The organism is Pseudomonas sp. D4-21, from assembly GCF_051132125.1.
Lineage (GTDB): Bacteria > Pseudomonadota > Gammaproteobacteria > Pseudomonadales > Pseudomonadaceae > Aquipseudomonas.
Window position 1 is genome coordinate 5314387 of the sequence record NZ_CP071664.1, and the last position, 225256, is coordinate 5539642.

Sequence of the window (225256 nt, forward strand, 5' to 3'; positions counted from 1 at the left end):
ATAAACCTGCGCGCCTTCCAAAACCAGGCTGGGTTGGCGGCTCACCACGATATTCAAGCGACCCGGCAGCGGTCGACCGAGGGAGTCCCAGGTCTTGCGGCCCATGATGATCGGCTTGCCCAGAGTGGTGGCCTTGAAATATTTGAAATCCCCCGGCAAGTGCCAGGGCATGGTGTTGTCGATGCCGATCACGCGGTTTTCACCGAGGGCTGCGATCAGGCTTAAGGGAAGAGTTTTTTTCATGGGGGCGAGGATACCAGAGGCCCGGACTGGCGCCACAGCGGTTATGCTCTTTGCTCATTCGAGCAACGGAAGCGCCCGTGACAGAACTGCAGAACCTCTGGTTGACCGAGACGATACGCCTGCGTGAAGAACACGCCGGCCCGCTCGAGGACCAGGAAGCCAATCGCCTGGCCCGCGCGGCAGGAGGCGATCTATCTACCCGCATCCGCCACCGCGCCGGCTGGCTGGCCGACCGCGACGGCCTTGCTCAAGCCCTGCGCCACTGGCTGCAGGGAGCGCGGCTGGCGCTGATGGCGTTGGCGGTGCTCGCCATCGCCAGCGGCGCCGGCCTGGGCTTCGCCGCCCTCGGCGATGGACGCGCGCCGGTCAACGTTTTCTGGGCCTTGGGCAGCCTGTTGGGGCTGAACCTGCTCCTGCTCATTGGCTGGCTCCTGGGCCTGCTGTTCGCTGGGGAGCAAGGCGCCACGCTGGGACGCCTTTGGCTGTGGCTCAGCGAAAAACTGGCGCGCGATGCCAAGGCTGCCCAACTGGCGCCAGCCCTGCTGCTGTTGTTGCAACGGCACCGGCTCAATCGCTGGGCGCTCGGCGTGCTGGTCAACGGCTTGTGGCTACTGGCGATGCTTAGCGCGCTGGTCATCGTACTGATGCTGATGGCGACCCGGCGTTATGGCTTCGTCTGGGAAACCACGATTCTGGGCGGCGATACCTTTGTCGCCATGACCCAGGCCCTCGGTGCGCTGCCCGCCCTGCTGGGCTTCAGCGTGCCGACCGTCGAGATGATCCGCGCCAGCGGTGACGCCGCGTTGGATATCGAGAGCGCCCGCCAGGCCTGGGCCGGGTGGTTGGTCGGCGTCTTGCTGGTCTACGGCGTGCTGCCGCGCCTGTGCCTGGCGCTGCTGTGCCTGTGGCGATGGCGTCGTGGCCGCGCCAGACTTCGCCTGGACTTGAACCTGCCCGGTTACGCGCAGTTGCGCGAGCGGTTGATGCCCAGCAGCGAGCGCCTGGGGGTCAACGATGCCGCGCCCGCACAGTTGCACAGAATCGACAGCGCCGTCGGGGCAATGGAAAGTGACGGCGCGTTGCTGGTGGCGATCGAGCTGGACGAACGTCCCTGGCCGCCCAAGCTGCCCGACTCCGTTAAAAACGCCGGCATCCTCGACAGCCGCGAGTCCCGCCACAGACTCTTGGAACAACTGTCGCGTTTCCCACCCGCGCGCCTGGCGATTGCCTGCGACCCCCGACGTTCGCCGGACCGTGGAAGCCTAGCGTTGATTGCCGAGCTGGCCCGCAGCGCCAGCGCTACCCGTATCTGGTTATTGCAGGCGCCACCCGGCGAAGCGCTGGACGGCGAGCGCCTGGGTGATTGGCATAACGCGCTGCAACAGTTGGAGTTGCCGTTCGCCGATTGCGCCCCGATGAACTGGCTGGAGACCGGCCATGACTGAATCCCTCAAGCCCCTGAAGCTCGCGGTGGTCGGCCACACCAATGTCGGCAAGACCTCCTTGCTGCGCACCCTGACCCGCGACGTCGGCTTCGGCGAGGTGTCCCATCGCCCGAGCACCACCCGTCACGTCGAAGGGGCTCGCCTGTCGGTGGATGGCCAGGCGCTGCTGGAACTGTACGACACGCCGGGGCTGGAAGACGCCATCGCCCTGCTCGATTACCTGGAACGCCTGGAGCGGCCGGGCGAACGCCTGGACGGCCCGGCACGCCTGGCGCGCTTCCTCGATGGCAGTGAGGCCCGGCAACGCTTCGAGCAGGAAGCCAAGGTGCTGCGGCAGTTGCTCGCCAGCGATGCCGGACTGTATGTCATTGATGCCCGCGAGCCAGTGCTGGCCAAATACCGCGATGAGTTGGAAGTCCTCGCCAGTTGCGGCAAACCGCTGCTACCGGTGCTCAACTTCGTCAGCAGCGCCCAGCATCGCGAACCTGAGTGGCGCGAAGCCCTGGCACGATTGGGCCTGCATGCGCTGGTGCGCTTCGACAGCGTCGCCCCGCCGGAAGACGGCGAACGGCGCCTGTACGAAAGCCTTGCACTGTTGCTGGAAAACGCTCGCGAACAGCTGGAGCGACTGATCGATGATCAACAGGCCCAGCGCCAGGCTCGCCAGCAGAGCGCAAAGCGCCTGATCGCCGAACTTCTGATTGATTGTGCCGCCTGCCGACGCAGCGTCGCCAGCGATGCGGATCTGGAGCACCAGGCCATCGGCCAATTGCGCGACGCCGTCCGTCAGCGCGAGCAGCGCTGCGTTGAAGCGCTGCTCAAGCTTTACGCTTTCCGTGCCCAGGACGCGGCCGCCAGCGATTTGCCTCTGCTGGACGGTCGCTGGGGCGATGACCTGTTCAATCCCGACACCCTCAAGCAATTGGGCGTGCGAGTCGGTGGCGGGATCGCGGCCGGGGCAGCGGCGGGTGCGGGCGTGGATTTGCTGGTGGGAGGGTTGACCCTTGGCGCCGCAGCCCTGGCCGGAGCCATTGCCGGCGGTGCGCTGCAAACCGCCCGCAGCTATGGCAACCGGTTGATGGGCAAGCTCAAGGGCCAGCGCGAACTGACCGTGGACGACAGCGTGCTGCGCCTCCTGGCCTTGCGCCAACGGCAATTGCTGCAAGCGATCAATCAGCGCGGTCATGCGGCGATGGACAGTATCCGTATCGCCACGCCCCACGATAAGACATGGCGCGAAGGCAGGTTGCCCGAAGCATTGAACAAGGCCCGGGCGTATCCGCAGTGGTCGTCGCTCAACCCCAGTCCCCGCTTGAGCCAGGCCGAGCGGCAAGAGCAGATCGAGCTATTGGCCGAGCAGCTTTAGACACCGTCATTTCTGTGCTGAGGGGATTTATCCCCGTTGGGTCGCGAAGCGGCCCCCTGCTTTTTGGATGTGCGGCTGTGGTCGATATTTTTTTGGGGGCGCTTCGCACCCCAGCGGGGATAAATCCCCTCGCCACAAAAAAACGGTTCGCCGCAATTATTCCGCGGCCAACGCTTTTAGCGCTGACGCCGCTTCCGCCAGCTCCAGCTCGCTGAACACCCGTACGCCGTGGCGCTTGAGCAACGCCGCCGTCACGCCCTCGCCGAGGACTTTCACACCGCTGAATGTCCCGTCATAGGTGAGCAGGTTGCCGCAGGAGGGGCTGTTGGCCTTCAGCACGGCGATCCGGATGCCGTGTTCGCGCACCAAATCCAACGCTTGATAGGCACCCGACAAAAACTGCGCGCTCACATCCTCGCCATCGGTGGTGATGACCGCCGCGTCGCCATCGAGCACTTTCACTCCTTGCCCGCCAGGAATCTCCGCCGCCGGCCGGGGCGTGGGCAAGCCGCCGGCGACCTCCGGGCACAGCGGCACGACACGACCCTCGTCGAGCCATTGCTGGAGCTGATCGAATGGCCCGCTGGCGCCACCGTCGTAACGCACGCGATGACCGAGCAGACAGCGACTGACGAGGATTTTTTCCATGCTCAGAACAACTCGTTGCCGCGGCGTCGGAACCAACCGGTCAAGGACAGGCGCTCACGCGTCGCCGGCAGCACTTCATGGGGAATGTCCCCCGAGAGAAACACCACCAGGCAGCCGCCGGTGGGCACTACATCGTGCTCGCTTTCGCCCAGGTACATGCGCAGCTGACCGCCGTGTTCCGGCAGCCACGCGTCATTGAGATAGAGCACCGCCGAGACCATGCGCCGGTCATCGTCACGGAAGCGGTCGACGTGCTTGAGGTAGAACGCACCGGGCGGGTACAGGGCGAAGTGGCTCTCGAAATCCTCCAGGCCCAGGAACAGGCCGCGGTTCAAGGCCTCGCGCAGGCTGTCCATCAACCCCAGGTAACGGTCGCAGGCGTCAACCTGGCCGGGCTCGATCCACTGGATGTGATCGCCACGGATCCCTTCGCGAATTTCCGAAAACGGCCCGCGTCCAACGGCGGCCGGGGCCAGTTCACCTTCAGCGGCGCGCTGGCGGCACTCGGCCGCCAAGGCGCGCGTCAGCGCATCCGGCAGGAAGATGTTCTGCTGCGACCAGCCGCGCTCGGCCAGGTCGTCGACGATACGTAACAGCAACGGATGATCAGAAGGTATTTGCATGGCGCGCATAGTATTCCTGTGCCTGCAAAACCGACAGCGCCGCGCAGCGGGTTCGCTGCGCCAGGTGGCACCGCCGTACGAACTTGATACGAATTCTCGACAAGTTCCCGCACCCCACGGAGAATAGTCGGCTGCTGACAGGAGTCCCTATGCGCCGTTTGCTTTTCTCACTGTTGATGTTCTGCGTATTGCCCGCCTGGGCAGACAGCTACGACCAGTTGTACAAGGTCGCCGGCTGGCCGGAACAACGGGCGCATTTCAATGACGCCTTGAATGCCGCGCAGCAGCGCTATCAGAACAGCCTGCCGCCAGCGGTATTCCAGGCGTTGGTGAACAACAGCAACCAACGGTTCGCGCCCCAGGCCATGGACCAGCGGGCCGAGGCCCAGCTGCGCAAGAACCTTGCCGATCCGGACCCGGCCCTGACCTTTTTCCAATCGCCCCTGGGCCGCAAAGTCGTCGCGGCCGAACTGCTCGCCACCCGCCGCGACCAATTGGCGAAGAACGCCAAGGGCCTGCCGAAGATGCAGGCCAGCGATAACCGCCTGCTGATCATCGGCCATCTGGCCCAGGCCCTGCCCGCCCGCGAAGCCGGTGCCGAAGTCAGCCTGGCGATCGCCGGCGTGGCGGCCGACAGCCTGAGTTCGATGATTCCAGGCTTGCTGGGCGGCGGGCAGGCTCAAGGCATGTTGAACGGCCAGCGCCAGCGCCTGATGGACCAGATCGGTGCGGACCTGAACAACACGTTGCTGTACGTCTACCGTGACCTGACCGACACCGAGCTGGAAGAATTCGCCACCTTCGCCGAGTCGGCCGAGGGGCAGGCCTATTACCAGGCGGCGCTGGCGGCGATTCGGGCGGGGTTGGCGGTGGGGCAGAACTTAGGGCAGTAGGGATTCAACATCGCTATCGCGAGCAGGCTCGCTCCCACAGGGACTGATTGCACAGATCCATCGTGGGAGCGAGCCTGCTCGCGAACGCGATAGATCGATCACCGCCGGACCCGACTCATCCGCCTGCTCAAGAACTCAAACATTTCCTGACGCATCGCCAACCTCTCATTCGCCAGGTGATGCCGCCCCTGCGGCAACATCAGAACCTGCGGCCGGTCGAATTTGGCCTGCAACACTTGCAAGTTGTGTCGCCAATCCACCGTCATGTCCGCCTGCCCCTGGACGATCAACGGCTGGCGCGGGCTGCTCGGCGCCGCCTCTATGCGCTTGATCCACTGCGCGAGCGCCCCGACCCACGCGGTGGGCAGGCGCAGCGGTTGCAGCGGGTCGGCCTGCAGGAACGGAAGGAAATCCGGGTCGGTGGAATTCTCGGTGAACCGCCGGGCAATGCCGGTCACGAACGGCTTGAGCAGGTAATAACTGAGGCGCGACCAGCCCCAGGCGCGAGGCCGGACCAGGGGCGACAACAGGATGACCTGGCCCTGGGCCGGGCTGTTTGCGCCCTGGTTGAGGACATGGTCGACCACAATTGCCCCGCCGGTGCTTTGTCCGCACAGGTGCCAGGGTTGCGGCAAGCCAAGGCTCTCCCCTTCTGCCAGCAAACCTTGCAATGTCGCCTGGTAGTCGGCGAAATCGCCGATGCTGGCGCGCTCGCCACTGGACAATCCATGGCCCGGCAAGTCGCAGCTGATCACCACGAACCGCTGCTCCAGCGCCCAGTCGATCAAGTGCCGGTAAAGGCCCATGTGGTCGTAATAGCCATGGAAAAGGAACAGGGTCGCCACGGCTTTTTCCGGCCACCAGACCTGGCCGACCAGCTCATACCCCGCAACGTCGAAACGACCCAGGCCGCTGCGCAGCGTGCGTGCCGGGAAATCCAGTCCATAGAATTGCTGGTAGGCCTGCGCTTGCGCAGACAGCGGCTGCCACTGCGCCAAAGGTTGCAGGCTGGCGCGCAGATGATCAGGGTCAAAAGAAGCGGGCATTGGTATTCCAGGCAGGAGCGCATCGCGCGAAACAGGCTTTATAAGCCTGTGATATTCATCTGTCGCGTCGGGCATGGCAAGCTACGCGGCTCCAGAGGATCGACTCCATGCGCCCGTCCCATCGCACGACCTTGCTTGCCAGCCTGCTCGCCCTCGCGTGCGCCGTCGTGCTGTGGCTCGCCTACGACTGGTTCCAGGGCCGATTCCTGAGGACGTTCAGCCAACACACGGCAGTATTTTCCGGCGACCCCCTGCGCCTGCCGCCCGACCTGGCCGGCCCCGGCGCAATCCGCCTGGTGCATTTCTGGGATCCGGCCTGCCCGTGCAACGTTGGCAATCAGCAGCACCTCTCCGAGCTGGTCGAGAAATACACCCCCCTTGGCGTGGCGTTCTACGCAGTACAAAAAACCGGCAGCCTGGGCCGCCTGCCTGCCACGCTGAATAGCCTCAAGACACTGCCGGCGCTTCCCGGTTCGGAACAGATTCCTGCCAGCCCCGCCGTGGCGATCTGGGACCGCCACGGCAAACTGGCGTATTTCGGCCCGTACAGCGAAGGCTTGACCTGCAATTCGAGCAACAGCTTTATCGAACCGATTCTCGAAGCGTTGAGTACCGGCCGGCAAGTCGACGCAACCCACACCATGGCGGTGGGTTGTTATTGTCCGTGGGCCCAGGACACATCCAGCAAACAGTAGGGCCGAAGATATCCCTCCGAGGAACGATGCACCGGGAAGCGGTCACGTGTTAAACAGGCGATCCACAGCGAGATCGTGGGACCGCTGCCACTCGAATAAGGAATGACCATGAAACGGACCCTCGTCGCCTTCCTGTCACTGGTCGTCACCGCCGTTATCGTCGCGGGCGGCTACCTCTACAGCAAGCAGCCCACCCGCCAGGGCACGGTGCAGTTGCAAGGGCTGCAAGGCTCGGTGACGGTGCGCTACGACGAACGCGGCGTGCCGCATATCCGCGCCGAGAACGAAACCGACCTGTACCGTGCCCTCGGTTACGTCCACGCCCAGGATCGGCTGTTCCAGATGGAGATCATGCGGCGCCTCGCCCGGGGCGAGTTGGCCGAGATCCTCGGGCCCAAGTTGCTCGACACCGACAAGCTGATGCGCAGCCTGCGCATTCGCGAGCGCGCCGCCAGCTACGTCGCCGAGCAGGATCGACAGTCGCCGGCCTGGATCGCTACGCAAGCGTACCTGGACGGCATCAACGCCTATCAGCAAACCCACACGCGGCCGCTGGAGTTCGATGTGCTGGGCATTCCCAAGCGTCCCTTTACCGCTGAAGACACCGCCAGCATCGTTGGCTACATGGCCTACAGCTTCGCCGCGGCCTTTCGCACCGAACCCTTGTTGAGCTATGTGCGCGACGAACTCGGTGCCGAGTACCTGAAGATTTTCGACCTCGACTGGCAGCCGCAGGGCGTCCTGCCTCAGGATCCGGCAGGCGGCACGACACTGTCCGCCACTGACTGGAAAGACCTCAACGCCCTCGCCCGCCTGAGTGAGCAGGCCTTGGCCGACCATGGCCTGCCGCAGGTCGAAGGCAGCAACGCCTGGGCGGTCTCGGGCAACCGCACCCACAGCGGCAAGCCTTTGCTGGCGGGCGATCCGCATATCCGCTTTTCCACGCCGTCGGTGTGGTACGAAGCCCACCTGTCGGCGCCAGGTTTCGAACTCTACGGCCAGTATCAGGCCCTCATGCCGTTCGCCTCCCTGGGCATGAACAAGGATTTCGGCTGGAGCATCACCATGTTCCAAAACGACGACTTGGACCTGATCGCCGAGAAGATCAACCCGGACAACCCCGAACAGGTCTGGTACCGCGGCCAATGGGTGGACATGACCCGCAGCGAACAGCAGATCGCCGTCAAAGGCCAGGCCCCGGTAACGCTGGTGTTGCGCCAGTCGCCCCACGGCCCGATCGTCAACGATGCCCTCGGCGCCAATGCGGGCAAGACGCCAATCGCCATGTGGTGGGGGTTCCTGGAAAGCCGCAATCCGATCCTCGAGGCGTTCTACCAGCTCAACCGCGCCGACACCTTGGTGAAGGCCCGCGGTGCGTCGGCCAATATCCATGCGCCGGGGCTAAACGTGGTCTGGGCCAATGCCAAGGGCGACATCGGCTGGTGGGCCGCGGCGCAATTGCCCAAGCGGCCGGCTGGCGTGAAACCCGGCTTCATTCTCGACGGCACCAGCGCCGAAGCGGAAAAAGACGGTTTCTACCCTTTCAGCAGCAATCCCCAGGAAGAGAACCCGGCCCGGGGCTACATCCTCTCAGCGAATTTCCAGCCGGTGGCGGCCAGCGGGATCGAGATCCCTGGCTACTACAACCTCGCCGACCGGGGTCAGCAACTCGACCGACAACTGAGCGACAAACAGGCCAAATGGGACATCCAGACCACCCAGAAACTGCAACTGGGCACCACCACCGCCTATGGCCCGCGCCTGCTTGCACCTTTGTTGCCGATCCTGCGCGAAGCGGTCAGCGACCCGCAGGAGCGCAAGTGGGTGGAACAACTGGCTGAGTGGAAGGGCGACTACCCGCTGGACTCCATCAGCGCCACGCTGTTCAACCAGTTCCTGTATGACCTGGCCAACACCGCCCTGCGGGACGAACTGGGCGACGGATTCTTCGAAACCGCGCTATCGACCCGTGTCATCGACGCCGCGCTGCCACGCCTGGCCGCCGAGAAAGACTCGCCGTGGTGGGACGACCGATCGACGCTGGGCACCGAAACCCGCGCCGACACGGTGATCAAAGCCTGGGACAAATCCCTGGCGCACTTGAGGGCGACGCTGGGGGCCGACCCCGCCCAATGGCGGTGGGGTCAGGCACACACCCTGACCCATGGGCATCCCCTGGGCCAGCAAAAGCCGCTGGACCGGGTCTTCAACGTTGGACCGTTCGCCGCACCCGGCACCCATGAAGTACCGAACAATCTCTCGGCCAAGATCGGACCAGCGCCCTGGCCCGTGACCTATGGCCCTTCCACCCGGCGCATCATTGACTTCGCCGACCCGGCCCACAGCGTCACCATCAACCCTGTCGGCCAGAGCGGCGTACCATTCGACAAGCACTACAAGGACCAGGCCGACGCCTATATCGAAGGGCTGTATCACCAGGCGCACCTGGCCGAGGAAGAAGTCACCGCCAACACCCACGGCACACTGAAACTGCTGCCCGCCAGGGCCGAGCCCTGACCATGGCATCGGAATGTTTCTGACGATCGACAGGCTTGGACATCAATGATCGTCAAGACTGCAAAAGCCCAACCCGTTTATCACAATGGAGTCGATGCAATGTTCAATAACTGGTCCGAACTGCTGCCCACCATCAAGAGTGCCTTTGGCGCCCTGGGCAAAAGCAATCCCAAAATGGTCAAGGCCTACATGGCCCTGGATGAGGCTGCCGCCGAGAACAACGTGCTCGACGCCAAGACCCGTGAACTGATCTCCATCGCCGTGGCGATCACCACCCGATGTGACGGCTGCATCGGCGTACACACCGACGCCGCGATCAAGGCCGGCGCGACCCGCGAAGAAATCGCCGCCACCCTGGCAACGGCGGTCTCGCTGAATGCCGGAGCGGCTTATATCTATTCCCTGCGGGCGCTGGAGGCCCATGACGCACTGAAAAAATGAGCTTAAAGCAACGCGGCAAAATTCAACCTGAACTGTTGCGGCGTCACGCCCAACCGCCGATTGAAGACGCTGCGCATGTGTTGGGCATCGCGAAAGCCGCATTGGTAAGCGACGGTCTTGAGCGGTGCCCGAGTGCTTTCCAGCATCACGCGCGCCGCGTCTACCCGGGCCTGCTCGACGAACTCGGCTGGCGTGACCTTCGCCTCCCGGGCGAACACGCGGGAGAAATTGCGTGGGCTCATGTTCGCCGCGCTGGCGAGGTTGGCGATGCCCAGATCACCGTTGAGATTCGCCAGCACGTACGCCTGGACCTGGGCCACGGTGGAGGTCGGCTCGGCATGGGGCGCGAGAAACGGACTGAACTGTGATTGGCCGCCTGAACGCTGGGTGAACACCACCAGCCGCTTGGCGACATTCAGTGCCACCTCCGGCCCATGGTCCTGAGCCAGCAGAAACAGCGACAGGTCGATTCCCGCCGTAACGCCCGCCGAGGTATACAGCTCGCCGTCCTGCACGTACAGCCGATCGGCTTCGATCCGGGTCGAGGGGCACAGCTGCGCCAGCGCCGAAGCATCGCCCCAATGGGTGGTGACGGTCCGCCTCTGGAGCAATCCCGCCCGAGCGAGCATGAACGCGCCATTGCAGATCGAACCGAAGCGCCGGGCCCGGGCGCAGGCTTCGCGCAGCCAGGCATTGAACGCTGGGCCAACGTCCATGAACGGCAATTGCGGCCCGCCCGCGACCAGCAGCAGGTCGTACGGCCCTGACGCTTCGCTGAAATGGCGGTGGGGATTGAGGGACATGCCGTTGGAGCAAGACGTCGCACCGCGCTCGACGCCGATCACTTCCAGCCGATAGTGATCCTGCGCGGCGAGAAAGCGATTGGCTTCGCAGAACACATCCAGGGGGCCGCTGACATCCAGGGACTGGACGCCCGTGAACACCACGATGGCGACGGTTTTTTCCATGGTGCTCACTTACCTGTCCGGGTTGACCACAGAACCCTAGCCAATCCGGCGTGCAGAAGCCAGATGGCATGAAACCCAAGTTCATTGGCCGTAATCGCAGCCATGGCGCGATTGCTGCGCCGTATCCCGGCGAACAGACTGAACCCTCAGCGCCGCCACGGCGCACCGTCAAGAGGAGAGCAGCATGACCCGCATCGCCGGCATCCAGATTCCCGACAGCGCCCTCGCCCGGGCCACCACCGAATACATCCGCGACATTGAATCGGACCTGCTGTATCACCATTCCCGCCGGGTGTTCCTGTTCGGCGCCTTGAGCGGCCAGCGCCAGCAGTTGGCTTACGATCCGCAGCTGCTCTACGTCGGCGCGATGTTCCACGACCTCGGGTTGGTGGAAGGCTACCGCAGCGACGATGAGCGCTTCGAAGTGGACGGCGCGAATGCCGCCGCGGCCTTCCTCAAACCCTACGGGTTGAGCGATGACGACATCGAGCAAGTGTGGCTGTCGATCGCGCTGCACACCACGCCCGGCGTGCCGAAGCACCTGCGCCCCAACGTCGCCCTGGTGACCGCTGGCGTGGAAATGGACGTGCTGGGCATGGATTACGCCGCGTTCCCCGCCGCACAGCGCGACGCCGTGGTGCATGCGCATCCCCGGGGAGAAGGCTTCAAGGAGTGCATCATCTGCGCCTTCGCCGACGGCTTGCGGCATCGTCCACATACCACCTTCGGCAATGTGAAAACCGATGTGCTGAGGGATCAGGAGCCGGGGTTCAAGCCGATGAACTTCGTTGAAGTGATCCGCAGCTCGCCCTGGAATTCATAGCCAGCACACCCCACCGCTATCGCGAGCAGGCTCGCTCCCACAAGGGGATCTGCAGTGAGCCACGGATTTGCAGGCAAAAAAACACCAGTGGGAGCGAGCTCGCTCCCACATTTTGGTCCCAGAGTCGGTTAGGCCGAAGCGGTTTCCGCCCGGCGTACTTCCGGTTGCTTCCAGGAATCGGCGGCGCTTTCCTCGATCGCTTGCTGGATCGCCCGCTTGCGGTTTTCTTCGGCACGGCGGCTGAAGTACCAGACCAGGAAGGTCACCAGGGACACCGCCAGCAGGATCAGGCTCGCCACGGCGTTGATTTCCGGTTTCACCCCCAGGCGCACCGCCGAGAAGACTTCCATCGGCAAGGTGGTCGAGCCAGGGCCGGAGACGAAGCTTGCCAGCACCAGGTCGTCGAGGGACAGCGCGAACGACATCATGCCGCCCGCCGCCAGCGACGGCGCGATCATTGGAATGGTGATCAGGAAGAACACCTTCCACGGCCGCGCGCCGAGGTCCATGGCCGCCTCTTCGATGGACAGGTCCAGCTCACGCAAGCGCGCCGAGACCACCACCGCCACGTAGGCCGCGCAGAACGTCGTGTGGGCGATCCAGATCGTGACGATGCCACGTTCCTGAGGCCAGCCGATCATTTGCGCCATGGCCACGAACAACAGCAACAGCGACAGGCCGGTGATCACTTCCGGCATCACCAATGGCGCGGTGACCAGGCCGCCGAACAGCGTCCGACCCTTGAAGTGGGTGATGCGGGTCAGCACGAAGGCCGCCAGCGTGCCCAGGGCCACCGCGGCAATCGCCGTGTAGCAGGCGATTTCCAACGAGCGCATCACCGAGCCCATCAGCTGGCTGTTGTCCAGCAGGCCGACGTACCACTTGACTGACCAACCGCCCCACACCGTCACCAGTTTGGAGGCGTTGAACGAGTAGATCACCAGAATCAGCATCGGCGCGTAGATGAACAACAGACCCAGCACCAGCATCAGGCTTGAAAAACTGAAGCGCTTCATTACTTGCCCTCCATTTCTTTGGCCTGACTGCGGTTGAACAGGATGATGGGCACGATCAGGATCGCCAGCATCACCACCGCCAAAGCGGATGCCACCGGCCAGTCTCGATTATTGAAGAATTCCTGCCACAGCACTTTGCCGATCATTAGCGTTTCCGGGCCGCCCAGCAGTTCCGGAATCACGAACTCGCCCACCACCGGGATGAACACCAGCATGCAGCCGGCGATGATGCCGTTCTTGGACAGCGGCACGGTGATCTTCCAGAAGCTGTTGAAGGTGCTCGAACCCAGGTCCGACGCGGCTTCCAGCAGGCTGGCATCATGCTTCACCAGGTTGGCGTAGAGCGGCAGGATCATGAACGGCAGGTAGGAATAGACCACGCCGATATAGACCGCCAGGTTGGTGTTGAGAATTTGCAGGGGTTCGCTGATCCAACCCATGCTCATCAGGAAGCCGTTGAGCAAGCCGTTGTTGCTGAGGATACCCATCCACGCGTAGACGCGAATCAGGATCGCGGTCCAGGTCGGCATCATGATCAGCAGCACCAGCACCGTCTGCATCTCTTTGCGGGCGTTGGCGATGCCATAGGCCATGGGGTAGCCGATCAGCAGGCACAACGTGGTGCTGATCAGCGCCATCTTCAGCGAGCCGAGATAGGCGGAGATGTACAGCTCATCCTCGCTGAGCATCACATAGTTGCCAAGGTTGAGCAGCACCTGCAGCTTCTGGTCGATGTAGCTGTAGATTTCGGTGTAAGGCGGGATCGCCACGTCGGCTTCGGCGAAACTGATCTTCAGGACGATGAAGAACGGCAGCATGAAGAACAGGAACAGCCAGATGAAGGGCACCCCGATGACCATCTGACGGCCACCGGGCGTTATTCGGGCGAGTCGGCGTTTGAACTTGCGCATGTTCATGAGCGAAGCACCACGCCGCTGTCGTCTTCCCACCAGACGAATACCTGGTCGCCCCAGGTCGGACGCTGGCCTCGGCGTTCGGCGTTGGCGACGAACGACTGCACCAGCTTGCCACTCGGCAGCTCGACGTAGAACACCGAGTGGCCGCCCAGGTAGGCGATGTCATGGACCTTGCCACTGGACCAGTTGTGCTCGCAGGTTGGCTGCTCGGGCGTGACCAAGAGTTTTTCCGGGCGGATGGCGTAGGTGACGGACTTGTCCTGCACCGAGGTGCTGATGCCGTGGCCGACGTAGATGTTGCGGTCCAGGTCCTTGCACGTCAGCACCGCGTGGCCCTCGGCGTCGTCCACCACTTCGGTCTCGAAGATGTTGACGTTGCCGATGAATTCACAGACCAGGCGGCTGGTCGGGGTCTCGTAGATATCGATCGGGCTGCCGATCTGGGCGATCCATCCCAGGTGCATGATCGCAATGCGCTCGGCCATGGTCATGGCCTCTTCCTGGTCGTGAGTCACCATCACGCAGGTCACGCCGACCCGCTCGATGATCTCCACCAGCTCAAGTTGCATCTGCGAGCGCAGCTTCTTGTCCAGAGCGCCCATTGGCTCGTCGAGCAGCAAGAGTTTGGGCCGCTTGGCCAGGGATCGGGCCAGGGCCACGCGCTGGCGCTGGCCACCAGAGAGTTGGTGCGGCTTGCGCTTGGCGTACTGGCCCATCTGCACCAGCTTGAGCATTTCAGCCACGCGGGCGTCGATCTCGGCTTTCGGGATCTTGTCCTGTTGCAGGCCGAAGGCGATGTTCTGTGCCACGGTCATGTGGGGGAACAAGGCGTAGGACTGGAACATCATGTTTATCGGCCGCTCGTAGGGCGGCAGGTCGGTGATGTCCACGCCATCGAGGAAAATCCGCCCCTCCGTGGGCCGCTCGAAGCCTGCCAGCATGCGCAGCAAAGTGGATTTGCCCGATCCCGAACCGCCGAGCAAGGCAAAGATCTCGCCTTTCTTGATTTCCAGGGACACGTCGTCCACGGCAATCGTCTCGTCGAACTTCTTCGTGACCCGGTCGATCTTGACCAGCACCTGCTTGGGTGTCTGGTCGCCCTCGAGGGCTTTCTTATAGGCGCCGGAGGCAACTGCCATTTACGAAACTCCCACAAAATTTGCAGCTCGCCCAAGACGGGCGAACCTTGGAAAAGTTAGAGCGCTTGACGCTATTTACCCGACTTGACCTTGGTCCAGCTGCGGGTCATGAGTCGTTGGATCTTGGGCGGCAACTCGGAGTTGACGTAGAGCTTGTCGACAACCTCCTGCGGGGGATAAACCGCTTCGTCGGTGCGCACTTCCTGGTCCATCAGTTCGCCAGCCTTGGGGTTCGGGTTGGCATAACCGACGTAGTCGCTCACCTGGGCGATGACCTCAGGCTTGAGCAGATAGTTGATGAACGCGTGGGCCTCCTTGACGTTGGCGGCGTCGCGTGGGATTGCCAGCATGTCGAACCAGAGGTTGCCGCCTTCCTTGGGAATCACGTAGGCGATTTCGACGCCCTTGCCGGCCTCGCTGGCACGTTCACGGGCCTGGAAAATATCGCCGGAGAACCCGGCAGCCACGCAGATGTTGCCGTTGGCCAGGTCCGAGATGTACTTGGAGGAGTTGAAGTAGGTCACGTAAGGCCGGATCTTGAGGAGCTGGGCCTCGGCCTTCTTGTAGTCTTCGGGGTTCTGGCTGTTGGGGTCCAGGCCCAGGTAGTTGAGCATCGCCGGGATCATCTCGTCGCCCGAGTCGAGGAACGAAACGCCGCAGCTGGACAGCTTCTTGATGTTTTCCGGTTCAAACAGCATGGCCCACGAGTCGATTTTTTCGACACCCAGTACCGCCTTGATCTTCTCGACGTTATAGCCGATGCCGTTGGTGCCCCACAGGTAAGGCACGGCGTATTGATTGCCCGAGTCGTTTTTTTCCAGACGCTTGAGCAGCGAAGGATCGAGGTTGGCGTAGTTCGGCAGCTGCGATTTGTCGAGCTTCTGGAACGCCCCGGCCTTGATCTGCTTGCCCAGGAAATGGTTGGACGGCACGACCACGTCGTAACCGGTGCGACCGGCCAGCAACTTGCCTTCCAGGGTTTCGTTGGAATCGAACACATCGTAGACCGGCTTGATCCCGGTGGCTTTCTCGAAGTCTGCCAGGGTGGATTCGCCGATGTAGTCCGACCAGTTATAAATATGCACGGTGGAAGCCGCTTGGGCACTGACAGCGAGTGTCAGGCCAGCACCGACCAGCAAGGCGTTGCGCAACAAAGAAAAGACAGGCACGTGGAGGTCCTCTTAAATAGTTGGGCCCAAGTTGCCCCCGTTACCGGGCAACGATATGCCCTGCAACAAAACCGGCGCGCAACTTACCCTCGATAAACCGATCCAGCAAAACTTTTAGTTATTTAATTGCTCCTGTTGCCGCCCTCCCGGGGACGGCGACAACCGGAGCGTGCTTCAAGCCGGCTTATTTGCCGGATTTGATCTTGGTCCAGCTGCGGGTCAGGATCCGCTGGGTCGCCGACGGCAGGTCGGCGATGGCGTACAGCTTGGCCTTCACTTCGTCCGATGGGTAGATGCTCGGGTCACCGGAGATTTCCTTGTCCACCAGCGCGGTGGCGGCCTTGTTGCCGTTAGGGAAACGCACGTTGTCGGTGATCTCAGCCATGATTTCCGGCTGCATGATGAAGTTCATCCACTTGTAGGCGGCTTCGACGTTTTCGGCATCTTTTGGAATGGCGACCATGTCGTAGAACGAACCGGCACCTTCCTTCGGAATGGTGTAGGCCACTTTCACCTTGCCGCCAGCTTCAGCCGCACGGCTCTTGGATTGCTCGATATCACCCGAGTAACCCACGGCCACGCAGATGTTGCCGTTGGCCAGGTCCGAAATGTACTTGGAAGAGTGGAAGTAACCGATCGATGGGCGCAGCTTGAGGAACAGTGCTTCGGCTTCGGCCAGTTGCTTCTTGTCCTGGCTGTCGGTCGGGTAGCCGAGGTAATGCAGAGCCACGGGAATCATTTCGGTTGGCGAATCGAGGAAGCTCACGCCGCAGCTCTTGAGCTTGGCAATGTTCTCGGGCTTGAGCAGCACGTCCCAGGAGTCGATCTTGTCGACGCCCAACGCGGCCTTGACCTTCTCGGGGTTGTACCCGATGCCGATGGTGCCCCACATGTACGGAAACGCGTGCTTGTTGCCCTGGTCGCTGGCATCGCCGACGGCCTTGAGCAGGTCGGGGTCCAGGTTCTTCCAGTTCGGCAGCTTGGACTTGTCCAGCTCCTGGTAGACGCCGGCCTTGATCTGCTTGGCGAGGAAGTTGTTCGACGGCACCACGACGTCATAGCCGGATTTGCCGGCCAGCAACTTGGCTTCCAGCGTCTCGTTACTGTCGAATACGTCGTAGACGACCTTGATCCCCGTTTCCTTCTCGAACTTGGCGACCGTGTCCGGCGCGATGTAGTCGGACCAGTTATAGACGTGCAGCACCTTGTCGTCCGCCTGGACGGCGCCCGCCATCACGCCCATCAGGGACATGGCGAGGAGGGTCTTGCCAGCTAACTTCATACCTAATGTCTTCATGCCTAATGCCTTCATGAAAAGTGCTCCAGTTATTCTTCTTGGCCACGGTTGCGTAGCCGGCTCTCTGGCAACTTGAACAGCGGGGGTAGTCTGGCAAGTTACAGGGCAAGCTTTCAACAAAAGCCCAGCCTTTTGTTCACGCTGTGCGAGGCCCATGCCGGCACCTCGCTCAGAGCCTAGCACTTAGCCCTGCAACGCACTGAGCGTCAGGTCCAGGCATTGCCGCGCCTTGGCCACCAGTTCGTCGATCTCGGCCTTGCTGATCACCAGCGGTGGCGCAATGATCATGGTGTCGCCCACGGCGCGCATGATCAGCCCATTATCGAAGCAGAACTGCCGGCAGATCATGCCCACGCCCTTGCCTTCGTAACGCTTGCGCGTGGCCTTGTCCTGGACCAGCTCGATCGCCCCCAGCAAACCGACACCGCGCACTTCACCCACCAGCGGATGATCGTTCAGTTCCCGCAGACGTTGCTGCAAATAGGGTGCCGTCTCGCCGTGGACACGCTCGATGATCTTCTCGTCGCGCAGGATCCTGATATTTTCCAGGGCCACTGCCGCAGCCACCGGATGGCCGGAGTAGGTGAACCCGTGGTTGAAATCGCCGCCTTCGTTGAGCACCGCAACCACGTCGTCGCGCACGATCAGGCCACCCATGGGGATGTAGCCGGAGGTCAGGCCCTTGGCGATGGTCATCATGTGTGGTTTCAACCCGTAATGGTCGGTACCGAACCACTCGCCGGTGCGCCCGAAACCACAGATGACCTCGTCGGCCACGAACAGGATGTCGTACTTGGCGAGGATTTCCTTCATGCGCGGCCAGTAGCTGTCCGGCGGCACGATCACGCCACCGGCGCCCTGGATCGGCTCGGCGATGAACGCACCGACATTATCCACGCCGATCTCGAGGATTTTTTCTTCCAGCTGATTGGCCGCCCAGATGCCGAACTCTTCAGGGCTCATGTCGCCGCCTTCACCGAACCAGTACGGTTGGGCGATGTGGACGATGCCCGGGATCGGCAGGTCGCCTTGCTCGTGCATGTAGGTCATGCCGCCCAGGCTCGCGCCGGCCACGGTCGAACCGTGATAACCGTTCTTGCGACTGATGATGACTTTCTTGTTCGGCTGGCCCTTGATCGCCCAGTAGTGGCGGACCATGCGCAACATGGTGTCGTTGCCTTCGGAGCCAGAGCCGGTGAAGAACACGTGGTTCATGCCTTGCGGCGCGATATCGGCGATGGCCTTGGACAATTCCAGCACGGGCGGGTGAGCGGTCTGGAAGAAGAGGTTGTAGTACGGCAGCTCACGCATCTGTTGGCTGGCGGCGTCCGCCAGTTCATCGCGACCGTAGCCAACGGCCACGCACCAGAGGCCGGCCATGCCGTCGAGAATCTTGTTGCCTTCACTGTCCCAGAGGTACACGCCCTTGGCGTGGGTGATGATGCGCGGGCCTTTCTCTTTCAGTTGCTTGAAGTCGCTGAACGGTGCCAGGTGATGATCGCTGCTAAGAGCCTGCCATTCGCGAGTTTGCGGGTTGTTGCGGGTCATGCGAATTCTCCTTTATTCCATGAGGGCGGGGCCTATGGCAGCCCCGCCCGGCGCATCAGACGGCAAAGAGCAGGAATTCCCGCTCCCACGAACTGATGACGCGCTTGAAGTTTTCATGCTCGGCCCGTTTGACCGCGACGTAGCCCGTGATGAATTTCTTGCCCAGGTACTTCTCGATGGTGGTGCTGTTCTCCATGCGTTCCAGGGCGTCTTCGATGGTCAGCGGCAGGCGCAGGTTGCGGCGCTCATACCCTCGACCCACCACCGGCGCGCTCGGGTTGATGCCTTCGACCATGCCGATGTAGCCGCACAGCAGGCTGGCGGCAATCGCCAGGTACGGGTTGGCGTCGGCGCCCGGCAGGCGATTTTCCACCCGACGGTTCTGCGGCCCGGCATCCGGCACCCGCAGGCCCACGGTGCGGTTCTCTTCGCCCCACTCCACGTTCACCGGCGCCGAGGTGTCGGGCAGGAAGCGGCGGAACGAGTTGACGTTGGGTGCAAACAGCGGCAACAGCTCAGGGATGAATTTCTGCAGGCCACCGATGTGGTGCAGGAATAGATCGCTCATGGTCCCGTCTTCATTGGAGAAGACGTTCTTGCCTGTTTCCTTGTCGATAATGCTCTGGTGCAGGTGCATGGCGCTGCCCGGCTCGCCGGTCATGGGCTTGGCCATGAACGTGGCGGCCACGTCGTGCTTGAGCGCGGCCTCGCGCATGGTGCGTTTGAACACCAGGATCTGGTCGGCCAGGGACAGCGCATCGCCGTGACGGAAATTGATTTCCATCTGCGCGGTGCCGTCCTCGTGGATCAGTGTGTCGAGGTCCAGCTCCTGCAATTCGCACCAGTCATAGACGTCTTCGAACAGCGGGTCGAATTCGTTGGCCGCTTCGATCGAGAACGACTGGCGACCGGTTTCCGGCCGACCGGAGCGGCCGATCGGTGGTTGCAGCGGAAAGTCCGGGTCGTCGCTGCGCTTGGTCAGGTAGAACTCCATCTCCGGCGCGACAATCGGCTGCCAGCCCTTGTCCGCGTAGAGCTTGAGCACCTTCTTCAATACGTTGCGGGGCGACAGCTCGATGGGGTTGCCCTGCTTGTCGTAGGAGTCATGGATCACTTGAGCGGTGGGCTCGATGGCCCAGGGCACCAGGAAGACTGCGTTTTCGTCCGGGCGGCACATCATGTCGATGTCGGCAGGGTCGAGCAGTTCGTAATAGATGTCGTCTTCGACATAGTCGCCCGTTACGGTCTGGAGCAGGACGCTCTCGGGCAGGCGCATGCCTTTTTCGGCAATGAACTTGTTGGTCGGCGAAATCTTGCCCCGGGTGATGCCGGTCAGGTCGCCAATCATGCATTCGACTTCTGTGATCTTGTGGTCTTTCAACCAATCGGTGAGCTGGTCGAGGTTGTTACTCATAAATGCCTCTAGGCGTGAGTTTCCTGGCTGCTATTAGTAGTCAGGCGTTGTTTGACGCATCGGCGTCGCGTTGTGTTGCCCTTGCTCGGCAGGCATCGCCAAATGCCTGGAAAATCGCAAGATAGTTCGGATTAGAGCCTACCGCCCATTCCGGGTGCCATTGCACACCTAAAGCAAAAGCCTTGCCTTGTACAACCGAGACGGCTTCGATCAGGCCATCCGGCGCCAGCGCTTCAACCCGCAGCCCCGGTGCCAGGCGCTCGATGCCCTGGCTGTGAATCGAGTTGACCTCAATGTTCGGCGGCAGGCCCAGGGCCGCGAGGACCCCGCCTGGCTGGACATGCACGGCATGGGCCGGGCCGTATTGAATGTCCACCGGCTGGGTGTCGTCTTCACGATGATCGATGAAGGTTCCGACTTCATGAACTTTCTGATGCAGGCTACCGCCAAAGGCTACGTTCATCTCCTGGAAACCCCGACAGATGCCCAGCACCGGAACGCCCGCATCGACGGCAGCGCGTATCAGTGGAAGGGTAATGGCATCCCGTGCAGGATCATGGGCAGTGCCTGGCGCGCTGGCCGGGCCTTGATAGTGAAAAGGTTCTACATTGGAAGGAGAGCCGGTAAAAAGAATACCGTCCAGGGCGTCCAGAATATCGGACGGTGCGAACAGATCCGCCAGGGAGGGAATCAGCACTGGCAAACCCTTGGCGGCTGTTGCGACAGCCCGGGCATATTTGTCGCCAGTGGTGTGATACGCATGCAAACCGATCTGCCTGGAGCAGGTGGTGACGCCGATTAACGGCAGGCGAGACATGAAGCACCCCGGTATTATTGCTGTTATGGGTTTGAATCGAGCTTAGCCTTGTTCATTTTTTTACACAACACCCCCGTAAAAAATACAACACGGCACGCTCAAGCCTGCGGGCGCGAAGGCCCTCAAAGGAAAAAAAACGCCCCAAACTGCCTCAAAAATGCCCCTCGGGTGCTTTTTTAGGGCACAAAAGGCCCAGCTTGACTTCGGCATGCCGTTCGGGTTGACTGGCTTTCGAAGAGATCAATGATTGATATTTTTAACAACAAAGGTGTTGCATCATGTCGGTACCCCCGCGTGCCGTTCAGCTTAACGAAGCGAACGCGTTCCTTAAGGAACATCCTGAGGTTCTGTACGTTGACCTTCTGATTGCGGATATGAATGGTGTGGTGCGCGGCAAGCGCATCGAACGCACCAGCCTCCACAAGGTTTACGAGAAAGGCATCAACCTGCCGGCCTCTCTATTTGCCCTGGATATCAACGGCTCGACGGTGGAAAGCACCGGCCTGGGCCTGGACATCGGCGATGCGGACCGCATCTGCTATCCCATCCCCGGCACCCTGAGCAATGAACCCTGGCAGAAGCGCCCGACCGCGCAACTGCTGATGACCATGCACGAACTCGAAGGCGACCCGTTCTTCGCCGACCCTCGGGAAGTCTTGCGCCAGGTCGTGACCAAGTTCGACGAATTGGGCCTGACCATTTGCGCGGCATTCGAGCTGGAGTTCTACCTGATCGACCAGGAGAACGTGAACGGCCGTCCGCAACCACCCCGCTCACCGATCTCCGGCAAACGCCCGCATTCGACCCAGGTCTACCTGATCGATGACCTTGACGAATACGTCGATTGCCTCCAGGACATCCTCGAAGGGGCCAAGGAGCAAGGCATTCCCGCCGACGCCATCGTCAAGGAAAGTGCCCCGGCGCAGTTCGAAGTGAACCTGCACCACGTGGCCGACCCGATCAAGGCCTGCGACTACGCGGTACTGCTCAAGCGCCTGATCAAGAACATTGCCTACGACCATGAAATGGACACCACCTTCATGGCCAAGCCGTATCCGGGCCAGGCTGGCAATGGCCTGCATGTTCACATCTCGATCCTGGACAAAGACGGCAAGAATATCTTTGCCAGCGAGGATCCCGAGCAGAACGCCGCGCTGCGTCACGCGATCGGCGGTGTGCTCGAGACCCTGCCCGCGCAGATGGCTTTCCTCTGCCCGAACGTCAACTCCTATCGTCGTTTCGGCGCACAGTTTTACGTGCCGAACTCGCCGTCCTGGGGCCTGGACAACCGCACCGTGGCCTTGCGCGTGCCGACCGGCTCAGCCGATGCCGTGCGCCTGGAACACCGGGTTGCCGGCGCCGACGCCAACCCGTACCTGCTGATGGCCTCCGTGCTGGCGGGCGTTCACCACGGCCTCGTCAACAAGATCGAGCCCGGCGCGCCGGTCGAAGGCAACAGCTACGAGCAGAACGAGCAAAGCCTGCCGAACAACCTGCGCGATGCCTTGCGCGAACTGGACGACAGTGAAGTCATGGCCAAGTACATCGACCCGAAATACATCGATATCTTCGTGGCCTGCAAGGAAAGTGAGCTGGAAGAGTTCGAACATTCCATCTCCGACCTTGAATACAACTGGTACCTGCATACCGTGTAAGCGGTTGCGGTAAAAAAGAAACGCCGCAGACCTTATGGCCTGCGGCGTTTTTTTATGTCTGGGCGGGTGGCCGCCTTCGGCCGATCGCGAGCAAGCTCGCTCCCACATGGATTTTCAGCGCACATGATTCAAGGGGCACCGCACACTCAATGTGGGGGCGAGCTTGCTCGCGATGACGGCCTGGCAGACAACACAAGACCCGACTCGTACAATGCCCGGCAGCCCCGCAGGAGACATTCATGACGCGCACCGCCACCCCTCGCAAACCTCGCGCCCGCAGCCAGGCCCGGATCGACTCGATCCTCGATGCCGCCCGTACGCTGCTTGCCGCCGAAGGCGTGGCCAGCCTGTCGATCTACAGCGTCGCCGAACGCGCGGGGATCCCGCCCTCCTCCGTCTACCACTTCTTTGCCAGCGTCCCGGCACTGCTCGAAGCCCTGACCGCCGACGTTCACGCCGCCTTTCGCGCCTGCCTGCAAGCACCGATCGACCATGGCGCGCTGAACCATTGGCACGACCTGTCGCGGCTGGTGGAACAACGGATGCTGGTGATCTACAGCGAGGACGCCGCCGCTCGGCAACTGATCCTGGCCCAGCATGGCCTCACCGAAGTCACCCAGGCTGACCGCCAGCACGACCTGGAACTGGGCGCGTTGATGCACACCGTGTTCGCCCGGCATTTCGAGCTGCCGACGCTCCCCTCCGACGTCGACGTATTCGCCCTGGCCATGGAACTGGGCGACCGCGTCTACGCCCGCTCGGTCCAGCAACACGGCCAGATCACTCCGCGAATGGCTGAAGAAGGCATGCGTGTGTTTGACGCGTACCTGGGGCTGTATCTGCCACCGTATCTGCCCAAGCGCCCTGATTGATCGTGCCCACGCTCCGCGTGGGAACGATAAGCCCCGAAGGGCTCACGCCGTCCGGGGCCCGGGGTAAAACACGGATCACAACTTGGCGATCGACACCTCGGTGGATTTGACGAAGGCAATCACTTCGCTGCCGATCGCCAACTCCAACTCCTTGACCGAACGCGTGGTGATGACCGACGTGACGATGCCCGAAGCGGTCTGCACGTCGATTTCCGACAGCACGTCGCCCTCGACGATTTCCTTGATGGTGCCTTTGAACTGGTTGCGTACGTTGATGGCTTTGATGGTCATGGTGTCGATTCCTGTCTGGATGAAGTTATTGCGCCCAACGCAACTGCGTGGGCAAGGGTGAAACGGGTTCGGGTTCCGGCGGTTGGCCGGGCAAGGACAGCACACGGTTGAGGACTTCGGTTTCCAGGCTCGCCAGGCGATGCGAGCCGCGAGCACGGGGGCGTGGCAGGTCGATGGCCAAGTCGAGGCCGATCTGGCCGTCCTCGATCAGGATGACCCGATCGGCAATCGCCACTGCTTCGCTGACGTCATGGGTCACCAGCAGCACGGTAAAGCCGTGTTGCTGCCACAGACGCTCGATCAGTTGCTGCATTTCTATCCGGGTCAAGGCATCGAGCGCGCCCAAGGGCTCGTCCAGCAACAACAGGCGCGGTTGATGGATCAGCGCGCGAGCCAACGCCACCCGTTGCTTCTGGCCGCCGGACAACGCCGCCGGCCATTCATGGGCACGATCCGCCAGGCCTACGGCATCGAGCGCCTGCAAGGCTTGTGGCCGCCAGTTGCCCTTCAGGCCAAGGCCGACGTTGTCGATGATCTTCTTCCAAGGCAGCAGACGCGCTTCCTGGAACATCAGCCGAGTGTCTTCTCGCGCGGCGCTCAGCGCTGCCGAGCCGGCCAGCAACTGGCCGCCCGAGGGCTGATCCAACCCGGCCAACAAACGCAGCAAGGTGCTTTTACCGCAGCCACTGCGCCCCACTACCGCGACGAACTGCCCAGCCGGGATATGCAGGTCGATGTCACGCAATACCTGTCGCGAGCCAAACGTCTTCTGAAGATTGCGCACCGCCAGCGGAATGCCTCGCAGCAGGCGCGGTGGTTGTTGGGCGGTCATGCAACCCTCCCTTGTTCACTTGGTAGGCCGGATGCCAGCGCAGCCAGACCCGTTCAAGGCCACGGGCGGCGAGGTCAGCCAGCTTGCCAAGCACGGCGTACAGAAGAATCGCCAGCACCACCACATCGGTTTGCAAGAATTCCCGGGCATTCATCGCCAGGTAACCGATGCCGGAACTGGCCGAGATGGTTTCCGCCACGATCAGCGTCAACCACATGAAGCCCAGGGCGAAACGCACACCCACGAGGATCGAAGGCAAGGCGCCCGGCAGGATCACCTGGCGAAACAGGCTGAAACCGGACAAGCCGTAGCTGCGGGACATTTCCACCAGCGCCGGGTCGACGTTACGGATCCCGTGGTAAGTGTTGAGGTAGATGGGAAACAGCGTGCCCAGCGCCACCAGGAAAATCTTCGCCGACTCGTCGATGCCGAACCACAGGATCACCAGCGGAATCAATGCCAGGTGCGGCACGTTCCGCACCATCTGCACAGAGCTGTCCAGCAGCCGCTCGCCCCACTTCGACAGGCCGGTGATAAAGCCCAGCGCGAGGCCGATGCCGCCGCCGATCAGGAAGCCGACCGCCGCGCGCCAACCGCTGATCGCCAGGTGAGTCCAGATCTCACCGCTGCGCACCAGGCTCACGCCAGCCTCGATCACTGCCACTGGCGCCGGCAGGATCCGCGTGGAGAGCCAGCCGGCCGATACCGACAATTGCCACACCGCCAATAACAGCAGCGGCACCGCCCACGGCGCCAGGTTGTGGATAACTTTCTTCATGGCCGCCTCAACTCTGGGACGCGGCTTTGGGCAGAATGTCGTTGGCGACCATCTCACCGAACGGGCTCACGTAGCCCTGGCTTTTCGGCAATTGCGGGCGTTCCACGTCCAGGTGCGGAAACAGCAGCTCCGCCACCCGATACGACTCTTCCAGGTGTGGATAACCCGAGAAGATGAACGTGTCGATGCCCAAGTCGGCGTACTCCTTCACCCGCGCGGCCACGGTCGGGCCATCGCCCACCAGCGCCGTCCCGGCACCGCCGCGAACCAGGCCGACACCGGCCCACAGATTGGGGCTCACCTCCAGTTTGTCGCGGCGACCGCCGTGCAGCGCGGCCATCCGCTGCTGACCCACCGAGTCGAAGCGCGCGAGGGAGGCCTGGGCGCGAGCGATGGTTTCGTCGTCCAAATGGGAGATCAAGCGGTCGGCCGCTTGCCAGGCCTCGGCGTTGGTTTCCCGTACGATCACATGCAGGCGAATGCCGAAGCGCACAGTGCGTCCTTGCTGTGCGGCCTTGGCCCGCACCTGTTGGATTTTTTCGGCGACGGCTGCGGGCGGTTCGCCCCAGGTCAGCACCATTTCCACCTGCTCGGCGGCCAGGTCCTGGGCAGCTTCCGACGAGCCACCGAAGTACAGCGGCGGGCGCGGTTGCTGGATCGGCGGATAGAGCAGCTTGGCGCCCTTCACGCTGATGTGTTCGCCGTCGTAATCCACGGTCTCGCCTTCCAGCACCCGGCGCCAGATCCGGGTGAATTCCACCGAGGCCTGGTAGCGCTGTTCGTGATCGAGGAACAGCCCGTCGCCGGCCAGCTCGTCCGGGTCGCCGCCAGTGACCAGGTTGAACAGCGCGCGTCCTCCCGAGAGTCGATCCAACGTCGCGGCCTGACGCGCCGCCACCGTCGGGGAAATGATCCCGGGCCGCAGGGCTACCAGGAATTTCAAGCGCTGGGTCACCGGAATCAGGGAAGCGGCCACCAGCCAGGAGTCTTCGCAGGAACGCCCGGTAGGAATCAGCACGCCGCCGAAACCCAGTCGATCGGCCGCCTGGGCAATTTGTTGCAAGTAACCATGATCGACGGCGCGGGCGCCTTCAGCGGTGCCAAGGTAATGGCCGTCGCCGTGGGTGGGCAGGAACCAGAAAATATTAAGGCTCATGGAGTGGTCTCCTAAGGGATCGAATTACTGCGCGTTCGCAACGGCCGCCCGCGGCGTCCAGATCACGTCCTTGATACTCAAGGGCTTGGGAATCAATTTGAGCTGGTAGAAGCTGTCGGCGATTTTCTGCTGCGCCGCGACGACTTCCGGCGTGAGGAACAACGCCCCGTAGCCTTGGCGCTTGACCGAGGTAAGCGTGATATCGGCAGGCAAGCCGAGCAGCGGCGAGACCTGCCGCGTCACGTCTTCAGGATTGGCCCTGGACCACTCCCCTACCGCCCGCACCTCTTCCACCAGAGCCGTAATCACCTGGGGATTTTTCTGCGCATAGGGTTTGGTGGCGAGGTAGAACTGGTGGTTGTCGACGATGCCTTTGCCGTCACGCAGGGTGCGCGCCTGCAATTGCTGCTCAGCGGCGGCCTGGTACGGATCCCAGATCACCCAGGCGTCCACGCTGCCTCGTTCGAACGCCGCGCGGGCATCGGCCGGTGGCAGGAAAACCGTCTGGACGTCGGTGTATTGCAGGCCCGCATCTTCCAGCGCCCGTACCAGCAGGTAATGGACGTTGGAGCCTTTGTTCAGCGCGATTTTCTTGCCCTTGAGATCCTGCACCGATTGGATCGGCGAGCCCTTGGGCACCAGGATCGCTTCACTGTTGGGCGCCGGCGGTTCATAGGCCACATAGAGCAGGTCCGCGCCGGCTGCCTGGGCAAACACCGGCGGGGTTTCGCCGGTCACGCCAAAATCGATGGAGCCGATGTTCAAGCCTTCAAGCAGTTGCGGGCCGCCAGGAAACTCGGTCCATTGCACGTCCACGCCTTGGGCGGCGAGACGTTTTTCCAGGGTGCCCTTTGCCTTGAGCAGCACCAGGGTGCCGTACTTTTGATAACCGATCCGCAAGGTTTCGGCTTGAGCCTGGGTGATGACGCCGAAGGACACAGCCGCAGCAAACAGAGCGACCAGCCCGCGACGCAAAATGACAGTGCGCATGGCGCCTCTCCTTTTTGCTATGGGGTTTTGGCTGCACCTGCTGGGCCGTTGGCGGCTGAGTAAGGTGGAGTTGAATCAGGGATGTAGCGCGTCAAATGCTCCAGCGAGCACTCAACAGACGTTCGTTCAGTACGCTGGGATCCAACGGTTTGGGCCGACGGGCCATGGCGCTGTAGAACTGCTCCAGCGCTTCATCCAGGCGCTGTTGCAAGGCAGGCGTCAACCGCGCTTGAGCGCTGCCTTCGCCGTAGGCTATCTGGTTGTCTTCAGCGAAGATCCCATGGAGCATCTCCTGGGCCTTGAGCGCCGACAGTACCGGCTTGAGGGCATAATCCACCGCCAGCATGTGGGCGATGCTGCCACCTGTCGCCATGGGCAATACCACCTTGTGGGCCAGGGCCCGTTCCGGCAGCAGATCAAGGACGGTCTTCAACGCACCGGAAAAAGACGCCTTGTATACCGGCGTGGCAATCAACAGGCCATCGGCGTTTTCGATCTGTGCCAGCAGGTCTACCACCTTGGGACTGTCGAAGCGGGCATGGAGCAGATCCTCGGCCGGGAAGTCCCGTACCTGATAACTCACCACTTCCACACCTTGATGTTGCAACCAACGTTGCGAGCGCTCCAACAGCACACCTGAACGTGAGCGCTGGCTGGGACTGCCGCCGAGCGAGACAACCAACATGCCAACCATTCCTTAAGAGTCGTGCGCGATTCGCGGTGGGCGATCTCGCTGTATGGGCCAAACCATAACAGCGCTTTTATATATCTTTAAATCATATTTATTCATTTAGTTATTCTTTACGGAGATATACGTTCTGCTTTTTTCGGCACAATAAAAAAGGCCGTCGAAACGGCCAAAATCCTTTGGTACAAATCCAGTCCTGTGGGAGCGAGCCTGCTCGCGAAGGCGGCGTACCAGTCAATATAAATGCATCTGACAGACCGCTTTCGCGAGCAGGCTCGCTCCCACAGGTTCTGCGTCAACGATTAGGTTGAGGCGTGAGGCGCAGATAGGGCTTCACGGCACGGTACCCCTTGGGGAAGCGCTGCTTGAGTTCTTCTTCATCCTTGAGCGACGGCACGATCACCACTTCATCACCGTCCTGCCAATTGGCGGGCGTGGCGACTTTGTAGTTGTCGGTCAGCTGCAGGGAGTCGATCACCCGGAGGATTTCGTTGAAGTTGCGCCCGGTACTGGCCGGGTAGGTGATGGTCAGGCGAATTTTTTTGTTCGGGTCGATCACGAACAATGAGCGCACGGTCAAGGTGTCGCTGGCGTTGGGATGGATCAGGTCGTACAGGTCGGACACCTTGCGGTCGGCATCGGCCAGGATCGGGAAATTGACCACGGCGTTCTGGGTTTCGTTGATGTCGTCGATCCACTTGTGGTGCGAGTCCACCGGGTCCACCGACAGGGCGATGGCCTTGACGCCGCGTTTGGCGAACTCGTCCTTGAGCTTGGCAGTGAGACCCAACTCGGTGGTGCACACCGGGGTGAAGTCCGCCGGATGGGAGAACAACACGCCCCAGCTGTCGCCGAGCCATTCGTGGAAGCGAATCTTGCCGGCGCTGGAATCCTGTTCGAAATCGGGGGCGATGTCGCCGAGTCTGAGGCTCATGATGCGGCTCCTGAATGTTTTTGGAGCCCAACTGTGCACCGCTTTTCGTTGCTTTAAAAAGAATGAATACCCATTTATCTAGATCATTAAGAAATATAAAAAACTGTTCACTGGTGCCGCAGCGTATAGCGGCCCAAGATCATTCCCGAGGTTTCGAGAAGGCCTCGAGTGCTGAAAAAGAGGAGAAGGTTCGGGAAAGGCTACAGGGGTGGGCCGGACCCGAAACGCAAAAGCCCCGCCGGGCGTGATGCCGGGCGGGGCTTTTTTGTTTTGTAGGTACATTTCGGAAATTGTTGACGCGATCTCCGGACGAGCGGCTAGGATAGGCAGCATGAACGCTCATGCCTTGTTGACTCACTTGCAAAATCATCTGCCTGACCTGTTGGCTGTTTACCTGTTCGGCAGCCACGCCCAGGAGACCGCCGGGCCTGACAGTGATGTGGATTTGGCTGTGCTGTTGTCAGGCAAGGTCGACCCAGTGTCGTTGTGGCAACTTTCAGGCGATTTGGCGGACATCGCTGGCAGCCCGGTGGATCTGATTGATCTACGGGCGGCCTCCACCGTCATGCAGCACCAGATCGTGACCCGAGGCCGAAGACTCTGGGCCAAGGACGTACAGGCGGGGTTGTTCGAATGCTTCATTCTCAGCGAGAAGACTGCTCTCGATGAGGCTCGAGCGCGATTGCTCAAGGATATCCAGGAAGAAGGCAGGGTGTATGGTCGATGATGTACTGATCAATAAAGCAGCAAGCATCGAGCGTTGCGTTGCCAGGGTGCGGGAGGAATACGAGAAGGACCCCGCTACCTTTGCTACGGATTTCACTCGCCAGGACTCGGCCGTCCTGAACATTCAGCGTGCCTGTGAAGCCGCGCTGGACATGGGACAGCATCTGATTCGGCGTGAACGATTGGGGGTCCCGCAAAGCGCCCGCGATACGTTCGAGTTGCTTTTTCAGGGCGGTTGGGTCGAAGAAGGTCTGGTGAAAAACCTGAAGAACATGGTGGGGTTCAGGAATATCGCCGTGCATGACTACCAAGCCCTGCAATTGCCGATCATGGTCGCGATCATTACCGGCCATCTGGATGATTTCCTGGCGTTCAGCGCATTCATCCTGCGTAAGGACGCGATGGAACCCAGGGGATAAGGCGATAGCCGGCTCGTTGAGCCAAAAACGCAAAAGCCCCGCCGGGCGTGATGCCGGGCGGGGCTTTTTTACTTCGCTACGTCTTACATGAAGCTGTAAGTGTAGTTGAAGATTACGCGGGTCTGATCCTGGTCGTCGCCGACACCGCCGCTGCGGTAGCTACCGTGACGCACAGTAGTACCGAAGCCTTTCAACGCGCCTTGCTGGATCACGTAATCCACACGCATGTCGCGTTCCCACTCGGAGTAATCGCTTGTGCCGCTAGCGGTCTTGACGTCGTCGCCACGCAGGTAGGCAACCGAGGCTTTCAGGCCTGGAACGCCCATGGAAGCGAAGTCGTAGGAGTACTGGCCGAAGGTGGTGTTCTCACCGGCACGGACAAAACCGTTGATCATGCTGTCGGTGAACAGGTAGAAGCTCGCACCACCAGCACCTTCAGGACGGTTGTTGCCGTCAACCACGTTGCCTTGGTTCAGGTAGACGAAGCCACCGTCATCGCCGACTTGTTGATGACCCAACAGGAAGGCACTGCCACCCAGGGTGTAGGTGAACATGGCGCTCCAGGTCTTGTTATCGACCTCGCCCGGGTTCTTGGCATAGCCACCGTTGTTGTTGAAGCGATAGCCCAGGTCACCGTTGCGGCCATCCGAACTGCTGTCGAAGTAACGCAGGTCGGTCTTGAAGGATTGACCTTCGCTGATCGGGAAAACATGGACCGCGCCCAGGAAGTGTTGCTTGTAGTAATCCTGCAGGTTCGCGTAGTAGTACTGCAGCGTCAGGTCTTTGGTGACCTTCCAATCAGCACCCGCGTAACGGAACTGGTTACTGTCCTGGGTACCGCCCGCCACGGCCAGGCCAGTGCTGTTGCTCGATGCACGGCCAGTGGCCTGCTCCAGCTGACCAGCGTTGAGCGTGACGTTGTCGATTTCCTTGGAGGTGATGGTGCCACCCTCGAAGGTCTGCGGCAGCAGGCGGCTGTCGTTGGCCACCAGGATCGGCAGGCTAGGCGCCAAGGCACCGCCCAGGTGAGCTTCGGTCTTGGAGAAAAGAGCCTTTACGTTACCGGACAAACGGCTCCACTCGTGGACCGCCGCGCCATCGGTATCGGCTGGCATATAGGAACCGTTGTTACGACCCCTGCCGCCATCGAGACGGATACCCACCAGAGCCTGGGCGTCGATACCGAAGCCAACGACACCTTGCGTGAAGCCAGACTTGTAGTCGAACTTAAGGCCGGTGCCCGTTTCGCGCAGGTCTTCACTGCCCGTCTCGTGGTTGTCGTTGTTGAAGTACAGCGTACGGGAACTGACCGACGCCTTGCTGTCTTCGATAAAACCGGCGGCGCCTGCCTGCTGCGCCAATACCCCAAAGGCCACTGCCATGGCCAAGGTAGACTTCTTCATGCTTCGCTCCTCTCGTTTTCTAATTCTTGTGTGTCTTTGGTTCCGAATCGAACGCCCGGAATCCGCGGATGCGCGATTAGCGCCAGACCGTGACTGGCAAGTCAACCGTAACCCTTTCGGCCTACGACCATGGTCTAACCCCGCGACACCGGCCCGGAGAATAAAGGATTATTTATAAATCCAAAAAGAATTGTTTCGGCAGTTTTCAGCGTTTTTTGACATATAAGTGCCATCACTGCGTCATCAAGCCGTGAAACGTCTTATCGGCGGCGCAAAGGATTACTGAATGGTGTTTTGTCGCCAGCTTTGGAGACCCGCAAAAGTCTGGCGCAGAGATGTGTTTGCGCGCCTCCTGCGCCTTCGACCCAGTCAACAACCGCTCGCGTATGCCGCGATCTAGACGGGATCCAGACTAGCTGCTCATTGTCTGAAATCAAGAAGACCGCGGTAACGCCAGTTTGCCGAATGGCTGCCTACAGGGTTTTTTCGAAGATTTTCGAATTGCGCTGGTAGTTGTAAAGCGATGCCCGGGCCGCAGGCAGGCGCTCGACGCTGCTGGGTTCGAAGCCCCGCTCACGAAACCAATGGGCCGTGCGCGTCGTCAATACGAACAACGTCTTGAGCCCCTGGGCACGGGCCCGGGTTTCGATCCGTTCCAGCAATTCATCGCCCCGGCCACCGTGGCGATACTCCGGATTCACCGCCAGACAGGCCAGTTCACCGGCATCCGAATCGGCGATCTGGTAGAGCGCCGCGCAAGCGATGATCATTCCTTCGCGCTCTACCACGCTGAACTGTTCGATCTCACGCTCCAACACCTCACGGGAACGGCGCACCAGGATGCCCTGTTCTTCCAGAGGACTGATGAGGTCGAGCAATCCGCCGACGTCTTCGATGGCCGCTTCGCGCACCACCTCGAACTGCTCCTGGGCCACCAGTGTGCCGCTGCCATCGCGAGTGAACAATTCGGCCAGCAGCGCGCCGTTTTCGGCATAGCTGACGATATGGCTGCGGGCAACACCGCCGCGGCAGGCCTGGGCCGCCGCATCCAGCAGTTCGGCTTGGTAGTCGCTGCCCAAGCGCTGCATATGGGCCGGGACCTGTTGCGGGCGCAGCTCACGGACCAGTCGGCCATCTTCGCCAATCAGGCCTTGCTCGGCGCCGAACAGCAGCAGCTTGTCCGCCGCCAGGTCGATGGCGGCCCGAGTGGCGACGTCTTCGCAGGCGAGGTTGAAGATCTCCCCGGTGGGCGAATAGCCCAACGGCGACAGCAGCACGATGGAACGCTCGTCCAGCAGGCGATTGATGCCCTTGCGATCGACCCGGCGCACTTCGCCGGTGTGGTGATAATCCACACCCTCGAGCACGCCGATCGGCCGGGCGGTGACCAGGTTCCCACTGGCGACCCGCAACCGCGAACCCTGCATCGGCGATGACGCCATGTCCATGGACAGGCGTGCCTCGATGGCGATGCGCAACTGGCCGACCGCGTCGATCACGCATTCCAGCGTCGCGGCATCGGTGATGCGCATGCCGTGATGGTAATGGGGCGTCAGGCCCCGTGCGGCCAGGCGGGTTTCAATCTGCGGGCGAGAACCATGGACCAGCACCAGGCGCACGCCGAGGCTGTGCAGCAGCACCAGGTCATGGACGATGTTGCCGAAGTTGGGGTGCTCGACCCCGTCGCCAGGCAGCATGACGATGAAGGTGCAATCGCGGTGGGCATTGATGTAAGGCGAAGCGTGACGAAGCCAATTGACGTATTCGGGCATGAACCTGGACCTGTAATAAATAACAGCCGAAAAAAGACGAAACAGAACGCACAGCGGGCTGGTGGTTATCGTCGGAACAGGCTTGGCGACACGCGCGCTCTCCTCATGTGATGGATACGGGCCCGCACGCGGGCAATTTAATCGGCCGTGGTCGGCGTCAGGCAGTAATGACCGATCAACTGACGGAGCAATTGCACGGTAGGTTGCAAACGTGACATTTCAAGGTACTCGCCCGGCTGATGAGCGCAGGCGATATCGCCAGGGCCCAGCACCAGGGTTTCGCAGCCAAGGCGCTGAAGATAAGGCGCTTCGGTGCCGAACGCCACTGCTTCGGCGCGATAACCGGTCAGCCGCTCGGCTACGCGCACCAATGCGCAGTCTTCGGGCTGCACGAATGGAGGGACTTCAGGGAACAACGGAGCGTAGTCGATCTTGACCTTATGCCGCTCGGCAATGGGGTCGAGCTTCTGCCGGATCGCCGCCCGCAGCACTTCAGGGTCCATGCCCGGAAGGGGGCGCAAGTCGAACTCCATGGAACATTGCCCACAAATTCGATTGGGATTGTCACCGCCGTGGATGCAGCCGAAATTCAGCGTCGGTTGCGGCACGGTGAATTGTGGATTACGGAATTCACGCTGCCATTGCAGGCGCAAACCGCGCAGTTCGCCCATGGCGTCGTGCATGGCCTCGAGGGCGCTGTGGCCCAGGCTTGGGTCGGATGAATGGCCGCTGCGCCCGAGGATGTCGATGCGCTCCATCATCACGCCCTTGTGCAGGCGAATCGGTCGCAGGCCGGTGGGCTCGCCGATCACCGCAGCGCGGCCCAACGGACGACCGGCATCCGCCAGGGCCCGGGCGCCGGCCATGGAGCTCTCTTCATCGCAGGTGGCGAGGATCAGCAACGGTTGCTTGAACGGTTGGTCCAGCAGCGGCCTGACCGCCTCGATGGCCAGGGCGAAGAAGCCTTTCATGTCGCAACTGCCCAGGCCCACCCAACGCCCATCGATTTCGGTGAGCTTCAGCGGATCGGTCTGCCATAACGCGCCGTCGAACGGCACCGTGTCACTGTGGCCGGCCAGTACCAGCCCGCCAGGGCCCGTGCCGAAACTGGCCAAAAGGTTGAACTTGCCCGGGCTGACCTGTTGGATGTCGCAGCGAAACCCAAGCTCGGAGAGCCAGCCCGCCAGCAGTTCGATGACGGTGCCGTTGGACTGATCCAGCGCGGGCTGGGTGCAGCTGACCGACGGTGCAGCGATCAGGGCAGCGAATTGGTCTTTCATGGACGGCAAAGGCATCGCTGGCTCCGGACTTGCAAATTGAAGTCCATCATAGAGCCATCGAGCGCAAGGATGGAACCGTTCGGCGCGTAGGCTCGACGAGTCCTGTACACTGCACGGCCTTGGCAGCCACACCTTCCCCCGGCTGCGCACCCGATCCCTGGATTTTCCGGCCATGCAGAAAGAAACCGAAATCAAACTCCGCGTCAGCCGCGAGACCCTGGCAGCGTTGCGTGAGCATCCGCTGTTGAAAAAACGCAACAAGAGTGGCTGGGAACGCCACGAACTGATGAACCAGTACTTCGACACACCAGAGCGCGACCTGGCTCGGGCCAAGGTCGCCCTGCGCCTGCGTCGCGATGGCGAAGCAGTGATCCAGACCCTCAAGACGCGGGGCCAGAGCATCGCTGGCCTATCCGAGCGCAACGAATACGATTGGCACCTGCCCAAGGCCAAGCTCGATCTGAAGAAACTCGACGGCGAATGCTGGCCCGAGGCGCTGGCTGACCTGGACAAAAAAACCCTCAAAGCGATCTTCACCACCGACTTCGTTCGCGAACGCGCCGAAATCGCCTGGGGCCGTGGCAAGAGCAAAGTGGTCATCGAAGCCGCCCTGGACCTGGGCCACGTCGTGGTGGGCAAGCAGAAGGAAGAAATCTGCGAGCTGGAACTTGAACTGCGCGAAGGCGAACCCGCCGCCTTGCTGGAACTGGCCGCCGAACTGGCCGTGACCCTGCCCTTGATGCCGTGCGACATCAGCAAGGCCGAACGCGGCTATCGCCTGCATGATGCGAGCAGTTATGCCCTGAGCCTTCCGGCCCCGCAATTGACCGCTGAAACGCCGCTGGACGACGCCTTCGCCGCATTGAGCTGGCACCTGCTAGGGAGCAGCCAGCGCCTGGCCGAGCAGTACCGTTTCAACGGCCATTGGCGCCTGCTGCAAGACTGGGTGGAAAACCTCGCCGAACTGCGTGCCCTGCTCAGCAGCCTCGGCCAGGCCGCGCCGCGCCAGTCGACCCACGACCTGCGGGTGGCCCTGGACGCGCTGCTGGAGGACTGGCGTCCACTGGTTCAGGCCGGCATCGAAGACGAAGACGTGCGCAAGGCCGCGCCGGAGCAATTCCTCGAGGAGCTGCAGGACCCGCGTTGGGGCCTCTTCTCTCTCCAAGCGTCACGCTGGCTGCTGGCCCGCAGCTGGGCCGCCGACCGCAACACCCGGGGCAATCGCCAGGGCGCGGCGCAACTGGGCAGTTGGCTGCCACGGCTGCTGGGCGAAGAAGCTTCGTCGCTGCAACTGCAACGCTACCAACAGCAGCCGGAAGACCTCGCCGAACAACTGCCGCGCATCGAACGCATCCAGGCCTGGCTGCATCACGCCCGCCAGGTGCTGGAAATCCCTGAAATGGACCGACTCTACGGTGAGCTGAACAAGCTGGCGCAGCTGGCCAACGAACCGATCACCGACGAACTCCTGGACGCGCGCAAGCAACAGGCGATCGCGGTGTATCAGAATCGGGCCTGGAAGACTTTGTTGCGCCTGTAAGATCGCCATCGTCGGATCGCCGCCCGGAGCAAGCTCGCTCCCACAGGGGTCCAGCGTTGCACACAGATCTTGTGGCCGCTGAAGATCAACTGTGGGAGCGAGCTTGCTCGCGATGAGGCCAGCCCAAACATCGCAAAAACAAGCTCAGCGCACCACCGGCAAACTCGTCGTCGACTTGATCTCCGACAGCGCCACGATCGAATTCACTTCCTGGATCCCCGGCACCATCGACAGCTTCTCGAAAAAGAAGCGCTCGTAGGCCTCGATGTCCGCCGTGACAATGCGCAGCAAGAAATCCACCGACCCCATCAGCACGTAGCATTCCAACACTTCCGGAAAGCCGCGGATCGCCTCCGTGAACTCGGTAAAATTCGAGCGTCCATGGGCGTTGAGTTTGATTTCGGCGAAGATCTGCGTGTTCAGGCCGATTTTCTTACGATCCAGCAACGTCACCTGCCCGCGAATGATCCCTTCTTCCTTCATCCGCTGAATCCGCCGCCAGCATGGCGATTGGGACAAACCTACCCGTTCGGCGATCTGCGCGCTGGAGAGCGAAGCGTCGTCCTGCAACAAGGCCAATATCTTGCGATCAAACCCGTCCAGCTCGCTTTGCATAAAAAATCCCCGATAAGGCCATCACATGGTTTATCCAATTCGCCAGGTTGGCGAATAAGCTTATTTTAGATAAGAAATACCCCCAATCCCATGCAAAGATTTCTCTCCAATCTCAGGAGAAATGCCATGCCCTCTTTGCAAGCCCCCGGCACCGCCGCGCTCCGCGCCGACGTCTGGCACACCGCCAATCCCTATTGTCGCGCCCGCTTTCATTTGCTCGGGGAAGCCGAGGCGGACCTGCCCTGCCGGGTGCTCAACCTGTTCGCCTTGCAGGGCCTTGTTCTGGAAACCGCACGCATCGAACGTCTCGACGAATTGCTCTCGATGGAATGCCTCCTGACCGGGCTGAGCTGGCACCGCGCCCAAGTCATCGCTGAAAAATTGCGTAACCTGATAAGCGTCTGTTCAGTCGACTTGCAAGACGCTGATATCGCGCGCGCCGAGCCGATGCTGGCGGCAGGTTGAGGGCCTCCAGGCAAGAATTGGAAACGCATTGGTCGGGTAGTGGCCCAACGGTCCGCAGGGTCGGGACTATTCTTTTGCAGAACGAGCCACGACGCCGAAGCGTCTGTATCGCGGCTTTGCTGCAATTGTCCAATAGGAACCCGAACGCCCATGTCCACCAAACACGCCACTCAGGACCGCTGGCTGGACCTCAACGACCTGCTGCGCCAACTGGTTGCCCAAGGCCTCATCAGCCAGGACTCTGCCGAGACTGCGCTCAATGCCCGCCGGCGCCATAACGCCAACAGCCAGCTGCATCCACTGGAGTTCATCGCCAACCAGCATCTCGACGACCTCAGCCGTCCCGGCAAGCGCCTGGACCTGGAAAACCTGACGTTGTGGCTGGCCCAGCAGGCCGACCAGCCCTACATGCGCATCGACCCATTGAAGATCAACGTCGCGGCCGTTACGCCGCTGATGTCCTACGCCTTTGCGCAACGCCACAAGATTCTCGCGGTAGCGGTGGACCGGGACGCCGTGACGGTCGCCAGCGCCCAGCCCTATGTCAGCAGCTGGGAAGCGGACCTGACCCACGTACTGAAGTTGCCGGTCAAGCGCGTGGTGGCCAACCCTGTGGACATCCAGCGCCTGAGCGTGGAGTTCTATCGACTGGCCAAGTCGGTCAGCGGCGCGACCACGGTCGACCAGCAACCCAGCAATCTGACCAACTTCGAACAACTGCTCAACCTGGGCGCCAGCGATCAGGAGCCGGATGCCAACGACGCGCATATCGTCAATATCGTCGACTGGCTGTTCCAATACGCCTTCCAGCAACGGGCCAGCGATATCCATATCGAACCGCGCCGCGAGCAAGGCACCGTGCGCTTCCGCATCGACGGCGTGCTGCACACCGTCTATCAATTTCCGCCACAGGTGACGATGGCCATCATCAGCCGGCTCAAGAGCCTGGGCCGGATGAACGTTGCCGAAAAGCGCAAGCCCCAGGACGGCCGCGTGAAGACCAAGACCCCGGACGGCGGCGAGGTGGAGTTGCGACTGTCGACCTTGCCGACCGCGTTCGGCGAGAAAATGGTCATGCGGATCTTCGACCCGGAAGTGCTGCTCAAGGATTTCGACCAGCTCGGCTTCTCTGTCGACGACCTGCGCCGCTGGCAGGACATGACTCGCCAGCCCAACGGCATCATCCTGGTCACGGGCCCCACCGGGTCTGGCAAGACCACGACCCTGTACACCACGCTGAAGAAACTGGCGACGCCTGAAGTGAATCTCTGCACCATCGAAGATCCGATTGAAATGGTCGAGGCGTCATTCAACCAGATGCAGGTCCAGCACAACATCGACCTGTCGTTTGCCGCGGGGGTACGCGCATTGATGCGGCAAGACCCGGACATCATCATGATCGGCGAGATCCGCGACCTCGAAACCGCTGAAATGGCGATCCAGGCAGCGCTCACCGGGCACCTCGTGCTCTCGACCCTGCACACCAACGATGCACCGAGCGCCATCAGCCGGCTGCTCGAACTCGGCGTGCCGCATTACCTGATCAAAGCGACGGTGCTCGGCGTCATGGCCCAGCGCCTGGTGCGAACATTGTGCCCGCATTGCAAGGCTCCCCTGACCCTGGACGAAGACGACTGGCAAACCCTGACGCGTCCCTGGCAGGCGCCGTTGCCCACCAATGCCCAGCAGGCCGTGGGTTGCTCGGAATGCCGTGACACCGGTTATCGCGGTCGCGCCGGGGTGTACGAGATCATGCAACTGAGCGACAGCGTCAGAGCCTTGATCCATCCCGACACCGACCTGCTTGCCGTGCGCCGCCAGGCGTTCAAGGAAGGCATGCGAAGCTTGCGACTCTCGGGCGCGCAAAAGGTGGCGGCGGGCTTGACCACGGTCGAGGAAGTATTACGAGTGACACCACAGAGCGAGCAGAAGTAGGCGCGGTCCGGCTCAGGGACCGGAAACGTCCCACAGACATACCGGAACGGACCGTAGCGAAGATAATGGCCGCTTGCCCTACACTCAGGGTTAGCAGATCCATTCAATTCGTACAGGGAACCGTCATGCAGATCGGCAGCGTGCTTCTACTCTTCATCGGCCTCGTGGTCGCCATCCTGTTCATGGGGTTCAAGGTGGTGCCCCAGGGTTATCAATGGACGGTCGAGCGGTTCGGCCGCTATACCAATACGCTCAAGCCTGGCCTGAACATCATCATTCCCGTGATGGACCGCATCGGGCGCAAGATCAACGTCATGGAAAGCGTGCTGGACATCCCGCCCCAGGAAGTCATCACCGCCGACAACGCTACAGTGCAGATCGACGCCGTGTGCTTCTTCCAGGTGGTCAATACCGCCCAGGCCGCCTACGAGGTCAACAACCTCGAACACGCCATCCGCAACCTGTTGCAGACCAACATCCGCACGGTGCTGGGCTCCATGGAACTGGACGCCATGTTGAGCCAGCGCGACGGTATCAACGAGAAGTTGCTGCGCACGGTCGACGAAGCCACGGCGCCGTGGGGCATCAAGATCACGCGGATCGAGATCAAGGACATCAGCCCGCCGGCCGACCTGATGGCCGCCATGTCGGGGCAGATGAAAGCCGAACGTATCAAGCGTGCACAGATCCTGGAAGCCGAGGGGCTGCGAGCGTCGGCGATTCTTACCGCCGAGGGCAAGAAACAGGCCCAGATCCTCGAAGCCGAGGGCAGCCGCCAGGCCGCGTTCCTTGAATCCGAGGCACGTGAACGCCAGGCGCAAGCCGAAGCCCTTGCCACCCAGGTGGTGTCCCAGGCAATCGCCGACGGTAACGTACAGGCCGTGAACTACTTCGTTGCGCAAAAATACATCGATGCGCTGGGGCAGTTGGCCTCGGCCAACAACAGCAAGGTGATTCTGATGCCGCTGGAAGCCAGCCAGGTCATCGGTGCGGTGGGCGGCATTGGCGAAATCGTCAAGGCCACCTTCGACAACAAGAAAGCCTGAGGCGCGTATGTGGCTGTTCCTGCAGCAATTGTCTTATTGGGACTGGCTGGCGCTGGGCGTCATCCTGTTGATACTGGAGGTGTTCGGCGCGGGCGGATACCTGCTGTGGATTGGCATGGCCGCCGCAGCGGTCGGCGTGCTGACGTTCGTCCTGCCGCAATTGGTGTGGGAGATCCAGTTCCTGCTGTTCGGCCTGTTCGCTATCGCGACAGCCCTGTATTGGTGGCGACGCCAGCGCAGCGCCATCCGCCAAAGCGACCAGCCGCACCTGAACCTGCGCGGGCAGGAGCTGATCGGCAAGGTGTTCCAGGTCCACGAGGCGATTGTCGATGGGCGCGGCAAGATCAGGGTGGCCGACGGCGTCTGGTTGGCGAAGGGCCCCGACCTGTCCATTGGCACGCGGGTCAGGGTGGTGGCACAGGAAGGTACGGTATTGACAGTGGAAAGGGCTGACTGACGTGCTATGGAACTGAACCGGGGCAACCGTAATCCAACGTCATAGTTAACCCTGTGGAGTCACCTATCATGCGTCTCAAACTTGCTGTCGCGACCCTGGCCTTGCTTTCTCTCCCCGTGGGCTCGGCAATGGCCGACACGTTTTGGCGTAACGTCATTTCGTCCGGCGCAACCACCGGTTCCACCTACCTGACCTTCAAGGATAACAAGCTGATCGTCGCCGCCCAGGACGACGCCGGCAGCTTCGTCGCCAGTGACGGCGGCATTCGTGGCCCTTACCTGGAAGCGGCCATGCAGAAAGTCCGTGCTGACAACCCTGGCCTGCAAGCCACCGACATGGAACTGGCCAACGCGATCCTGGCGAAGAACGCCATCGCCCAGGAGTGATTCCCGCCCCATGAAAAATGCCGCTCGATCGAGCGGCATTTTTTATGGGCAAACAACTGCTGAGCTTCTTTCCTACATCGAACCGGCCAACAACCCCGCCGCTACGATGAAAGTTCACCGGCCCGCGGAGGAAGGCTCTGATACAAACGTGCGAGGCTGGCACCGCAAACTCTATCGATTCGAACATTCCCCACAATGCGAACCGATACTCATGAACAAGCCATGCCTTTCGTTGCTGCTGATCACCGCCACACTTAGCACCACGTCACATGCCGAGGGCCTATACGGCTCGATAAAAATCCTGAGCGTGCAGCAAGATCTTTCCGATGCCCTCCTTACCAGTCCCAGGGTCAACAATCGTGTTGTCAGCCCGACCAGCAACAAAGACGTTGGCGGATCTGTAGCGGTTGGCTATGGATTCGAAGGCAACTGGCGGCTGGAAACCGAGTATTCACTCAAACAGAATTCGGAGTTCAAGAGTCATTGGGCGCCGTTCGATGCCAACGTCAACAATATGCAAGTTTCGTCCAGCCGCTTGATGATCAACGGGTACAAAAACTTCCCGCTTAACCAACATTTTTCGCTGTACGCCATGGCTGGCCTGGGTGTGGCGTTTATCGATTCCGAGGGTTACCAGTCCAACCCTTCGCGACGATTCGCAAACAACAGCCAGAACAACTTCGCCTATGCACTGGGCGTAGGGGCGGATATCAAGCTCAGCCAGCAACTCACCCTTGGCACTGGTTATCGCTACGTTGACATGGGCGATATCGAAACCGGTTACAACACCTTTGCCAATCGCATCAACGCTCGGGACGAACAGCTCAAGGGCAAATTGCGCGAACAGAACCTCTACGTCGAGGCACGGATGGCGTTCTGATCTGAGACACAAATCAGAACTGCGGTGCACTCTCATAAAAAATGCCGCTCAGTTGAGCGGCATTTTTGGCCCGGTGAGCTCTAGCCAGGTCCGGGTTATTCGCCGATTGCAGCTTTGTAGCCGGCCGCATCAAGCAACTTGTCCAGCTCGGCCTCGTCGCTTGGCTTGAGCTTGAAAATCCAGGCGCCGTACGGATCAGAGTTCAGCAGCTCTGGTGAACCACCCAGCTCTTCGTTGATTGCAATCACTTCTCCCGAAACAGGGGCATAGATATCGGAAGCGGCCTTGACCGATTCCACCACGCCGGCTTGATCGCCTGCAGCAAAAACTTTACCGACTTCAGTCAGCTCGACAAACACCACGTCGCCCAACGCTTCCTGTGCATGGTCGCTGATGCCCACGGTGACGGTACCGTCGGCTTCCAGGCGTGCCCACTCGTGGCTTTCGGCAAAACGCAGTTCGGCAGGGATATCGCTCATAATTCTGTGTCCTCAAGAAAAAGTGTCAGCGGCCGGCGGCCCGCCGTAAAAAATCAGATCAGGGTTTTGCCATGGCGGACGAAGGTCGGCTTGACCACTCGTACCGGGTACCACTTGCCACGAATTTCCACCTCGGCACGGTCGGCGGTAGCCATCGGAACGCGTGCCAGGGCAATCGACTTGCTAAGCGTAGGAGAAAAACTACCACTGGTGATCTCTCCTTCGCCAACATTGGCGATACGGACCACTTGGTGAGCGCGCAATACACCGCGCTCTTCCAGCACCAACCCCACCAGTTTGTGCTGCACGCCGGCGGCAAGTTCAGCCTCCAGCGCAGCGCGACCGATGAACTGACGGCTCGCCGGTTCCCAGGCAATGCTCCAGGCCATGTTCGAGGCCAACGGTGAAATATCCTGGTGGATGTCCTGGCCGTAGAGGTTCATGCCGGCTTCCAGGCGCAAGGTATCGCGGGCGCCGAGTCCGATGGGAGGAATACCGGCACCCACCAGGTCGTTGAAGAAACTCGGGGCCTCACGGGCCGGCAGGACAATTTCCAGGCCGTCTTCTCCGGTATAGCCGGTACGGGCAATGAACCAATCACCGTCGGCGCGACCTTCGAAGGGCTTGAGTTGCTGGATCAACTGGCCGCGTGGTTGCGTAACCAGCTCGGCAATCTTGTGCCGGGCCTGGGGGCCTTGGATAGCCAGCATCGCCAGTTCGGCACGCTCGTGCAGCTGCACTGCGTAATCGCCGAGTTGCGCTTGCATCCAGGCCAGGTCCTGGTCGCGTGTCGAGGCGTTGAACACCAACCGGTAACCGTCCTCGACACGATAGATGATCATGTCGTCGACAATGCCGCCGCGCTCGTTGAGCATCGCGCTGTACAACGCGCGACCAGTGTCCTGCAAGCGATCGACGTCGTTGGCCAGCAGGCGCTGCAGCCAGGCTTTGGCCTGGGGGCCGGCTACATCGATCACGGTCATGTGGGATACATCGAACACACCGCAGTCGCGACGCACCTGATGGTGCTCTTCAACTTGCGATCCATAGTGCAAGGGCATATCCCAACCGCCAAAATCGACCATTTTCGCGCCGAGGGCGAGATGAAGGTCATACAGAGGCGTACGCTGTCCCATGGGTTTCTCCTTCCGGGCTTGGCGAAGGTGCGGATGGGTACTGCCACAGCCCGAACGCCTGAAAAAAGAATTTTCCGACGCTCCTAGCTACCCGGTCCGACAGACGGACCGCACCGAATGCCGCGCATTGTATCCGCATGATCCAAGGCTGGCACCTAGGCGTGTGCTCTATTCACTCAGAACGCGTCGATGGGCCGAACGCCGTATCAATCCGATGACTGGCAGCAGCCCCACCAGCACCAGGCTCAGCGCCGGTAGGGCGGCCCGCGCCCACTCCCCTTCGCTGGTCATTTCAAAGATCCGTACCGCCAGCGTGTCCCAGCCAAACGGGCGCATCAGCAAAGTCGCCGGCATTTCCTTGAGCACATCGACGAATACCAGCAGCGCGGCGCTCAGGGTGCCAGGAAGCAGCAACGGCAGATACACTTTGAAAAACAGTCGCGGCCCACTCACCCCGAGACTTCGTGCGGCTTCGGGCAACGACGGGCGAATACGCGCCAGGCTGCTTTCCAACGGGCCATAGGCCACGGCCAGGAAACGCACCAGGTACGCCAGCAACAGTGCCGACAAACTGCCCAGCAGCAACGGCTTGCCCGCGCCTCCGAGCAGTGTCGACAGCGGGATGACCAGCTCGCGATCCAGATAACTGAACGCAAGCATGATCGATACCGCCAGCACCGAACCGGGCAAGGCGTAGCCCAGATTCGCCAGACCGACCCCGGCGCGGATCGACCGGGTCGGCGCCAGACGTCGAGCGAAGGCAAGCAGCAAGGCGACGCAAACCGTGACAAGTGCCGCGAGTCCGCCCAGATAGAGGGTATGGAGAATCAACCCGGCGTAACGCTCATCCAGGTCGAAACGACCGCGCTGCCAAAACCAGACCACCAATTGCATGAGCGGAATGACAAACGCACAGGCGAAAACCAGTAGGCACCAGCCGCTGGCCGCCACCGCCTTGAGTCCTCGCAAGTGGTATAGCGCCTGGGCTCGCGGTCGCTCGTTGCCGGCCCGCTGGGCGCCCCGGGCGCGGCGTTCGCCGTAGAGGACCACCATGACCGTCAACAACAGGAGACTGGCCAGCTGGGCTGCGCTGGAAAGGCTGAAAAACCCGTACCAGGTCTTGTAGATGGCCGTGGTGAAGGTGTCGAAGTTGAACACTGATACCGCACCGAAGTCCGCCAGGGTTTCCATCAGCGCCAGCGCCACGCCGGCGCCGATTGCCGGCCTGGCCATCGGCAGCGCCACACGCCAGAACGCCTGCCAAGGCGATTGCCCGAGCACCCGCGCCGCTTCCATCAGGCCCTTGCCTTGCGCCAGGAAAGCGCTTCGCGCCAGCAGGTAGACATAGGGGTAGAACACCAGGACCAGCACCAGGATCACACCGCCAGTGGAACGCACCCGAGGCAGGCGCAGGCCACTGCCAAACCATTCGCGCAGCAACGTTTGCACCGGACCGGCAAAGTCCAGCAGGCCTACGAAGACAAATGCCAATACATAGGCAGGCACCGCGAACGGCAGCATCAGCGCCCAGTCGAGCCATCGACGGCCGGGAAATTCGCAAAGGCTCGTGAGCCAGGCCAGGCTCACGCCCAGCAGCGTCACCCCGACACCCACACCAAAGATCAGCGTGAGGGTGTTACCCAACAGGCGTGGCATCTGGGTGTCCCACAAATGGGACCAGATTTGTAGATCAATGCTCTGCCAGGACAGCAGCAGCACGCTCAAGGGCAACAAGACTAGCGCAGCGACGGCGAAGACCAGGGGATACCAGCGGCGTTGGGCGGGGTGGGTCAAGGAAAGTTCTCGTTCGCGTCATTACTGACAAAGGGCTCATGTGGCAAGGGAGCTTGCTCCCGCTGGGCTACGAAGTAGCCCTAACGATCCGGATCATGCCCCGTCAGATAGACCCGGTCGATAGTTGGGGAGGGCTTCGCCCTGGAGCGCCAGCCCGATCCCGCGGGAGCAAGCTCCCTCGCCACACTTCATCGATGGACTGAGCGATCCCGTCTCAATTCCAGCCAGCACGGTCCATCATGCGGATGGCTTCGGCCTGGCGCTTACCGGCCACTTCCACTGGCAAGGTATCGGCCTTGAACTTGCCCCAGGCAGCGACTTCCTTGGAGGGTTCCACTTTTGGATTCGCCGGAAACTCCTGGTTCACGTCAGCAAAGATGCTTTGCGCTTCAGGCGTGGTCATCCATTCCACCAACTTCTTCGCGGCTTCCGGGTGCGGCGCGTGCTTGGTCAGGCCGATGCCCGAGAGGTTGATGTGCACGCCCCGATCGGCCTGGTTCGGCCAGAACAACTTGACCTTCAGGTCCGGCTTCTGCTGGTGCAGGCGACCGTAGTAATAGGTGTTGACGATGCCGACATCACACTGGCCGGCATTGATCGCTTCAAGCAGCGCAGTGTCGTCGGAGAACACGTCGGTGGAGAGGTTCTTGACCCAACCCTTGAGGATTTCCTCGGTTTTTTCCGCGCCGTGGGTTTCGATCAGCGTCGCGGTCAGGGACTGGTTGTAGACTTTCTTCGACGTCCGCAGGCACAGGCGGCCTTCCCACTCCTTGCCCGCCAGCGCCTCATAAGTGGTCAACTCACCCGGCTTGACCCGGTCAGTGGAATAGGCGATTGTCCGCGCCCGCAGGCTCAGGCCAGTCCAGGCATGGGAGGACGCGCGATATTGAGGCGGGATGTTGGCGTCGATGACCGACGAGGTGAAGGGCTGCAGGATCCCCATCTGCTCGGCCTGCCAGAGGTTCCCGGCGTCCACGGTGAGCAACAGGTCGGCGGTGGCGTTTTCACCTTCGGCCTTGATCCGCTGCATCAACGGCGCTTCCTTGTCGGTAATGAACTTCACCGCTACGCCGGTCTTCTTGGTATACGCGTCGAAAACCGGTTTGATCAATTCATCGATGCGCGAGGAATAGACCACCACCTCATCGGCGGCCTGGGCCGTGGTAGTGCCAATCAGGGCCAAGGCGAGGGCGGACAGCAGGCGTTTTGTGGCCGACATGGTGGCGATCTCTCGATTGTGAACAGAGCGCAAATGATAAGGACTCACATTTAGCACCACAATCGAACAGTGGGCAGACACGTTTCCAAATGTTGCAACGGTGGGGTCGAGGTAGCGGTTCCGGCCTCATCGCGAGCAGGCTCGCTCCCACATTGACTTGCTTTCACATAACCCTGTGGGAGCGAGCCTGCTCGCGATGAGGTCATGAGCCCCGACACACCTCTCAGGCCCTGGCCAGTTCCGGCAAATCCCCGGTCAACCCCAGCGCCTCGCGCACGAACAACGCCTTGGCTTCAGGCAGGCGGTCCACCAACTTCAGACCGGCGTTGCGCAACCAGCGAACCGGCAACGGATCAGCCTGGAACAACCGCTCGAAACCTTCCATCGCCGCCATCAACGCCAGGTTATGGGGCATGCGGCGGCGCTCGTAGCGGCTCAATACCTTCACGTCAGCCAAGCGTTCGCCACGCCCGGCCGCTTGCAGCAGCACTTCGGCCAGCACGGCGGCATCCAGCAAGCCCAGGTTCACGCCCTGCCCGGCCAGCGGATGGATGGTGTGGGCCGCATCACCGATCAGTGCCAGCCCTTCGGCCACATAGCGCTTGGCATGGCGCTGGCGCAGTGGCACGCACAGGCGCGGGTCGGCGCTCAGTACCGTGCCGAGCTGGCCTTCGAAGGCACGCTCCAGCTCGTTGCAAAACACAGTGTCATCAAGAGCCATCAAGCGCTGCGCTTCATCGGGAGTGGTGGACCAGACGATCGAACACCAGTCTTCCTGACCCTCGCGGGCCAGTGGCAGAAACGCCAGCGGGCCGTTGTCGGTGAAACGCTGCCAAGCCGTCGTCCGATGAGGACGGGCGCTACGCACGCTGGTGACAATAGCGTGGTGCAGGTAATCCCACTCCCGCGTGGCCACCCCGGTCAGGCGACGCACGGCTGAATTCGCGCCGTCGGCGGCAATCACCAGCGGCGCGCGCAAGGTACGGCCGTCGGCCAGCGTCAGTAGCCAGTCATCACCTGAGCGGCGCATCTGCTCCAGGCGCGCGTTGGCAAGCAGGCCTAAATCACAATCGTGCAGTCGGTCCAGCAGCGCGTCCTGGACGACGCGGTTTTCAACGATATGCCCCAGCACGTCGGCATGCAGACTGGCGGCGGAAAAGTGAATCTGCCCAGTGCCGCTGCCATCCCAGACGTGCATGTCGGTGTATGGGCTGGCCCGTCGGCCGGTGATCCCGTCCCAGACACCCAGGCGTTCGAGGATCCGTTGGCTGGCTGCCGACAGGGCACTGACCCGTGGCTCGAATGCGGCCTGGGCATCAAAGGGCTTGACGCTCATCGGGCTGCCGTCGAGCAGCAGCACTTGCAGGCCACTGCCCTGCAACGCCAGCGCCAGGGCGCTGCCGACCATGCCGGCACCGACAATCAACAGATCTGCACGCAATTCCATGCTTTAAGCCTGTGTTGCTGGCGACATCAGCCGCCGGTGAAAGGAATGATCCGTATCAAGCATCAGGGCGTGTTCCCAAACCCATGGCCTGACGGGCGAACCAGCGCTTGGCGGGCGGCAGCAGGTCCAGGCCCAGCAGGCCGAGATTACGGCCCAGGGACACCAGCGGCAGATCGCTGCTGAACAGCCGCGTCACCCGGTCGGAGAAGCCCACGGTCAAGGCCTGATCCATCCGCTGACGCTCGCGATAGGCTTGCAATACGGTGAAGTCGCCGGGCGTGCTGTCGCTCTCAAGCAAGGTATCGGCCAAGGCCTGGGCGTCACGCAGGGACAGGTTGAAGCCTTGCCCGGCAATCGGATGCAAGCTGTGGGCAGCATTGCCCAGGATGGCCAGGTGCGGACGCACCTGTTCCTCGGCTTCCACCAGCGCCAATGGATAAAGATGACGCGCGCCTACTTGCTTCAGCGTGCCCAGGCGATAGCCGAACACATTCTGCAATTCACTGAGGAAGCTGCGCTCGTCAAGGGCCGCGAGTCGTTGCGCATCCATGCCCTGGCGAGTCCAGACCAATGCACAGCGATTTTCCGGCAGCGGCAACAACGCCATCGGGCCGTCATCGGTGAAGCGCTCGAAAGCCATGCCGTTGTGCGCTTCGCTGGGCGTGATGTTGGCAATCAAGGCGCTCTGGTCGTAGGGACGATTGCGCACCCCGACCCCCATCTGCTCCCGCAGGCCGGAGCGACCGCCGTCGGCCAATACCGCGAGGTCGCATTCCACAACAGTTTCGTCGTCCAGCGTCAGGCGATAGCCCGCGATTTGCGGCTCCATCCGAGCGACCTGCGCGGGGCAGCGCCAACTGACGACATCCTTGTCCAAGCCTTGCCACAGGCATTGGCCGAGCCAGGCATTCTCCACGACGTAGCCAAGGGCCGGCACGCCCTCCTCCATTGCCGACAACCGCGCCGTCGAAAACCGCCCGCGGTCGGACACGTGGATCTGCTTGATCGGCTCGGCCCGGCGGGAAACTTCCTGCCACAGGCCCAAGCGTTGATAAATTTGCCGCGCGCCGAACGAAAGCGCCGACGAGCGCGCATCGTAGCTCGGCTGCCAGGCGTCACCGGGAGCGAAGGGCTCGATCAGCATGATCTTCCAACCCCGTGCCTTGGCACCGGCTTGCAGCGCCAGCGCCAGGCTCGCGCCGACCAGGCCGCCACCGATGATTGCAACGTTGACCCGGTTCATGCCGCTTGAGTCCGTGCGGCGGCCATCAAGGCCTCGATTTCGGCGACCGTCTTCGGTACGCCGCGGGTCAGGATTTCACAACCGGTCTTGGTCACTACCACGTCATCCTCGATGCGCACGCCAATGCCGCGCCATTTCTTCGCTACGCCGCGATTGTCCGGGGCAATGTAGATGCCCGGCTCGATGGTCAAAGTCATTCCGACCTCCAGCACTCGCCACTCGCCACCCACGCGGTATTCGCCCACATCGTGTACATCCATTCCCAGCCAGTGGCCGGCGCGGTGCATGTAGAACGCCCGGTGGGCTTCGCTTGCGATCAGTTCGTCCACTTCGCCTTCCAGCAGCCCCAGGCGGACCAGCCCCTCGGTAATTACCCTGACGGTCGCCTCGTGGGCCTGGTTCCAATGTTTGTTCGGCGCGATTTGCGCAAATGCGGCTTCCTGGGCCGCCAGCACCACTTCGTAGATCGCCTTCTGCTCGGCAGAAAACTTCCCGCTGACCGGCCAGGTGCGGGTGATATCGCTGGCATAACAATCGATTTCGCACCCGGCATCGATCAACACCAGGTCGCCATCCTTGAGCACGGCATCATTTTGCTGGTAATGCAAAATGCAGCTGTTGCGCCCCGCCGCGACGATGGAACCGTACGCCGGCATCTTTGCCCCGCCCTTGCGAAACTCATAATCGAGTTCGGCTTCCAGGCTATACTCATACAGCCCAGGCCGCGCCGCCTGCATCGCCCGGATATGCGCCTGGGCGGAGATCCGCGCCGCTTCGCGCATCACTTTCACTTCCGCCGCCGATTTATACAGGCGCATGTCGTGCAGCAGATGATCCAGGGCAACGAATTCGTTCGGCGGCTGGGCACCGAGGTGGGCCTTGGAGCGGATCACGTTGATCCACTCCATCAGGTGCCGGTCGAACTCCGGGTTGCTGCCCATGGCCGAGTACACCCGGTCGCGGCCTTCGATCAGCCCCGGCAGGATGTCGTCGATGTCGGTGATGGGGAACGCGTCGTCGGCGCCATAGTCACGGATCGCTCCCTCCTGGCCGGCACGCAGGCCATCCCACATTTCCCGCTCGGCATTGCGCTCGCGGCAGAAGAGGATGTATTCGCCATGGGCCCGGCCGGGCATCAACACGATGACGGCCTGCGGCTCGGGAAAGCCGCTCAGGTATTGGAAATCACTGTCCTGGCGATAGACATGCTCGACGTCGCGGTTGCGGATCGCAACGGCGGCGGCGGGCAGGATTGCGATACTGTTGGGCTCCATCTGCGCCATCAGGGCCTTGCGGCGACGGCTGTATTCCGACTTCGGGATATGAATCATGGGCAGACGGTGTTCCCTTTCAAGCGATCAGTGCAAGGACGGTTTGGCGGCCGGTTCAGCGGTCTTCTTGGTCTCGGTGAACAGGAGCAGAGGCGCGACCCGCAGGTACTCCATCACTTCCATATAGTCGCTTTCGCCGTCGTCGGACTCTTCCAGGGCATCCTGTACCTGGGAGATCGCCGCCAGGTCTTGCAGGACTTCCTTCGCTTCATCGCTCAGGGCGTATTCGCGGCGGGTCAGGCCGAAACCGGCGAGAAAGCCCTGGCACCACTGGCCCAGCGCAGCGGCGCGCTCGCTCAGCGGCGCATCGTCAGTCGGCAGCAGCAGGACGACGGTCATGTCATCGCTGGTCAGCTCGCCCTTGACCATTTCCTGCAGGCCGATGAGCGCATTACGCACGTTGTCCGCCGGCTCGCCTTCGAGCAGCTCGGCGGCGTCGGCCAACCAGCCGTCGGCCTCGAAGCCGGCGCCGGCGCAGCTGCGGCCAAGCAACAGGCCGTGGAGTTCGGCGGGCGAGACAGGATGACCGCTGGTGCTCAGCAGGGTGGCGAACGCTTGATACGGGGAATTCTGAATGGGCATGGGCAGCTAGGCGCCAGACGGCGCTATGTCTAGAATGGAGGCCTTGTATCCTACATCGACAGACTCGCCAAGACCATTAAAGGCTGTGCGACCTTTATCCCCCATCAGACACAATCTTCAGTGGACACAATGGAAGACACCGACCTGCAAGCGCTGATGGCCAGACTCGAGCTGCTAATTGAACGGGTCGAGCAACTTAAGAGCCAAAACGGACTCCTATTAGCTCAGGAAAAAACCTGGCGCGAGGAACGCGCGCACCTCATTGAAAAAAACGAAATCGCCCGGCGTAAGGTCGAATCGATGATTTCGCGCCTCAAGGCCCTGGAGCAAGACTCATAAGTTCAAGCAATAGCGTTACCGTGCAGATCCTCGATAAAGAATATTCGATCATCTGCCCCCAGGAAGAGCGTAGCAACCTGGTGAGTGCCGCCCGTTACCTGGACGGCAAGATGCGCGAGATCCGCAGCAGCGGCAAAGTCATCGGCGCCGATCGCATCGCCGTGATGGCCGCCTTGAACATCACCCACGACCTGCTGCACCGCCAGGATACGCCGGACGTACAGGTCAGCGGCTCGACCCGCGAACAAGTCCGCGACCTACTGGATCGAGTGGATTTGGTACTGGCCACCGATCCGGACGTCAGCAAGGGCTGATTCGCGAGGCTGCCTGGGGTATACTTGCGTCACTCCCTGGGGTGCTTGCCAGTTGGTGATGTCCCTGAGCCGATACGCACAACCACGGGGGTTGCACGTTGGGGCCGGTGTGCATGTCCGCTTGACGGAAAGCCTTAACGCCTCCTGCAACTTCCACCTTGAACTTTCGGGTTCAAGGGCTAAGCCGACAGCGGTTCATCCGGGGAGCCTGATTCTCGAAACAATGCCAGTCATCATGACTGGCATTGTCGTTTCTGGCGTTTGGCATTTCTGGCGCCGTTGTTTGCGGTTACGCTGTTTCGATGCCACCGCCTCGGAAACCTCGATATGACCGAACCTGCGTTGCCGACCCGCCCGCAACTTCGCCGCCTGCTGCGCCAGGCGCGTCGCTCCCTGACCCCGGCCCAGCAACGGGACGCCGCCCAAGGCCTCTACAGGCAACTGGCCCAGCACCCGCTGTTTCGCCGCGCGCGACACATCGCCCTGTACCTGCCCAACGACGGCGAGATCGATCCACGCCTGCTACTGCGCGCGGCCCAGCGTCGGGGCAAGGCGACTTACCTGCCGGTGCTCAGCCCATGGCCGCAGACGAAAATGGTTTTCCAGCGAATCCATCCCGGCGAGAAGATGCAGCCCAATCGCTTTCGCATCCCGGAACCACGCAAGAATATAGCCCGGCAACGCAAGGTCTGGACGTTGGACCTGGTGCTGTTGCCGCTGGTCGGGTTTGACGATGCCGGGGGTCGGCTGGGCATGGGCGGGGGATTCTACGATCGCAGCCTGGCGTATCTGTCGCGCCGCAAACAATGGCGCAAGCCGACCTTGCTGGGGCTGGCCCACGAATGCCAACGGGTCGAGCGATTGGTACAGGCAAGCTGGGACGTGCCGCTGCAAGGAACAGTCAGCGACAGGCGTTGGTACATCGCATGATAGGCGCCACCGGAATCAGCGGCGCCTGAAAGAAAGCGCTCAGCGCTTGAGCGATGGGGCAGGCTGGGCGATGTTCATCGGAACATCGTTCTTGCTGCTCCACAAGCTCTGGGCGTAACCCGTGGTCACGACACCCAGGCCGAACAGAATGACCAGTATCCACAACAAATCCGGTTTGCGTTTCATCGATTGCCCCCCTCAAGGCATATCACACACGATGACAGCAGCGGTTTTCTTATTGGCCGTGCAGCAGCGTCAAGCTTGGAAGGCCGGCATTTTGCGATAACCCGGACCCACACGCAAACTCTGGCGTCAACCGACTGTCGGTTTGTCATAAAATCGCTGAACTATTTTTAACTATATCGCCCAGGAGTAGAAATCATGGCTTATTGGCTGATGAAATCCGAGCCCGACGAATTGTCCATCCAGGACTTGGAAAAGCTCGGCCAAGCTCGCTGGGACGGAGTTCGCAACTATCAGGCACGCAATTTCCTGCGCGCCATGGCAGAAGGCGATTTATTTTTTTTCTATCACTCCAGCTGCCCGGAGCCTGGCATCGCGGGCACCGGAAAAATCATCAAGGCCGCCTACCCCGATCCCACGGCGCTGGAGCCTGACAGCCACTACTTCGACGCCAAGGCCAGCCCGGAGAAAAACCCCTGGACCGCGATCGACGTGGCCCATGTCGAAACGTTTCGCCACGTCCTGAAGCTCGACCACCTCAAGCAACAGACCGCTCTGGCAGAAATGCCGCTGGTGCAGAAAGGCTCGCGACTGTCAGTGATGCCGGTGACGGCGGAGCAATGGGCGGCGGTGGTTGCTCTGAAGCCTTGAGTGATTCGCTGTCGGGTAGGCCACCATCGCGAGCAAGCCCGCTCCCACAGGGAATCTCGGTTGCTCACTGTTCACTGCACATCCACTGTGGAAGCGAGCCTGCTCGCGAAAGGGCCCGCCTGGTTACCACAAGACTTATTGAATGATCAGGTTGTTGAACAACAGATCCTCAACCATCGGCTTGCCGGTCTCGTCGTTCATCACTTGCTGGGTCTGCTTCAACGCTTCCTGACGCAGCTTTTCCTTGGCTTCAAGGTTGTTCATGGTCTCGGTCGTCTGCTGAGCGAACAGCGCGACCAATTGGTTGCGAATCAACGGCTCGTTCGCTTTCACCGCCGCAGCGGCGGCATCGCCGGTCACGCGCAAGGCGACGTCAGCCTTGTAGACCTTCAGCTTGGTCGTACCATCCAGCCCATAGTTGCCCACGAACGGCGGGCTCAACGTGATGTAACTGACCTTGGGTGCCTCGCCTTCCTTGCTCTCTTCGGCCATCGCCGCCACAGGCAGCGACAGGGCCAGCATCAACATCATCCACGCTTTCACATTCCACTCCTCATCCGGTTTGCGGCCCAGCATACCGACCCGCCGTCCAAGCACAAGCTTATGGCCGGCTATCAGGGCGGGGCATGCTCGTTGACCCGTTGACTCTCACACCTACACTTATCGGCCATCACTCCCAAAGGAATAGCCCTGATGAAAGCCGTGCTGTGCAAAGAATTCGGTCCCGCCGAATCGCTGGTGCTGGAAGACGTCGCCAGCCCTGTCGCAAAGAAGAATGAAGTGTTGCTGGATGTGCACGCCGCCGGGGTGAATTTTCCTGACACGCTGATCATCGAGGGCAAATACCAGTTCAAGCCGCCCTTCCCGTTTTCCCCGGGTGGCGAAGCGGCCGGGGTCATCAGCGAAGTAGGGGAAAAGGTCAGCCACCTGAAAGTTGGTGATCGGGTCATGGCCCTGACCGGCTGGGGCAGCTTCGCCGAGCAAGTAGCGGTACCGGGCTACAACGTGCTGCCGATTCCCTCCGCCATGGATTTCAACACCGCGGCCGCGTTCAGCATGACCTACGGCACGTCGATGCACGCCCTCAAGCAGCGCGCCAACCTGAAGCCCGGAGAAACCCTGCTGGTGCTCGGTGCCTCCGGCGGGGTCGGCCTGGCGGCGGTGGAAATCGGCAAGGCCATGGGTGCGCGAGTCATCGCGGCCGCCAGCAGCGCGGAAAAACTCGCCGTGGCAAAGGCCGCCGGTGCTGACGAGTTGATCAACTACAACGAAACCAGCCTGAAGGACGAAATCAAGCGCCTCACCGACGGCCAGGGCGCCGATGTCATCTACGACCCGGTGGGCGGCGACCTGTTCGACCAGGCCGTGCGCGCCATCGCCTGGAACGGCCGGTTGTTGGTGGTTGGCTTTGCCAGCGGGCGCATTCCCGAATTGCCGGTGAACCTGGCCTTGCTCAAGGGCGCCTCGGTGGTCGGTGTGTTCTGGGGCTCCTTCGCCCAGCGCCAGCCCCAGGACAACGCCGCCAACTTCCAGCAGCTGTTCGGCTGGTTCGCCGAAGGCAAGCTCAAGCCGCTGGTGTCGCAGGTCTACCCGCTGGACGATGCCGCCCAGGCGATCAATGACTTGGGGCAGCGCAAGGCGGTCGGCAAGGTGGTGGTGCAGGTTCGCTGATTGGCTGCGATTCTCTTTCATCTGTACCGGGTCGAAGCCCTACGACCCGGCTTCGCCATTCCCGCAACGCCCTTCATTTATATCTGAGCGACATGTTCATAAAAGAACATGCCAAATCCAGCATTTCCACTGTTTTGCTGATTCGAACCAATGCTATTTTCGGTAACGAAACTGTAACATTCGCATCCGCAGTCAAAACAAGAATTCTGGAGCACTTGAATGTTTGCTTTCTTTCGACCCGCCGCACATCAGGCAACCCTGCCTGAAGAAAAAATAGACAGCACCTACCGACGCCTTCGCTGGCAGATCTTCGCGGGGATTTTCATCGGCTATGCCGGTTACTACCTGCTGCGCAAAAACTTCTCCCTGGCCATGCCCTACCTCATCGACGAGGGCTACACCCGTGGTCAACTCGGCCTGGCCATGTCGGCCATCGCGATTGCCTATGGCTTGTCGAAGTTCTTGATGGGCCTGGTGTCCGACCGCTCGAACCCCCGCTATTTCCTGCCATTCGGCTTGCTGGTATCAGCCGGCGTGATGTTCATTTTCGGTTTTGCGCCCTGGGCGACGTCCAGCGTGACGATCATGTTCATCCTGCTGTTCATCAACGGCTGGGCACAAGGCATGGGCTGGCCACCGAGCGGACGGACCATGGTGCACTGGTGGTCGCAGAAGGAACGCGGCGGCGTGGTGTCGGTGTGGAACGTGGCGCACAACGTCGGCGGCGGCCTTATCGGCCCGTTGTTCCTGCTGGGCATGGGCTGGTTCAATGACTGGCATGCGGCATTCTATGTGCCCGCTACCGTAGCACTTGCCGTTGCGGTGTTTGCCTTCGCGACCATGCGCGACACCCCGCAATCGGTGGGCCTGCCGCCGATCGAGAAGTACAAGGACGATTATCCGGAAGGCTACGACGACAGCCACGAAAAGGAATTCAGCGCCAAGGAAATTTTCGTCAAGTACGTGCTGCGCAACAAGATGCTCTGGTACATCGCCATGGCTAACGTCTTCGTCTACCTGCTGCGCTACGGGGTGCTGGACTGGGCACCGACCTACCTGAAGGAAGCCAAGGGCTTCACGGTGGACAAGAGCTCCTGGGCCTATTTCTTCTACGAGTGGGCGGGCATTCCCGGCACGCTGCTGTGTGGCTGGATGTCGGACAAGATCTTCCGTGGCAATCGTGGCCTGACCGGCATGGTATTCATGGCCCTGGTGACCGTGGCCACCCTGGTGTACTGGCTGAACCCGGCCGGCAACCCGACCGTCGATATGATTGCCCTGGTATCCATCGGCTTCCTGATCTATGGCCCAGTCATGCTGATCGGCTTGCAGGCATTGGAACTGGCGCCGAAAAAAGCCGCCGGCACCGCCGCCGGTTTCACCGGCCTGTTCGGGTACCTGGGTGGTTCGGTCGCGGCCAGCGCCGCCATGGGCTATACCGTCGACCATTTCGGCTGGGACGGCGGTTTTGTACTGCTGGTCGGCGCTTGTCTGCTGGCGATGGCGTTCCTTGCGCCAACCTTGTGGCACAAGCAGATCGCCAGTCAGAGCCGCGAAGCGGTCGCCTGATCCCACATTGATTGGCAGCGCTTGAGCCGCGCCTCCAGGTTCCGGTCTGGCATGGCGTGGCTGCGCAGGGCGTGGACGGTCTGCTCGACATAATCGCGAGTGGTGCCGTAACGCCCACAGGCGCTTTCAAAGACCTGGCTCAGCACGTGGTCCGGCAAGTTGCCGGCATAGCTCGGCAGGTGTCGCTCCAACACAAAACCCAAGGCTTGCACCCGGCTGCCATCCTCGAGACGGCAACTGAGCCAGTGCGGGCGATAGGACGGCACCGGCATTTCCCGCTGCCACAACGCGAACAGCGAATCCTCGAGGTTTTCCTCCGGCAGCCGGTAGGCGAAACCGCTGCACGAACCGCCGCGATCCAGTCCGAACACCAACCCTGGCAACTCCGGAGTGCCGCGATGTTCGTGGGACCACAGGTATAAACCGCGATGGTAGCCATGGACCCGACCGCGCACGCGCTCCACCGCCGTGCATTCCGGCCGCCAGATCAATGAACCGTACGCGAACAACCAGACCGGACCGCCCTGGTGGAGACTCATGGTCAATCGCATCGAGGCGAGCAGTTGTTCATGGGTCAGCTGCGCACCCAGCTCGAGTCGTGGCGGGTACAAGGCGCAGGTAATGGCGGATTCGATAGCGGTCATGGCCGTTAGCGGTTGGCTTCTCAGAAAATAAAGGGACGCCAGTGTGTTGACGTTCGTGAGGAGCGAGGCAAGTTAAATGCCAGCCCGACGCTATATACGTTATCGGTATCTGGCCGGCCAACTAAATACCGAAACGCAATATATGAAGTTATATCGAGGGCGGTCAGGGCTTTTGTGGCGAGGGAGCTTGCTCCCGCTCGGTTGCGCAGCGACCGCCTCTTTTGGGACTGCTTCGCCCGAGGCGTCGGACCGGTCCAGCGGGAGCAAGCTCCCTCGCCACAACGGCACAGCTCAAGGCTCGGTTGGGTCAGGCCCTTGGCGCATACGCAAACACATCGGCGCGCATCTGGTGAGCGTCCATGCCGGCTTCCACCAGGGCGTCGAGGGTGGCATAGATCATGGCCGGCGAGCCGCTGGCGTAGACGTGCACACCAGAAAGGTCGCTGATGTCCTCGCACACCGCCTCATGGAGCATCCCGCAGCGCCCTTCCCAGCCACACAAGTCGCTGACGACTTTATGCAGGAACAGGTTCGGCAGTTTTTTCCATTCGTCCCAATGCTCGATTTCGTAGAAATCTTCCGGTCGCCGTACGCCCCAATACAGGTGCACCGGGTGCTTGAAGCCCGCCGCGCGGCAGTGCTCGATCAAGCTGTGCATCTGCGCCATGCCGGTCCCGGCGGCGATCAGCACGAGCGGACCGTCAGGAAGCTCGGACAGGTGGGTGTCGCCAAACGGCATCTCGATGCGCACATTGGGGTTGCGCTGCAGTTGCTCCAAGAGCTTTTGCGCACTGCTTTCGCGCACCAGCACGTGTAGTTGCAGGTCGCGCCCCGAGTGCGGCGCCGAAGCGAGGGAGAAGGCTGATTTTTCACCGTTGTCGCGCTCGATCAACAGGTATTGCCCGGCGTGGTAGCGCGGCGGTTTGCCCGCTGGCGCGCGCAAGCGTACCCGCCAGACGTCGCCGCCCACTTCAACGCATTCGCTGACCTGGCACGCCAGGTTGCGCACCGGCAGCTCGCCCGGTGCCAACACGCCATCCCACAACACCACGCAGTCCTCCAGCGGCTCGGCGATGCACGTGAAGATCTCGCCATGGTCACGCACTTCACCGGCCTGCTCCACGCGACCTTCCACCAACAATGCGCCACAGACATGGCAGTTGCCATTACGACAGCTTTGGGGGCAGTCGTAGCCCAGGCGCCGCGCGCCGTCGAGAATCCGCTCGGCCGGCTGTATCTCCAGCACCGCGCCGGAAGGCTGCAAGGTTACACGCATCAATCTATTCCTAACTGATTCCAAATGGCATCGATCCGTTGGGTAACGGCTTCATCCTTGACGATAACCCGACCCCACTCGCGGGTGGTTTCACCGGGCCATTTATGCGTGGCATCGAGCCCCATCTTCGACCCGAGGCCGGATACCGGCGAGGCGAAGTCGAGGTAGTCGATCGGCGTGTTCTCGATCATCACCGTGTCGCGCTTGGGGTCCATGCGCGTCGTGATGGCCCAGATCACGTCGTTCCAATCCCGTGCGTTGATATCGTCGTCGGTGACGATAACGAACTTGGTGTACATGAACTGTCGTAAAAACGACCAGACGCCCAGCATCACTCGCTTGGCGTGCCCAGGATACGACTTCTTCATCGTCACCACGGCCATGCGATAGGAACAACCTTCGGGCGGCAAGTAGAAATCGGTGATTTCCGGAAACTGCTTCTGCAGGATCGGCACGAACACTTCGTTCAGCGCCACGCCAAGAATCGCCGGCTCATCAGGCGGACGACCGGTGTAGGTGCTGTGGTAGATCGGCTTGATCCGGTGAGTGATGCGCTCGACAGTGAACACCGGGAAGCTGTCTACCTCGTTGTAATAACCGGTGTGATCGCCGTAGGGACCTTCATCGGCCATTTCGCCGGGGTGGATCACGCCTTCAAGGATGATTTCTGCGGTGGCCGGCACTTGCAAATCGTTGCCCCGGCACTTCACCAGCTCCGTACGGTTGCCGCGCAGCAGGCCGGCAAACGCATATTCGGAGAGGCTGTCGGGCACGGGCGTGACAGCGCCGAGGATGGTCGCCGGATCGGCGCCCAACGCGACCGACACCGGGAATGGCTGGCCGGGATGCTTTTCGCACCACTCCCGATAATCCAGCGCGCCGCCCCGATGGCTCAGCCAACGCATGATGACCTTGTTGCGGCCAATCACCTGCTGACGGTAGATACCCAGGTTCTGACGGTCCTTGTTCGGGCCTTTGGTGACGGTCAGGCCCCAGGTGATCAGCGGCCCGACGTCGCCCGGCCAGCAGGTCTGCACCGGAAGCATGGCCAGGTCGACATCGTCACCCTCGATCACCACTTCCTGGCAGACCGCGTCCTTGACCACCTTCGGTGCCATGGAAATGATCTTGCGGAAAATCGGCAGCTTGGACCAAGCGTCCTTCAGCCCTTTCGGCGGCTCGGGCTCCTTGAGGAACGCCAGCAGCTTGCCAATCTCGCGCAGCTCGCTGACCGCCTCGGCGCCCATGCCCAGGGCCACGCGCTCCGGCGTGCCAAACAGGTTGCCCAGCACCGGAATGTCATAACCCGTGGGGTTTTCAAACAGCAGCGCCGGGCCTTTTGCGCGCAGGGTGCGGTCGCAGACCTCGGTCATTTCCAGGACGGGTGACACCGGCACCTGGATGCGCTTGAGTTCGCCGCGCTGTTCCAGACCGCTGATAAAGTCGCGCAAGTCGCGATACTGCATGCAAAAGCCTCATGGTGTCCGTGGCGTTCGGGGGCCCGAGTTTAACGCCGCCCGTCCAGAATAGTGAATGCACGGACAGCAAAAAGCCGGGTTTCCCCGGCTCTTGCTGGCCTGCTCGATTTACTTGCGTTTCATCGACAGGAAGAACTCATCGTTGGTCTTGGTCGTTTTCAGCTTGTCGACCAGGAACTCGATGGCCGCGACTTCATCCATCGGATGCAGCAGCTTGCGCAGGATCCACATGCGCTGCAACTCGTCATCGGCCGTCAGCAATTCTTCGCGACGGGTACCGGAACGGTTGATGTTGATGGCCGGGAATACACGTTTCTCGGCGATGCGACGGTCCAGGGGCAGTTCCATGTTACCGGTACCCTTGAACTCTTCGTAGATCACTTCGTCCATCTTCGAGCCGGTTTCGACCAGCGCGGTGGCGATGATGGTCAGCGAACCGCCTTCTTCGATGTTTCGCGCGGCGCCAAAGAAACGCTTCGGCTTTTCCAGGGCATGGGCATCGACACCACCGGTCAGTACCTTGCCGGAACTCGGGATGACGGTGTTGTAGGCACGGGCCAGACGCGTGATGGAGTCGAGCAGAATCACCACGTCCTTCTTGTGCTCGACCAGGCGCTTGGCCTTCTCAATCACCATTTCGGCAACCTGCACGTGACGGGTCGGCGGCTCGTCGAACGTCGAGGCAACCACTTCGCCGCGCACGGTGCGCTGCATCTCGGTCACTTCTTCCGGACGCTCATCGATCAGCAACACGATCAGGTGGACTTCAGGGTTGTTACGGGCGATGTTGGCCGCGATGTTCTGCAGCATGATCGTCTTGCCCGCCTTCGGCGGCGCCACGATCAGGCCACGCTGGCCCTTGCCGATAGGTGCGCACAGGTCGATGACACGACCGGTGAGGTCTTCGGTGGAACCGTTGCCGGCTTCCATCTTCATGCGCACGGTCGGGAACAGCGGAGTCAGGTTCTCGAAGAGAATCTTGTTCTTCGCGTTTTCCGGACGGTCGAAGTTGATGGTGTCGACCTTGAGCAGTGCGAAGTAACGCTCGCCTTCCTTAGGAGGGCGGATCTTGCCAACGATGGTGTCACCGGTGCGCAAGTTGAAGCGACGGATCTGGCTCGGCGAGACGTAGATATCGTCCGGGCCGGCGAGATAGGAAGCGTCTGCGGAGCGGAGGAAGCCGAAGCCGTCCTGGAGAATCTCCAGCACGCCATCACCGGAGATTTCCTCGCCGCTTTTCGCGTGCTTCTTGAGCAGGGAGAAAATCACGTCCTGCTTGCGCGAACGGGCCATATTTTCTATGCCCATCTGTTCGGCCAATTCGAGCAGTTCGGTAATCGGCTTTTGCTTGAGTTCAGTCAGATTCATATAGGAATGACGTAATCATTTATGGAGGGGAAAATTAAGCTTTTGGCTTAATGAGGCCGCGCCGCGGAGAAGGCGACAGGATCGCGTACTTATTCGAAAGGAGAGCGTCGGCGACGGCTTGCAGGGGGCAATGGAGAAACCAGTGCGGGGCCGAATGTAACACCTGGATTTGCGAGCGTCTAGCCCCGGATAACGAAAAAGCCCCGCGATTTGCGGGGCTTTTGGCAAGGCATTCGACGCTTAGATGTTGGCGTCGAGGAACGCGGCCAGTTGCGACTTCGACAGCGCGCCGACCTTGGTGGCTTCGACGTTGCCGTTCTTGAACAGCATCAGGGTCGGAATGCCACGCACGCCATGCTTGGCCGGGGTTTCCTGGTTTTCGTCGATGTTCAGCTTGGCAACGGTCAGCTTGCCCTTGTAGGTCTCGGCAATTTCGTCCAGGACCGGAGCGATCATTTTGCAAGGACCGCACCACTCAGCCCAATAGTCGACCAGCACTGCGCCTTCGGCTTTGAGTACGTCAGCTTCGAAGCTAGCGTCGCTAACGTGTTTGATCAGATCGCTGCTCATGGAAATCTCCGGGGTAATCAGCAAAAAAACGTGGCCCATCATAGCTGCCCTTCCCAGGTTCAGGAAGCCGCAGTTGATTGAGTCTCCCTATGGTGACCGATGGGTTTACGTATGGCCCACGTCAGGAAGCGGTCGGGGCGATGAAGGAAATACCGGTGCGCAACGCAGCATTACGTACATGTTCTTGCATGGTTTTGTGCGCCGAAACCGATGCGCGACGGGCCAGGGCGCGAAGGATCTTGCGGTGTTCCTGCCACGTTTCCATCGCCCGCTCCGCCCTGATGAACGGTAGCTTCTGACTCTCAAGGAAGATATCGGCGCTGGCGGTGAGAATGCTCAACATCGCCTGGTTGCCGCTGGCCAGCAGAATGCGCCGGTGAAATTCGAAATCCAGTTGTGCCGCTGCGTCGAACTCCCCGGCCTTCAATTCGCGGCGCATGGCCTCGACGTTGTCATCCAGTGCGTCGAGTTCATCGGCGCTCAACGTCACGGCCGCCAATCCGGCCGCGAAACCTTCAAGGGCATAGCGCAGCTGGAAGATATCCACCGGCGAGGCCTGGGCGGCGAACGGCCAGCGCGCTGTCGAGTCGTCGCGCGCGACCTGCGCTGCTCCCTGGACGAAAACGCCCCTACCCGGTTGGACGCTGATCAACCCCAGGGCGCTCAACGATGACAGCGCCTCGCGCAGAGACGCCCGGCTGACGCCCAGTTGCAAGGCCAGGTCCCGTTGAGAGGGCAGCGCATCGCCCGGGCCGAAGCCTTCGTCGACGATGAGTTTGCGGATGGCTTGCAGCGCCACTTCAGGCACGGCACGAGCGATGGAATTCATGGTTTTCCAGACAACCCGGACGAATGAGCGGCTAGTTGTAAAGCTATTCGAAGCCCCCGGCAAGTCGTGCCCCAGCGGGGTTCGGCCGCCCGACGCGACGCTCGATAACGGTGCGAAAAACAACCCAACTGTTCAGACCAGTCAGACCGACCGGTGCCTGCAAAACCGTGGCTTTGGCGGACCGACGCCCGGTTTGGCATGCCCTGTGCTGTGTCCGATCGGAGAAATCACACCATCGACCGCGGAGATTCACCATGATCCAGCGTTGCAGCGTCCTGCTCACTGCCCTGTTTGCCAGCCTGATGCTTTGCCAATTGCCCGCCCACGCCGATGGCCTGGAAGACGTGGTAAAACGCGGCACGCTCAAGGTCGCGGTGCCCCAGGATTTTCCACCGTTCGGTTCGGTCGGTCCGGACATGAAGCCGCGCGGCCTGGATATCGACACGGCGAAACTGCTGGCCGACCAGCTCAAGGTCAAACTGGAATTGACGCCGGTCAACAGCACCAACCGCATCCCTTTCCTGACCACAGGCAAGGTCGACCTGGTGATTTCCAGCCTGGGCAAGAATCCGGAGCGTGAAAAGGTCATCGATTTCTCCAGCGCCTATGCGCCCTTCTACCTCGCCGTGTTCGGCCCGCCCGATGCCGCAATCACCGGCCTGGACGACCTCAAGGGCAAGACCATCAGCGTCACCCGTGGCGCTATCGAGGACATCGAGTTGACCAAGGTCGCCCCCGAAGGCGCCACCATCAAGCGTTTCGAAGACAACAACTCGACGATCGCCGCCTACCTGGCCGGTCAGGTGGACCTGATCGCCAGCGGCAACGTGGTGATGGTCGCCATCAGCGAGCGCAACCCCAAGCGCGTCCCGGCGCTGAAAGTGAAACTCAAGGATTCTCCGGTCTACGTGGGCGTGAACAAGAACGAGCCGGCGTTGCTGGACAAGGTCAACCAGATTCTCGCCACCGCCAAGACGGACGGAAGCCTGGAAAAGAACGCGCAGACCTGGCTCAAGCAACCGCTGCCGGCCGACCTCTGATCGTCCTTTGAGAGGCTGAGCATGGCTTACCAGTTCGATTTTCTGCCGGTGGTGCAAAACACCGAGCTGCTGTTGCGCGGTGCGCTGTTCACCGTGGAACTGACAGCCATCGGCGCGTTGCTCGGGGTTGGCCTGGGCATCGTCGGCGCGGTGGTGCGGGCGTGGAATATCCGTCCGTTCGCGGCGATCTTTGGCGTGTACGTGGAGCTGATCCGCAACACGCCGTTCCTGGTCCAACTGTTTTTCATCTTCTTCGGCTTGCCGTCCCTTGGCTTGCAGATTTCCGAGTGGCAAGCGGCGGTGCTGGCGATGGTGATCAACCTGGGGGCGTATTCCACCGAGATCATCCGGGCCGGTATCCAGGCCATTGCACGAGGGCAACTGGAAGCCGCCGCGGCGTTGGCGATGAGCCGCTTCGAAGCGTTCCGCCACGTGGTGCTGCTGCCGGCGCTGGGCAAGGTCTGGCCGGCCTTGAGCAGCCAGATCATCATCGTGATGCTCGGCTCAGCGGTCTGTTCGCAGATCGCCACCGAAGAGCTGAGTTTCGCCGCCAACTTCATCCAATCGCGCAATTTCCGCGCCTTTGAAACCTACGCACTGACGACGCTGATCTACCTGTGCATGGCACTGCTGATCCGCCAGTTCCTGAATTGGGTCGGGCGTCGCTACATCGCCAGGAGCAGCCAATGAGCGATTTCACGTTCTGGGACGTGGTGCGCAACCTGCTCACCGGCCTGCAATGGACTCTGGCGCTTTCGCTGGTGGCGTTTATCGGCGGTGGTGTGGTCGGCTTGTTGGTGATGGTGCTGCGCATCTCCAAACGCGCCCTGCCCCGCAACATTGCCCGCACGTATATCGAGCTGTTCCAAGGCACGCCGCTGTTGATGCAGCTGTTTTTGGTGTTCTTCGGCGTGGCCCTGGCCGGGGTGGAGATTTCGCCGTGGATGGCGGCGGCGATTGCCCTGACGCTGTTCACCAGCGCTTACCTGGCGGAGATCTGGCGCGGTTGTGTCGACTCGATTGCCAACGGCCAATGGGAAGCCTCCGCGAGCCTGGCCCTCAACCCGTTGGAGCAGTTGCGCTACGTGATCCTGCCCCAGGCCCTGCGCATCGCCGTGGCGCCGACCGTTGGCTTTTCCGTGCAGGTGGTCAAGGGCACGGCCGTGACGTCGATCATCGGTTTTACCGAACTGACCAAGACCGGCGGCATGCTCGCCAACGCCACGTTCGAGCCGTTCATGGTGTATGGCCTGGTCGCCCTCGGTTATTTCCTCCTTTGCTACCCCCTGTCCCTCAGCGCGCGCTACCTGGAAAGGAGACTGCATGCCTCTGCTTAGAATTTCCGCCCTGCATAAATACTACGGCGATCACCATGTGCTCAAAGGCATCGACCTGAGTATCGAAGAAGGCCAGGTGGTGGCGATCATCGGTCGCAGCGGCTCGGGCAAATCCACCCTGCTGCGCACCCTCAATGGCCTGGAATCGATCAACGATGGCGTGATCGAAGTGGACGGCGAATACCTCGACGCGGCCCGCGCCGACCTGCGCAGCCTGCGGCAGAAAGTCGGGATGGTGTTCCAGCAGTTCAATCTGTTCCCGCACCTGACCGTCGGCGAAAACGTCATGCTCGCGCCGCAGGTTGTACAAAAAGTGCCCAAGGCCAAGGCGGTGGAACTGGCCCGCCAGATGCTCGAACGGGTCGGGCTCGGCGAAAAATTCGACGCCTTCCCCGACCGCTTGTCTGGCGGGCAGCAGCAACGGGTGGCGATCGCCCGTGCCTTGGCGATGTCGCCGAAAGTCTTGCTTTGCGATGAAATCACCTCGGCGCTGGACCCAGAGCTGGTCAACGAAGTGCTCAGCGTAGTGCGGCAACTGGCCAAGGAAGGCATGACACTGGTCATGGTCACCCATGAAATGCGTTTCGCCCGGGAAGTGGGCGACAAACTGGTGTTCATGCACCAGGGCAAGGTGCACGAGGTGGGTGATCCCAAGTTGCTGTTCGCCGATCCGCAGACGGCGGAGCTGGCGAACTTCATCGGGACGGTGGAGCCTGCCTGATTTTTGCTGCCAAAGAACACTCTGTGAACGGCTCTGGATCAAGGGTTTGGATCAGGTGCGTTGGCGTAGGCGGTCGATCGTGGCAGGATGGCAAGGTTATCGACCGAGACTCTCTGACCATGCCGCCATCCCAAGCCAAGAATCTGTCCCTGATCGCCGCTATCGACCTGGGCTCCAACAGCTTCCATATGGTCGTCGCGAAGGCCCAGAACGGGGAAATCCGCATTCTTGAGCGGCTCGGTGAAAAGGTTCAGCTGGCCGCCGGGATCGACGAAGAACGCAGGTTGAGCGAGGAGTCCATCCAACGCGGGCTCGATTGCCTCAAGCGATTCGCCCAGTTGATCAACGGCATGCCCTTGGGCGCGGTGCGGATCGTGGGCACCAACGCCCTGCGCGAGGCGCGCAACCGTGGCGAGTTCATCCATCGCGCCGAAGCGATCCTCGGCCATCCGGTGGAAGTCATTTCCGGCCGTGAAGAGGCCCGCCTGATCTACCTCGGCGTTTCCCACACCCTGGCTGACACCCCCGGCAAACGCCTGGTGGCGGACATTGGCGGTGGCAGCACCGAGTTCATCATCGGCCAGCGCTTCGAACCGCTGTTGCGCGAAAGCCTCCAGATGGGTTGCGTCAGCTACACCCAGCGTTATTTCCGCGACGGCAAGATCACCCCGGCCCGCTATGCCCAGGCGTACACCGCAGCTCGCCTGGAAATCATGAGCATCGAACATGCCTTGCACCGGTTGACCTGGGACGAAGCCATCGGCTCCTCGGGGACCATCCGCGCCATCGGCCTGGCGCTCAAGGCTGGCGGCCACGGCACCGGTGAAGTCAACGCCGAGGGCCTGGCCTGGCTCAAGCGCAAGGTGTTCAAGCTTGGCGATTCGGACAAGATCGACTTCGAGGGCATCAAGCCTGATCGCCGGGCGATTTTCCCGGCGGGCCTTGCGATTCTCGAGGCGATCTTCGACGCGCTCGAATTGCAACGCATGGACCATTGCGAAGGCGCCCTGCGTGAGGGCGTGCTCTACGACTTGCTCGGGCGGCATCATCACGAAGACGTGCGCGAACGCACCCTGGGCTCGCTCATGGAGCGTTATCACGTCGACCAGGAGCAGGCGGCGCGGGTCGAGCGCAAGGCGCTGCATGCCTTCGACCAGGTGGCCGACGATTGGGACCTGAACGACGGCGTTTGGCGCGAACTGCTGGGTTGGGCCGCCAAGGTGCATGAAGTGGGCCTGGACATCGCCCACTACCATTACCACAAGCACGGCGCCTACCTGATCGAGCACTCCGATCTGGCGGGTTTCTCACGCGAAGACCAGCAAATGCTGGCGCTATTGGTACGTGGTCATCGACGCAATATTCCCAAGGACAAATTCGCCGAATTCGGCAATGACGGCATCAAGCTGATTCGCCTGTGCGTGCTGTTGCGCTTCGCGATCCTGTTCCACCACATCCGCGGCACCCAGCAAATGCCCCAGGTTACCCTGCACGCCGACGGCGATCAGTTGGATGTGATATTCCCCGAAGGCTGGCTGGACGAGAACCAACTGACCCAGGCGGACTTTGCCCAGGAAGCCGAATGGCTGACGCGGGTGGGGATTTTGCTGAACATCCACTGATCGGCACACAGCAAGCTCCCCCGTGGCGAGGGAGCTTGCTCCCGCTCGGCTGCGCAGCAGCCGCAGGATCTGCCTGAAATGGAATTTTTCCTGACCCACCGAGCTGAATGGCTTCGGGGCTGCTTCACGCAGCCCAGCGGGAGCAAGCTCCCTCGCCACGAAAAACCAATCTACTCCGGGCTTTAACTAACCGCCAACACCGGGCTGCTCAAGCGCTCCAGCAAAGTCGCCTGGGCGCTGCGCGGGTTCTGGTTGCCGGTCGGTGTGTTGCGGATGTAGCGACCGTCCGACTGCAAGCTCCAGCTGTGAGTGTTGTCGGTGAGGTAACTCTCCAGCTCTTTCTTGACCCGCAGGATCAGCTTCTTGCCCTCCACCGGGAAGCAGGTCTCGACGCGCTTGTCGAGGTTGCGCTCCATCCAGTCGGCACTGGAAAGAAACATCTGCTCTTCGCCACCATTGAGGAAATAGAACACCCGCGTGTGCTCCAGGAAACGCCCGATGATCGAGCGCACGTGGATGTTATGGGACACCCCCGGGATACCCGGCCGCAGGCAGCACATGCCACGCACCACCAGGTCGATGCGCACGCCCGACTGGCTGGCCTTGTACAACGCACGGATGACTTTCGGATCGGTCAACGAGTTGAACTTGGCGATGATGTGCGCAGGCTTGCCGTCCAGGGCGTACTGGGTTTCCCGGGCGATCATGTCGAGCATGCCCTTCTTGAGGGTGAACGGTGCATGCAGCAGCTTCTTCATCCGCAACGTCTTGCCCATGCCGATCAACTGGCTGAACAACTTGCCGACGTCTTCACACAAGGCGTCGTCGGACGTCAGCAAGCTGTAGTCGGTGTACAGGCGGGCGTTGGCCGCGTGGTAGTTGCCGGTGCCCAAGTGGGCGTAGCGCACGATCTCGCCGGCCTCGCGCCGCAGGATGAGCATCATCTTGGCGTGGGTTTTGAAGCCCACCACGCCGTAAATCACCACCGCACCGGCCGCTTGCAGACGGCTGGCCAGTTGCAGGTTGGACTCTTCATCGAAGCGCGCGCGCAATTCGATCACCGCCGTGACCTCCTTGCCGTTTCGCGCCGCGTCCACCAGGGCATCGACGATCTCGGAGTTGGCGCCACTGCGGTACAGCGTCTGGCGCACCGCCAGGACATGTGGATCCTTGGCGGCCTGGCGCAGCAAGTCGACCACCGGGGTGAACGACTCGAAGGGGTGCAACAGCAGGATGTCCTGCTTGCTGACGACACTGAAAATGTTTTCGCTGTTTTGCAGCAGTTTCGGGATCTGCGGTGTAAACGGCGAATATTGCAGCTCCGGATGGCTGTCCAGGCCGGTGATGCTGAACAGCCGCGTCAGGTTCACCGGACCATTGACCTGGTACAGCTCGGTCTCATGAAGGTTGAACTGCTTGAGCAGGTAGTCGGACAGGTGTTTCGGACAGGTATCGGCCACTTCCAGGCGCACCGCATCGCCATAGCGACGGGAGAACAACTCGCCGCGCAGGGCGCGGGCCAGGTCTTCTACATCCTCGGTGTCCACCGACAGGTCGGCGTTGCGGGTCAGGCGGAATTGGTAGCAGCCCTTCACCTTCATGCCCTGGAACAGGTCATCGGCGTGGGCGTGGATCATCGACGACAGGAACACATAGTTGTCGCCCGGGCCGCCGACGTCTTCCGGCACGCGGATGATCCGCGGCAACAGGCGTGGCGCCGGAATGATCGCCAGGCCGGAATCACGGCCAAAGGCGTCGATGCCTTCCAGCTCGACGATGAAGTTCAGGCTCTTGTTCACCAGCAATGGGAACGGGTGAGTCGGGTCGAGGCCGATCGGGGTGATGATCGGAGCGATTTCGTCACGGAAGTAACGGCGTACCCAGGTCTTGAGCTTGGTGGTCCAGTAGCGGCGACGGATGAAGCGCACCTGGTGCTTTTCCAGCTCCGGCAACAGGATGTCGTTGAGGATCGCGTACTGGCGATCGACATGACCGTGCACCAGTTCGCTGATGCGTGCCAGGGCCTGGTGCGGTTGCAGGCCGTCGGCACCGGCCTGCTCGCGGGCGAAGGTGATCTGCTTTTTCAGCCCGGCGACGCGAATCTCGAAGAACTCGTCCAGGTTGCTGGAGAAGATCAGCAGGAATTTCAGCCGCTCCAGCAGTGGGTAGGACTCATCCAGCGCCTGTTCAAGGACGCGGATGTTGAATTGCAGTTGCGACAGCTCACGATGGATGTACAGACTGCTGTCATCCAGGTTGGGCACCGCAATCGCCGGCGCTGGGGCCGGCTCGGGCGCCGCAGCGGGGGCCGGTTCCAGCTCCGGTGGCGTTTCGGCGACTGGCTCGACCACGGGCTGAGCGTCTTTTACGGCAACTTCTGTGAGTCCTTCGGTATTCATCGCAAGTTCCTGGGAGGCTATTTCTGCTCTCGTAACAATTGGGCGGCGCGCACGGCAAAGTACGTCAGGATGCCATCAGCACCCGCGCGCTTGAAAGCGGTCAGGGATTCGAGAATCACCCCTTCGCTCAGCCAGCCGTTCTGGATCGCCGCCATGTGCATCGCATACTCGCCGCTGACCTGATAAACAAAGGTCGGCACTTTGAATTCATCCTTTACCCGACAGAGAATGTCGAGGTAAGGCATCCCCGGCTTGACCATGACCATGTCTGCCCCTTCTGACAAGTCGGCAGCCACTTCGTGCAAGGCTTCGTGGGCATTGGCCGGGTCCATCTGATAGGAGGCCTTGTTGGCCTTGCCCAGGTTCAGGGCCGAGCCGACCGCGTCGCGGAACGGGCCGTAATAGGCGCTGGCGTACTTGGCCGAGTAGGCCATGATGCGCACATTGACATGCCCGGCCACTTCCAAGGCTTCGCGAATTGCCTGGATCCGGCCGTCCATCATGTCCGACGGCGCCACCACCTGGGCACCGGCCTCGGCGTGGGACAGCGCCTGCCTGACCAGCGCATCGACGGTGATGTCGTTCTGCACATAGCCTTCTTCGTCGAGAATGCCGTCCTGCCCGTGGGTGGTGAACGGGTCCAGCGCCACGTCGGTAATCACCCCCAGCTCCGGGAAACGTGCGCGCAGGGCACGGGTCGCGCGCTGTGCGATGCCCTCGGGGTTCCACGCTTCGGCGGCATCCAGGGATTTCAGGCCCGGCGGCGTGACAGGAAACAGTGCCAACGCCGGGATACCCAGCTCGACCCACTCGGCCGCCGCTTCCAGCAACAGGTCGATAGTCAGGCGCTCCACGCCTGGCATCGAGGCCACCGCCTCACGGCGATTCTCGCCGTCCAGCACGAACACCGGCAGGATCAGGTCGTCGGTGGTCAGCACGTTTTCGCGCACGAGCCGACGAGAGAACTCATCCCGGCGATTGCGACGCAGGCGAGTGGCGGGAAACAGACGGTTGGCGGGGGTAAAGCTCACGGCAGACTCCTGAGCCCGCAAAAACGGGCGAGCGTGACAGTTATAAGCGGCCATTATGACGAACACATGACAGTTGTGCTAAAGCGTGACCGGTAGTCGCAGTCATTGTCTTCTGTAGGAAATGTTCACGTCGAGACACATTTCGATACTTTCCTGAATGTGCCTGAAGGGTTAGGCTGCGCGTTCATTTCGCCAGCACCCAGACAATGCTCCAACAATTTCTCCACGACTTCGGCTACCTGGCCTTGTTCATCGGCACGTTCTTCGAAGGTGAAACCATCCTCGTGCTCGCAGGTTTCCTGGCGTTCCGTGGCTACATGGACATCAACCTGGTGGTCGTCGTGGCGTTTTGCGGCAGCTACGCCGGTGACCAGCTGTGGTATTTCCTGGGGCGCAAGCACGGTCGCAAGCTGCTGGCGCGCAAACCGCGTTGGCAGTTGATGGGTGATCGGGCGCTGGAGCACATCCGCCGGCATCCGGACATCTGGGTCCTGAGCTTCCGCTTCGTCTATGGCCTGCGCACCGTGATGCCAGTGGCGATCGGCTTGTCAGGCTATCCACCGGGCCGCTATCTGTTGCTCAACGGTATCGGTGCGGCGATTTGGGCCACGGCGCTGGCTGCCGCCGCGTATCACTTTGGCGCGGTGCTCGAAGGCATGCTGGGCAGTATCAAGAAATACGAACTTTGGGTACTCGGCGCCCTGCTGTTGCTGGGCTTGGGCCTGTGGCTGCGCCGTCGCATCAAAAATGCCCGGCTGGCCAGGAAAAATCTCGAGACCGAGCGACAGGAACAAGCCAGGGCCAGCGAATCTACGCCAGGCGAGTGAGTCGGTTGCGACAGCAGTAAAGCCCGATGCCACTGACCAGGCTGTAGGTCAACAACCCCACCCAAGCCACCGGGCTCGCTGGCCACAACCCTGCCACCGGCGCCAACCCTACCAGCGGCAGGTTCGCCGCCAGCCGCAGCAACTCCAGCTTCAGCGCCCAAGGGCGATTCTCAAGGGCCACGCCCAAGGCAAACAGCCCCGACGCAATCGCCCCCCAGCCCAATACCAGGGCGGCAACCGGCAGGCTGTTTTCAAGGTTCATCAGATAGCTGCCCAAGGCGATGTAGATACAGAACTGCAGCGCCACATACCACCGCTGGCGTGCGTCCAGCGGCACTTCGAATTTGCGGAATTGGGACAGGTCAGGCTTGTTCAGCGGGTATCTGGCGGCCACATCGGCCGGGCGCCAACCGGTGGGCATGAACCAGATCCGCAGCTTGTCCCACCAGCGCTCGGCCCGCCGGGCATCAGCCCAGAGCTGCCCATAGAACTGCACGTTCGCCCACAACGGATTCCAGCTTGCCAGCGGCGTAGTCACGCCAAACACCACCGGCTCATCCTCGTCCTCTTCCTGGAAGGTGCCAAACAGACGGTCCCAAATAATGAACACGCCGCCGTAGTTGCGATCCATGTAGAGAGGGTTCTGCGCATGGTGGGCACGATGATTGGACGGCGTGACGAAGCACCATTCCAGCCAGCCGAGCTTAGGAATGTGTTGGGTGTGGACCCAGAACTGATACAGCAGGTTCAGCGCCGCGACGCTAACGAATACCACCAGCGGCACGCCCAGGATCGCCAGCGGCAGATAGAAAATCCAGCTCAGCAGAAAGCCGGTGCTGGTCTGGCGCAAGGCGGTGGAGAGGTTGTAATCCTCGCTCTGGTGATGCACCGAATGAGCGGCCCAGAGGATATTGCGTTCATGGCCCATGCGGTGCAGCCAGTAGTAGCAGAAGTCATAGAAGACGAAGGCAGCCACCCAGGTCCAGGCCTGGTCAGCCGGCAATTGGAAGATTGCCAGGTGCTCCAGTGCAAAGGCATAGGTGACCAAGCCGACACCTTTGGTCAGCAGCCCGGTGGTGGTCGACAGCACGCCGGTACTCAGGCTGTTGATGGCGTCCGCCAGCCGATAATGGCTCACGCCGCGCCAACGATCGGCGAGCAACTCGACGGCGATCAACACGAAGAAAAACGGCACGGCATACAGAATGAAATTCATGATGCGACCCGGGCAGGCAAGGCAAGGAAGATAGTCGGCAGATTAGGTGTAGCTGCCCGAGACCCCTATGGCAACGAGTGACAAATTAGTAGACATTTAACGCCATGAATCTGGAGAAAAAGCCCATGAGCAAAAAAGTTGCAGTGATCCTTTCCGGCTGTGGCGTGTACGACGGCGCGGAGATTCACGAAAGCGTGATTACCTTGCTGCGTCTCGACCAGCGTGGCGCACAGGTCCAATGCTTCGCCCCCAACATTGCCCAGCTGCATGTCATCAACCATCTGACTGGCGAGGAAATGCCCGAAAGCCGCAACGTGCTGGTGGAGTCGGCGCGCATCGCCCGAGGCGATGTGAAAGACCTGCGCGAAGCCAAGGCCGAGGACTTTGACGCGCTGATCCTGCCCGGTGGTTTCGGCTCGGCGAAAAACCTGTCCAACTTCGCTGTCGAAGGGGCCGGTTGCGTCGTGCAGCCGGACGTCCTGGCGCTCACCGAGGCTTTCGCCGAAGCGGGGAAACCCGTGGGGCTGATGTGCATCTCACCGGCCCTGGCGGCGAAGATCTACGGCCCCGGCGTGACGTGCACCATCGGCACGGATGCCGATACCGCCGCTGCCGTGACCAAGATGGGCGGCACCCATGAAGAATGCCTGGTCACCGATATCGTCGAGGACACTGCGCGCAAACTCGTCAGCACACCCGCCTATATGCTGGCGAAGAACATCAGCGAGGCGGCTTCGGGGATCAACAAGCTGGTGGACCGGGTGTTGGAATTGACCCACGAGAACGACGCCTGACCCCATTTCCTCTTTCCTGTGGGAGGGGGCCAGCATCAGGACAAGCGAGCCAACCGCGTCAATATCCGATCCAGCGCATTGGCGAAACCCTGCTTGTCCCGCTCGCTGTATGCCGCCGGCCCGCCGCCCACATGGCCCTGTTCACGCAAGTCGGTAAACAGGTTGCGCACCGCCAGTCGATCGCCCATGTTCTGCGCGTCGAATTCCTTGCCCCTCGGATCGAGGGCGGCGACGCCCTTCTTGACCAGGCGGTCCGCCAGCGGCACGTCGCTGCAGATGACCAACTCACCCGGGACGGCGTGCTCCACCAGGTAGTCATCCGCCGCATCAGGACCGCTTGGCACCACGATCAGCTTGACCAGGGCCAGGCCCGGCTTTATTTGCGGCTGCCCAGCGACCAGCACCACTTCGAACTGGCGCTTCAAGGCGAACTTGACCACCAGTTCCTTCGCGGCCTTGGGGCAGGCGTCAGCGTCGATCCATACGCGCATAAGTGGTTTCCTCTATCTAAAAAGCATCGCGAGCAAGCTCGCTTCCACAGAGACAGCCTACATCCTGTGGGAGCGAGCTTGCTCGCGATTATGAGCGCAGCGAATGCGGCCGTTCAGGAAACCTGGACCCGACGCTTCTCCGCCACCCAACTGCGCCCGTACAGTACGACGATCGCCAGGATCGCCGCCACCTGGGCGGTCAGCGAATAAGCATCGGCATGAATGCCCAGCCAGTCGAACTCGAAGAATGCCACCGGCCGCGTGCCGAATATCCCGGCTTCCTGCAGCGCCTTCACGCCATGGCCAGCGAACACCACCGACAGCGCACAAAGCAACGCGGCGTTGATGCTGAAGAACAGCGCCAGGGGCAGTTTCGCAGAGCCCCGCAAGATCACCCAGGCCAACCCGACCAGCAACACCAGCGCCGTCGCGCCGCCAGCCAATACGGCGTCATGACCGGCGGGACCGGCCTGCAGCCACAGGGTTTCGTAGAACAGGATCACTTCGAACAATTCGCGATAGACCGAGAAAAACGCCAGGATCGCGAATCCGAAACGGCCACCGCCGCCCACCAGGCTGCTTTTGATGTAATCCTGCCAGGCCGCGGCGTGACGCCGGTCGTGCATCCAGACACCCAGCCACAACACCATCACGCTGGCGAACAACGCGGTGGCGCCTTCGAGCAACTCACGCTGGGCGCCGCTGACGTCGATCACATAGGCGGCCAGCCCCCACGTCGCCAGGCCGGCGAGCAATGCCAGCCCCCAGCCGATGTTGACGCTGCGAACCGCCGACTGCTGGCCGGTGTTGCGCAAGAATGCCAGGATCGCCGCGAGCACCAGGATCGCTTCCAACCCCTCGCGCAACAGGATCAGCAAGCCAGAGATGTAGCTCAACGACCAGCTCAAGCCATCGCCACCCAACAGGCCGGCGGATTCCTTCAACTTGGCCTTCGCCGCGTCCAGGCGTTGTTGGGCCTGGTCCACTGGCAAGCCATCCTGTAAAGACTGACGGAAAGCCATCAACGCCTTTTCGGTGTCCTTGCGCACATTGGCGTCGACGTTATCGAGCGAACTCTCCACCAGCTCGAAGCCTTCCAGGTAAGCCGCGACCGAAAGGTCGTAGGCCTGGTCATGATCACCGGCGCGATACGCCGCGATGCTTTTGTCCAACGTCGTGGCGGTGTAGTCGAGCAACTGCGCCGGGCCGCGCTGCACTTGCGGCGGCTGGGCACGTTGGGCGCGAAACGTCGCTGCTGCCGCGGGCCCTTGGGCAGCCAGGATTTCGGCCGGAGTCTGGCGGGCCAGATCGGCCAGATTGTAGGTCAGCTCGCTTTTTGTCGCGGCCGGGTCGGCGCTGAAGCTGGCAATGTAAGTTGCCAGGTCCCAGCGCTGGCGGTCGTCGAGCTGGTCGGCGAAAGCTGGCATGTCCGTGCCCTCGACGCCCATGCCCAGGGTGTTGTAGATCGCGTAGAGGCTCAGGCGATCCAGGCGCTGGCCATCACGCAGGTTCGCCGGTGGCGGCTCCAGGCCGACGCCGGCCGGACCATCGCCAGCACCGGTGTCACCATGGCAAACCGAGCAATTCTGCGCGTACAACGGCGCACCGCGCGCCGGATCCGGGGTAATGATCGGCGCTTGGCTGACTTCGTACGCCACCGCCAGCCTTGCCCCCAACTGCCGAGCCAGGCGGGCGACGTCGTCGCCGTCCCGGCGTTCGGTGATAGCCCCGCGCAACGTGCCGATGCCTTGGGTCAACTCAGCCTTTTCCGGCTTGGCCGGCAGCGCAGCAATCAACCCCTCCAACACTTGGGTGAACTCCAGTTGCTCGCGGTATTCCGAATCGTCGATGACTTTTCCCGCTTCGACAGTCGCTGGGTAATCCGCCCCGATGTAATCAAGCAGGTGCAAGGCCTGGGGAGCGCCTTCAGTGGTATCGGCCAGCAGATCGGCGCTGCACAGCGCCAACAACGGCAGCGCTAGCCAAGCCAGGAAACGAAACGGGGCAGGCATGAATGACTCTCGATTGGAAATAAGTAGTAACATATTGTTCACTTCCAATGCGCTTGGCTCAAGTACCGATGTGTTTTCCACGCACATTTTCATCGGATCTTCATGGTTTGGAAGTGACATCACAAAAACATCATTTGGCGATTAAAAAGCCACTACGCGGTCAATCCTCCTGTTTATAATGCGCCGCCCTCTTATTTGTTGAAGGCATAAGAGCTCCTCTGTCCATGAGGAACCGACGGCGCTCCAGTGCCCCGTTCGTGGATCGCCCCAGCCCGACCCGCACACCTGGCTGATATTCAGGGAAGAAGTGTTCATGGCATCCCGTGCCTGTTTTCCGGTCGCCCTCTGCGCGATCACTCTGCTGTCCGGCTGCTCGGCCTTTCGCAACTACGACAGTGAATTGGCCCAGACCAATCAGCAATTGACCTCCGGCAATGTCGACGCGGCGCTGGCCCTGCTGGAGAAGAACAACTCCAGCCAAGATAAAGACCTGCTGTATTTCTTCGAGAAGGGCGAATTGCTGCGGGCCAAGGGTGACCTCTCCGGCAGCCAGGCGGCCTGGGGCAGCGCAGACCAGCAGGTTGGCCAATGGGAAGACGCGGTCAAGCTCGACACCGCCAAGTACCTGGCGCAGTTCGGCAGCTTCCTGGTCAACGACAAGGTCCGGCGCTACGAGGGTTATGACTATGAGAAGGTCATGCTCACCACGCAGATGGCCTTGAACCTGCTGGCGGTGAATGACTTCGACGGCGCACGGATGCAGATCAAAAAGACCCACGAGCGCGAAGCGGTGATTGCCGACCTGCGGGACAAGGAATATCTCAAGCGTGAAGAGGACGCCGAAAAGCAAGGAGTCCAGACCGAATACAAGGACCTCAAGGGTTACCCGGTTGCCAGCCTGGACGCACCGGAAGTGGTCAGCCTGAAAAACAGTTACCAAAGCGCGTTCAGCCATTACCTGGCGGGCTTCGTGTACGAGGCGTTGGGCGAAAAAGACCTGGCCGCGCCGGGTTACCGTAAAGCCGCCGAACTGCGCCCCAATACCCCTCTGCTGGAGCAGGCGCTGCTCAATCTCGACAAGCCCGCCGCCAAGGACGACGACAGCGATATCCTGATCGTGGTGCAGAGCGGGCTGGCGCCCTCCCGGGATTCGATCCGTATCCCGCTGCCCCTGCCCATCAGCGGCAACGTGGTTATCACGCCGTTGTCATTCCCGCTGATCAAGCCGGACACGTCCACCGCCACCTTCGCCCAGATCGGCGTCGACGGCCGGCAACTGGACCTGACCTCACTCAACAGCACCACGGCCATGTCGCGCCGCGCCCTGCGCGATGACATGCCGGGGATCATCCTGCGTACCACCGTACGCGCGGTGAGCCGTGGCGTGGCGCAAAAGCAGATCAACGAAACCAATCCCCTGGCCGGCCTGGCCGTGGGCATTACCTCGGCCGTGCTTGAAGGGGCCGACACCCGGACCTGGCGCACCCTGCCGGATTACACCCAGGTGGTGCGCCTGCGCCTGAAAAAAGGCGAGCACCAGGTCACCTTGCCAAGCGTGGTCGGCGGCTCGGTGGTGAAGGTCAAGGTCGATCAGCGTTACCAGGTCATCACCCTGCGGGCGGTGGGCAACCAGGTGTTCGCCGGCGGCCTGGCGGCCCAGGTAATCCCGAGCGCCAATCCCACCGCCATCGCCCTCAAGCAACCTTAAGAACGGAGTCTTGTTCACATGCGTTTAAAACTGATCGCCGTCGGCGCCCTGGCCTTGCTGGCCGGCTGCGCCACCCCACCGCCACCGGAGCCGGGCAGCGCCGCCAGCAAGGTCGTGGCAATGGGCAAGACCAAGAACATCGTGGTGGGCGCCATGCGCGTCGCTCGGGAAAACGGCTACATGACCGTCAATGTGCAGCTGAGCAACACCAGTTTCAACAACAAGAACATGTATTACCGCTTCGCCTGGCTGGGACCGGAAGGCTTCCCCATCGCCGAGGAAGAAAGCTGGAAAAGCCTGACGCTGTACGGCGAACAGACCCGCTTCCTGCCGGCCATCGCACCGACACCCAAGGCGGTGGATTTCCGACTGGAAATCAACACCCCGTGAGGTGCTGAAACCTGTGGGAACGAGCTTGCTCGCTCCCACACCAGCCCCCGAGTGATGCCTGATCCCTTTATTCAGCTTTTGAGAGCAACCCTATGTTCCTACGCATTTCCTCCCTTGCCCTCGCCGCCCTGCTCGTCAGCGGCTGTGCGAACAATTCACCGGTCCTGGGCAACAAGAACATCAGCTATGGCGACACCAAGGCCGTGGAAACCGTCACCAACGAATTCGGCTCCACCGATCTGCAAATGATCGCCGAATCCATGACCCGCTCCCTCGCCCAGTCCGGCGTGCTGCAGGGTCGCCCAGTGGTCCAGGTCTATGACGTGAAGAACAAGACCAGCGAGTACATCGATACCCGGGAAATCACCACCAGCATCAAGACCCAACTCATGAAGACTGGCGCGGCGCGCTTCGCCAGCGACAACAACGCCATGGACAGCCAGGTCGACCAGCTGAAGTTGCAGAACCAGAGCGGCCTGTACAAAAAGAGCACCGTGGCCAAGACCGGCAACATGATCGCCGCCAAATATCGTATCGAGGGCTCCATCAGCTCGATCGTCAAGCGCAGCGAAGATTACAAGGACGTGTTCTACAAGTTCAGCCTGCAACTGATCGACGTCGAAAGCGGCCTGGCCGAATGGATGGACGAAAAAGAAATCCGCAAGACCACGGAGCGTTAAGCCATGCGTACATGGATCGCAATGATGGCCCTGGCTTGCGCATTCACTGCGCAAGCGGCCCCAAAAGTCGCGGTGACGGATCTGGCGTACCAAGAACGCGTCGAGGAATACATCCACACGGTTTCGGCCCAAAGCAACTTCCAGGCAAGCCCGTACAGCGCCAGCGCGTCGTCGAGCTACGACGAGATGGAGGCCACCAGCAGTTACATCGAGCAGGGTGAGCTGCGCAAGTTCACCGGTGATATCAAGGGCGAGATGCTGCGCAGCGGCATGTTCCAGCTGGTGCAGGGTACGCCGTATACCGCGTCGTCCAAGGGCGACGTATACGACGTAATCAAGCGTATCAAGGCGGGGAACTTCAAGGGGGCCGACTACGTGCTGTTCGGCACTGTGTCGGACATCGACTTCACCCGCGACATCAATGAACTTGGCACTGCCGACAGCTACTCGGCGGTGCTGGCCCTGACGTTGGTGGCGGATTTCAGCCTGATCAACACCAAGACCTTTGAGATCACCTCGGCCTTCACCGCCATGGGCGAAGGCCAGGACACCAAGCTACTGAACCACCGTGACGTGCGCATCAGCCTCAATCGTCCGCGGGTCGTGCGTGAAGTGTCCAAGGCGCTGGGGGAGGATGTGGCACGGCAGTTGAGCGAACAGCTCGGCGGCCCGATCCAGGAGCAAGCCGGCGAACCTGTGCAGCGCAACAATCTGCCGAGGGACACGGCGCCAGTGATCCTGCGCTGATCCTCAGTCGGGTAACTGATTTTGGGGTGAGGGGATGGCTCCCCTCACCCCATTGGTTTACACCGCAGCCTTGCGGATCGTCGCCAGCAAACCCGCCGCGCCAATGAACAATCCGGCAAAGGTCCGGTTCATCCGCCGTTGCTGCTTAGGGGTACGCAACAGGCGCAACACCTTGGACGCCAGTCCGGTGTACCCGGCCATGACAATCAGATCGACGCAAATCATCGTCACGCCAAGGATCAGGTATTGCTTGACCAAAGGTGCATGGGGATCGATGAACTGTGGCAGCACGGCGAGCATGAACACCAGGGCCTTGGGGTTGCTGATGTTGACCAGAAAGCCGCGAAACACCAGCGCCAAGGGCTTGCCGATGGGGCGCACCGCCGCGTCGTCGCTGAGGTCGCCGGGGACGGCCCGCCACTGCTTGACGCCCAGGTAGACCAGGTATGCCACGCCGAACCACTTGATTGCATAGAAGGCGGTTGCCGACGCGGTGAGGATCGCGCCCACGCCTGCCGCGACAATTGCGATTTGCAGCGCCAGGCCCAATTGCAGGCCCAAGGCGTTCCAATAACCGCGCCAGAAGCCGTATTGCAAGCCACTGGACATCGATGCAATGGCACCGGCGCCCGGCGAAAGACTGATGACCCAGCAAGCGGCGAAAAACGCCAGCCACGTTTCCAGCAACATTGCACACCTCGGCTCAGATCCATCGAAACGACTAAGCTAATGCGCCGCCGGGCCGGTGGCCATTCTTTTTTTCAGGGGTCGCCAGGGTAGGTGTCGGGTTATTCGACGAAACCGCCGACCGGAAACGCCTCGCTGCCGCGCCAGCGCCGCACCGACCGTTGGAAAAACAGGCTATTGGGCACCTGAACCATGGAACTGCCGGTGCCGAGTTCCTCGGGTTCGATCAACGTGGTGTAGAGCAGATTGATCGCCACCACCCGCCCCTTGATGCCTGGCTTGTCGGTGGCTTCCACCAGCTCGACTACATCGCCCAGGCGGAACGGGCCGACGGTGTAGATCAGGATGGCACACAGCAAATTCGACAATACGCTCCAGATGGCAAAGAACGCGACCGCCGCAACGGCAACGAACCCCGACAGCGCGGTCCAGAGCACCGTGGCCGAGACACCGAGGCGCTCCAGCGCCACCAGCACTGCGCTGCCCATGATCAACCAGCGCAGCACGCCGCGCAGGATGATCATCAGCTGGGTCGGCAATGGATAGCGCTCGCCGAGCCCCGTGAGGAAGCGCGCCACGAACCGCTGGGCAACATAACCTACCAACAGGATCAGCAGGATTTGCACACCGAGCCAGATCGGCTCGATCCACAGGACCGGTATGGGCAAGGACAACGCTTCCATCAGGACAACGCCTCCAGCTCCGCTTGCAGGTTTTCCAGCAACTCCAGGGCTTGCATCCACGCCTCCTCAAGTTCCGCTTCCCGAACCTTCAGCTTGGCCTGTTCGGCCAGCAGATCACGCAGCTCGTCCTTGCGTGCCGCCTCGTAGAGACCACTGTCCCCGAGGCTGGTTTCGATTTTTTGCAGCTTTTCATGCAGCTTGCCCAGCTCGCCTTCGAGCTTGTCGGCTTCGCGCTTGTGCGGCGCCAGTTGCTGGCGCAACGCCGCGGCGGCCTGGCGTTGGGCTTTCTTGTCGGTTTTGTCCGGGTTGACCGGCGCGCTGCTGACCGGTGCGTTGCGCTGGCGATAATCCACCAGCCAGCGCGCATAGTCTTCAAGGTCGCCGTCGAACTCTTCGACTTTACCGTCCGCGACCAGATAAAAGTTGTCCGTGGTGCTCTTGAGCAAGTGCCGGTCGTGGGAAACCACCAGCACCGCGCCGCTGAATTCCTGCAAGGCCATGGTCAGGGCCAGGCGCATCTCCAGGTCCAGGTGGTTGGTCGGTTCGTCGAGCAACAGCAGGTTCGGCCGCCCCCAGGCGATCAACGCCAGGGCCAGGCGGGCTTTTTCGCCGCCGGAGAAATTCAGAACCGGCTCGTCGATGCGCGCCCCGCGGAAATCGAAACCACCGAGGAAGTCCCTGAGTGTCTGCTCACGCTCGGTTGGCGCCAGGCGCTGCAAGTGCAGCAGCGGGCTGGCCTTGGCATCGAGGGAATCCAGCTGATGCTGGGCAAAGTAGCCGACCACGGTGTTTTCACCGCGCGTCAGGCGCCCGGCCAGGGGCTGGAGCTCACCGGAAAGGTTTTTGATCAGGGTCGATTTACCGGCGCCGTTAGGCCCCAACAGACCGATCCGCGCGCCGGGGGTCAGTTGCAACTTGACCTTCTCCAGCACGGTTTTTTCGCCATAGCCCAGTCGTGCATCCGACAGGTCAATCAACGGGCTGGAGATCTTCGACGACTCGCGGAAAACAAAATCGAATGGCGAATCGACATGGGCCGCCGACAGCTCTTCCATCCGCTCCAGGGCCTTGATCCGGCTCTGCGCCTGGCGAGCCTTGGTGGCTTGGGCCTTGAAGCGAGCGATGTAGCTTTCCATGTGCGCGCGCTGCGCCTGCTGTTTCTCATAGGCTTGCTGTTGCTGGGCCAGGCGCTCGGCGCGGGCACGCTCGAAGGCGCTGTAGCCGCCGCGATACAAGGTGAGCTTGCGCTGATCGACATGGGCCACGTGGTCCACCACGGCGTCAAGGAAATCCCGGTCGTGGGAAATCAACAACAACGTGCCCGGATAGCTCTTGAGCCAGTCTTCGAGCCAGATGATGGCGTCGAGGTCCAAGTGGTTGGTCGGTTCGTCGAGCAACAGCAAGTCCGACGGGCACATCAGGGCTTGCGCCAGGTTCAGGCGCATCCGCCAACCCCCGGAGAAATCACCGACCTGACGGTCCATCTGTTCATTGGTAAAGCCCAGCCCGGCGAGCAATTTACGAGCCCGGGCGTCGGCGGTATAACCGTCGGCGCTGTCGAGCTCCGCGTGCAGGCGAGCTTGGGCGGCGCCGTCATGGGCGGCTTCGGCTGCGGCGAGGTCGCGCTGGACCTGACGCAGGCGCAGGTCGCCATCGAGCACATAATCCACCGCCAGGCGTTCGAGGGTGTCGACCTCCTGACGCATATGGGCGATGCGCCAATCGGCGGGCAGCAAGCAATTGCCGGAGTCCGGGTGCAACTCGCCGCGCAACAAGGCGAACAGGCTCGATTTGCCGGCGCCGTTGGCACCGATGAGGCCGGCTTTGTGGCCGGCGTGCAGGGTCAGCTCGGCGTCTTCTAGCAGACGTTGCGGGCCACGCTGTAAAGTCAGGTTCTGAAGTCGAATCATAATGGCGGCGGAGTCTACCAGCTTCGCCCGCAACTGGCGCGAGTAGCACGATGTCGTCTGATCTGTGGAGCTTTTCGATCAACCTCTACGCCAAGCCTGGTGTGGAATCCGCGTGCCTGGCGCTACAGACAGGTGGCGCGAACGTGTGCCTGCTGCTCTGTGGGCTGTGGTTGGAACAACGCGGCGTGAGCTGTGATGAGCAAAAGCTGCAGCAGCTTAAGCATCTGGCCGGACCATGGGACTCGACCGTCGTGCAACCGTTGCGCAAGTTACGCACCCAATGGAAAAACCTTGCCCTTCAGGATCCAGGGCTGGGTGGCTTGCGCGAACAGGTCAAGAAACTGGAACTGGAAGCCGAACGGCTATTGCTTGAGCGGCTGGAGGCAACGGTCAAGGAATGGCCAACGGGACAATCCTTGGATTCAGCGCAGTGGCTGCAAAGGCTTGCGGCAAATGCCGGCCAAGCCAACCACGACGCGCTGCATCAGCTGCGCGTCGCGGTTTCCGGCACTTAGGAAGCGCGGGTTGGAGTGGGGCTTGGGACGGTGGCTACACTCGGGTTCAGTGCCGGTGCTGGCGTACCAACCGTTGGCGCGGGGGTCGCCGCCGGAGCTGGCGCAGCAGGTTTGGCAGCCGGAGCGGTTGCCGGTTTTGCAGCGGCTGGCTTGGCGGCGGCTGGCTTTTTCACGGCCGGCTTCGCAGCGGGCTTGGCGGCGGCAGGTTTGGCGGCAGGCTTGGTCGCGGCAGGCTTGGCGGCAGCGGTGCTCGCTGGTTTGGCTGCAGCCGGTTTAGCCGCAGGCTTAGCCGCAGCTTTGGCAGGCGCCTTGGCGGCGACTGGCTTGGCCGCGGATTTCGCAGCAGGTTTGGCAGCAGCACGTTTGGCAGCAGTGGCCTTGGTCGCAGTTGGCTTGGCAGCCGGCTTCGCAGCGGGTTTGGCGACCGCTTTCACAGCCGGTTTGGCAGCGGTGGCTTTCGTTGCCGCAGGCTTGGCGGCAGCGGTTTTCGCCGCGGGCTTGGCAGCCACTTTGGCAGCAGGCTTAGCGGCGACAGGTTTGGCAGCGGCTGCTTTTACGGCAGGCTTGGCGGCAGGCTTGGCGGCAGCTTTGGCGGCCGATTTTTTCGCAACGGGTTTCGCCGCGCTGGCAGCAACCGGTTTTTTCACGGCAGGTTTGGCCACTGGTTTGCTGGCTGCCTTCGCGCCTACCTTGGTCACCGGCTTGGCGGCCACTTTTGTTGGAGTTTTTGCCGCGACAGGTTTAGCCGCTGGCTTCTTGGCCGATACAGCGGCAGGCTTGGCCGCGCGAAGCGTCAGCGCCTTGCCTGCGGCTTCCTGGACGCGACCTACGCCTTGGGCCAGCTTCAGGCTTTCCTGGGCGTCACGCTTGAGTTGCAGGATGTAGGCGCGGGTTTCGGATTGTCGATCCTTCAGGGCATCGAGCAGGTTTTCGAGTTCCTTCACGGCATCCTTGGCCTTGGCTTGTGCCTTGGCTTTGCCAGCGGTTGCCGCGTCTTGCAGTTTGGTGCGCGACTTGTGAAGTTTTTCCTGCGCCTTGCCGCGTTGTTTTTCCAGCTTGGCGAGTAGTTTTTCAGCATCAGCCAGGGCTTGGGAGCAGGCATTTTCCAGATGCTCGAGCAAGCTGCCCGACAGTTGTTGGAGCAAGTGCAACGGAGTGTTTACAGGCTTCTTAGTGGCCGACATGGTTTACCTCCTGACTGACGTGAGTGCGGCTCATACTAGACCTCTGCTGCAACCGCCGCTAGGGCATGTTGACACTACACAAGGCGTTGCGTTGCACGGCACAAGAAATCTTCTGCGCCGGCGCCTGGGCAATTCACTTTTACTGTTTGCGGCACTGGCATAATCCCTCGAATCGAGGCCGGAGAAAGTACACATGTCGCGTCATCTTTTTTTACTTCTTTGCATGATTTTCCCAGTGGCCCAAGCCACAGAAAAACCCAACGCAAACGAAGCCCGGGAGCTGGCCTACAGTCTTGGCGCGAGCCTGGGGGAACGCCTGCGCCAAGACGTACCCGACCTGCAGATACAAGCCTTGGTCGAAGGCCTGCAACAGGCCTATCTTGGCAAGCCGCTGGCGTTGGATGATGAACGCATCGAAAGGATCCTGGCCGAACACCAGGCGCAGTTGACGGCGCAATCGGCGACGCCGCAAGACCAAGTGGCGCTGAAGACCGAGCAGAAGTTTCTCAACGAGGAAAAAGGCCGGCCAGGCGTCCAGCAATTGCCGGACGGCATCCTGTTGACCGAACTCAAGCCGGGCAGTGGCACGAAAGCCGGCCCCCACGGCAAGGTCCAAGTGTTGTATGTCGGTCGTCTGCCGGACGGCACGGTGTTCGATTCCAACCATCAGGCACAGTGGTTCAATCTTGATAGCGTGATCGATGGCTGGCGCAGTGCATTACCGCAGATGCCCGTAGGCGCGAAGTGGCGGTTGGTGATTCCTTCAGCCTTGGCCTATGGCGCCGAAGGTGCCGGAGACGTTATTCCACCTTTCACGCCCCTGGTATTTGAAATTGAACTGCTGGGCGCGACGACTTGACGCCCTGAAAAGAAAAACGGCACGCAATGCGCACCGTTTTCTGTCCCGAAGATGTTCTCAAGCCTGGACCGCAGCTTCTTCCTTGTGGGCGTTGTGCAGCACTTCGATCAGGCAGTCTTCCAGCTCGAAACGCTCGTGCAACAAGCCGCCCAGTTCCTTGAATTTTTCCGCCACGCATTTGCCTTCATCGCACAGGTCGTTGAAGGCCAGCAGCTTCTCGGTGATGACATCGATGCGCGGGTAAATCGTGTCGGCCAGTTCCAGGCCGCGCTTGTCATTGAAGGCCTTGGCCTCGCCCGTGAGTTGCTCGTAGATCTCGAAATGACCCGCGGACACATAGTCCACCAGCACACCACAGAACTCTTGCAAGGGCTTGCGGCTTTCACTCAGTGCTTCAGGCTTGTCGCCAAGAGCATCATAGGCTCGAACCAGTTCGTGACGCTCCTGCAACCAGCGGTCGATCAGCAGATGCACCCCACCCCAGCGTTCCTGAGCATTCTGACAACTTTCGAGCATGGTGATTTCTTCCCTTCTGAGTCACGCCCCTCGCCGTCTGAAACACCCGCCTGAATGATCAGGAGCAAGCCAGACACAACATGATCGAGTGGCATGATTCCAATGATACGTGCGGGCCAGATTATGCCCGCGCGACAACTGCTTCAAGGTACGCAGGAGAGAAAGTTCATACAAGTGTTTAATCCAGCGCCCGGACCAACTGCGACTTCTCGCCGCCGAGCGGCCGTACCAGGGCATCCCAGACCAGGCGCAACAGCAGGTAAGTCATCGAGACAGCAACGGCGAGGAAGAACAGCAGGCTCCATTCGGGGATGCTCAGGTCGAACAGCGTCCAGGTGACACTCGCACAGTCGGGGGCACCATTGGCGACGCGATGCGCGGCACTCCACCACGAGTCCACCTCCGGCAATTGGGCCATGCAGTCAGGCAGCAGCTCATGTGACTCGCTTTGCACCAGTACATTGCGCCAAGCCAACGCCAACCCTGCCGATGCAAAGGCAGCCCCCATCGCTGCATAGGCGATGCAGCCCTTGCGGGTTGGGCCATGCACGCACGCCACGAGGCAATTCACCAGGAAGAGCATCAGGCACAGCCGCTGCAAGATACACAGGCTGCAAGGGGACAGGCCAACCGCGTATTCCAGATAACTGGCGACGCCCATAGCCAGGGCAGCAGCGATGGAAGCCATGAGAAACAAGAAGCGTGAGCTGGCCAGAGACATGGCGGATCCGTAACAGAAGAGACAAGCTGTAACGGTAGAGGAAAGCCCCTGGGCCTTTCAAGGCAGCCCCGCGCAGACACTTCACCAGAGGTGTAGGGAATTCCCGACAGGCCAAAGAGGATTCAGCTCAGTGTGCTGTAGGACTTCGCTGAGCGCTTGGTCAGACCTCCAAAAACCGGGCCGGGATTCGCCACCGTTTGCCTCAGGATGGGCACGACGCCGTGGCGAGAGAGTGTGCTCTCCCTTCCCTGCGGTTCATACCCACCTCAAAGAGTCTTCGTCCCGCCTCAAGTTGACAGGACTTGAGGCGAAACCGGCAGCGGCGCCGCAAGCAAGCGCTCATCCAGCAACCCCAACCCCTCCTGGAACAGCTGGTTGCTTCGCTCGGCATCCCCCAACTGCGCCAGCAGCCGCGCCAACTCGGCGCAAGCTTCGGGGTTGCGCTGCATGCGCAGGCTGCTTTCCAGATAATCCCTTGCCTTGCCCCACAGGCTGTTCTGCAGGCACAGGCGCCCGAGCGTCAGGAGCAGGCTCGGATCATTCGGATGATCCTTGAGCCAGCCTTCAGCCACCTGCAGTTGCCGGCTCGAATCCGCGCCACGAACCAGGCCATACAGGCGCGCCAGGTGGCTGTCGTAGTTGCGCTTGAGCGCAGCGCGCAGCACCTCTTCCGCCTCTACCTGGGCACCCAGCTGCCGAAGCTGCTCGGCGTAGGCCAATACCAGTGCCGGTTCCTGGCGCTGGGCGGAAGTCAGTTGCTGCCACGCGCGATCAAGCGATTGCAGGCCGACACTGCCATCGGCCTCGCGGTGGGCTGCCAGGGTGAGGTTTTCGCCCCAGGCCCGGCGCTCCAGTTCTGCCAGTTCGGCGGCAGGCAGGACCTTGTCCTTGCGCAACTCGGGCAGCAACCGGATCACCGCCGGCCAATCCCCCCGCTGCTGGTGCAAGCGTTGCAGCTGACGCAAGGCCTGGGTGTTATGGGGGTAGCGTTCGTGCATGGCTTGCAGGGTAGTCAATGCACCGTCTGTGTCGCCACGGTCCATCTGCAACTGGGCGTGAGTCAGCGCGATAGCCAGCTCCGCCTGGGGCTGACGCTCCAAGGCGCGCTCCAGCAAGCTGTCGCTCTGATCGTAAAGGCCCTGCTCGTTGGCAGCGCGAGCGGCGCCGAGGTAATACAGCAACGGCTGCCGCTCGGCTTCGGCGGCACGATGCAAGTGCCGTTGGGCGCTGGCCCAGCGTCCCTCTGCCAGGTCCAACTGTCCGTGCTCGATTGCAACCTGGATTCGACGACTGCGGTTGCGCCGCGACCACGGGTTGACCACGCCGGTCGAGGTGGTCACCAGCCCAATCAGCGCGGTGACACCTCGCCACAGCAACCAAAGCACCGCGATCAATGCCAGCGTGACCCACAACCCGGCCTCGTAGCGGAAGTTCTTGTACGCCACCAACACGTAACCCGAATGCTCGGCAATCGCGACGCCCAGCACAGCGGCAACGGCGATGACCACGAACAGAATCACGTAGAGGCGCTTCATGGCGTGGCCTCCTGCTCACCTGCCTTGGGCAACGGCTTGACCGATTCTTCGGCGTTCACGTTGCGGCGTTCAAGATAGGCCTGGACGGCGCTGAGCGTGCCGGTAAGGTCTGGCGTGACCACCGTCACCGGCATCTTGCCCAGCTCAACGACTCGTTCCAGCATGATTTTGCTTTGCGGGTTGTCCTGGTTGAAATTGTCCTTGAGGACGTCACGGGCTTCGGCCAGTGCCTGGGTGTACACCGGCGCCTGGCCGTTGAGGGCGGCCCATTGCGCCTGCTCCAGGGCCAGGCTCAAGGCCAGGCGCACCTGCATCAGGCTCTGGCCGGCGAGGAGCGGACGGACATTTTCATCGGCATTGAAATCGATGCGGATGTAGCGCGAAATACGATCCCACCACTGCGACCACTGGCTGGCGCCGTCGCCATCGGCGGTCAGCCCCAGCAGGGATTCACCGCGGTCCTTGTATTCGGGAGCGATTTCCGACAACTGCAAGACCTGGTCACGCAGGGCGCCCAACTGGAGGAACAGGCCGGTGCGATCTGGCTGCTCTGTGCTGCGCAACGCAGCGAGGGTCTTGGCCAGCTGTTCGCGGGCAGCGAAGGACCCGGGATCGTTTTGCTCGCGAAGGATTTCATCGGCACCCTGCACAAGGGCCTGGGCACTGTTGATGTCTTGCAGGGCGGAAAGTCGCAGGCTGGCCAGGCGCAACAGGTGCTCGGCTTCGGCCAGGCGCCAGTCCTTGCGGCTGGAACCAAGCACGGTTTCCAGGCGCTGGTTCAGGCGCTGCTGGTCGCCTTGCAACTGGGCGACCTGACGTCGCCGCTCTTCCAGCTCTTGAGCCGCAGGCAACTGCTCCAGGCGTTCGCTCAGCCGCTGCTCGTTGAGCTTGAGATTCTGGGCCTGGTCGTTGAGTGCCTGGACCTGAGCGGCCTGCTGCTGGGTATTGGCTTGCAGGTGACGCACTTGCCAGATACCCCATCCGCCCACGGCCACGCCGGCAGCGCCCAACAATAACGCGACAATCGCAAGCCCGTTACCGCGACGCGGCGCCACCGGCACCGACGGGTCAGTCGGTGCTTCGACCGCTGGCTGATCTTGATCTTTTGGCAAGGCTGTTTCGCTCACGTATCCATCCTTTGCATTAGAAAACGGCACGGATTGTTCCCGTAAAGCCGCCAGCAAAGCCGCGGCACTGGCGCCACGACAATCCACAACTGTCCTGGCCCCGGCGGCACGCGCCATCTCGGCGACCCTGGGGCTTGGAACAAACAAGGGTAGCCGCGCCAGGGCGGGCCACGCGTCACCGGCCAGCCGGTGCAGATGCTCGAAGCTCTGCCCACTGCTGACCACCAGCGCGTTCAAGCGTTCCGCCTCGACCTTCGCTGGCAACTCGCCTTCGCCGTAGTGCGGCAAGCCGCGACGGTACAACTCCAGGTAGTCGACACTAGCACCTTGCTCTCGCAAACGCTCTGCCAGCAAACCGCGCCCACCCTCGCCACGCACGATCAAGACACGTGCGTCAGGCCGGTCGATAGCCTGGCGCAACGCCGCCAGCTCAAGCAGGGCTTCGCTGTCGTCACCGTTTTCGGGGTAAAAAACGCGGAGGCCGGCATCGGCCAGAATTTGCCCGGTCGCGGCGCCTACGCTGAACCAGGGTTGCTCTGGAAGGCGCGGCCAGTATTGACGCAGCAACTCCACGGCCAAGCGTGCCGCAGGCTTGCTGACGACGATCACCGCGCTGTACCGATCCAGAGCCTGGAACTTGTCTCGCTCGGACTCGGACAGGGGGACCGGCGTGATATCCAGCAGCGGCATGGCGCTGCTATGGATGCCCGCCTGCGCCAGAACGGCCGCCAACGCAGACGACTCGTCCGCCGGCCGGGTCAGTAGCAGCCGCCATCCCGTCACGCGTCGCCGGCCTCGCCGTAGACTTTCTTGAGAATATCGTCGGCGCCTTGGCTCAACAGGTCCTCGGCGACGCGCACGCCCAACGCCTCGGCATCGCGACGCGGCGCCCGGGCCTCGGCGGCGAGCAGTTGGCCGCCACTCGGATCGCCCACCAGGCCCCGCAACCAGACCTGCTCACCTTCAAGGACGGCGTAGCAGGCGATCGGCACCTGGCAGCCGCCGTTCAGATGCTTGTTGAGTGCCCGCTCGGCGAAGACTCGGATAGCCGTGTCTTCATGGTGCAGCGGTGCCAGCAGAGCGTGAATCTCGCTGTCGGCGCTGCGGCATTCAATGCCCACCGCCCCCTGCCCTCCGGCCGGCAGGCTGTCATCGACGCTGATGGCCGAGGTGATGCGTTCTTCGAAACCCAGACGGATCAGGCCCGCTGCGGCGAGGATGATCGCGTCGTACTCGCCCGCGTCGAGCTTGGCCAGGCGCGTGTTGACGTTGCCCCGCAGGAAGCGGATCTGCAGATCAGGGCGACGGGCCAGCAGCTGTGCCTGGCGGCGCAGGCTCGATGTGCCCACCACACTCGCGGCGGGCAGCGCGTCAAGGCTGGAAAAGTCGTTTGAGACGAATGCGTCGCGCGGATCTTCCCGTTCGCAGATGCAAAAAAGGCCCAGGCCTTCGGGGAAACCCATGGGCACGTCTTTCATTGAATGCACGGCGATATCGGCTTCATTGTCCAGCAAGGCTGTTTCCAGTTCCTTGACGAACAAGCCCTTGCCACCGATTTTCGAGAGTGGCGAGTCCAGCAGCTTGTCGCCGCGACTGACCATGGGCACCAGCGTCACGACCAGCCCCGGATGGGCCGTTTCGAGGCGGGCTTTGACGTATTCGGCCTGCCAAAGGGCCAAGGCGCTTTTACGGGTGGCGATGCGGATCTCGCGAGGGGACATGGATCAATCCGTACTTAAAAGATACGGCAGATAATAACAGCTCAGCCAAAACCGCTTTGACTTGAATCACGACGTCGCGGCCTCCCTGGCCGCCAATCCTGGAAACGGAACGCTCGAGGACGTCGCGCTAGAGCTGCTGCATCATCTTGCGCACGCCGGCGACATGCCGCCGACTGACGATCAGCGCATCGCCATTCAATCCCTTCAGGTACAGCTGGAAATGCCCCAGCGGCGTACGCTGCAAGCGCTCGATACGTTCGCGGGCCACCAGGGCGTTGCGGTGGATACGCACGAACCGCTCGCCGAACTCATCCTCGAGAGCCTTGAGCGGCTCGTCCAGCAACACTTCACCGCTTTCGTGACGCAAGGTCACGTACTTGTGGTCGGCTATGAAATAAACCACTTGGTTCAAGGGGATCAATTCGATGCCCTTGCGGGTCCGCGCGCTGATGTGGCTGCGTGGGCCACTGCCACTCTCGGCGGCCGGGCGGGTGAGCGCCGCCAACTGCGTGCGGTTCGGCCGCTCGGCCTTGCGCAACGCCTCCTCCAGCGCCTGGATGGACACTGGCTTGAGCAGATAGCCCACGGCACCGGTCTGCAATACCTCGGGAGGAAACTCGTCACGCGTGGTGCAAAACACCACCGCCGGAGGTGACTCGCGCTCGCAGAGCTTCGCCGCGACCTGCAAGCCGTCGAGACCCGGCATGCGAATGTCGAGCAGCACGATATCCGGCTTGTGGCTGTCGATTAGGGCCAATGCCTCTTCGCCATTGGTGGCGCTCGGCTCCAGGACACTGTAACCCTCGAGTTCACGGAGCAATCGGCTCAGGTCCTCGCGGGCCAGTGGTTCGTCGTCAACGATCAGGACATTCATATAGCGCTGGATTCCTGCGTGAGTCTCGCACAAGGATAGCGTAGACAGGGGAAGTGACATCCGTCACCGCGATCCACGCTAAGACTCGTCCGAGGGCCAAAAAGTGCCGCGAGGCGGTTGTCGATCTTTACCAGCGCTTGCCCACCGATGCTCGAGGCCTGTTGTCGCACAGCGTCGCCACAGGGTTTGTTAAGACTCGATCTGACCAATATGAGCACCCCCCTTTAATGGTGCGTCCGATGCGTCCAGGATGAAAAAGCAAAGACCTACCGTCCACTGTAGACGGTTGCCACGACGATATTGCTCAATCGAAAAATATCCTTGTGCAAAAAACCCATGCAATGGTTGACCCGCACGGTAAAAAACCTGCCGAGCAGTGCCAGCGCCAGCCCCGGCAACCCTGTTATCATCCGGGCCAGCGTTAACCGTTATCTTTTTCCAGCCGATCACGAGCGAATTCATGAGCACTGACAAGACCAATCAGTCCTGGGGCGGCCGCTTCAGTGAACCCGTCGACGCTTTCGTCGCCCGCTTCACCGCCTCCGTCAACTTCGACCAGCGCCTGTATCGCCACGACATCATGGGCTCGATTGCCCACGCCACCATGCTGGCCAAGGTCGGCGTGCTGACCGATGCCGAGCGCGACAGCATCATCGATGGCCTGAAGACCATCCAGGGCGAGATCGAGGCAGGCCAATTCGACTGGCGCGTTGACCTCGAAGACGTGCACATGAACATCGAAGCGCGCCTGACCGATCGCATTGGCGTGACCGGCAAGAAACTGCACACCGGCCGCAGCCGCAACGACCAGGTCGCCACCGATATCCGCTTGTGGCTGCGCGATGAGATCGACCTGATCCTGGCCGAAATCACCCGCTTGCAAAAAGGTCTGCTGGAACAAGCCGAGCGCGAGGCCGAGAGCATCATGCCGGGCTTCACGCACCTGCAGACCGCCCAACCTGTAACGTTTGGGCATCACATGCTGGCCTGGTTCGAAATGCTCAGCCGTGACTACGAGCGCCTGGTGGATTGCCGCAAGCGCACCAACCGCATGCCCCTGGGCAGCGCCGCGCTGGCCGGCACCACCTACCCGATCGACCGTGAATACACCGCCCAGTTGCTGGGCTTCGACACCGTCGGTGGCAATTCGCTGGATAATGTCTCGGACCGCGATTTCGCCATCGAATTCTGCGCCGCCGCGAGCATTGCCATGATGCACTTGTCGCGCTTCTCCGAAGAGCTGGTGCTCTGGACCAGCGCGCAGTTCCAGTTCATCGATTTGCCCGACCGTTTCTGCACCGGCAGCTCGATCATGCCGCAAAAGAAAAACCCCGACGTACCGGAACTGGTACGCGGCAAGAGCGGCCGGGTGTTCGGCGCATTGATGGGCCTGCTGACCCTGATGAAAGGCCAACCGCTGGCCTACAACAAGGACAACCAGGAAGACAAGGAGCCGCTGTTCGACGCTGCCGACACCCTGCGTGATTCGCTGCGGGCGTTCGCCGACATGATCCCAGCCATCAAGCCCAAGCATGCGGTCATGCGCGAAGCGGCCCTGCGCGGCTTCTCCACCGCCACTGACCTGGCCGATTACCTGGTGCGCCGTGGCCTGCCGTTCCGGGACTGCCATGAAATCGTCGGCCATGCCGTGAAGTATGGCGTAGACAGCGGCAAGGACCTGGCAGAGATGAGCCTGGACGAACTGCGCCAGTTCAGCGACCAGATCGAGCAAGACGTGTTCGCCGTGCTGACCTTGGAAGGTTCGGTCAATGCACGTGATCACATTGGCGGCACCGCACCGGCGCAGGTCAAGGCCGCCGTGATGCGTGGCCAGGCGCTGATTGCCAGCCGCTAAAAAGCCAAAAGCATCGCGAGCAGGCTCGCTCCCACATTTGATCTGCGCAGGCTCACACAATATGTGTTCACTGAAGATCTAACCGTGGAGCGAGCCTGCTCGCGATGGCGATCTGCAAGGCGCTAGAATTTCATTTCCTGGCAGCGATCTTCGCCAAAAACGCGGGCATCTCAGCATCCCGATCCGCCGCGATCCGCTGCACGTGCGGATTCTGCTCCAACAACTCCATCAAGCTCCTGGCTGCCGGCATGTCCGCCAACAGATCGATGTCGAAGACTTTCCTGCCCACCTGCAAAACCAACGAAAGGCTGTAGTAGAAATACAGGTCCGCGATGCTGAACGTCTCTCCCGCCACATAAGGCGAAAACTTGCCGTGCCGGCTGAGCGAAGCGAACCCCAACAGCAATTCACCTCTGGCCTTTTCCTTGATCGCATCGGGCACCGACATGCCGAAAAACGCTTCCGGATAACAGGCGCGCCCCGGCAGCTCGATGTACAGCTCGATTTCCCGGCACAAGGCCAATACCTGGGCTCGCCCGAACGGGTCCGTTGGCAGCAAGGCCTTGCCTGGCTGGGTTTGCTCGATGTACTCAAGGATCACGCTGGTCTCGTTGATGAAACCCTGCTCGGTCTTCAGCACCGGAACCTTGCCGCGCGGGCTGATGGCCAGCGCTTCCGGAGTCTGGGCGCCAAAGAACTGGACTTCTTCGAAGGGCACTCCCTTCTCCAGGAGAGCCAGCTTGACCATGTTGTAATAATTGCTGACAGAAAAACCATAAAGCTTGAGCATTCCATAGCCTCCAGGCCGTGCGGGGTTGGCAGCCTTGGGTTATAGACCGCCGGCGTGTTTCGCGCCAGGCGCATCACGCCGCTGAATACAGGTAAACTGGCGCCTTTTCCTAGAGGAGGCTGCCATGAGCGAGCCCATCGACAACGGCAACGACATTGACGAAGAAGAGTTCGTCGAGAATACGCTGATCCAGGCCATCGAGAATCAGATCGAAAGCGACAATCCACCAGCGGCCAAGGCCACGTTCAACAAGCTGACCCTGGTGGGTTATGAGCGTGAAGAAATTCTCAACCTGATGGCCCACGTACTGGCGGTGGAAATCGACGCGATCCTCGAAGAAGACCGTCCGTTCAATACCGAGTGGTACGAAGCTGCATTGCGCGCCCTGCCCGAGTTGCCGCCGGAAAAAAACTAAGCTGTTCTTGTGGCGAGGTAGCTGGCTCCCTCGCCATGAAAAAGTTCCCGGACAAAAAACCATGACTCTGACACTGGACAGCTCGCCCAAGTGCGCTCACCTTAGTGACGCTGTCGTCCAAATTCCTAGAAAGTCTGGAGTCCTTATGTCGCTTACCCCTGAGCTGGTTGCCGAACTGGAAATCCTTGCACTCTTCAACCTGGACAGTTCCCAGGAAGGCCTGAAAATTCATCAGACCGCTGCCCCCAAAGCCATCGCCGCTGCCCAACGCCTGTTTGACAAAGAACTCATCACCCAACCCGATGGCGGTTACCTGACCAGCCTGGGCCGTGATGCCGCACAGAATGTGCAAACGGTTCTGACGATTCTTAGCGTCCAAGAAACCGCCTGATTTTCCGCCTCGCCCACGGGAATCCCTCTGCTCGGGATTTCCGCAGGCGCGTGGCGCCTCCGTAAAAATACTTGGCTCGACCGCGTTTTCCAGCTCAAGAATTCCAGGAACCGGGCGCTATCCTGCCATCACCTGTTTTTTTCCCCACGTTCGACGCCGCGATCCGGTTTGAGCTGACATGACCCGCAACCATGAAATACGCCCCGATCTGGACGAGGGAATCGACCGCAAGGTCCTGAGCCAGCTGCGCGCGCGTTTCCTCAAGCTCAACAGCGGCCGAATGGAGCGCGCCCTCGAAGGGCTGTCGACCCGCCAGCAGGGCGTGTTGACGCTGCTTCCGCTGTTTTTTCATGTCAACCATCCCTTGTTGCCCGGTTATGTCTCGGGCAGCACACCGGCCGGGCTGTCCAATTACGAACCCGACACCGACGTCCTCGCCGAGGCTCAGCGGCTGACTCGCTCGTTCTCGTACAAACCTCGCCACGGCAGCAACCCACCGCGGCCCATCCTCGGCCTGTTCCTGATGGGCAGTCTCGGCACCTTGGCCCAGGCCGATCAGAGCGACATGGACGTTTGGGTGTGCCATGGCCCGGACCTGAGCGACGACGAACTGGCCGAACTGCGAAAGAAATGCCAGTTGCTGGAAACCTGGGCGGCCACCCAGGGCGCCGAAGCGCACTTCTTCCTCATCGACCCGCAGCGATTCGTCCGCGGCGAACGGGACAATCAGCTCAGCTCCGACGACTGTGGAACCACCCAGCATTATCTGTTGCTGGATGAGTTCTATCGCACCGCGATCTGGCTGGCCGGGCGTACGCCAATCTGGTGGCTGGTGCCGGTCTACGAAGAGGAAAACTACCAGCAGTACACCCATACGCTGATCTCCAAGCGTTTCATTCGTGCGGACGAGACTCTGGACTTGGGTCACCTGGCCTACATCCCGCCGGGAGAATTCATCGGCGCCGGGCTCTGGCAGTTATTCAAGGGAATCGAATCGCCCTACAAGTCGGTGCTCAAGCTACTGCTGACCGAGGTCTACGCCAGCGAACATCCGGATGTCCGCTGCCTGAGCCTGCGTTTCAAGCAGGCGGTGTTCGCCAATCACCTGGATCTGGATGAGCTGGATCCGTACATGGTCGTTTATCGCCGCCTCGAGGAATACCTGATCGCCCGCGGCGAGCCGGAACGTCTGGAACTGATCCGGCGCGCCCTGTACCTGAAGGTCAATCGCAAGCTCACCGGCCATGCTCGCAGTAGCGGCTGGCAGCGCAACCTGCTGGAGCGCCTGGCCCGGGATTGGGGCTGGGACCAACGTCAACTGGCGCTGCTGGACAGCCGCAGCCAGTGGAAGGTGCGCCAAGTCAGCAACGAGCGGCGGGCCCTGGTCAACGAGCTGACCTACAGCTATCGCTTCCTGACCCAGTTCGCCCGCACCGAGAAAACCGTCAGCCTGATCAACAAGCGCGACCTCAATGTTCTCGGTCGCCGGCTGTACGCGGCCTTCGAGCGCAAGGCCGACAAGGTCGAGTTCATCAATCCCGGGATTGCCCCGGACCTGGCGGAAGACACCCTGACCCTGGTCCAGTCGCCGAACAAGAAAGAGCCCGGGCAAAACCAATGGGGTTTGTACAACGGCAGCCTGAACGCGCTGGAATGGGAAAATTTCGCCCCCATCAAACGCAGCCGCGAGCTGCTTGAATTACTCACCTGGTGCCATCGCAACGGTGTGATCGACAGCAGCACGCGTCTGGCGCTGCACCCCGGCGAAAGCGACCTGAGCGAGTTTGAACTGTTCAACCTGTTGGGCAGTTTGCAGCAAGCCATCGCTTTGCCCCTGGCCACGGTCGACGAAGAACAGTTGCTCCACGCCAGCGTGCCCAGTGAAGTGTTGATTCTGGTAAACGTGGGCGTCGACCCACTCAAGCATCACCGCGACCTGAACATCCTGATGACCACCGAGCGCACCGATTCCCTGAGCTACGCCGGGGTTCGGGAAAACCTGGTGCTGACCCTCGACCAGGTCACGCTCAATAGCTGGAATGAAGTGCTGGTCAACCGCTTCGACGGCGAACATGCCCTGCTCGATTGCTTGCGCGACTACCTCAACGCCTTGCCTGCGATACAACGCCAGCCGCGCTTGCAGGTCCGGTGCTTCTGTCACAACCGCGCGCAATTCATCGCACGCCGGGTCGAAGAAGTCATCGAGACCACCCAGACCCTGCTATTGAGCAAGCTCAATTACCGTTATCTGCTGCAAGTCCAGCAGCACTACCACGTATTGGAATTGGTGCCGGGCCAGGTCAGCCACGTGGCGCTGGGCAGCCTGTCGGCATTGATGGATTACCTGGGGGAAGAGCTGACGGCCTATAGTCCGCTGCACCTGGATTCAATGGCGCTGGAAGATCACGATGTGGCGCTGATCCTGCCCATGGGCCAACCCGAGTGCATCCAGGTGTTCTACCGGGTCTATGAGGACGAAGCCGAGCTGTACGTGCTCGATGAGCTCAACGCCTTGTGGCAGCAGCGCTTGCCTTATCACGACGAACAGAGCCTGCTGGTACCGCTGCAGCGGTTCCTGCAATCGGTGCTGTACCGCCGCGATGCGTTGCTACCGATGGACGCTGCCCAGCCGGTCACGCTGGAAATGCTCTATTACCAGCTCCTGCCTTCAGGGAACGGGCGGGCCCGGAGGGTCGAATCACGACAGGCGCCGCAGACGCCGGTCAACAAACCGTTCTATGACGTACAAGCAATCATCGGCAAAGCGGCGCACGGACAAGTGCACGTCACCCTGTATTGCGATCAGCGGGAATTTTCGGAACTGGAGCATGGCGACCAATTGTTTCATGTGGTCGCCAGGGAAATTGTCGGGCAGCGCCGCGACGCCGAACGCTATCGTTGCTACATCACCGACCTGGACCTCTCGGGCCTGGTGGGTGACGGCGCCAGCCCAAGTATCCTGTTCCTGCGCTACAAAGCCGACCTGGAACGGGCACTGAACGAGGCGCTGAACCAGGTCTGAGGCGGGCTTCAGAATGCGCAGTCGCCACCGTTGACCGGCTGCGACTCGACCTCCAGCAATGTCAGCTTCAAGGTCTTGCCGCCCGGCGCCGGCCAGTCGATGTGCTGGCCGACTTTCAAGCCCAGCAAGGCGCTGCCCACCGGCGCCAGGATCGAAATCTTGCCCTCGTCGGCGTTGGCATCCTTGGGGTAGACCAGCGTCAGGTGATAATCCTTGCCGCTGCTTTCCTCGCGACAGTGCACCCGCGAGTTCATGGTTACGACATCGGCAGGCACTTCATCGTGACCCACCAGGTTCTCGGCGCGATCCAGTTCGGTTTGCAAGGCGATCACGCCGGGAAGCGTTTCATCCAGGCTGTCGATCAAACGCTCCAGACGCTGCACGTCCAAGCGAGTAAGGGTGATGGAAGGTGCGGTCATGATTCAGGCAGACTCCTTTCTTCTGCACGAAAAAAGCAAAACCCCGCCACATAAAGACGGGGTTTTCACGCGCCTCGATGAGTTGAGGCGTTGCTGGACACTACCACAGCTCAAAAAATATACAACCCAAGGGCTCTCGCCACAAAAGCGCTCTCGCCAATCCAGCGATTAAACCAGCGACTTGCGCTTGAGCGCCTCGGCGCAAATCAACCGCCGACGCTCATCATCAGCCGAGCGCCATTCGCGTATGTCCTCCACATGCCGGAAACAACCCAGGCAGACCTTGCGTTCATCGAGCTTGCACACACTGGTGCACGGCGACGGCACGGCCGGGCTGACATTGCTGTAGAGCGGCTTGGGCGGCCGCGCCGGGACGGTCTGGCTCACGGAATCACAAACCTTCGAAATCGAATTCGACGCCAGCCTGCTGCTTGACGATGCGCTCGAGCATCTCGCCCAGTTGCTCTTCGCTCTTGTCACACATCCAGCGCTCACTTTCCTCGTCGTAGTCGAAGTGGAAACCACCGGACACCGCCGCCAGCCACAACTGCCGCAACGGCTCCTGGCGGCTGAAAATCAGCTGGCTGCCATTTTCGAACTTGACGGTCAGTACGCCGGCGGAGATTTCCAGGTCGATGTCCAGGTCGCTCTCGTCGAAGATATCCTCCAGCTTTTCCTGGGTTTCATCGACCAGATCGTGGAAACGGGCTTCAGTCAAACTCATTGCGACAACCTCAAAATGTCTGATCATGCTCAAGCGCCGCAAGATACGGACGCGCCCGGCTGAATGCAAAGGATAACGACCAAGGGCCCGTGGGTGCTGAACATTGTCCATCGAATGAACGCCCCTGGAGCCCAAGGCCCGCCGGACGGGCGCCCCGTTGCATAGGCAAGCTGTCGGGTGGCCGGTATACTCCGGCGCAATTAACGCATTTTCAAGGATTTCGCCATGAAGCGCCTGATCTCTTCCCTTGCTGCGCTCGTCGCGGTTGCCTGCCTTGTGACAGCCTGTGGTCAAAAAGGTCCGCTGTACCTGCCTGATGACAGCAAGTCCCCTGAAGAGCAGGCCAAGTCGTCGCAATCCAAGTCCCACTCGCACGACACCCAGACCACTTACTAAGGGACCGCCATGGACGCTTTTAACTACCGTGGCGGGGAGCTGTTCGCGGAAGGGGTTGCCCTGTCCGCGATCGCCGAACGTTTCGGCACGCCGACCTACGTCTATTCCCGGGCCCACATCGAAGCCCAGTACCGGACGTTCGCCGATGCCCTCGAAGGCATGCCGCACCTGGTGTGCTTCGCTGTAAAAGCGAACTCGAACCTGGGGGTGCTCAACGTCCTGGCGCGCCTGGGCGCAGGCTTCGACATCGTGTCCGGTGGCGAGCTGGAGCGCGTGCTGGCCGCGGGCGGCAATGCCGACAAAATCGTGTTCTCCGGCGTCGGCAAGACCCGCGAAGACATGCGTCGCGCCCTGGAAGTCGGCGTGCACTGCTTCAACATCGAATCCACTGACGAACTGGAGCGCCTGCAAGTCGTCGCCGCCGAACTGGGTGTTCGTGCGCCGGTTTCCCTACGCGTGAACCCGGACGTCGACGCCGGCACCCACCCGTACATTTCCACGGGCCTTAAGGAAAACAAGTTCGGCATCGCCATTGCCGACGCCGAGGACGTGTACGTACGCGCCGCCCAACTGCCGAACCTGGAAGTGCTGGGCGTCGATTGCCACATCGGCTCGCAACTGACCACCCTGGAACCGTTCATTGACGCCCTCGACCGCCTGCTGGCGCTTGTCGATCGCCTCGGCGATTGCGGCATCTACCTGCGTCACATCGACCTGGGCGGCGGTGTCGGCGTGCGCTATCGCGATGAAGAGCCACCGCTGGTGGCCGACTACATCAAGACCGTGCGCGAGCGCCTCGAAGGCCGTGACCTGGCGCTGATGTTCGAGCCCGGCCGCTACATCGTCGCTAACGCCGGCGTGCTGTTGACCCAGGTCGAGTACCTCAAGCACACCGAGCACAAGGATTTCGCCATCGTCGACGCGGCGATGAATGACCTGATCCGCCCGGCGCTGTACCAGGCCTGGATGGACGTCACAGCCGTGCGCCCTCGCGATACCGCGGCCCGCCCCTACGACATCGTCGGGCCGATCTGCGAAACCGGCGACTTCCTTGCCAAGGGCCGGGAGTTGGCGCTGGAAGAAGGCGATCTGCTGGCCGTTCATTCGGCGGGCGCCTACGGGTTTGTCATGAGTTCCAACTACAACACCCGCGGCCGCTGCGCCGAGGTGCTGGTGGACGGTGATCAGGCATTCGAAGTACGCCGCCGCGAGACGGTAGCCGAACTGTTTGCCGGCGAAAGCCTGCTGCCGGAGTAAAACCATGCTGCTGCGTTTTACCAAGATGCACGGCCTGGGCAATGACTTCATGGTCCTCGACCTGGTCAGCCAGCACGCGCATATCCTGCCCAAGCACGCCAAACAATGGGGCGACCGGCACACCGGCATCGGTTTCGACCAATTGCTGATCGTCGAGGCACCAAACAACCCGGACGTGGATTTCCGCTACCGGATCTTCAATGCCGACGGTTCGGAAGTGGAGCAGTGCGGCAACGGCGCGCGCTGTTTCGCCCGTTTCGTGCTGGACAAGCGCCTGACCGCCAAGCGGCAGATTCGCGTCGAGACCAAAAGCGGCATCATCGAACTGGATGTGCGCAGTGACGGCCAGATCGGCGTCAACATGGGCGCCCCGCGCCTGGTGCCGGCGGATATCCCATTCCAAGCGCCAGCCCAAGCCCTGAGCTATACCGTGGACGTCGACGGCACCGCGGTGGAACTGGCGGCGATCTCCATGGGCAACCCCCATGCCGTACTGCGCGTGGACGACATCAACAGCGCTGCCGTACACGACCTGGGACCAAAGATCGAAAACCATCCGCGCTTCCCGGCGCGCGTCAACGTCGGCTTTTTGCAGGTCATCGATCGCCACCGCGCCCAACTGCGTGTATGGGAACGTGGCGCCGGTGAAACCCAGGCATGCGGCACGGGCGCCTGCGCCGCCGCCGTCGCCGCGATCAGCCAGGGGTGGATGGATTCGCCGCTGCTGATCGACCTGCCCGGCGGGCGTCTGTCCATCGAATGGGCAGGTCCAGGCCAACCGGTGATGATGACCGGCCCGGCCGTACGTGTATACGAAGGACAAGTTCGTCTTTGAGTGAGCCAAACCCATGACCGACAAGCCAAAGGTTCCAGCCCCGCAGCCCGACGAATCCTCGAGCCCCTCAGACGCCGCGGCCGTGGCCGCCTACCTGGAGGCGCATCCGGACTTCTTCGTCGAGCATGAAGACCTGCTTGCAACGATGCGGATCCCCCACCGGCGCGGCGATACCGTGTCGCTGGTCGAGCACCAGATGAAGATCCTGCGTGAGCGCAACATCGAAATGCGCCATCGCCTCTCGCACCTGATGGACGTCGCCCGGGACAACGACCGGCTCTTCGACAAGACCCGTCGGCTGATCCTCGCGCTGATGGACGCCAGTACTCTTGAAGACCTGGTAATGAGCGTCGAAGACAGCCTGCGCCAGGATTTCCAGGTGCCCTTTGTCAGCCTGATCCTGTTTGGCGACAACGCGATGCCGGTGGGCCGCTGGGTCACCCACGCGGACGCGCAGACGGCCATTGGCGGGCTGCTTACCGAAAACAAAAGCGTCAGTGGCAGCCTGCGCGAACATGAGCTGGATTTCCTGTTTGGCGAAGAACAGCGCAAGCAGATCGGCTCCACCGCCGTTGTCGCCATCGCCCACCAAGGCGTGCATGGCGTGCTGGCCATCGCCAGTCGCGATCCGCAGCACTACAAGAGCTCGGTGGGTACGCTGTTCCTGAGCTATATCGCCGAAGTGACCGGCCGTGTGCTGCCACGGGTTGCCGGTTCGCTGCGTTCGGTACGCTGATGATGGAGCGGCAACTGGACGCCTACTGCGAACACCTGCGCAGTGAGCGCCAGGTGTCCCCTCACACCCTGTCGGCCTACCGTCGTGACCTCGAAAAGGTGCGGGGCTGGTGCCAGAAGCAAAACATCGACAACTGGTCGGCCCTCGATATCCAGCGCCTGCGCAGCCTCGTTGCTCGCCTGCATCAGCAAGGGCAATCCTCCCGCAGCCTGGCGCGACTGTTGTCGGCGGTGCGCGGCCTGTATCAATACCTCAATCGCGAGGGCCTGTGCGATCACGATCCAGCCACAGGCCTGGCACCCCCAAAGGGCGAACGCCGGTTGCCGAAGACCCTCGACACCGACCGTGCCTTGCAATTGCTCGATGGCGCCGTCGAGGATGATTTCATGGCGCGACGGGACCAGGCGATCCTCGAACTCTTCTACTCCTCAGGCCTGCGGCTTTCCGAGCTGACGGGGCTGAACCTGGACCAATTGGACTTGGCCGACGGCCTGGTTCAGGTACTCGGTAAAGGCAGCAAGACCCGCTTGCTGCCTATCGGCCGCAAGGCCCGCGAAGCCCTGGAGCTTTGGTTGCCACTACGAGCGCTGACCAACCCCGTCGATGACGCGGTCTTCGTCAGCCTGCAAGGCCGACGCCTGGGCCCACGTACCATCCAGCTGCGGGTCAAGGCCGCCGGCGAACGGGAGCTCGGTCAGAACCTGCACCCGCACATGCTCCGGCATTCGTTCGCCAGTCATCTGCTGGAATCTTCCCAGGACCTGCGTGCCGTCCAGGAACTGCTTGGCCACTCGGACATCAAGACGACCCAGATCTATACCCATCTGGATTTCCAGCACCTGGCGACGGTCTATGACAGTGCCCACCCCAGGGCCAAACGCATCAAGGGCGACGAATCATGACCATCGAGCTCATCACCTTCGACCTGGACGACACGCTGTGGGACACCGCGCCGGTGATCGCCAGCGCCGAAGCCGTACTACGTCAATGGCTGACCGACAACGCACCCGACCTAGGCGATTTTCCCGTGGAGCGCTTGTGGGCGATCCGCGCCCAAGTGCTCAGCGAAGAACCGAACCTCAAGCACCGCATCAGTGCGTTGCGCAGGCGCGTGCTGTTCCGGGCGCTGCAAGATGCCGGCTACGACCAGTGGCGAGCCTCTGAGTTGGCGGACCAAGGATTCGAAGCATTCCTGCATGCCCGTCATCAACTGGAGATCTTTCCAGACGTACAGCCGACCCTGGAAATCCTCGCCAATCATTTCGCACTTGGCGTCGTCACCAACGGCAACGCCGACGTGCGACGCCTGGGGCTGGCGGATTATTTCAAGTTTGCCCTGTGCGCCGAGGACATTGGCATCGCCAAGCCTGACGCAAGACTGTTCGAGGAAGCCTTGCAGCGCGGCGGTGCCACGGCACAGACCGCCGTGCATGTAGGCGATCACCCGGGCGACGACATCGCCGGCGCCCAGCAGGCCGGCCTGCGTGCGGTGTGGTTCAACCCGATGGGCAAGGCCTGGGATGCCGATCACGCACCGGATGCGGAGATTCGCAGCCTGACCGAACTGCCAGGGTTATTGGCGGCGTGGCATAGCCAACCCTGAACCTTGTGGGAGCGAGCTTGCTCCCACAGGGCCGAGCCTGTCCGTGGAGTTTATCCCGCCCATGAAAAAGCCCGCAGCGACGGCGGGCTTTTTCAGCAAGCAAGAAACAGAGGCTCAGATAGGGCGACTGCCATACTTGTTGTCGGGCTTCTTGGGCGGATCGGCGACCACGTTGGCCTCCACTTCCTGCACCTTTCCGCCCCTGGCCAGGAATTCCTCCATGGCCTTGGCAAGCGCGTCACGCTCCTTGTTCTTGGCCTCTACGCTCGGTAACTCGTCGACTGATACCGCTGCCTTGGCCTTGCCTTTGGCAGTGGGGACCGGAACATCGGCACCTTCGTCGTCGGCAACATCTTCAGCCGCCGCTTCCAGGCCTTCTTCGGTCTCGTCTTCGTCACCTACTTCGAGGTCGTCGTTTTCCAGATCATCGTCGCTCATGTTCTACCTCATGACTTGCGAAAAGCAGATTAGTTATAGCCCAGCTTCGCCATCTGTCGAAGGCTGCCAGAAAAAATTCAAGATCCGCTGACAAGCAGCGGTCATGCCCCTTCACCGTGCAAGGTGGCGAGGACTTTACGAGCACCGCCATGATCTCGGTGCTCGCCCAGATAAACGCCTTGCCAGGTACCCAACGCCAACCGTCCCGCCGTCACCGGAAGGCTGAGCTGACATCCCAGCACACTGGCCTTGAAGTGCGCCGGGAGGTCGTCCAGGCCTTCGTCGTTGTGCTCATAGCCGGCGGTTCCTTGTGGGATCAGCCGATTGAAAAATCGTTCGAAGTCTCGACGTACCGCCGGATCGGCGTTCTCGTTGATGGTCAACGAGGCCGAGGTGTGCTGCAGCCACAGATGCAACAGACCGACACGACATGCCTTGAGTTCAGGCAGGCCGGCGAGTAGCTCGTCCGTCACCAGATGAAAGCCCCGGGGCCTCGCCCGCAGGGTTATCAACGTCTGTTGCCACATACAGATCTCCGCACGTTCGGCGCGCATTCTAGCGCGCTCTGGAAAAAAACAAAGGGCCTAATATTCCTGCCTCGATGTAAGTCTTTGGCGGTAGAAAAACCCATGTCGTATACACAACAAAAGGCGTCGGAAAAAACCGGCGAACCTTGTGAGCAATGACAAATTCCAGACAAAAAAATGCCCGGCGAACCGGGCATTTTTTTTGCGCGTTGCTTACAGGTTGTAACCACGCTCGTTGTGCTGGGCCAAGTCCAGGCCCACGGCTTCTTCTTCCTCGGAGACACGCAGGCCCATGACGGCGTCCAGTACCTTGAGAATGATGAAGGTCACGACCGCGGTATAGATCACGGTGAAACCCACGCCTTTGAATTGAATCCACACTTGTGCGCCGATATCGGTCACAGTGCCGAAGCCACCCAGTGCCGGTGCAGCGAATACACCGGTCAGGATCGCCCCGAGGATACCGCCGATGCCATGTACGCCGAAGGCATCCAGGGAGTCGTCATAGCCGAGCTTGCGCTTGAGGGTGGTGGCGCAGAAGAAGCACACCACGCCCGCCGCCAGGCCGATGACCAAGGCGCCCATCGGGCCCACGGTGCCGGCAGCCGGGGTGATTGCAACCAGGCCGGCCACCACGCCCGAGGCAATGCCCAGCGCGCTTGGCTTGCCGTGGGTGATCCACTCGGCAAACATCCAGCCCAGTGCCGCGGCAGCCGTGGCGATCTGGGTGACCAGCATCGCCATGCCGGCAGTGCCGTTGGCCGCGACGGCGGAGCCGGCGTTGAAGCCGAACCAGCCTACCCACAGCATGGCCGCGCCCATCAGGGTATAACCCAGGTTATGCGGTGCCATTGGGGTGGTCGGGAAACCTTTGCGCTTGCCCAATACCAGACAGGCTACGAGACCGGCGATACCGGCGTTGATATGCACCACGGTGCCGCCGGCGAAGTCCAGCACGCCCCAATCCCACATCAGGCCGCCGTTGCCGGACCAGACCATGTGCGCAATCGGCGCATACACCAGGGTGAACCACACGCCCATGAAGATCAGCATGGCGGAGAATTTCATCCGCTCGGCAAAGGCACCGACGATCAGCGCTGGGGTGATGATGGCGAAGGTCATCTGGAAAGTGATGAACACCGCTTCTGGAAACAATGCAGCCGGACCGGTCAGGCTGGCCGGGGTGACGCCCGCCAGGAATGCCTTGCCCAGGCCGCCGATGAAGGAATTGAAGTTGACGACGCCCTGTTCCATGCCAGTGGTGTCGAATGCGATGCTGTAGCCGTAGATGACCCACAGGACGCTGATCAGACCGGTGATGGCGAAGCACTGCATCATCACCGAAAGAATGTTTTTCGACCGAACCATGCCGCCGTAGAACAGCGCAAGGCCAGGGATGGTCATGAACAGGACAAGAATCGTGGCAGTCAACATCCAGGCAGTGTCGCCGGAGTTGAGGACTGGGGCTGCCGCTTCTTCCGCCATGGCCAGGCCAGGCATTACGAAGGACAACAGGGCTCCTAGCCCTGCGAATTTACGCAGAGTCATATTGTTTTCTCCTGGGGCGTTGGGTTTGACGGCTTAGATAGCGTCGGTATCGGTTTCGCCGGTACGGATGCGAATGGCCTGTTCCAGATTGACCACGAAGATCTTTCCGTCACCAATCTTGCCGGTGTTGGCGGCCTTGGTAATCGCCTCGATGACCCGATCAAGATCCTTGTCGTCGATGGCGACATCGATCTTCACCTTGGGCAGGAAGTCGACCACGTATTCCGCGCCGCGATACAGCTCGGTATGGCCTTTCTGCCGACCGAAGCCTTTGACTTCAGTAACGGTAATGCCCTGCACGCCGATTTCGGACAGCGACTCGCGTACGTCGTCCAGCTTGAACGGCTTGATGATGGCAGTGACTAGCTTCATGAAACTCTCTCCCGAATTGGTGGACTTGCCCCAGGAAAACAAACCCGACTCAAGTCTAAGCGCAGTGCCTGGCTTTGTAACGCGTCGTCGGCCCAAGTTGCCCGACCGGTGCCAGCTGACTACTCCTGACGAAACTCCCCGCTCCGCCTGCTGCACTGCATTCGTCACAGCGACTGCATCAGTGCATGGGTCACCAGCCACTAAGCAGAAAGCTTGCCATCTGTACCCAACCCCCCTGATTTCAACCCTTTACCCGTTGCGCCGGCCTGCGCCGAACCACGAACCGCAGCGATACGCACAACAACGGTGCGGTGATGCCCGGGGCCGTGCGCGAAAAGCGTGCAACCCGAGCCGCGAATTGACTATAGACACTGCGTGATACACTGCCCGCCATTGTTTCCAGGACACCTGACATGCTCGCGCCCAAAGACCTCCTCGACGCCCTGAGCGGCCACGCCTCTCGCCTGTTGAGCGGCGACACGCCACTCCCCAAGAATGAAATCGAAAGCCAGTTCAAGGCCCTGCTGCAAAGCGGGTTCAGCAAGCTGGACCTGGTCAGCCGGGAAGAATTCGACAGCCAGATGGTCGTGCTGGCCCGGACCCGGGCACGGCTGGAGAGCCTGGAAGCCAAGGTGGCCGAGCTGGAGGCGCGACTCGACCCCAAGGACGAGTGAGCACCTCTTGCCAGGGATGCGGCGTTAAGCGCGTGATTTGTCCCAGGCCCACCAGATCATCCAAAGCGCCGGCAGGGGCTCGCCGCCTGTAACGGCAATTGAAAAACAACCGCCTGAATGGCGGTTGTTCATTCATGCCCCCACTGGCGCAACATCCTGCGAAAATTTGCCCCTTCAATTGCCCCGCCCTCTCAGTTTCCCCGGACTAGTCTTCAAGAGCCGCAGGATGCGGCTCTCCATCAGTCAAGGAACGCTTCATGTCGCTCGCCATCGTCCACAGCCGCGCCCAAGTGGGGGTCGAAGCCCCTGCCGTTACCGTTGAGGTTCATCTGGCCAACGGCTTGCCGTCACTGACGATGGTCGGCCTGCCGGAGGCGGCGGTGAAGGAGAGCAAGGACCGGGTGCGCAGCGCGATCATCAATTCGGGGCTCAATTTCCCGGCGCGGCGCATCACCCTGAACCTGGCGCCAGCGGATCTCCCCAAGGACGGAGGCCGGTTCGACCTGGCGATTGCCTTGGGAATCCTGTCGGCCAGCGTGCAGGTGCCGACCTTGATGCTGGACGACGTGGAGTGCCTCGGCGAACTGGCATTGTCCGGCGCCGTGAGACCGGTACGCGGCGTGCTCCCCGCGGCGCTGGCGGCACGCAAGGCTGGACGCATGCTGTTGGTACCCCGGGCCAACGCCGAGGAAGCTTGCCTGGCGTCGGGGCTGAAGGTGATCGCCGTGGACCATCTGCTCGAAGCAGTGGCGCATTTCAACGGCCACGCCCCAGTCGAGCCTTTTGTGTCCAACGGGCTGCTCTCGGCCAGCAAGCCCTATCCCGACCTCAGCGAAGTACAAGGTCAAGCCGGAGCCAAGCGCGCCTTGCTGATCGCGGCAGCGGGAGCTCACAACCTGTTGTTCAGTGGCCCACCCGGTACGGGCAAGACGCTGCTGGCGAGTCGTTTGCCGGGGTTGCTGCCACCGCTGGCCGAAAGCGAGGCCCTGGAGGTCGCGGCTATACAGTCGGTTGCCAGTTGCGTGCCCTTGAGCCATTGGCCGCAACGGCCGTTCCGCCAGCCACACCATTCGGCGTCCGGCCCTGCCCTGGTGGGTGGAGGCTCCAAGCCGCAACCGGGGGAAATCACCCTCGCCCACCACGGCGTGCTGTTCCTGGACGAGCTTCCAGAGTTTGATCGCAAGGTATTGGAAGTCCTGAGGGAGCCCTTGGAGTCGGGGCATATCGTGGTTTCGCGCGCCCGCGATCGCGTGCGCTTCCCGGCCCGCTTCCAGTTGGTAGCGGCCATGAACCCCTGCCCCTGTGGATACCTTGGCGAGCCCAGCGGCCGCTGCTCGTGCACACCGGACATGGTGCAGCGCTATCGCAACAAGCTGTCCGGCCCCTTGCTCGACCGCATCGACCTGCACCTGACCGTGGCGCGGGAAGCCACGGCGCTCAATCCCAAAGGCGAACCGGGGGACGACACCGCCACCGCGGCCGAGCGGGTGGCCGAAGCCCGGGAACGCCAGCAAACCCGCCAAGGCTGTGCCAACGCATTCCTCGATCTACCGGGGCTGCGCCGCCATTGCAAACTGTCCTCGACCGACGAGGCGTGGCTGGAAACCGCCTGCGAACGACTGTCCCTGTCGCTGCGAGCCGCCCACCGCTTGCTGAAGGTCGCCCGCACGCTGGCCGACCTTCAGCAGTTGGAACGGATCAGCCGCGAGCACTTGGCCGAAGCCCTGCAATACCGGCCCGCAACGCCATGAAACAGGTCACGGCTTGCTCAGGTCCACCAGCGGTGTGTCTCGCACCTCGGCCTTTCGATCGCCCTGGATGTCATCGATGCGCTTGAGGGCTTTGTCCACGGCCCCCTTGTCCGCCAGAAGACTGTAGTGGATCTGGAACTGCTTGCGCTCTTTCGGTGCGATGCTGGGCACCAGGCCCAGCGGACGCTGGTAGCGGCGGTTATAGGAAAAACTGGTACCTGGCTCCAAGCCGGTCACGTAGCCCTGGCCTTGGGTATCGGTGTTTTTCCACAGGGAAAACACCGGAAGCGTCCCGGTATTGAAGCCCACGGAAACGCCGAGGCTACCGGCCTTGTTGTGCAGGACGGTCAGCGTATCGCCCTTGGCGTCGGCGTAAGGCACGACGTTGTAAACGGTTTCATCGTAGTCCTTGGTGGGAGCTCGATAGGTGGTCCAATCCTTCAGGTCGCCCTTGGCCTTGTCGTTGAACGGCGAAACCTGTTTGACCGGGGCGGCGAAGCGGGCCCCCTGCTCCAGGAATGGCGTGCTGAAATTGCTGTGATAGAGCGCCTGGTATTCCTTTGGATAATCGCCATTGTTGGTCAGCGTGTCGTTGAGGGAAAAGGTCACGCTGCCGGGCTCGGTGACCAATTCAGTCTGGACCGAGAAGTCAACCTTCTTGAACGCCTGCTCCTTCAACTCGCCTCGCAGGGTGATGGCGTAAGGTGGCTTTTCATCGATGTGCAAGGTGACTTTGTTCGCCGGAATGTTCGCGGCGCGCCCATGCAAGGTCAGCAGTTCACCGTTGTCGATGCCGGGGTGGCCGACCCACTCATAGCCGCAGCGGGTCACCAACTCATTGAAGCCTTCGAGCCAGCCCAGGCCACCTCGGCCGTTGAGTTCGATGAATGCTGGATTGACCACTTCTTTGACCGGCGAATCCCAGCCCATGCGCACATCGCCGACCGAGGCTTGAAGCACGTTCATGCCGCGGGTCGGGACGACTGACAGCTTCAGAGTGCCGTTGTCGATGTCGACAATGCTCACGCCTTCCTGACGCCCCCCGTGGAGGGTGCGCATCGTCACGGAAAACGGCTTATCGGTTTTCACGCCCAGTTGTTGACTGGTGATTTGCCAGGGTTGGGCGGCTTTATCGGTGTCGAGCAGTACGTAATCCCACGCCATCGCATGGGAAGCTACGCCCAAGGCGCCGAGGGCAACGAAGAGTCTTAGGGAATTCATGGAGACGGCCTTTTGTTGGAGTTGTGCGGTTTTTATAGACTTGAAGAAACGTTTCAGCAAGCCAAAAAACAGCAACTACCTGAAAAAGCACACGGCTACAGATTGGAGATTTTTTGCGGGAAACGAGCTTGCTCGCGGTGATTTTTTGCCTATGCAGCCTAGAATCGGTGGCGGGGGAGCTTGCTGCCGCTCGACTGCGCAGCAGTCGCAAGACGCGACGATAAGGTCTGCCTGAAAAGGTGCGGGCCTGCTGTGCAGGCCCGCGGGAGCAAGCTCCCTCGCAACGGGATTGGGTTGGCTTGCTCGTGAGGGGACGGTTTCAGCGGAACCGATCGACTTCTTTGCGAAGGTCCTGCGCCAGTTTTTCCAGTTCTTTGGCGGTGATCGCCAGGTTCGAAACCACTTCGCGCTGTTCGCTGTTGGCCATGGCAATACTCTGCAGGTTGCTGCTGAGCAGGGTCGCGGTGCTGCTTTGCTCCTGCGTAGCCGTAGTGATCGCGGCGAATTGCTGGCCGGCCGAGCGGCTTTGCTCATCGATACGCGCCAGGGCCGAGGCCACGTTGGCGTTACGCGACAAGCCTTCCTGCATGAGCAGGTTGCCCTTCTCCATGGTGCTGATGGCGTTGCCGGTTTCCTGCTGGATGCTGTTGATCATGCCGGAAATTTCGTCAGTGGCCTGGCGAGTGCGCGAGGCCAGGCTCCGAACCTCGTCAGCTACCACGGCAAAACCACGACCCTGCTCGCCCGCCCGTGCAGCTTCGATGGCGGCGTTCAACGCCAGCAGGTTGGTTTGCTCGGCGATCGAAGTGATCACACCGACAATGCCGCCGATCTCCTGGGAGCGCTGGCCCAGCGTGTTGATGACCGTTGCAGTGCTGTTCAAGGCGCCCGCGATCTGTTCCAGGGACGATGACGCTTCGTCCATCGAGGTACGGCCGATGCGAGTCTGTTGGGCATTGTCCTGGGCCAGGCGCTCGGTATTGCCCATGTTGTCGGCGATGTTCAGGGAGGTGGCGCTGAATTCTTCCACCGCCCCGGCCATGCTGGTGATCTCGCCGGACTGTTGCTCCATCCCTTCATAGGCGCCACTGGACAATCCGGAGAGAGCCTGGGCACGGCTGTTGACCTCTTGGGAGGCTTTGCGAATGTGCTCGACCATGGTCGACAAGGCTTGGCTCATCTGGTTGAACGCACGGGCCAGTTGGCCGATCTCGTCGTGGCTCGACACATTCAGACGCACGCTCAGGTCGCCGGCGCCCAAGGCTTCGGCCTGACGCACCAAGTCACCGAGGGGAGCCAGTTTGCTGCGCAACAGCCATACCGCCGCACCGACCGCCAGCAACATCGCCAGCAAACTGCCGATCGCCAGTTGCGTACCGACGTTCCAGGTCACTGCGTTGATCTCGGTTTTCGGCATGCTCGCCACGACCGACCAGGGCCCGCCCTCGAACGGCACGGCAACGCTATAGAACTCTTCCGCGGTGTCGTCCCAGAAAGCACCCTTGCCAGGCTTCTTGACCAACGCTGTGATGGCCGCGGTAGCACGGTCCAGTGCCTGCACACCGGCCGGCGGCACCAACCATTTGTTCTGCTCGTCCAATAACGCCAGCGAGCCGGTCTGTCCGATTCGGAAGCGCTTGAGGTTTTCGAACTGCGCATTCTGCGCATCGGTGTAATCGAATCCTACGTACAACACGGCAATGATCTTGCCGCTGCCATCACGCACAGGCGTGTACTGCGACATGTAGAAGCGCCCGAACAGCAACGCCCGGCCAATGTAGCTCTGGCCGCTGATCACCGGGCCGTAGGCCGGTCCGGCGCGGTCGAGCACAGTACCGATGGCGCGCGTACCGTCCTGTTTGCTGACGGATGTACTGACGCGGACAAAATCGTCGCCGCTGCGCACGAATACCGTGGCCACGCCGGCGGTCATCGTCTTGAAATCATCCACTTCCTTGAAATTGTTGTTCAACACTTCGCTGCCAAGGCTCAAGCCAGGCGTCTGAACGCCCGCCACCGTCACCGGCTGGTCCGGATGCACGCTCAAGCCGGCGCTGAAACGCTTTTCGAACAGACCCGCCAGCCGTTGGGTGCTTTCGCGCAACGTGCTGTGGAACGTGTTGAGCTGATCGGCCATCAGCCGCGCTTCGCTCGCGAGATGCTCTTCACGGGTAGAAAGGTTTGCAGCGTCAAGCGAACGCAAGGCAAAGACAGTACTGCCGGAGATCACGACCGCCAGTATCACGGCAAGGGCAAGGCCTAGCTGTGAGGCGATCCGGGCACGAGGTTGAGACATGACGGCTCCTGGCCGAGAGACTGGATCATCTTGATCACATCGCACGCTCGGCATCTGATTCGATGAGGTAGGTATTGGCCCTTTCTGAACGAAGGTTCTATGTTCACCTTCGGCCGTAACGCCGAATACTTGAGGGCTTTGGAAGGAATAATACCAAGTGGCTAGCACGGCGACTGCAATGTTTCAGCCCAGGCGCTTGACCTCAGGTAGTTGCATGGCCTTCACCTCGCTCTGGAGAAAGTCGCTGAGCCGGCGCAAACGTTCACCCCCGGGCCGGGTTTTCGGCCAGACCAGGTAATAATGCTCGCCGCTGGCGACAGCGGTTGGCCATGGCAGGCTCAAGCGCCCCTGGGCAACGTCCTCGGCCACCATCAACAAATCGCCCATGGATACGCCGTAGCCGCGCGCGGCCGCGATCATGCCCAGTTCCAGGGTATCGAACACCTGACCGCCCCTGAGCGAGACTTTGTCAGCCAAGCCCATGCGCTGCAGCCAATTGCGCCAGTCGCGGCGATCCGGAGTGGGATGCAATAGCTCGGCCTTGGCCAATCGCGCCACATCCCAGGGTTGGTCATTGAGCAGGTTCGGAGCGCCGACCGGTATCAACTCCTCGGGAAACAGCAGGCTGGCCTCCCAGTCCGCAGGGAAATGCCCATTGCCCAGCAGGACTGCGCAATCGAAGGGCTCGGTATTGAAATCCACCGAGTCGATGTCCATCCAGGCGCTTGTCAGCTGCACTTCGTTGCCCGGTTGCAGATGGCGAAAGCGGCTCAGGCGCGCCAGCAGCCAGCGCATGGTCAGGGTCGATGGCGCCTTCATCCGCAGGATGCCGTCTTCTCCGTGCAATGTGTGGCAAGCCCGCTCCAGCGCCATGAAGCCCTCCCGCACGCCCGGCAGCAGCAGGCGCGCCGACTCGGTCAGTTGCAGGTTACGCCCGCTGCGCTGGAACAGTCGACAGGCAAAGTGATCTTCGAGTGTGCGGATGTGCCGGCTGACGGCGCTCTGGGTGATCGACAGCTCCTCGGCGGCGCGGGTAAACGAGCTGTAGCGCGCCGCGGCTTCGAATGCCCGTAGCGCATAAAGCGGAGGAAGACGGCGTGACATCGCAAAAGCTCCATGGCGTGGTTTGCAAACCCTACCAGAAACCCATTCAGCATGAGTTTTAATCATGCCAGCGATCTTTTTTATCCTTTTGTGCAATCCGGCGGGAGGGCCGAGAATCTTCGTCTTACTGCCTTGCTGGAACATGGAGTGTGATGATCATGCGGCATCCTGTGCGTACCGAACTCTGGGCCATCCTGCGCCTGGCGGGACCGTTGATTGCTTCGCAGTTGGCGCACATGCTGATGGTGCTGACGGACACCCTGATGATGGCTCGCCTGAGCCCCGAAGCCCTGGCAGGCGGCGGGCTCGGGGCGGCGAGCTATTCATTCGTATCGATTTTCTGCATCGGCGTGATCGCGGCGGTGGGCACCCTGGTAGCGATCCGCCAGGGCGCGGGCGACATCGAAGGCGCCACCCGGCTGACCCAGGCCGGATTATGGCTGGCCTGGTTGATGGCGCTGGTGGCGGGCCTGCTGTTGTGGAATCTCAAGCCGGTGCTGTTGATGTTCGGCCAGACCGAAACCAACGTGCTCTCTGCCGGGCAATTTTTGCTGGCACTGCCGTTCGCCCTGCCCGGTTACCTGAGTTTCATGGCCCTGCGTGGCTTTACCAGCGCCATCGGGCGGGCCACGCCGGTGATGGTGATCAGCCTCGGCGGCACGGTGGCCAACTTCCTTCTCAACTATGCGCTCATCACCGGCATGTTCGGCCTGCCGAAGCTCGGCCTGATGGGGATCGGCCTGGTCACGGCCATCGTCGCCAACTGCATGGCCCTGGCGCTGGCCTGGCACATTCATCGGCACTCGGCCTACCGCGCTTATCCATTGCTTGCCGGCCTGTCGCGACCCAATCGCCAATACCTCAAGGAACTGTGGCGACTGGGCTTGCCGATTGGTGGTACTTACGCGGTGGAAGTCGGCCTGTTCGCATTCGCCGCCCTGTGCATGGGCACCATGGGCAGCACGCCGCTGGCGGCCCACCAGATCGCGCTGCAAATCGTCTCGGTGGCCTTCATGGTTCCGGCGGGCATGTCCTACGCCATCACCATGCGTATCGGCCAGCATTACGGTGCCGGGCAATTGCTCATGGCGCGCCTGGCCGGGAGGGTCGGGATTGGTTTTGGCGCGGCCGCCATGCTGGCGTTCGCCATGGTGTTCTGGCTGCTGCCGAATCAATTGATCGGCCTGTTCCTGGACCATGAGGACCCGGCGTTCCGCGCGGTCATCGACCTGGCGGTGAGCCTGTTGGCCGTGGCGGCGTGGTTCGAGCTGTTCGACGGCACACAAACCATTGCGATGGGTTGCATCCGCGGATTGAAAGACGCCAAGACCACGTTCCTGGTGGGCCTGGCTTGCTATTGGTTGATCGGCGCGCCGGCGGCGTGGTGGATGGCGTTCCATTTGCATTGGGGCCCGACCGGTGTCTGGTGGGGCCTCGCCCTGGGCCTGGCCTGCGCGGCGGTGAGCCTGACGTTGGCGTTCGAGTGGAAGATGAAGCGGATGATTCGCAGCGAGCCGGGACAGCAAGGTTTCGAAGCGATCCAGGCCAAATGAAACAAAGCCCCTTGTGGGAGCTCGCTCCCACCGGGTTTTGGGTTAGCTGATTTCCAGCATCGACTGCTGATCACCCTCGGACATCAGGTATTCAACCAACTCCGCCAGCGGCAACGGCTTGCTGATCAGGAACCCCTGCACCTGGTCGCATCCGAAACCGCGCAGCAACTCCAGTTGCTCGCGGGTCTCGACGCCTTCGGCCACCACCTCGAGGTTGAGGTTATGGGCCAGGTTGATCATCGCGTGGACCAGCTTGCGGTTCTCTTCGCGCTGCTCCATGCCGCCGACGAAGCTCTTGTCGATCTTGAGCAGGGCGATGGGCAGGCTGTTGAGGTGCACGAACGAGGAGAATCCGGTGCCGAAATCATCCAGGGAGAACCGTACCCCCAGGCGACCCAGGGCATCCATGGTCTGTTTGACCAGTTCGCTGCGACGCATCACGGCGGTTTCGGTGAGCTCGAACTCCAGCCATTGGGCCTCGACACCCCGTTCGGCGATCAACCGGCTCAGGGTCGGCAGCAACTGGCTGTCCTGGAACTGCCGGAACGACAGGTTGATCGCCATGTGCAACGGCGCCTGCCCACGTTCACGCAGGTCCTGCATGTCCCGAAGGGCCCGGGCAATCACCCAGTAACCCAACGGCACGATGAGCCCGCTCTGCTCGGCCAGCGGCACGAACTCACTCGGTGGCAACAAGCCGCGCTCGCCATGGCGCCAGCGCACCAGGGCTTCGAGGCCGACAATCGTGCCATCTGCCAGGTTCAGCCGAGGCTGGTAATGCAATTCCAGCTCATCACGTCGCAACGCCCGCCGCAGCTCGCTTTCCAGGTCGGCGAGGCTGCGGGCGTTGCGGTTGATGCGCTCGTTGAAAATATGAAAGGTGCAGCCTTGGGTGCTCTTGGCCTGCTGCATCGCGATATGGGCGTGCCACATCAAGGGGTCCGCACCGGCTTGCGCCCGGGCGTGGGCAATGCCCAGGCTGCAACCGATCAACAGGCTTTCACCGTCGACCCAGTAGGGTTCGGCCATGGCTTCGATGATGCGCTCGGCCATCCACTCCGCTCGCTGGGGCGCCCGGCGGGTGTCTATCAACAAGGCGAACTCGTCGCTCCCCAGCCGTGCCAGCTGATCACCGGCCTCAAGCGCGCCTTTGAGCCGCGAGACAACCTGCAGGATCAGCCGATCGCCGGCCTGGTGGCCGAGGGCGTCATTGGCGTGGCGGAAATTGTCGAGGTCCAGGTGACCCAGGGCCAGGCCACGGCCTTCGTTTTCAGCCAGGCGAGCCGCCAGCAAGGTCTGAAAACCCTGGCGGTTGGCGATGCCTGTCAACGGGTCCTGCTCGGCGAGCCGTTGCAGGGTGTTTTCGAGCATCCCCCGCTCGCGCACGTGACGCAGGCAACGACGCAGGGTCGCCTCATCGAGGGCGTCGCGCACCAGCCAGTCGCTGACGCCATCCGGGGAAACCGAAGGTTCATGCTCGAGCAACAGAACTGTCGGCAAACGACAACGACCCGGTGCCGGCTGCAGGGCGGCAACGGTGAGCAGCACCGCGTTGCGGTTGTCCTCGAACAAGCTGCTGACCGAGTCCCAGTTCGGGGCGCTGATCAACACGACCGAGGGCCCCATGGGCGCCAGGCACTCGCGCAATATCGCTGACCACTCAGGCGTTTCGGCCAACAACAGCAAACGCAAGGGTTCGACAGGCGTGGACAAGCTGACTCCCTAGACTCTGCAAGGTGGTAGGCGCGGGGCATTATGACGCGCCGATGGGCAATCACCAATGCCAATGGTTCTCAGATACCCGCTTTTTGAAGCTTTTTCATCTCAAAAAACGAACGTTGGAACCAATTTCCGTCCGCATCCTGAGGGAAAGTGACGAAAGCGGCAATTGCAATGATGCGCAACGTCACAAGTCGGACAGGGCAGCACAATTCTCAGAGCCTGTTAAAATGCCGGCCCATTTCGCAAACGACTCCCTGAACCCTGTCATGTCCCGACTCAACCCCCGGCAGCAAGAAGCCGTGAACTATGTCGGCGGCCCTCTTTTGGTGCTCGCCGGTGCAGGCTCCGGCAAGACCAGCGTGATCACCCGCAAGATCGCGCACCTGATCCAGAATTGTGGCATCCGCGCCCAGTACATCGTCGCCATGACCTTCACCAACAAGGCCGCCCGGGAAATGAAAGAGCGGGTCGGCGGCCTGCTGCGCGCCGGCGAAGGTCGCGGCCTGACGGTCTGCACCTTCCACAACCTGGGCTTGAACATCATCCGCAAGGAACATGCGCGGCTGGGCTACAAACCGGGCTTCTCGATCTTCGACGAGGCCGACGTCAAGGCCCTGATGACCGACATCATGCAGAAGGAATATTCCGGCGACGACGGCGTGGATGAGATCAAGAACATGATCGGCGCCTGGAAAAACGACCTGATCCTGCCGCCCGAAGCACTGGAAAACGCCCGCAACCCCAAGGAACAGACCGCCGCTATCGTCTACGCCCATTACCAGCGCACGCTCAAGGCGTTCAATGCGGTGGACTTCGACGACCTGATCCTGTTGCCGGTCAAACTGTTCCAGGACCACGCCGACATCCTCGAGAAATGGCAGAACAAGGTCCGCTACCTGCTCGTGGACGAATACCAGGACACCAACGCCAGCCAGTATCTGCTGGTGAAACTGCTGATCGGCAAACGCAACCAGTTCACCGTGGTGGGCGACGATGACCAGTCGATTTACGCCTGGCGCGGCGCGCGGCCGGAAAACCTGATGCTGCTCAAGGAAGACTACCCGTCGCTCAAAGTGGTGATGCTGGAACAGAACTACCGCTCCACCAGCCGGATCCTGCGCTGCGCCAACGTGCTGATTTCCAACAACCCCCATGAGTTCGAAAAACAACTGTGGAGCGAGATGGGCCACGGCGACGAGATCCGCGTGATCCGTTGCCGCAACGAAGACGCCGAAGCCGAGCGCGTGGCCATGGAAATCCTCAGCCTGCACTTGCGCACCGACCGGCCGTACAGCGATTTTGCGATCCTGTACCGCGGCAACTACCAGGCCAAGCTGATCGAGCTGAAACTGCAGCATCACCAGGTCCCGTATCGTCTGTCGGGGGGGAACAGCTTTTTCGGCCGCCAGGAAGTGAAGGACCTGATGGCCTACTTCCGCCTGATCGTGAACCCGGACGACGACAACGCCTTCTTGCGGGTGATCAACGTGCCGCGCCGGGAAATCGGTTCGACCACCCTGGAAAAACTCGGCAACTACGCCACCGAGCGCAAGATCTCGATGTACGCCGCCACCGACGAAATCGGCCTTGGCGAGCATCTGGACAGCCGCTTCACCGATCGCCTGGCGCGCTTCAAGCGTTTCATGGACAAGGTCCGCGAGCAGTGCGCCGGGGAAGATCCGATCTCTGCGCTGCGCAGCATGGTCATGGACATCGACTACGAAAACTGGCTGCGCACCAACAGCTCCAGCGACAAGGCCGCCGATTACCGTATGAGCAACGTCTGGTTCTTGATCGAGGCGTTGAAGAACACCTTGGAAAAAGACGAAGACGGCGACATGACCGTCGAGGACGCCATCGGCAAGCTCGTGCTGCGGGACATGCTCGAACGCCAGCAGGAAGAGGAAGAAGGCGCCGAAGGTGTGCAGATGATGACGCTGCACGCCTCCAAAGGCCTGGAGTTTCCCTACGTGTTCATCATGGGCATGGAAGAAGAAATCCTGCCGCACCGTTCCAGCATCGAGGCCGACACCATCGAAGAAGAACGGCGCCTGGCCTACGTCGGGATTACCCGGGCACGCCAGACGCTGGCCTTCACCTTCGCCGCCAAGCGCAAGCAATACGGCGAAGTGATCGACTGCGCCCCGAGCCGCTTCCTCGATGAGTTGCCGCCGGACGACCTGGCCTGGGAAGGCAACGACGATACGCCGACAGAGGTCAAAGCCGTTCGCGGCAACAGTGCCTTGGCGGATATACGCGCGATGTTGAAGCGCTAGAATTTTCCACTATTTCAGGCGCTGAACGCGTCCCAGAGGAGGCTTCATGGAAGCCCTGCACCAGAAAATCCGAGAGCTAGGCATCGTGCTGTCCGACCAGGTATTGAAGGTCGATGCGTTTCTCAACCACCAGATCGATCCGCAGTTGATGAAGCTGATCGGTGATGAATTTGCCGCACTGTTCAAGGATTCGGGCATCACCAAGATCGTCACCATCGAAGCCTCGGGCATCGCCCCGGCGATCATGACCGGGCTGAATCTTGGCGTGCCGGTGATCTTCGCCCGCAAGCAACAGTCCCTGACCCTGACGGAGAACCTGCTGTCGGCCACCGTGTATTCCTTCACCAAGAAGACCGAAAGCACCGTCGCCATCAGCCCGCGCCACCTGACCAGCAGCGACCGCGTGCTGATCATTGATGATTTCCTGGCCAACGGCAAAGCCTCCCAGGCGCTGATTTCCATCATCAAGCAGGCCGGCGCCACCGTCGCCGGGCTGGGGATCGTGATCGAGAAGTCGTTCCAGGGCGGCCGCGCCGAACTGGATGCCCAGGGCTATCGCGTCGAATCGTTGGCCCGGGTGAAGTCGTTGGCGGGTGGGGTTGTGACCTTCCTAGACTAATACCCATTCCCCTGTGGGAGCGAGCCTGCTCGCTCCCACAGGGGATGGCCGATTTCTAAGGCGCGGTCGCCTTGAGCCCCGCCAGCAACAGCCGCTGATACAGCTCTTCCTTCAGCCCCTCCGGGCTCGTCAGCTGCATTCGCTCCAGATGCCCGGCATATTCCCAGGGCTGCGGCGCATCCAGGGCGGCTTTGCCCAGATCCAGGATCTCGGTGAGCTTGAATTTGCTTTTCAGCCAATTCAGCGCCCGCAATAAGTCCCGCTCGACCTCATCGAAATCACAGCCCAACGGGTACTCCGGAAACAGGTTGGGATGCCGCGCCTGGATCCCCTGCAAACGCTCCGAGGTGTTGTCGGCAAAGCGTGGATCGAGGCGAAAGTCCTTCGGCAGCTTGCCGGCATTTTGCGCTTGCTCGATCAATCCGGGTTGGAAGCGTGAATCGCTGATGTTCAGCAACGCCTCGATCACCGAGGCGTCGGTCTTGCCCCGCAGGTCGGCGATGCCGTACTCGGTTACCACAATGTCACGCAAATGGCGTGGAATCGTGCAGTGACCGTATTCCCAGACAATGTTCGAACTGACCACCCCTCCCGATTCCCGCCAGCTACGCAACAGCAGTATCGAACGCGCCCCTTCAAGCGCGTGGCCCTGGGCGACGAAGTTATACTGCCCACCGACGCCGCTGAGCACCCGCCCGTTTTCCAATTGGTCAGCCACTCCCGCGCCCATCAAAGTCATGGTGAAGACCGTGTTGATGAACCGAGCATCGAGGCGCTGCAAGCGCTTGAGCTGCTCCTGACCGTACAGCTCGTTGATGTAGCTGATACGCGTCATGTTGAATTCAAGCAGACGGCTCTGCGGCAACTCGCGCAAGCGCTCGTAGAAACTGCGCGGGCCGAGGAAGAACCCGCCATGAATGCAGATGCCATCGGGTTGCGCCGCCTCGTCGAGGGTTCCGGCAATGGCCCGCTCCTGGGTCGGCTCGTCGGGGTAGACCTTGCGCCGGATAATTCCGGCTTCCGCCAGCACCAGCAAACCGTTGACGAACATCTCACTGCAACCGTACAACCCCTTGGCGAAAGGCTCGACCCCGCCTTCGCGCTCGATCAATTGCGCCCACTGGCTGAGGTTCAGTTCCGCCAACAGAGCCTGGTAACCGGCGTTATCGGCTTGGCGCGCCAGCAGTGCCGCTGTCAGTGCGTCGCCCATGGAGCCGATGCCGATTTGCAACGTACCGCCATCGCGCACCAGGGTGCTGGCATGCAGGCCGATCAAGTGATCCTGGAACCCCACCGGCATGTTGGGCGTGGAAAACAACGTGTGGCTGTCCTTCTCGTCGATCAACAAGTCGAAGCCATCGATGCCGATTTCCGCGTCACCGGGCATGTACGGCAAGTCGCTGTGGACTTGGCCCACCAGGAGAATGGTCTCCCCCGCCTCGCGCCGCTTGGCGATCATCGGCAACAGATCCAGGGTAATGTCCGGATTGCAACTCAGGCTAAGGCGATCCGGGTGCTCCGGGTCGCTCGCCACCAGTTGGGCGATCAGGTTCAAGCCTGCCCCGTTGATGTCCCGGGCCGCGTGGCTGTAGTTACTGCTGACATAGTCCTGCTGGGCCGACGCGCTGTGTAAAAGGCTGCCGGGCTGCATGAAGAATTGTTGGACGCGGATATTGGCCGGCAGGCTATCGCGCTGCAGGTCGGCCAGGTAATCGAGTTCGGGATAATCGCCAAAGACCCGTTCGACGAAGGGTTCGAGGAAGCGCTTCTGCAACCCATCGCCCAAGGTCGGCCGCCCCAGGCTCAAGGCGGTGTAAATGGTCAGCTGTCGCTCGGGCAGTTGCGCGATGCGCCGGTACAGCGCGTTGGCGAACAGATTGGGTTTGCCCAGCCCAAGGGGCATGCCGAGGTGGATATGCGCGGGCAGACGCTCGAGTACGTCATCCACCGCCTGTTCGATTGAACACAACTGCACCATCCGACCCTCCGGGACATTCCATGAATGTGGGTTGGACCGAGCTTGCCGGGTCTTGGTTGCGATGACCAGTCCGGAAAAAAATCCCAGGCACAAAAAAGCCGCTCGTAAGCGGCTTTTTTGCGGAAGATGAATGCCTGTTACAGACCGGACATCTCTTTGATGGCGCCTTTGAGTTCATCATCGGTGCAATCGGCGCAGGTGCCTTTAGGCGGCATGGCGTTGACGCCCGTGATGGCCTTGGCCAGGATGCCATCGAGACCGCCCTGGTGGTCGGCGCGTTCTTTCCAGGCTGCCTTGTCACCGATTTTCGGCGCGCCCAGCAGACCAGTACCGTGGCAAGCGTTGCAATGTTTGGCAATGACGTCTTTTGGCGCCTTGGCACCGCCGGCACCGCCCGCCGCTGTAGCCACTTCCATCCCCTTGCATTCCTTGCCCTGGACGCAAACCTGGCCGACGGGTTCAAGGCGCTTGGCGATGTCATCGTTGGGCGCCGCTTGAGCGCTCGCAGCCCATAGGGCCAATACGGTTGCTGGTGCAGCCAGCATTTTCATAATTAGGTTCACGCGTACACCCTCAATGGTGGCTAGTCACGCCTGCGGCCACGGTTTGCAGGCGGGCGCAAGTATAGCGGTAAGCCTGTCACTCCGAAACAACCCCAAAGTCGCAAGGGTCTTGTTTGTCATGACAGGCCAACCTTCGGGCGCCTTTGCCCCTGCGGGCTCGGCGCCTCTTGGTCTAGAAATTGGCCGGTGTGGCTGCGCTGATCAGTCGCGCCGGCACGTCGAACGGGTTACGGAAGCGGTGGGGCTTGGTGCTTTCGAAATAGTAGCTGTCACCGGCTTCGAGCACGAAGGTTTCGGCGCCCACCACCAATTCCAACCGCCCTTCCACCAGGATCCCGGTTTCTTCGCCTTCGTGGGTGAGCATCTCGTCGCCCGTGTCGGCGCCAGGCGGATAGATTTCGTTCAAAAACGCAATCGCCCGGCTCGGATGCGCCCGGCCCACCAGTTTCATGGTCACGGCGCCATCGGAGATGTCGATCAGTTCGTTGGCTTTGTAGACGATCTGGGTCGGTTTCTCCTGGAGGATTTCTTCGGAGAAAAACTCGACCATGGACATGGGAATCCCGCCAAGGACCTTGCGCAGCGAGCTGATCGAGGGGCTCACGCTGTTTTTCTCGATCATCGAAATGGTGCTGTTGGTGACGCCCGCGCGCTTGGCGAGTTCACGCTGGGAAAGGCCTTTGAGTTTACGAATGGATTGCAGTCGTTCACCGACGTCCAATGCTGGAGCCTCCAGGGAATCAGGTTGTGTGTAAAGTGAGCGTTATCATGGCGACAGCGTTCAGTATTTACAACACTTTGGCCCGAATCCTGTGCGGTGAAGCGACTTTCGGTAGATAGCGCTCAGCCTCACCCCTTGGAATAGAGCCTTGGCACCCGCCGCAGGTTGCAGAATATCTGGTAGGGAATCGTGCCGGCAGCCATCGCCACGTCGCTGGCGAGGACATTTTTGCCCCATAGCTCGACCGTGGAGCCGAGCCCGGCCTGGGGGATATGGGTCAAGTCCACGCACAGCATGTCCATCGATACCCGCCCGACCAGTTGGCTACGCTGCCCGTCCACCAGCACCGGCGTGCCGTTGGGCGCCTGGCGCGGGTAGCCGTCGGCGTAGCCCATGGCGACCACGCCCACGCGTGTCGGTTGCGCCGTGACAAAGCGTGCGCCATAACCCACGGGCTCGCCGACGGGAAGCTCGCGCACGCTGATGATTCTAGACTCCAGCGTCATAACCGGCTGCAGGCGCGAAGCAACGGCATTGGCCTCCTCGAAAGGCGTTGCGCCGTACAGCATGATGCCGGGCCGCACCCAGTCGCTGGGGATCTGCGGCCAACCCAGCACCGCCGGAGAATTGCGCAGGCTGACCTCTGCCATCAGGCCCTGGCGGGCCTGCTCGAATACTGCTAATTGTTGCAGGCTGCTGGGGTCATGCAGTTCATCGGCACGGGCGAAGTGACTCATTAATACGATCTTCGCCACGTTTCCACTGGCCAGGAGGCGACGATACGCCGGCTGGAACTCGTCCTGATGCAATCCGACCCGATGCATACCCGAATCGAGCTTGAGCCAGACCGTGATCGGCTTGCCCAGCGTCGCGCGCTCGATCGCTTCGAGTTGCCACAACGCATGCACCACGCACCAGAAATCATGTTCGACGATCAAGGCAAGCTCATCGGCCTCGAAAAATCCTTCCAGCAGCAGGATCGGTCCACCAATACCGCCCGCTCGCAGCTCCAGGGCCTCTTCGATACAGGCCACGGCAAACCCGTCGGCCGTTTCCTGCAAGGCTTCGGCGCAGCGCACCGCCCCGTGCCCATAGGCGTCGGCCTTGATCACCGCAAGGGCTTTGGCCCCCGTGACTTCGCGGGCCAATTGATAGTTATGACGCAAGGCTTGGAGGTCGATCAGGGCACGGGCAGGACGCATGGCGGCACGCTTCTAGGCAGTCATGGATAAAAAACCGGCGCAGGCTGACAGCATCAACCATCAACAGCGCCGGGAGAGGGAGAGTTTTGACAGCTGTCAGGGCAGCGCGGCCGAAACACTCAAGCAGTCATTGGTGAGCTGGCGCTGGATTGCCATGTTTTGCGGACTCCTGGGGTTTGCTGCCATAACGGGAAATGTCGAGGCCTTCGGCGCTGATCTGTGGCTTTTTCTTCGCCATCAGGTCCGCCAGCAGGCGACCGGAACCACAGGCCATGGTCCAACCGAGGGTGCCGTGGCCAGTGTTCAGGAACAGATTCTTGAACGGGGTAGCGCCCACAATAGGCGTGCCGTCCGGTGTAGTTGGGCGCAGGCCTGTCCAGAAACTGGCCTGGGCCAGGTCGCCGCCCCGAGGATAAAGGTCGTTGACGATCATCTCCAGGGTTTCGCGCCGACGCGGGTTCAGCGAAAGGTCGAATCCAGCGATTTCGGCCATGCCGCCGACGCGAATACGGTTGTCGAACCGGGTGATCGCGACCTTGTAGGTCTCATCGAGAATGGTCGAGGTCGGCGCCATCGCCGGGTCGGTAATCGGCACGGTCAGGGAATAGCCCTTGAGCGGATACACCGGCGCGCGGATACCGAGGGGCTTGAGCAACTGTGGCGAGTAGCTGCCCAAGGCCAGGACGTAGCGGTCGGCTGTTTCCAGCTTGCCGTCGATCCAGACGCCGTTGATGCGGTCACCGGCGAAATCCAGGCGCTCGATATTCTGGTCGAACCGAAATTGCACGCCGAGCTGGACGGCCATTTCCGCCAGGCGGGTGGTGAACATCTGGCAGTCGCCGGTCTGGTCATTGGGCAGGCGCAGCGCACCGGCGAGGATGTCGGTGACGTTGGCCAACGCCGGCTCGACCCGGGCGATGCCTGCGCGGTCGAGCACTTCGAACGGCACGCCAGACTCCTTCAACACGGCGATGTCCTTGGCCGCGCCATCGAGCTGGGCCTGGGTGCGGAACAGTTGAGTAGTGCCCAGGCTGCGGCCCTCGTAGGCAATGCCGGTCTCGGCGCGCAACTCGTCCAGGCAGTCACGGCTGTACTCGGACAGGCGGACCATGCGCTCCTTGTTGATTGCGTAGCGGCTGGCAGTGCAATTGCGCAGCATCTGCGCCATCCAGAGGTATTGATCGATGTCGGCAGTGGCCTTGATCGCCAACGGCGCGTGACGCTGCAACAGCCACTTGATGGCCTTGAGCGGCACACCTGGCGCGGCCCACGGCGAGGCGTAACCCGGCGACACCTGGCCGGCGTTGGCGAAACTGGTTTCCATGGCCGGCGCCGGCTGACGGTCGACCACCACCACTTCAAACCCGGCACGGGCCAGATAGTAAGCACTGACGGTACCGATGACGCCGCTACCCAAGACCAGAACGCGCATGTTGAATCCTCATCGCGGATGACCGCTGACGTTTGTTGTACAAAGCTTAGATGGGCGCAGTGTAAAAAAGATCAGCCAGTGCTTTTCACTATATAAATCCCTATATTTGGCGAGAATTCTCGGCAAAAACCCTTTTCATGGAGGCGCATCACCTGTGCGTACCAATACCCAGACCAAGCGCGAGCTGGACAAGATCGACCGCAACATTCTGCGCATCCTCCAGGCGGACGGGCGGATTTCCTTCACCGAACTGGGCGAAAAGGTCGGTCTCTCCACCACGCCATGTACCGAGCGGGTCCGGCGCCTGGAGCGCGAAGGCATCATCATGGGCTACAACGCCCGGCTCAATCCGCAGCACCTGAAGGGCAGCCTGCTGGTGTTTGTCGAGATCAGCCTCGACTACAAGTCCGGCGATACCTTCGAAGAATTCCGACGCGCAGTGCTGAAATTGCCACACGTCCTGGAATGCCACCTGGTGTCGGGCGACTTCGATTATCTGGTGAAGGCGCGGATTTCCGAGATGGCCTCGTACCGCAAGCTGCTGGGCGACATCCTGCTCAAGCTGCCCCACGTGCGTGAGTCCAAGAGCTATATCGTGATGGAAGAAGTGAAGGAGAGCCTGAACCTGCCGATCCCGGATTGAGAGGCCTAGACCAACACCTGCCGGGTACTCGCCATGTACTCATGAATCTGCTTCTCGACACGCGGGTGGATCAGCTCCACCGGCCGTCGACCATTGGGACATGGCAAGGTCGCCGTGGTGCCGAACAGACGGCAGATCAACGGCCGCTCGTCGTAGACCGTGCAACCGTTCGGCCCCAGGTGCACGCAATCGAGCGCTTCCATGGCGGCGTCCTGTTCGGCGCGGGTCTTGCGCGGTAGCCGGGACATTTCCTCGGGCGAGGTGGTCACCGGGCCGCAGCAGTCGTGACAGCCCGGCACGCACTCAAACGTAGGGATCTGCTGACGCAGCGTGCGGATTTTTTGGCTGTTGCAGCTCATCGAGGCGAGTACCGGGTCGGGACAGCCTTGGATTCTGCCTCAAAAGGCGCAGGCCAGACAGCGTCAGCCGACCAGAGTTGCCGATGGAGGAAAGCACGGCTTATGCTCCGTAAAATTTCTCAAACACATCAATCAGGATTACGCACATGAACGCCCGTGTTCAGCAACCTGTCCCGAGCCACGCGCACGCCGCCTCTTATTACGCCGCCAGCAGCCTGCCGCAGCCGGACCATCCGGTGTTGCAAGGCGAGCTGATCGCGGACGTCTGTGTGGTGGGCGGCGGGTTCTCCGGGTTGAACACGGCCATCGAACTGGCCGAGCGCGGGATGAGCGTGGTGTTGCTCGAAGCACATAAAATTGGCTGGGGTGCCAGCGGACGCAACGGCGGCCAGTTGATTCGCGGCGTTGGGCACGGCCTCGACCAGTTTGCTTCGGTCGTCGGTAACGACGGCGTCCGTCAGATGAAACTGATGGGGCTTGAGGCGGTGGAAATCGTCCGACAACGAGTCGAGCGCTTTCAGATTTCTTGCGACCTGACCTGGGGTTATTGTGACCTTGCGAACAAACCCGGCGACCTCGAGGGCTTCGCCGAAGACGCCGAAGAATTGCGCAGCCTGGGCTACCGCTACGAGACCCGACTGCTGCGCGCTGACGAAATGCACAGCGTGGTGGGCTCGGATCGTTACGTTGGCGGCTTGGTCGACATGGGTTCGGGTCACCTGCATCCGCTCAACCTGGCGCTGGGAGAAGCCACGGCGGCCCAGCAATTGGGAGTTCGACTGTTCGAACGATCAGCCGTCACCCGCATCGACTATGGCCATCAAGTAAAAGTACATACCGAGCACGGCTCCGTCCGCGCCAATACCCTGGTGCTGGGCTGCAACGCCTACCTCAATGGCTTGAACCAGGAGTTGAGCGGCAAAGTGCTGCCGGCCGGCAGCTACATCATCGCGACCGAGCCGTTGAGCGAAACTCAGGCACATGCGCTATTACCGCAGAACATGGCCGTTTGTGATCAGCGGGTGGCGCTGGATTATTACCGGCTTTCGGCGGATCGCCGCTTGTTGTTCGGCGGGGCTTGTCATTATTCCGGGCGCGATCCGCAGGACATCGGCGCCTATATGCGTCCGAAAATGCTCAAGGTTTTCCCTCAGTTAGCGGACGCGAAAATCGATTATCAATGGGGCGGGATGATCGGCATCGGCGCCAACCGCTTGCCACAGATCGGCCGCCTCAAGGGTCAGCCGAACGTGTATTACGCTCAGGCCTACTCGGGCCATGGCGTAAACGCCACGCACCTGGCGGGCAAACTGCTGGCCGAAGCAATCAGTGGGCAACAGGGAGGTGGCTTCGATCTTTTTGCAAAGGTGCCGCACATGACATTCCCAGGGGGCAAACATTTGCGCTCACCGCTGCTGGCATTGGGGATGTTGTGGCATAGATTGAAAGAACTGGTGTGACAGGGGCCGAGGGAGCTTGCTCCCTCGCCACAGGTTTCTTATCGATTCAAATCCGCCAGAACGGCTTCAAGCCTTCCGCCCGCGCCTGCTCCCGACTCAGTCCAATATCACGCAACTGTTCGGTCGACATGTCCAACAGGGCTTTGCGTGTATGCAAACGATGCCAGAACAGTCCCCAGCGACTCAGGCCGGCTGGCGCATTGCGCAAAGCCCCGCTGCGCAGCTCCTTTTCCTGCCCAGCCGCCAGTTCCTGACTGTGTAACGTCAGCCGTACATCGCTCAAGCCGTTCATTTTTGATCGCTCCTGTTTACTTGGGTAGCCAGAGCTTTCATGATGCGCGGACGGCCAAAAGCAATACAGATTCAGGCGATGTCTTTTATAAGCATACAGAATCGGCGTTTTCGGCACTGAATCGAAGTTTTGCGCCGCAACTGTATTGGTTGTCGCTTTCCCACTTCACTGAGAACGCACCATGACGCTGTACGTGAACCTCGCCGAGCTGCTCGGCACCCGTATCGAACAAGGCTTCTACCGCCCCGGTGACCGGCTGCCGTCGGTGCGCGCCTTGAGCACCGAACACGGGGTCAGCCTGAGCACGGTCCAGCAGGCCTATCGCGTGCTGGAGGACAGCGGGCTGGCAATGCCGAAACCCAAGTCTGGCTATTTCGTGCCGGTCAGCCGGGAACTGCCGGACCTGCCGGCGGTGGGCCGTCCAGCCCAGCGCCCGGTGGACATTTCACAATGGGACCAAGTGCTGGAACTGATACGCGCCGTACCGCGCAAAGACGTGGTGCAGCTGGGTCGCGGGATGCCGGATATCCATTCGCCAACCATGAAGCCATTGCTTCGCAGCCTGGCGCAGATCAGCCGACGACAAGACATGCCCGGCCTGTATTACGACAACATCTATGGCAACCTGGAACTGCGGGAACAGATCGCCCGGCTGTCCTTGGACTCCGGCTGCCAACTGGGCGCCAACGATCTGATTGTCACTACCGGCTGCCACGAAGCGCTGTCAGTGAGCGTCCGCGCCACCTGCGAGCCAGGCGACATCGTCGCGGTGGATTCACCCAGCTTCCATGGCGCCATGCAGACGCTGAAAGGCCTGGGCATGAAAGCCCTGGAAATCCCCACCGACCCACTCACTGGCATCAGCCTGGAAGCTTTGGAACTGGCGCTGGAGCAATGGCCGATCAAGGCCATACAGTTGACCCCGAGCTGCAATAACCCCTTGGGTTACATCATGCCCGAGGCCAACAAACGCGCCCTCCTGACCTTGGCACAGCGCTTTGATGTGGCGATTATCGAAGACGATGTGTATGGCGAACTGGCCTACACCTACCCGCGTCCGCGCACCATAAAGTCTTTCGACGAAGATGGGCGCGTCCTGCTCTGCAGTTCTTTTTCCAAGACCTTGGCGCCGGGCCTGCGAGTGGGTTGGGTTGCTCCCGGCCGCTATCTGGAACGGGTGCTGCACATGAAGTACATCAGCACGGGATCTACCGCGCCGCAGCCCCAGATCGCTATTGCCGAGTTTCTCAAGGCTGGTCATTTCGAGCCGCATTTACGCCGCATGCGCGGGCAATACCAGCGCAATCGCGACGTAATGATGGACTGGGTCAGCCGATATTTCCCCCAGGGCACCCGCGCCAGCCGCCCTCGTGGCAGCTTCATGCTCTGGGTCGAGTTGCCGGAAGGCTTCGATACGCTGAAGCTCAACCGCATGCTTCATGACCAAGGGGTCCAGATCGCGGTCGGCAGTATTTTCTCGGCATCTGGCAAATACCGTAATTGCCTGCGCATGAACTACGCTGCCAAGCCAACGGCGCAAATCGAAGATGCTGTACGCAAGGTGGGTGCCGCCGCGAGCAAGCTGTTGAGCGATGTCGCCAACGTCCAATGAAGCTCATCGATCACTGAATGATCGGCGGTGCAGGTACGCTCAGCCAACCTGGCAAGCCACCTCAAGACGATCAATAGGCGCTGAGGATGCCGGCATCTGGCGAGTATCGATTTCCAAGCGGCAGATTTGCTCATCGGCAAGCGCTATAGAGAGTTTTGCCACGACAGGGGCATCCTCCAGATATACCAGGCCCGTGTCGACCACCGTCGTCAAGTACTGACCCGCGTGGTCGTAAACCCCAAGGCCCTTGGCCATGGGTACCCCCTCTTCGTTGCGCACGTATAGCAACAAGCGACGAACCCTGGCGGCCTGGAAGTCGAGCCGCGGCACAGCGCCGCGCGCTGCCCGCACTTCTTGGTAACCATTTGGCACCTCAATGTTGCGAGGGAGGCTGACCGTGTCGATTTCAACACGGCTCGCCTGGTAAGGCGGCAGTTCAGCCGCCACCGCACGCCCGGCTCCATCGGTCCAGACGGGCCCCTGGGGCGTTCCAATCTTGACTCCGGCGTAGTCGCCGACTTTGAGCAGGCCAAACGTGTCGCGCAGCGGATACGGCGAAGGCGTCACGCCCTCGTCGTGCAAAGCCAACCCGCCGCGTAGCGTCAGGTCATAATGGCGCGCGCCGGCGCTGCTCTGGGAATACCCCAGTTCTGCGCTGGTATAACGGGGCACGGCGTTAAGCCTGGCGTTGAAGTCGTTCCGGTCGTCGGCGAAGCGATCGGCACCGATGCTGTAGCCAAGGCTGTCACTGACCTGCTCCGAATAACGTGCGCCACTGCGCACTCCTCTCGAATCATCGTAACGTACAGAAGTGCTTATTCTTCGGTTGCGTCCCAGGGGAACATCCACGTTGACGAACGCACCTGATCTACCCGCTTGCTCAAACCTGTCGTGTTCAAGGCTCAGCGAAAACGTCGCCCAGTCGAAACCCCGCGACCATGCCGCGCTGACCCTCGAATGAGCTTTTCCACCCCCGCCCTGATACCGAGCCAATGATCCGCTCAGCGCACCCCAAGCCGGATCCGCTCTCCTCAGCGATAGGCTCCAGTGATTGGCCGCGCGGGCAAACGGGTCACCTCCAACGGCATCACGCCCGGCCTCAGACAAGTATCGAAACCCAGGGCTGCGCTGGCCCGCTGTCAAACCGACCGATAGCCCGTCGCCCAGCGTCGTGTTGAGTGTGGCCTGGATCTCTTGGCCGCCGATGCCTCGTGTCGTGCGTGAACCGAGCTGCTGCAGGGTCAGCACGGTCGCTGGGGTCAGTGCTTGAGAAACGCCCCATCCAATGGATTGGTAACCGTCGGCCCCCATCCACCCTGCGCTCGTCTGCGTCCGAGGGCCCCATCGCCAGTCCCGGCTGGCGGCAAAAAATGACGGGGTGTCATGGTCACGCCCGATCTGCCGGATCCTGCCTGCCGCCAATCCATAACTGGGCAGGGTGCCTAGCCTCGCGGGACGCACTTGCGCGGCAGGCACATGAAAGTCGCGACGCTCACCGCTTTCTTCGAACACGCTGACTTCCAGATCCAACCTATCACTGATCAGCGGCAGGTCGCGCAAGGTGAACGGCCCGGGGGGGACCAGAGTGGTATAGATCACGATGGCACTCTGACGGACCTCGACTCGGGCCGTCGAATAGGCCAACCCTTGGACCTCGGATCCCGCGCCCAGCCCACCCGCATCCGCGGAAAGCGCCGTTTCCGGGAAGATTTGCACCCCGGTGAACGGGCCCGTGGAAAACAACGAGGAACGCATGTTCAACTGGCCCAACTGCACCTGCGCGCCAAATCGCTCCCAGGTCTTGGATGCTTGGGTGTACAGCGTCTCGAAACGCGTCACGCCCTGGAACGACGTGTAATTCTGGCGGCTGCGTACGACCCAATCTCCGGCATTGAAACCCAGCTCAGTGCCCAAGCTGCGATAGTGGCTGGACTGCCCCGCAGCGGAACCGTCGATGACCAGAGCATCGTAATTCCACACACCCGCCACCCCTCCGGAGTCCCAGCCGCCGGGACGCTGCCCTGGCGTCGCCAGCAAGTCGGCGGGCACCACCAATGAAACCAGGTTCTGTCCCGGATCAAGCTGCACCTGGAAGCCGGCCAACGCTTGTACGGCAGACAGGCAAAGCGCCTCATCAACGCCTGGATTCACGTTCGACGGCGCGGCGATTCCCACGTGCTCAAACAAGTTCGCATCGGCGCACAACTGCCCTTCGTCATCGAACGTCACGGAGATCTGCCCGGAAGGTACGCCATTGACATTCAGGGCGACGCGGTTGCGTCCTGCGGCAAACCGCGCGGCGCTGCGAAAGTACTCGGCGACATTCGGATCGATCCCTCGCGCTTCGAGCACCGAACGGTCAAATTCATCGGACGCCTGTGCCGAGGCTTCGGTCCAGGCAATCGACATCAGGACCAGGCTGCCGACAGGCCGCCAGAAGACACCCAGGCCCACTACTGCAAGCTCAAGCGTGCGTCGTGGCTACCAGCGGCAAACCCGTAGGTGGTGGCTGGGAACAACCGGACATGTGTGCCCAGGCTCGATGGCGTGGCGAACGCCAGCGTTTCCCCCGGCAGGATATAGGTACGGCCGATATCCAGTGTTGCACCACCGGGAATCAGACTCACCGATCGCGCCAGCCTCACAACATAGGGGCTGGGATTGCTCACGCTTATCTCACCGGTCCTGGCGCTCCAGACCAGCCGTTTCCAAGGCATTCGCTCCGTTGCCAGGCCAGCCGGACGAATAATCACCGGGATGTTCTGGCGCACGCCCATGGAGATTTGTGCGCCGCTCGCCGCCGGACGCGCTTTGATGCCCTCGAACACGACGCGCTTGAGCCGCTCCGTCTGCAAGACAGCGGCACTGTGAAGGATAAAACGCACTTGCTGGCTCTGGCCGGGTTCCAGTCGAGCCACGGGAGGGTTGACCAGGAGCAACGGTTCCTTGTCCTGCGGAAGGTCAAGGACAGCGCTATAGAGCAATGCCGGTTGATCGTCCGTATTCCTGACATTCAGGGTCGCCTCCCCTATGCCCTGGTCGACAATCACAACCGGCGTTTCCGGGACCATTCCGGCCGCCTGGGCGCCAAGGCCTATGAATGGCAGGCACAGCGCTGCCATCGCACTCGTCCACAGCGAGCAATTTCGAACAAACATGGGAATCTCCAGAGGCACCGACCGAGACATGCCAGACACGTCTCGTCGGCATCAAACCTACCCGCAGGAGCACGGCTCCTCAGGCGAATCGATGGCCCTACAGACGCGCATCACGCGTCGTCATGCGCCAGGAGTCAGAGATAAAACACATCGAACGTAACCGAACCGTCGAGATCGAAGTCATCGGTGGTAGCCGGTAATTCGGACGTGGCGCGAATGACCGCGGCGACTTTCATCGGGAAGGTGTGAAGACGAGCCGGTGCGGGACCGGCTGCCGGGCTACCCCCCCAGGAGTAAGTCGTTGGCGCATTGGTCACCAAACCATTGGTCGGCACGCTCCAGCCCGGATTGGCCGCCGTTCGTAGCAGCAGTGACTGCAAAGCGCCGTCGGCCCGAGGCTGGCCACCCAACAAACCGAAACCACCGATGCCGACCCCCTGGGTGCTACCCAGGCCGTAATACAGATCATCGCCTCGGCTTCCGTTGAAGGACAGGCCCGGCACTTTGGAAGCACCGCGGTTGTCAGTCACGGCAATTTCCACGGCCGCCGGAGCGGAGCAGGTGATTTGCAGGCTGACGTCCCGCTGAGGAAGATCGTTCTGCCGATCGGGGGCCAGGGTGGACGAAAAAATCCGGCCTAGGTTGACATCGCTACCACCGGCAAATGCCGGAACGCAGGAGGTCGGAATGACCCGGCCAGTTACATTCAAATCAACACTGGCCGCCTGGGCGATCATGGGCGTGGAAGCAGCAGCCAGCATGCTGGCCAGGAATATTTTTTTCATGATTACTTACCTGTGGAATGGGAGGGAGTGGAGTCATGCGATGGCTATCAGGGAAGGAAACCAGCCACCGGCAGCAATGCCTGCGTATCGTTGCCTACCAGATGGGATTTTTCTGTAGGAAAAGGCTCCTCGACGCGCCATGTTTTTCAGCAAAACGCGTGGCTCTCTTGGCCTTGGAGGCGGTGTCCCACACCCAAGGGGCATCGCATCTCGCAGGCATGACGGATCAAAAAGCCGTGCCATACTCCTTCGCAACGACCCGGGATGATTCGACTTGAAACCCCACGTTCCCCTGACATTCGCTCTGTTGCTCGCCACGACTCTCTGCGGCTGCGCGAGCCTGGATATCACTCGCGAGCCCAGCCAGGCGCTAGCGGCGGAGCATTCGACCTTCGGTCGCTCAGTCCAGGCCCAAGCCGCTCTTCACGAGGGCCGCTCGGGCTTTCGTCTACTGTCGGACAGCTCCGAGGCCTTCACCGCCCGTGCCGAATTGATCCGCAACGCTCAAAGCAGCCTGGACTTGCAGTACTACATCGTCCATGACGGGATCAGCACGCGAATGCTGGTGGACGAGTTGCTCAAGGCCGCCGACCGGGGCGTACGCGTGCGCATCTTGCTGGATGACACCACCAGCGACGGGCAAGAGGAGACCATCGCGACGCTCGCTGCCCACCCCAACGTCCAGATCCGCCTGTTCAACCCTTTGCATCTTGGCCGCGCCACCGGCGTGACCCGCGGCCTCGGGCGGCTGTTCAACCTGTCGTTGCAGCATCGAAGGATGCACAACAAGCTTTGGCTGGCGGACAACAGCATGGCGATCGTCGGAGGCCGAAACCTGGGGGATGAGTATTTCGATGCCGAACCCAACCTGAACTTCACCGACATCGACCTGCTCGGCGTCGGGCCGGTGGCCGAGCAGCTGGGACATAGCTTCGACCAGTATTGGAACAGCGCCCTGAGCAAGCCCATCGAGCAGTTCATGTCCCATCGGCCCACTGCCCAGGACTTGGCCGACAGCCGCTTGCGCCTGCAAGCGTCCCTTGATCAGACGCACAAGGAAAACCAGGCGCTGTATCAACAGCTGACCACCTACAAGACCCAGCCACGCCTGGACACCTGGCGCAGTCAATTGATCTGGGCCTGGAACCAGGCATTGTGGGACGCGCCTAGCAAAGTACTGTCAAGGGATGAGCCTGACCCCCAATTGCTGCTGACAACGCAACTGGGGCCGGAGCTGACCGGAGTGAGCAAGGAATTGATCATGATCTCGGCCTACTTCGTCCCCGGCCAGCCGGGCCTGGTGTACCTGACCAGTCGCGCCGATGCCGGCGTATCGGTGAGCCTGCTGACCAACTCCCTGGAAGCCACTGATGTGCCCGCTGTTCACGGCGGCTACGCGCCGTATCGCAAGGCCCTGTTGCAGCACGGCGTGCGCCTGTTCGAACTGCGACGCCAGCCGGGCGACAATGGCAGCAGCCCACATCTGTTCTATAGCAAGTCCTACGGCGAGTCGGACTCCAGCCTGCACAGCAAGGCGATCATCTTCGACCGGCAGAAGTCCTTCATCGGCTCGTTCAACTTCGACCCGCGTTCGGTCCTGTGGAACACCGAGGTCGGTGTCCTGGTGGACAGCCCGGAGCTTGCCGACCAGGTGCGCGAGCTGGCGTTACAGGGGATGGCGCCGACCCTGAGTTATCAAGCCCGGCTTGAAGAGGGAAGGATGGTATGGACCACCGAAGACAACGGCAAGCTACACGACTTGGACCGCGAGCCAGGCAGTTGGTGGCGCCGGTTCAATGCCTGGTTCGCCACGACGATCGGGCTTGAGAGCATGCTCTGAGGGCTGACTGCTTTTCTGGCAGTCCGCCTTTGTGGCGAGGGAGCAAGCTCCCTCGTCGCCGGCCTCTTCTATCTTCAGGCGGGCTGTGTCGCTCCGAACGCGCCTTGTCGCAACAACAGAATCACCAACCCGAACGCCCCCGCAGCCATGAACAGGGGCAGCGCGTGCCCGCTGATCCATTGGCTGCCCGCCCCCGCCAACAAAGGTCCAACCAGGCATCCAATGCCCCAAAGCTGGGCAATATGAGCGTTGGCCCGGACCAACGCATCGTCGCGATAACGCTCGCCGATCAAAATCAGCGACAAGGTGAACAGCCCTCCCGCGCTGGCACCAAACAGCACCCACAGCGGCCAGATGAAGAGCGTGTCGATCAGCAGCGGCACTGCCAGGCTGGACAACATCAAGACCACCGCGCAGCCAGTGAACAGCGAGCGACGCGAAAGGCGATCGGCCAGCGCACCGATGGGCAATTGCAGCAAGGCATCGCCGACCACCACTGTGCTGACCATCGCCAGCGCGACATCGGCGCTGAAGCCCTGGCGCAAGCAATAGACGGGCAGCAACGTCAGGATCATGGCTTCAAAGGCGGCGAACAACGACACGGCCCAGCCAATCGCCGGCAAGCCCCGGCAAAAGCCCCAGAGATCCTTGAAGGTGACACTGCTGGCTTCACTGCTGGGCGCCCCGCTACGGCCAAGCAACAATAAGGGCGAGACCAGCAGCAGGCCGACGCCCACCCAGAAGCCATAGTCGTGGTCGGTCCCAAGGGCGCCGAGCAGCAACGGACCGGACAGTTGGCTCAACGCATAGCTGCTGCCGTACAGCGCGACCAACCGGCCGCGCCATTGTTCGACGACCAATTGATTGATCCAGCTCTCGCCAAGGATGAACACCAGCGTCAGGACCACGCCGATCAACAGCCGCAGCAGCAACCACACCGGATAACTGGGCAACAGCGCCAGCAACCCGATGGACAGCGCCCCGCCCCAGAGGCACAGGCGCATCAATGCCGCCGTGCCGAAGCGCGCCGCCAGTCGGCTCGATACCTTGGCCCCGACCAGCACCCCAACGGCCGGCATGGCGGCCATAACGCCGATGGCGAACGAACCGTAACCCCAGCCCTCCAGGCGCAGCGACACCAGCGGCATGCTCACGCCCAGGGCCAGGCCGACACTCAGGACAGACGCCAACACGGCGAAATAAGTCGCCCAACGCATTTCCCTGCTCCTGTAGCAATCACTCAAAACCAATGTGGGAGCGAGCTTGCTCGCGATGGCGGTCATACATTCATCATATTTGCCGACTGTCACACCGCTATCGCGAGCTCGCTCCCACACAGAGGTCACAGAACGCGGAATATCAGCGATCAGCGACGACGCTACCCCGTGGCGAGGGAGCTTGCTCCCGCTCGGCTGCGAAGCAGTCGTAAAAGCTGGGGCCGCTTCGCAACCCAGCGGGAGCAAGCTCCCTCGCCACTGTGGCTGGGCTGGAATGATGATTTCTGAACGCCAGAAAAACCTGTAGGAGCGAGCTTGCTCGCGATGGCGGCGCGACATTCAACGATGTCGTCGACTGTCATACCGCTGATCGCGAGCAAGCTCGCTCCCACAGGGGACTAGCGCTACTTGAGGGCCCGAACCGGATCCGGAGCCGTCATTTCATCAGAGCTTGATCCAGGTCGCCTTCAGCTCGGTGTATTTGTCGAACGCATGCAACGACTTGTCCCGGCCGTTACCGGACTGCTTGAAGCCACCGAACGGCGCGGTCATGTCACCGCCGTCGTACTGGTTGACCCAGACGCTGCCGGCGCGCAGCGCCTTGGCGGTCAGGTGGGCCTTGGAGATGTCCTTGGTCCACACCGCGGCAGCCAAGCCGTATGGCGTGTCGTTGGCGATCTGGATGGCCTCTTCGGCGCTGTCGAAGGCGATGACGGACAATACCGGGCCGAAGATTTCTTCCTGGGCGATCTTCATTGCGTTGCTCACGCCATCGAAGATCGTCGGTTCAACGTAAGTGCCGCCGGTCTCTTCGAGGATCCGCTTGCCGCCCGCCACCAGCGTGGCGCCGTCGCTGTGACCGGCCTCGATGTAGGACAACACGGTATTCATCTGCTGGGTATCGACCAGGGCACCGACATTGGTGGCCGGGTCCAGCGGGTTGCCAGGCTTCCAGCCCTTGAGGGCCTCGATCACCAGCGGCAGGAAGGTGTCCTTGATGGAACGCTCCACCAGCAGGCGCGAGCCGGCGGTGCAGACTTCGCCCTGGTTGAAGGCAATTGCACTGGCGGCGGATTCGGCGGCGGCTTGCAGGTCCGGGGCATCGGCAAACACGATGTTCGGGCTCTTGCCGCCGGCTTCCAGCCAGACGCGCTTCATGTTGGATTCTCCGGAATAGACCATCAGTTGCTTGGCGATCCGGGTCGAGCCGGTGAATACCAGCGTATCGACATCCATGTGCAAGGCCAGCGCCTTGCCAACGGTATGGCCGTAGCCCGGCAGAACGTTCAGCACACCTTTGGGAATACCCGCCTCAATTGCCAGGGCGGCGATACGGATCGCGGTCAGCGGGGATTTTTCCGATGGTTTCAGCACCACGGAGTTACCGGTGGACAACGCAGGGCCGAGCTTCCAGCAAGCCATCATCAGCGGGAAGTTCCACGGCACGATGGCGCCGACCACGCCGACGGGTTCGCGGGTCACCAGGCCTAACTGATCGTGGGGCGTCGCGGCCACTTCGTCGTAGATCTTGTCGATGGCTTCACCGCTCCAGCTCAGCGCCTGGGCGGCCCCGGGCACGTCGATATTCAGCGAATCGCTGATCGGCTTGCCCATGTCCAGGGTTTCCAGCAGGGCCAGCTCCTCGGCGTTCTGCTTGAGCAGCCCGGCGAAGCGAATCATGGCGGCTTTGCGCTTGCTCGGCGCCAGGCGCGACCAGACGCCGGAATCGAACGTCGCGCGAGCATTTTCGACGGCGCGCTGGGCATCGGCCACGTCACAGCTGGCGACCTTGCCCAGCAGGCGGCCATCGACCGGGCTGAGGCAATCGAAGGTTTCGCCGGACACCGCATCGGTGTATTCGCCGTTGATGAAAGCGCGGCCTTCGATCTTCAGGTCGCGGGCACGCTGTTCCCAGTCGGCACGAGTCAGGGTGGTCATGCGAGTGTCCTCCTCTTATTGGGTAGGAACGCCGCGGCACCCGCAGCGCTCAAGAATTCTGCCCGGCCAGCCCGTTTTCGGCGCTGTTATCGGCACGGAACATCCGCCACCCTAAACCAGCCGCCGCTAATGTTTCAATATATTTGACATAACGCTGGCAAACGGCCTTGCGATGTTCGTTTTAATAAACATAGACTCGAGGCCTTCCAGCTATCTCCGGGGATCACTTGCATGCATATTCAGGACATCGTCGATTTCAGCCAGGCCAATACTACCCCCGAACGCTATCGCCCGGACCCCACCAAAATACTCAAGGGTGATCCTGAACAGGCGGTGTTCAATCATTACAACAGCCCATGCGGCCAGATGAATGCTGGGGTCTGGGAAGGTGCGGTCGGCCAGTGGACGGTCAACTATACGGAACACGAATACTGCGAAATCGTTCAGGGCGTATCGGTGCTGCGGGATGCCGAAGGCAATGCCAAGACACTTCGGGCGGGCGATCGCTTCGTGATTCCGGCCGGGTTCAAGGGCACCTGGGAAGTGCTGGAGCCTTGCCGCAAGATTTATGTGGTGTTCGAGCAGAAGGCCTGAGGGCTTTGTGCTGTCTGGGCTTGCTCGCGAGGGCGCCCTGACAGACAAGACACCGTTAACAAAAAAGGCCCGTATCTCGCGATACGGGCCTTTTTCGTAAAGAAGGAAAAATCAATTACTTGATTTTGCCTTCCTTGTAGATCACGTGCTTGCGAACAACCGGATCATATTTCTTGATCTCGATTTTGTCCGGGGTAGTACGCTTGTTCTTGTCGGTAGTGTAGAAGTGACCAGTACCGGCGCTCGAGATCAAACGAATCAATTCACGCATGATTAGCTCCCTTAAACCTTGCCATCGCGACGAAGTTCGGCCAGCACGACACTGATGCCACGCTTGTCGATGATGCGCATGCCCTTGGCAGATACGCGCAGACGTACAAAACGTTTCTCTTCTTCAACCCAGAAGCGGTGATGCTGCAGGTTCGGCAGGAAACGACGACGGGTTTTGTTGTTTGCGTGGGAAATGTTATTCCCAGTCACCGGACCCTTACCGGTAACTTGACAGACTCTCGACATGCCTCAGCCCTCTAAAACCACATGCCCAACCCGGCATGGGTTGGCCGCTTAATCTCTCAGTCATTTGGCGCCAGGCGCCGCGTTTCTTTAAGGGTCTTACCGGCTACACCTACAGTGAAGGAACCGGGCCCCTAGAAAAGAGCGCTGCTTTATACCAGAAAGACCCCAGCACAACAACAGCCGGAGTGATTTGTCTTCGTTGGAAATCATCAATCGGCAGCCCCGGGCGGCTGGGGCAAGGGCCGGCGATGGCCTTACCGCTCGTCGCGGCGCGCAGGTTTTTTTCAATCGATGCCGGGTTCCAACCCAGGGCACCTCCTGCGAAGCGCAGGAAAGAGTGCCGGAAAATGCAAAATGGGGATAGTCATTTGCAGGCGAGCCCACTAGGGTAGACCTTTTCCAGACTGCACTCGCAGATGGGCCTCCGACCTGCACAGGAAATCAAATCATGCGCCTCGCTGCCCTACCACTGATGCTCGCCCCTCTGCTGATCAGCCCGCTGGCCCAGGCCGCCGCCCTGAGCGTATGTACCGAGGCCAGCCCGGAAGGGTTCGATGTCGTTCAATACAACTCGTTGACCACCACCAATGCTTCGGCCGACGTGCTGATGAACCGCCTGGTGGACTTCGATACGGCCAGCGGGAAAGTGGTCCCGAGCCTGGCCGACAGCTGGGAAGTGTCGCCCGATGGACTCACCTATGTGTTCAAGCTGCGTCCACGGGTCAAGTTCCACCACACCGACTATTTCACACCGCACCGCGACTTGACCGCCGAAGACGTCAAGTTCAGCTTCGACCGCATGCTGGATCCCGCCAACCCTTGGCATAAAGTGGCGCAGAGTGGCTTCCCACACGCTCAATCCATGCAATTGCCGTCGCTGATCACAAAAATCGACGCCCTGGACCCGCTAACGGTGCGATTCACACTGGACCATGCCGATTCGACCTTCCTGGCGACGCTGAGCATGGGCTTTGCGTCAATCTATTCAGCCGAATACGCAGACCAGTTGCTGAAGGCCGGCAAGCCGGAACAACTCAACAGCCAGCCCATTGGCACCGGCCCGTTCATTTTCAGCCGTTTCCAGAAAGACGCCTCGATCCGCTACAAGGCCAACAGCGAATACTTTGGCGGCAAGCCTCAGGTCGACCCCCTGATTTTCGCCATCACCCCGGACGCCAATGTTCGCCTGCAGAAACTGCGGCGCAATGAATGCCAGATCGCGTTGTCGCCCAAGCCGTTGGACGTACAGGCCGCCAAGCAAGAGCCTACGTTGAAAGTGGAACAGACTGACGCCTTCATGACCGCCTTCCTGGCGATTAATAGCCAGCATCCCCCCTTGGACAAACCTGAAGTCCGTCAGGCTATCAATCTCGCGTTTGACAAGCCCAGCTACCTCAAGACCGTTTTCGAAGGCACCGCCGAAGCGGCCAACGGTCCTTACCCCCCAAACACCTGGAGCTACGCCAAAAACCTGCCCGGCTATGCCCATGATCCGGCCAAAGCTCGGGACCTGCTGGCCAAGGCCGGGTTGAAAGAGGGCTTCAAGACCACCATCTGGACTCGCCCTTCCGGCAGTCTGCTCAACCCCAACCCGAGCCTTGGCGCCCAACTGCTGCAATCGGACCTGGCGGAAATCGGCATCCAGGCGGAAATCCGCGTGATCGAATGGGGCGAGCTGATCCGCCGCGCCAAGGCTGGCGAGCATGACCTGCTGTTCATGGGCTGGGCCGGTGATAACGGCGATCCGGACAATTTCCTCACGCCGCAATTTTCCTGCGCGGCGGTCAAGTCCGGCACCAACTTTGCCCGTTATTGCAACCCGGACCTGGACAAGCTGATCAGTGCCGGCAAGACCACTGGCGAGCAAGGTGTCCGCACCAAGCTCTACGAACAGGCACAGGCTCAGATCCAGCAGCAGGCCCTTTGGCTGCCGTTGGCGCACCCGACCGCCTTCGCATTGACCCGCAAGGATGTGCAGGGGTATGCGGTGAGCCCGTTTGGGCGCCAGGACTATTCCAAGGTCAGTCTCAAGTAACCCCGCCCACCCCTTGTGGGAGCGAGCCTGCTCGCGAAATCGGTTCGTCAGTCAACTTTGAGTCAACTGAGACACCGCCTTCGCGAGCAGGCTCGCTCCCACAAAAGCTCCATTCAGCCGCTGCCTACATCCACCCATACTCCGCCATGGACAGTGGCTCCCCATCGCCAACGATGAAATGATCGAGCACCCGCACATCGATCAGCTCCAGCGCCTCCTGAAGCCGCTCGGTGAGCATTCGGTCGGCCTGGCTGGGCTCGGTGTTGCCGGAGGGGTGGTTGTGGCACAGGATCACGGCAGCGCAATTGTGGGCCAGGGCCCGCTTGACCACTTGCCGAGGGTGAACGGTGGCCGTGGCGATCGAGCCGCGAAACAGTGCTTCAAACGCCAGCACCTGGTGCCGTGAATCAAGGAACAGACAACCAAAAACCTCATGAGGCTCGTGGCGCAGCATTGACTTCAGATAGTCACGAACGGCCTGCGGATCCTCAAGCATTGATTTTTGCCGCATCCGCTCTGCCAGATGTCGCCGGCCCATTTCAAGAACGGCCCGCAATTGTGCGAATTTCGCCGGGCCCAGGCCCATCTGACCGCTGAACGTAACCTGGTCCGCTTCAAGCAGCGCGCGCAGGCAGCCAAATTGACTCAATAGGTGTCGCGCCAGATCCACCGCGCTTCTGCCCGCCACTCCCGTGCGCAAGAAAATCGCCAGCAACTCGGCGTCCGAAAGACTCTCCGCTCCCGACGCCAGTAACCTTTCCCGCGGCCGCTCGGCCACGGGCCAATCCCGAATACTCATGGCATCTCCCTGATAGTGGGCGCCGCTGTTCCATAGCGGACGCTGTGATATCTTAGCCCATCTTTTTTGCAGGCGATTTTCACCCAGGCAGCTCACGCCAAGGGTTTCGCTCTGCGCTGACCACTGAAATCGAAAGGCAGGCCTATGCAGCGGCTGTATCGGAAACGCATCGTTCTGGGCGTCGGCGGCGGCATTGCCGCCTACAAGAGCGCCGAGCTGGTTCGCAGGCTTATCGACCAGGGCGCGGAAGTGCGGGTCGTCATGACCCGTGGCGGCAGTGAATTCATCACGCCGCTGACCATGCAGGCCCTGTCCGGCCACCCGGTCCACCTGGATCTGCTCGACCCGGCGGCTGAAGCCGCCATGGGCCATATCGAACTGGCCAAGTGGGCCGACCTGGTGTTGATCGCCCCGGCCACGGCCGACCTCATCGCCCGCCTGGCCCAGGGCATCGCCAATGACCTGTTGACCACCCTGGTGCTCGCCACCGACGCGGTGGTCGCCGTGGCACCGGCCATGAACCAGGCCATGTGGCGCGACCCGGCCACCCAGGCCAATCTGGAACTGCTTGAAAGTCGCAACCTGAAAGTCTTCGGTCCAGCTTCCGGCAGCCAGGCCTGCGGCGATGTCGGGATGGGCCGCATGCTAGAAGCCACCGACCTGGCCCAATGCGCCGCCGACTGCTTCAAGCGCGAAGCCCTGACGGGCAAGCACGTATTGATCACCGCCGGGCCGACCCAGGAAAACATCGACCCGGTGCGCTACATCACCAACCACAGCTCAGGGAAAATGGGCTTCGCCCTGGCCGAAGCCGCCGTAGAGGCTGGCGCCCGGGTGACGCTGATTACCGGCCCCGTGCACCTGCCGACCCCAGACCGGGTTACGCGCATCGACGTCGTCAGCGCCCGGGACATGCTTGCCGCCTGCGAAGCCGCCATCCCGTGCGACCTCTTCATCGCCTCGGCGGCAGTGGCGGACTACCGGCCTGAAGTCGTCGCCCCGCAAAAATTGAAGAAAGACCCTACGAGCGGCGACGGCCTGCTCCTGCAAATGGTGCGCAATCCTGACATTCTGGCCACCATTGCCACCCGCCCCGACCGTCCGTTCAGTGTGGGTTTCGCCGCCGAGACCGAACACCTCCTCGATTACGCCGCGCGCAAGCTCAAGGACAAGAATCTGGACCTGATCGTCGCCAACGACGTCGCCAACCCGAGCATTGGGTTCAACAGCGAGGAAAACGCCTGCAGCGTGATCGACCGCCAGTTGCACGCCACGCTTTTCGCCCAGACCAGCAAGGGCAAGATCGCCCGCCAACTGATCACTTTCATCGCCGAACGGCTGAACCAGGTTTAATTTCAATGCACGCTCTACAAGCCAAGATCCTCGACCCACGCATCGGCAACGAATTTCCATTGCCGCAGTACGCCACACCGGGCTCCGCCGGCCTCGACCTGCGGGCCATGCTCAAGCAGGACACCGTCCTGGAGCCGGGCCAGACCCTGCTGATTCCGACCGGCCTGTCGGTCTATATCGGTGACCCGGGCCTTGCCGCGCTGATCCTGCCACGCTCGGGCCTGGGCCATAAGCACGGCATCGTGCTGGGCAACCTGGTCGGGCTGATCGATTCGGACTACCAGGGCGAACTGATGGTGTCCTGCTGGAACCGTGGCCAGACCGCTTTTAACATCGCAGTGGGCGAACGCATCGCTCAGCTTGTGCTGGTGCCAGTGGTCCAGGCCCACTTCGAACTGGTCCAGGAATTCGACGAAAGCCAACGTGGCGCCGGCGGCTTCGGGCATTCCGGCAGTCATTGATACTGCGTTGCAGCCGGGCACCTTGCCTGGCTGCTTTATTAAGCTTCTGTTTCAGGACGAAAAATGCGCAACGGCTGGCGACAAGGTTTCCCACCGGGAATCAAGGTTTTAGACGGTTCAGACCGGGATACCGCTGTCTCATGGCACGCTCCCACCGCGAACTCTCTGCCAAAAACGCCGTCATACCCTTCAGCTTGAGCCTGCCGACGCCCCTGTCGGCGTGTCCAGTCACTTTCCTGATAGAGCGCCCGCCCATGAACACCCCAGCCGCAATCGCCCCGATCTTTCCTGACAGTATCTTCCGCGCCTACGACATCCGTGGCGTCGTGCCGGAAACCCTGACGGCTGAAACCGCTTACTGGATTGGCCGCGCCATTGGTTCCCAGAGCCTGGCCCAGGGCGAACCGAACGTGAACGTCGGCCGCGATGGTCGTTTGTCCGGCCCGGAACTGGTCGAGCAATTGATCAAGGGCATTGCCGACAGTGGTTGCCATGTCAGCGACGTCGGCCTGGTGCCTACACCGGCGCTGTACTACGCCGCCAACGTGCTGGCTGGTAAATCCGGCGTGATGCTCACCGGCAGCCACAACCCGTCGAACTACAACGGCTTCAAGATCGTCATCGCCGGCGACACCCTCGCCAACGAGCAGATCCAGGCCCTGCACACCCGCCTCAAGACCAATGACTTGAGCAGCGGCCAGGGCAGCGTGACCAAGGTCGACATCCTCCCGCGCTACAACGATGAGATCGTCAAGGACGTGAAGCTCGATCGCCGCCTGAAAGTGGTGGTCGATTGCGGCAACGGCGCGGCTGGCGTGATCGCCCCCCAACTGATCGAAGCCCTGAACTGCGAAGTTATCCCGCTGTTCTGCGAAGTCGACGGCAACTTCCCGAACCACCACCCGGACCCGGGCAAGCTGGAAAACCTGCAAGACCTGATCGCCAAGGTCAAGGAAACCAATGCCGACCTCGGCCTGGCCTTCGACGGCGACGGCGACCGCGTGGGCGTGGTGACCGAGACCGGTAGCGTCGTGTTCCCGGACCGCCTGCTGATGCTGTTCGCCAAGGACGTCGTGGCACGCAACCCCGATGCGGAAATCATCTTCGACGTGAAGTGCACCCGTCGCCTGGTGCCGCTGATCAAGGAATACGGCGGCCGTCCGCTGATGTGGAAAACCGGCCATTCGTTGATCAAAAAGAAAATGAAACAGAGCGGTGCCCTGCTGGCCGGCGAAATGAGCGGCCACATCTTCTTCAAGGAGCGTTGGTTCGGTTTTGATGACGGCATCTACAGCGCGGCACGCCTGCTGGAGATTCTGAGCAAGGAAAAATCCACTGCGGAAGAACTGTTCGCAACCTTCCCGAACGATATTTCTACGCCGGAAATCAATATCCATGTGACCGAAGAGAGCAAATTCAGCATCATTGATGCACTGCACGATGCCCAGTGGGGCGAAGGCGCCGAACTGACCACCATCGACGGTGTGCGGGTCGACTACCCACAAGGCTGGGGCCTGGTTCGCGCCTCCAACACCACGCCGGTGCTGGTGCTGCGCTTCGAGGCCGACAACGAGGCCGAACTGCAGCGCATCAAGGACGTGTTCCACACCCAACTCAAACGTGTTGCACCCGATCTCCAACTACCGTTCTGATTTTTGAATCACCACCGGAGCCCTGAATGACCCTCGAACGCGAAGCCGCCGCCAACACCGCCAAGGTCCTGTCCGAAGCGTTGCCTTATATCCGACGCTATGTCGGCAAGACCCTGGTGATCAAGTACGGCGGCAACGCGATGGAAAGCGAGGAGCTGAAAACCGGCTTTGCCCGCGACATCGTGCTGATGAAGGCCGTGGGCATCAACCCGGTGGTGGTGCACGGTGGTGGCCCGCAGATCGGCGACCTGCTCAAGCGCCTCTCCATCGAGAGCCATTTCATCGACGGCATGCGCGTCACTGACGCACAGACCATGGATGTAGTGGAAATGGTGCTCGGCGGCCAGGTAAACAAGGACATCGTCAACCTGATCAACCGTCACGGCGGCAGCGCCATCGGCCTGACCGGCAAGGACGCCGAGCTGATCCGCGCGAAGAAGCTCACCGTTACGCGCCAGACCCCGGAGATGACCCAGCCGGAAATCATCGACATCGGCCAGGTGGGCGAAGTGGTCGGCATCAACACCGACCTGCTGAATTTGCTGGTCAAGGGCGACTTCATCCCGGTCATCGCGCCAATCGGCGTGGGCGCCAACGGTGAGTCGTACAACATCAACGCCGACCTGGTGGCCGGTAAGGTCGCCGAGGCGCTGAAGGCCGAGAAGCTGATGCTGCTCACCAACATTGCCGGCCTGATGGACAAGACCGGCAAGGTCCTGACCGGCTTGTCGACCCAGCAAGTCGACGACTTGATCGCCGACGGCACCATCTACGGCGGCATGCTGCCGAAGATTCGTTGCGCGCTGGAAGCGGTACAGGGCGGTGTTGGCAGCTCGCTGATCATCGACGGTCGCGTGCCGAATGCGATCCTGCTGGAGATCTTCACCGATACCGGCGTGGGTACGTTGATCAGCAATCGCAAGCGTCCTTAAGCGATACCTGCAAAAAAAAGACCCCGCTCAACCTGGTTGAGCGGGGTCTTTTTTTTATGCACCGATTACCTGTGGGAGCGAGCCTGCTCGCGAAGCGGGGAATCAGTCAGCACTAGTTTTGAATGATAAACCGCTTCGCGAGCAGGCTCGCTCCCACAAGGGAATGTGCAAATCTTTAGACGCCGAACTGGGCGCGGTAGGCTTCCACCGCCGGCAGATGCTGCTTGAGCTGCGGATCATCGGCCAAGAATTCCAGCACCTGGTTCAGCGAGACAATGCTGATCACCGGAATGCCGAAGTCGCGCTCAACTTCCTGAATTGCCGAAAGCTCACCATTGCCGCGCTCCTGGCGGTTCAGGGCGATCAGCACGCCGGCGGCCTTGGCGCCTTCTTGCGAGGCGATGATCTGCATCACTTCGCGAATGGCGGTGCCGGCGGTGATGACGTCATCGATGATAAGCACATCGCCGGTCAGCGGCGCGCCGACCAGGCTACCGCCCTCGCCATGGGCCTTGGCTTCCTTGCGGTTGAAGCACCAGGGCAGGTCGCGGCCATGGTGTTCGGCCAGGGCGACGGCGGTGGTGGCGGCCAGCGGGATGCCTTTGTAGGCGGGCCCGAACAATACGTCGAACGGGATGCCGCTCTCGACGATGGCCGCGGCATAGAACCGACCCAACTGCGCCAGGGCGGTGCCGCTGTTGAACAGGCCGGCGTTGAAGAAGTACGGACTGGTGCGCCCGGACTTGAGAGTGAACTCACCGAAGCGCAGAACACCGCGATCGATGGCAAAGCGAATGAAATCGCGCTGATACGCCTGCATGAAAAAAAGCCTCAAATACCGCGGATTTAGCTAAATAGGTACACGGCGTGTATCATACACGCACGTGATTTTTGGGGCCATTTATGCGGATCATCAGTGTGAACGTCAATGGTATTCAGGCTGCAGTGGAGCGTGGTTTGCTCAGTTGGCTGCAAGCACAGAATGCCGACGTCATCTGCCTGCAGGACACCCGCGCCTCCGCCTTTGAACTGGACGATGCAGCCTTCCAACTGGATGGTTACTTCCTTTATGCCTGCGATGCCGAAGTCCCCGCCCAGGGTGGCGTGGCTTTGTACTCGCGGCTGCAACCGAAGGCTGTCATCAACGGTCTCGGTTTCGAGACGGCGGACCGCTACGGGCGCTACCTGCAAGCCGATTTCGACAAGGTCAGCATCGCGACCTTACTGCTCCCTTCGGGGCAGAACGGCGATGAAGATTTGAATCAGAAATTCAAGTTGATGGACGACTTCGCCCGTTACCTTGATAAACAGCGGCGCAAACGTCGCGAGTACATTTATTGTGGCTCGCTGTACGTGGCGCAACAGAAGCTGGATATCAAGAACTGGCGCGACAGCCAGCAATCTCCTGGTTTCCTGGCGCCGGAACGGGCCTGGATGGACGAGATCATTGGCAACATGGGCTATGTCGACGCCCTGCGTGAAGTCAGCCGCGAAGGCGACCAGTACAGCTGGTGGCCGGACAACGAGCAGGCCGAGATGCTCAATCTCGGCTGGCGTTTCGACTACCAGTTGCTGACGCCTGGGCTGCGCCGCTTCGTACGCAGCGCCCGCCTGCCGCGCCAGCCACGGTTCTCGCAGCACGCGCCGCTGATCGTGGACTACGATTGGACGCTGACGGTCTAAGCGTATGGACGAGCTGCTTCAGGCCGACCGGTCATAAAAAATACCCGTATCGCGAGATACGGGTATTTTTTTGGAGCATGTATCCGCTTCAGGCTTCAGTGATGGAATCACATCAAGCAAGAATCCATTTCTACGAAGCGTTATCAGACTTTTCCGATTGTTTTTATACAAACACCAAGTTTCGCACCCCTAATAAAAATGCCCCGACAACCGGGGCATTTTTATATCGCAGCGCTGTTCGCTATTTAACCAACCGCCAGGTAAAGGGATATCGGTACGGCTGCCCCTCATTGGCTTTCACACCGCCAATAATGGTCAGCACCAGCGCACCGATGGCGACCAGGCCAAACAGGAAGAAACCGATCACCACGATCATCAGCAGCAAGCTGATCGCCGCAGCGATCGCCACAGTGATTTGGAAGTTCAGCGCTTCCTTGCCCTGGGCATCGATGAACGGGTCGGACTCACGCTTGAGCTGCCAGATGACCAGCGGCCCGATCAGCGAACCGAACGGAATGAAAATTCCCAACAGTGCAGACAGGTGACAAAACATTGCCCATTGCCGCGCTTCTTTGCTCGGTTGGGGCAACAGGACTTGCTCATCACTCATGACATTCTCCTTGTCTGAAGCGCACAACAATCAGTCGGCCAACGCGGCCTTTTGCAATTCGAAGATTTCGGTCATGCCTTTCTTCGCCAGCTCCAGCATAGCGTTCAACTCTTGCGGCTGGAACGGCGCGCCTTCGGCAGTGCCCTGGACTTCGATGAAGCCGCCAGCGCTGGTCATGACCACGTTCAGGTCGGTTTCGGCGGCGGAGTCTTCGAGGTAGTCCAGGTCCAGCACCGGCTCGCCCTGGTACATGCCCACCGACACCGCGGCGATCATTTGCTTGAGCGGGTCACCGCCCTTGAGGCCACCGCGTTTCTTGATCACTTTCAAGGCGTCGACCAACGCAACCATCGCGCCGGTGATGGAAGCGGTGCGGGTGCCGCCGTCAGCCTGGATCACATCGCAATCGACATACAGCGTCACATCACCAAGCTTGGACATGTCCAGCGCAGCGCGCAGGGAACGGCCGATCAATCGCTGGATCTCCAGGGTCCGGCCGCCCTGCTTGCCACGGCTGGCCTCGCGCTGGTTCCGCTCGCCGGTGGCGCGCGGCAGCATGCCGTATTCGGCGGTCAACCAGCCTTGCCCCTGGCCCTTCAGGAAGCGAGGCACGCCGTTTTCGACGCTGACGGTGCAGATGACCTTGGTATCACCGAATTCGACCAGTACAGATCCCTCGGCGTGTTTGGTGTAGTTGCGGGTAATGCGGATCGAGCGAAGCTGATCGGCAACGCGACCACTTGGACGTTTCATAGGGAACACCTGTACAGGGGACGGAAAACTGCTGGGCATTATAAAGCCGTGCGCTGCCATAAGGCAGGTCTAAAAATCCAACGCGACGGACGAACGCGCTCAAAGCCCCGGCCGACGGGCTGCAGCGCTTTGTTACCGGAGCTGTTTGGGCGCTTGCGTCGCACTGCGCTACAATCCTGCGCCTTTGCTGTCCTTCAGCATCAACCCACAGACCCCAGGCCCCACGACGACCGATTGTGGCCGGCTTGCATTGCGAGGAATCCCCATGGTGCACAGCATGACCGCCTTCGCCCGAGTCGAAAAGGCCGGCGCCCAAGGCACGCTGAGCTGGGAATTGCGCTCGGTCAACAGCCGCTACCTGGAGCCGCATCTGCGCCTGCCCGAATCCTTCCGCGACCTGGAAGGCAGCGTGCGCGAAGCGCTGCGCCAGGGCTTGTCCCGGGGCAAATTGGAATGCACCCTGCGCTTCACCGAAGAAAGCAGTGGCAAGACGCTGCAGGTCGATCGCGAACGCGCCGCGCAACTGGTCGCGGCCGCAGAAACCGTCGCAGGCTTGATCAAGAACCCCGCCGCCCTCAATCCGCTGGAAATACTGGCCTGGCCAGGCGTACTGGTCGGCGATGCGAGCGATCCCCAAGCGCTGAATGCCGAGGCGCTGGCACTCTTCACTCAAGGGCTGAAGGAACTCAAGGCGGGTCGCGAGCGTGAAGGCGCGGAGCTGGCCCGTCTGATCAACGAGCGCCTGACTTCTATTGAAGAAGATGTCGTCACCCTGCGCGAACTGGTCCCGCAAATGCTCGCCACCCAACGCCAGAAAGTCCTCGACCGCTTCGCCGACATGCAGGCCGAGCTGGACCCGCAGCGCCTGGAACAGGAAATGGTCATGCTCGCGCAAAAAAGCGACGTGGCCGAAGAACTGGATCGCCTGAGCACCCACATCATCGAAGTTCGCCGGGTGCTCAAGTCCGGCGGCGCGGCCGGTCGCCGCCTCGACTTCCTGATGCAGGAGCTCAACCGCGAAGCCAATACACTGGGCTCCAAAGCCTTCGACCCGCGCAGCACGCAGGCGGCGGTCAACCTCAAGGTGTTGATCGAGCAAATGCGCGAACAAGTGCAGAACATTGAGTAAGGCTAACCCGACATGACCCACAGCACCGGCACTCTCTACATCATTTCCGCGCCCTCGGGCGCTGGCAAGACCAGCCTGGTCAAGGCATTGATCGATGCCGAGCCGCAGATCCGCGTCTCGGTCTCGCACACAACCCGCGCCATGCGCCCGGGCGAAGTGAATGGCGTGAACTATCACTTCGTTGACCGTGAAGAGTTCGTGAGGATGGCCGAGCACGGCGATTTCCTCGAGCGCGCCGAAGTCTTCGGCAACCTCTACGGCACTTCGCAGAGCTACCTCCAGCAAACCCTCGACGAAGGCCACGACCTGATCCTGGAAATCGACTGGCAAGGCGCCGAACAAGTTCGCAAGCTGATGCCCCAGGCCCGCTCCATCTTCATCCTGCCGCCGAGCCAGCAAGCCTTGCGCCAACGCCTGACCAACCGCGGCCAGGACAGCGATGAAATCATCGAAGGCCGGATGCGTGAAGCGGTCAGCGAAATGAGCCATTACGTCGATTACGATTATCTGATCATCAATGACGATTTTGCCCACGCGCTGGACGACCTGAAGGCGATTTTCCGCGCCAGCCAGCTGCAACAGAAGCGCCAACAGCAACGTTTCGGCAAGCTTTTGGCTGAACTGCTGGGCTGAACAGCCCTTCCCAAAACCGCTGCGACGGCTTTACATTGGTACTCGCAGCGCGCCGAGGGGTTTGATCAAAAAATCAGCGCTTCCCTAAACGCTGGTGTTTTTTTAAACTGTTGAGTCCGCTCGCCCAACCGGGCAGCGCGCATATTGCATTCGCTCCGAGGAATACCATGGCCCGCGTAACCGTTGAAGACTGCCTAGAACACGTGGAAAACCGCTTTGAGCTGGTCATGCTCTCTACCAAGCGTGCCCGTCAACTGGCCACCGGCGGCAAAGAGCCATTGGTCCAGTGGGAAAACGACAAGCCTACCGTGGTAGCGCTGCGTGAAATCGCCGAAGGCCTGATGAGCTACGAGTTCATCGCCAACGCTGAAATCGTTGAAGACGAACCGCTGTTCGCAGCGTTCGAGGACGAGTCCAACGAGGCGGTCTAAGCCTATGCCTGGTCGACGTAGCACGGCGCGGGGTCACAGCACACGGCAGGAGTCACTATCATGCCGAGCATAGACGCCCTCGCCGATCGCTTATCGGCCTACCTCGGCACGGACCAGGTCAACCTGGTCCGCCGAGCCTATTTCTACGCCGAACAAGCCCACGACGGCCAGCGCCGCCGCAGCGGCGAGGCGTACGTCACGCACCCGCTCGCGGTGGCGAATATCCTTGCCGACATGCACATGGACCATCAGAGCCTGATGGCGGCCATGCTCCATGACGTGATCGAAGACACCGGCATTGCCAAGGAAGCGCTGCAAGCGCAGTTCGGCGAAACCGTGGCCGAACTGGTCGACGGGGTCAGCAAGCTGACCCAGATGAACTTCGAAACCAAGGCCGAGGCCCAGGCCGAAAACTTCCAGAAAATGGCCATGGCCATGGCCCGCGATATCCGCGTGATCCTGGTCAAGCTCGCCGACCGCCTGCACAACATGCGCACGCTGGAAGTGCTGTCCGGCGAGAAACGCCGGCGAATCGCCAAGGAAACCCTCGAAATCTACGCACCCATCGCCAATCGCCTGGGCATGCACGCAATTCGCATCGAGTTCGAGGACCTGGGTTTCAAGGCGATGCACCCGATGCGTTCGGCGCGCATCAACCAGGCCGTCAAGCGCGCCCGGGGCAATCGCAAGGAAATCGTCAACAAGATCGAAGAGTCCCTGAGCCACTGTCTGGCCATCGACGGCATCGAAGGCGAAGTCAGCGGGCGGCAGAAACACCTGTACGGCATCTACAAGAAAATGCGCGGCAAGCGCCGGGCCTTCAACGAAATCATGGACGTCTATGCGTTCCGGATCATCGTCGACAAGGTCGATACCTGCTACCGCGTGCTGGGTGCTGTCCATAATTTGTACAAACCGCTGCCTGGGCGCTTCAAGGATTACATCGCGATTCCCAAGGCCAACGGTTACCAGTCGCTGCATACCACGCTGTTCGGCATGCACGGCGTACCGATCGAAATCCAGATCCGCACCCGTGAAATGGAAGAGATGGCCAACAACGGCATCGCCGCCCATTGGTTGTACAAATCCAGTGGCGACGAGCAACCCAAGAGCACTCACGCCCGCGCGCGGCAGTGGGTCAAGGGCGTGCTGGAAATGCAGCAACGGGCCGGCAATTCCCTGGAATTCATCGAGAGCGTGAAGATCGACCTGTTCCCGGACGAGGTCTACGTCTTCACGCCCAAGGGCCGGATCATGGAGCTGCCCAAAGGGTCCACAGCGGTGGATTTCGCCTACGCCGTGCACACCGACGTCGGCAACAGCTGCATTGCCTGTCGCATCAATCGTCGCCTGGCACCGTTGTCCGAACCGCTGCAAAGCGGCTCCACTGTGGAAATCGTCAGCGCCCCCGGCGCGCGCCCCAACCCGGCGTGGCTCAACTTTGTGGTCACCGGCAAGGCCCGCACGCATATCCGCCATGCGCTGAAGCTGCAACGTCGCTCCGAGTCCATCAGCCTGGGCGAACGCCTGCTGAACAAGGTACTGAACGGCTTCGACAGTTCCCTGGACAAGATCCCGGCCGAGCGCGTACAGGTCATGCTCCACGAATACCGTCTCGAATTGATCGAAGATCTGCTCGAGGACATCGGTTTGGGCAATCGCATGGCCTACGTCGTCGCCCGCCGACTGCTCGGCGAAGGCGAACAATTGCCGAGCCCTGAAGGTCCGCTGGCGATTCGCGGCACCGAAGGCCTGGTCCTCAGTTACGCCAAGTGTTGTACGCCGATTCCTGGCGATCCGATTGTCGGCCATCTGTCCGCCGGCAAAGGGATGGTGGTGCACCTGGACAACTGCCGCAATATCAGCGAAATCCGCCACAACCCGGAAAAATGCATCCAGCTTTCGTGGGCCAAGGATGTCACCGGCGAATTCAATGTCGAACTGCGCGTCGAGCTGGAGCACCAGCGCGGCCTGATCGCACTGCTGGCCAGCAGCGTCAACGCCGCCGACGGCAACATCGAGAAAATCAGCATGGACGAACGCGACGGTCGCATCAGCGTCGTCCAACTGGTGGTCAGCGTGCACGACCGCGTACACCTGGCCCGCGTGATCAAGAAACTGCGCGCCCTGACAGGGGTCATCCGCATCACTCGAATGCGCGCATAGCGTCTCACTCGCCCTCGTTACAAGGAGTCATGAATGACCAAGACCGTTATCTCCAGCGACAAGGCCCCGGCCGCCATCGGTACTTATTCCCAGGCGATCAAGGCGGGCAACACCGTTTACATGTCGGGGCAAATCCCGCTGGACCCGAAAACCATGGAGCTGGTCGAGGGCTTCGAAGCCCAGACCGTGCAAGTGTTCGAGAACCTGAAAGCCGTGGCCGAAGCTGCCGGCGGCTCGTTCAAGGACATCGTCAAACTCAACATCTTCCTCACCGACCTGAGCCACTTCGCCAAGGTCAACGAGATCATGGGCAAGTATTTCGACCAGCCTTACCCTGCCCGCGCTGCCATTGGCGTGGCTGCCTTGCCAAAAGGCGCCCAGGTCGAGATGGATGCCATCCTGGTCATCGAGTAAAACGCCCGGCGCAGCCTCTCCCGCTGCGCCGTTTTCGTTCTGAAAGGATTCCATCATGCGCAAAGCGCTTGCTTTCTCCCTGCTCGCCCTGCTCCTGGGCGGCTGCGCCAGCGACCCTGCAGACCGTGACATCAGCGGCACCTGGATCAACCAGGCCGCCATCGACGCTGCCGCCAAAGGCGGCCCGCTTCGCGAAGCATTGCAGGCCTATGGCCCGAACCTGGAATGGGACGTCAACACCCGGGCTGGCCAGGCGCGTTACACCAATGGTTTTGAGAATGTCGAAGGCAAGTTGCTGGGCGAAGAAGACGGCGCCTGGAAAGTCGACTTCTACGGCAGCTCGGCCAGCGAACTCAAGCGCGACGGCGACCAGTTGAGCCAGGCCGCCACCGAAAACGAACCACAGCAAGTGTTCGACCGCGCCCAAGTACAGGTACCGGAAGGCGCGCCGATTGGCGCCAGTTTCGAGCGCGCCCTGTATTCGGCTTATCTCGGCGGCATCTGGAACATTGCCGAAGGTCCTGGCCAGGGCGCCACCGTGCAATTCCAGCCCGATGGTCAAGTCAGCGGCTTGCCGGGCACTGATCGCTACGCCTTGTGCCTGGCTGGCGACTGCGCCTCCATGAGCGGTGGCAACGACAACATCTGGCTGCAACAGAACGGTCAGGGCAACACTTGGATTTTTTCCCGCGACGGCAAGAAACTGGAAATCTTCCAGACCGTGAACGCGGCGCTGGCGGATGAAATGCCGTCATTCACGCCGGGTGATCGCAAATGGGTGCTTGAAAAGCAATAACCCGGTGTGCCCCCTGTGGGAACGAGCTTGCTCGCGATGGCGGTGTAACGGTCAACCTTGATGTTGACTGTTAGGGCCTCATCGCGAGCAAGCTCGCTCACACAGTTGGTTTGGGGCTGTCAGGCGAATCAGCAACGACCTTCCAGAATCGCCGCATACCCCTCGCGAAAGCTCGGATAACGCGGCGTCCAGCCCAACGCCTTGGCCCGGGCGTTGCTGCAGCGCTTGCTGCCGGCGCGGCGCACGCTGGCGTCGTCGGCCCATTCGGTAACGCCCATGTAGTCACGCAACCAACCCACCACCTCGGCCAGCGGCGCGGGGGTGTCATCGACGCCGATGTAGCAGTCTTCCAGCGTCTTGCCCTGATGATCAGCTTTCAGCAGAAACGCCAGCAGGCCGGCGGCATCGTCGGCGTGGATGCGGTTGGCATAGAGCGGCGGGTCGGTCACCACGCGATAACCTTGGCGCACCTGGCTCAGCAGCCATTCCCGCCCCGGTCCGTAGATGCCGGTCAGGCGTATGCGACTGGCCGGGATGCCGCTGTCGAGTGCCACCTGCTCGGCTTCCAGCATCACTCGCCCGGAATAACCGCCCGCCTCGGTGGGCGAGCTTTCGTCCACCCACTCCCCGCCCTGCTGTCCATACACGCTGCTGCTGGACACAAAGAGCAATCGTTTGGGCCGCTGGCCATGCTGTTCCAGCCAGCCCAACACATGCTGTAACCCTTCGACATAAGCGGCACGATAGCCCGCCTCGTCATGATCGGTAGCGGCGGCGCTGTACACCAGATAATCCAACGACCCCACAGGCCAGTCGACGGGACACTGCGCACTGAACAGGTCCCCCGCGACACCGACAACCCCGGCCGGCAGGTTCGAAACCGTACGCCGCAAGCCATGGACCCGCCAATGTTCGGCCACGAGCTGGCTCGCCAGGCGGCCGCCTATATCACCACAACCGGCGATCAAAACAGAAGGCGCGGACATCAAGAACTCCTCTGGGAAAGCCGCAGACTAGCCTTCGCACTGGACGAGCGGCTAGCCATGAAGCAAAAAAAGTTACTGTATTACTTTTGTTAACAAGAATTACTTGCAATAATGCTCGCCACTTTTGTTCTCGGCCTCACGAGGCCTGGAAGAACATCAACCTTCTTTTATTCTCAGGTCCGGCCAGCATGACACGTTCTTTCTCTTCCGCTTCGCCAACCAACCGACCCCGCGCCTGGGGCGCCGTGGCAGCCTTGCTGCTCAGTCTGATGCTGGCGCCGAGCGCCGCCTTCGCTGATGCGCAGACGCCCGCATCGACCCCCGCCACCACGCCTGCTGCCACCCAGGCACCGGCGGACCCGGCCGCACCTGCTGCAACGCCCGTGGCCACCGATCCGAGCCAGGCCGTCGAGGCCGAGGCGCCTCAAGTGCTCGAAGCCGACAATACCCTGGGCATGGCCCACGACCTGTCGCCGTGGGGCATGTACAAAAACGCCGACGTGGTCGTCAAAGCCGTGATGATCGGCCTGGCCATCGCCTCGATCATCACTTGGACGATCTGGATCGCCAAGGGCTTTGAACTGCTTGGCGCCAAGCGTCGCCTGCGGGGTGAAATCGCCGCGCTGAAAAAAGCCACCACTCTCAAGGAAGCCAGTGCCACCGCCGGCAAGGAAGGCACACTCGCCAACCTGCTGGTCCACGATGCGCTCGAAGAAATGCGCCTGTCGGCCAACAGCCGCGAGAAGGAGGGCATCAAGGAGCGCGTGAGCTTCCGCCTCGAGCGCCTGGTCGCGGCCTGCGGTCGCAACATGAGCAGCGGCACCGGCGTACTCGCCACCATCGGTTCCACTGCGCCGTTCGTCGGCCTGTTCGGCACCGTGTGGGGGATCATGAACAGCTTCATCGGCATCGCCAAGACCCAGACCACCAACCTTGCCGTCGTTGCCCCCGGTATCGCCGAGGCCTTGCTGGCGACCGCATTGGGCCTGGTCGCGGCCATCCCGGCGGTGGTTATCTACAACGTCTTCGCCCGCTCCATCGCCGGTTACAAGGCCCAGGTTTCCGACGCTTCGGCCGAAGTCCTGTTGCTGGTCAGTCGCGACCTCGATCACCTGCCGCCCGAGCGTGGCTCGCAACCACACATGGTGAAAGTGGGGTAATCGGCCATGGGCCTGCATTTGAAAGAAGGCGCAGACGACGATCTGGCCGAGAACCACGAAATCAATGTCACGCCGTTCATCGACGTGATGCTGGTGCTGTTGATCATCTTCATGGTGGCCGCCCCGCTCGCCACCGTGGACATCAAGGTTGACCTTCCCGCGTCCACGGCCAAGCCGTCGCCACGACCCGAGAAACCGGTGTTCCTGAGCGTCAAGGCGGACCAGCGCCTGTTCCTGGGCGAAGAGGAAATCAAGGTCGAGAGCCTCGGCCCGACCCTCGATGCCAAGACCCAGGGCAAGAAAGACACGACGATCTTCTTCCAGGCCGACAAAGGCGTGGACTATGGCGACCTGATGAGCGTGATGGACGCCCTGCGCGGCGCCGGTTACTTGAAGGTCGGCCTGGTCGGACTCGAGACGGCGCCGAAGAAATGATCACGACGCGCCAAAAACTGACGCGTTACAGCGGTAGCCTCGCCGTGGTGCTGGGCGTGCACGCGCTTGCCATCGCGCTGGCGCTGAACTGGACGACGCGTCCGCCCCTCGAATTGCCGCCCCAGGCGATGATGGTCGAGCTGGCGCCGGTTCCTGCCCCGCCACCGCCCGCACCGCCGAAAGTCGTCACACCGCCGACGCCTCCGGAGCCGGTGGAAGAGCTGCCATTGCCAAAACTGGCCGAAGCACCGAAGGCGGAAATCGCCGTGCCCAAGCCGGTCAAGCCCAAGCCGAAGCCCCAGCCGCCCAAGCCCAAGCCAGTGGAGAAAAAACCGGAGCCGCCGAAGGAAACGCCGTCGGAGCAAAAGCCCGCCGACACTCAGCCCACCCAGGCGCCGACCGAAAAGTCCGCACAACCGGCCCCAGGCCCGTCGCCCGCGCAAATGGCGGCCAAGGCGAGCTGGCAAGGCACACTGCTGGCGCACCTGGGCAAATACAAGAAGTACCCGGCCAGCGCCCAGGCACGCGGCAAGGAAGGCATGAACCGCCTGCGGTTCGTGGTGGATGCCGAAGGCAACGTGTTGTCCTTCGAACTGGTGGGCAAGTCAGGCAACGCCGATCTGGACCGGGCCACCCTGGACATGATCCGTCGCGCCCAACCGCTGCCCAAGCCACCGGCCGACCTGCTGACCAACGGCACGGTCGAGCTGACGGCGCCGTTCCTGTACTCCATCGACAAGCGACGCCGCTGACCCAAACACCCGATGACAGGGTGAACCTGGTGGCGAGGGAGCTTGCTCCCGCTGGGCCGCGAAGCGGCCCCAAACCGGTGAACGCGATGCATCAGGCTGGTCGCATCCACCGAACCGGGGCCTGCTGCGCAGGCCAGCGGGAGCAAGCTCCCTCGCCACAATCAAACAAAGGCATCGAGAGATGCCTTTTTTCATATCCGGCAACGACCACACAGACATTCGACAGTGTCGCACCGCGCCTCCAGTCTGATAACGTGCGTCTATCGATTGCAGCCGGTATGCTTGGCTCGCAACTTCACGGACGTTTCGCCATGACCCTCACAGAATTACGCTACATCGTGACCCTCGCCCAAGAGCAGCATTTCGGCCATGCGGCCGAGCGTTGCCATGTCAGCCAGCCGACACTGTCGGTGGGTGTGAAAAAGCTTGAAGACGAACTCGGTGTGCTTATTTTCGAGCGCAGCAAAAGCGCGGTGCGCCTGACCCCGGTCGGTGAAGGCATCGTGGCCCAGGCGCAAAAGGTCCTGGAACAGGCCCAGGGCATTCGCGAGCTGGCCCAGGCCGGCAAGAACCAGCTGACCGCCCCATTGAAAGTCGGCGCGATCTACACCGTTGGCCCGTACCTGTTCCCGCACCTGATTCCACAACTGCACCGGGTCGCCCCGCAGATGCCGTTGTACATCGAAGAAAACTTCACCCACGTGCTGCGCGACAAGCTGCGCAACGGCGAGCTGGACGCAATCATCATCGCCCTGCCGTTCAACGAAGCCGATGTCCTGACCCTGCCGCTCTACGACGAGCCGTTCTACGTCCTGATGCCGGCCCAGCACCCCTGGACCCAGAAAAAAACCATCGACGCCGGTCTGCTCAACGACAAGAGCCTGTTGTTGCTGGGCGAAGGCCACTGCTTCCGCGACCAGGTGCTGGAAGCCTGCCCGACGTTGACCAAGGGCAGCGAAGGCGCCAAACACACCACGGTGGAATCCAGCTCTCTGGAAACCATTCGCCACATGGTTGCTTCCGGCCTGGGCATTTCCATCCTGCCGTTGTCGGCGGTGGACAGCCATCATTACTCCCCCGGCGTGATCGAAGTCCGCCCATTGACCGCGCCCGTGCCGTTCCGCACCGTTGCCATTGCCTGGCGCGCCAGCTTCCCGCGACCCAAGGCCATCGAGATCCTCGCCGACTCGATCCGCCTGTGTTCCGTGGCCAAGCCGCCCGCCGCCAAGTAAGCCGCTGCCATGACTGAGCTGTCGAAAGTGCCGGTCACGGCACTCAAGGGTGTCGGTGAAGCCATGGCCGAAAAGTTGGCCAAGGTCGGCCTGGAAACCCTCCAGGACGTGCTGTTCCACCTGCCGCTGCGTTATCAGGATCGCACCCGCGTGGTGCCCATCGGCCATTTGCGGCCTGGGCAGGATGCAGTGGTGGAAGGCACCGTCAGCGGCGCCGACGTGGTCATGGGCCGGCGTCGTAGCCTGGTGGTGCGCCTGCAGGACGGCACCGGCGGGCTCAGTCTGCGTTTCTATCATTTCAGCAATGCGCAAAAGGAAGGCCTCAAGCGTGGCACCCGCGTGCGCTGCTACGGCGAGGCGCGGCCCGGAGCCTCGGGGCTGGAGATCTATCATCCGGAATACCGCGCCATCACCGGCGACGAACCGCCGCCCGTCGCGGAAACCCTGACGCCGGTCTACCCGCTCACCGAAGGCCTGACCCAACAGCGCCTGCGCCAACTCTGCCAGCAGACCCTGACAATGCTCGGCCCCACCAGCCTGCCGGACTGGCTGCCCAAGGAGTTGGCCCGGGACTATCAGCTCGCGCCACTGGCCGACGCGATTCGCTATCTGCATCACCCGCCCGCCGATGCAGATGTGGAAGAGCTCGCTCTCGGACATCACTGGGCCCAGCATCGCCTTGCCTTTGAAGAACTGCTGACCCATCAACTGTCCCAGCAACGCCTGCGCGAAAGCCTGCGCTCGCTGCGCGCCCCGGCCATGCCCAAGGCGACGAAGCTGCCGGCCCGTTACCTGGCCAACCTCGGTTTCACCCCCACCGGCGCGCAGCAGCGGGTCGGCAACGAAATCGCCTACGACCTGAGCCAGCCAGAGCCGATGCTGCGGCTGATCCAGGGCGACGTCGGCGCGGGCAAGACCGTGGTCGCCGCCCTCGCCGCGCTGCAAGCGTTGGAAGCCGGTTATCAAGTGGCCTTGATGGCGCCCACGGAGATCCTGGCCGAGCAACATTTCATCACCTTCCAGCGCTGGCTCGAACCTCTGGGCATCGAAGTCGCCTGGCTGGCCGGCAAGCTCAAGGGCAAGAACCGCGCCGCCGCCCTCGCGCAAATCGCCGAGGGCGCGCCGATGGTGGTCGGCACCCACGCTCTGTTCCAGGACGAAGTGCAGTTCAAGAACCTGGCCCTGGTGATCATCGACGAACAACACCGCTTCGGCGTCCAACAGCGCCTGGCCCTGCGGCAGAAAGGCGTCGGCGGGCGCATGTGCCCGCACCAGTTGATCATGACCGCGACGCCGATCCCACGGACCCTGGCGATGAGCGCCTACGCCGACCTCGACACCTCGATCCTCGACGAACTGCCTCCCGGTCGCACGCCGGTCAATACCGTGCTGGTCACCGACACCCGGCGGGTCGAAGTGATCGAGCGCGTACGCAGCGCCTGCGCCGAAGGCCGGCAAGCCTATTGGGTGTGCACCCTGATCGAAGAGTCGGAAGAGCTGACCTGCCAGGCAGCCGAGACTACTTTTGAAGACCTCACCGCCGCCCTCGGCGAGTTGAAAGTCGGGCTGATCCACGGCCGCATGAAGCCTGCCGAAAAAGCGGCGGTCATGGCCGAGTTCAAGGCCGGCGTCCTGCAACTGCTGGTCGCCACCACCGTGATCGAGGTCGGCGTCGATGTTCCCAACGCCAGCTTGATGATCATCGAAAACCCCGAGCGCCTGGGCCTGGCGCAGTTGCACCAGCTGCGCGGCCGGGTCGGCCGGGGCAGTGCCGCCAGCCATTGCGTGCTGCTTTATCACCCGCCGCTGTCACAGATCGGTCGCCAGCGCTTGGGCATCATGCGCGAAACCAACGACGGTTTCGTGATCGCCGAAAAAGACCTCGAACTGCGCGGCCCAGGCGAAATGCTCGGCACGCGCCAGACCGGTCTGCTTCAATTCAAGGTGGCCGACCTGATGCGCGACGCCGACCTGCTCCCGGCGGTTCGCGACGCCGCCCAGGCGCTGCTGGAGCGCTGGCCCGACCATGTGAGCCCGCTGCTGGATCGCTGGCTGCGCCATGGGCAGCAATACGGCCAAGTGTGAGCACGCGCTCAGTTTTCTGGACGCGCCTTCTGGACAAGCTGGTTATACTGACCCACTTGTAGAATACGGACACCGACCATGACCGAAGCTGCCCTCGTCCCCGTAACCCCGCACGCTCCGTCTGTTATTCGGCAATTGCTCGAAAAACTGGGCATCGCCTTCGACGAAATCATCGAGCGACCGGGCCTGAATCCTGCTCGCAAAGTGCAAGCCGTGCTGCTGCACGATGCCGTCGGCGCGCTCATGGTCCTGTTTCCACAAAATCAGTTGCTGGACCTCAACCGTCTGGCCGAACTCACTGGCCGCAAACTCACGGCGGTGCCGACCGAGCGCCTGGAGCGCATGCTGGGCAAGCACAGCCTAAGCCTGCTGCCGGGCCTACCCGCGCTGACCAGCTCGCCATGCCTGTACGAAGAAGGCTTGCTGCGCGAGCCCAAGCTGCTGATCAACTCAGGCGAGCCGGGGCTGCTGCTGGAAGTCACCAGCGAAGCCTTCAAGACCATGCTCACCAAGGCCAGCGCCGCGACGTTTGGCGAACCCTTGGGCAATATCTCCCCGAACCTGGACCGCCCGGATGACGACCGCAAGGAAATCACCCAAGCCGTTCAGGCATTCACCGCCCGGCGTATCCAGCAACGGCTGGAAGAGACCATCGAGATCCCGCCGCTGGCCGAAACCGCGCAAAAAATCATCAAGCTGCGGGTCGACCCTGACGCCACCATCGACGACATCACCGGCGTGGTCGAAACCGACCCCGCACTGGCCGCCCAAGTGGTGAGCTGGGCCGCATCGCCGTATTACGCATCGCCGGGCAAGATCCGCTCGGTGGAAGACGCCATCGTCCGGGTGCTGGGCTTCGACCTGGTGATCAACCTGGCGCTGGGCCTGGCCCTGGGCAAGACCCTGAGCCTGCCCAAGGACCACCCGCAACACACCACGCCGTACTGGCAGCAATCGATCTACACCGCCGCCGTCATCGAAGGCCTGACCCGCGCCATGCCCCGCGCCCAGCGCCCGGAGGGCGGCCTGACCTACCTGTCGGGCTTGCTGCACAATTTTGGCTACCTGCTGCTGGCCCACGTCTTCCCGCCGCATTTCTCCTTGATCTGCCGGCACCTGGAAGTCAACCCGCACCTGTGCCACAGCTATGTGGAGCAACACCTGCTGGGCATCAGCCGCGAGCAGATCGGCGCCTGGCTGATGCGCTACTGGGACATGCCCGACGAACTGGCCACCGCCCTGCGCTTCCAGCACGACCCCCACTACGACGGCGAATACGCCGCCTACCCGAACCTGGTGTGCCTGGCCGTACGCCTGCTGCGCTCACGCAGCATCGGCTCCGGACCGGATGAGGACATCCCCGATGCCCTGCTCGAACGCGTTGGGCTGACTCGGGAAAAGGCCAATGATGTGGTGAGCAAGGTGCTTGAAGCCGAGGTGCTACTGCGGGAATTGGCTTCGCAGTTCAGCCATTAAACGCAGCGGCACAAGGGCTGTTGTGGCGAGGGAGCTTGCTCCCGTTCGGCTGCGCAGCAGACGCAAAACCTGCCGACGCGATCCGTCAGCGCAAACGCACTAGCCTATTTGGGGCTGCTTCGCAGCCCAGCGGGAGCAAGCTCCCTCGCCACGGGGTTCTCGACTAGACCTTCTTGGCCTTCCTCGGCTTCAAATACTTCATCAACCCCTGAAACCAGATCACCAGCGCCGGATTACCCTTGATCTGGATCGACTTGTCCTGGATCCCGGTCATGAACGCCAGTTGCTTGTTCTTCGCCTGCATCGTGGCGAAGCCATAGCCTGCATCCTTGAACGCGATGGCGAAGGCCGGCGTTGGATAAACACCCGACTGGCTGGTGATGCGCTGGTTCTTCACGGTGAAATACCGAGCGACCTTGCCGTCCAGGGTTTGCAGTTGAAACACCAGCTCCTTGTCGCCCAGCTGCTGCTGGAAAGCCGGATTGGTGCGGCTGGCCTTGCCCATCAACCACCCCAGCATCCACAGCAAGAAACGAAATTTCATTGGCACAGCCTCGTGAGAAAAATGAACGGCTGGCGCAGTTTATCGCTTCTCCAGCGGAACGCCATCATCGAATCCGGTTTAAGGAAGATCGGCTATCTTTTGCGCATGATGACTGCCAAGTCATGTTTAGAAGCGGCATTCCATGGCCTTCAGACCCGTCGGAGATTTCCTTCAAAACGCCGGGCTGTTCATGAACTAGGCAGGGCAACCGAGCGCGGCTAACCTCTATTCGTCATCGCAAAAATCGCCGCCGACCTGGCCGACGACATCGACGAATCACGCCGCTGTGTAGCCCTGGCGATCAGTCGAATGGCTGATGGGGTTCAGTTGTTGGTTGAGCGCGCGCTGGATCATTTGGAGACGAAGGGGGTGGCGGCGTCTGCAGCCAAGGGATAGGACGGACATAGTGGCAAGCTGAACCGACGCCTTCGCGAGCAGGCTCGCTCCCACAAGGGATCGGGGTTGTCGCAAATATTTCAGTCACCACAAAACAAATGTGGGAGCGAGCTTGCTCGCGAAAGCGGTCGATCAGTCGCTATCGATGCAAGCTGAACGGCCGCCTTCGCAAGCAAGCTCGCTCCCACAGGGGAAACGCGGTCCCACCGAGAGCCAGGTCGGCTTCAAGGCCGCCTCGGCTCGGCTTTTGATCTGTCAGGCCCCGTTAACCACGATGGCTGAACGCAGGCATTGTGGAGTGGGCAACCCGGCATGGATGCCGGGTTAGCCGCGCTGGGTCATGGATGACCCTTCGCGGCGGGCCCACGGAGCAATGCCGGAGTGAGGGCATGCCGAGCCTAGGCGAGGCACCGAGTGGTGGGGCCAAGCTTTTTTGCTCACTTTTTTTGGCGTCTGAAAAAAAGTGAGTCGCCGTAAGGGCGAAACCCTAAGCAGCCGTTACCGCAGCAACGGATATGCCCCCGATCAAACATTCGGGCAAGGCACCGGTGCCCAATCGCCCAGGTCCGGGTTTTTGCACATGCTGTTCACCTGCGTAGTACCCGCGCTGGCAACCTGTTTGCTTTCATCCTGCTTGGCCTTGGCGGTCTGCAGGGTCTTCTCGGTAGCGACCGCTTCTTTCGGCACGGCTGGCAGTTCTTTCTTCTTCGCCGGCGTCACTTTCTTCTTGGTCTTGGTGCTGGTCTGCGCCGCCACAACCTGCGTGGTGTCGGCAGTGGCCACGGTCACCACGTCAGTACGCTGCACACCCACTTGCTGCAGGTCCTTCTCGTAGGCCTGGGTGTAGTTGTTCAGGTCTTCGGAAGCCTTGCCGTTCACCGCGACGATCAGGTCATTGGATTCTTTCAGGCCGGCAACGATTTCTGCCAGGCGCTTGCGGCCTTCGGTGTCGTTGACGGTCTTGGCCTTGCGGTCGGCGACCAGTTTGCTGAACGCGTTCTGGTAGCACTGTTGCGACGCCTTGGCGTAGGCGGTGCTGCGGTCGATGTCCGAAGCGCTCTTGCTGACGTCGGCGGCGTAGGAGGCGATGCGCATGTTGTCATCGGCGATCTGCTTCTGGCGCTCGGTGTAGTAACCGGTAGCGCCACCGGCCAAGGCGCCGCCCGCGGCACCGATGGCGGCGTTACGGCCACGGTCTTCCTTGTCGGCGGTCAAGGCGCCCAGCAGCGCACCACCGACGGCACCGACGGCTGCGCCGGTGACGACCGACTTGGTCATGTTCCCTTCGGTGGAGCGCAGGTGCTGCACCGGCTCGTAGCAGTTGGGGTAGTACTCGACCTTGGTGCTCGAGGCGACCTTGGACGTCGGCGACGAAGCGCAGCCAGTCAGTACGGTGCTGAAGCCCACAGCAACCATCAGCAAATGACGCTTGGAAACCGAAGCAAAAGGTTTACGGGAGAAAAGCATAGTTGTGTTCTCGTTTAAGTTTTGACCAGCTCAGCACGGCCCCATCGCCGCCTGAGTCCCTTCCAAGCTCGCTGACAACGAACACTCAAGACCGCTGAGCGCTCGATGCGAGCAATTGCTTCAATATCGCCGCCGGGTCGGCTCGTTTCTGCTGACGATAATCCCCGACATGGCGAACGAATAACGTTGCACGCGCCACCAGGCTCTTGCCCAGTACCGGTTTGCGCTCAAGCTCTTCCTTGATGCGCTGCAATTGCGCCTGGATCACGGCATCGGTGTAGCGCGTGCCGGTCGCCAGGTTGTCGATGTAGATCGCCACCGCGCCGTCCAGCGCACTGCGACCATTTTCAATGGCCGTGGCAAACAGCGTGGCGCTGGCGTCGTCCTTGGCATCCAGGGCCGCCTGCCGACTGTTCTGCAGGTTGGTCAGGCGAATGTTGTAGTTGTTGATGGTCTCGGCCACCAGGGCCGAAGACTGGATCAGGTTGCCCGCCGCTTCCTCGCGCTGTTGGGCGATGAGCGAGACGTTGCGCTTGAGCTCTTCGTTGACCAGGCCCAACTCCGCTTGAAGGCGCGGGTCGGCGCTGGCGGCGATGATGCTGTCCAGGCGCTTGGTCGGGTCTTCGGCGTCGTCGATGGCGTCGGTCAGGGACGCGAGCCGGCCCTCTTTCTGCCACTGGGCGTACAGTTCCTTGTAGCGCGAACGCGGCGCCGACAACGCGCCGACAGCCACACGGAAACCGGTGGTTTCGTTGTTTTGCTCGGTGCCGTCCGCGGCGAACAACGGGTACTCGCGGCGCATGCCGGTGAACAACGTGCCCTCGCCTTCCAGGTAGTTGCCGCCCTTGACCACGAAGCCGCCATAGGCGCCCTGACGGCGACCGGCGTGCACCAGTTGGAATGATTCCTGGACCATTTCGGCGGCGTTGCCCACCACGTCGAACAGGCCGATGGGGTTCGGCAACTTGGTGCCGATGGGCATCAAACGCGCCGCTTGGCCCGTGCCGCCGGCGACTTGGTTGAACACTGCCCAATCGGCCAGCGGCCCGTCGCTTTCACTGCCTTCAAGGCGCCGGGGGAACAAGCGCCCTTCCAGGTCCTGACGGCTCACAGCTTGCCCACCTCGGGCGGCGAATTCCCACTCCACTTCGGTGGGCAGACGCACGAAGCCCAGGCCGCCGTCTTCGGCGGATGCGCCGCGACCGCTCACTGGCAGCAGGTCCTTGTGGTATTTCATCAGCCAGGCGCTGTACACCGCCGCAAAGCGCTCGGCCTCGAATTTCGACAGTTTCACCTTCGGCAAGCGCCCGGCCATACCCTGGGGCAACTCGGCTTGCAAGGCTTCGCAGGCCGGCGCCGGCTCGCCGCTGGCCAGGGATTGCGCCTGGGCCATGACCTGAGCGTACTGGCGAGCGGTGACTTCGTATTTGCCGATGAAGTACAGCATCGGCTTGAGCGGCGTCTTGGCGTCGGTCTTGGGCATCAACGGCGTGATGGTCTTGTTCCAATCCTTGGGCAAATCCTTGAGGGTGAACTGGCCATTGATGAAGTCACGCCGGTAGCCGGAAATGAACGACTGCTGGTAGCCGGCCTCGCCTTCGCTGAACGGGTAGCCGAGGCTGATCTCGCGGTCGTCCAGGGTCCCTTGGGCAAGAATGTAGACGTAGCGAAACACCATTTGCCCTTCACACGGCAGCGGCAGGCTGACGTCGTCGGGCAACGGCTTGGGGTTGTCCAGCTTGTCCGTGCCTTCATCGGCACAGACCAGACCGGCCAGGCTCAGCGCCACGGCGGCGCCCAATAACTTATACATCGCGAATTCCTTCACATGCCTGGATGCGCGCCACCCGCCAGCCGCCACACGCCGCCGCGACGGCGCTGATGCCGAGCACGGCCACCAGGGCCAAGGTGTAATGACGCACCAGCAGATGGCTGGCGTACTCGCCGGGCATCTGCGCAAATAAATAATTGAGGCCCGACTGCGCCAGGCCATACAGCCCGGCGCTCAGCAGGGCCGCAAACGTGGCGCTGTAGAGCGCCTGCAACACCACGAACAACAACAGCGCCGCCGTGGACACGCCCAGCAGGCGCAGCACCGACAGCTCCCGACGCTTGCGCTCCACCGCTGCCAGGGCCCCGGCAAAAATCGCTGCGAACGCGCCGGCCAACGCCAACCCGGCGATGATCCAGAACACGATCGACAGGTTGCGGCTCAACGATTGCACCTGTGCGATGGTCTGGGCCTGGGTCGACACCAACAGGTTCTGCCTGGCGAAGTACTGGCGCAGCGGCTCGACATCACCAAGGTTGCGCGCGTACAGGCGGAACGCCGGATAGACCCGCTGCCCAACCTCGCCCACTGCATCGCCCGGCCAGCCGAACGCGGGCACGGCACGGCCGTCGCGGTAATCCTCGGCGGCCTCCAGCAACGCCAGCGGGGCAAACAGGCCGTCCCGGGCGAAGGCTTCCAGTGGCAGCACATGCATCACCTGCACGCGAGCGCGCTGCGCCTCGCTGCGACCGGCCACTTGCCGGCCGAAACCGGCCTGCAACCAATCACCAGCCTTGGCGCCGAGTTTCTCGGCGGCGGTCTGGCTGAGCACCACTTGATCCAAGCCCTGCGGCACCGGCAGGCGATCGAACAAAGGGTCGCCAGCGGCCGTGGGAATCATCTCGACCGTGACGGCGGCAGCCTCGCTGCTCAGATCCGCCGTGGCCGCGATCTGTCGGGTGCGCGGCAAGGCGAAGGCGACGTCGCTGCGCTGTCCCAATTGCTCGACGAAGGCGGCACTGAAACGGCCACCGCCCAACGGGATGATTTCCCGGGTAGCCGGGTCACGTTCCAGGCGCTCGGTCAGGCTGCTGACCAGGCCGAACTTCAGGCCGAACAGCACCAGCAACGGCGCCACCACGGCCACCAACGCCAGCACCGAACACGCCGACAGCCAAGCGTCGTTGCGGTAATCCTGCCAGGCCAGGGAAGCCACCAGCGCGCCGCGCATCAGCAGGCCTCCCCGAGCGTAGCCGTGACGCCGCCGTCGGCATCGCGGCGGCAACTGATGCGCAGCACTTGCAAGCCGCTGGCGCGGGCCAGCGCCTCGTCATGGGTGGCGACCACGCAGCAGACACCCTGCTCGCGGGCCTGGGTGACCAACAACTGCATGACGCGCTCGGCGTTCAGCGGGTCGAGGGCGGCGGTCGGTTCGTCGGCCAGCAGCAGGCGCGGGCCATGGGCCAAGGCGCGGGCGCAACTGACCCGCTGGCGCTGGCCGACGGAAAGATCCGCGGGTTTCTTGTCCAGTTGATCGGCAATGTCCAATTGTCCGGCCAGGCGCTTCACGCTGCCGTCATCCTTCAAGCCCAGCAGTTTGCGCGACAACGCGATGTTGCCGCGTACGTCCAGGAAGCCCAGCAGGCCACCGGTTTGCAGAACATAGCCCAGGTGGCGGCCGCGCAACTCAGCCAAGGTGCCTTGTTGCGACGTGCGCCACAGTTTGGCGATGTCCAGCGGCGCGTTGGCCGGCGTGAAGTCGAACTGCCCCGCCTGATCCGGCGCCAGCACCAGCGCCAGCAAGTCCAGCAAGGTGCTCTTGCCGCAGCCGCTGGGACCGACCACCGCCAGCTGTTCACCGGCGCGCAGTTGCAGCCGTGGAATCACCAGGCTGTAGCGTTGGCCACCGGCGCCCCGGCTCTTGTGCACTGCGCTCAGGTTCAGCATCACGGCAGCGTCGACAACGGAACGCGGTACAAGGCGTCGCCCGGCTCGGCATCGCCGAAGCGCACCCAATTGGCGAGGTCGTTGTGGAAGGTTTCGTAGAGGCGGATCTTTGATTCCAGCTCGTCGATGAAATCCTCCTGCTCGGCCACGCTCAACGACAGCCACAAATCCTGGGTCATGTTCAGCGATTTGCTGCGGTACGGCAGCCCTTCCAGGTACTCGCCGAGAATCCCACCCGTGGCGAGGTTGCCGCCTTTGCGCAGGGCCGATGGGTCGCGGCTCATATAGGCGCTGGCGCTGGCGATTTCCTGGAAGAAATCCTTGGGCGAGCTCTGGGTTTTGCGGGCCGCGTCGACGATGAGCTTCAGCGATTGCTGCAGGTCGTTGAGTTGCAGCTTGGTCAGCATCACGCAGACCTGGAATGCCGGCAGCGCCGGGTTGGTCAGGTCGCGGTCGGCGGTCCAGGCGCTGACCAATTGCGGCGCCTGGCTGGCGGCTTTGCGCCCCAGGAAGTCCATGTGCATCGCGTAGCCGACCGCTGCCGATTTGTCGGCCAGGCTCGGCGCGGCGCTGAGCAGCGGCACGCTTTGCGGCTTGTTGCTGCGCACCTGGTGGACGAGGTCGGCGAACACCGAGCCGATTTCGTCGACCCGATCACCGAACTTACGTACGTCGGCACCCGGCACCGCAATGTACAGGTCACCGATTTGCGGGTTGGCGTCGGCAGTCAGTGTGCGGTATTGGGACTGTGCGCCAGCGTGGGTTTTCTTGCCGGCGTCGCTGAGCAGGTGCAGGGCGTATATCTTGATTTGCTTGCCCAACGCCGCCTGGCGCACTTCGGCCTCGTTCATTTGCGTGGCGGCAAATGGGTCGTTCTTGCGCAGCGCACCGGCGTCGGTGACGAGCAGGATCAGCCGGCCGCCGTAGCCGGACCAGTCCATCCCTTCCACCGCCTCCATGACACCGGCAAACGCATCTTCATTAAACGAATGGCTCGACACGGTAGATGCCTTGACCTGCCGCGCCATCTCCAGGAAGCGTTGCGGGTCGCGGCCCTGTTCCAGGGTGATCAAGGTCTTGGCGGTGTATTCCAGGCCTGGGGTTTTCTTGATGCTGCTGCGAAAACCCACCATGCCGAAACTGACGCTATCAAGCTCGCCACGTTCGCCGATGCGAGTCTGCAATTGATGCACCACGTCACGGACCTGATCGATGTAGGGCTGCATGGACACGGTGGTGTCCACCACCAGCACCACGGCGGTACGGAACGCGTCGGCGTTGGCGGCGGTGACCGGCGTGTTGGTCGCAGCCTTTTGGGCGGTGCCAGGGTCGATGGACGCCACGTTCAGCAACTGCACCGGCTGTCCGTTATCGTCGAAGCTCTCGCGGGAATCGAAGATTGGCAGCAGATAGAACTGATTCTGCGGCACGGCGCTGGCGGCCGGCTCCAGAGCCAGCACTTGTTGATCGTCCTGGGGCTTCTGCTGAGCTTTGAGCAACGCGTTTTTGGCGGCGGCCGGGTTGGCCAGTAGCTTCTCCACTTCGCCGGGCTGACGCAGGAACATCACCGGCGCACGGCCGGAGCGCTCGGTGAACTTGAGCACCAGGCTCTGTTTCCAATCGCTGACCTGAGCGGCGGGCAACCAGCCGTCGCTGCGCCCGTCGGTGGCGGCGCCGACGCGCACCCAGGCGCTGCCGTCCACGTCCTTGCGCTGGTAGACGTACAGCACGGAGAACGCCGGCAACGCCTTGCCCGGCGCAGCGCCAGGCTCGGCGGCCAACTTGGCCCCCGGTTTGCTGAGCACGCGCTGGAATAGAGTTTTCTTGCCAGCCATCAGCAGCGGACGCTGGCCGCCATCGGCCTCGGTCACCACGGGCGGCTTGACCGCAGGTACGTCAGGGGCTTTCGGCGGGGTGACTTCAGGGGGCTTGGCCGAGGTCGTCTTGGCAATCGGCGTTTTCATCTCTTTGCCGTCATTGCCAGACAACCACCAATAACCCGCGCCACCCAGCGCCAACGCCACGGCCACCGCAACAGCCGCGAGGGCAAACACCGGACCCTTGCGTTGCTCCGAAACCGTGGATTGCGCTGTTGGCTTGAGCGGCGGTGGCACAGGCTTGGGTTGTGGCGGCGAGTAAGCCGGGCCGCTGGGAATGTCTATGGACATGGGCGTCAAGCCCGCCAGGTCATCCACCGCAGGCGGCACGACCGGCAGTTCAAACGACAACGGCCGGATCAGCGTCGCTTCCGACGATTGCTCCGGCAAGTTATCCAGCGCCCGCAGCAGCGCCGCCGCATCCGGGAAACGCTCCGCCGGATCCTTCGCCAGCAACTTGCGCAGCACGTCCTGGTAACGGCCATGGTGCACCGGCAGTTCCGGCAAGGGCTCGGTCAGGTGCGCCAGGGCCGTGGACAGTGCATCGTTGCCGGTGTACGGCAACTTGCCGACGAGTATTTCATAGAGCACCACGCCCAAGGCGTACAGGTCGGCGCGACCGTCGATGTCTTGCCCACGGGCCTGTTCCGGGCTCATGTAGCTCGGTGTGCCAACGGCGAAACCGGCTTGGGTGAACTGGGTGCGGTCGTCCAGGGATTTGGCGATGCCGAAGTCCGACAGCACCGCCGTGCCGTCGGCGCGAAAGAGGATGTTGGCCGGCTTCACGTCGCGGTGGACCAACCCCAAGCCGTGGGCATACCCAAGGGCCGAGGCGATTTGGCGAATGTAGGTCAGGCCCTGCTCCGGCGTCAGGCCCGCGGCGATGCGTTCCTTGAGCGTGCCGTTGGGCAGGTATTCCATCGCCATGTAATACAGCTCACCGACGTTGCCGATGTCATGGATGGTGACCGTGTGCGGGTGGGACAAGCGCGCCAGGGTCTTGCCTTCGCGCAGGAAACGCTCGCAAAACGTCGGGTCAGCGGCCAGGGCTGCCGCCATGACTTTCAATGCCACCTTGCGCTCCAGCGAACGCTGGGTCGCCAGGTACACGCTGGCCATCGCGCCTTCGCCGATCTCGCCGTCGATGTCGTAACCGGGGATGACAAGGTTAAGGGTCAAGCTCATGACGGCACCTTCACGACGACCACGGTGATGTTGTCCGGCGCGCCGCGCATCAGGCCCAGGGACACCAGGCTACTGGCGATCTCGCCGGGCTCGTCGTGGCTCAATACTTCACGGATTTCCTCGTCCTCGACGGTCTTGGTCAGGCCGTCGCTGCACAGTAGGTAGCTGTCGCCGGGCACCAGCAGCAATTCGGCCAGCGCCAGGTTCAGTTGCGCCTCGACGCCGATGGCGCGGGTGACGATGTTGGCGCGTGGATGCACGCGGGCTTCGGCTTCGCTGAGCAGGCCGCTGTCTTGCAAGTCCTGGACGTAGCTGTGGTCCCGGGAAATGCTTTCGAGCACGCCATCGCGCAGGCGATACAACCGGCTGTCACCGGCCCACAGGCACATGCCGCGCAGGTCGCGGGCGGCCAGTACCACCACGGTGCTGCCCATCATGGTCACGCCACGGTTGGCGGTTTCTTCGCGCACGGCGGCGTTCACCCGCAACAGGTCGCTTTGCAGTGCCGCGATGTATTCATCCAGGGAACGGCCCACGGCAATGCTGCGCAGGCTGTCGATGATCAGGCTGCTGACGTAGTCGCCCGCCGCGTGCCCGCCCATGCCATCGGCGACCACCCACAGGCCGTTTTCAGGCATGTCCAGGCAGGCATCTTCGTTGACCTGGCGGACCATGCCGACGTGGCTCTTGCTTGCAGACTTGATTGCTTTTCCGGCACTTGGACGCATCTACACAACACCTTCTTGGCCGAGCAAAAATTGCGCAAAATCAGCCGCCGCCGGTAATCCCTGGCAGCGCATCAAACCGGGCGCGATGCGCTCCGAACCCAGGCCCCACCACAGGCTTGCGCCTTCACAGGCCGACTCGGCCAGGGCGCTCATCCTTCGCTGCGGATCGGTGGCATCGAAACGATGCAGGCTGGCGAAGCGACTGCTCAAGGTGCGCGGCAGGCACATTGGGCTGCCAAGGGTTTCAAGCTCTTCGCTGAACGCTTCGAAACTGGCTTCCACGCTCAATGTGCTCAGCAACAGGTTCTCCACTCGCCCGAACCAGTCGTCCGCGCCACCGACCACCGAGGCTGGGTCCGCCTCCGCGTCCATCAATACCGCGACGGTCAGCGGGAAATAGCGCCCGACCCGGTCGATGCTGGGCATCACCACCCCGACGGCAGCGTCCGGGCCGCACACGCCGGGCGCGACCATGAAGCGCCATAGCGGGCTGACCAGATAGGCGTCCAACCAACGCTCGCCGAGGCTGCTCTGGCTGGCGAGCAAACCCGCCGCCAGCCAGGAGTCCCACGGTTTGATAAAACTCTGGGGCAAGCCTCGGCTGACGAAATCCCCGCGGCTGGCCAACTTTCCATAGAAGCCCGGCGTACTCATAGACGCTCCGGCAGGCTGAAGCCGCTGAGCACGCGGCTCTTGAACGGGTTGAAAGCACTGTTGGCCCGCAGCTCATAAGAGGCGCTTGCGCCATCGACCCGCAGGCGCAGGTTGAAGCGATCCGGCGAGTTGCCGGCGGTCAGGTCCGATTGTTCCAGCAGGCGGAACCAGGCCCATGGCCCATCCAGGGTGATACCGGAACGACCGCTGGAGGAAGGTGGCATGATCGAAATCCGCACCACGCCGATGCTGCCGGGGTTCGGCCACTGCAACGCGGTCGGGCGGCTCGGGCCGTGGTCGTAGCTCAGCTGCTGACCGTCGAGGTCGAGCAGGAACTGGGTGATGGTCGAATCCATCGCCACCGGCTTGAGCTCGAAGCGCACCATCGGCTGGGTGCCGCCGGAGCGGAAAAACGCATCGCGGATGGTCGCCGCGCGCTGGAAGGTCTGCAACACGCCAGGAGAAATCCCGAGCTTCTGCGCCGCGCCCGGCTGCCAGCGCCAGGTTTGCGTCGAGGTATCCACGTACGGTTGCAGGTACTTGCGGAAGTAGTTGTCCATCACCCCGCCGACGCCGAAGAACTGGCCGAAGTCATCAAGGGTGGCGTCCCGCGCACTGCCTGGCGACATCGGGTAACGTCCGGCCAGGGACTGGCGGTAGATGTTCACCACTTCGCTGGTCCAGGCCGCGTTCAGTTGATTGCGCACCCCGCCCATCATGGTGTTGGTGGTGGAATTGACCACTGACTTGACCAAGCCCTGCACAAGTGGCGGCTGGCGTTCGGCGTTGAGGCTCACCCGGGTAGCGGCGGCCGACGCCTGGTTCTTGGCCTCGCCGAGCAAGGCATCGCCGCTGGCGCCGACCATGGCGCTGACTTGCACGTACAGCGCGTTCATGTCGGACAACAGGCCGTCGATGGCCGCCGGTTCGCCTTCGTTCTTGTTGACGATGCTGTTGAGCTCGGCGAAATGCGCGGTGATCGGATCATCGCTCGCCGTCGGCGCGTTCGATGTCGCCTGTTCCTGGCCGAGCAGGCTGCCGAGGCGCTCCTTGAGCTTGTCCACGCTGCCCTCCACCGGCGCGCCTTGGGCGGCCAGCAGGCGCTCATCCTGTTGCAGGTCGGTTTCCTTCGCCACTGCCACCAGCAGTTTTTTCAGCGGCGAGGTCGGGCCGGAAATCACCCGCAGCACATCGGCGGCCTGGGCCACGCTGGTGATCGGCACGAAGTCGATGTCGGCCAGCAAGGCGTCCCATTGGCGCATGTAGTCCTGGAAATACAGGCGACGCACATCGGCGGCCAGGCTGGCGACGTTCTGTTGGTCGGCCTCTTCATGGCCCAGCACCCATTGCTCTTCAGCCAAGGTGCCAGTCTGGCTCAGGCTGCTGAGCAAAAAGCCCTGGCGATACCCTTTGACCGTGAAGAACCCACTCAACGGTTCGCCCAACGGCTTGCCGCTCTTGCGGCTGAACACCAGCGCAGCGTCACGCCCGGCGGCTTCGTTGATGCGGAAGTCCGGAATGCCTTCTGGCAGCTTCTGGCGCTTGATGCGGTCGTAGACGCGCTGGGCCACCGGCAACTGTTGCAACTGGCGGCGCAGGTCTTCGATCAGCCGTGGGTCCAGGCGCGCGGTCGGCGGACGCCGTTCGAACAGTGCCTGCAAATGTCCGGTCAGGGCTTGGCGCTGCTCGGCTGGCAAGTCCCGTGGCAAGCTGCGATCCCAATCCAAAGCGATCCAGGCCTTGATGAAGTCGGCGTCGTAATGCTCGTTATCGGCGAGCATCAGATAGGCCTTCAAGCCTTCGTAGAGGAAGTCCGAATTGCCGCCGCTGTGCAGTTGCTCTTCGATGCGCGTCAGCAGGCGTGGCGCGAACACCGCGATCAACAGCTTGCGGTAGACGCTACCGGACTCGGCTTCCAGCATGTCGCCCTGATAGAGGCCCAAACCTTCAGCCCAATCGGGGGCGTCGTCGGCCAGGTGTTTCACGGCGTTGAGCAGCGGCAACACCGCAAGCACGTCGCGCTGGGCCGGGCTGAGGTTCTGCACGGTCTGGCCCAGCGGCGCGACCTTCTGGTCGACCTGGGCGATGTAGGCCTGGTTGGCGCGATAGCTGACCCACCACAACGTGCTGACCACCAACACCAGCACGACGGTTGACGCGAGCACGCCACGAGCGATCCACTTGCGCCGGCGCTCGACTTTCGGGTCCACCCCCACCAGCCCGCGCTCGGCAAACGCCACGGCGCTGAACAGTTTTTCGATGAAGTAGCTGCGTCCGGTGCCGGTCTGGCGCGCCAGGTACTGGCGGTCCAGGTTCATGCTCTGGGCCATGGAGCCGATCAGACGATCGATCGGGCTGCCTTCCTGGGTGCCGCTGGTGAAGTACACACCGCGCAGCAATACCCGCTCTTCAAAGGCGTTGGGTTTGAACACGCCGTCGAGGAAGCTTTGCAGGCAATCCTTCAACGCACCGAACTGCTGCGCGAAGCCGTAGATCAGGTCGCGCCGCGCCGGGTCGCGCTCTTGTTGCAAGCGCTCGACCAAGCGGTCGTTCAGGCGCTGTTCCAACAGGGCGAATTCGCTTTGCAGGTGCGCCAACGGACTGTCGTTGCTCTTGCCATCGTCCAGCGCGAAGGTCATGCCCCAGACCTGGGCGCGTTCTTCCTTGCTGAGGCTATCGAAGTACTCCATGAAGCCTGGCACCAGGTCGAGCTTGGTGAGCATGAGGTAGACCGGGAAACGCACGCCCAGTTGGGTGTACAACTCCTGGATCCGCAAGCGAATCGCCGCGGCGTGGGCCGCGCGTTCGGCGTCGCTGCCCAGCAGCAGGTCCGAGAGGCTGATGGCGATGAACGCGCCGTCGATGGGGCGACGTGCCCGTTGTTTTTTCAGCAGGCCGAGGAAGCCCAGCCATGCTGCCTTGTCGACGGCCGCGTCACTGTCCTGGGTGGTGTAGCGGCCAGCGGTGTCGAGCAGCACGGCCTGGTCGGTGAACCACCAGTCGCAGTTGCGCGTACCGCCGACGCCGCGCACCGCACCGGCGCCGAGCTGCGCGGCCAACGGGAAATGCAGGCCTGAGTTGACCAGCGCGGTGGTCTTGCCGGAACCGGGCGGCCCGATGATCACGTACCACGGCAGCTCGTAGAGGTTGCGCCGCTCGTCACCGCCGAGCTTGGCTTTCTTGAGCAACGCCAAGGCTTCGTCCATGCGCTGGCGCAGGGTTTCGAGTTCCTCGGCGGTGGCGATGCTGGTGGGGTCCGGCGGCGTCTGCGCGGCCAGGCTGCGCATCACTTCGGCGGCTTGGCGCCGAGCCTGGATAATGCGCAACACCCGGTAGGCGATCCACACTGCGAACACCAGAATGATCAACGCCCAGCGGCGGCCTTCAGGCACCAGCCAATCGAGCAGCGGGCCAACGAACCAGATGATCAGGCTGAGGGCGATCAGGCCCAGCAATGGAATGACCCAGCGGATCATGAAACTGAAAAACGCCTTCACTCGACCCCCTCCGCCAACACTGTGATTTCAACCCGTCGATTGCGTGCGCGCCCCTCGGTCGTGGCGTTGGACGCCAGCGGCTCGGTGTCGCTGCGGCCCTCGGCGCTGAAGCGCTCGGGTTGGCCGGTCTTGGCCGAAAGAATGTCCAGCACCGACCGGGCACGCGCCTCGGACAAGGCCCAGTTGGACGGGAATCTCAGGGTGGCGATCGGGCGATTGTCGCTGTGGCCAGTCACCAGCACCTGGCCCTTGACCTTGCGCACCGCGTCAGCGATGCGCAGCATCAGCGGTTGGAAATCGTCTTTGATGCTGGCGCTGCCGGAGGCGAACAGTTCATCGCCACGGATGGTCACCACCGAGCGAGCGACGGCGTCTTCCACGGCCACCTTGCCGGAGCGGATTTCATCGGCGAGGAAACCGGCCAGGCGTGGGCGCTCGATCACTTTGGGCTGGACCACGGGACGGTCGATGGTCTGCACCGGGATTTCACCGAGGAAGTGGATGTTCTTAAACACCGGCTCGGCGTCGGAGGCCAGCTTCATGCGCAGGCCGAACAGCAGCGCCAGCAGCAGCGCCGCGCCGATGGCCAGGGCGATCCACGGCGGCATGAATTGCGCCAAGCGATCACGGGCCACGGTGACACCGCGCCAGTGCGGCGACAGCTCGCGCTCGTAGTCGCCACGAGCGCTGCGAATGACGCCCGCGGTACGCTCGCGCAACGCCTCCAATTGACTGCGGCCGTCGTTCATTACCCGATAACGGCCTTCGAACCCGAGGCACATGCACAGGTACAAAAGCTCCAGCAGATACAAGCGCTCGCGCGGGCTTTGTAGGCAGTGCTCCAGCAACTGGAACACCTTCTCGCCGCCCCAGGCTTCGTTATGCACGGTGATCAAAAGGCTTTGCTTGCCCCAATCGCTGGTGCCACCCCATGGGGTGCTCAACACCGCTTCATCCAGGGCGGTACACAAGGCGTAGCGGGCCAGCAACACGTCGTTGCGCACCACGCCGGCGGCCTCGGCGCGCTCTTCGAACTGGCGCAGGTAGGCCAACAGTTGCGCGCGCAAGCTGGCCGGCGCCGGGTGGGCGATGGTGTTGCGCAAGCGCGTCAGCAGGGCCAGCAACGGGCCGGCGGCGCTTTCCAACGGGTTGAGGCCCTGGGCCTTGCCGGTCAGGACCGGCGCGGCCGGCATCGACAACGGCGCGGGCGTCGGCTGTTGGCGTGCCGGGTCCGGACGGAACGGATCCGCGCCGCGGCCACCGGGCGTCGGCATGAACTGGGTACGATCGTCGTTGCTCATCGCGGTTTATCCTCGGATCGCCCAGAACGCCAGGTTCAGCCCCGGGAACTGGCCGGCGATGTGGAACGCAAAGCCGCCGGAGTTGCTCAACTGCTGCCAGTGATCGCTGCCTCGGTCGAGCTCGTAATAGGTGGAACCGGCGTGGTACGGCAGTTGGCGTGGCGCTACCGGCAACGGCAGCAGGCCGATGCCCGGCAATTGCAGGTTGACCAGGTCACGGATGTGCTCCACCGAGCCGACCTTGCTCTGCTGGCCGAAGCGGCCGCGCAGGGTTTCGGCGGGCACGTCGGCGCGTACCACCAGGATGAAACTGGCGCTGTCGAGCAGGGTCTTGTCGGCCAGCATCGCCACGTGAATGCCGTAGGCTTTTTCAACAATCGGGATCGGCGTGGCCTTGCTGTCGATCAACATCGACAGGGCCTCACGCAAGGCCTGCATCACCGGCGCGTAGCTGAGCGCCAGGTCGTCGTGCTGGTACTGCGGATAGGGCTGCGGCCGCCGTGCTGACGCGGTAAAGGTCGAGAATTCTCCCGCCAGGCTGACGAGTTCGCTGTAGAAGCGCTCGGGGTGCAGCGGCGTCAACTGGCTCAGGTGCTGGATCAGCGGCTGGGCGCGGTTGACCAGTTGCAGCAGCATGAAATCAGCGATCTCCGAGGCGCCACCGGCCCCCGAGGCCACCACCCGCCCGGCCAAGGCTTCACCGCGTTGATGCAGCAGGCCCAGCAGTTCGCTGCGAAACGCCGCCAGTGGCTTGGAAGCCGCCACATCCAGCAGCGGTGGAATGTAGCTGTCGTCGAGGACCAGGGCCCGGTCGGCGCGTTTTTCCTTGATGCGCACCACGCCAATCGCGGCGTAGTCGCCGATGCCATCCTGTTCGGTCAACAAGCGCAACGCCCGGGAACCCACGGCCACCGGCGCGCGGTTTTCGAACGGCGCGTTGTCGTCGCGCACTTCGCAGACCCGGCTCACGTAGCGCGCGGCGCCGAGGGTTTCACCTTCATCGACGGTGTCGCGGGCACCGGCGCGCTTGAGCGGCAACGCCAGGTACACCACGCCATCGCGCAGGTTGTCATCGATGTTCAGTGGGGTCGGCGCCAAATCATCCTGGGGAATGTTGAACGGCGTGCCGTCCGGCAGCAGGCCCCGCGCCGAGAGGATGGCCAGCTTGCCCTGGGCCAGCAGGCCCTGGTCGATCAGCAATTCGGAAAAACCCCAGGCACCGGCCGACAAGGGGCGGCTGCGGGCGTCGATGAGGTTTTCCAGGTAACGGTCATGCTGCTGGAAGTGCTGCGTTCCAATGAACATGCCTTCCGACCAGACCACGCGATTGTTCCAGGACATGGGGGCTCCGATTCCTTATTGGGCAGGGCTGGATGGGGGAACGACGACGGCGCTGCGCACGGCGCGCACGTCGAGGCTGATCTGGTATTCGGTGTATTCGCGCGCCGGTACATTCATCACCGTGCGCCATAGCGACTGGTCCAACTCGCGATAGCCCACCAGTATTCCGATGTGCCGAGTGGCCGGGTCGAGCTCACGTTTCAGGCTCAATTGCTGGTCCGGCTGGATCAGCACTTCGTCCTGGTCGATCAGGTCCGCACCGAGCGTCGCCTGGGCCCGCTCGGCCAAGGCGAAATAATCGGCGCGGCCAAAAGTGGCCGCATTCTTCAGTTCAAAAATACGCACCCGCACCGGCGCTGGCTGGCCGGAGGCACCGGGGTTGAGCCCGGCGATGGAATGGAAGTGCAGCTCGACGGCGGCGGTGTCGGCCTCAGCTTCTTCGGGCTGGGGTTGGGCCGCATCCTTGGCGCACGCCGTCAGCAGAAGCGCTACGGCGACTGCGAGTAAAAACCTGGGGATCATCCTGCGTCCTCAATGACGTTTGAGCTATCCGTTGTTGTCTTGATCAGTATCGTTAAGGCGGCGCCGCTCAACGGCGTCGCTGTCGTGTGCTGTGCTCTTCGTAAGCGCGGCTGAACTCACGACCGAACAGGTCCTGGAAATCCTCTTGGGCTTCCCGGGAAATGTTGCTGTAGAGCTCGGTGAATTGCTGCCAGTACTGGGCCTGTCGCGAGCCGCTGAAAATGCCTGAAAGTCCACCAGGCTTGGCCATGCGTTCTTCCAGTTGCGCCGGCTCGAAGCGCGCCAGCAAATGCTTGATCGCCGCTTCCACGCCGGCCATGACCGCCAACTGGTGGGCGCGCAGATCATCGAAACTGTCACGCACCGCCACGTCCGGGGCCATGAATGCCTGGTTGCCATGGCGCAACAGCAACAGCAGGGCTTCATCGACATTGGGGGCGAACTTCAGCGGGTTGTTTTCCACCGGCTGGATCATCGTCTGCTGGATGCGGAATTCACCCTTGAGGCTGCTGCGGGCGCGCAGTACATCGATCAGCCCTTCGACCATCAAGCGATAACTGCGCCCGATGCTCTCCATCTGCGCCTCGGCGTTGGCCTTGTCCAGGCGCAACTGATCCAGCCCGGCGCCGCGCAGGAAAGCCTGGAGCAGGTCGGGTTGAGAGGTTTGCACCGGGGAGGTCGTCGGTTCGACGCGGCTGACGGGCGCTTCTGGTCGCGGCGCGGGTTCAATCGGCGCAACGACCTCAACCACAGGGATTGCCGGTACGGGAACCGGCTCGGGCAGCGGCGCAACGGGAATCGGTGCCACGGGCGCTGGCTTGTCGCTGAACAGATCCCAGTCTGCCGGAATGACCGGGGCCGGCGTTCCCGCCACTGGCTCGAACACCGGCTCAGCCACAGGCGGGGGGTTCGGGCGGGGGATCGGCGTAGGCGCACGGAAATCGTGCTGCTCGGCCGGCACATGATCCGGCTGGGTGGCCGGCGGGACGCTGGGCGGGATGAGGAAGTCGAACAGGTCCGGCAGTGTGTCCATGGACGATACGCCCTGGAAGTGGGCCGGCATGGCGACGGGCATCGACGAAGGCGTTTTCACGGATGCGTTCTGACGGCCCATCAAGGCTTCGAAACTGCTGGGGGCTTCGGCGAACGGATTGCTATCGGTCATCGGCAGGTCGAAGTCGACCCGCGCCTGGATCTCATAATCGCCAATGCGGATGATCTCGCCGTCCTGCAACGGCTCGCTATTGCCTTTGCGCAGGCGAATACCGGCCTTGACCAACTCCACACCGTTAGTGCTGTTATCGGTCAAGTAATAACGCCCGTCCTTGTATTGGATAACGCAATGCTTGCCCGAGACCAGGCGTTCCGGATCTGGCAGAACCCAATCATTATCGGAACTACGGCCAATTGCCATCACGCCCTGACCCAAAGTCTTTTCAGAACATTGTCCGGGGGTAATCTTGTGATAACTAGTGATAGTCAAACACAGCGGCATCTCGCCTCCTTGCTGAATACTTCTTGTCGCTGGCGATACATAAGAACGGGGCCCCGTCGATGCGACATAGGATCCTTGCCTGCGACCGGAACGGCTTTTTGCCAGCATGATCGCTGATCTTAACCGGCCTGCGTGACAAAAAAACCTGTTCCAGTGCCTGCTTCGACCTACGAGTCGCGCGGGTTGTTAAGCGCCTCACAACTGTCACATCGGCGAAATAGCTTACCTTGACAACGGATAAGTACTACACCAAAAATGCACAACTTGTTGAATATACATGATGGCACTTTAAGATCATCTCGCTCTTATAGCGCCATTATCCTCAAGGAACATGTGAAGTTTCATCCGAAACTTGCGTGTGCACTGCCCGACTTCTTCAGCGGGTGATAGGGAGATCGATCCAAGTGGATGTGCCTTTGTTGCTCGCCGCCGTTTCCGCGAATTCGCCTTGCGGTGAAGACCTGGAATATGACGCGGATTTCTTGCGCCTGGAACGTGATTCCCGAGGCCAGCCCGAACGCAGCATGGGCGATTCGATCCTGCCCGCCGAACCCCCTGAATGGCGCAGCATCCAGCAGCAGAGCCTGGACCTGTTGCAGCGCAGCAAAGACCTGCGCATCACTCATTTCCTGTTGCAGAGCTCCCTGGCCCTGGAAGGTATTCCCGGCCTCGCCCGCGCATTGACGCTGATCAGCGAGTTGCTCAAGCAATACTGGGCCGACCTGCACCCGCGCCTGGACGCCGATGACGACAACGACCCCACCGTGCGCATCAATGCCCTCGCCGGCCTGACGTCGGACGTCACCATTCGCCTGTTGCGCGAGAGCATCCTGGCCCGCTCGCGAACGTTCGGCGCCGTCAGCCTGCGCGCCGCCGCCAATGCCAGCGGCTTGCAAAGTTTCCCCGATGAAAGTCTCGGCGCCGAACAGCTCGCCGGCGCCCTGCTCGACAGCGACCCCGAGCAGCTGGAAGTCATCCGTGCCGCCCTGCTGGAAGCCCGCAGCGCCGCCGAAGCCATCGAACAGCAGGTCAGCGACCAGGTCGGTTCCGCCCAAGGCGTGGACCTCGGCCCTTTGAAGCAGCCGTTGAAAATGGCGTTGCAGATTCTCGGTCAGTTCGCCCCGCAGAGCGGCGACAGCGACCTTGCCGATCCTGTCGAAACCGACGACACCGCACCCGTCGAATACACCAGCTCACCAGGCGCGCCCCGCAGTACCGTCCCGGGGGAAATCAACAACCGTGACGACGTGCTGCGCAGCCTGGACCGGATCCTGGCGTACTACACCCGCCATGAGCCCTCCAGCCCGCTGCCGGTGCTGTTGAATCGGGCGAAGAATCTGGTGCACGCCGACTTCGCGGCGATCGTGCGCAATCTGATTCCCGACGGCATGAGTCAATTTGAAAACCTGCGCGGCCCGGAAAGCGAATAAAAAGCGAGCGGATCACGCAGTCACGTCATAGGTACCTCCCGATGACGCCAACACCGTCGCTCAAGCGACCAGGAGCAGCAACGTGGCGAAGCAAAGTTCTCAGAAATTCATCGCGCGCAACCGCGCGCCTCGAGTGCAGATCGAGTACGACGTCGAGCTCTACGGCGCCGAGAAAAAGGTCCAGTTGCCCTTCGTCATGGGGGTAATGGCCGACCTCGCCGGCAAGCCCGCCGAGCCTCTGGCACCGGTGGCCGATCGCAAGTTCCTCGAGATCGACGTCGACAATTTCGACTCGCGCCTCAAGGCCATGCAGCCGCGCGTGGCGTTCCATGTGCCTAACGAATTGACCGGCGAAGGCAACCTGAGCCTGGACCTGACCTTCGAAAGCATGGACGACTTCAGCCCGGCAGCCGTGGCGCGCAAGATCGACTCGCTGAACAAGCTGCTCGAAGCGCGTACCCAATTGGCCAACCTGCTGACCTACATGGACGGCAAGACCGGCGCCGAGGAAATCATCATGAAGGCGATCAAGGACCCAGCGCTGTTGCAGGCCCTGGCGAGCGCGCCGAAGCCCGCCGACGCAGAGCCCAAGGCTTAAGGACTAACGATCATGAACGATTTGGTACGCGACAATCAGCCCCAGAACCTGGGCGCCACCGAAGAAACCAGCGAGTTCGCCTCGCTGCTGCTGCAAGAATTCAAACCCAAGACCGAACGTGCCCGCGAAGCCGTCGAGACCGCCGTGCGCACCCTGGCCGAACAGGCCCTGGCGCAGACCGACCTGGTGTCCAACGACGCCATCAAGTCGATCGAGTCGATCATCGCCGCCATCGACGCCAAGCTCACCGCCCAGGTCAACCAGGTCATCCACCACCCGGATTTCCAGCAATTGGAAAGCGCCTGGCGTGGCCTGCACTACCTGGTCAACAACACCGAGACCGATGAGCAGCTCAAGATCCGCGTGCTCAACATCTCCAAGCCTGACCTGCACAAGACCCTGAAGAAATTCAAGGGCACCGCGTGGGACCAGAGCCCGATCTTCAAGAAGATGTACGAAGAAGAATACGGCCAGTTCGGCGGCGAGCCTTACGGCTGCCTGGTGGGCGACTACTACTTCGACCAGTCGCCACCGGACGTGGAACTGCTGGGCGAACTGTCGAAAGTCTGCGCCGCGATGCACGCACCGTTCATTGCCGCTGCCTCGCCAACCGTGATGGGCATGGGCTCCTGGCAGGAACTGTCGAACCCGCGCGACCTGACCAAGATCTTTACCACGCCGGAATACGCCGGCTGGCGTTCGCTGCGTGAGTCGGAAGACTCGCGCTACATCGGCCTGACCATGCCGCGCTTCCTGGCGCGCCTGCCGTACGGCGCCAAGACCGACCCGGTGGAAGCCTTCGCCTTCGAAGAAAACACCGACGGCGCCGACAGCTCCAAGTACACCTGGGCCAACGCGGCCTACGCAATGGCGGTGAACATCAACCGTTCCTTCAAACACTTCGGCTGGTGCTCGCGCATCCGTGGCGTGGAGTCGGGCGGTGAAGTGGAAAACCTGCCGGCCCACACGTTCCCGACCGACGACGGTGGCGTGGACATGAAGTGCCCGACCGAAATCGCCATCTCGGACCGCCGCGAAGCGGAGCTGGCGAAGAACGGTTTCATGCCGCTGCTGCACAAGAAAAACACCGACTTCGCCGCGTTCATCGGCGCCCAGTCCCTGCAGAAACCGGCCGAATACGACGACCCGGACGCCACCGCCAACGCCAACCTGGCCGCGCGCCTGCCGTACCTGTTCGCCACCTGCCGTTTCGCCCACTACCTCAAGTGCATCGTGCGCGACAAGATCGGTTCCTTCAAAGAGAAGGACGAAATGCAGCGCTGGTTGCAGGACTGGATCCTGAACTACGTCGACGGTGATCCGGCGCACTCCACCGAGACCACCAAGGCCCAGCACCCGCTTGCTGCCGCCGAAGTGATCGTCGAAGAAGTCGAAGGCAACCCGGGGTACTACAACTCCAAGTTCTACCTGCGTCCGCACTACCAGCTCGAAGGGCTGACCGTGTCGCTGCGCCTGGTATCGAAACTGCCTTCGGCCAAGGGCGCTTAAAAACCCACTGAACGTACGCAATAGAACATGTGGGAGCGAGCCTGCTCGCGATGGCAGTGGATCAGTCGCCACCTGCGTTGCCTGACCCGCCGCCATCGCGAGCAGGCTCGCTCCCACAAGGGATCTTCAGCAGTTTGGAGATCACCTTAATTCCGCTCGGCAAAACAGATTTCGCAAGGTCAGCGTCAACCAAACAACGTGGTAGAGACCACACAGGGAGAAAACATGGCTGTTGATATTTTCATCAAGATCGGCGACATCAAGGGCGAGTCCATGGACAAGGTCCACAAGGACGAGATCGACGTCCTGAACTGGAGCTGGGGCATGTCCCAGACCGGCAACATGCACGTGGGCAGTGGCGGTGGCGCGGGCAAGGTGAGCATCCAGGACCTGTCTCTGACCAAGTACGTCGACAAGGCTTCACCGAACCTGATGATGCACTGCGCCAGCGGCAAGCACGTCGACAAGGTCAAGCTGACCGTGCGCAAGGCCGGCGGCGAAAACCAGGTCGAGTACATGATCATCAACCTGGAAGAAGTGCTGATCACTTCCCTGAGCACCGGCGGCTCGGGTGGCGATGATCGCCTGACCGAAAACGTCACCCTGAACTTCGCCAAGGTGCTGGTGGACTACCAGCCGCAGAAAGCCGACGGCACCAAGGAAGGCGGCCCGGTCAAGTTCGGCTGGAACATCCGTCAGAACGTCAAGGTGTAATCGAACACGCCCCTGGCGCCACGCGCCGGGGGTGTTTGGTGCTTGCTCGCATCCCATCCTTTCCTGCCCGGTGTCTGAGTCATGGCCAAGCCTGCGTTTATCAATTTGTGGAAAGCGTATTCCGATTTGCGGATAACCCATCCCGATGCAAAGCCTTGCGACGGTCCGTGGGCCAACCAGTGCGCCATACGCATGAGCGTGACGCTCAATGCCGAGAAGACTATCAAAGTCAATAAATTCACCTACACCGAACCCAAGTGTGCCCATGAACACGCCAGGGGCGCCGAATCGTTGGCGAACTGGTTGTGGAAGCACCATCTGGGGCGTCCTACCATCCTCAGCAATAGCGCCGCCGACCGGCAGAAGTTGATGAGCAAGACCGGGTTGATATTCTTCAAAGACTGTTATCGGCAACAGGGCCAGACCGAGGAAAACCGCACCGGCGATCACATCGATCTATGGAACCGGGGCGTGACTCAAACCGGTGATCTTTTCTACAGGTCCAAGGCTGTCTGGTTCTGGGAGCTGACATGATGAAAAAGCACCTGCTCGCTGCTTGCCTGGCGATGAATCTGGTTTGCCTGAGCGCATGTGCCGAACATACCGAGACGACGGCAACCCGAGCTGTTTTCGCTGGGCAAGCACTTAGCCTGATTGACGATCAAGGCCAGTGCGCACTGCTCAAATCCGACCAGAGCCGCATGCAATTGGATATGGAATGGCCCTGCAGCTTTATGTTGGACAAGCAGCAGCTGCGCGTGGAGAAGTTCAACGAAGTACCGATATTTGCGGTTTGGCGTAGCGAGCACATGCCCGCGCCCAGTCGCGATTGCATCACCAAGATGCAGGCTATCCGTCAGATGCCGCAGGGCTTTGAAGCAGCTCCGGTAAGCATCTATGCATTCTGCGGCCCGGGAGCGGACCAGAAAATGTACGTAGCGCCATTCACGTGGTAACCGAAATCGCCACCCGCGATCGCTTGCAACCGTCCCTGCTGGACCGGCTGACCGACGACGATCCGACCAACCCCAAGGAAAGCGCCGACAAGCGCGTGCTTTCCCTGACGCAATTGAAAGCCTCGGTGCTGCGTGACCTGGCGTGGCTGCTCAACACCACCTCGCTGCTCGACGGCGATGCCACGCTGCACACGCCGGCGGGCACGTCGGTGGTGAATTTCGGCCTGCCGGCGCTGGCGGGCAACAGCGCGTCGAACGTCGACGTCGCCGCCCTGGAGACCTTGATCCATCAGGCCATCGCCACGTTCGAACCGCGCATCCTGCGTCACACGTTGCGCGTGCGAGCCCGGGCGACGGCCGAGATGAACCACAACGCCCTGAGCTTCGAGATCGAAGGCGACCTCTGGGCGCAGCCGGTGCCGCTGCGCCTGATGCTGCAAACCGACCTGGACCTGGAAACCGGCCACGTGCGCGTCGTCAACGCCGACCAGCGGAGACGCCCATGAACCCGCGCCTGCTGGAGCTGTACAACCAGGAATTGCACCACGTGCGCGAAAGCGCCGCGGAGTTCGCCAAGGAATACCCCAAGATCGCCAGCCGGCTGACCTTGGCCGGGATGGACTGCGCCGACCCGTATGTCGAGCGCCTGCTGGAAGGCTTCGCCTATCTGACGGCGCGGGTACAACTCAAGCTCGACGCCGAGTACCCGACCTTCACCCACAACCTGCTGGAAATCGCCTACCCGCACTACCTGGCGCCGACGCCGTCGATGACCGTGGTGCAAATGCAGGCCGACCCGGACGAAGGCTCGCTGAGCAGCGGTTTCCCGCTGCCCCGCGATACCGTACTGCGCGCCGCCCTGGGTCGCGAATCCCAGACTTGCTGCGAGTACCGCACCGCTCACCCGGTGACGTTGTGGCCGTTGCAGGTCAGCCAGGCCGAATATTTCGGCAACCCGTCCGCCGTGCTCGGGCGCCTGGCCGCCAGCGAACCGAAAGCCAAGGCCGGCCTGCGCCTGACCCTGCGCACCGGCGCCGAGCTGCCGTTCAACAGCCTGGCCCTGGACAACCTGCCGCTGTACCTCAGCGGCGCCGACGAACAGCCCTTCCGCCTTTACGAACAGCTGCTGGGCAACGCCTGCGCGGTGTTCGCGCGCCAGCCCGGCGGCAATTGGGTCGAACGGTTGCCCCAAGATGCATTGCGTTCCCAAGGCTTCGATGACGCCGAGGCCGCATTGCCGGTGGTGTCGCGGGCTTTCCAGGGCTATCGGCTGCTGCAGGAATATTTCGCCCTGCCCCATCGCTTCCTGTTCGTCGACTTCACCCAGCTCAGCCGCGCGGTCAAGCGCTGCGAAGGCCAGGAGCTGGAATTGATCGTGCTGTTCGACCGTCACGATCCGAGCCTGGAAGGCAGCGTTGGCGCTTCGCAGTTCCTGCCGTTCTGCACCCCGGCGATCAACCTGTTTCCCAAGCGCCTGGACCGCATTCACTTGTCGGACCGCGTCAACGAACATCACGTGATCGCCGACCGCACCCGGCCGATGGATTTCGAAGTGCATTCGCTGACGGGGCTGACCGGCCACGGCACCGGGCCGGAGCAACCGTTCCTGCCGTTCTACGCCGTGCGCGATCCGTCCCGCTATGGCCGCGACAAAGCCTATTACACGGTACGCCGTGAGCCGCGCGTGCTGTCCAGCGACCAGCGCCGCAACGGCCCGCGCTCGACCTACGTCGGCAGCGAGACCTTTGTCAGCCTGGTGGACAGCCAGCAAGCGCCCTATCGCCACGACTTGCGCCAGCTGGGGGTGACCGCGCTGTGCACCAACCGCGATCTTCCGCTGTTCATGAGCGTGGGCAACGGCAAGACCGATTTCACCCTGGCCGACAGTGCGCCGGTGGGCGCGGTGCGTTGCGTGGCAGGTCCCAGTCGTCCACGGGCCAGCCATGCCCATGACGCCAAGGCCTGGCGATTGATCAGCCAGTTGTCCCTGAACTACCTGTCGTTGAGCGAACAGGGCCAAGGCGCCGCCGCCCTGCGTGAGCTGCTGCGACTGTACGGCGACAGCAACGACGCCGCGCTGCAATTGCAGATCGAAGGCTTACGGGAGGTCAGCAGCAAGGCGTGCACCCGACGCCTGCCGATGCCCGGCCCGATCGTCTTTGGGCGTGGCCTGGAGATCATCCTGGAATTCGATGAAAACGCGTTTCGCGGCACCGGGGTGTTCCTGCTCGGCGCGGTACTGGAGCGCTTCCTGGCACGCTACGTGTCGATCAACAGTTTTACCGAGACGGTGATCCGTACCACCGAACGCGGCGAGATCATGCGATGGAAAGCCAAGCCCGGACGTCGTCCGACCCTTTGAGTACCCTGGAGGCGATGCACCAGGAACCCTGGGAATACGACTTTTTCCAGGCGTTGCGGCGCATCGAATGTGAAACCCCCGAACTGCCGCGCCTGGGCCATTCCCTGCGCCTGGCCGATGACCCGTTGCGCCTCGGGCAACAGGCCGACTGTACCTTCGCCCCGGCGACCCTGGCCTCGGTGCAACCGGGCGTGGACGGCGCGCCGGCGCGCCTGGAACAGTTCTTCTTCGGCCTCGGCGGCCCCAACGGCCCGATGCCGCTGCACATCACCGAATACGTGCGCGAACGCCAGCGCAACAATGGCGACAGCACCAGCAAGCGCTTCCTCGACGTGTTCCACCATCGCCTGCTCAGCCTGTTCTACCGGGCCTGGGCCGAAGCGCGGCCGACCGTCAGCCACGATCGCCCGGACGATGACTATTGGTCGGCGCGCCTGGCGGCACTCAGCGGCCGGGGCATGCCGAGCCTGCTCAACCAAGGGTTGATCCCCGACACGGCGAAGCTGCACTACAGTGGCCACCTCTCGGCGCAAACCCGTTATCCGGACGGCCTGAAGGCGATCCTCAGCGAGTATTTCGGCCTGCCGGTGGAAATCGAAGAATACGTCGGCCAGTGGCTGGAACTGCCGGAGCGCAGCCGCGTCGGTGTCAGCGCCCATCAGTTGGGCGTGGACTTCTGCCTGGGCCGTTTCGTGTGGGACCGCCAGCACAAATTTCGCATTCGCCTGGGCCCGCTCAAGCTCGATGACTACATGGGCATGCTGCCCGGCAGCCAACCGTTCAACGAGCTGGTGGCCTGGGTCGCCGAATACCTGGGACACGAGCTGGACTGGGACCTGAACCTGGTGCTGGAACAGCCCGAAGTGCCCGCACTACAACTCAATGGCCGTTTCCGCCTGGGCTTCAACACCTGGCTGGGACGACCTGAAAAAGATGCCAACGATCTAATACTGGCCCGGCACTACGCCGAACAGGCCAACACCTCACAGACCTCAAGGAGCCATGAGCATGGGTGAAATCAGTCGCGCCGCGTTGTTCGGCAAACTCAACAGCGTGGCCTACAAAGCCATCGAAGCCGCCACCGTGTTCTGCAAATTGCGCGGTAACCCTTATGTGGAGCTGGCCCACTGGTTTCATCAATTGCTGCAACTGCAGGACTCGGACCTGCACCGCATCATCCGCCAGTTCAACATCGAGCCGGCGCGCCTGGCCCGTGACCTGACCGAGGCACTGGATCGTTTGCCACGCGGTTCGACATCGATCACCGACCTGTCCTCCCACGTTGAAGAAGCCGTGGAACGTGGCTGGGTCTACGGCAGCCTGATGTTCGGCGAAAGCCAGGTGCGCACCGGTTATTTGGTGCTGGGCATCCTCAAGACGCCGAGCCTGCGCCACGCGCTGCTGGGCCTGTCGTCGGAGTTCGACAAAGTCAAGGTTGAAGCCTTGAGCGAACGCTTCGATGAATACGTTGGCGACTCGCCGGAAAACGCCCTGGCCGCCAGCGACGGTTTCAACGCCGGCGCGGTGCCGGGCGAGGCCAGCGGCGCGATGGCCCCTAGCGCCATGGGCAAGCAGGAAGCGCTCAAGCGCTTTACCGTCGACCTCACCGAGCAGGCCCGCAGCGGCAAGCTCGACCCCATCGTCGGCCGTGACGAAGAGATCCGCCAACTGGTGGACATCCTCATGCGCCGTCGGCAGAACAACCCGATCCTCACCGGTGAAGCCGGCGTGGGCAAGACCGCCGTGGTCGAAGGCTTTGCCTTGCGCATCGTCGCCGGCGACGTGCCGCCGTCCCTCAAGGACGTGGAGCTGCGCAGCCTCGACGTGGGCCTGTTGCAGGCCGGCGCGAGCATGAAAGGCGAATTCGAACAACGCTTGCGCCAGGTCATCGAAGACGTCCAGGCCTCGCCCAAGCCGATCATCCTGTTCATCGACGAAGCCCACACCCTGGTGGGTGCCGGTGGCGCCGCCGGCACGGGCGACGCGGCCAACCTGCTCAAGCCGGCCCTGGCCCGCGGCACCTTGCGCACCGTGGCCGCCACGACCTGGGCCGAGTACAAGAAGCACATCGAAAAAGACCCCGCCCTGACCCGCCGCTTCCAAGTGGTGCAAGTCGCCGAACCGTCTGAAGACAAAGCCCTGCTGATGATGCGGGGCGTGGCCTCGACCATGGAAAAACACCATCAGGTGCAGATCCTCGACGAAGCCCTGGAAGCCTCGGTCAAGTTGTCCCACCGCTACATTCCCGCGCGCCAGTTGCCGGATAAATCCGTGAGCCTGCTGGACACCGCCTGCGCCCGCGTCGCCATCAGCCTGCACGCCGTGCCCGCCGAAGTGGACGACAGCCGCCGCCGTATCGAAGCGCTGGAAACCGAGCTGCAAATCATTGCCCGCGAGCACGCCATCGGCGTGGCCATCGGCAGCCGCCAGACCCAGAGCGAAAGCCTGCTGGGCGCCGAACGTGAGCGTCTGGCGGAGCTGGAAAGCCGCTGGGCCGGAGAGAAAACCCTGGTGGACCAATTGCTGGAAACCCGCGCCACCCTGCGCGAGCGCGTCGGCGCGGTGGACAGCGAAGACCGCAGCGAAGCTTCTGACAACGAAAGCCACGCCCTGCGCGAGAAACTGGTGGACCTGCAACAGCGCCTGACCGCCCTGCAAGGTGAAAACCCATTGATCCTGCCGACCGTGGATTATCAGGCCGTGGCCTCGGTGGTTGCCGATTGGACCGGTATCCCGGTGGGCCGCATGGCCCGCAACGAGCTGGAAACCGTGCTCAACCTCGACCAGCACCTGAAAAAACGCATCATCGGCCAGGACCATGCCTTGCAGATGATCGCCAAGCGCATCCAGACCTCCCGCGCCGGCCTCGACAACCCGAGCAAGCCGATTGGCGTGTTCATGCTCGCCGGCACCTCCGGCGTGGGCAAGACCGAAACCGCTCTGGCCCTGGCCGAAGCCATGTACGGCGGCGAGCAGAACGTCATCACCATCAACATGAGCGAGTTCCAGGAAGCCCACACCGTGTCCACCCTCAAGGGCGCGCCACCGGGCTACATCGGCTACGGCGAAGGCGGCGTGCTGACCGAAGCCGTGCGGCGCAAACCGTACAGCGTGGTGCTGCTGGACGAGGTTGAAAAAGCCCACCCGGACGTACATGAGATCTTTTTCCAGGTATTCGACAAGGGCGTGATGGAAGACGGCGAAGGCCGGGTGATCGACTTCAAGAACACCCTGATCCTGCTGACCACCAACGCCGGCACCGAGCTGATCGCCCAGGTCTGCAAGGACCCGCAAAACGTGCCCGAGCCGGAAGAGATCGCCAAGGCCCTGCGTCAACCGCTGCTGGAAATTTTCCCGCCGGCGCTGCTGGGTCGCCTGGTGACGATCCCGTATTACCCGCTCAGCGATGAGATGCTCAAGGCCATTACCCGCCTGCAACTCAACCGCATCAAGAAGCGCGTGGAGAGCACCCATAAAGTGGCCTTCGACTACGACGACGCGGTGATCGACCTGATCGTCTCGCGGTGCACCGAAACCGAAAGCGGCGGGCGCATGATCGACACCATCCTGACCAACAGCCTGCTGCCGGACATGAGCCGCGAGTTCCTCACCCGCATGCTCGAAGGCAAGGCCATGGCCGGCGTGCGGATCAGCGCGGTGGACAATGAACTGAAGTACGATTTCAGCGATGCGGCCTGACTTCAGGTAACACCGCACGACCCTGTGGGAGCGAGCCTGCTCGCGAATGCAATCTGTCAGTGACATCCTTGTTGACTGACACACCGCTTTCGCGAGCAGGCTCGCTCCCACAAGGGCTATTCGGTTCCGTCAGTTATTACCATTTACATGAGATCACCGATGCTATTCAACCAAGCCTCACGCCTGGCCAAGATCACCAGCCCGCTGGGGCCCGAGGTGTTGTTGCTCAAGGACATGGGCGGCGGCGAAGAGCTGGGGCGGCTGTTCAACTATGAGTTGCAGCTGCACTCGCTGGACAACGCCATCGACCTCAATCAGGTGCTCGGCAAACCGATGTGCGTGAGCGTTCAGCTGGACGGTGGCGGCGAACGGCATTTCCACGGCATCGTTGCGCGCTTCAGCCAGAACGTCGACCAGGGCCAGTTCGCCAGTTACCAGGCCACGCTGCGCCCTTGGTTGTGGTTGCTGACACGCACCTCCGACTGCCGGATTTTCCAGAACCTGACCATCCCGCAGATCATCAAGCAGGTGTTTCGCGACCTGGGTTTTTCCGACTTCGAAGACACCCTCAGCCGCCCGTATCGCGAGTGGGAATACTGCGTCCAGTACCGCGAGACCAGCTTCGATTTCGTCAGTCGACTGATGGAACAGGAAGGCATCTATTACTTTTTCCGCCATGAACAGGGCCGTCATGTGCTGGTGCTGGCCGACGCCTACGGCGCCCACACCACGGCGCCCGGCTATGGATCGGTGCCTTACTACCCGAAGAACGAGCAGCAGCGCGAGCGCGACCATATCCACGACTGGCACCTGGCCCAGGAAGTCCAGCCGGGTTCGCTGGAGCTTAACGACTATGATTTCCAGCGCCCCAGCGCGCGCATCGACGTGCGCTCGGCCATGCCCCGCCCGCACGCTGCCGGCGACTATCCGCTGTTCGATTACCCGGGCACCTACGTGCAAAGCGAAGACGGCGAGCACTACGCCCGCACCCGAATCGAAGCCTTGCAGACCCAGCACGAGCAGGTCGAGCTGGCGGGCAACGCCCGGGGCCTGGGGTCGGGGCATCTGTTCAGCCTCACCGGCTTCACCCGACAGGACCAGAACCGCGAATACCTGATCGTCGGCGCGCGCTATTACATCTCCCAGGAAAGCGGCGAGAGCGGCGTCGGCGCGCCTTCGGCACAGTTCGAAAGCAGCCTGACCTGTATCGACGCCCAACAGAGCTTCCGGCCGATGGCGATCACCCACCGGCCCATCGTCAAGGGACCGCAGACCGCGTTGGTGGTCGGCCCCAAGGGCGAGGAAATCTGGACCGATCAGTTCGGCCGGGTGAAGGTGCACTTCTATTGGGACCGGCACGACCAATCCAACGAAAACAGCTCGTGCTGGATTCGCGTGTCGCAGTCCTGGGCTGGCAAGAACTGGGGCTCGATGCAGATTCCACGCATCGGCCAGGAAGTCATCGTGAGCTTCCTCGAGGGCGACCCTGACCGGCCGATCATCACCGGTCGTGTCTACAACGCCGAGCAGACCGTGCCCTACGACCTGCCTGAAAATGCCACCCAGAGCGGCATGAAGAGCCGTTCGAGCAAAGGCGGCACGCCGGCGAACTTCAACGAAATCCGCATGGAAGACAAGAAAGGCGCCGAGCAGTTGTACATCCACGCCGAGCGCAACCAGGACATCGTAGTCGAGGTGGACGAAAGCCATTCGGTGGGCCACGACCGCAACAAAAGCATTGGCCACAACGAAACCGTGACCATCGGCAACAACCGCCTGCGCATCGTCAAGCAGGAGGACATTTTGTCGGTGGGCCAGCGCAAGACCGACAGCATCAGCCAGAGCTACGTCATCGAAGTGGGCGAGAACCTGCGCCTGGTGTGCGGTGAAAGCATCCTGGAGCTCAACGCCAGCGGCCAGATCAACCTGACCGGCGTGCAAATCAGCTTTTACGCCAGCGGCGATGCCGAATTCAACACCGGCGGCGTGCTGCACCTGAACAATGGCGGCGGCCCCGGCGCCACGCCGGACGGCCAGGGCGTCAAGGCCAGCATCGACGCGAACGTCGCCGCCGCGTTCCCGGCGCCCAAGGGCTAATTCAGAGAACCAAGCACCATGACTTACCGCCTCAACGAATTCCAGCTGCAACTGCCGCCCGCCGAGTTGCTCGACGCCTCGATCAATATCCTCAAGTTCCCTGAACTGGGCACGTCGCTGATCGTCAGCCGCAGCCTGCTGGCCGAGGGTGAAACCTTGCAAAGCAATCTCGACGAGCAGCTCAAGCGCTTGGAGAAACAAGTCCAGGACCTGCGCTGCCAGCCGGGCGCCACCCTGCGCGTGGGTGCGAACCAGGAAGTCGAAGCCATTGAATTACGCAGCCAGTTCAACAAGGGCAACGAGAAGGTCTTCCAGTATCAACTGGCGCTGGTATTGCCGGGCACGCGCAAGATGCTTGCCTTGAGCTATGTAAAAGCCCAGAAGCTGGGCGATGCCGAGGCAGCGCACTGGGCGACGATCAAGGGCTCGTTGACGTTTTGATGCGCAGGCGTGAACCCCTCGCTACAGAGCGGCTTCGTACCTGCGATGTCGGCTTTTTGTCCTGACCAGGCAACGGCCCGCTCAGATATTGGCCGGCACGAAATCCGGCCCGCCCAACTTGTCCCGCACCATCACCGCCGAACGCATCAAGGGCGTCCACATGCCGTCCGGGCTGTTCCACGCCGCACCGGCCCACCGCGTATCGGCCACCAGTTCGGCCTTGTGGTTTTCCAACAGGCGCTTGAGGGCCAAGGCGACGCCGCCCATGTCCACGTCGAACAGATCGCCGTAGGGGCCCAGCGGCTGCTGGCGCTGCTTGTCCTGGCAGAAACGGTAATACCAGACCCAATCGGCAGCGATGTAGATCGCCCGTGTCCGGTCTGGATATGTCGCCAGCATCCGCAACAGGCCCGCCACGAATCGCGCCGGGAAACTCGGGTCATGGGTCTGGAGCCAGTAGGGCATGAGCAACCGGTCGAACGCCGCGACTACGTTTTGGGGCTCGTCGTTGTCGTTCTTGGCCTCGAGAAAGTAGAACGGCTCGCCCACCAGGAATTTATCCAATTCATCATTGGCGAGGGCCAACAGCAGCACGTTGTCTTGCGGGTTGTTCATTGGATTCTCACTACGTCTCGGGTCGTCATCAGCGCATTGATGTCGTTGCCGTGGGCGATGGGCACGTTGTCCAGCACGGCTTCGCGCATGCCGCCTGGATGGGTCAGGCCGCCGGGTCGCCATAGGGAGTTCACACCGCCCTCGTTGCCGGTCGGCATCAGCACCTTGGGCTTGTCCAGGTTCATCATGTAGATGTCCTTGCCCACCAGCGACCCCGGATCGTAACCCAAGGCCGATTCCAGTACCGAAACGTCGCCGGTTTTTTTGTACTCGGCGACCACCGCGTTCAGGTCCGACTTCGCCATGACGAACTTGTTCGGGTTGAACGACCCGTATTTGGGGTTGGAAATATCGTCGGCGGTGAAGAGGAAACTGCCGCCCTCATCCTCGAAGGTCTTGAGGTGCTTGTCGATGTATGGGCCTTCGAGATAGTCGCTCGGCGGTGGCCGGCTGCCCTTGGGGATCGCCATGATATCGGCCTCGGTCGTGCCTGGCTTGTAGGCCGCGACACGCGGTTTTGGCCCCGCGCCGAGACGCGCCATTTTCGGCCCCAGCCCCAGCAGCGCCATGCCGGCGATGCCTTGAAGCAGATCGCGATAACCGGGGCCGAGGCGGTCGCCCAGGTCGCCCAGCAGCGCCATGCCGCCCATCATGGCGCCACCGATGACCACGAACCCGGCAAAAGCCGCCGCCCCGGCCATCGCCGCCAACACGGCGGCAGCGCCCATGGCCACCAACCCCAATGCTTCAAGTCCGGTGTGCAGCCAGCCTTCGATGTCGAGAACAAACGCCACCGAGACCGTCGGCCCGCCGATGAACGTATTCGCGCTGCCAGTCTTGATGTGGGCGCCGCAGACCATCTTGCTCTGCAACCGCGCCGCCGGTTTCCCATTGATGTAGACCGTGGCGCTGCCTTCGGCGATCAGCACCGGGAACGGCCAGATCGGATGGTTCATTGGCAGCCCCGTGCAACCGGCCGACATGTCGACGCCAGCGCGCATGGCATTGCGTCGGTTGATGTGCACGTTGAGACTGCCCATGATCAACGCCCCTGTCGTGGGCTCGGGCAAGTTGAAAATGGTGTTCAGGCCCTTGAGGATCTGGAACATCGACAACCCGCCGGCGGCAATCGAACCGGCCATGATTGCCAGCGCCACGCCCCCGGTCGCCACGGTGGCCGCCACAACCGCCGCGCCGATCAATGCCCCGGCCACGGCACCGGCGACCATCGCGGCGACACCAAAACCGTGGGCTATTTCATCGCCAAGGCGCGCAGCAGCCAGCATGTCCATTGCGTTGTCTTCTTCCTGGAATGATCAGGCGGTCGCCGGCAAGACCTTGAACGAATGCATGGCCGCTTTCCAGGCCGGCTCGTGAAACACGAGATCGTTCGGCGTTGTGGTCAGCGTGGTAATCAGCCCCACGGGCTGGCGGTCGATAAACACCTGGCGCAGCATCAACTCTCGCCCTTCGCGCTGCCAGCTGTAATCAAGCAACACTGCGGCGCGCTCGTGCAGCAAGAAATCCCAACGCTTGATCAGCTTGAAACCCGGTAACTGCTGTTCGGCGCTCGCCAGTTGTTGGTCTACATAGTCGTTGAACGGCGTATCGCCCCGGCTCGGATCGCGGCTGATGACGAAACTGGCTTCCTTGGCACCGCCAACGGCAGGCAGCTTGAAGATATTGATGCTCTGGTCCTGCCAACTGTCAGGGATGTCGAGATCGGCTTCGTGGAGGCGGTAGAGCGTCATGATTCGGGTCGTTTCCAGGCAGAGGGAGGCATCAACGAGCGAGAGATCTTCAAGCAATGAATGGCAACAATCAAGGTGCCTGGAGAGAGCGTTTTCGAGGCCATGACGCCAGTCTCATTTTTAGGTAGCACCCAGAGGGACGGCCCAACGACGCCCTCGGTCCCGTGACGAGCGAGCTTGCTCCCGCTCGGTTGCGCAGCGAACGCAAGATTATTAGGGCCGCTGCGCTGCCCAGCGCGAGCAAGCTCCCTCGCCACGGGCCCTAGGCAAGCTGTCAGGCTTTGTCGATGCCTTGATCAGGTTCGCAGGAATGCCCGGTGCAGCTCATCCAACGTCTGGAAGTGGTGCACCGGGTTTTCCGCGCTCAATTCCTCGAAACTGCCAAACCCATACCCCACTGCTGCGGCGTCCAGGCCGTTGCTGCGGGCACCGATCAGGTCGTGTTTGCGATCGCCGATCATCAGGGTGGCGGCCGGGTCCAGGCTTTCTTCGGCCATGAGATGGGCGATGAGCTCGACCTTGTCTGTGCGGGTGCCGTCCAGTTCGCTGCCGTAGATCACCTTGAAGTGCTTGGCGAAGTCGAAATGGCGGGCAATTTCCCGGGCGAAAACCCAGGGCTTGGACGTGGCGATGTACAGCTGCCGATTTTGATCGGCGAGGGTTTCCAGCAGCGGCAGGACGCCATCGAACACGCGGTTTTCGTACAGGCCGGTGACCTTGAAGCGCTCGCGATAGAAAGACACCGCCTCCCAGGCTTTCGCTTCATCGAAGCCGTAGAACTGCATGAAAGCCTGCAACAGAGGCGGGCCGATGAAGTGTTCGAGGCGGGTCAGGTCGGGTTCGTCGATGCCCAGTTTGCTCAGGGCGAACTGGATCGAACGGGTGATGCCTTCCCTGGGGTCGGTAAGGGTGCCGTCGAGGTCGAAGAGTACAGTCTGGTAGTGCATGAAAATTCCTGGGCAGTGGCGGGACGGTTCAGGGCTGGTCGTAGCCTTCGGCCAGATGCAGGTCCTTGAGCTTTACGTAGTTCGCCGCGCTGTAGGTGAAGAATGCGCGTTCCTTGTCGGTCAGGGGGCGGACCTGTTTCACCGGGCTGCCGACGTACAGGAAGCCGCTCTCCAGGCGCTTGCCCGGCGGCACGAGGCTGCCGGCGCCGATGATGACGTCGTCCTCGACCACCGCGCCGTCCATGACGATGCTGCCCATGCCGATCAGAATTCGACTGCCGACGGCGCAACCATGGAGCATGACTTTGTGGGCGATGGTCACGTCATCGCCGATCAATAACGGAAAGCCATCGGGGTTGAACGGGCCGGCGTGGGTGATGTGCAGCACGCAGCCGTCCTGGACGCTGGTGCGCGCGCCAATGCGGATGCGGTGCATGTCGCCGCGGATGACCGTCAGCGGCCAGACGGAGCTGTCTTCGCCGATTTCGACGTCGCCGATCACCACCGCGGTGCTGTCGACAAAAGCCCCACGGGCAAGCCGCGGGCTGTGATTCTGGTACGTGCGAAGGGTCACGATAGGCTCTCTCTTATCGGGTGATAGGCGCTGCTAGCTGCGGTGAACGCCGATTGTAATTAAGATGGGCCGATGTTTCTTCCAGCGAAGGTGTCAACCGTGAGCGTGAACAACCCTCTTTTGCAGCCCTACGACCTGCCGCCATTCTCGGCGATCCGCGCCGAACACGTGCAACCGGCCATCGAGCAGATCCTGGCTGACAACCGTGCCGCCATCGCCGAAATTCTCAAGACCCAAGTCAAGCAGCCTACCTGGGCCGGCCTGGTATTGGCGATGGACGAGCTCAACGATCGCCTCGGCGCGGCCTGGAGCCCGGTGAGCCATCTGAACGCCGTGCGCAACAGCCCCGAACTGCGCGAAGCCTACGAGGCATGCCTGCCGGCGCTCAGTGCCTACTCCACCGAACTGGGCCAGAACCGCGAGCTGTTCCAGGCCTTCGAAGCCCTGGCGAACAGCCCCGAGGCGGCCGGTTTCGATGTGGCGCAAAAAACCATCCTGGAACATTCCCTGCGCGATTTCCGCCTGTCGGGCATCGACCTGCCGCCCGAGCAGCAGAAGCGCTACGCCGAAGTGCAAAGCAAATTGTCCGAGCTGGGCAGCCGCTTTTCCAACCAGTTGCTCGACGCGACCCAGGCCTGGACCAAGCACGTCACGGACGAGGCCGCCCTCGCCGGCCTGACCGACTCGGCCAAGGCGCAAATGGCTGCCGCCGCCCAGGCCAAAGGGCTGGATGGCTGGCTGATCAACCTGGAATTCCCTAGCTACTACGCCGTGATGACCTACGCCGAAGACCGCGCCCTGCGCGAAGAAGTCTACGCGGCCTACTGCACTCGCGCCTCGGACCAGGGCCCGAACGCCGGTCAGAACGACAACGGCCCGGTGATGGAACAGATCCTCGACCTGCGCCAGGAACTGGCCCACCTGCTGGGCTTCGCCAATTTCGCCGAGTTGAGCCTGGCGACCAAGATGGCCGAGTCCAGCGACCAGGTGCTCAGCTTCCTGCGTGACCTGGCCAAGCGCAGCAAACCGTTTGCCGCCCAGGACCTGGAGCAACTGAAAGCGTTCGCCGCCGAACAGGGCTGCCCCGACCTGCAAAGTTGGGACAGCGGCTTCTATGGCGAGAAACTCCGCCAGCAGCGCTACAGCGTCGCCCAGGAAGCCCTGCGCGCCTACTTCCCGATCGATAACGTGCTGAGCGGCCTGTTCACCATTGTGCAGCGCCTCTATGGGATCGAGATCGCCGAGCTGAAGGGCTTCGACAGCTGGCACCCGGATGTGCGCCTGTTCGAGATCAAGGAAAACGGCCAGCACGTCGGCCGGTTCTTCTTCGACCTCTATGCCCGCGCCAACAAGCGTGGCGGCGCCTGGATGGACGGCGCACGTGATCGCCGCCGCACCGTCGACGGCGTCTTGCAAAGCCCGGTCGCCAACCTGGTGTGCAACTTCACCCCGGCCGACAGCGGCAAGCCGGCGCTGCTGACCCACGACGAAGTCACCACGTTGTTCCACGAGTTCGGCCATGGCCTGCATCACCTGTTGACCCGCGTCGAACATGCCGGCGTGTCCGGCATCAACGGTGTGGCTTGGGACGCCGTGGAGCTGCCTAGCCAGTTCATGGAAAACTGGTGCTGGGAACCCGAAGGCCTGGCGCTGATTTCCGGCCATTATGAAACCGGCGAACCGCTACCCCAGGACCTGCTGGAGAAAATGCTCGCGGCGAAAAATTTCCAGTCCGGCCTGATGATGGTTCGCCAGTTGGAGTTCTCGCTGTTCGACTTCGAGCTGCACGCCACCCACGGCGACGGCCGTAACGTACTGGAAGTGCTCGAAGGCGTGCGCGACGAGGTGTCGGTGATGCGTCCGCCGGCCTACAACCGCTTCCCCAACAGTTTTGCGCACATCTTCGCTGGCGGCTACGCGGCGGGTTACTACAGCTACAAATGGGCGGAAGTGCTGTCTGCCGATGCGTTCTCCAAGTTCGAAGAGGACGGCGTGCTCAACGCCGACACCGGTCGCGCCTTCCGCGAAGCGATCCTGGCGCGCGGCGGCTCCCAGGAGCCAATGGTGCTGTTCGTCGACTTCCGTGGCCGCGAGCCGTCGATTGACGCACTCTTGCGTCATAGCGGCCTGAGCGAGGACGCGGCAGCATGAGCGAGGGGCCTGTGATTACCAAACGACGCTTTATTGCCGGGGCGGTCTGCCCCGCGTGCAGCGAGCCGGACAAGTTGATGATGTGGAACGAAGACGGCGTGCCCCATCGCGAATGCGTGGCCTGCGGTTATTCCGACACGCTCAACGAGCAAGGCCTGTCGGTGCCCAAGGAATTGGGCACCCGGGTCAACACATCGGCGCTCAAGACGCCCGATGCGAAAGTCCAGGCGGTGCAGTTTTTTCCCAACCCGAAATTGAAGAAAAAAAACGACTGACATCTTCGGCATCACCTTCCGGGCCGTTCGGCCCGGAAGCGATACATAGTTACCGCAAGGTTGCCCCCTTTCCTGATCAGACTGACCTGACACGTCCGACTGACAGGAAGCCCCCATGCAACACGCTGATAACCCCCTGCTGCAGCCTTACGACCTGCCGCCCTTTTCGAAGATCCAGGCCGAACACTTCTCCCCGGCCCTTGACCAGATTCTTGCCGAGAGCCGGGCCAAGGTCGCCGAGATCATCGAGACCCAGGCCTCCTTCCCGACCTGGGACGACCTGGTGCTGGCGATGGACGAAATCCATGGGCGACTGAAAGGCTTCGGCTATGTACTGGACCGCATGGCATCCACCAGAAGTGGCGAGGCCTGGGCGCGGGCTTCACTCGACTGCGAGGAGCGCCTGGATGATTTCCAGCGATCGCTGCTGCGCAATACCCAATTGTTTCAACTTTACCAACGCCTGGCAGACAGCGAGATCGCCGCGCACTTTTCCCCAATCAGGAAGAGGACGCTGAATAAAATCCTGCGGCAATGGCGCCGGGACGGCATGGGCTCCGCCGCGCAGGACGCCGTGGACGATTTACAGTCACGTATCCTGGGTGCGCGGAACTTGTTCCTGGAACACCTGCATGAAGCAAACAAAGCCTGGCGCAAGGCCTTCCAGGATGAAGCGGCATTGAGCGGCCTACCGATTTCGTTCAAGCAGCAGATGGCCGAGCAGGCACGTAAACAGGGCCTGTCCGGTTGGTTGCTAACCCTTAACGACGAGTCGTTTCGCATCGTCACCCGCTATGCCGAGGATCCCGTTCTGCGCAAGCAGATGTACGTCGCCTATAGCACACGCGCGTCGGACCAAGGCCCCCACGCTCGGGTTTTCGACAACGGCGAAGTGCTGCGCCAGCTGGTCAGGGATCGTCATGAGCTCGCGACGCTGCTCGGCTACGCAAATTATGCGCAGATGGCGATCGAGCCAGAGCAAGCACAGTCGCCGCAGGAAGTCCTGTCGTTTCTCAACGGGCAGCTCGAACAGCAACAAACATCGTTCGACAACGACAAGAAGCAGCTCCAGGCATTTGCCAGGACCCGAGGCTTCAGCAGTGTGGAACCTTGGAACTATCAATTCCTGGCACAACAGCTTCGTCGCAAGACGGCCGGCGTTTCGGAACAGGACGTCAGCGCCTGGTTTGCGTTGGAGCCGACGTTCGCACGGTTGCTGCTGGTCGCCCGGGACCTCTTTGGCGTGGATATCATCGAACGTGCGGACGTGACGACCTGGCACCCGCAGGTGCGTCTTTTCGAAGTCAGCGAGCGAGACGAAACCCTCGGCTATTTTTATTTCGATCCCTTCGAACATGCGGGCCAGAATGGCTTCCCCAATACCAGCACCCTGCGAAACCGCCGCATCACCGCCGAGGGCCGGCCTCGTTATCCTATCGCCGTGCTCAATGGCTGGCTGCCACAAGGTTCCGCTACGAGCCCGCTGTTGCTGGACCATCGTCAGCTACGAATGCTCTCTCACGAGTTGGGGCATTGTTTGCACCATGTGTTGAGCCGAGCCGAATACCGCGACGTGTCAGGGATCGGCGAGCTCAGCCGGGACGCCGCCGAGTTCGCTGGGGTGCTGTTCGAACAGTGGTGCTTGTCCAAGCCATTCCTGATCCGGGTATCGAAGCACCACCAGACCGGGGCACCGTTGCCGGACCACGTCGCCGACCGATTGCTGACGTATCTTGAGACCCAAACCAGTTGGGACGTAGCGACGTTCCTGCGCGCTGCGTTATTCGACATGGAACTGCACCGCAGCCATGGCGACGGGCGAACGCCGCAGCAAGTATTCGACCAGGTCCGCAGGCAAGTTGGCCACTTGCCGGTGTTCGCGAACGAACGCTGGCCCAATGGCCTGGATTACATGGTCACGGGCTACGCCGCCGGGATTTACGCCTACGCCTGGTCCCGGAACCTGGCCATGACTGTATTCAAGCGGTTCAAGCGCAACGGGTTGTTCGACCGGGAGACCGGCAAGGCGCTGCGCGAAACGATATTGGAACGCGGCGATTCACGACCACTGTCCGAGTCCATCGCGGATTTCTTGCAGGCGACCGATCAACGGGAAGGAACAAGCGTCTGAGGGTCGAGATGATGCGCCGTCGTCGTCGAGTTGACCCAGCTCTTGAGCGAGCACAGGGCAAAAACGCTGGTGCTGCAATCGCCGTTCTTCAATGCCGTGCGCAGTTTCTCCACGTCAACCCGCATGACGTAGCGGACCCCGTCCTTGAAAGAGTGACTGTCACCGAAGCCGCCCTCGGTCATCTCGTCCAGCGCGTCCTCCTTGCTCCAGCCCTGGACGACAATCCTGTACATGGCGGCCACTAAGCCGGTGCGGTCCGAGCCATGCTTGCAATGCATGAGCACCGGGCCATGAGCCTCGGCATCCTCGATGGTTCGAAGTGCCTTTAGAATATCGCTGTCGTCGACGTGATTGGTGCGATAAGGCAATTGAACCCGCTCGATGCCCGGAGCCGCCAGCCAACTGGCATCCGAATCGGGCAAGAAGTTGATGACCGTGCCGATATTGAGTCTTTTTAGCAGGGAGACGGCGCCTTCATCCGGCAACGCGCTGCGGTATAGCGTCGGGGACATCTGGTAGAGGTTGTACTGCTTTCCCACCGGCTGGGCCCATTCGGCAGGCCGCGCCTGCGTCGTCTCCGCAGCCTGGGTTGCGGGGGCGGCGAGCATCAGCAGCAGAACCAGGCAGGACACGGGGTGAAGGCGGAACTTGAGCATGGGGCGGCGACCGGAAGACCACGGGGGCTAAGGCGGTCAGTTTCCGGCGGCGTCGGTTAAAAAGCCGTGAGCGGGACGTCAATGTGGCGTGAAGGCTCGATGTTGTTCAAGGAAGCTTGCTCCCGCTCGGTAGCGCAGCGACCGCTGGATTGTGGGGCCGCTACGCCCGAAGTGTCGGACAGGCCCAGCGGGAGCAAGCTTCCACAAGCGCAATCTGAACGCCGAAGGTCATTTAGTCTTGGCCACTTTCCATGCACCGTCCATCTTGCCGTCGCCAGTCATGTCTCCGGCCTTCTTGTCCATTACGAAGGTGTACAGTGGTTTACCCTTGTAGGCCCACTGCATCGAGTCATCGTCACGCTTGATCACGGTCCAGTCCCCCTTGGATTCATCTCCCTTCTCGGCCATCAGCGGCGGCCAATTAACCGCGCACTGGCCATTGCATGCGGACTTGCCGGCCGAGTCCTTGGCAAAGGTATAAAGGGTCATACCCTTGTGGTCAGTGAACATGCCATCCTTCTCCATTGCAGGCTCGGCAGCCATCGCCAATCCAGGCAGAACCAGGGCAGCAGATATCAGCAGGGCTTTGAGAGAAACATTCACGCGCGTCATGGAAACCTTCCTTTGCAGTTGTCAGGATTCGGACTCAAAGCGTAGTCCAGGATCCCCTTTGCTGCCGCCTCAGGAAATAACTGTCACACGACTGCAATAATTCCGTTATCTAATGCGGCGCAAGACAGTTAAATGACAAGAGGATTAACCCATGGTTGGCAGGAGCATTCTGATCGTCGACGACGAGGCGCCCATTCGCGAGATGATCGCCGTTGCGTTGGAGATGGCCGGCTATGACTGCATGGAAGCAGAGAACTCCCAACAGGCCCACGCCATCATCGTCGACCGCAAGCCCGACCTGATTTTGCTGGACTGGATGCTGCCCGGCACGTCAGGCATCGAGCTAGCGCGGCGCCTCAAGCGCGATGAGCTGACCGGTGACATCCCGATCATCATGCTCACCGCCAAGGGCGAAGAGGACAACAAGATCCAGGGCCTGGAAGTCGGCGCCGACGACTACATCACCAAGCCGTTTTCCCCTCGGGAACTGGTGGCGCGCCTCAAGGCCGTGCTGCGTCGCGCCGGGCCGACGGATGGCGAAGCGCCCATCGAAGTCGGCGGCCTGCTGCTCGACCCGATCAGCCACCGGGTGACCATCGATGGCAAGCCCGCCGAGATGGGCCCGACCGAATACCGCCTGCTGCAATTCTTCATGACCCACCAGGAGCGCGCCTACACCCGCGGGCAGCTGCTGGACCAGGTCTGGGGCGGCAACGTGTACGTCGAGGAACGCACCGTGGACGTACACATCCGGCGCCTGCGCAAGGCCCTCGGCGATGCCTACGAGAATCTGGTACAAACCGTGCGCGGCACCGGGTATCGTTTCTCGACAAAGGCCTGATACGAGCCCTTACCGCCCGACAAGCTGACAAGGACGCGCGTTGACGTGAATCAAAACTGGCATGGCACCCTCATCCGCCATATGTTGTTGCTGGTTACCGGATGCCTGTTGATCGGCCTGATCACCGGATATTACGGCTGGAGCCTGGCCGTGGGGCTGGCGCTTTACCTTGCCTGGACCCTCAAGCAATTGCTGCGCCTGCATGAGTGGCTGCGCCTGCACCAACCCGACGAAGCCCCGCCCGACGGCTACGGCTTATGGGGCGAGGTGTTCGATAGCATCTATCATCTGCAACGGCGCGACCAGCGCGTTCGTGGCCGCCTGCAAGCGGTGATCGACCGCGTCCAGGAATCCACCGCGGCGCTCAAAGACGCGGTGATCATGCTCGACAGCGAAGGCAACCTGGAGTGGTGGAACCGCGCCGCCGAAACCCTGCTGGGCCTCAAGACCCCCCAGGACAGTGGCCAACCGGTGACCAACCTGGTTCGCCATCCGCGGTTCAAGGAATATTTCGAGCAGGACAACTACGCCGAACCCCTGGAAATCCCTTCGCCCACCAACGATCGATTGCGCATCCAGCTCTACATCACCCGCTACGGCAACAACGAGCATTTGATGCTGGTGCGGGACGTGACGCGCATCCATCAGCTGGAACAGATGCGCAAGGATTTCATCGCCAACGTGTCCCACGAGCTGCGTACCCCGCTGACGGTGATCTGCGGTTACCTGGAAACCTTGCTCGACAACGTCGAGGAAGTGAACCCGCGCTGGAGCCGGGCCTTGCAGCAGATGCAGCAACAAGGCGGGCGCATGCAGACCTTGCTCAACGATTTGCTGCTGCTGGCGAAACTGGAAGCCACCGATTACCCGTCGGACAACCAGCCGGTACCCATCGACGAACTTCTGCAGATCATCGTCGAGGATGCACAGGAACTGTCCGGCCCCAAGCAACAGGCCATCACCCTCGAAGCCGACCCGGCCGTCCAGCTCAAAGGCAGCGAGGCGGAACTGCGCAGCGCGTTTTCCAACCTGGTGTTCAACGCGGTCAAGTACACGCCAGAACAAGGACGGATCCACGTCCGCTGGTGGGGCGATGAACAGGGCGCGCACCTGAGCGTGCGCGATTCCGGTATCGGCATCGACAGCAAGCACCTGCCGCGCCTGACCGAACGCTTCTACCGGGTCGACTCCAGCCGCAACTCCAACACCGGCGGCACGGGGCTGGGACTGGCCATCGTCAAACACGTCTTGCTGCGCCACCGTGCACGCATGGAAATCAGCAGCGTGCCCGGTCACGGCAGCACCTTCACCTGCCATTTCGCTCCAGCACAGGTGGTTCGCGCGCGCCTCCCCAACCGCGACGAGTGACGCCGACCAGCCCTTCCCTCTAGGCAATCGCCAAGTCAGCCGCTACATTGGCTGACTTATGCCTGCCTTTTCAGGCACTGATTTCGAACCTTACGCACTTACGGAACCTGCAAAACTCCATCATGGACCCTTCCCCTGGCTTGTCCCTCGTTACGCTCTTCGCCGAATTCGGCATGATTCTCTTTGCTTTGATCCTGGTCCTGCTCAACGGATTTTTCGTTGCGGCGGAGTTCGCCATGGTCAAGCTGCGCTCGACCCGGGTCGAGGCCATCGCCGAGCAGCATGGCTGGCGTGGGCATATCCTGCGCACTGTCCATAGCCAGCTCGACGCCTACCTGTCGGCTTGCCAGCTGGGTATTACCCTCGCCTCCCTGGGCCTGGGCTGGGTCGGTGAGCCGGCGTTCGCCCATATCCTCGAGCCGTTGCTGGGCGCGATCGGTGTCGAGTCGCCGGAAGTGATCAAGGGCGTGTCGTTCTTCACTGCGTTCTTCATCATTTCCTACCTGCACATCGTGGTCGGCGAGCTGGCGCCCAAATCCTGGGCGATTCGCAAACCCGAGCTGCTGTCCTTGTGGACGGCCGCGCCGTTGTACCTGTTCTATTGGGCCATGTACCCGGCGATCTACCTGCTCAATGCCAGCGCCAACGCCATCCTGCGCATCGCCGGCCAAGGCGAGCCCGGGCCTCATCATGAACACCACTACAGCCGCGAAGAGTTGAAGCTGATCCTGCACTCCAGCCGTGGCCAGGACCCAAGCGACCAAGGCATGCGCGTGCTGGCTTCCGCCGTGGAAATGGGAGAGCTGGAAGTGGTGGACTGGGCCAACTCCCGGGAAGACCTGGTGACGCTGGAGTTCAACGCGCCGCTCAAGGAAATCCTGGCGATGTTCCGCCGCCACAAGTTCAGCCGTTATCCGGTGTACGACAGCGAGCGCCAGGAGTTCGTCGGCCTGCTGCACATCAAGGACCTGCTGCTGGAACTGGCGGCCCTGGATCACATTCCCGAATCGTTCAACCTGGCCGAACTGACCCGGCCATTGGAGCGCGTGTCGCGGCACATGCCGTTGTCGCAATTACTGGAACAATTCCGCAAGGGCGGCTCGCACTTCGCCGTGGTCGAAGAGGCCGATGGCAACATCATCGGCTACCTGACCATGGAAGACGTGCTGGAAGTGCTGGTGGGCGACATCCAGGACGAACACCGCAAGGCCGAGCGCGGCATCCTGGCCTACCAGCCGGGCAAGCTGCTGGTGCGCGGCGACACGCCGCTGTTCAAGGTCGAACGCCTGTTGGGGATCGACCTGGACCACATCGAAGCCGAGACCCTGGCCGGGCTGGTCTATGAAACCCTCAAGCGCGTGCCGGAAGAGGAAGAAGTGCTGGAAGTCGAAGGCCTGCGGATCATCATCAAGAAGATGAAGGGGCCCAAGATCATCCTGGCGAAGGTGTTGATGCTCGATTGACCGTCCCGGCGGGCCTCCTGTGGCGAGGGAGCTTGCTCCCGCTCGGCCGGTCCGACGCTTCGGGCGCAGCAGTCGTCGCTTTTGGGGCCGCTTCGCGGCCCAGCGGGAGCAAGCTCCCTCGCCACGAAAAGCCCCCGCGAACGTCTACTGCTTACCCACCGCAAAATTGGGCAGGTCGCCCACCGGTTGGTTGAACTGGTAGGGAATCGACACCAGCCCCAACCCGGTATTGCGCTGTACCACGAAATGCAGGTGCGGGCCGGAGCTGTTGCCGGTGTTTCCCGAGAGCGCCAACGGCGTACCGACCGCCACCCGCTGCCCTTCCCGTACGCTCACCGAGCCCTTTTGCAGGTGCAGATAGACACCCATGGTCCCGTCGTCATGCAGCACGCGCACGAAGTTGCCGGAAGGGTCGGTGCCGCGTCCGGTCTGCGAGTTTTCGGTCTTGACCACCACGCCGCCCCGCGCCGCGATGATCGGCGTGCCCTCGGGCATCGCGATGTCCATGGCGTAGCGGTTCTTGGGACCGTAGTGGCTGTATTGGCCATTGGCACCCTGGCTCAATCGAAACGGCCCGCCGACCCAGGGCAGCGGGTAGCGATACGCCTGCGCGGTGCCTGCCGGGTCGCCCAGGGAATATTCGAACCTTGGGGTGTACACGAGGGGCCTGCCGGGCCGGGTGGCGGTGAGCAGCGCCAGGCGCAGGTTGCTGCGCGCTGGCATCACCCGACGAATCGGCCGGCTCGGCGCCCCGCTGACGTTGCGCAACCCGACGAAACTCAGCTCGATCTCGACGGGCGCATACAGGTCATTGCGCACGTAAACCGCGTCCGCGCCCTTCTGCTTCTTGATATCGAGGAACACCTGCCGCTCCAGGCGTTCGACCATCCGATCACGGAACACGAACACCTGGGCGCCTTTGCTGGGGCGGTCGCTATAGGAAACCACGCCATTGGCATCGGTGGATTTGTAGATGGTCATGGCCAGGGCCGGGGTGGCGGCCAGGACGAGACCACAGGCGAACAACAACGGCACGAGCATGGGCAAGAATTCTGTCGAAATGAAGGCCTGCAAAGCAGCCTAGCAGCTGGGATGGACCAGCGTAGTCGGCAGATGTTTCAAAAATGGATCAGCGGTCGGTGTTGGAGCTGATGGCCTCTTCGCGAGCAGGCTCGCTCCCACAAGGGATCTGCTGCGGACACAAATTTTGTGACAAACACAGATCAGTGTGGGAGCGAGCTTGCTCCGGGCGGCGATCCGACGAAAGCGGACTGAGGGGCGCCGCCGTATCAGGCGCCCGGTACGAAGTGCTTCTGGGCGGTGCCGCGGGCGATCAGGCGGGAGATGTAGTCGAGTTTCTGCGGGTCTTTGTCGACGAAGCGGAAGGTCAGTTGCAACCATTCGCTGTCGGGCGTCTGCTCATGGGCGACGATGGCGTGCAGGTAGCCGTTCAGACGAGCGGTCTCGGCGTTGTCGCCTTGTTCCATATCCAGTACCGAGCTTTCCAGCACTTGCGGCAGCGTATCGGTGCGCTTGACCACCAGCAGCGCTTCCTTGAGGCTCAGGGCCTTGATCACGCATTGCTGGGTGCCGCTGGACAGGCGCAACTGGCCTTGGCCACGGTTGGTCGGCGAAGTGGTGGCGGCCGGTGCCTTGACCGGCGGGCTGTTGAGCAAACCACGGGCTGGAGCAGCTGGGGCGGGCACAGGGGCGGCGGGGGCCGACGCAACAGCCGCCGTCGGGGGCTTGCCACCGGTCAGGGCGCTGAGGGAGTCATTGCCAAACGCCGAGTTCATCTTGGTCGGCGCGCTGTTCATGAGTGTGTCGAGCTTGCCAACCTTGTTCAGGGCCTGTTTGACCTTGGTCAGCAGCTGTTCATTGGTGAAAGGCTTGCTGACGTAGCCGGATACGCCGGCCTGGATGGCCTGGACCACGTTCTCCTTGTCGCCACGGCTGGTCACCATCACGAAGGGCATGCCTTTGAGGTTGTCCTGCTGGCGGCACCAGGTCAACAGTTCCAGGCCGGACATCTCCGGCATTTCCCAGTCGCACAGCACCAGGTCGAACGCTTCACGGGCCAGCAGGGCCTGGGCTTTCTTGCCGTTCACCGCGTCTTCAATGCGGATACCTGGGAAGTAGTTGCGCAGGCACTTCTTCACCAAGTCACGAATGAACGAAGCATCGTCCACGACCAACACACTGACCTTACTCATCCAGATACACCTCTAAAAAATCCCGGCAAGCATACCGCCTTACTGATGGCATATTGCCAAAAAGCTTCAGTCACGCCGGGACTTTTCGTTCGCGGGGTGCTGCTTTCGACTAAAAAAAGCGCAAAAAAAAAGCCCGACCAGAAGGCCGGGCGCTTTTCTTGGCAATCTTACTTATCGTCAGTTTCACCGGGAACATTAGCGGTTTCGGACGGGGTGCCCTCCACTTCTTCCTTCATCCGCTTGAGCCCCATGTGGCGCACATCGGTGCCACGCACCAGGTAGATGACCAATTCGGAGATGTTGCGCGCATGATCGCCGATACGCTCCAGGGAACGCAGCACCCAGATGATGCTCAACACCCGCGAGATAGAGCGTGGGTCTTCCATCATGTAGGTCGCCAGTTCACGCAGGGCGGTCTTGTATTCGCGGTCGATGATCTTGTCGTACTGCGCCACCGACAGCGCCAGGTCGGCGTCGAAACGGGCAAAGGCGTCCAGCGCGTCGCGGACCATGTTGCGCACCTGGTCACCAATGTGGCGAACCTCGACGTAACCGCGCGGGGCTTCGCCTTCTTCGCACAATTGGATGGCACGACGGGCGATCTTGGTGGCTTCGTCGCCGATCCGCTCAAGGTCGATCACCGACTTGGAAATGCTGATGATCAGGCGCAGGTCGGAAGCGGCCGGCTGGCGACGGGCAAGGATGCGCAGGCACTCTTCGTCGATGTTGCGTTCCATCTGGTTGATCTGGTCATCGATCTCGCGCACCTGCTGGGCCAGGCCGGAATCAGCCTCGATCAGCGCGGTCACCGCGTCGTTGACCTGCTTTTCCACCAGCCCGCCCATCGCCAGCAGGTGGCTGCGCACCTCTTCAAGCTCGGCGTTGAATTGCGCGGAAATGTGATGAGTGAGGCCTTCCTTCGAAATCATGGTTTTGCTCCGCAAAAGCTGTGAGCTGCAAGCTTCAAGCTGCAAGCTGATGTGTGTCGTTACTCGGATCGCTTTTTACTTGCCGCTTGCAGCTTGACGCTTGCGGCTCTAGGGCTAGCCATAGCGACCTGTGATGTAGTCCTCGGTCTGCTTCATGGCCGGATTGGTAAACAAGGTATCGGTGTCACCGAACTCCACCAGCTTGCCCATGTACATGAACGCGGTGTAGTCGGACACACGCGCCGCCTGCTGCATGTTGTGGGTCACGATGACGATGGTGAACTTGGACTTGAGCTCGTAGATCAGCTCCTCGACCTTCAGTGTCGAGATCGGGTCCAGTGCCGAGCAAGGTTCGTCGAGCAGCAGGACTTCCGGCTCCACCGCGATGGTGCGGGCGATGACCAGACGTTGCTGCTGACCGCCGGACAGGCCCAGGGCCGAATCGTGCAGGCGATCCTTGACCTCGTCCCACAGCGCCGCGCCCTTGAGGGCCCATTCCACGGCTTCGTCGAGGACCCGCTTCTTGTTGATGCCCTGGATGCGCAGGCCGTAGACCACGTTCTCGTAGATGGTTTTCGGGAACGGGTTGGGCTTCTGGAACACCATGCCAACGCGGCGGCGCAGCTCGGCCACGTCTTCGCCCTTGCGGTAGATGTTGTTGCCGTAGAGGTTGATCTCGCCTTCGACGCGGCAACCGTCCACCAGGTCGTTCATGCGGTTGAAGGTGCGCAGCAAGGTCGACTTGCCGCAGCCCGACGGGCCGATGAACGCGGTGACGCGCTGTTTCGGGATGTTCAGGCTGACGTCGTATAACGCCTGCTTCTGGCCGTAGAACAGGTTCAGGCCGGGCACTTCGATGGCGACGGTTTCCTGAGCCAGGTTCAAGCTCTGCTTGTCGCGGCCCAGGGCCGACATGTTGATGCCGTGTGTGTGTGCTTCGTGTTGCATGGGAGGCTCCCTGTGCTAACAAATTCGGTTCGGTTGGCCAATGAGTGGCCAGGCCAATCTGTGTATGTGTGGGAGCGAGCCTGCTCGCGATTCAGGCGACTCGGTCTGATTTTAGAACCGAGGTGATGCCATCGCGAGAAGGCTCGCTCCCACAGGAAATCGATGTGTAATCAACTATCCAGTGCTTTGTACTTTTCGCGCAGGTGGTTACGAATCCACACCGCCGACAGGTTCAGGATCGCGATCACCAGCACCAGCAGCAGCGCCGTGGCGTAGACCAACGGCCGGGCAGCCTCTACGTTCGGGCTCTGGAAGCCGACGTCATAGATATGGAAGCCCAGGTGCATGATCTTCTGGTCCAGGTGCAGGTACGGGTAGTTGCCATCCAGCGGCAGCGACGGCGCAAGTTTCACCACACCCACCAACATCAACGGCGCAACTTCGCCAGCGGCACGGGCCACCGCGAGGATCATGCCTGTCATCATCGCCGGGCTCGCCATCGGCAGGACGATTTTCCACAGGGTCTCGGCCTTGGTCGCGCCGAGGGCCAGAGAGCCTTCGCGCACGGTACGTGGAATCCTTGCCAGACCTTCTTCGGTGGCGACGATTACCACCGGCACCGCCAGCAACGCCAGGGTCAACGATGCCCAGAGCAGGCCTGGGGTACCGAAAGTCGGCGCCGGCAAGGCTTCGGGGAAGAACAGTCGGTCAACCGAACCGCCCAGCACGTAGACGAAGAAGCCCAGGCCGAACACGCCGTAGACGATGGCCGGGACACCGGCGAGGTTGTTCACCGCAATGCGGATCAGACGGGTCATCGTCCCCTGGCGCGCGTATTCACGCAGGTAAACCGCCGCCAGCACGCCGAACGGCGTCACGATCATTGCCATGATGAGGGTCATCATCACGGTGCCGAAAATCGCCGGGAAGATACCGCCTTCGGTGTTGGCTTCACGCGGATCGTCGCTGAGGAATTCCCAGACCTTGCTGAAATAGAAACCCAGCTTGGTGAGCGTGCCCATGCCGTTTGGCTGGTAGGCATGCACCACTTTGCCGATTTCGATTTCCACTTCCTTGCCGTTGGCATCGCGGGCCGTCAGGCTGTCGCGATTGAACTGGCCATGCAGGTCGGCCAGGCGCGCCTCGATGTCCTTGTAGCGAGCGTTGAGTTCGGCGCGTTCGCTTTCCAGGTCGGCCTGGGCGGCGGCGTCGAGCTTGCCGTCCAGCTCCAGCTTGCGACCGTGCAGGCGGATGCGCTCCAGGCCAGCGTTGATCGCGCCGATGTCGGTTTTTTCCAGGGTCTTGAGCTCGTCGGCCAATTGGTTGACCCGCTCGATACGCGCCTGCAACTGCGGCCACGCCGCTTCGCCCTCGGCGATGACCTTGCCTTGTTCCTTGACGTTGACCAGGTAGCCGTAGAAATTGCCCCACTCGCGGCGCTCAAGGGCCATCAGCTCCGGTGGTGTGGTCTGGTTGGTCAGCCAGTCGCCGACGATCCAGGTGAAATCGGTGCCGTTGAGGTCACGATTGCCGACCTTGACCAATTCACGGGTCATGAACTCAGGGCCTTCGTCCGGCACCGGCAGGCCAGCACTTTTCAGGCGCTCGCGAGGCACTTCTTCTTTCTGTACGACTTCGCCTACCACCAGGTGCGCAGGCATGCCCGGCACGTTGTAATTGGCGTGGATCAGGTCCGCCGGCCAGAAGTGGCCGAGGCCGCGCACGGCAATCACCGCCAGCAGGCCAATGGTCATGATGACCGCGATGGACACCGCGCCACCGCTGATCCAGACGCCAGGGGCGCCGCTCTTGAACCATCCTTTCAGGGAGTTCTGTTTCACAGACTTCTACCTTTCTTAAAGCGACGAATATTTCTTGCGCAGACGCTGACGGATCAGCTCGGCGAGGGTGTTCATGACGAAGGTGAACAACAGCAGCACCAAGGCCGACAGGAACAGCACGCGGTAATGGCTGCCCCCGACTTCGGACTCAGGCATTTCAACCGCCACGTTGGCCGCCAGGGTGCGCAGGCCTTCGAACAGGTTCATCTCCATGACCGGCGTGTTACCGGTGGCCATCAGCACGATCATGGTCTCGCCCACCGCGCGACCCATGCCGATCATCAGCGCCGAGAAGATGCCCGGGCTGGCGGTGAGGATCACCACGCGAGTCATGGTCTGCCACGGCGTGGCGCCGAGGGCCAGAGAGCCCAGGGTCAGGCCGCGCGGCACGCTGAACACGGCGTCTTCGGCAATCGAGTAGATGTTCGGGATCACCGCGAAGCCCATCGCCAGGCCCACCACCAAGGCGTTGCGCTGGTCGTAGGTGATGCCCAGGTCATGGGAAATCCACATGCGCATGTCGCCGCCGAAGAACCAGGCTTCAAGGTACGGGCTCATGTACAGCGAGAGCCAGCCCACGAACAGGATCACAGGGATCAACAGCGCGCTTTCCCAGCCATCCGGCACCCGCAGGCGAATGGATTCCGGCAGGCGGCTGAAGACGAAGCCGGCGACGAGGATGCCGATCGGCAGCAACATCAGCAGGCTGAAGATGCCCGGCAGGTGCCCTTCGACGTACGGCGCCAGAAACAGGCCGGCGAAGAAGCCGAGGATCACCGTCGGCATCGCTTCCATCAGCTCGATCACCGGTTTGACCTTGCGGCGCATGCCCGGCGCCATGAAGTAGGCAGTGTAGATCGCGGCGGCAACCGCCAGCGGCGCGGCCAGCAGCATCGCGTAGAACGCGGCCTTCAAGGTGCCGAAGGTCAGCGGCGAAAGGCTCAGCTTGGGTTCGAAGTCGGTGTTGGCGGCGGTCGATTGCCAGACGTATTTGGGTTCGTCGTAGTTTTCGTACCAGACCTTGCTCCACAACGCACTCCAGGACACTTCCGGGTGTGGGTTATCCAGCATCAACGGTTGCAGCTTGCCGCCCTGCTCCACGATCAGGCGGTTGGCCCGTGGGGACATGCCGAACAGACCTTGGCCGTCGACTACCTGGTCCACCAGCAAGGTGCGGTGGGCGGTGCTGTGGAACACGCCGAGCTTGCCGGCGGTGTCGAGGGCCACGAAACCCTTGCGGCGTTCCTCGGCGCTGATCTCGACGATGGGCGCGCTGCCCATCTGGAAAGTACGAATCTGTTTGAAGCGCGATTCACCGTCCGGATCGCGAGCCATGAACCACTGGGCCAGGCCACCCTTGGAGTCGCCGATGATCAGCGAAATCCCCCCTACCAACTGGGCGGCCGCGGTGACTTGGGCATCGGCGTTCTCCAGCAGCTTGTAGCGACCGTTCAGGCTCTTTTCCCGCAGGCTGAACACGTCGGCCTGGGCGCGACCGTTGACCACGTACAACCACTGCTGGCGCGGGTCGACGAAAATGTTCTTCACCGGCTCGGTCATCTGCGGCAGGTCGATACGCGTCTGCTCGCTGGTGATTTCGCCGGTCATCATGTTTTCTTCGCTGGTCAGCGACAGCACATACAGCTGCGCGCCACTGGAGCCGGCCAGCAGCAGCGTCGAATCGGTGGCGTTGAGGCTGACGTGTTCCAAAGCCGCGCCCTGCTCGTTCAGCGCGATCGGCGCCTCGCCGTACGGGTATTCGATCGCGGGCGAAATGGTTTTCTTGCCATCGGGGTAACTGACTTTATAAGTGTGGCGGAACACCAGGGCCTGGCCGTTGGACAGGCCGATCGCCACCAATGGGCTGCCGGGCTGGTCTTCACCAATGGACGTCACACTGGCGCCGGCCGGAACCGGCAGGTCGACGCGGCGCAGTTCGGCACCGCTGTCGAGGTTGTAGAACAGCGCCTGGCCCTTGTCGGAGACCCGCATGGCCACTTGGTTCTGCTCTTCGATGGCGATCATCAGCGGCTTGCCGGCGTCTTGCATCCAGGCTGGGGTGATCGAATCCTTGGCGGTCAGGTCCGCGCCCTGGAACAGGGGCAGCACCACGTAGGCGAGGAAAAAGAAAATCAGGGTAATGGCCGCCAGGACGGCGAGGCCGCCCACCAGCACGTACCAGCGGGTCAGGCGATCCTTGAGCGCACGAATGCGGCGCTTGCGTTGCAGCTCAGGCGTATTGAAGTCAATGCGCTTGGGAGGGGAAGTCGTAGTCATTGTGGAGTTGGCCAGATCATTCATGCGCACACCCTAGCGATCCTGTATGACAGAAAGATGACAGTGAAGTGACGCAACAAATCCGCCGCCAGCTAGAAGCGGCAGCGGATGGGAAAATTGGGCGGTGGAAGTGGTCTGCACTCCCACCGCAGCCCGGGCGTTGGCCCGGGCTCAGGTGTTACTGCTTGGCGACGTTGCCGCCTTCCTGCAGACCCAGGTCAGCCAGTGCCTTGGCGGCAACTTTGGCTGGAACCGGGATGTAGCCGTCCTTGACCACGACTTCCTGGCCTTGCTTGGACAGGATCAGCTTCACGAACTCGGCTTCCAGCGGGGCCAGAGGCTTGTTCGGCGCCTTGTTGACGTAGACGTAGAGGAAACGCGACAGCGGGTACTTGCCGTTCAGAGCGTTTTCTTCGGTGTCTTCGATGAACTCGCCGCCTTCTTTCTTGGCCAGGGCAACGGTTTTCACGCTGGCGGTCTTGTAGCCGATACCCGAGTAGCCGATGCCGTTAAGCGAGCTGCTGATCGACTGCACAACCGAAGCCGAACCCGGCTGCTCGTTGACGTTTGGCTTGTAGTCGCCCTTGCACAGGGCTTCTTCCTTGAAGTAGCCGTAGGTGCCGGACACCGAGTTGCGACCGAACAGCTGGACTGGCTTGTTGGCCAGGTCGCCGGTCACGCCCAGGTCGCCCCAGGTCTTGACGTCAGCCTTGGCGCCGCACAGGCGAGTCGAGGAGAAGATCGCATCGACCTGGGCCATGGTCAGGTGCTTGATCGGGTTGTCCTTGTGCACGAACACGGCCAGGGCGTCCACGGCAACCGGGATAGCGGTTGGCTTGTAGCCGTACTTCTGTTCGAAGGCCTGCAGCTCGTTGTCTTTCATCTTGCGGCTCATCGGGCCCAGGTTGGCGGTGCCTTCGGTGAGTGCGGGTGGCGCGGTGGAGGAACCGGCGGCCTGAATCTGGATGTTTACGTTCGGGTATTCTTTCTTGTAGTTCTCGGCCCACAAGGTCATCAGGTTGGCCAGGGTATCGGAGCCGACGCTGGACAGGTTGCCCGACACACCAGTGGTCTTGGTGTAGCTCGGGATCGCAGGGTCAACAGCGGCAACCGCGTTGGCAGTCGCAACGCCAGCAGCGACAAAGGTCATTGCCGCCATCAAACGCTTCAGTTTCATGCCTTACTCCTAGCAGATAGGTGTGTTAAGTCGGCCAAGTATTGGGAAGCCGTGTGAACACTCTATGGCTGAAATATGACAATTGGATGAAAGGCCAGCATTGAGGTTTGCAGGATGTTGTGGCGAAGGGATTCATCCCCTCGCCACAGGGCTGTTCGGCGCCGCTTAGCGGCCTTTCTTCCAAAGATACCCACCGATCACCATCCCGATGCCGCAGATGATCGCGACGTAATACGCCGGCCCCATCGGGCTTTCTTTCAACAGCAGGGTCACGATCATTGGCGTCAAACCGCCGAAGATTGCGTAGGCCAGGTTGTAGGAAAACGATAGCCCACTGAAGCGCACCACGGCCGGGAAGGCATTGACCATGACGTAGGGCACTGCGCCGATGGTGCCCACCAGCAAGCCACTCAAGGCGTAGAGCGGGAACAGCCACTCAGGGTGAGTGAACAGGCTGTGATAGAAGGTCCAGAACGTGATCAACAACAAACCGCTGCCAAACACGAACACCCGGCCGGCACCAAAGCGGTCGGCCAATACACCGGCGCCAATGCAACCGAAACTCAGGAATACGATTGCCAGGCTATTGGCCTGCAGCGCCGTAGTCGGGCTGAAGTGGTGCACCGTCTGCAACACCGTCGGGGTCATCAGGATGACTACGATGACGCCGGCCGACAGCAGCCAAGTCAACAGCATGGAAATGACAATGGCTCCACGATGGTCGCGCAGCACGGCGCGCAACGGCACTTCTTCGGCCAAGGCCTTGCGCAATTGCAGTTCGGCAAACACCGGGGTTTCGTGCAGCCAGCGACGCAGGTACACCGAAAACAGGCCGAACACGCCGCCCAGCAGGAACGGGATTCGCCAAGCGTAATCCGCCACTTCCACCGGCGTATAAATGCTATTGATGGCGGTGGCGACCAACGAACCCAACAGAATCCCCGCCGTCAGGCCGCAGGTCAGGGTGCCGCAGGCGTAGCCGATGTGGCGCGCCGGCACGTGCTCGGAAACGAATACCCAGGCCCCCGGTACCTCGCCACCGATCGCCGCCCCCTGGATCACGCGCATCAGCAACAAGAGAATCGGCGCCCACATGCCGATCTGCGCGTAGGTCGGCAACAAACCCATGATCAGGGTCGGCACGGCCATCATGAAAATGCTCAGGGTGAACATTTTCTTGCGCCCCAGCAGGTCGCCGAAGTGAGCCATGATGATCCCGCCCAGCGGCCGGGCCAGATATCCAGCGGCAAAAATGCCAAACGTTTGCATCAGGCGCAGCCATTCGGGCATTTCAGCGGGGAAGAACAGCTTGCCGACCACGGTGGCGAAGAACACGAAAATAATGAAATCGTAGAACTCCAGCGCGCCGCCCAGGGCAGAAAGCGACAGGGTCTTGTAGTCGTTACGGGTCAGCGGACGGGCGGGTTGTGCGGGCGTCGCCGTGCTCGAAGGCGCAGTGGTCATGGCAAGGGTTTCTCTTATAGTCGGTTCTCGGCCCGACAACACTGATGAGAGCCCGGGCAGGTTCGGCACGATAGCAAATTGTTCGAAAAAGCACATAGAGGGGCGTAATTGACAGTCAAAATCAGAACCCAGTGGTCGTCTCGACGTCTATCGCCCGATATACTCGCAACCTTGCGACACTCTGTAAGGGGTTGCTGTGCGAAAACGCCGTTGGTGATGTAGTACAAGATCAGCCGGTTTCGCAGAGTTTCCCTTTGGCGCGCCTTTACGAAAAACGTGACGAACGTGGCAGTTCGGGCTGAATCGTTTTTTACAAAGACGGCTATTCACCTGAAAGACAAGACAGAGTTACGGGTCAGAGGCACCCCCGGCATGATAGAGCTCGAACAAGAAGATCCAATCCCGCAAGGCGACCTGGCCCTGCAAATCACCGCGCTTCCCCGTGATACCAACGGCTTCGGCGACATTTTCGGCGGCTGGCTGGTGTCCCAGATGGACCTGGCGGGCACTGCGATGGCCAGCAAGGTGGCGGGCGGCCGCGTGGCGACCGTGGCGATTGATCGCATGGCGTTCCTGGTGCCGGTGGCGGTGGGTGCGCAGTTGTCCTTCTATACCCAGGCGTTGGAGATCGGCCGCAGCTCGATCCAGATGATGGTCGAGGTGTGGAGCGATGATCCGTTGTCCAGCGAATGGCGCAAGGTCACCGAAGCGGTGTTCGTCTTCGTCGCCATCGACGGCAGTGGCCGCACTCGCTCGGTTCCACCACGCGCCCGTTAAACGCGGGGGCCGTTTTGCGGTCCATTGCAGTCCATGTTCCTGAACGAGATGCGCCCCATGCCTACGCCCAATGTCGAAGCCGTCAAACTGGATGAACTGAACGGTTGGCGCATCCGCCACGGTCAGGCCGAGTTGCTGGTGGCCCAGCAAGGCGCGCATATCCTCAGCTATCAGGTGGATGGCCAGCCGCCGCTGATCTGGCTCAATGACCAGGCTACGTTCAAGGCGGGCAAGAGCATCCGCGCCGGTGTGCCGGTGTGCTGGCCCTGGTTCGGCAACCTGACCCGCAACCCCGACAGCATCCAGGCCATGCGCGTCAGCAATGAACCGGCCACGGCCCACGGCCTGGTGCGAGCGATGGATTGGGAATTGAAAGGCATCGAGGCCGTGGGCGAGCGCCTGAAAATCGAATTCGTGCTGCCCTACCCGGAAAACGGGCTGCCTGGGTGGCCCCATCAGGTCGACCTGACGCTGACCATCGTGATGGATGAGCAACTGCATATCCGCCTCACCAGCCATAACCGAGGCAGCGAGACCGTCAGCCTCAGCCAGGCGCTGCACAGCTATTTCGCGGTCAGCGATGTGCGCAACGTACAGGTCGACGGGGTCGACGGCCTGGACTACATCGAGACGCTGGACGACTGGAATACACACACCCAGGCGGGCGACCTGCGCTTCATCGGTGAAACCGACCGTATCTATCTCGATACCCCACCGACACTGAGCATCGTCGACCCCCATTGGAATCGACGCATAGAACTGACCGCTAGCGGATCACGCTCGGCGGTGATCTGGAACCCCTGGACCGAGCGCGCCAAGGCCTTCAGCGACATGGCCGACGATGGCTGGCAGCGCATGCTTTGCATCGAGACGGCCAACGTGATGGATGATGCGGTGACGTTGTTGCCGGACGCCAGCCATACCCTTGGCGTGAGTATTTGCAGCAAGCCGCTCTGACACCGCAAGGCTACTGTGGGAGCGAGCTTGCTCGCGATAGCGGACTGACAGTCAACACCCGCGTCGACTGATGCATCGCCATCGCGAGCAAGCTCGCTCCCACAATTGGAACTGTGTCAGGTCAACCGGCCGGTCACAAATCCGCCTCCTGCACCACCCTCACCTTCTCCGCATCCAGCGCATACGCCGCGCTCGCCAGGTCGTTGTCGACCTTCTCGATCTTCAGGGTGCCGGTGACCCACAGCGGCGTATAGATGTCGTCGAGCTTCACGCCCTTAGGATAGCGCACCAGTACCAATTGATTGGGCGGCGGCGGGGGAACGTGGATGCAGGCGCCCGGGTAAGGCACCAGGAAAAACAGCGTACTGCGGCCTTTGGCGTCGGTTTCCAAAGGAACCGGATAGCCGCCAATGCGCAGGTGCTTGTCATTCATCGACGCCACGGTCTTGGTCGAGTACATCACCGCCGGCAAGCCTTTGCTTTGCTTGAGGCCACCTTTTTCGGTGAAGGTGCCACTGGCTTCGGGGGAGTCGTGATCGATCTCGGGCATCGCCTCGAGGGCTTTCTGGTCCGACTTGGGCATCAGTTCGAGCCAGTCGGTTTCCGGTAGCTCGGCGGCGTGGGCCAGGCCACTGCCCAGCAAAAGAAGGGTCAACACTAGACGGCGCATGAAAGGGCTCGGCAAAGAATGGAATGAAACGCCGGGCAGTTTAGCCCTCTCCGTGCGCCGCGCGGAGAGGGCTTCATCAGGTTTGATCAGTTTCTTTTGATCAGGCCGTAGATCACCAGCAACACGATGGCACCCACCAGGGCGCCGATGAAGCCCGCGCCTTCGCCGGCCTGATAGATGCCCAGGGCCTGGCCGCCGTAAGTGGCCGCCAACGAACCGCCGATACCGAGCAGGATAGTCATGATCCAGCCCATGCTGTCATCGCCGGGCTTCAGGAAGCGTGCGAGCAGGCCAACGATCAAGCCGATTAAAATGGTTCCGATGATTCCCATGGCATTTCCCTCTGATTGAACGCTAAGCCAAAACCCTGATCGGGTTTTGGCACTTAGCCATGAGAGAGGTTAGCCGATGAATGGTTCCACCGCCGTTGCAGACTATTGTTCGGCGATCAGCGTTTCGACCTTGATGATCTGCTGGGCCAACGTGGCACGGTCGGCGCAACGCAGGTTGGCGTGGCCAACCTTGCGCCCCACTTTGAAAGCCTTGCCATAGTGATGCAGGTGGCAGTCGGCGATTGCCAGGACTTTCTCGGTGTCCGGCACTTTGCCGATGAAATTCAGCATCGCGCTTTCACCGACCTTGGCGGTCGACCCCAGCGGCAACCCAGCGACCGCCCGCAGGTGGTTTTCGAACTGGCTGCACTCGGCGCCTTCAGT

211 protein-coding genes, 1 other RNA gene and 5 pseudogenes (2 of these 217 running past the window's edge) are annotated in these 225256 nt (G+C 61.7%); 97 read left to right on the plus strand and 120 right to left on the minus strand.

Going from position 1 to position 225256, the window contains the following annotated elements:
• A protein-coding gene (locus J3Q04_RS24040) for a dihydrofolate reductase (protein WP_434608999.1) crosses the window boundary here: on the minus strand, window positions 1-243 show its 5' end (the start). It extends 270 nt beyond the left edge of the window; the window shows 243 of its 513 coding nt (coding positions 1-243); its start codon is at window positions 241-243; its stop codon lies beyond the left edge, outside the window.
• 77 nt (window positions 244-320) lie between these two features.
• Here J3Q04_RS24040 and J3Q04_RS24045 point away from each other — a divergent pair, with 77 nt between their 5' ends.
• Window positions 321-1688 carry a DUF2868 domain-containing protein gene (locus tag J3Q04_RS24045; protein ID WP_434608996.1) on the plus strand — a complete coding sequence of 456 codons (1368 nt, stop codon included), beginning with the start codon at window positions 321-323 and terminating at the stop codon, window positions 1686-1688.
• A complete protein-coding gene (locus J3Q04_RS24050; RefSeq protein WP_434608993.1) occupies window positions 1681-3054 on the plus strand; it encodes a GTPase/DUF3482 domain-containing protein in 1374 nt (457 codons plus the stop codon). Before J3Q04_RS24045 ends, J3Q04_RS24050 begins: the two co-directional genes overlap by 8 nt.
• A 156-nt stretch (window positions 3055-3210) precedes the next feature.
• Here J3Q04_RS24050 and J3Q04_RS24055 read toward each other — a convergent pair whose 3' ends face one another.
• Both J3Q04_RS24055 and J3Q04_RS24060 read right to left on the minus strand, forming a co-directional pair.
• Window positions 3211-3702 (minus strand): DUF523 domain-containing protein, encoded by a 492-nt coding sequence (locus tag J3Q04_RS24055; protein ID WP_434561753.1) that lies wholly within the window; start codon window positions 3700-3702, stop codon window positions 3211-3213.
• A gap of 2 nt (window positions 3703-3704) precedes the next feature.
• Complete coding sequence (locus J3Q04_RS24060) at window positions 3705-4334, minus strand: 2OG-Fe(II) oxygenase (protein WP_420765069.1); 630 nt, start codon at window positions 4332-4334, stop codon at window positions 3705-3707.
• A gap of 140 nt (window positions 4335-4474) precedes the next feature.
• On the opposite strand from J3Q04_RS24060, the gene J3Q04_RS24065 reads away from it, so the two are divergent.
• Window positions 4475-5218: a DUF2059 domain-containing protein gene (locus tag J3Q04_RS24065; RefSeq protein ID WP_434608990.1), complete on the plus strand. Its 744-nt coding sequence runs from the start codon at window positions 4475-4477 to the stop codon at window positions 5216-5218.
• A 98-nt stretch (window positions 5219-5316) separates the two neighbouring features.
• On the opposite strand, the gene J3Q04_RS24070 is transcribed toward J3Q04_RS24065, so the two are convergent.
• Entirely contained in the window at window positions 5317-6264 is a 948-nt protein-coding gene (locus J3Q04_RS24070) for an alpha/beta hydrolase (RefSeq protein WP_420765071.1), read from the minus strand.
• A gap of 107 nt (window positions 6265-6371) precedes the next feature.
• Here J3Q04_RS24070 and J3Q04_RS24075 point away from each other — a divergent pair, with 107 nt between their 5' ends.
• From J3Q04_RS24075 to J3Q04_RS24085, 3 genes are all read left to right on the plus strand, one after another.
• Entirely contained in the window at window positions 6372-6959 is a 588-nt protein-coding gene (locus tag J3Q04_RS24075; RefSeq protein ID WP_434608988.1) for a DUF6436 domain-containing protein, read from the plus strand.
• 108 nt (window positions 6960-7067) lie between these two features.
• Window positions 7068-9476 (plus strand): penicillin acylase family protein, encoded by a 2409-nt coding sequence (locus J3Q04_RS24080; protein ID WP_434608986.1) that lies wholly within the window; start codon window positions 7068-7070, stop codon window positions 9474-9476.
• 99 nt (window positions 9477-9575) lie between these two features.
• Window positions 9576-9917 (plus strand): carboxymuconolactone decarboxylase family protein, encoded by a 342-nt coding sequence (locus J3Q04_RS24085; protein ID WP_014340738.1) that lies wholly within the window; start codon window positions 9576-9578, stop codon window positions 9915-9917.
• Window positions 9918-9919: 2 nt separating this feature from the next.
• Here the strand turns inward: J3Q04_RS24085 and J3Q04_RS24090 are convergent, their stop codons facing one another.
• Complete coding sequence (locus J3Q04_RS24090) at window positions 9920-10885, minus strand: GlxA family transcriptional regulator (RefSeq protein WP_434611493.1); 966 nt, start codon at window positions 10883-10885, stop codon at window positions 9920-9922.
• Window positions 10886-11069: 184 nt separating this feature from the next.
• Here J3Q04_RS24090 and J3Q04_RS24095 point away from each other — a divergent pair, with 184 nt between their 5' ends.
• The gene (locus J3Q04_RS24095) at window positions 11070-11708 is read left to right on the plus strand and encodes an HD domain-containing protein (protein ID WP_434561743.1); all 639 of its coding nucleotides are present in this window, start codon (window positions 11070-11072) and stop codon (window positions 11706-11708) included.
• A gap of 128 nt (window positions 11709-11836) precedes the next feature.
• Here J3Q04_RS24095 and J3Q04_RS24100 read toward each other — a convergent pair whose 3' ends face one another.
• The 8 genes from J3Q04_RS24100 to J3Q04_RS24135 form a co-directional block, all read right to left on the minus strand.
• On the minus strand, window positions 11837-12724 hold the full coding sequence (locus J3Q04_RS24100) for an ABC transporter permease subunit (protein ID WP_420765075.1): 888 nt from the start codon (window positions 12722-12724) through the stop codon (window positions 11837-11839).
• Window positions 12724-13641 (minus strand): ABC transporter permease subunit, encoded by a 918-nt coding sequence (locus J3Q04_RS24105; protein WP_420765076.1) that lies wholly within the window; start codon window positions 13639-13641, stop codon window positions 12724-12726. Before J3Q04_RS24105 ends, J3Q04_RS24100 begins: the two co-directional genes overlap by 1 nt.
• Entirely contained in the window at window positions 13638-14780 is a 1143-nt protein-coding gene (locus J3Q04_RS24110) for an ABC transporter ATP-binding protein (protein ID WP_434608983.1), read from the minus strand. The genes J3Q04_RS24105 and J3Q04_RS24110 overlap by 4 nt, the downstream gene beginning before the upstream one ends.
• Before the next feature lie 71 nt (window positions 14781-14851).
• Complete coding sequence (locus J3Q04_RS24115) at window positions 14852-15949, minus strand: polyamine ABC transporter substrate-binding protein (RefSeq protein ID WP_434561741.1); 1098 nt, start codon at window positions 15947-15949, stop codon at window positions 14852-14854.
• Window positions 15950-16133: 184 nt separating this feature from the next.
• The gene (locus J3Q04_RS24120; protein WP_420765174.1) at window positions 16134-17231 is read right to left on the minus strand and encodes a polyamine ABC transporter substrate-binding protein; all 1098 of its coding nucleotides are present in this window, start codon (window positions 17229-17231) and stop codon (window positions 16134-16136) included.
• Between the two features lie 198 nt (window positions 17232-17429).
• On the minus strand, window positions 17430-18794 hold the full coding sequence (locus J3Q04_RS24125; RefSeq protein WP_420765079.1) for an aspartate aminotransferase family protein: 1365 nt from the start codon (window positions 18792-18794) through the stop codon (window positions 17430-17432).
• A 55-nt stretch (window positions 18795-18849) separates the two neighbouring features.
• A complete protein-coding gene (locus tag J3Q04_RS24130) occupies window positions 18850-20208 on the minus strand; it encodes a glutamine synthetase family protein (RefSeq protein ID WP_030138097.1) in 1359 nt (452 codons plus the stop codon).
• Between the two features lie 40 nt (window positions 20209-20248).
• A complete protein-coding gene (locus J3Q04_RS24135; RefSeq protein ID WP_434608980.1) occupies window positions 20249-21025 on the minus strand; it encodes a gamma-glutamyl-gamma-aminobutyrate hydrolase family protein in 777 nt (258 codons plus the stop codon).
• A gap of 278 nt (window positions 21026-21303) precedes the next feature.
• Between J3Q04_RS24135 and J3Q04_RS24140 the strand changes: the two genes are divergently transcribed.
• Together J3Q04_RS24140 and J3Q04_RS24145 are read left to right on the plus strand one after the other, a co-directional pair.
• Window positions 21304-22680 carry a glutamine synthetase family protein gene (locus J3Q04_RS24140; protein ID WP_420765081.1) on the plus strand — a complete coding sequence of 459 codons (1377 nt, stop codon included), beginning with the start codon at window positions 21304-21306 and terminating at the stop codon, window positions 22678-22680.
• A 239-nt stretch (window positions 22681-22919) separates the two neighbouring features.
• Window positions 22920-23552, plus strand: a complete 633-nt coding sequence (locus tag J3Q04_RS24145; protein ID WP_434608978.1) for a TetR/AcrR family transcriptional regulator — start codon at window positions 22920-22922, stop codon at window positions 23550-23552.
• A 75-nt stretch (window positions 23553-23627) separates the two neighbouring features.
• Here J3Q04_RS24145 and J3Q04_RS24150 read toward each other — a convergent pair whose 3' ends face one another.
• The 7 genes and pseudogenes from J3Q04_RS24150 to J3Q04_RS24180 all read right to left on the minus strand — a co-directional run bounded on the left by J3Q04_RS24150 (window position 23628) and on the right by J3Q04_RS24180 (window position 29221).
• The gene (locus J3Q04_RS24150; RefSeq protein ID WP_003177394.1) at window positions 23628-23843 is read right to left on the minus strand and encodes a TOBE domain-containing protein; all 216 of its coding nucleotides are present in this window, start codon (window positions 23841-23843) and stop codon (window positions 23628-23630) included.
• A gap of 25 nt (window positions 23844-23868) precedes the next feature.
• Window positions 23869-24675, minus strand: a complete 807-nt coding sequence (ssuB, locus tag J3Q04_RS24155; RefSeq protein WP_434561733.1) for an aliphatic sulfonates ABC transporter ATP-binding protein — start codon at window positions 24673-24675, stop codon at window positions 23869-23871.
• A 4-nt stretch (window positions 24676-24679) separates the two neighbouring features.
• A pseudogene (gene ssuC / locus J3Q04_RS24160) lies at window positions 24680-25453 on the minus strand (aliphatic sulfonate ABC transporter permease SsuC); the annotation flags it as partial.
• A 7-nt stretch (window positions 25454-25460) separates the two neighbouring features.
• The gene (ssuD, locus tag J3Q04_RS24165) at window positions 25461-26609 is read right to left on the minus strand and encodes an FMNH2-dependent alkanesulfonate monooxygenase (RefSeq protein ID WP_434608975.1); all 1149 of its coding nucleotides are present in this window, start codon (window positions 26607-26609) and stop codon (window positions 25461-25463) included.
• Between the two features lie 24 nt (window positions 26610-26633).
• Window positions 26634-27599, minus strand: coding sequence for a sulfonate ABC transporter substrate-binding protein (locus J3Q04_RS24170; RefSeq protein ID WP_434608972.1), 966 nt, complete (start codon window positions 27597-27599; stop codon window positions 26634-26636).
• A 91-nt stretch (window positions 27600-27690) separates the two neighbouring features.
• On the minus strand, window positions 27691-28284 hold the full coding sequence (gene ssuE / locus J3Q04_RS24175; protein WP_434561727.1) for an NADPH-dependent FMN reductase: 594 nt from the start codon (window positions 28282-28284) through the stop codon (window positions 27691-27693).
• 298 nt (window positions 28285-28582) lie between these two features.
• On the minus strand, window positions 28583-29221 hold the full coding sequence (locus J3Q04_RS24180; RefSeq protein WP_304551669.1) for a peroxiredoxin: 639 nt from the start codon (window positions 29219-29221) through the stop codon (window positions 28583-28585).
• 331 nt (window positions 29222-29552) lie between these two features.
• Between J3Q04_RS24180 and mntA the strand changes: the two genes are divergently transcribed.
• Window positions 29553-29948 (plus strand): type VII toxin-antitoxin system MntA family adenylyltransferase antitoxin, encoded by a 396-nt coding sequence (gene mntA, locus J3Q04_RS24185; RefSeq protein WP_434608969.1) that lies wholly within the window; start codon window positions 29553-29555, stop codon window positions 29946-29948.
• Window positions 29938-30366 carry a type VII toxin-antitoxin system HepT family RNase toxin gene (gene hepT / locus J3Q04_RS24190; RefSeq protein ID WP_420765089.1) on the plus strand — a complete coding sequence of 143 codons (429 nt, stop codon included), beginning with the start codon at window positions 29938-29940 and terminating at the stop codon, window positions 30364-30366. Before mntA ends, hepT begins: the two co-directional genes overlap by 11 nt.
• A gap of 83 nt (window positions 30367-30449) precedes the next feature.
• On the opposite strand, the gene J3Q04_RS24195 is transcribed toward hepT, so the two are convergent.
• The 3 genes from J3Q04_RS24195 to argE all read right to left on the minus strand — a co-directional run bounded on the left by J3Q04_RS24195 (window position 30450) and on the right by argE (window position 34836).
• The gene (locus J3Q04_RS24195; protein WP_420765090.1) at window positions 30450-31769 is read right to left on the minus strand and encodes an OprD family porin; all 1320 of its coding nucleotides are present in this window, start codon (window positions 31767-31769) and stop codon (window positions 30450-30452) included.
• A gap of 473 nt (window positions 31770-32242) precedes the next feature.
• Complete coding sequence (gene argA, locus J3Q04_RS24200) at window positions 32243-33541, minus strand: amino-acid N-acetyltransferase (RefSeq protein ID WP_420765091.1); 1299 nt, start codon at window positions 33539-33541, stop codon at window positions 32243-32245.
• Between the two features lie 137 nt (window positions 33542-33678).
• Window positions 33679-34836 (minus strand): acetylornithine deacetylase, encoded by a 1158-nt coding sequence (argE, locus tag J3Q04_RS24205; RefSeq protein ID WP_434608965.1) that lies wholly within the window; start codon window positions 34834-34836, stop codon window positions 33679-33681.
• A 157-nt stretch (window positions 34837-34993) separates the two neighbouring features.
• Here argE and J3Q04_RS24210 point away from each other — a divergent pair, with 157 nt between their 5' ends.
• Window positions 34994-36361 (plus strand): inorganic triphosphatase, encoded by a 1368-nt coding sequence (locus J3Q04_RS24210; protein WP_434608963.1) that lies wholly within the window; start codon window positions 34994-34996, stop codon window positions 36359-36361.
• Between the two features lie 144 nt (window positions 36362-36505).
• Here J3Q04_RS24210 and J3Q04_RS24215 read toward each other — a convergent pair whose 3' ends face one another.
• On the minus strand, window positions 36506-36976 hold the full coding sequence (locus J3Q04_RS24215; protein WP_434608961.1) for an Lrp/AsnC family transcriptional regulator: 471 nt from the start codon (window positions 36974-36976) through the stop codon (window positions 36506-36508).
• Window positions 36977-37102: 126 nt separating this feature from the next.
• On the opposite strand from J3Q04_RS24215, the gene J3Q04_RS24220 reads away from it, so the two are divergent.
• From J3Q04_RS24220 to J3Q04_RS24245, 6 genes are all read left to right on the plus strand, one after another.
• Complete coding sequence (locus J3Q04_RS24220; protein WP_434608958.1) at window positions 37103-37441, plus strand: hypothetical protein; 339 nt, start codon at window positions 37103-37105, stop codon at window positions 37439-37441.
• Window positions 37442-37591: 150 nt separating this feature from the next.
• Window positions 37592-39376, plus strand: coding sequence for a GspE/PulE family protein (locus J3Q04_RS24225; protein ID WP_434608956.1), 1785 nt, complete (start codon window positions 37592-37594; stop codon window positions 39374-39376).
• Between the two features lie 125 nt (window positions 39377-39501).
• Complete coding sequence (locus tag J3Q04_RS24230; protein WP_434561715.1) at window positions 39502-40422, plus strand: SPFH domain-containing protein; 921 nt, start codon at window positions 39502-39504, stop codon at window positions 40420-40422.
• 7 nt (window positions 40423-40429) lie between these two features.
• Entirely contained in the window at window positions 40430-40879 is a 450-nt protein-coding gene (locus J3Q04_RS24235) for an NfeD family protein (RefSeq protein WP_434561713.1), read from the plus strand.
• Between the two features lie 68 nt (window positions 40880-40947).
• A complete protein-coding gene (locus J3Q04_RS24240) occupies window positions 40948-41265 on the plus strand; it encodes a DUF2388 domain-containing protein (RefSeq protein WP_186633889.1) in 318 nt (105 codons plus the stop codon).
• Window positions 41266-41476: 211 nt separating this feature from the next.
• A complete protein-coding gene (locus J3Q04_RS24245; protein ID WP_434608952.1) occupies window positions 41477-42145 on the plus strand; it encodes an outer membrane protein in 669 nt (222 codons plus the stop codon).
• 95 nt (window positions 42146-42240) lie between these two features.
• Here the strand turns inward: J3Q04_RS24245 and gcvH are convergent, their stop codons facing one another.
• The 8 genes from gcvH to J3Q04_RS24285 form a co-directional block, all read right to left on the minus strand.
• The gene (gcvH, locus tag J3Q04_RS24250) at window positions 42241-42624 is read right to left on the minus strand and encodes a glycine cleavage system protein GcvH (protein ID WP_434561707.1); all 384 of its coding nucleotides are present in this window, start codon (window positions 42622-42624) and stop codon (window positions 42241-42243) included.
• Between the two features lie 53 nt (window positions 42625-42677).
• The gene (gene gcvT / locus J3Q04_RS24255) at window positions 42678-43760 is read right to left on the minus strand and encodes a glycine cleavage system aminomethyltransferase GcvT (RefSeq protein WP_434608950.1); all 1083 of its coding nucleotides are present in this window, start codon (window positions 43758-43760) and stop codon (window positions 42678-42680) included.
• 168 nt (window positions 43761-43928) lie between these two features.
• The gene (locus J3Q04_RS24260) at window positions 43929-45554 is read right to left on the minus strand and encodes an ABC transporter permease (protein WP_420765101.1); all 1626 of its coding nucleotides are present in this window, start codon (window positions 45552-45554) and stop codon (window positions 43929-43931) included.
• Between the two features lie 214 nt (window positions 45555-45768).
• Entirely contained in the window at window positions 45769-46773 is a 1005-nt protein-coding gene (locus J3Q04_RS24265) for an extracellular solute-binding protein (protein WP_420765102.1), read from the minus strand.
• A gap of 223 nt (window positions 46774-46996) precedes the next feature.
• Entirely contained in the window at window positions 46997-48214 is a 1218-nt protein-coding gene (locus J3Q04_RS24270; RefSeq protein WP_434564068.1) for a 2-octaprenyl-3-methyl-6-methoxy-1,4-benzoquinol hydroxylase, read from the minus strand.
• Window positions 48215-48275: 61 nt separating this feature from the next.
• Window positions 48276-49463 (minus strand): 2-octaprenyl-6-methoxyphenyl hydroxylase, encoded by a 1188-nt coding sequence (ubiH, locus tag J3Q04_RS24275; RefSeq protein ID WP_434561703.1) that lies wholly within the window; start codon window positions 49461-49463, stop codon window positions 48276-48278.
• Complete coding sequence (gene pepP / locus J3Q04_RS24280) at window positions 49460-50794, minus strand: Xaa-Pro aminopeptidase (protein WP_434608946.1); 1335 nt, start codon at window positions 50792-50794, stop codon at window positions 49460-49462. The genes ubiH and pepP overlap by 4 nt, the downstream gene beginning before the upstream one ends.
• 27 nt (window positions 50795-50821) lie before the next feature.
• Window positions 50822-51376 (minus strand): YecA family protein, encoded by a 555-nt coding sequence (locus J3Q04_RS24285; protein WP_420765105.1) that lies wholly within the window; start codon window positions 51374-51376, stop codon window positions 50822-50824.
• Between the two features lie 129 nt (window positions 51377-51505).
• On the opposite strand from J3Q04_RS24285, the gene J3Q04_RS24290 reads away from it, so the two are divergent.
• The 4 genes from J3Q04_RS24290 (at window position 51506) to J3Q04_RS24305 (ending at window position 52959) form a co-directional block, all read left to right on the plus strand.
• Window positions 51506-51715 carry a TIGR02449 family protein gene (locus J3Q04_RS24290; protein ID WP_030138125.1) on the plus strand — a complete coding sequence of 70 codons (210 nt, stop codon included), beginning with the start codon at window positions 51506-51508 and terminating at the stop codon, window positions 51713-51715.
• On the plus strand, window positions 51712-52029 hold the full coding sequence (locus J3Q04_RS24295) for a cell division protein ZapA (protein WP_039590276.1): 318 nt from the start codon (window positions 51712-51714) through the stop codon (window positions 52027-52029). The genes J3Q04_RS24290 and J3Q04_RS24295 overlap by 4 nt, the downstream gene beginning before the upstream one ends.
• Window positions 52030-52059: 30 nt before the next feature.
• Window positions 52060-52239, plus strand: a non-coding RNA gene (ssrS, locus tag J3Q04_RS24300) — 6S RNA.
• A gap of 117 nt (window positions 52240-52356) precedes the next feature.
• Window positions 52357-52959: a 5-formyltetrahydrofolate cyclo-ligase gene (locus J3Q04_RS24305; RefSeq protein ID WP_420765106.1), complete on the plus strand. Its 603-nt coding sequence runs from the start codon at window positions 52357-52359 to the stop codon at window positions 52957-52959.
• 39 nt (window positions 52960-52998) lie between these two features.
• Here the strand turns inward: J3Q04_RS24305 and J3Q04_RS24310 are convergent, their stop codons facing one another.
• Entirely contained in the window at window positions 52999-53145 is a 147-nt protein-coding gene (locus J3Q04_RS24310; protein WP_420765107.1) for a hypothetical protein, read from the minus strand.
• Window positions 53146-53340: 195 nt separating this feature from the next.
• On the opposite strand from J3Q04_RS24310, the gene J3Q04_RS24315 reads away from it, so the two are divergent.
• Window positions 53341-53793: an EVE domain-containing protein gene (locus J3Q04_RS24315; RefSeq protein WP_434608942.1), complete on the plus strand. Its 453-nt coding sequence runs from the start codon at window positions 53341-53343 to the stop codon at window positions 53791-53793.
• Between the two features lie 135 nt (window positions 53794-53928).
• Here J3Q04_RS24315 and J3Q04_RS24320 read toward each other — a convergent pair whose 3' ends face one another.
• Window positions 53929-54336: a flagellar basal body-associated protein FliL gene (locus tag J3Q04_RS24320; protein ID WP_420765109.1), complete on the minus strand. Its 408-nt coding sequence runs from the start codon at window positions 54334-54336 to the stop codon at window positions 53929-53931.
• A 150-nt stretch (window positions 54337-54486) separates the two neighbouring features.
• On the opposite strand from J3Q04_RS24320, the gene J3Q04_RS24325 reads away from it, so the two are divergent.
• Both J3Q04_RS24325 and glpT read left to right on the plus strand, forming a co-directional pair.
• Window positions 54487-55464 carry an NADPH:quinone oxidoreductase family protein gene (locus tag J3Q04_RS24325; protein WP_420765110.1) on the plus strand — a complete coding sequence of 326 codons (978 nt, stop codon included), beginning with the start codon at window positions 54487-54489 and terminating at the stop codon, window positions 55462-55464.
• Between the two features lie 219 nt (window positions 55465-55683).
• Complete coding sequence (gene glpT, locus J3Q04_RS24330; RefSeq protein WP_434561697.1) at window positions 55684-57033, plus strand: glycerol-3-phosphate transporter; 1350 nt, start codon at window positions 55684-55686, stop codon at window positions 57031-57033.
• On the opposite strand, the gene J3Q04_RS24335 is transcribed toward glpT, so the two are convergent.
• From J3Q04_RS24335 to J3Q04_RS24360, 6 genes are all read right to left on the minus strand, one after another.
• On the minus strand, window positions 57009-57677 hold the full coding sequence (locus tag J3Q04_RS24335; protein ID WP_420765112.1) for a gamma-glutamylcyclotransferase: 669 nt from the start codon (window positions 57675-57677) through the stop codon (window positions 57009-57011). The two genes, glpT and J3Q04_RS24335, sit on opposite strands and share 25 nt — an antisense overlap.
• Window positions 57678-57984: 307 nt before the next feature.
• A complete protein-coding gene (locus tag J3Q04_RS24340) occupies window positions 57985-58953 on the minus strand; it encodes a CDP-6-deoxy-delta-3,4-glucoseen reductase (protein WP_434561693.1) in 969 nt (322 codons plus the stop codon).
• Complete coding sequence (ubiD, locus tag J3Q04_RS24345; protein ID WP_420765114.1) at window positions 58953-60419, minus strand: 4-hydroxy-3-polyprenylbenzoate decarboxylase; 1467 nt, start codon at window positions 60417-60419, stop codon at window positions 58953-58955. The genes J3Q04_RS24340 and ubiD overlap by 1 nt, the downstream gene beginning before the upstream one ends.
• Window positions 60420-60539: 120 nt before the next feature.
• Window positions 60540-61799 carry a transcription termination factor Rho gene (rho, locus tag J3Q04_RS24350; protein ID WP_003206716.1) on the minus strand — a complete coding sequence of 420 codons (1260 nt, stop codon included), beginning with the start codon at window positions 61797-61799 and terminating at the stop codon, window positions 60540-60542.
• Between the two features lie 240 nt (window positions 61800-62039).
• Window positions 62040-62369, minus strand: coding sequence for a thioredoxin TrxA (trxA, locus tag J3Q04_RS24355; RefSeq protein WP_003206727.1), 330 nt, complete (start codon window positions 62367-62369; stop codon window positions 62040-62042).
• Window positions 62370-62490: 121 nt separating this feature from the next.
• On the minus strand, window positions 62491-63198 hold the full coding sequence (locus tag J3Q04_RS24360; protein WP_420765115.1) for a FadR/GntR family transcriptional regulator: 708 nt from the start codon (window positions 63196-63198) through the stop codon (window positions 62491-62493).
• Between the two features lie 254 nt (window positions 63199-63452).
• On the opposite strand from J3Q04_RS24360, the gene J3Q04_RS24365 reads away from it, so the two are divergent.
• The 5 genes from J3Q04_RS24365 (at window position 63453) to ppx (ending at window position 67918) form a co-directional block, all read left to right on the plus strand.
• Window positions 63453-64238 (plus strand): transporter substrate-binding domain-containing protein, encoded by a 786-nt coding sequence (locus tag J3Q04_RS24365; protein WP_434561687.1) that lies wholly within the window; start codon window positions 63453-63455, stop codon window positions 64236-64238.
• Window positions 64239-64259: 21 nt separating this feature from the next.
• On the plus strand, window positions 64260-64928 hold the full coding sequence (locus J3Q04_RS24370) for an amino acid ABC transporter permease (protein ID WP_420765117.1): 669 nt from the start codon (window positions 64260-64262) through the stop codon (window positions 64926-64928).
• Complete coding sequence (locus tag J3Q04_RS24375) at window positions 64925-65575, plus strand: amino acid ABC transporter permease (RefSeq protein ID WP_420765118.1); 651 nt, start codon at window positions 64925-64927, stop codon at window positions 65573-65575. Before J3Q04_RS24370 ends, J3Q04_RS24375 begins: the two co-directional genes overlap by 4 nt.
• Complete coding sequence (locus J3Q04_RS24380; RefSeq protein ID WP_434608936.1) at window positions 65562-66296, plus strand: amino acid ABC transporter ATP-binding protein; 735 nt, start codon at window positions 65562-65564, stop codon at window positions 66294-66296. The genes J3Q04_RS24375 and J3Q04_RS24380 overlap by 14 nt, the downstream gene beginning before the upstream one ends.
• 119 nt (window positions 66297-66415) lie before the next feature.
• Window positions 66416-67918: an exopolyphosphatase gene (gene ppx, locus J3Q04_RS24385; RefSeq protein ID WP_434608934.1), complete on the plus strand. Its 1503-nt coding sequence runs from the start codon at window positions 66416-66418 to the stop codon at window positions 67916-67918.
• 182 nt (window positions 67919-68100) lie between these two features.
• Here ppx and ppk1 read toward each other — a convergent pair whose 3' ends face one another.
• Together ppk1 and hemB are read right to left on the minus strand one after the other, a co-directional pair.
• Complete coding sequence (ppk1, locus tag J3Q04_RS24390; protein ID WP_434608931.1) at window positions 68101-70317, minus strand: polyphosphate kinase 1; 2217 nt, start codon at window positions 70315-70317, stop codon at window positions 68101-68103.
• 17 nt (window positions 70318-70334) lie between these two features.
• Window positions 70335-71348, minus strand: coding sequence for a porphobilinogen synthase (gene hemB, locus J3Q04_RS24395; protein ID WP_420765122.1), 1014 nt, complete (start codon window positions 71346-71348; stop codon window positions 70335-70337).
• Window positions 71349-71554: 206 nt separating this feature from the next.
• Here hemB and J3Q04_RS24400 point away from each other — a divergent pair, with 206 nt between their 5' ends.
• Window positions 71555-72175 carry a DedA family protein gene (locus J3Q04_RS24400; RefSeq protein WP_420765123.1) on the plus strand — a complete coding sequence of 207 codons (621 nt, stop codon included), beginning with the start codon at window positions 71555-71557 and terminating at the stop codon, window positions 72173-72175.
• On the opposite strand, the gene J3Q04_RS24405 is transcribed toward J3Q04_RS24400, so the two are convergent.
• Window positions 72159-73391, minus strand: a complete 1233-nt coding sequence (locus J3Q04_RS24405) for a sterol desaturase family protein (protein WP_434608928.1) — start codon at window positions 73389-73391, stop codon at window positions 72159-72161. The two genes, J3Q04_RS24400 and J3Q04_RS24405, sit on opposite strands and share 17 nt — an antisense overlap.
• 125 nt (window positions 73392-73516) lie before the next feature.
• Between J3Q04_RS24405 and elbB the strand changes: the two genes are divergently transcribed.
• Window positions 73517-74185: an isoprenoid biosynthesis glyoxalase ElbB gene (elbB, locus tag J3Q04_RS24410; protein WP_434608925.1), complete on the plus strand. Its 669-nt coding sequence runs from the start codon at window positions 73517-73519 to the stop codon at window positions 74183-74185.
• A 35-nt stretch (window positions 74186-74220) separates the two neighbouring features.
• Here elbB and J3Q04_RS24415 read toward each other — a convergent pair whose 3' ends face one another.
• Together J3Q04_RS24415 and J3Q04_RS24420 are read right to left on the minus strand one after the other, a co-directional pair.
• Entirely contained in the window at window positions 74221-74676 is a 456-nt protein-coding gene (locus J3Q04_RS24415; protein ID WP_420765126.1) for a YaiI/YqxD family protein, read from the minus strand.
• Window positions 74677-74789: 113 nt separating this feature from the next.
• Window positions 74790-76688: an FTR1 family protein gene (locus J3Q04_RS24420; RefSeq protein WP_434608922.1), complete on the minus strand. Its 1899-nt coding sequence runs from the start codon at window positions 76686-76688 to the stop codon at window positions 74790-74792.
• A gap of 313 nt (window positions 76689-77001) precedes the next feature.
• Here J3Q04_RS24420 and J3Q04_RS24425 point away from each other — a divergent pair, with 313 nt between their 5' ends.
• From J3Q04_RS24425 to J3Q04_RS24440, 4 genes are all read left to right on the plus strand, one after another.
• On the plus strand, window positions 77002-78396 hold the full coding sequence (locus J3Q04_RS24425; RefSeq protein WP_434608919.1) for a COG3014 family protein: 1395 nt from the start codon (window positions 77002-77004) through the stop codon (window positions 78394-78396).
• Between the two features lie 18 nt (window positions 78397-78414).
• Window positions 78415-78786, plus strand: a complete 372-nt coding sequence (locus J3Q04_RS24430; RefSeq protein WP_420765129.1) for a DUF1425 domain-containing protein — start codon at window positions 78415-78417, stop codon at window positions 78784-78786.
• Window positions 78787-78878: 92 nt separating this feature from the next.
• The gene (gene lpoB / locus J3Q04_RS24435; RefSeq protein ID WP_030138155.1) at window positions 78879-79466 is read left to right on the plus strand and encodes a penicillin-binding protein activator LpoB; all 588 of its coding nucleotides are present in this window, start codon (window positions 78879-78881) and stop codon (window positions 79464-79466) included.
• Window positions 79467-79469: 3 nt separating this feature from the next.
• Window positions 79470-80213, plus strand: a complete 744-nt coding sequence (locus J3Q04_RS24440; protein ID WP_420765130.1) for a penicillin-binding protein activator LpoB — start codon at window positions 79470-79472, stop codon at window positions 80211-80213.
• Between the two features lie 57 nt (window positions 80214-80270).
• Here J3Q04_RS24440 and rhtB read toward each other — a convergent pair whose 3' ends face one another.
• The 3 genes from rhtB to J3Q04_RS24455 all read right to left on the minus strand — a co-directional run bounded on the left by rhtB (window position 80271) and on the right by J3Q04_RS24455 (window position 83493).
• Window positions 80271-80903, minus strand: a complete 633-nt coding sequence (gene rhtB, locus J3Q04_RS24445) for a homoserine/homoserine lactone efflux protein (RefSeq protein WP_420765131.1) — start codon at window positions 80901-80903, stop codon at window positions 80271-80273.
• A 98-nt stretch (window positions 80904-81001) separates the two neighbouring features.
• On the minus strand, window positions 81002-81583 hold the full coding sequence (locus tag J3Q04_RS24450; RefSeq protein ID WP_420765132.1) for a mechanosensitive ion channel domain-containing protein: 582 nt from the start codon (window positions 81581-81583) through the stop codon (window positions 81002-81004).
• Entirely contained in the window at window positions 81583-83493 is a 1911-nt protein-coding gene (locus J3Q04_RS24455; protein ID WP_420765133.1) for an ATP-binding cassette domain-containing protein, read from the minus strand. The genes J3Q04_RS24450 and J3Q04_RS24455 overlap by 1 nt, the downstream gene beginning before the upstream one ends.
• A gap of 50 nt (window positions 83494-83543) precedes the next feature.
• On the opposite strand from J3Q04_RS24455, the gene J3Q04_RS24460 reads away from it, so the two are divergent.
• A complete protein-coding gene (locus J3Q04_RS24460) occupies window positions 83544-84008 on the plus strand; it encodes a TIGR02444 family protein (protein WP_434608916.1) in 465 nt (154 codons plus the stop codon).
• Here J3Q04_RS24460 and J3Q04_RS24465 read toward each other — a convergent pair.
• A complete protein-coding gene (locus tag J3Q04_RS24465; RefSeq protein WP_434608913.1) occupies window positions 84005-85192 on the minus strand; it encodes an AlgP family protein in 1188 nt (395 codons plus the stop codon). The genes J3Q04_RS24460 and J3Q04_RS24465 overlap by 4 nt on opposite strands.
• Before the next feature lie 193 nt (window positions 85193-85385).
• On the opposite strand from J3Q04_RS24465, the gene J3Q04_RS24470 reads away from it, so the two are divergent.
• Window positions 85386-86051: an FKBP-type peptidyl-prolyl cis-trans isomerase gene (locus J3Q04_RS24470; RefSeq protein WP_420765136.1), complete on the plus strand. Its 666-nt coding sequence runs from the start codon at window positions 85386-85388 to the stop codon at window positions 86049-86051.
• 57 nt (window positions 86052-86108) lie between these two features.
• Here the strand turns inward: J3Q04_RS24470 and J3Q04_RS24475 are convergent, their stop codons facing one another.
• The 9 genes and pseudogenes from J3Q04_RS24475 to J3Q04_RS24515 form a co-directional block, all read right to left on the minus strand.
• Window positions 86109-86567 carry an Rsd/AlgQ family anti-sigma factor gene (locus J3Q04_RS24475; RefSeq protein ID WP_039590209.1) on the minus strand — a complete coding sequence of 153 codons (459 nt, stop codon included), beginning with the start codon at window positions 86565-86567 and terminating at the stop codon, window positions 86109-86111.
• Window positions 86568-86745: 178 nt separating this feature from the next.
• A complete protein-coding gene (locus tag J3Q04_RS24480) occupies window positions 86746-87288 on the minus strand; it encodes a disulfide bond formation protein B (protein WP_434608910.1) in 543 nt (180 codons plus the stop codon).
• Between the two features lie 287 nt (window positions 87289-87575).
• Window positions 87576-88823: a heme biosynthesis protein HemY gene (locus J3Q04_RS24485; protein ID WP_420765138.1), complete on the minus strand. Its 1248-nt coding sequence runs from the start codon at window positions 88821-88823 to the stop codon at window positions 87576-87578.
• Window positions 88820-89950: a uroporphyrinogen-III C-methyltransferase gene (locus J3Q04_RS24490; RefSeq protein WP_434611697.1), complete on the minus strand. Its 1131-nt coding sequence runs from the start codon at window positions 89948-89950 to the stop codon at window positions 88820-88822. The genes J3Q04_RS24485 and J3Q04_RS24490 overlap by 4 nt, the downstream gene beginning before the upstream one ends.
• A gap of 84 nt (window positions 89951-90034) precedes the next feature.
• Window positions 90035-90733, minus strand: a pseudogene (locus J3Q04_RS24495) (uroporphyrinogen-III synthase); the annotation flags it as partial.
• Complete coding sequence (hemC, locus tag J3Q04_RS24500) at window positions 90730-91671, minus strand: hydroxymethylbilane synthase (RefSeq protein ID WP_434608908.1); 942 nt, start codon at window positions 91669-91671, stop codon at window positions 90730-90732. The gene hemC and the pseudogene J3Q04_RS24495, both read right to left, overlap by 4 nt.
• A 127-nt stretch (window positions 91672-91798) precedes the next feature.
• The gene (locus tag J3Q04_RS24505) at window positions 91799-92545 is read right to left on the minus strand and encodes a LytR/AlgR family response regulator transcription factor (RefSeq protein ID WP_420765140.1); all 747 of its coding nucleotides are present in this window, start codon (window positions 92543-92545) and stop codon (window positions 91799-91801) included.
• Window positions 92542-92691 (minus strand): annotated as a pseudogene (locus J3Q04_RS24510) (sensor histidine kinase); the annotation flags it as partial. The pseudogene J3Q04_RS24510 and the gene J3Q04_RS24505, both read right to left, overlap by 4 nt.
• A gap of 43 nt (window positions 92692-92734) precedes the next feature.
• Window positions 92735-93007, minus strand: a complete 273-nt coding sequence (locus J3Q04_RS24515) for a hypothetical protein (RefSeq protein WP_434608905.1) — start codon at window positions 93005-93007, stop codon at window positions 92735-92737.
• On the opposite strand from J3Q04_RS24515, the gene argH reads away from it, so the two are divergent.
• Window positions 93006-94400 (plus strand): argininosuccinate lyase, encoded by a 1395-nt coding sequence (gene argH, locus J3Q04_RS24520; protein ID WP_434608903.1) that lies wholly within the window; start codon window positions 93006-93008, stop codon window positions 94398-94400. The genes J3Q04_RS24515 and argH overlap by 2 nt on opposite strands.
• Window positions 94401-94530: 130 nt before the next feature.
• Here argH and J3Q04_RS24525 read toward each other — a convergent pair whose 3' ends face one another.
• Complete coding sequence (locus J3Q04_RS24525) at window positions 94531-95190, minus strand: glutathione S-transferase family protein (protein ID WP_434608901.1); 660 nt, start codon at window positions 95188-95190, stop codon at window positions 94531-94533.
• Window positions 95191-95314: 124 nt separating this feature from the next.
• Here J3Q04_RS24525 and J3Q04_RS24530 point away from each other — a divergent pair, with 124 nt between their 5' ends.
• The 3 genes from J3Q04_RS24530 to J3Q04_RS24540 all read left to right on the plus strand — a co-directional run bounded on the left by J3Q04_RS24530 (window position 95315) and on the right by J3Q04_RS24540 (window position 99018).
• Entirely contained in the window at window positions 95315-95605 is a 291-nt protein-coding gene (locus J3Q04_RS24530) for a hypothetical protein (RefSeq protein WP_420765143.1), read from the plus strand.
• 145 nt (window positions 95606-95750) lie between these two features.
• On the plus strand, window positions 95751-95996 hold the full coding sequence (locus J3Q04_RS24535; protein WP_030129110.1) for a TIGR02647 family protein: 246 nt from the start codon (window positions 95751-95753) through the stop codon (window positions 95994-95996).
• Window positions 95997-96174: 178 nt separating this feature from the next.
• Window positions 96175-99018 (plus strand): class I adenylate cyclase, encoded by a 2844-nt coding sequence (locus J3Q04_RS24540; RefSeq protein WP_434608898.1) that lies wholly within the window; start codon window positions 96175-96177, stop codon window positions 99016-99018.
• Between the two features lie 8 nt (window positions 99019-99026).
• Here the strand turns inward: J3Q04_RS24540 and rnk are convergent, their stop codons facing one another.
• From rnk to cyaY, 3 genes are all read right to left on the minus strand, one after another.
• Window positions 99027-99437 carry a nucleoside diphosphate kinase regulator gene (gene rnk / locus J3Q04_RS24545; RefSeq protein ID WP_420765145.1) on the minus strand — a complete coding sequence of 137 codons (411 nt, stop codon included), beginning with the start codon at window positions 99435-99437 and terminating at the stop codon, window positions 99027-99029.
• Between the two features lie 168 nt (window positions 99438-99605).
• Window positions 99606-99824, minus strand: a complete 219-nt coding sequence (locus J3Q04_RS24550; protein WP_420765146.1) for a DUF1289 domain-containing protein — start codon at window positions 99822-99824, stop codon at window positions 99606-99608.
• 4 nt (window positions 99825-99828) lie between these two features.
• Window positions 99829-100161 (minus strand): iron donor protein CyaY, encoded by a 333-nt coding sequence (gene cyaY, locus J3Q04_RS24555; RefSeq protein ID WP_434608895.1) that lies wholly within the window; start codon window positions 100159-100161, stop codon window positions 99829-99831.
• 225 nt (window positions 100162-100386) lie between these two features.
• Here cyaY and lptM point away from each other — a divergent pair, with 225 nt between their 5' ends.
• From lptM to J3Q04_RS24585, 6 genes are read left to right on the plus strand one after another with little or no spacing between them, the layout of a single operon-like run.
• Window positions 100387-100557 carry an LPS translocon maturation chaperone LptM gene (gene lptM, locus J3Q04_RS24560; RefSeq protein WP_033034938.1) on the plus strand — a complete coding sequence of 57 codons (171 nt, stop codon included), beginning with the start codon at window positions 100387-100389 and terminating at the stop codon, window positions 100555-100557.
• 9 nt (window positions 100558-100566) lie between these two features.
• Complete coding sequence (lysA, locus tag J3Q04_RS24565) at window positions 100567-101814, plus strand: diaminopimelate decarboxylase (protein ID WP_434608893.1); 1248 nt, start codon at window positions 100567-100569, stop codon at window positions 101812-101814.
• Window positions 101815-101818: 4 nt separating this feature from the next.
• The gene (gene dapF, locus J3Q04_RS24570; protein ID WP_420765149.1) at window positions 101819-102649 is read left to right on the plus strand and encodes a diaminopimelate epimerase; all 831 of its coding nucleotides are present in this window, start codon (window positions 101819-101821) and stop codon (window positions 102647-102649) included.
• A gap of 13 nt (window positions 102650-102662) precedes the next feature.
• Window positions 102663-103385 carry a DUF484 family protein gene (locus J3Q04_RS24575; protein WP_420765150.1) on the plus strand — a complete coding sequence of 241 codons (723 nt, stop codon included), beginning with the start codon at window positions 102663-102665 and terminating at the stop codon, window positions 103383-103385.
• 2 nt (window positions 103386-103387) lie between these two features.
• Entirely contained in the window at window positions 103388-104287 is a 900-nt protein-coding gene (gene xerC, locus J3Q04_RS24580) for a tyrosine recombinase XerC (RefSeq protein ID WP_420765177.1), read from the plus strand.
• Window positions 104284-104988 carry an HAD family hydrolase gene (locus tag J3Q04_RS24585; protein ID WP_420765151.1) on the plus strand — a complete coding sequence of 235 codons (705 nt, stop codon included), beginning with the start codon at window positions 104284-104286 and terminating at the stop codon, window positions 104986-104988. The genes xerC and J3Q04_RS24585 overlap by 4 nt, the downstream gene beginning before the upstream one ends.
• A 114-nt stretch (window positions 104989-105102) precedes the next feature.
• Here J3Q04_RS24585 and sutA read toward each other — a convergent pair whose 3' ends face one another.
• From sutA to glnK, 4 genes are all read right to left on the minus strand, one after another.
• Window positions 105103-105426: a transcriptional regulator SutA gene (gene sutA / locus J3Q04_RS24590; protein WP_420765152.1), complete on the minus strand. Its 324-nt coding sequence runs from the start codon at window positions 105424-105426 to the stop codon at window positions 105103-105105.
• 101 nt (window positions 105427-105527) lie between these two features.
• Window positions 105528-105953: a secondary thiamine-phosphate synthase enzyme YjbQ gene (locus J3Q04_RS24595; RefSeq protein ID WP_420765153.1), complete on the minus strand. Its 426-nt coding sequence runs from the start codon at window positions 105951-105953 to the stop codon at window positions 105528-105530.
• A gap of 213 nt (window positions 105954-106166) precedes the next feature.
• Window positions 106167-107501, minus strand: coding sequence for an ammonium transporter (locus J3Q04_RS24600; protein WP_420765154.1), 1335 nt, complete (start codon window positions 107499-107501; stop codon window positions 106167-106169).
• A 33-nt stretch (window positions 107502-107534) separates the two neighbouring features.
• The gene (gene glnK, locus J3Q04_RS24605) at window positions 107535-107873 is read right to left on the minus strand and encodes a P-II family nitrogen regulator (protein WP_002555808.1); all 339 of its coding nucleotides are present in this window, start codon (window positions 107871-107873) and stop codon (window positions 107535-107537) included.
• A gap of 413 nt (window positions 107874-108286) precedes the next feature.
• Between glnK and J3Q04_RS24610 the strand changes: the two genes are divergently transcribed.
• Window positions 108287-108547: an accessory factor UbiK family protein gene (locus tag J3Q04_RS24610; RefSeq protein WP_420765155.1), complete on the plus strand. Its 261-nt coding sequence runs from the start codon at window positions 108287-108289 to the stop codon at window positions 108545-108547.
• 257 nt (window positions 108548-108804) lie between these two features.
• Window positions 108805-110298 (plus strand): YifB family Mg chelatase-like AAA ATPase, encoded by a 1494-nt coding sequence (locus J3Q04_RS24615; protein ID WP_434561657.1) that lies wholly within the window; start codon window positions 108805-108807, stop codon window positions 110296-110298.
• A gap of 6 nt (window positions 110299-110304) precedes the next feature.
• Here J3Q04_RS24615 and J3Q04_RS24620 read toward each other — a convergent pair whose 3' ends face one another.
• From J3Q04_RS24620 to J3Q04_RS24630, 3 genes are all read right to left on the minus strand, one after another.
• Window positions 110305-111519 (minus strand): aldose 1-epimerase family protein, encoded by a 1215-nt coding sequence (locus J3Q04_RS24620; protein WP_434608888.1) that lies wholly within the window; start codon window positions 111517-111519, stop codon window positions 110305-110307.
• Window positions 111520-111838: 319 nt separating this feature from the next.
• Window positions 111839-113815: a methyl-accepting chemotaxis protein gene (locus J3Q04_RS24625; RefSeq protein WP_434608886.1), complete on the minus strand. Its 1977-nt coding sequence runs from the start codon at window positions 113813-113815 to the stop codon at window positions 111839-111841.
• 183 nt (window positions 113816-113998) lie between these two features.
• Entirely contained in the window at window positions 113999-114919 is a 921-nt protein-coding gene (locus tag J3Q04_RS24630) for a LysR substrate-binding domain-containing protein (protein ID WP_420765159.1), read from the minus strand.
• 152 nt (window positions 114920-115071) lie between these two features.
• On the opposite strand from J3Q04_RS24630, the gene J3Q04_RS24635 reads away from it, so the two are divergent.
• Window positions 115072-116472 (plus strand): NorM family multidrug efflux MATE transporter, encoded by a 1401-nt coding sequence (locus J3Q04_RS24635; protein WP_434608883.1) that lies wholly within the window; start codon window positions 115072-115074, stop codon window positions 116470-116472.
• A 42-nt stretch (window positions 116473-116514) separates the two neighbouring features.
• Here the strand turns inward: J3Q04_RS24635 and J3Q04_RS24640 are convergent, their stop codons facing one another.
• Window positions 116515-118185, minus strand: coding sequence for a putative bifunctional diguanylate cyclase/phosphodiesterase (locus J3Q04_RS24640; protein ID WP_434561649.1), 1671 nt, complete (start codon window positions 118183-118185; stop codon window positions 116515-116517).
• Between the two features lie 275 nt (window positions 118186-118460).
• On the opposite strand from J3Q04_RS24640, the gene rep reads away from it, so the two are divergent.
• Entirely contained in the window at window positions 118461-120470 is a 2010-nt protein-coding gene (gene rep, locus J3Q04_RS24645) for a DNA helicase Rep (RefSeq protein ID WP_420765162.1), read from the plus strand.
• A gap of 46 nt (window positions 120471-120516) precedes the next feature.
• Window positions 120517-121089, plus strand: coding sequence for a xanthine phosphoribosyltransferase (locus J3Q04_RS24650; RefSeq protein ID WP_420765163.1), 573 nt, complete (start codon window positions 120517-120519; stop codon window positions 121087-121089).
• 55 nt (window positions 121090-121144) lie between these two features.
• On the opposite strand, the gene J3Q04_RS24655 is transcribed toward J3Q04_RS24650, so the two are convergent.
• The 5 genes from J3Q04_RS24655 to dadA all read right to left on the minus strand — a co-directional run bounded on the left by J3Q04_RS24655 (window position 121145) and on the right by dadA (window position 126985).
• Complete coding sequence (locus tag J3Q04_RS24655; protein ID WP_434608879.1) at window positions 121145-123067, minus strand: acetyl-CoA hydrolase/transferase C-terminal domain-containing protein; 1923 nt, start codon at window positions 123065-123067, stop codon at window positions 121145-121147.
• Window positions 123068-123204: 137 nt separating this feature from the next.
• Window positions 123205-123618, minus strand: a complete 414-nt coding sequence (locus tag J3Q04_RS24660; protein ID WP_434611694.1) for a c-type cytochrome — start codon at window positions 123616-123618, stop codon at window positions 123205-123207.
• A gap of 184 nt (window positions 123619-123802) precedes the next feature.
• Complete coding sequence (locus J3Q04_RS24665) at window positions 123803-124351, minus strand: cupin domain-containing protein (protein WP_030138196.1); 549 nt, start codon at window positions 124349-124351, stop codon at window positions 123803-123805.
• 128 nt (window positions 124352-124479) lie between these two features.
• Complete coding sequence (alr, locus tag J3Q04_RS24670; protein WP_434561645.1) at window positions 124480-125553, minus strand: alanine racemase; 1074 nt, start codon at window positions 125551-125553, stop codon at window positions 124480-124482.
• 127 nt (window positions 125554-125680) lie between these two features.
• Entirely contained in the window at window positions 125681-126985 is a 1305-nt protein-coding gene (gene dadA / locus J3Q04_RS24675; RefSeq protein WP_420767172.1) for a D-amino acid dehydrogenase, read from the minus strand.
• Between the two features lie 154 nt (window positions 126986-127139).
• Here dadA and J3Q04_RS24680 point away from each other — a divergent pair, with 154 nt between their 5' ends.
• The gene (locus tag J3Q04_RS24680) at window positions 127140-127628 is read left to right on the plus strand and encodes an Lrp/AsnC ligand binding domain-containing protein (RefSeq protein ID WP_003206849.1); all 489 of its coding nucleotides are present in this window, start codon (window positions 127140-127142) and stop codon (window positions 127626-127628) included.
• A gap of 5 nt (window positions 127629-127633) precedes the next feature.
• Here the strand turns inward: J3Q04_RS24680 and J3Q04_RS24685 are convergent, their stop codons facing one another.
• Complete coding sequence (locus J3Q04_RS24685; RefSeq protein ID WP_420767171.1) at window positions 127634-127987, minus strand: YkgJ family cysteine cluster protein; 354 nt, start codon at window positions 127985-127987, stop codon at window positions 127634-127636.
• A gap of 146 nt (window positions 127988-128133) precedes the next feature.
• Between J3Q04_RS24685 and J3Q04_RS24690 the strand changes: the two genes are divergently transcribed.
• Window positions 128134-129447: an NAD(P)/FAD-dependent oxidoreductase gene (locus J3Q04_RS24690; RefSeq protein ID WP_434608876.1), complete on the plus strand. Its 1314-nt coding sequence runs from the start codon at window positions 128134-128136 to the stop codon at window positions 129445-129447.
• Window positions 129448-129493: 46 nt separating this feature from the next.
• Here J3Q04_RS24690 and J3Q04_RS24695 read toward each other — a convergent pair whose 3' ends face one another.
• Complete coding sequence (locus J3Q04_RS24695; RefSeq protein ID WP_420767169.1) at window positions 129494-129739, minus strand: DUF1127 domain-containing protein; 246 nt, start codon at window positions 129737-129739, stop codon at window positions 129494-129496.
• 181 nt (window positions 129740-129920) lie between these two features.
• Between J3Q04_RS24695 and J3Q04_RS24700 the strand changes: the two genes are divergently transcribed.
• Window positions 129921-131351, plus strand: a complete 1431-nt coding sequence (locus J3Q04_RS24700) for a PLP-dependent aminotransferase family protein (RefSeq protein WP_420767168.1) — start codon at window positions 129921-129923, stop codon at window positions 131349-131351.
• Between the two features lie 39 nt (window positions 131352-131390).
• On the opposite strand, the gene J3Q04_RS24705 is transcribed toward J3Q04_RS24700, so the two are convergent.
• The 3 genes from J3Q04_RS24705 to J3Q04_RS24715 all read right to left on the minus strand — a co-directional run bounded on the left by J3Q04_RS24705 (window position 131391) and on the right by J3Q04_RS24715 (window position 135294).
• A complete protein-coding gene (locus tag J3Q04_RS24705; RefSeq protein ID WP_434608873.1) occupies window positions 131391-133805 on the minus strand; it encodes a fimbria/pilus outer membrane usher protein in 2415 nt (804 codons plus the stop codon).
• Window positions 133805-134509: a fimbria/pilus chaperone family protein gene (locus J3Q04_RS24710; protein ID WP_434608871.1), complete on the minus strand. Its 705-nt coding sequence runs from the start codon at window positions 134507-134509 to the stop codon at window positions 133805-133807. The genes J3Q04_RS24705 and J3Q04_RS24710 overlap by 1 nt, the downstream gene beginning before the upstream one ends.
• Before the next feature lie 134 nt (window positions 134510-134643).
• A complete protein-coding gene (locus J3Q04_RS24715) occupies window positions 134644-135294 on the minus strand; it encodes a DUF1120 domain-containing protein (RefSeq protein ID WP_434608869.1) in 651 nt (216 codons plus the stop codon).
• Between the two features lie 274 nt (window positions 135295-135568).
• Between J3Q04_RS24715 and J3Q04_RS24720 the strand changes: the two genes are divergently transcribed.
• Entirely contained in the window at window positions 135569-137134 is a 1566-nt protein-coding gene (locus tag J3Q04_RS24720; RefSeq protein WP_420767164.1) for a phospholipase D family protein, read from the plus strand.
• 74 nt (window positions 137135-137208) lie between these two features.
• Here J3Q04_RS24720 and J3Q04_RS24725 read toward each other — a convergent pair whose 3' ends face one another.
• Window positions 137209-138351, minus strand: coding sequence for an MFS transporter (locus tag J3Q04_RS24725; RefSeq protein WP_420767163.1), 1143 nt, complete (start codon window positions 138349-138351; stop codon window positions 137209-137211).
• 444 nt (window positions 138352-138795) lie between these two features.
• Window positions 138796-140289 carry an aldehyde dehydrogenase gene (locus J3Q04_RS24730; RefSeq protein WP_420767162.1) on the minus strand — a complete coding sequence of 498 codons (1494 nt, stop codon included), beginning with the start codon at window positions 140287-140289 and terminating at the stop codon, window positions 138796-138798.
• A 231-nt stretch (window positions 140290-140520) separates the two neighbouring features.
• Between J3Q04_RS24730 and J3Q04_RS24735 the strand changes: the two genes are divergently transcribed.
• Complete coding sequence (locus tag J3Q04_RS24735) at window positions 140521-140883, plus strand: cupin domain-containing protein (protein ID WP_420767161.1); 363 nt, start codon at window positions 140521-140523, stop codon at window positions 140881-140883.
• Between the two features lie 115 nt (window positions 140884-140998).
• On the opposite strand, the gene rpmG is transcribed toward J3Q04_RS24735, so the two are convergent.
• Window positions 140999-141154: a 50S ribosomal protein L33 gene (rpmG, locus tag J3Q04_RS24740; RefSeq protein ID WP_003177274.1), complete on the minus strand. Its 156-nt coding sequence runs from the start codon at window positions 141152-141154 to the stop codon at window positions 140999-141001.
• 11 nt (window positions 141155-141165) lie between these two features.
• A complete protein-coding gene (gene rpmB / locus J3Q04_RS24745) occupies window positions 141166-141399 on the minus strand; it encodes a 50S ribosomal protein L28 (RefSeq protein ID WP_003177273.1) in 234 nt (77 codons plus the stop codon).
• 448 nt (window positions 141400-141847) lie between these two features.
• On the opposite strand from rpmB, the gene J3Q04_RS24750 reads away from it, so the two are divergent.
• Window positions 141848-143434 carry an ABC transporter substrate-binding protein gene (locus tag J3Q04_RS24750; protein ID WP_434608864.1) on the plus strand — a complete coding sequence of 529 codons (1587 nt, stop codon included), beginning with the start codon at window positions 141848-141850 and terminating at the stop codon, window positions 143432-143434.
• Between the two features lie 124 nt (window positions 143435-143558).
• Here the strand turns inward: J3Q04_RS24750 and radC are convergent, their stop codons facing one another.
• Window positions 143559-144233 carry a RadC family protein gene (radC, locus tag J3Q04_RS24755; RefSeq protein WP_434608862.1) on the minus strand — a complete coding sequence of 225 codons (675 nt, stop codon included), beginning with the start codon at window positions 144231-144233 and terminating at the stop codon, window positions 143559-143561.
• Window positions 144234-144377: 144 nt separating this feature from the next.
• Here radC and coaBC point away from each other — a divergent pair, with 144 nt between their 5' ends.
• The 4 genes and pseudogenes from coaBC (at window position 144378) to argB (ending at window position 148631) form a co-directional block, all read left to right on the plus strand.
• Window positions 144378-145586: a bifunctional phosphopantothenoylcysteine decarboxylase/phosphopantothenate--cysteine ligase CoaBC gene (gene coaBC / locus J3Q04_RS24760; RefSeq protein ID WP_420767159.1), complete on the plus strand. Its 1209-nt coding sequence runs from the start codon at window positions 144378-144380 to the stop codon at window positions 145584-145586.
• Between the two features lie 5 nt (window positions 145587-145591).
• Window positions 145592-146047 (plus strand): dUTP diphosphatase, encoded by a 456-nt coding sequence (gene dut / locus J3Q04_RS24765; protein WP_030138214.1) that lies wholly within the window; start codon window positions 145592-145594, stop codon window positions 146045-146047.
• A 236-nt stretch (window positions 146048-146283) separates the two neighbouring features.
• A pseudogene (locus tag J3Q04_RS24770) lies at window positions 146284-147699 on the plus strand (phosphomannomutase/phosphoglucomutase); the annotation flags it as partial.
• Between the two features lie 26 nt (window positions 147700-147725).
• Complete coding sequence (gene argB / locus J3Q04_RS24775) at window positions 147726-148631, plus strand: acetylglutamate kinase (protein ID WP_030138216.1); 906 nt, start codon at window positions 147726-147728, stop codon at window positions 148629-148631.
• Between the two features lie 175 nt (window positions 148632-148806).
• On the opposite strand, the gene pyrE is transcribed toward argB, so the two are convergent.
• Entirely contained in the window at window positions 148807-149451 is a 645-nt protein-coding gene (gene pyrE / locus J3Q04_RS24780; protein ID WP_060740059.1) for an orotate phosphoribosyltransferase, read from the minus strand.
• Window positions 149452-149534: 83 nt separating this feature from the next.
• On the opposite strand from pyrE, the gene J3Q04_RS24785 reads away from it, so the two are divergent.
• The gene (locus J3Q04_RS24785; RefSeq protein WP_434608858.1) at window positions 149535-150314 is read left to right on the plus strand and encodes an exodeoxyribonuclease III; all 780 of its coding nucleotides are present in this window, start codon (window positions 149535-149537) and stop codon (window positions 150312-150314) included.
• Between the two features lie 241 nt (window positions 150315-150555).
• Here J3Q04_RS24785 and J3Q04_RS24790 read toward each other — a convergent pair whose 3' ends face one another.
• Both J3Q04_RS24790 and rph read right to left on the minus strand, forming a co-directional pair.
• A complete protein-coding gene (locus J3Q04_RS24790) occupies window positions 150556-150924 on the minus strand; it encodes a DUF4870 domain-containing protein (RefSeq protein WP_186615200.1) in 369 nt (122 codons plus the stop codon).
• A gap of 30 nt (window positions 150925-150954) precedes the next feature.
• Complete coding sequence (gene rph, locus J3Q04_RS24795; RefSeq protein ID WP_420767157.1) at window positions 150955-151677, minus strand: ribonuclease PH; 723 nt, start codon at window positions 151675-151677, stop codon at window positions 150955-150957.
• A gap of 265 nt (window positions 151678-151942) precedes the next feature.
• On the opposite strand from rph, the gene J3Q04_RS24800 reads away from it, so the two are divergent.
• From J3Q04_RS24800 to J3Q04_RS24825, 6 genes are all read left to right on the plus strand, one after another.
• Complete coding sequence (locus J3Q04_RS24800) at window positions 151943-152806, plus strand: YicC/YloC family endoribonuclease (protein ID WP_420767156.1); 864 nt, start codon at window positions 151943-151945, stop codon at window positions 152804-152806.
• A 12-nt stretch (window positions 152807-152818) separates the two neighbouring features.
• Entirely contained in the window at window positions 152819-153439 is a 621-nt protein-coding gene (gmk, locus tag J3Q04_RS24805) for a guanylate kinase (protein ID WP_047735756.1), read from the plus strand.
• 167 nt (window positions 153440-153606) lie between these two features.
• Window positions 153607-153870, plus strand: a complete 264-nt coding sequence (rpoZ, locus tag J3Q04_RS24810; protein WP_003177259.1) for a DNA-directed RNA polymerase subunit omega — start codon at window positions 153607-153609, stop codon at window positions 153868-153870.
• Window positions 153871-153930: 60 nt separating this feature from the next.
• Window positions 153931-156036, plus strand: coding sequence for a bifunctional GTP diphosphokinase/guanosine-3',5'-bis pyrophosphate 3'-pyrophosphohydrolase (spoT, locus tag J3Q04_RS24815; RefSeq protein WP_030142176.1), 2106 nt, complete (start codon window positions 153931-153933; stop codon window positions 156034-156036).
• A gap of 33 nt (window positions 156037-156069) precedes the next feature.
• Window positions 156070-156450: a RidA family protein gene (locus J3Q04_RS24820; RefSeq protein WP_030142177.1), complete on the plus strand. Its 381-nt coding sequence runs from the start codon at window positions 156070-156072 to the stop codon at window positions 156448-156450.
• Window positions 156451-156505: 55 nt separating this feature from the next.
• Complete coding sequence (locus J3Q04_RS24825; protein ID WP_434561625.1) at window positions 156506-157246, plus strand: hypothetical protein; 741 nt, start codon at window positions 156506-156508, stop codon at window positions 157244-157246.
• A gap of 128 nt (window positions 157247-157374) precedes the next feature.
• Here the strand turns inward: J3Q04_RS24825 and J3Q04_RS24830 are convergent, their stop codons facing one another.
• Window positions 157375-158232 carry an SDR family oxidoreductase gene (locus tag J3Q04_RS24830; RefSeq protein WP_434608853.1) on the minus strand — a complete coding sequence of 286 codons (858 nt, stop codon included), beginning with the start codon at window positions 158230-158232 and terminating at the stop codon, window positions 157375-157377.
• Window positions 158233-158420: 188 nt separating this feature from the next.
• Between J3Q04_RS24830 and exbB the strand changes: the two genes are divergently transcribed.
• The 6 genes from exbB (at window position 158421) to J3Q04_RS24860 (ending at window position 165372) form a co-directional block, all read left to right on the plus strand.
• Window positions 158421-159392, plus strand: coding sequence for a tonB-system energizer ExbB (gene exbB, locus J3Q04_RS24835; RefSeq protein ID WP_434608851.1), 972 nt, complete (start codon window positions 158421-158423; stop codon window positions 159390-159392).
• Between the two features lie 6 nt (window positions 159393-159398).
• Complete coding sequence (gene exbD / locus J3Q04_RS24840; protein WP_030142181.1) at window positions 159399-159827, plus strand: TonB system transport protein ExbD; 429 nt, start codon at window positions 159399-159401, stop codon at window positions 159825-159827.
• Complete coding sequence (locus J3Q04_RS24845) at window positions 159824-160579, plus strand: energy transducer TonB family protein (RefSeq protein ID WP_434561619.1); 756 nt, start codon at window positions 159824-159826, stop codon at window positions 160577-160579. Before exbD ends, J3Q04_RS24845 begins: the two co-directional genes overlap by 4 nt.
• 311 nt (window positions 160580-160890) lie before the next feature.
• Window positions 160891-161811: a hydrogen peroxide-inducible genes activator gene (locus J3Q04_RS24850; protein WP_039593629.1), complete on the plus strand. Its 921-nt coding sequence runs from the start codon at window positions 160891-160893 to the stop codon at window positions 161809-161811.
• A 9-nt stretch (window positions 161812-161820) separates the two neighbouring features.
• A complete protein-coding gene (gene recG / locus J3Q04_RS24855) occupies window positions 161821-163896 on the plus strand; it encodes an ATP-dependent DNA helicase RecG (protein ID WP_420767151.1) in 2076 nt (691 codons plus the stop codon).
• A gap of 78 nt (window positions 163897-163974) precedes the next feature.
• Window positions 163975-165372: an aminoacyl-tRNA deacylase and HDOD domain-containing protein gene (locus J3Q04_RS24860; protein ID WP_420767150.1), complete on the plus strand. Its 1398-nt coding sequence runs from the start codon at window positions 163975-163977 to the stop codon at window positions 165370-165372.
• Between the two features lie 163 nt (window positions 165373-165535).
• Here J3Q04_RS24860 and J3Q04_RS24865 read toward each other — a convergent pair whose 3' ends face one another.
• Window positions 165536-165916 carry a helicase gene (locus tag J3Q04_RS24865; protein ID WP_434608847.1) on the minus strand — a complete coding sequence of 127 codons (381 nt, stop codon included), beginning with the start codon at window positions 165914-165916 and terminating at the stop codon, window positions 165536-165538.
• 225 nt (window positions 165917-166141) lie between these two features.
• Between J3Q04_RS24865 and J3Q04_RS24870 the strand changes: the two are divergent.
• Window positions 166142-166312, plus strand: a pseudogene (locus tag J3Q04_RS24870) (DUF6124 family protein); the annotation flags it as partial.
• Between the two features lie 525 nt (window positions 166313-166837).
• Here J3Q04_RS24870 and tagQ read toward each other — a convergent pair.
• From tagQ to tagH, 12 genes are all read right to left on the minus strand, one after another.
• A complete protein-coding gene (tagQ, locus tag J3Q04_RS24875) occupies window positions 166838-167779 on the minus strand; it encodes a type VI secretion system-associated lipoprotein TagQ (protein ID WP_420767147.1) in 942 nt (313 codons plus the stop codon).
• Window positions 167780-167864: 85 nt separating this feature from the next.
• Window positions 167865-169592: a formylglycine-generating enzyme family protein gene (locus J3Q04_RS24880; protein WP_434608845.1), complete on the minus strand. Its 1728-nt coding sequence runs from the start codon at window positions 169590-169592 to the stop codon at window positions 167865-167867.
• Window positions 169585-170781, minus strand: a complete 1197-nt coding sequence (locus J3Q04_RS24885; protein WP_434608843.1) for an ABC transporter permease — start codon at window positions 170779-170781, stop codon at window positions 169585-169587. The genes J3Q04_RS24880 and J3Q04_RS24885 overlap by 8 nt, the downstream gene beginning before the upstream one ends.
• Window positions 170781-171497, minus strand: a complete 717-nt coding sequence (locus J3Q04_RS24890) for an ABC transporter ATP-binding protein (RefSeq protein ID WP_420767175.1) — start codon at window positions 171495-171497, stop codon at window positions 170781-170783. The genes J3Q04_RS24885 and J3Q04_RS24890 overlap by 1 nt, the downstream gene beginning before the upstream one ends.
• Window positions 171497-174559, minus strand: coding sequence for a serine/threonine-protein kinase (locus J3Q04_RS24895; protein WP_434608841.1), 3063 nt, complete (start codon window positions 174557-174559; stop codon window positions 171497-171499). Before J3Q04_RS24895 ends, J3Q04_RS24890 begins: the two co-directional genes overlap by 1 nt.
• Window positions 174556-175287 carry a PP2C family protein-serine/threonine phosphatase gene (locus J3Q04_RS24900; protein ID WP_434561609.1) on the minus strand — a complete coding sequence of 244 codons (732 nt, stop codon included), beginning with the start codon at window positions 175285-175287 and terminating at the stop codon, window positions 174556-174558. The genes J3Q04_RS24895 and J3Q04_RS24900 overlap by 4 nt, the downstream gene beginning before the upstream one ends.
• Window positions 175288-175941, minus strand: coding sequence for a type VI secretion system-associated protein TagF (tagF, locus tag J3Q04_RS24905; RefSeq protein ID WP_434608839.1), 654 nt, complete (start codon window positions 175939-175941; stop codon window positions 175288-175290).
• Window positions 175938-179438 carry a type VI secretion system membrane subunit TssM gene (gene tssM, locus J3Q04_RS24910; RefSeq protein ID WP_434608836.1) on the minus strand — a complete coding sequence of 1167 codons (3501 nt, stop codon included), beginning with the start codon at window positions 179436-179438 and terminating at the stop codon, window positions 175938-175940. Before tssM ends, tagF begins: the two co-directional genes overlap by 4 nt.
• Complete coding sequence (locus J3Q04_RS24915) at window positions 179435-180739, minus strand: DotU family type VI secretion system protein (RefSeq protein WP_434608834.1); 1305 nt, start codon at window positions 180737-180739, stop codon at window positions 179435-179437. Before J3Q04_RS24915 ends, tssM begins: the two co-directional genes overlap by 4 nt.
• A gap of 6 nt (window positions 180740-180745) precedes the next feature.
• Window positions 180746-182080 carry a type VI secretion system baseplate subunit TssK gene (tssK, locus tag J3Q04_RS24920; protein ID WP_434608832.1) on the minus strand — a complete coding sequence of 445 codons (1335 nt, stop codon included), beginning with the start codon at window positions 182078-182080 and terminating at the stop codon, window positions 180746-180748.
• A 15-nt stretch (window positions 182081-182095) separates the two neighbouring features.
• Window positions 182096-182602: a type VI secretion system lipoprotein TssJ gene (gene tssJ / locus J3Q04_RS24925; RefSeq protein WP_434608831.1), complete on the minus strand. Its 507-nt coding sequence runs from the start codon at window positions 182600-182602 to the stop codon at window positions 182096-182098.
• Window positions 182603-182669: 67 nt separating this feature from the next.
• Window positions 182670-184097 (minus strand): type VI secretion system-associated FHA domain protein TagH, encoded by a 1428-nt coding sequence (gene tagH, locus J3Q04_RS24930; protein WP_434608829.1) that lies wholly within the window; start codon window positions 184095-184097, stop codon window positions 182670-182672.
• A gap of 404 nt (window positions 184098-184501) precedes the next feature.
• Between tagH and tssA the strand changes: the two genes are divergently transcribed.
• The 12 genes from tssA to J3Q04_RS24990 all read left to right on the plus strand — a co-directional run bounded on the left by tssA (window position 184502) and on the right by J3Q04_RS24990 (window position 197903).
• Window positions 184502-185527 (plus strand): type VI secretion system protein TssA, encoded by a 1026-nt coding sequence (gene tssA, locus J3Q04_RS24935; RefSeq protein WP_420767136.1) that lies wholly within the window; start codon window positions 184502-184504, stop codon window positions 185525-185527.
• Window positions 185528-185609: 82 nt separating this feature from the next.
• Complete coding sequence (gene tssB / locus J3Q04_RS24940) at window positions 185610-186125, plus strand: type VI secretion system contractile sheath small subunit (RefSeq protein WP_186633609.1); 516 nt, start codon at window positions 185610-185612, stop codon at window positions 186123-186125.
• Window positions 186126-186137: 12 nt separating this feature from the next.
• The gene (tssC, locus tag J3Q04_RS24945) at window positions 186138-187634 is read left to right on the plus strand and encodes a type VI secretion system contractile sheath large subunit (RefSeq protein WP_030138240.1); all 1497 of its coding nucleotides are present in this window, start codon (window positions 186138-186140) and stop codon (window positions 187632-187634) included.
• Between the two features lie 225 nt (window positions 187635-187859).
• The gene (locus tag J3Q04_RS24950; RefSeq protein WP_420767135.1) at window positions 187860-188348 is read left to right on the plus strand and encodes an Hcp family type VI secretion system effector; all 489 of its coding nucleotides are present in this window, start codon (window positions 187860-187862) and stop codon (window positions 188346-188348) included.
• Window positions 188349-188429: 81 nt separating this feature from the next.
• Window positions 188430-188882 carry a T6SS effector amidase Tae4 family protein gene (locus tag J3Q04_RS24955; protein WP_420767134.1) on the plus strand — a complete coding sequence of 151 codons (453 nt, stop codon included), beginning with the start codon at window positions 188430-188432 and terminating at the stop codon, window positions 188880-188882.
• Window positions 188879-189304 (plus strand): hypothetical protein, encoded by a 426-nt coding sequence (locus tag J3Q04_RS24960; RefSeq protein WP_434608825.1) that lies wholly within the window; start codon window positions 188879-188881, stop codon window positions 189302-189304. Before J3Q04_RS24955 ends, J3Q04_RS24960 begins: the two co-directional genes overlap by 4 nt.
• Window positions 189298-189810 carry a type VI secretion system baseplate subunit TssE gene (gene tssE / locus J3Q04_RS24965; protein ID WP_420767132.1) on the plus strand — a complete coding sequence of 171 codons (513 nt, stop codon included), beginning with the start codon at window positions 189298-189300 and terminating at the stop codon, window positions 189808-189810. Before J3Q04_RS24960 ends, tssE begins: the two co-directional genes overlap by 7 nt.
• Window positions 189807-191666 carry a type VI secretion system baseplate subunit TssF gene (gene tssF, locus J3Q04_RS24970; protein WP_434608822.1) on the plus strand — a complete coding sequence of 620 codons (1860 nt, stop codon included), beginning with the start codon at window positions 189807-189809 and terminating at the stop codon, window positions 191664-191666. Before tssE ends, tssF begins: the two co-directional genes overlap by 4 nt.
• Complete coding sequence (gene tssG, locus J3Q04_RS24975; protein WP_434608820.1) at window positions 191630-192682, plus strand: type VI secretion system baseplate subunit TssG; 1053 nt, start codon at window positions 191630-191632, stop codon at window positions 192680-192682. Before tssF ends, tssG begins: the two co-directional genes overlap by 37 nt.
• On the plus strand, window positions 192675-195365 hold the full coding sequence (gene tssH / locus J3Q04_RS24980; protein ID WP_434608818.1) for a type VI secretion system ATPase TssH: 2691 nt from the start codon (window positions 192675-192677) through the stop codon (window positions 195363-195365). The genes tssG and tssH overlap by 8 nt, the downstream gene beginning before the upstream one ends.
• A gap of 159 nt (window positions 195366-195524) precedes the next feature.
• Window positions 195525-197462 (plus strand): type VI secretion system tip protein TssI/VgrG, encoded by a 1938-nt coding sequence (gene tssI, locus J3Q04_RS24985; RefSeq protein ID WP_420767128.1) that lies wholly within the window; start codon window positions 195525-195527, stop codon window positions 197460-197462.
• An 18-nt stretch (window positions 197463-197480) separates the two neighbouring features.
• Complete coding sequence (locus J3Q04_RS24990; protein WP_434561590.1) at window positions 197481-197903, plus strand: DcrB-related protein; 423 nt, start codon at window positions 197481-197483, stop codon at window positions 197901-197903.
• Between the two features lie 81 nt (window positions 197904-197984).
• Here the strand turns inward: J3Q04_RS24990 and J3Q04_RS24995 are convergent, their stop codons facing one another.
• From J3Q04_RS24995 to J3Q04_RS25015, 5 genes are all read right to left on the minus strand, one after another.
• Complete coding sequence (locus J3Q04_RS24995) at window positions 197985-198518, minus strand: hypothetical protein (protein ID WP_434608814.1); 534 nt, start codon at window positions 198516-198518, stop codon at window positions 197985-197987.
• The gene (locus tag J3Q04_RS25000; RefSeq protein WP_420767125.1) at window positions 198515-199810 is read right to left on the minus strand and encodes a PAAR domain-containing protein; all 1296 of its coding nucleotides are present in this window, start codon (window positions 199808-199810) and stop codon (window positions 198515-198517) included. The genes J3Q04_RS24995 and J3Q04_RS25000 overlap by 4 nt, the downstream gene beginning before the upstream one ends.
• A gap of 24 nt (window positions 199811-199834) precedes the next feature.
• Entirely contained in the window at window positions 199835-200269 is a 435-nt protein-coding gene (locus J3Q04_RS25005) for a DcrB-related protein (protein ID WP_420767124.1), read from the minus strand.
• 296 nt (window positions 200270-200565) lie between these two features.
• Window positions 200566-201216, minus strand: a complete 651-nt coding sequence (locus J3Q04_RS25010) for an HAD family hydrolase (RefSeq protein WP_420767123.1) — start codon at window positions 201214-201216, stop codon at window positions 200566-200568.
• 28 nt (window positions 201217-201244) lie between these two features.
• Window positions 201245-201790 carry a gamma carbonic anhydrase family protein gene (locus J3Q04_RS25015; protein WP_420767122.1) on the minus strand — a complete coding sequence of 182 codons (546 nt, stop codon included), beginning with the start codon at window positions 201788-201790 and terminating at the stop codon, window positions 201245-201247.
• Window positions 201791-201862: 72 nt separating this feature from the next.
• Between J3Q04_RS25015 and prlC the strand changes: the two genes are divergently transcribed.
• The 3 genes from prlC to J3Q04_RS25030 all read left to right on the plus strand — a co-directional run bounded on the left by prlC (window position 201863) and on the right by J3Q04_RS25030 (window position 206347).
• Window positions 201863-203941 (plus strand): oligopeptidase A, encoded by a 2079-nt coding sequence (gene prlC / locus J3Q04_RS25020; RefSeq protein WP_434635351.1) that lies wholly within the window; start codon window positions 201863-201865, stop codon window positions 203939-203941.
• The gene (locus J3Q04_RS25025; RefSeq protein WP_434608807.1) at window positions 203938-204216 is read left to right on the plus strand and encodes a YheV family putative zinc ribbon protein; all 279 of its coding nucleotides are present in this window, start codon (window positions 203938-203940) and stop codon (window positions 204214-204216) included. Before prlC ends, J3Q04_RS25025 begins: the two co-directional genes overlap by 4 nt.
• Window positions 204217-204331: 115 nt before the next feature.
• On the plus strand, window positions 204332-206347 hold the full coding sequence (locus J3Q04_RS25030) for a M3 family metallopeptidase (RefSeq protein WP_434608805.1): 2016 nt from the start codon (window positions 204332-204334) through the stop codon (window positions 206345-206347).
• On the opposite strand, the gene J3Q04_RS25035 is transcribed toward J3Q04_RS25030, so the two are convergent.
• Together J3Q04_RS25035 and J3Q04_RS25040 are read right to left on the minus strand one after the other, a co-directional pair.
• Complete coding sequence (locus J3Q04_RS25035; protein ID WP_434608802.1) at window positions 206323-207003, minus strand: dual specificity protein phosphatase family protein; 681 nt, start codon at window positions 207001-207003, stop codon at window positions 206323-206325. The two genes, J3Q04_RS25030 and J3Q04_RS25035, sit on opposite strands and share 25 nt — an antisense overlap.
• Before the next feature lie 228 nt (window positions 207004-207231).
• On the minus strand, window positions 207232-207615 hold the full coding sequence (locus tag J3Q04_RS25040; RefSeq protein WP_434608800.1) for a COG4315 family predicted lipoprotein: 384 nt from the start codon (window positions 207613-207615) through the stop codon (window positions 207232-207234).
• 151 nt (window positions 207616-207766) lie between these two features.
• Here J3Q04_RS25040 and phoB point away from each other — a divergent pair, with 151 nt between their 5' ends.
• The 3 genes from phoB (at window position 207767) to J3Q04_RS25055 (ending at window position 211287) form a co-directional block, all read left to right on the plus strand.
• Window positions 207767-208456 (plus strand): phosphate regulon transcriptional regulator PhoB, encoded by a 690-nt coding sequence (phoB, locus tag J3Q04_RS25045; RefSeq protein WP_003177195.1) that lies wholly within the window; start codon window positions 207767-207769, stop codon window positions 208454-208456.
• Between the two features lie 81 nt (window positions 208457-208537).
• Window positions 208538-209824 carry a phosphate regulon sensor histidine kinase PhoR gene (phoR, locus tag J3Q04_RS25050; RefSeq protein WP_420767174.1) on the plus strand — a complete coding sequence of 429 codons (1287 nt, stop codon included), beginning with the start codon at window positions 208538-208540 and terminating at the stop codon, window positions 209822-209824.
• Between the two features lie 122 nt (window positions 209825-209946).
• Window positions 209947-211287 (plus strand): hemolysin family protein, encoded by a 1341-nt coding sequence (locus J3Q04_RS25055; RefSeq protein ID WP_420767116.1) that lies wholly within the window; start codon window positions 209947-209949, stop codon window positions 211285-211287.
• A 144-nt stretch (window positions 211288-211431) separates the two neighbouring features.
• Here the strand turns inward: J3Q04_RS25055 and J3Q04_RS25060 are convergent, their stop codons facing one another.
• The 8 genes from J3Q04_RS25060 to J3Q04_RS25095 form a co-directional block, all read right to left on the minus strand.
• Window positions 211432-212328: a peptidoglycan DD-metalloendopeptidase family protein gene (locus tag J3Q04_RS25060; RefSeq protein WP_420767115.1), complete on the minus strand. Its 897-nt coding sequence runs from the start codon at window positions 212326-212328 to the stop codon at window positions 211432-211434.
• A 248-nt stretch (window positions 212329-212576) separates the two neighbouring features.
• On the minus strand, window positions 212577-213500 hold the full coding sequence (locus J3Q04_RS25065) for a response regulator (protein WP_420767114.1): 924 nt from the start codon (window positions 213498-213500) through the stop codon (window positions 212577-212579).
• A 167-nt stretch (window positions 213501-213667) separates the two neighbouring features.
• Window positions 213668-214429: a phosphate signaling complex protein PhoU gene (gene phoU, locus J3Q04_RS25070; RefSeq protein ID WP_030139132.1), complete on the minus strand. Its 762-nt coding sequence runs from the start codon at window positions 214427-214429 to the stop codon at window positions 213668-213670.
• 114 nt (window positions 214430-214543) lie between these two features.
• On the minus strand, window positions 214544-215377 hold the full coding sequence (pstB, locus tag J3Q04_RS25075; RefSeq protein WP_420767113.1) for a phosphate ABC transporter ATP-binding protein PstB: 834 nt from the start codon (window positions 215375-215377) through the stop codon (window positions 214544-214546).
• A gap of 170 nt (window positions 215378-215547) precedes the next feature.
• Entirely contained in the window at window positions 215548-217218 is a 1671-nt protein-coding gene (gene pstA, locus J3Q04_RS25080) for a phosphate ABC transporter permease PstA (protein ID WP_420767112.1), read from the minus strand.
• A gap of 15 nt (window positions 217219-217233) precedes the next feature.
• A complete protein-coding gene (locus J3Q04_RS25085) occupies window positions 217234-219267 on the minus strand; it encodes an ABC transporter permease subunit (RefSeq protein WP_434611693.1) in 2034 nt (677 codons plus the stop codon).
• 406 nt (window positions 219268-219673) lie between these two features.
• Window positions 219674-220672, minus strand: coding sequence for a phosphate ABC transporter substrate-binding protein PstS (locus J3Q04_RS25090; protein ID WP_053127032.1), 999 nt, complete (start codon window positions 220670-220672; stop codon window positions 219674-219676).
• 165 nt (window positions 220673-220837) lie between these two features.
• The gene (locus J3Q04_RS25095; RefSeq protein WP_420767109.1) at window positions 220838-222136 is read right to left on the minus strand and encodes an MFS transporter; all 1299 of its coding nucleotides are present in this window, start codon (window positions 222134-222136) and stop codon (window positions 220838-220840) included.
• A gap of 372 nt (window positions 222137-222508) precedes the next feature.
• Between J3Q04_RS25095 and J3Q04_RS25100 the strand changes: the two genes are divergently transcribed.
• A complete protein-coding gene (locus J3Q04_RS25100; protein ID WP_030139126.1) occupies window positions 222509-222913 on the plus strand; it encodes an acyl-CoA thioesterase in 405 nt (134 codons plus the stop codon).
• Between the two features lie 57 nt (window positions 222914-222970).
• Window positions 222971-223870, plus strand: a complete 900-nt coding sequence (locus J3Q04_RS25105) for a D-hexose-6-phosphate mutarotase (RefSeq protein ID WP_434608796.1) — start codon at window positions 222971-222973, stop codon at window positions 223868-223870.
• Window positions 223871-224003: 133 nt separating this feature from the next.
• Here the strand turns inward: J3Q04_RS25105 and J3Q04_RS25110 are convergent, their stop codons facing one another.
• The 3 genes from J3Q04_RS25110 to J3Q04_RS25120 all read right to left on the minus strand — a co-directional run.
• On the minus strand, window positions 224004-224540 hold the full coding sequence (locus J3Q04_RS25110; RefSeq protein WP_082112055.1) for a DUF3299 domain-containing protein: 537 nt from the start codon (window positions 224538-224540) through the stop codon (window positions 224004-224006).
• An 86-nt stretch (window positions 224541-224626) separates the two neighbouring features.
• Window positions 224627-224872 (minus strand): GlsB/YeaQ/YmgE family stress response membrane protein, encoded by a 246-nt coding sequence (locus J3Q04_RS25115; protein ID WP_186611365.1) that lies wholly within the window; start codon window positions 224870-224872, stop codon window positions 224627-224629.
• A gap of 102 nt (window positions 224873-224974) precedes the next feature.
• Window positions 224975-225256, minus strand: the end of a protein-coding gene (locus J3Q04_RS25120; protein WP_420767107.1) for a 5-(carboxyamino)imidazole ribonucleotide synthase. The gene runs 804 nt beyond the window's last position; the window shows 282 of its 1086 coding nt (coding positions 805-1086); its start codon lies off the right edge, out of view; it ends in the stop codon at window positions 224975-224977.

What these genes read in the sequence shown, in the direction of transcription:
- J3Q04_RS24170 (WP_434608972.1), bottom strand. Translation starts at nt 27,599, where the DNA reads ATGCGCACTGTCATTTTGCGTCGCGGGCTGGTCGCTCTGTTTGCTGCG.
- J3Q04_RS24050 (WP_434608993.1), top strand. Translation starts at nt 1,681, where the DNA reads ATGACTGAATCCCTCAAGCCCCTGAAGCTCGCGGTGGTCGGCCACACC.
- J3Q04_RS24225 (WP_434608956.1), top strand. Translation starts at nt 37,592, where the DNA reads ATGTCCACCAAACACGCCACTCAGGACCGCTGGCTGGACCTCAACGAC.
- J3Q04_RS25010 (WP_420767123.1), bottom strand. Translation starts at nt 201,216, where the DNA reads ATGCACTACCAGACTGTACTCTTCGACCTCGACGGCACCCTTACCGAC.
- J3Q04_RS24180 (WP_304551669.1), bottom strand. Translation starts at nt 29,221, where the DNA reads ATGAGCCTCAGACTCGGCGACATCGCCCCCGATTTCGAACAGGATTCC.
- J3Q04_RS24310 (WP_420765107.1), bottom strand. Translation starts at nt 53,145, where the DNA reads ATGAAACGCAAACCGGATTTGTTGTGGATACTGGTCATTCTGTTCGGC.
- ssuB (WP_434561733.1), bottom strand. Translation starts at nt 24,675, where the DNA reads ATGACCGCCCAACAACCACCGCGCCTGCTGCGAGGCATTCCGCTGGCG.
- J3Q04_RS24215 (WP_434608961.1), bottom strand. Translation starts at nt 36,976, where the DNA reads ATGCAAAGCGAGCTGGACGGGTTTGATCGCAAGATATTGGCCTTGTTG.
- J3Q04_RS24730 (WP_420767162.1), bottom strand. Translation starts at nt 140,289, where the DNA reads ATGACCACCCTGACTCGTGCCGACTGGGAACAGCGTGCCCGCGACCTG.
- J3Q04_RS24530 (WP_420765143.1), top strand. Translation starts at nt 95,315, where the DNA reads ATGAGCGAGCCCATCGACAACGGCAACGACATTGACGAAGAAGAGTTC.
- tssJ (WP_434608831.1), bottom strand. Translation starts at nt 182,602, where the DNA reads ATGATCCCCAGGTTTTTACTCGCAGTCGCCGTAGCGCTTCTGCTGACG.
- J3Q04_RS24515 (WP_434608905.1), bottom strand. Translation starts at nt 93,007, where the DNA reads ATGAATTCGCTCGTGATCGGCTGGAAAAAGATAACGGTTAACGCTGGC.
- glnK (WP_002555808.1), bottom strand. Translation starts at nt 107,873, where the DNA reads ATGAAGCTAGTCACTGCCATCATCAAGCCGTTCAAGCTGGACGACGTA.
- radC (WP_434608862.1), bottom strand. Translation starts at nt 144,233, where the DNA reads ATGAGTATTCGGGATTGGCCCGTGGCCGAGCGGCCGCGGGAAAGGTTA.
- J3Q04_RS24450 (WP_420765132.1), bottom strand. Translation starts at nt 81,583, where the DNA reads ATGGAAGCGTTGTCCTTGCCCATACCGGTCCTGTGGATCGAGCCGATC.
- pstB (WP_420767113.1), bottom strand. Translation starts at nt 215,377, where the DNA reads ATGCAACACGAAGCACACACACACGGCATCAACATGTCGGCCCTGGGC.
- J3Q04_RS24600 (WP_420765154.1), bottom strand. Translation starts at nt 107,501, where the DNA reads ATGACTCTGCGTAAATTCGCAGGGCTAGGAGCCCTGTTGTCCTTCGTA.
- J3Q04_RS24285 (WP_420765105.1), bottom strand. Translation starts at nt 51,376, where the DNA reads ATGCCCATTCAGAATTCCCCGTATCAAGCGTTCGCCACCCTGCTGAGC.
- J3Q04_RS24630 (WP_420765159.1), bottom strand. Translation starts at nt 114,919, where the DNA reads ATGTCACGCCGTCTTCCTCCGCTTTATGCGCTACGGGCATTCGAAGCC.
- tssF (WP_434608822.1), top strand. Translation starts at nt 189,807, where the DNA reads ATGAACCCGCGCCTGCTGGAGCTGTACAACCAGGAATTGCACCACGTG.
- J3Q04_RS24120 (WP_420765174.1), bottom strand. Translation starts at nt 17,231, where the DNA reads ATGAAGTTAGCTGGCAAGACCCTCCTCGCCATGTCCCTGATGGGCGTG.
- J3Q04_RS24660 (WP_434611694.1), bottom strand. Translation starts at nt 123,618, where the DNA reads ATGAAAATGCTGGCTGCACCAGCAACCGTATTGGCCCTATGGGCTGCG.
- J3Q04_RS24230 (WP_434561715.1), top strand. Translation starts at nt 39,502, where the DNA reads ATGCAGATCGGCAGCGTGCTTCTACTCTTCATCGGCCTCGTGGTCGCC.
- J3Q04_RS24880 (WP_434608845.1), bottom strand. Translation starts at nt 169,592, where the DNA reads ATGTATAAGTTATTGGGCGCCGCCGTGGCGCTGAGCCTGGCCGGTCTG.
- J3Q04_RS24750 (WP_434608864.1), top strand. Translation starts at nt 141,848, where the DNA reads ATGCGCCTCGCTGCCCTACCACTGATGCTCGCCCCTCTGCTGATCAGC.
- J3Q04_RS24095 (WP_434561743.1), top strand. Translation starts at nt 11,070, where the DNA reads ATGACCCGCATCGCCGGCATCCAGATTCCCGACAGCGCCCTCGCCCGG.
- hepT (WP_420765089.1), top strand. Translation starts at nt 29,938, where the DNA reads ATGGTCGATGATGTACTGATCAATAAAGCAGCAAGCATCGAGCGTTGC.
- J3Q04_RS24480 (WP_434608910.1), bottom strand. Translation starts at nt 87,288, where the DNA reads ATGTCTCTGGCCAGCTCACGCTTCTTGTTTCTCATGGCTTCCATCGCT.
- J3Q04_RS24080 (WP_434608986.1), top strand. Translation starts at nt 7,068, where the DNA reads ATGAAACGGACCCTCGTCGCCTTCCTGTCACTGGTCGTCACCGCCGTT.
- J3Q04_RS24360 (WP_420765115.1), bottom strand. Translation starts at nt 63,198, where the DNA reads ATGAATTCCATCGCTCGTGCCGTGCCTGAAGTGGCGCTGCAAGCCATC.
- J3Q04_RS24650 (WP_420765163.1), top strand. Translation starts at nt 120,517, where the DNA reads ATGGAAGCCCTGCACCAGAAAATCCGAGAGCTAGGCATCGTGCTGTCC.
- tssH (WP_434608818.1), top strand. Translation starts at nt 192,675, where the DNA reads ATGGGTGAAATCAGTCGCGCCGCGTTGTTCGGCAAACTCAACAGCGTG.
- glpT (WP_434561697.1), top strand. Translation starts at nt 55,684, where the DNA reads ATGTTTGCTTTCTTTCGACCCGCCGCACATCAGGCAACCCTGCCTGAA.
- J3Q04_RS24220 (WP_434608958.1), top strand. Translation starts at nt 37,103, where the DNA reads ATGCCCTCTTTGCAAGCCCCCGGCACCGCCGCGCTCCGCGCCGACGTC.
- J3Q04_RS25110 (WP_082112055.1), bottom strand. Translation starts at nt 224,540, where the DNA reads ATGCGCCGTCTAGTGTTGACCCTTCTTTTGCTGGGCAGTGGCCTGGCC.
- J3Q04_RS24735 (WP_420767161.1), top strand. Translation starts at nt 140,521, where the DNA reads ATGCATATTCAGGACATCGTCGATTTCAGCCAGGCCAATACTACCCCC.
- J3Q04_RS25040 (WP_434608800.1), bottom strand. Translation starts at nt 207,615, where the DNA reads ATGACGCGCGTGAATGTTTCTCTCAAAGCCCTGCTGATATCTGCTGCC.
- lpoB (WP_030138155.1), top strand. Translation starts at nt 78,879, where the DNA reads ATGTTCCTACGCATTTCCTCCCTTGCCCTCGCCGCCCTGCTCGTCAGC.
- sutA (WP_420765152.1), bottom strand. Translation starts at nt 105,426, where the DNA reads ATGAGCGACGATGATCTGGAAAACGACGACCTCGAAGTAGGTGACGAA.
- J3Q04_RS25085 (WP_434611693.1), bottom strand. Translation starts at nt 219,267, where the DNA reads ATGCAAGACGCCGGCAAGCCGCTGATGATCGCCATCGAAGAGCAGAAC.
- J3Q04_RS24635 (WP_434608883.1), top strand. Translation starts at nt 115,072, where the DNA reads ATGATCATGCGGCATCCTGTGCGTACCGAACTCTGGGCCATCCTGCGC.
- J3Q04_RS25100 (WP_030139126.1), top strand. Translation starts at nt 222,509, where the DNA reads ATGATAGAGCTCGAACAAGAAGATCCAATCCCGCAAGGCGACCTGGCC.
- pyrE (WP_060740059.1), bottom strand. Translation starts at nt 149,451, where the DNA reads ATGCAGGCGTATCAGCGCGATTTCATTCGCTTTGCCATCGATCGCGGT.
- argE (WP_434608965.1), bottom strand. Translation starts at nt 34,836, where the DNA reads ATGCCTTTGCCGTCCATGAAAGACCAATTCGCTGCCCTGATCGCTGCA.
- elbB (WP_434608925.1), top strand. Translation starts at nt 73,517, where the DNA reads ATGAGCAAAAAAGTTGCAGTGATCCTTTCCGGCTGTGGCGTGTACGAC.
- J3Q04_RS25090 (WP_053127032.1), bottom strand. Translation starts at nt 220,672, where the DNA reads ATGAAACTGAAGCGTTTGATGGCGGCAATGACCTTTGTCGCTGCTGGC.
- rpmB (WP_003177273.1), bottom strand. Translation starts at nt 141,399, where the DNA reads ATGTCGAGAGTCTGTCAAGTTACCGGTAAGGGTCCGGTGACTGGGAAT.
- mntA (WP_434608969.1), top strand. Translation starts at nt 29,553, where the DNA reads ATGAACGCTCATGCCTTGTTGACTCACTTGCAAAATCATCTGCCTGAC.
- J3Q04_RS25025 (WP_434608807.1), top strand. Translation starts at nt 203,938, where the DNA reads ATGAGCGAGGGGCCTGTGATTACCAAACGACGCTTTATTGCCGGGGCG.
- rhtB (WP_420765131.1), bottom strand. Translation starts at nt 80,903, where the DNA reads ATGTTGCTGGAAACGTGGCTGGCGTTTTTCGCCGCTTGCTGGGTCATC.
- J3Q04_RS24370 (WP_420765117.1), top strand. Translation starts at nt 64,260, where the DNA reads ATGGCTTACCAGTTCGATTTTCTGCCGGTGGTGCAAAACACCGAGCTG.
- J3Q04_RS24235 (WP_434561713.1), top strand. Translation starts at nt 40,430, where the DNA reads ATGTGGCTGTTCCTGCAGCAATTGTCTTATTGGGACTGGCTGGCGCTG.
- J3Q04_RS24430 (WP_420765129.1), top strand. Translation starts at nt 78,415, where the DNA reads ATGCGTTTAAAACTGATCGCCGTCGGCGCCCTGGCCTTGCTGGCCGGC.
- J3Q04_RS24440 (WP_420765130.1), top strand. Translation starts at nt 79,470, where the DNA reads ATGCGTACATGGATCGCAATGATGGCCCTGGCTTGCGCATTCACTGCG.
- J3Q04_RS24110 (WP_434608983.1), bottom strand. Translation starts at nt 14,780, where the DNA reads ATGGCAGTTGCCTCCGGCGCCTATAAGAAAGCCCTCGAGGGCGACCAG.
- J3Q04_RS24960 (WP_434608825.1), top strand. Translation starts at nt 188,879, where the DNA reads ATGATGAAAAAGCACCTGCTCGCTGCTTGCCTGGCGATGAATCTGGTT.
- phoB (WP_003177195.1), top strand. Translation starts at nt 207,767, where the DNA reads ATGGTTGGCAGGAGCATTCTGATCGTCGACGACGAGGCGCCCATTCGC.
- J3Q04_RS24715 (WP_434608869.1), bottom strand. Translation starts at nt 135,294, where the DNA reads ATGAAAAAAATATTCCTGGCCAGCATGCTGGCTGCTGCTTCCACGCCC.
- J3Q04_RS24860 (WP_420767150.1), top strand. Translation starts at nt 163,975, where the DNA reads ATGACCGAAGCTGCCCTCGTCCCCGTAACCCCGCACGCTCCGTCTGTT.
- J3Q04_RS24785 (WP_434608858.1), top strand. Translation starts at nt 149,535, where the DNA reads ATGCGGATCATCAGTGTGAACGTCAATGGTATTCAGGCTGCAGTGGAG.
- alr (WP_434561645.1), bottom strand. Translation starts at nt 125,553, where the DNA reads ATGCGTCCTGCCCGTGCCCTGATCGACCTCCAAGCCTTGCGTCATAAC.
- J3Q04_RS24595 (WP_420765153.1), bottom strand. Translation starts at nt 105,953, where the DNA reads ATGTGGCAACAGACGTTGATAACCCTGCGGGCGAGGCCCCGGGGCTTT.
- J3Q04_RS24950 (WP_420767135.1), top strand. Translation starts at nt 187,860, where the DNA reads ATGGCTGTTGATATTTTCATCAAGATCGGCGACATCAAGGGCGAGTCC.
- phoU (WP_030139132.1), bottom strand. Translation starts at nt 214,429, where the DNA reads ATGATTTCGAAGGAAGGCCTCACTCATCACATTTCCGCGCAATTCAAC.
- gcvH (WP_434561707.1), bottom strand. Translation starts at nt 42,624, where the DNA reads ATGAGCGATATCCCTGCCGAACTGCGTTTTGCCGAAAGCCACGAGTGG.
- J3Q04_RS24620 (WP_434608888.1), bottom strand. Translation starts at nt 111,519, where the DNA reads ATGAATTCCCTAAGACTCTTCGTTGCCCTCGGCGCCTTGGGCGTAGCT.
- trxA (WP_003206727.1), bottom strand. Translation starts at nt 62,369, where the DNA reads ATGAGCAGCGATCTGATCAAACACGTTAGCGACGCTAGCTTCGAAGCT.
- tagF (WP_434608839.1), bottom strand. Translation starts at nt 175,941, where the DNA reads ATGAGTACGCCGGGCTTCTATGGAAAGTTGGCCAGCCGCGGGGATTTC.
- tagQ (WP_420767147.1), bottom strand. Translation starts at nt 167,779, where the DNA reads ATGCTTTTCTCCCGTAAACCTTTTGCTTCGGTTTCCAAGCGTCATTTG.
- rph (WP_420767157.1), bottom strand. Translation starts at nt 151,677, where the DNA reads ATGAAACGTCCAAGTGGTCGCGTTGCCGATCAGCTTCGCTCGATCCGC.
- J3Q04_RS24525 (WP_434608901.1), bottom strand. Translation starts at nt 95,190, where the DNA reads ATGCTCAAGCTTTATGGTTTTTCTGTCAGCAATTATTACAACATGGTC.
- J3Q04_RS24575 (WP_420765150.1), top strand. Translation starts at nt 102,663, where the DNA reads ATGACCGACAAGCCAAAGGTTCCAGCCCCGCAGCCCGACGAATCCTCG.
- J3Q04_RS24995 (WP_434608814.1), bottom strand. Translation starts at nt 198,518, where the DNA reads ATGAACAACCCGCAAGACAACGTGCTGCTGTTGGCCCTCGCCAATGAT.
- J3Q04_RS24090 (WP_434611493.1), bottom strand. Translation starts at nt 10,885, where the DNA reads ATGGAAAAAACCGTCGCCATCGTGGTGTTCACGGGCGTCCAGTCCCTG.
- coaBC (WP_420767159.1), top strand. Translation starts at nt 144,378, where the DNA reads ATGCAGCGGCTGTATCGGAAACGCATCGTTCTGGGCGTCGGCGGCGGC.
- rep (WP_420765162.1), top strand. Translation starts at nt 118,461, where the DNA reads ATGTCCCGACTCAACCCCCGGCAGCAAGAAGCCGTGAACTATGTCGGC.
- J3Q04_RS24845 (WP_434561619.1), top strand. Translation starts at nt 159,824, where the DNA reads ATGATCACGACGCGCCAAAAACTGACGCGTTACAGCGGTAGCCTCGCC.
- J3Q04_RS24615 (WP_434561657.1), top strand. Translation starts at nt 108,805, where the DNA reads ATGTCGCTCGCCATCGTCCACAGCCGCGCCCAAGTGGGGGTCGAAGCC.
- J3Q04_RS25035 (WP_434608802.1), bottom strand. Translation starts at nt 207,003, where the DNA reads ATGCTCAAGTTCCGCCTTCACCCCGTGTCCTGCCTGGTTCTGCTGCTG.
- J3Q04_RS24335 (WP_420765112.1), bottom strand. Translation starts at nt 57,677, where the DNA reads ATGACCGCTATCGAATCCGCCATTACCTGCGCCTTGTACCCGCCACGA.
- J3Q04_RS25030 (WP_434608805.1), top strand. Translation starts at nt 204,332, where the DNA reads ATGCAACACGCTGATAACCCCCTGCTGCAGCCTTACGACCTGCCGCCC.
- J3Q04_RS24085 (WP_014340738.1), top strand. Translation starts at nt 9,576, where the DNA reads ATGTTCAATAACTGGTCCGAACTGCTGCCCACCATCAAGAGTGCCTTT.
- tssK (WP_434608832.1), bottom strand. Translation starts at nt 182,080, where the DNA reads ATGTCCTGGAACAATCGCGTGGTCTGGTCGGAAGGCATGTTCATTGGA.
- prlC (WP_434635351.1), top strand. Translation starts at nt 201,863, where the DNA reads ATGTTTCTTCCAGCGAAGGTGTCAACCGTGAGCGTGAACAACCCTCTT.
- J3Q04_RS24065 (WP_434608990.1), top strand. Translation starts at nt 4,475, where the DNA reads ATGCGCCGTTTGCTTTTCTCACTGTTGATGTTCTGCGTATTGCCCGCC.
- J3Q04_RS24055 (WP_434561753.1), bottom strand. Translation starts at nt 3,702, where the DNA reads ATGGAAAAAATCCTCGTCAGTCGCTGTCTGCTCGGTCATCGCGTGCGT.
- J3Q04_RS24830 (WP_434608853.1), bottom strand. Translation starts at nt 158,232, where the DNA reads ATGTCCGCGCCTTCTGTTTTGATCGCCGGTTGTGGTGATATAGGCGGC.
- pepP (WP_434608946.1), bottom strand. Translation starts at nt 50,794, where the DNA reads ATGATTCATATCCCGAAGTCGGAATACAGCCGTCGCCGCAAGGCCCTG.
- hemC (WP_434608908.1), bottom strand. Translation starts at nt 91,671, where the DNA reads ATGTCCCCTCGCGAGATCCGCATCGCCACCCGTAAAAGCGCCTTGGCC.
- J3Q04_RS24535 (WP_030129110.1), top strand. Translation starts at nt 95,751, where the DNA reads ATGTCGCTTACCCCTGAGCTGGTTGCCGAACTGGAAATCCTTGCACTC.
- rnk (WP_420765145.1), bottom strand. Translation starts at nt 99,437, where the DNA reads ATGACCGCACCTTCCATCACCCTTACTCGCTTGGACGTGCAGCGTCTG.
- J3Q04_RS24475 (WP_039590209.1), bottom strand. Translation starts at nt 86,567, where the DNA reads ATGCTCGAAAGTTGTCAGAATGCTCAGGAACGCTGGGGTGGGGTGCAT.
- J3Q04_RS24105 (WP_420765076.1), bottom strand. Translation starts at nt 13,641, where the DNA reads ATGAACATGCGCAAGTTCAAACGCCGACTCGCCCGAATAACGCCCGGT.
- J3Q04_RS24425 (WP_434608919.1), top strand. Translation starts at nt 77,002, where the DNA reads ATGGCATCCCGTGCCTGTTTTCCGGTCGCCCTCTGCGCGATCACTCTG.
- tssI (WP_420767128.1), top strand. Translation starts at nt 195,525, where the DNA reads ATGCTATTCAACCAAGCCTCACGCCTGGCCAAGATCACCAGCCCGCTG.
- J3Q04_RS24125 (WP_420765079.1), bottom strand. Translation starts at nt 18,794, where the DNA reads ATGACCCGCAACAACCCGCAAACTCGCGAATGGCAGGCTCTTAGCAGC.
- J3Q04_RS24865 (WP_434608847.1), bottom strand. Translation starts at nt 165,916, where the DNA reads ATGAAATTTCGTTTCTTGCTGTGGATGCTGGGGTGGTTGATGGGCAAG.
- J3Q04_RS24070 (WP_420765071.1), bottom strand. Translation starts at nt 6,264, where the DNA reads ATGCCCGCTTCTTTTGACCCTGATCATCTGCGCGCCAGCCTGCAACCT.
- J3Q04_RS25060 (WP_420767115.1), bottom strand. Translation starts at nt 212,328, where the DNA reads ATGCTCGTGCCGTTGTTGTTCGCCTGTGGTCTCGTCCTGGCCGCCACC.
- J3Q04_RS24885 (WP_434608843.1), bottom strand. Translation starts at nt 170,781, where the DNA reads ATGCGCGGCGCGCTGGTGGCTTCCCTGGCCTGGCAGGATTACCGCAAC.
- exbD (WP_030142181.1), top strand. Translation starts at nt 159,399, where the DNA reads ATGGGCCTGCATTTGAAAGAAGGCGCAGACGACGATCTGGCCGAGAAC.
- J3Q04_RS24890 (WP_420767175.1), bottom strand. Translation starts at nt 171,497, where the DNA reads ATGCTGAACCTGAGCGCAGTGCACAAGAGCCGGGGCGCCGGTGGCCAA.
- lysA (WP_434608893.1), top strand. Translation starts at nt 100,567, where the DNA reads ATGGACGCTTTTAACTACCGTGGCGGGGAGCTGTTCGCGGAAGGGGTT.
- argB (WP_030138216.1), top strand. Translation starts at nt 147,726, where the DNA reads ATGACCCTCGAACGCGAAGCCGCCGCCAACACCGCCAAGGTCCTGTCC.
- J3Q04_RS24465 (WP_434608913.1), bottom strand. Translation starts at nt 85,192, where the DNA reads ATGTCGGCCACTAAGAAGCCTGTAAACACTCCGTTGCACTTGCTCCAA.
- J3Q04_RS24710 (WP_434608871.1), bottom strand. Translation starts at nt 134,509, where the DNA reads ATGTTTGTTCGAAATTGCTCGCTGTGGACGAGTGCGATGGCAGCGCTG.
- J3Q04_RS24380 (WP_434608936.1), top strand. Translation starts at nt 65,562, where the DNA reads ATGCCTCTGCTTAGAATTTCCGCCCTGCATAAATACTACGGCGATCAC.
- J3Q04_RS24900 (WP_434561609.1), bottom strand. Translation starts at nt 175,287, where the DNA reads ATGCGTCCAAGTGCCGGAAAAGCAATCAAGTCTGCAAGCAAGAGCCAC.
- J3Q04_RS24485 (WP_420765138.1), bottom strand. Translation starts at nt 88,823, where the DNA reads ATGAAGCGCCTCTACGTGATTCTGTTCGTGGTCATCGCCGTTGCCGCT.
- J3Q04_RS24505 (WP_420765140.1), bottom strand. Translation starts at nt 92,545, where the DNA reads ATGAATGTCCTGATCGTTGACGACGAACCACTGGCCCGCGAGGACCTG.
- J3Q04_RS24340 (WP_434561693.1), bottom strand. Translation starts at nt 58,953, where the DNA reads ATGCGTGTAACCTTGCAGCCTTCCGGCGCGGTGCTGGAGATACAGCCG.
- J3Q04_RS24915 (WP_434608834.1), bottom strand. Translation starts at nt 180,739, where the DNA reads ATGAGCAACGACGATCGTACCCAGTTCATGCCGACGCCCGGTGGCCGC.
- J3Q04_RS24455 (WP_420765133.1), bottom strand. Translation starts at nt 83,493, where the DNA reads ATGATTCGACTTCAGAACCTGACTTTACAGCGTGGCCCGCAACGTCTG.
- J3Q04_RS24685 (WP_420767171.1), bottom strand. Translation starts at nt 127,987, where the DNA reads ATGAGCTGCAACAGCCAAAAAATCCGCACGCTGCGTCAGCAGATCCCT.
- J3Q04_RS24460 (WP_434608916.1), top strand. Translation starts at nt 83,544, where the DNA reads ATGTCGTCTGATCTGTGGAGCTTTTCGATCAACCTCTACGCCAAGCCT.
- J3Q04_RS24405 (WP_434608928.1), bottom strand. Translation starts at nt 73,391, where the DNA reads ATGAATTTCATTCTGTATGCCGTGCCGTTTTTCTTCGTGTTGATCGCC.
- exbB (WP_434608851.1), top strand. Translation starts at nt 158,421, where the DNA reads ATGACACGTTCTTTCTCTTCCGCTTCGCCAACCAACCGACCCCGCGCC.
- J3Q04_RS24690 (WP_434608876.1), top strand. Translation starts at nt 128,134, where the DNA reads ATGAACGCCCGTGTTCAGCAACCTGTCCCGAGCCACGCGCACGCCGCC.
- dapF (WP_420765149.1), top strand. Translation starts at nt 101,819, where the DNA reads ATGCTGCTGCGTTTTACCAAGATGCACGGCCTGGGCAATGACTTCATG.
- J3Q04_RS24610 (WP_420765155.1), top strand. Translation starts at nt 108,287, where the DNA reads ATGCTCGCGCCCAAAGACCTCCTCGACGCCCTGAGCGGCCACGCCTCT.
- rpmG (WP_003177274.1), bottom strand. Translation starts at nt 141,154, where the DNA reads ATGCGTGAATTGATTCGTTTGATCTCGAGCGCCGGTACTGGTCACTTC.
- J3Q04_RS24400 (WP_420765123.1), top strand. Translation starts at nt 71,555, where the DNA reads ATGCTCCAACAATTTCTCCACGACTTCGGCTACCTGGCCTTGTTCATC.
- argA (WP_420765091.1), bottom strand. Translation starts at nt 33,541, where the DNA reads ATGCCCGAATACGTCAATTGGCTTCGTCACGCTTCGCCTTACATCAAT.
- J3Q04_RS24375 (WP_420765118.1), top strand. Translation starts at nt 64,925, where the DNA reads ATGAGCGATTTCACGTTCTGGGACGTGGTGCGCAACCTGCTCACCGGC.
- J3Q04_RS24365 (WP_434561687.1), top strand. Translation starts at nt 63,453, where the DNA reads ATGATCCAGCGTTGCAGCGTCCTGCTCACTGCCCTGTTTGCCAGCCTG.
- J3Q04_RS24325 (WP_420765110.1), top strand. Translation starts at nt 54,487, where the DNA reads ATGAAAGCCGTGCTGTGCAAAGAATTCGGTCCCGCCGAATCGCTGGTG.
- J3Q04_RS25005 (WP_420767124.1), bottom strand. Translation starts at nt 200,269, where the DNA reads ATGACGCTCTACCGCCTCCACGAAGCCGATCTCGACATCCCTGACAGT.
- J3Q04_RS24290 (WP_030138125.1), top strand. Translation starts at nt 51,506, where the DNA reads ATGGAAGACACCGACCTGCAAGCGCTGATGGCCAGACTCGAGCTGCTA.
- J3Q04_RS24100 (WP_420765075.1), bottom strand. Translation starts at nt 12,724, where the DNA reads ATGAAGCGCTTCAGTTTTTCAAGCCTGATGCTGGTGCTGGGTCTGTTG.
- J3Q04_RS24265 (WP_420765102.1), bottom strand. Translation starts at nt 46,773, where the DNA reads ATGTCGGCCACAAAACGCCTGCTGTCCGCCCTCGCCTTGGCCCTGATT.
- dadA (WP_420767172.1), bottom strand. Translation starts at nt 126,985, where the DNA reads ATGCGCGTTCTGGTCTTGGGTAGCGGCGTCATCGGTACCGTCAGTGCT.
- J3Q04_RS24700 (WP_420767168.1), top strand. Translation starts at nt 129,921, where the DNA reads ATGACGCTGTACGTGAACCTCGCCGAGCTGCTCGGCACCCGTATCGAA.
- argH (WP_434608903.1), top strand. Translation starts at nt 93,006, where the DNA reads ATGAGCACTGACAAGACCAATCAGTCCTGGGGCGGCCGCTTCAGTGAA.
- J3Q04_RS24210 (WP_434608963.1), top strand. Translation starts at nt 34,994, where the DNA reads ATGCAGAAAGAAACCGAAATCAAACTCCGCGTCAGCCGCGAGACCCTG.
- lptM (WP_033034938.1), top strand. Translation starts at nt 100,387, where the DNA reads ATGAAGCGCCTGATCTCTTCCCTTGCTGCGCTCGTCGCGGTTGCCTGC.
- recG (WP_420767151.1), top strand. Translation starts at nt 161,821, where the DNA reads ATGACTGAGCTGTCGAAAGTGCCGGTCACGGCACTCAAGGGTGTCGGT.
- J3Q04_RS24990 (WP_434561590.1), top strand. Translation starts at nt 197,481, where the DNA reads ATGACTTACCGCCTCAACGAATTCCAGCTGCAACTGCCGCCCGCCGAG.
- spoT (WP_030142176.1), top strand. Translation starts at nt 153,931, where the DNA reads ATGCCGAGCATAGACGCCCTCGCCGATCGCTTATCGGCCTACCTCGGC.
- xerC (WP_420765177.1), top strand. Translation starts at nt 103,388, where the DNA reads ATGGAGCGGCAACTGGACGCCTACTGCGAACACCTGCGCAGTGAGCGC.
- J3Q04_RS24895 (WP_434608841.1), bottom strand. Translation starts at nt 174,559, where the DNA reads ATGAGCTTGACCCTTAACCTTGTCATCCCCGGTTACGACATCGACGGC.
- J3Q04_RS24470 (WP_420765136.1), top strand. Translation starts at nt 85,386, where the DNA reads ATGTCGCGTCATCTTTTTTTACTTCTTTGCATGATTTTCCCAGTGGCC.
- J3Q04_RS24305 (WP_420765106.1), top strand. Translation starts at nt 52,357, where the DNA reads ATGACCGAACCTGCGTTGCCGACCCGCCCGCAACTTCGCCGCCTGCTG.
- J3Q04_RS24240 (WP_186633889.1), top strand. Translation starts at nt 40,948, where the DNA reads ATGCGTCTCAAACTTGCTGTCGCGACCCTGGCCTTGCTTTCTCTCCCC.
- J3Q04_RS24540 (WP_434608898.1), top strand. Translation starts at nt 96,175, where the DNA reads ATGACCCGCAACCATGAAATACGCCCCGATCTGGACGAGGGAATCGAC.
- J3Q04_RS24315 (WP_434608942.1), top strand. Translation starts at nt 53,341, where the DNA reads ATGGCTTATTGGCTGATGAAATCCGAGCCCGACGAATTGTCCATCCAG.
- J3Q04_RS24850 (WP_039593629.1), top strand. Translation starts at nt 160,891, where the DNA reads ATGACCCTCACAGAATTACGCTACATCGTGACCCTCGCCCAAGAGCAG.
- J3Q04_RS25055 (WP_420767116.1), top strand. Translation starts at nt 209,947, where the DNA reads ATGGACCCTTCCCCTGGCTTGTCCCTCGTTACGCTCTTCGCCGAATTC.
- J3Q04_RS24695 (WP_420767169.1), bottom strand. Translation starts at nt 129,739, where the DNA reads ATGAACGGCTTGAGCGATGTACGGCTGACGTTACACAGTCAGGAACTG.
- phoR (WP_420767174.1), top strand. Translation starts at nt 208,538, where the DNA reads ATGTTGTTGCTGGTTACCGGATGCCTGTTGATCGGCCTGATCACCGGA.
- J3Q04_RS24955 (WP_420767134.1), top strand. Translation starts at nt 188,430, where the DNA reads ATGGCCAAGCCTGCGTTTATCAATTTGTGGAAAGCGTATTCCGATTTG.
- gmk (WP_047735756.1), top strand. Translation starts at nt 152,819, where the DNA reads ATGACCCACAGCACCGGCACTCTCTACATCATTTCCGCGCCCTCGGGC.
- J3Q04_RS24245 (WP_434608952.1), top strand. Translation starts at nt 41,477, where the DNA reads ATGAACAAGCCATGCCTTTCGTTGCTGCTGATCACCGCCACACTTAGC.
- ssuD (WP_434608975.1), bottom strand. Translation starts at nt 26,609, where the DNA reads ATGAGCCTTAATATTTTCTGGTTCCTGCCCACCCACGGCGACGGCCAT.
- J3Q04_RS25105 (WP_434608796.1), top strand. Translation starts at nt 222,971, where the DNA reads ATGCCTACGCCCAATGTCGAAGCCGTCAAACTGGATGAACTGAACGGT.
- rpoZ (WP_003177259.1), top strand. Translation starts at nt 153,607, where the DNA reads ATGGCCCGCGTAACCGTTGAAGACTGCCTAGAACACGTGGAAAACCGC.
- ubiD (WP_420765114.1), bottom strand. Translation starts at nt 60,419, where the DNA reads ATGCAGTATCGCGACTTGCGCGACTTTATCAGCGGTCTGGAACAGCGC.
- cyaY (WP_434608895.1), bottom strand. Translation starts at nt 100,161, where the DNA reads ATGAGTTTGACTGAAGCCCGTTTCCACGATCTGGTCGATGAAACCCAG.
- J3Q04_RS24130 (WP_030138097.1), bottom strand. Translation starts at nt 20,208, where the DNA reads ATGAGTAACAACCTCGACCAGCTCACCGATTGGTTGAAAGACCACAAG.
- J3Q04_RS24195 (WP_420765090.1), bottom strand. Translation starts at nt 31,769, where the DNA reads ATGAAGAAGTCTACCTTGGCCATGGCAGTGGCCTTTGGGGTATTGGCG.
- tagH (WP_434608829.1), bottom strand. Translation starts at nt 184,097, where the DNA reads ATGCCGCTGTGTTTGACTATCACTAGTTATCACAAGATTACCCCCGGA.
- dut (WP_030138214.1), top strand. Translation starts at nt 145,592, where the DNA reads ATGCACGCTCTACAAGCCAAGATCCTCGACCCACGCATCGGCAACGAA.
- J3Q04_RS24150 (WP_003177394.1), bottom strand. Translation starts at nt 23,843, where the DNA reads ATGACCATCAAAGCCATCAACGTACGCAACCAGTTCAAAGGCACCATC.
- J3Q04_RS24725 (WP_420767163.1), bottom strand. Translation starts at nt 138,351, where the DNA reads ATGCGTTGGGCGACTTATTTCGCCGTGTTGGCGTCTGTCCTGAGTGTC.
- J3Q04_RS24415 (WP_420765126.1), bottom strand. Translation starts at nt 74,676, where the DNA reads ATGCGCGTATGGATCGACGCTGACGCCTGCCCCAAGGCCGCGAAGGAA.
- J3Q04_RS25065 (WP_420767114.1), bottom strand. Translation starts at nt 213,500, where the DNA reads ATGAGTAAGGTCAGTGTGTTGGTCGTGGACGATGCTTCGTTCATTCGT.
- tssG (WP_434608820.1), top strand. Translation starts at nt 191,630, where the DNA reads ATGGAAAGCCAAGCCCGGACGTCGTCCGACCCTTTGAGTACCCTGGAG.
- tssC (WP_030138240.1), top strand. Translation starts at nt 186,138, where the DNA reads ATGAACGATTTGGTACGCGACAATCAGCCCCAGAACCTGGGCGCCACC.
- J3Q04_RS24800 (WP_420767156.1), top strand. Translation starts at nt 151,943, where the DNA reads ATGGTGCACAGCATGACCGCCTTCGCCCGAGTCGAAAAGGCCGGCGCC.
- rho (WP_003206716.1), bottom strand. Translation starts at nt 61,799, where the DNA reads ATGAATCTGACTGAACTCAAGCAAAAGCCGATTACCGAACTGCTCGAA.
- ssuE (WP_434561727.1), bottom strand. Translation starts at nt 28,284, where the DNA reads ATGTTGGTTGTCTCGCTCGGCGGCAGTCCCAGCCAGCGCTCACGTTCA.
- J3Q04_RS25115 (WP_186611365.1), bottom strand. Translation starts at nt 224,872, where the DNA reads ATGGGAATCATCGGAACCATTTTAATCGGCTTGATCGTTGGCCTGCTC.
- J3Q04_RS24790 (WP_186615200.1), bottom strand. Translation starts at nt 150,924, where the DNA reads ATGAGTGATGAGCAAGTCCTGTTGCCCCAACCGAGCAAAGAAGCGCGG.
- J3Q04_RS24655 (WP_434608879.1), bottom strand. Translation starts at nt 123,067, where the DNA reads ATGGTGCAGTTGTGTTCAATCGAACAGGCGGTGGATGACGTACTCGAG.
- J3Q04_RS24140 (WP_420765081.1), top strand. Translation starts at nt 21,304, where the DNA reads ATGTCGGTACCCCCGCGTGCCGTTCAGCTTAACGAAGCGAACGCGTTC.
- J3Q04_RS24585 (WP_420765151.1), top strand. Translation starts at nt 104,284, where the DNA reads ATGACCATCGAGCTCATCACCTTCGACCTGGACGACACGCTGTGGGAC.
- J3Q04_RS25000 (WP_420767125.1), bottom strand. Translation starts at nt 199,810, where the DNA reads ATGGACATGCTGGCTGCTGCGCGCCTTGGCGATGAAATAGCCCACGGT.
- J3Q04_RS24145 (WP_434608978.1), top strand. Translation starts at nt 22,920, where the DNA reads ATGACGCGCACCGCCACCCCTCGCAAACCTCGCGCCCGCAGCCAGGCC.
- ppx (WP_434608934.1), top strand. Translation starts at nt 66,416, where the DNA reads ATGCCGCCATCCCAAGCCAAGAATCTGTCCCTGATCGCCGCTATCGAC.
- ubiH (WP_434561703.1), bottom strand. Translation starts at nt 49,463, where the DNA reads ATGAACCGGGTCAACGTTGCAATCATCGGTGGCGGCCTGGTCGGCGCG.
- J3Q04_RS25095 (WP_420767109.1), bottom strand. Translation starts at nt 222,136, where the DNA reads ATGACCACTGCGCCTTCGAGCACGGCGACGCCCGCACAACCCGCCCGT.
- ppk1 (WP_434608931.1), bottom strand. Translation starts at nt 70,317, where the DNA reads ATGAATACCGAAGGACTCACAGAAGTTGCCGTAAAAGACGCTCAGCCC.
- J3Q04_RS24135 (WP_434608980.1), bottom strand. Translation starts at nt 21,025, where the DNA reads ATGTCTCGCCTGCCGTTAATCGGCGTCACCACCTGCTCCAGGCAGATC.
- J3Q04_RS24820 (WP_030142177.1), top strand. Translation starts at nt 156,070, where the DNA reads ATGACCAAGACCGTTATCTCCAGCGACAAGGCCCCGGCCGCCATCGGT.
- gcvT (WP_434608950.1), bottom strand. Translation starts at nt 43,760, where the DNA reads ATGGGACAGCGTACGCCTCTGTATGACCTTCATCTCGCCCTCGGCGCG.
- J3Q04_RS24075 (WP_434608988.1), top strand. Translation starts at nt 6,372, where the DNA reads ATGCGCCCGTCCCATCGCACGACCTTGCTTGCCAGCCTGCTCGCCCTC.
- J3Q04_RS24420 (WP_434608922.1), bottom strand. Translation starts at nt 76,688, where the DNA reads ATGCCTGCCCCGTTTCGTTTCCTGGCTTGGCTAGCGCTGCCGTTGTTG.
- J3Q04_RS24060 (WP_420765069.1), bottom strand. Translation starts at nt 4,334, where the DNA reads ATGCGCGCCATGCAAATACCTTCTGATCATCCGTTGCTGTTACGTATC.
- J3Q04_RS24825 (WP_434561625.1), top strand. Translation starts at nt 156,506, where the DNA reads ATGCGCAAAGCGCTTGCTTTCTCCCTGCTCGCCCTGCTCCTGGGCGGC.
- J3Q04_RS24625 (WP_434608886.1), bottom strand. Translation starts at nt 113,815, where the DNA reads ATGTCTCAACCTCGTGCCCGGATCGCCTCACAGCTAGGCCTTGCCCTT.